This window comes from Sphingomonas sp. SORGH_AS_0438 (assembly GCF_031453475.1).
In the GTDB taxonomy this organism is placed as follows: domain Bacteria; phylum Pseudomonadota; class Alphaproteobacteria; order Sphingomonadales; family Sphingomonadaceae; genus Sphingomonas.
Map to the genome: position 1 here is coordinate 1768407 of NZ_JAVIZS010000001.1, position 230686 is coordinate 1999092.

At 67.0% G+C, this 230686-nt stretch carries 210 protein-coding genes, 5 tRNA genes and 7 pseudogenes (2 of these 222 only partly in view); 127 read left to right on the forward strand and 95 right to left on the reverse strand.

All coding sequences use genetic code 11. From position 1 onward, the window contains the following. From QE452_RS08125 to QE452_RS08145, 5 genes are all read right to left on the reverse strand, one after another. Positions 1–768: the 5' portion of a Gfo/Idh/MocA family oxidoreductase gene (locus QE452_RS08125; protein ID WP_309658742.1), read on the reverse strand. Its footprint begins 225 nt before the window's first position; only the first 768 of its 993 coding nucleotides appear in the window; the start codon lies at positions 766–768; its stop codon lies off the left edge, out of view. 3 nt (positions 769–771) lie between these two features. Then, entirely contained in the window at positions 772–1359 is a 588-nt protein-coding gene (locus QE452_RS08130) for a zinc-binding dehydrogenase (protein ID WP_309658741.1), read from the reverse strand. Then, positions 1356–1721 carry an alcohol dehydrogenase catalytic domain-containing protein gene (locus QE452_RS08135; protein ID WP_309658740.1) on the reverse strand — a complete coding sequence of 122 codons (366 nt, stop codon included), beginning with the start codon at positions 1719–1721 and terminating at the stop codon, positions 1356–1358. The genes QE452_RS08130 and QE452_RS08135 overlap by 4 nt, the downstream gene beginning before the upstream one ends. A 46-nt stretch (positions 1722–1767) precedes the next feature. Next, positions 1768–2580 (reverse strand): beta-xylosidase, encoded by an 813-nt coding sequence (locus QE452_RS08140; RefSeq protein ID WP_309729853.1) that lies wholly within the window; start codon positions 2578–2580, stop codon positions 1768–1770. A gap of 155 nt (positions 2581–2735) precedes the next feature. Then, positions 2736–3044 carry a histidine phosphatase family protein gene (locus QE452_RS08145; RefSeq protein ID WP_309658738.1) on the reverse strand — a complete coding sequence of 103 codons (309 nt, stop codon included), beginning with the start codon at positions 3042–3044 and terminating at the stop codon, positions 2736–2738. Positions 3045–3100: 56 nt separating this feature from the next. Between QE452_RS08145 and QE452_RS08150 the strand changes: the two are divergent. From QE452_RS08150 to QE452_RS08225, 16 genes and pseudogenes are all read left to right on the forward strand, one after another. Further along, a pseudogene (locus QE452_RS08150) lies at positions 3101–3343 on the forward strand (NAD-dependent epimerase/dehydratase family protein); the annotation flags it as partial. Positions 3344–3359: 16 nt separating this feature from the next. Beyond that, positions 3360–3713, forward strand: coding sequence for a hypothetical protein (locus tag QE452_RS08155; RefSeq protein ID WP_309658737.1), 354 nt, complete (start codon positions 3360–3362; stop codon positions 3711–3713). Then, positions 3710–4819, forward strand: a complete 1110-nt coding sequence (locus QE452_RS08160) for a glycosyltransferase family 4 protein (RefSeq protein WP_309658736.1) — start codon at positions 3710–3712, stop codon at positions 4817–4819. Before QE452_RS08155 ends, QE452_RS08160 begins: the two co-directional genes overlap by 4 nt. Then, positions 4816–5928, forward strand: coding sequence for a glycosyltransferase (locus tag QE452_RS08165; protein WP_309658735.1), 1113 nt, complete (start codon positions 4816–4818; stop codon positions 5926–5928). Before QE452_RS08160 ends, QE452_RS08165 begins: the two co-directional genes overlap by 4 nt. After that, positions 5925–6263 (forward strand): hypothetical protein, encoded by a 339-nt coding sequence (locus QE452_RS08170; protein WP_309658734.1) that lies wholly within the window; start codon positions 5925–5927, stop codon positions 6261–6263. The genes QE452_RS08165 and QE452_RS08170 overlap by 4 nt, the downstream gene beginning before the upstream one ends. A gap of 30 nt (positions 6264–6293) precedes the next feature. Continuing rightward, on the forward strand, positions 6294–7013 hold the full coding sequence (locus QE452_RS08175; RefSeq protein ID WP_309658733.1) for a glycosyltransferase: 720 nt from the start codon (positions 6294–6296) through the stop codon (positions 7011–7013). Beyond that, the gene (locus QE452_RS08180; protein WP_309729856.1) at positions 7010–8086 is read left to right on the forward strand and encodes a glycosyltransferase; all 1077 of its coding nucleotides are present in this window, start codon (positions 7010–7012) and stop codon (positions 8084–8086) included. Before QE452_RS08175 ends, QE452_RS08180 begins: the two co-directional genes overlap by 4 nt. Before the next feature lie 12 nt (positions 8087–8098). Beyond that, the gene (locus tag QE452_RS08185) at positions 8099–9091 is read left to right on the forward strand and encodes an SDR family oxidoreductase (protein ID WP_309658731.1); all 993 of its coding nucleotides are present in this window, start codon (positions 8099–8101) and stop codon (positions 9089–9091) included. 91 nt (positions 9092–9182) lie between these two features. Then, entirely contained in the window at positions 9183–10379 is a 1197-nt protein-coding gene (locus QE452_RS08190; protein ID WP_309658730.1) for an acyl-CoA dehydrogenase family protein, read from the forward strand. Next, the gene (locus tag QE452_RS08195) at positions 10379–11482 is read left to right on the forward strand and encodes an acyl-CoA dehydrogenase family protein (RefSeq protein WP_309729859.1); all 1104 of its coding nucleotides are present in this window, start codon (positions 10379–10381) and stop codon (positions 11480–11482) included. Before QE452_RS08190 ends, QE452_RS08195 begins: the two co-directional genes overlap by 1 nt. Before the next feature lie 452 nt (positions 11483–11934). After that, positions 11935–12693: a PEPxxWA-CTERM sorting domain-containing protein gene (locus QE452_RS08200; protein ID WP_309658728.1), complete on the forward strand. Its 759-nt coding sequence runs from the start codon at positions 11935–11937 to the stop codon at positions 12691–12693. Between the two features lie 183 nt (positions 12694–12876). Next, the gene (locus QE452_RS08205) at positions 12877–13026 is read left to right on the forward strand and encodes a hypothetical protein (protein ID WP_309658727.1); all 150 of its coding nucleotides are present in this window, start codon (positions 12877–12879) and stop codon (positions 13024–13026) included. 59 nt (positions 13027–13085) lie between these two features. Next, positions 13086–14147, forward strand: coding sequence for a COX15/CtaA family protein (locus tag QE452_RS08210; protein WP_309658726.1), 1062 nt, complete (start codon positions 13086–13088; stop codon positions 14145–14147). A gap of 118 nt (positions 14148–14265) precedes the next feature. Next, entirely contained in the window at positions 14266–14745 is a 480-nt protein-coding gene (rplM, locus tag QE452_RS08215) for a 50S ribosomal protein L13 (protein WP_125995392.1), read from the forward strand. Then, the gene (gene rpsI / locus QE452_RS08220; RefSeq protein WP_125995390.1) at positions 14745–15290 is read left to right on the forward strand and encodes a 30S ribosomal protein S9; all 546 of its coding nucleotides are present in this window, start codon (positions 14745–14747) and stop codon (positions 15288–15290) included. The genes rplM and rpsI overlap by 1 nt, the downstream gene beginning before the upstream one ends. A 97-nt stretch (positions 15291–15387) precedes the next feature. Then, positions 15388–16568, forward strand: a pseudogene (locus QE452_RS08225) (vWA domain-containing protein). Positions 16569–16572: 4 nt separating this feature from the next. Here QE452_RS08225 and QE452_RS08230 read toward each other — a convergent pair. Then, complete coding sequence (locus tag QE452_RS08230) at positions 16573–16716, reverse strand: hypothetical protein (protein ID WP_164523598.1); 144 nt, start codon at positions 16714–16716, stop codon at positions 16573–16575. 74 nt (positions 16717–16790) lie between these two features. Then, positions 16791–17894, reverse strand: a complete 1104-nt coding sequence (locus QE452_RS08235; RefSeq protein WP_309658724.1) for an anhydro-N-acetylmuramic acid kinase — start codon at positions 17892–17894, stop codon at positions 16791–16793. Between the two features lie 83 nt (positions 17895–17977). Between QE452_RS08235 and rimO the strand changes: the two genes are divergently transcribed. From rimO to ahpF, 4 genes are all read left to right on the forward strand, one after another. After that, positions 17978–19315, forward strand: coding sequence for a 30S ribosomal protein S12 methylthiotransferase RimO (gene rimO / locus QE452_RS08240; RefSeq protein WP_309658723.1), 1338 nt, complete (start codon positions 17978–17980; stop codon positions 19313–19315). 66 nt (positions 19316–19381) lie between these two features. Next, positions 19382–19978, forward strand: a complete 597-nt coding sequence (locus tag QE452_RS08245) for an isochorismatase family cysteine hydrolase (protein WP_309658722.1) — start codon at positions 19382–19384, stop codon at positions 19976–19978. 99 nt (positions 19979–20077) lie between these two features. Further along, positions 20078–20641, forward strand: a complete 564-nt coding sequence (gene ahpC / locus QE452_RS08250) for an alkyl hydroperoxide reductase subunit C (protein ID WP_125995380.1) — start codon at positions 20078–20080, stop codon at positions 20639–20641. A gap of 211 nt (positions 20642–20852) precedes the next feature. After that, positions 20853–22433, forward strand: a complete 1581-nt coding sequence (gene ahpF / locus QE452_RS08255; protein ID WP_309658721.1) for an alkyl hydroperoxide reductase subunit F — start codon at positions 20853–20855, stop codon at positions 22431–22433. A 173-nt stretch (positions 22434–22606) separates the two neighbouring features. On the opposite strand, the gene lepA is transcribed toward ahpF, so the two are convergent. Next, positions 22607–24418, reverse strand: a complete 1812-nt coding sequence (gene lepA, locus QE452_RS08260; protein ID WP_309658720.1) for a translation elongation factor 4 — start codon at positions 24416–24418, stop codon at positions 22607–22609. 168 nt (positions 24419–24586) lie between these two features. Here lepA and QE452_RS08265 point away from each other — a divergent pair, with 168 nt between their 5' ends. Further along, positions 24587–25264: a response regulator transcription factor gene (locus QE452_RS08265; protein WP_309658719.1), complete on the forward strand. Its 678-nt coding sequence runs from the start codon at positions 24587–24589 to the stop codon at positions 25262–25264. Beyond that, complete coding sequence (locus QE452_RS08270; RefSeq protein ID WP_309658718.1) at positions 25261–26613, forward strand: HAMP domain-containing sensor histidine kinase; 1353 nt, start codon at positions 25261–25263, stop codon at positions 26611–26613. Before QE452_RS08265 ends, QE452_RS08270 begins: the two co-directional genes overlap by 4 nt. 6 nt (positions 26614–26619) lie before the next feature. On the opposite strand, the gene QE452_RS08275 is transcribed toward QE452_RS08270, so the two are convergent. The 3 genes from QE452_RS08275 to QE452_RS08285 form a co-directional block, all read right to left on the reverse strand. Next, positions 26620–28548, reverse strand: a complete 1929-nt coding sequence (locus QE452_RS08275) for a TonB-dependent siderophore receptor (RefSeq protein ID WP_309729863.1) — start codon at positions 28546–28548, stop codon at positions 26620–26622. 288 nt (positions 28549–28836) lie between these two features. Continuing rightward, on the reverse strand, positions 28837–29706 hold the full coding sequence (purU, locus tag QE452_RS08280) for a formyltetrahydrofolate deformylase (protein ID WP_309658716.1): 870 nt from the start codon (positions 29704–29706) through the stop codon (positions 28837–28839). Between the two features lie 238 nt (positions 29707–29944). Continuing rightward, the gene (locus tag QE452_RS08285; protein ID WP_309658715.1) at positions 29945–30433 is read right to left on the reverse strand and encodes a methylated-DNA--[protein]-cysteine S-methyltransferase; all 489 of its coding nucleotides are present in this window, start codon (positions 30431–30433) and stop codon (positions 29945–29947) included. 89 nt (positions 30434–30522) lie between these two features. Here QE452_RS08285 and QE452_RS08290 point away from each other — a divergent pair, with 89 nt between their 5' ends. The 3 genes from QE452_RS08290 to fghA are packed head-to-tail and all read left to right on the forward strand — an operon-like array spanning position 30523 to position 32911. Beyond that, a complete protein-coding gene (locus tag QE452_RS08290) occupies positions 30523–31632 on the forward strand; it encodes an S-(hydroxymethyl)glutathione dehydrogenase/class III alcohol dehydrogenase (protein WP_309658714.1) in 1110 nt (369 codons plus the stop codon). Between the two features lie 23 nt (positions 31633–31655). Continuing rightward, entirely contained in the window at positions 31656–32045 is a 390-nt protein-coding gene (locus tag QE452_RS08295) for a VOC family protein (protein ID WP_309658713.1), read from the forward strand. Between the two features lie 29 nt (positions 32046–32074). After that, the gene (gene fghA / locus QE452_RS08300) at positions 32075–32911 is read left to right on the forward strand and encodes an S-formylglutathione hydrolase (protein WP_309658712.1); all 837 of its coding nucleotides are present in this window, start codon (positions 32075–32077) and stop codon (positions 32909–32911) included. Between the two features lie 24 nt (positions 32912–32935). Here fghA and QE452_RS08305 read toward each other — a convergent pair whose 3' ends face one another. From QE452_RS08305 to QE452_RS08335, 7 genes are all read right to left on the reverse strand, one after another. Next, on the reverse strand, positions 32936–33454 hold the full coding sequence (locus tag QE452_RS08305) for a serine acetyltransferase (protein WP_309658711.1): 519 nt from the start codon (positions 33452–33454) through the stop codon (positions 32936–32938). Beyond that, positions 33451–34449 (reverse strand): glycosyltransferase, encoded by a 999-nt coding sequence (locus QE452_RS08310; protein ID WP_309658710.1) that lies wholly within the window; start codon positions 34447–34449, stop codon positions 33451–33453. Before QE452_RS08310 ends, QE452_RS08305 begins: the two co-directional genes overlap by 4 nt. A gap of 111 nt (positions 34450–34560) precedes the next feature. Beyond that, positions 34561–35499: a glycosyltransferase family 2 protein gene (locus QE452_RS08315; RefSeq protein WP_309729866.1), complete on the reverse strand. Its 939-nt coding sequence runs from the start codon at positions 35497–35499 to the stop codon at positions 34561–34563. A 90-nt stretch (positions 35500–35589) separates the two neighbouring features. Next, entirely contained in the window at positions 35590–37386 is a 1797-nt protein-coding gene (locus QE452_RS08320; RefSeq protein ID WP_309658708.1) for an asparagine synthase-related protein, read from the reverse strand. Between the two features lie 133 nt (positions 37387–37519). Then, complete coding sequence (locus QE452_RS08325; RefSeq protein WP_309658707.1) at positions 37520–38554, reverse strand: AAA family ATPase; 1035 nt, start codon at positions 38552–38554, stop codon at positions 37520–37522. Positions 38555–38616: 62 nt separating this feature from the next. Beyond that, positions 38617–39195 (reverse strand): hypothetical protein, encoded by a 579-nt coding sequence (locus QE452_RS08330; RefSeq protein ID WP_309658706.1) that lies wholly within the window; start codon positions 39193–39195, stop codon positions 38617–38619. Between the two features lie 108 nt (positions 39196–39303). Further along, on the reverse strand, positions 39304–40536 hold the full coding sequence (locus QE452_RS08335; protein ID WP_309658705.1) for a pyridoxal-dependent decarboxylase, exosortase A system-associated: 1233 nt from the start codon (positions 40534–40536) through the stop codon (positions 39304–39306). A gap of 135 nt (positions 40537–40671) precedes the next feature. Here QE452_RS08335 and QE452_RS08340 point away from each other — a divergent pair, with 135 nt between their 5' ends. Then, positions 40672–41856 carry a glycerophosphodiester phosphodiesterase family protein gene (locus QE452_RS08340; protein ID WP_309658704.1) on the forward strand — a complete coding sequence of 395 codons (1185 nt, stop codon included), beginning with the start codon at positions 40672–40674 and terminating at the stop codon, positions 41854–41856. Positions 41857–41873: 17 nt separating this feature from the next. Here the strand turns inward: QE452_RS08340 and QE452_RS08345 are convergent, their stop codons facing one another. Continuing rightward, complete coding sequence (locus QE452_RS08345) at positions 41874–43370, reverse strand: AMP-binding protein (protein ID WP_309658703.1); 1497 nt, start codon at positions 43368–43370, stop codon at positions 41874–41876. Between the two features lie 88 nt (positions 43371–43458). Here QE452_RS08345 and QE452_RS08350 point away from each other — a divergent pair, with 88 nt between their 5' ends. Next, positions 43459–43725 (forward strand): acyl carrier protein, encoded by a 267-nt coding sequence (locus QE452_RS08350; RefSeq protein WP_241214931.1) that lies wholly within the window; start codon positions 43459–43461, stop codon positions 43723–43725. A gap of 32 nt (positions 43726–43757) precedes the next feature. Here QE452_RS08350 and QE452_RS08355 read toward each other — a convergent pair whose 3' ends face one another. Beyond that, positions 43758–44180 (reverse strand): hypothetical protein, encoded by a 423-nt coding sequence (locus QE452_RS08355; RefSeq protein ID WP_309658702.1) that lies wholly within the window; start codon positions 44178–44180, stop codon positions 43758–43760. A gap of 94 nt (positions 44181–44274) precedes the next feature. Between QE452_RS08355 and QE452_RS08360 the strand changes: the two genes are divergently transcribed. The 8 genes from QE452_RS08360 (at position 44275) to QE452_RS08395 (ending at position 50551) form a co-directional block, all read left to right on the forward strand. Beyond that, positions 44275–44871, forward strand: coding sequence for an aminodeoxychorismate/anthranilate synthase component II (locus QE452_RS08360; RefSeq protein WP_309658701.1), 597 nt, complete (start codon positions 44275–44277; stop codon positions 44869–44871). Further along, a complete protein-coding gene (gene trpD, locus QE452_RS08365) occupies positions 44868–45863 on the forward strand; it encodes an anthranilate phosphoribosyltransferase (protein WP_309658700.1) in 996 nt (331 codons plus the stop codon). Before QE452_RS08360 ends, trpD begins: the two co-directional genes overlap by 4 nt. After that, positions 45860–46636: an indole-3-glycerol phosphate synthase TrpC gene (trpC, locus tag QE452_RS08370; RefSeq protein WP_309658699.1), complete on the forward strand. Its 777-nt coding sequence runs from the start codon at positions 45860–45862 to the stop codon at positions 46634–46636. Before trpD ends, trpC begins: the two co-directional genes overlap by 4 nt. Then, entirely contained in the window at positions 46633–47103 is a 471-nt protein-coding gene (gene moaC / locus QE452_RS08375; protein WP_309658698.1) for a cyclic pyranopterin monophosphate synthase MoaC, read from the forward strand. The genes trpC and moaC overlap by 4 nt, the downstream gene beginning before the upstream one ends. Next, positions 47100–48281 (forward strand): molybdopterin molybdotransferase MoeA, encoded by a 1182-nt coding sequence (locus QE452_RS08380; RefSeq protein ID WP_309658697.1) that lies wholly within the window; start codon positions 47100–47102, stop codon positions 48279–48281. Before moaC ends, QE452_RS08380 begins: the two co-directional genes overlap by 4 nt. A gap of 54 nt (positions 48282–48335) precedes the next feature. Next, complete coding sequence (lexA, locus tag QE452_RS08385) at positions 48336–49007, forward strand: transcriptional repressor LexA (RefSeq protein ID WP_125995334.1); 672 nt, start codon at positions 48336–48338, stop codon at positions 49005–49007. A gap of 128 nt (positions 49008–49135) precedes the next feature. Beyond that, a complete protein-coding gene (locus QE452_RS08390) occupies positions 49136–49561 on the forward strand; it encodes a hypothetical protein (protein WP_309658696.1) in 426 nt (141 codons plus the stop codon). A 90-nt stretch (positions 49562–49651) separates the two neighbouring features. Further along, entirely contained in the window at positions 49652–50551 is a 900-nt protein-coding gene (locus QE452_RS08395) for an SDR family NAD(P)-dependent oxidoreductase (RefSeq protein ID WP_309658695.1), read from the forward strand. Positions 50552–50572: 21 nt separating this feature from the next. Here QE452_RS08395 and QE452_RS08400 read toward each other — a convergent pair whose 3' ends face one another. Further along, positions 50573–50716 carry a lmo0937 family membrane protein gene (locus QE452_RS08400; protein WP_309658694.1) on the reverse strand — a complete coding sequence of 48 codons (144 nt, stop codon included), beginning with the start codon at positions 50714–50716 and terminating at the stop codon, positions 50573–50575. Between the two features lie 121 nt (positions 50717–50837). Here QE452_RS08400 and QE452_RS08405 point away from each other — a divergent pair, with 121 nt between their 5' ends. Next, positions 50838–52211 (forward strand): leucyl aminopeptidase family protein, encoded by a 1374-nt coding sequence (locus QE452_RS08405; RefSeq protein WP_309658693.1) that lies wholly within the window; start codon positions 50838–50840, stop codon positions 52209–52211. Positions 52212–52224: 13 nt separating this feature from the next. Here QE452_RS08405 and QE452_RS08410 read toward each other — a convergent pair whose 3' ends face one another. Next, positions 52225–53304, reverse strand: a complete 1080-nt coding sequence (locus QE452_RS08410) for a fatty acid desaturase (protein ID WP_309658692.1) — start codon at positions 53302–53304, stop codon at positions 52225–52227. Positions 53305–53428: 124 nt separating this feature from the next. Here QE452_RS08410 and QE452_RS08415 point away from each other — a divergent pair, with 124 nt between their 5' ends. Continuing rightward, entirely contained in the window at positions 53429–54577 is a 1149-nt protein-coding gene (locus QE452_RS08415) for an N-acetyltransferase (protein WP_309658691.1), read from the forward strand. A 52-nt stretch (positions 54578–54629) separates the two neighbouring features. On the opposite strand, the gene QE452_RS08420 is transcribed toward QE452_RS08415, so the two are convergent. From QE452_RS08420 to fabD, 9 genes are all read right to left on the reverse strand, one after another. Then, positions 54630–54935, reverse strand: coding sequence for a hypothetical protein (locus tag QE452_RS08420; protein WP_309658690.1), 306 nt, complete (start codon positions 54933–54935; stop codon positions 54630–54632). 174 nt (positions 54936–55109) lie between these two features. Next, complete coding sequence (locus QE452_RS08425) at positions 55110–55928, reverse strand: transporter (protein WP_309730526.1); 819 nt, start codon at positions 55926–55928, stop codon at positions 55110–55112. Continuing rightward, positions 55910–56680 carry an exodeoxyribonuclease III gene (gene xth / locus QE452_RS08430; RefSeq protein WP_309658689.1) on the reverse strand — a complete coding sequence of 257 codons (771 nt, stop codon included), beginning with the start codon at positions 56678–56680 and terminating at the stop codon, positions 55910–55912. The genes QE452_RS08425 and xth overlap by 19 nt, the downstream gene beginning before the upstream one ends. Positions 56681–56690: 10 nt before the next feature. Continuing rightward, entirely contained in the window at positions 56691–57029 is a 339-nt protein-coding gene (locus QE452_RS08435; protein WP_309659084.1) for an iron-sulfur cluster assembly accessory protein, read from the reverse strand. A 137-nt stretch (positions 57030–57166) separates the two neighbouring features. Further along, on the reverse strand, positions 57167–58132 hold the full coding sequence (gene mltG / locus QE452_RS08440) for an endolytic transglycosylase MltG (protein ID WP_309658688.1): 966 nt from the start codon (positions 58130–58132) through the stop codon (positions 57167–57169). Between the two features lie 37 nt (positions 58133–58169). Continuing rightward, entirely contained in the window at positions 58170–59429 is a 1260-nt protein-coding gene (fabF, locus tag QE452_RS08445) for a beta-ketoacyl-ACP synthase II (RefSeq protein WP_309658687.1), read from the reverse strand. A gap of 116 nt (positions 59430–59545) precedes the next feature. Continuing rightward, positions 59546–59782, reverse strand: coding sequence for an acyl carrier protein (locus QE452_RS08450; RefSeq protein ID WP_125995309.1), 237 nt, complete (start codon positions 59780–59782; stop codon positions 59546–59548). Between the two features lie 116 nt (positions 59783–59898). Then, positions 59899–60636 (reverse strand): 3-oxoacyl-[acyl-carrier-protein] reductase, encoded by a 738-nt coding sequence (gene fabG / locus QE452_RS08455; protein WP_309658686.1) that lies wholly within the window; start codon positions 60634–60636, stop codon positions 59899–59901. Between the two features lie 291 nt (positions 60637–60927). After that, complete coding sequence (gene fabD, locus QE452_RS08460) at positions 60928–61887, reverse strand: ACP S-malonyltransferase (RefSeq protein WP_309658685.1); 960 nt, start codon at positions 61885–61887, stop codon at positions 60928–60930. A 196-nt stretch (positions 61888–62083) separates the two neighbouring features. Here fabD and rpsF point away from each other — a divergent pair, with 196 nt between their 5' ends. The 3 genes from rpsF to rplI are packed head-to-tail and all read left to right on the forward strand — an operon-like array spanning position 62084 to position 63309. Continuing rightward, positions 62084–62485, forward strand: a complete 402-nt coding sequence (gene rpsF / locus QE452_RS08465) for a 30S ribosomal protein S6 (RefSeq protein ID WP_125995404.1) — start codon at positions 62084–62086, stop codon at positions 62483–62485. Then, complete coding sequence (gene rpsR / locus QE452_RS08470) at positions 62485–62709, forward strand: 30S ribosomal protein S18 (protein ID WP_007403456.1); 225 nt, start codon at positions 62485–62487, stop codon at positions 62707–62709. The genes rpsF and rpsR overlap by 1 nt, the downstream gene beginning before the upstream one ends. 12 nt (positions 62710–62721) lie before the next feature. After that, the gene (gene rplI, locus QE452_RS08475; protein WP_125995303.1) at positions 62722–63309 is read left to right on the forward strand and encodes a 50S ribosomal protein L9; all 588 of its coding nucleotides are present in this window, start codon (positions 62722–62724) and stop codon (positions 63307–63309) included. Positions 63310–63818: 509 nt separating this feature from the next. Here rplI and mutL read toward each other — a convergent pair. Next, on the reverse strand, positions 63819–65597 hold the full coding sequence (gene mutL, locus QE452_RS08480; RefSeq protein WP_309658684.1) for a DNA mismatch repair endonuclease MutL: 1779 nt from the start codon (positions 65595–65597) through the stop codon (positions 63819–63821). Between the two features lie 141 nt (positions 65598–65738). Here mutL and QE452_RS08485 point away from each other — a divergent pair, with 141 nt between their 5' ends. From QE452_RS08485 to QE452_RS08545, 13 genes are all read left to right on the forward strand, one after another. Beyond that, complete coding sequence (locus tag QE452_RS08485) at positions 65739–66782, forward strand: rod shape-determining protein (RefSeq protein WP_125995299.1); 1044 nt, start codon at positions 65739–65741, stop codon at positions 66780–66782. Between the two features lie 35 nt (positions 66783–66817). After that, entirely contained in the window at positions 66818–67705 is an 888-nt protein-coding gene (mreC, locus tag QE452_RS08490; protein ID WP_309658683.1) for a rod shape-determining protein MreC, read from the forward strand. A 39-nt stretch (positions 67706–67744) separates the two neighbouring features. Beyond that, positions 67745–68257: a rod shape-determining protein MreD gene (gene mreD, locus QE452_RS08495; RefSeq protein WP_309658682.1), complete on the forward strand. Its 513-nt coding sequence runs from the start codon at positions 67745–67747 to the stop codon at positions 68255–68257. Positions 68258–68267: 10 nt separating this feature from the next. Beyond that, positions 68268–70358: a penicillin-binding protein 2 gene (gene mrdA, locus QE452_RS08500; RefSeq protein WP_309658681.1), complete on the forward strand. Its 2091-nt coding sequence runs from the start codon at positions 68268–68270 to the stop codon at positions 70356–70358. After that, positions 70355–71464 carry a rod shape-determining protein RodA gene (gene rodA, locus QE452_RS08505; protein ID WP_309658680.1) on the forward strand — a complete coding sequence of 370 codons (1110 nt, stop codon included), beginning with the start codon at positions 70355–70357 and terminating at the stop codon, positions 71462–71464. Before mrdA ends, rodA begins: the two co-directional genes overlap by 4 nt. A gap of 92 nt (positions 71465–71556) precedes the next feature. After that, positions 71557–71632 (forward strand) — tRNA-Lys (locus tag QE452_RS08510). Positions 71633–71681: 49 nt separating this feature from the next. Then, a tRNA-Lys gene (locus tag QE452_RS08515) sits at positions 71682–71757 on the forward strand. Between the two features lie 63 nt (positions 71758–71820). Beyond that, positions 71821–72072, forward strand: coding sequence for a hypothetical protein (locus QE452_RS08520; protein ID WP_309658679.1), 252 nt, complete (start codon positions 71821–71823; stop codon positions 72070–72072). Between the two features lie 104 nt (positions 72073–72176). Then, entirely contained in the window at positions 72177–72578 is a 402-nt protein-coding gene (locus tag QE452_RS08525; protein ID WP_309658678.1) for a hypothetical protein, read from the forward strand. A 165-nt stretch (positions 72579–72743) separates the two neighbouring features. Next, positions 72744–74231: a DUF4173 domain-containing protein gene (locus QE452_RS08530; RefSeq protein WP_309658677.1), complete on the forward strand. Its 1488-nt coding sequence runs from the start codon at positions 72744–72746 to the stop codon at positions 74229–74231. 32 nt (positions 74232–74263) lie between these two features. Next, entirely contained in the window at positions 74264–74968 is a 705-nt protein-coding gene (locus QE452_RS08535; protein WP_309658676.1) for a response regulator transcription factor, read from the forward strand. Further along, on the forward strand, positions 74965–76518 hold the full coding sequence (locus QE452_RS08540; protein ID WP_309658675.1) for a HAMP domain-containing sensor histidine kinase: 1554 nt from the start codon (positions 74965–74967) through the stop codon (positions 76516–76518). Before QE452_RS08535 ends, QE452_RS08540 begins: the two co-directional genes overlap by 4 nt. After that, on the forward strand, positions 76511–76921 hold the full coding sequence (locus tag QE452_RS08545) for a DUF2809 domain-containing protein (RefSeq protein WP_309658674.1): 411 nt from the start codon (positions 76511–76513) through the stop codon (positions 76919–76921). Before QE452_RS08540 ends, QE452_RS08545 begins: the two co-directional genes overlap by 8 nt. Positions 76922–77008: 87 nt before the next feature. Here the strand turns inward: QE452_RS08545 and QE452_RS08550 are convergent, their stop codons facing one another. From QE452_RS08550 to QE452_RS08580, 7 genes are all read right to left on the reverse strand, one after another. Then, positions 77009–77182, reverse strand: a complete 174-nt coding sequence (locus QE452_RS08550; protein ID WP_309658673.1) for a hypothetical protein — start codon at positions 77180–77182, stop codon at positions 77009–77011. A 32-nt stretch (positions 77183–77214) separates the two neighbouring features. Then, a complete protein-coding gene (locus QE452_RS08555) occupies positions 77215–77850 on the reverse strand; it encodes a hypothetical protein (RefSeq protein ID WP_309658672.1) in 636 nt (211 codons plus the stop codon). A 29-nt stretch (positions 77851–77879) separates the two neighbouring features. Then, positions 77880–79166 (reverse strand): hypothetical protein, encoded by a 1287-nt coding sequence (locus tag QE452_RS08560; protein WP_309658671.1) that lies wholly within the window; start codon positions 79164–79166, stop codon positions 77880–77882. Next, the gene (locus QE452_RS08565) at positions 79163–80428 is read right to left on the reverse strand and encodes a hypothetical protein (protein WP_309658670.1); all 1266 of its coding nucleotides are present in this window, start codon (positions 80426–80428) and stop codon (positions 79163–79165) included. The genes QE452_RS08560 and QE452_RS08565 overlap by 4 nt, the downstream gene beginning before the upstream one ends. 31 nt (positions 80429–80459) lie before the next feature. After that, the gene (locus QE452_RS08570) at positions 80460–81452 is read right to left on the reverse strand and encodes an OmpA family protein (protein WP_309658669.1); all 993 of its coding nucleotides are present in this window, start codon (positions 81450–81452) and stop codon (positions 80460–80462) included. Positions 81453–81928: 476 nt separating this feature from the next. Next, a complete protein-coding gene (locus tag QE452_RS08575; RefSeq protein ID WP_309729870.1) occupies positions 81929–82219 on the reverse strand; it encodes a hypothetical protein in 291 nt (96 codons plus the stop codon). 222 nt (positions 82220–82441) lie between these two features. Next, positions 82442–82518 (reverse strand) — tRNA-Arg (locus tag QE452_RS08580). Positions 82519–82601: 83 nt separating this feature from the next. On the opposite strand from QE452_RS08580, the gene QE452_RS08585 reads away from it, so the two are divergent. From QE452_RS08585 to QE452_RS08620, 8 genes are all read left to right on the forward strand, one after another. After that, positions 82602–83117 (forward strand): hypothetical protein, encoded by a 516-nt coding sequence (locus QE452_RS08585; RefSeq protein ID WP_309658667.1) that lies wholly within the window; start codon positions 82602–82604, stop codon positions 83115–83117. A gap of 142 nt (positions 83118–83259) precedes the next feature. Beyond that, complete coding sequence (locus QE452_RS08590; protein ID WP_309658666.1) at positions 83260–84126, forward strand: TorF family putative porin; 867 nt, start codon at positions 83260–83262, stop codon at positions 84124–84126. Between the two features lie 117 nt (positions 84127–84243). After that, entirely contained in the window at positions 84244–84333 is a 90-nt protein-coding gene (kdpF, locus tag QE452_RS08595; RefSeq protein WP_038665721.1) for a K(+)-transporting ATPase subunit F, read from the forward strand. Positions 84334–84346: 13 nt separating this feature from the next. Beyond that, complete coding sequence (gene kdpA, locus QE452_RS08600; protein WP_309658665.1) at positions 84347–86050, forward strand: potassium-transporting ATPase subunit KdpA; 1704 nt, start codon at positions 84347–84349, stop codon at positions 86048–86050. A gap of 14 nt (positions 86051–86064) precedes the next feature. Further along, entirely contained in the window at positions 86065–88101 is a 2037-nt protein-coding gene (kdpB, locus tag QE452_RS08605) for a potassium-transporting ATPase subunit KdpB (protein WP_309658664.1), read from the forward strand. An 11-nt stretch (positions 88102–88112) separates the two neighbouring features. After that, on the forward strand, positions 88113–88688 hold the full coding sequence (gene kdpC / locus QE452_RS08610) for a potassium-transporting ATPase subunit KdpC (RefSeq protein ID WP_309658663.1): 576 nt from the start codon (positions 88113–88115) through the stop codon (positions 88686–88688). A gap of 12 nt (positions 88689–88700) precedes the next feature. After that, the gene (locus QE452_RS08615; RefSeq protein ID WP_309658662.1) at positions 88701–91373 is read left to right on the forward strand and encodes a sensor histidine kinase KdpD; all 2673 of its coding nucleotides are present in this window, start codon (positions 88701–88703) and stop codon (positions 91371–91373) included. A gap of 7 nt (positions 91374–91380) precedes the next feature. Beyond that, complete coding sequence (locus QE452_RS08620) at positions 91381–92061, forward strand: response regulator transcription factor (RefSeq protein ID WP_309658661.1); 681 nt, start codon at positions 91381–91383, stop codon at positions 92059–92061. Positions 92062–92083: 22 nt separating this feature from the next. On the opposite strand, the gene QE452_RS08625 is transcribed toward QE452_RS08620, so the two are convergent. Next, positions 92084–92533 carry a MarR family transcriptional regulator gene (locus QE452_RS08625; protein WP_309658660.1) on the reverse strand — a complete coding sequence of 150 codons (450 nt, stop codon included), beginning with the start codon at positions 92531–92533 and terminating at the stop codon, positions 92084–92086. A 103-nt stretch (positions 92534–92636) separates the two neighbouring features. Between QE452_RS08625 and QE452_RS08630 the strand changes: the two genes are divergently transcribed. After that, positions 92637–93065, forward strand: a complete 429-nt coding sequence (locus QE452_RS08630; protein WP_405052751.1) for an organic hydroperoxide resistance protein — start codon at positions 92637–92639, stop codon at positions 93063–93065. Between the two features lie 74 nt (positions 93066–93139). Further along, positions 93140–94207, forward strand: coding sequence for an NAD(P)-dependent alcohol dehydrogenase (locus QE452_RS08635; protein ID WP_309658658.1), 1068 nt, complete (start codon positions 93140–93142; stop codon positions 94205–94207). Between the two features lie 66 nt (positions 94208–94273). Here the strand turns inward: QE452_RS08635 and QE452_RS08640 are convergent, their stop codons facing one another. Continuing rightward, a complete protein-coding gene (locus tag QE452_RS08640) occupies positions 94274–94708 on the reverse strand; it encodes a DUF3291 domain-containing protein (protein WP_309658657.1) in 435 nt (144 codons plus the stop codon). 134 nt (positions 94709–94842) lie between these two features. On the opposite strand from QE452_RS08640, the gene QE452_RS08645 reads away from it, so the two are divergent. After that, positions 94843–95367 carry a gamma carbonic anhydrase family protein gene (locus QE452_RS08645; protein ID WP_309658656.1) on the forward strand — a complete coding sequence of 175 codons (525 nt, stop codon included), beginning with the start codon at positions 94843–94845 and terminating at the stop codon, positions 95365–95367. A gap of 27 nt (positions 95368–95394) precedes the next feature. Here the strand turns inward: QE452_RS08645 and QE452_RS08650 are convergent, their stop codons facing one another. Continuing rightward, entirely contained in the window at positions 95395–97980 is a 2586-nt protein-coding gene (locus QE452_RS08650) for a M1 family metallopeptidase (RefSeq protein ID WP_309729876.1), read from the reverse strand. Positions 97981–98077: 97 nt separating this feature from the next. Between QE452_RS08650 and QE452_RS08655 the strand changes: the two genes are divergently transcribed. After that, the gene (locus tag QE452_RS08655) at positions 98078–99040 is read left to right on the forward strand and encodes a nitronate monooxygenase family protein (protein ID WP_309658654.1); all 963 of its coding nucleotides are present in this window, start codon (positions 98078–98080) and stop codon (positions 99038–99040) included. Positions 99041–99070: 30 nt separating this feature from the next. On the opposite strand, the gene QE452_RS08660 is transcribed toward QE452_RS08655, so the two are convergent. Together QE452_RS08660 and QE452_RS08665 are read right to left on the reverse strand one after the other, a co-directional pair. Next, a complete protein-coding gene (locus QE452_RS08660) occupies positions 99071–100417 on the reverse strand; it encodes an AmpG family muropeptide MFS transporter (RefSeq protein WP_309658653.1) in 1347 nt (448 codons plus the stop codon). 74 nt (positions 100418–100491) lie between these two features. After that, positions 100492–100923, reverse strand: a complete 432-nt coding sequence (locus tag QE452_RS08665) for a response regulator (protein WP_309659083.1) — start codon at positions 100921–100923, stop codon at positions 100492–100494. A gap of 103 nt (positions 100924–101026) precedes the next feature. On the opposite strand from QE452_RS08665, the gene QE452_RS08670 reads away from it, so the two are divergent. Next, on the forward strand, positions 101027–102535 hold the full coding sequence (locus tag QE452_RS08670; protein ID WP_309658652.1) for a pseudouridine synthase: 1509 nt from the start codon (positions 101027–101029) through the stop codon (positions 102533–102535). 3 nt (positions 102536–102538) lie between these two features. After that, entirely contained in the window at positions 102539–103075 is a 537-nt protein-coding gene (gene rsmD / locus QE452_RS08675; protein WP_125996781.1) for a 16S rRNA (guanine(966)-N(2))-methyltransferase RsmD, read from the forward strand. On the opposite strand, the gene QE452_RS08680 is transcribed toward rsmD, so the two are convergent. Further along, complete coding sequence (locus tag QE452_RS08680; protein WP_309658651.1) at positions 103066–104343, reverse strand: MFS transporter; 1278 nt, start codon at positions 104341–104343, stop codon at positions 103066–103068. The genes rsmD and QE452_RS08680 overlap by 10 nt on opposite strands. Positions 104344–105166: 823 nt before the next feature. Next, positions 105167–107743 carry an HWE histidine kinase domain-containing protein gene (locus QE452_RS08690; protein WP_309658650.1) on the reverse strand — a complete coding sequence of 859 codons (2577 nt, stop codon included), beginning with the start codon at positions 107741–107743 and terminating at the stop codon, positions 105167–105169. Positions 107744–107921: 178 nt separating this feature from the next. On the opposite strand from QE452_RS08690, the gene QE452_RS08695 reads away from it, so the two are divergent. Together QE452_RS08695 and QE452_RS08700 are read left to right on the forward strand one after the other, a co-directional pair. Next, a complete protein-coding gene (locus QE452_RS08695) occupies positions 107922–108566 on the forward strand; it encodes a response regulator (protein ID WP_309658649.1) in 645 nt (214 codons plus the stop codon). A 123-nt stretch (positions 108567–108689) separates the two neighbouring features. Continuing rightward, positions 108690–109640, forward strand: coding sequence for a GAF domain-containing protein (locus QE452_RS08700; protein ID WP_309658648.1), 951 nt, complete (start codon positions 108690–108692; stop codon positions 109638–109640). Between the two features lie 246 nt (positions 109641–109886). Here the strand turns inward: QE452_RS08700 and QE452_RS19070 are convergent, their stop codons facing one another. The 9 genes from QE452_RS19070 to QE452_RS08740 all read right to left on the reverse strand — a co-directional run bounded on the left by QE452_RS19070 (position 109887) and on the right by QE452_RS08740 (position 116591). Further along, a complete protein-coding gene (locus tag QE452_RS19070) occupies positions 109887–110234 on the reverse strand; it encodes a DUF6538 domain-containing protein (protein ID WP_405052793.1) in 348 nt (115 codons plus the stop codon). 259 nt (positions 110235–110493) lie between these two features. Next, positions 110494–110805 carry a hypothetical protein gene (locus QE452_RS08705; RefSeq protein ID WP_309658647.1) on the reverse strand — a complete coding sequence of 104 codons (312 nt, stop codon included), beginning with the start codon at positions 110803–110805 and terminating at the stop codon, positions 110494–110496. Next, positions 110802–111419 carry a hypothetical protein gene (locus QE452_RS08710; protein WP_309658646.1) on the reverse strand — a complete coding sequence of 206 codons (618 nt, stop codon included), beginning with the start codon at positions 111417–111419 and terminating at the stop codon, positions 110802–110804. Before QE452_RS08710 ends, QE452_RS08705 begins: the two co-directional genes overlap by 4 nt. Positions 111420–112249: 830 nt before the next feature. Beyond that, positions 112250–113113, reverse strand: coding sequence for an MBL fold metallo-hydrolase (locus QE452_RS08715; protein WP_309658645.1), 864 nt, complete (start codon positions 113111–113113; stop codon positions 112250–112252). A gap of 20 nt (positions 113114–113133) precedes the next feature. After that, positions 113134–113895 (reverse strand): glucose 1-dehydrogenase, encoded by a 762-nt coding sequence (locus tag QE452_RS08720; protein ID WP_309658644.1) that lies wholly within the window; start codon positions 113893–113895, stop codon positions 113134–113136. 11 nt (positions 113896–113906) lie between these two features. Continuing rightward, a complete protein-coding gene (locus QE452_RS08725) occupies positions 113907–114434 on the reverse strand; it encodes a phenolic acid decarboxylase (protein WP_309658643.1) in 528 nt (175 codons plus the stop codon). A 35-nt stretch (positions 114435–114469) separates the two neighbouring features. Then, complete coding sequence (locus tag QE452_RS08730; protein ID WP_309658642.1) at positions 114470–114772, reverse strand: DUF3861 domain-containing protein; 303 nt, start codon at positions 114770–114772, stop codon at positions 114470–114472. Positions 114773–114838: 66 nt separating this feature from the next. Then, entirely contained in the window at positions 114839–115684 is an 846-nt protein-coding gene (locus QE452_RS08735) for an SDR family oxidoreductase (protein WP_309658641.1), read from the reverse strand. 118 nt (positions 115685–115802) lie between these two features. Beyond that, entirely contained in the window at positions 115803–116591 is a 789-nt protein-coding gene (locus QE452_RS08740; protein ID WP_309658640.1) for a class III extradiol ring-cleavage dioxygenase, read from the reverse strand. 23 nt (positions 116592–116614) lie between these two features. Between QE452_RS08740 and QE452_RS08745 the strand changes: the two genes are divergently transcribed. From QE452_RS08745 to QE452_RS08775, 7 genes and pseudogenes are all read left to right on the forward strand, one after another. Continuing rightward, positions 116615–117589: a LysR substrate-binding domain-containing protein gene (locus tag QE452_RS08745; RefSeq protein WP_309658639.1), complete on the forward strand. Its 975-nt coding sequence runs from the start codon at positions 116615–116617 to the stop codon at positions 117587–117589. Positions 117590–117875: 286 nt separating this feature from the next. Beyond that, complete coding sequence (locus QE452_RS08750; RefSeq protein WP_309730529.1) at positions 117876–118757, forward strand: LysR family transcriptional regulator; 882 nt, start codon at positions 117876–117878, stop codon at positions 118755–118757. Between the two features lie 96 nt (positions 118758–118853). Next, a complete protein-coding gene (locus QE452_RS08755) occupies positions 118854–120839 on the forward strand; it encodes a TonB-dependent receptor domain-containing protein (RefSeq protein ID WP_309658638.1) in 1986 nt (661 codons plus the stop codon). 336 nt (positions 120840–121175) lie between these two features. Further along, positions 121176–121284 (forward strand): annotated as a pseudogene (locus tag QE452_RS08760) (IS5/IS1182 family transposase); the annotation flags it as partial. Positions 121285–121503: 219 nt separating this feature from the next. Next, positions 121504–122499 (forward strand): hypothetical protein, encoded by a 996-nt coding sequence (locus QE452_RS08765; RefSeq protein ID WP_309729879.1) that lies wholly within the window; start codon positions 121504–121506, stop codon positions 122497–122499. Further along, the gene (locus QE452_RS08770) at positions 122499–126092 is read left to right on the forward strand and encodes a DEAD/DEAH box helicase (RefSeq protein WP_309729881.1); all 3594 of its coding nucleotides are present in this window, start codon (positions 122499–122501) and stop codon (positions 126090–126092) included. Before QE452_RS08765 ends, QE452_RS08770 begins: the two co-directional genes overlap by 1 nt. Positions 126093–126156: 64 nt before the next feature. After that, a complete protein-coding gene (locus tag QE452_RS08775) occupies positions 126157–127131 on the forward strand; it encodes a hypothetical protein (RefSeq protein ID WP_309729883.1) in 975 nt (324 codons plus the stop codon). A gap of 335 nt (positions 127132–127466) precedes the next feature. Here QE452_RS08775 and QE452_RS08780 read toward each other — a convergent pair whose 3' ends face one another. The 5 genes from QE452_RS08780 to QE452_RS08800 all read right to left on the reverse strand — a co-directional run bounded on the left by QE452_RS08780 (position 127467) and on the right by QE452_RS08800 (position 132100). After that, the gene (locus tag QE452_RS08780) at positions 127467–128399 is read right to left on the reverse strand and encodes a hypothetical protein (protein ID WP_309729885.1); all 933 of its coding nucleotides are present in this window, start codon (positions 128397–128399) and stop codon (positions 127467–127469) included. A 53-nt stretch (positions 128400–128452) separates the two neighbouring features. After that, positions 128453–129151 (reverse strand): hypothetical protein, encoded by a 699-nt coding sequence (locus tag QE452_RS08785; RefSeq protein ID WP_309729886.1) that lies wholly within the window; start codon positions 129149–129151, stop codon positions 128453–128455. A 726-nt stretch (positions 129152–129877) separates the two neighbouring features. Beyond that, entirely contained in the window at positions 129878–131236 is a 1359-nt protein-coding gene (locus QE452_RS08790) for a hypothetical protein (RefSeq protein ID WP_309729889.1), read from the reverse strand. After that, positions 131233–131436 (reverse strand): hypothetical protein, encoded by a 204-nt coding sequence (locus QE452_RS08795; RefSeq protein ID WP_309729891.1) that lies wholly within the window; start codon positions 131434–131436, stop codon positions 131233–131235. Before QE452_RS08795 ends, QE452_RS08790 begins: the two co-directional genes overlap by 4 nt. A 1-nt stretch (position 131437) precedes the next feature. Next, positions 131438–132100 (reverse strand): hypothetical protein, encoded by a 663-nt coding sequence (locus QE452_RS08800; RefSeq protein WP_309729893.1) that lies wholly within the window; start codon positions 132098–132100, stop codon positions 131438–131440. Positions 132101–132323: 223 nt separating this feature from the next. Here QE452_RS08800 and QE452_RS08805 point away from each other — a divergent pair, with 223 nt between their 5' ends. The 15 genes from QE452_RS08805 (at position 132324) to QE452_RS08875 (ending at position 147231) form a co-directional block, all read left to right on the forward strand. After that, the gene (locus QE452_RS08805; RefSeq protein WP_309729896.1) at positions 132324–134594 is read left to right on the forward strand and encodes a MobA/MobL family protein; all 2271 of its coding nucleotides are present in this window, start codon (positions 132324–132326) and stop codon (positions 134592–134594) included. 60 nt (positions 134595–134654) lie between these two features. Next, a complete protein-coding gene (locus QE452_RS08810; RefSeq protein WP_309729897.1) occupies positions 134655–134873 on the forward strand; it encodes a hypothetical protein in 219 nt (72 codons plus the stop codon). A 396-nt stretch (positions 134874–135269) separates the two neighbouring features. Further along, the gene (locus QE452_RS08815; protein WP_309729900.1) at positions 135270–137516 is read left to right on the forward strand and encodes a S8 family serine peptidase; all 2247 of its coding nucleotides are present in this window, start codon (positions 135270–135272) and stop codon (positions 137514–137516) included. A gap of 140 nt (positions 137517–137656) precedes the next feature. Then, positions 137657–138289, forward strand: a complete 633-nt coding sequence (locus tag QE452_RS08820) for a hypothetical protein (RefSeq protein WP_309729902.1) — start codon at positions 137657–137659, stop codon at positions 138287–138289. Between the two features lie 12 nt (positions 138290–138301). Further along, positions 138302–138757, forward strand: a complete 456-nt coding sequence (locus QE452_RS08825; protein ID WP_309729905.1) for a hypothetical protein — start codon at positions 138302–138304, stop codon at positions 138755–138757. Further along, the gene (locus QE452_RS08830) at positions 138754–139179 is read left to right on the forward strand and encodes a hypothetical protein (RefSeq protein WP_153008069.1); all 426 of its coding nucleotides are present in this window, start codon (positions 138754–138756) and stop codon (positions 139177–139179) included. Before QE452_RS08825 ends, QE452_RS08830 begins: the two co-directional genes overlap by 4 nt. 202 nt (positions 139180–139381) lie before the next feature. Further along, positions 139382–139918, forward strand: a complete 537-nt coding sequence (locus QE452_RS08835; RefSeq protein WP_309729909.1) for a hypothetical protein — start codon at positions 139382–139384, stop codon at positions 139916–139918. Beyond that, positions 139918–140553: a hypothetical protein gene (locus tag QE452_RS08840; RefSeq protein ID WP_309729912.1), complete on the forward strand. Its 636-nt coding sequence runs from the start codon at positions 139918–139920 to the stop codon at positions 140551–140553. The genes QE452_RS08835 and QE452_RS08840 overlap by 1 nt, the downstream gene beginning before the upstream one ends. Positions 140554–140657: 104 nt before the next feature. Continuing rightward, positions 140658–141152: a hypothetical protein gene (locus QE452_RS08845; protein ID WP_309729915.1), complete on the forward strand. Its 495-nt coding sequence runs from the start codon at positions 140658–140660 to the stop codon at positions 141150–141152. A 148-nt stretch (positions 141153–141300) separates the two neighbouring features. Further along, positions 141301–141930 (forward strand): hypothetical protein, encoded by a 630-nt coding sequence (locus QE452_RS08850; protein ID WP_309729918.1) that lies wholly within the window; start codon positions 141301–141303, stop codon positions 141928–141930. Further along, positions 141927–142277, forward strand: coding sequence for a hypothetical protein (locus tag QE452_RS08855; protein WP_309729921.1), 351 nt, complete (start codon positions 141927–141929; stop codon positions 142275–142277). Before QE452_RS08850 ends, QE452_RS08855 begins: the two co-directional genes overlap by 4 nt. Continuing rightward, positions 142274–143014 (forward strand): ImmA/IrrE family metallo-endopeptidase, encoded by a 741-nt coding sequence (locus QE452_RS08860; RefSeq protein ID WP_309729924.1) that lies wholly within the window; start codon positions 142274–142276, stop codon positions 143012–143014. Before QE452_RS08855 ends, QE452_RS08860 begins: the two co-directional genes overlap by 4 nt. 216 nt (positions 143015–143230) lie before the next feature. Continuing rightward, a complete protein-coding gene (locus tag QE452_RS08865) occupies positions 143231–143674 on the forward strand; it encodes a hypothetical protein (protein WP_309729927.1) in 444 nt (147 codons plus the stop codon). 18 nt (positions 143675–143692) lie between these two features. Then, positions 143693–144685 (forward strand): ATP-binding protein, encoded by a 993-nt coding sequence (locus tag QE452_RS08870; RefSeq protein ID WP_309729931.1) that lies wholly within the window; start codon positions 143693–143695, stop codon positions 144683–144685. 38 nt (positions 144686–144723) lie between these two features. Then, on the forward strand, positions 144724–147231 hold the full coding sequence (locus tag QE452_RS08875) for a S8 family peptidase (RefSeq protein ID WP_309729933.1): 2508 nt from the start codon (positions 144724–144726) through the stop codon (positions 147229–147231). 10 nt (positions 147232–147241) lie between these two features. On the opposite strand, the gene QE452_RS08880 is transcribed toward QE452_RS08875, so the two are convergent. Both QE452_RS08880 and QE452_RS08885 read right to left on the reverse strand, forming a co-directional pair. Continuing rightward, positions 147242–147544, reverse strand: coding sequence for a hypothetical protein (locus QE452_RS08880; RefSeq protein ID WP_309729936.1), 303 nt, complete (start codon positions 147542–147544; stop codon positions 147242–147244). 18 nt (positions 147545–147562) lie between these two features. After that, positions 147563–149875: an MBL fold metallo-hydrolase gene (locus tag QE452_RS08885; protein WP_405052794.1), complete on the reverse strand. Its 2313-nt coding sequence runs from the start codon at positions 149873–149875 to the stop codon at positions 147563–147565. A 640-nt stretch (positions 149876–150515) separates the two neighbouring features. Here QE452_RS08885 and QE452_RS19075 point away from each other — a divergent pair. Together QE452_RS19075 and QE452_RS19080 are read left to right on the forward strand one after the other, a co-directional pair. Further along, positions 150516–150935, forward strand: a pseudogene (locus tag QE452_RS19075) (recombinase family protein); the annotation flags it as partial. A gap of 19 nt (positions 150936–150954) precedes the next feature. Continuing rightward, positions 150955–151494 (forward strand): annotated as a pseudogene (locus tag QE452_RS19080) (recombinase family protein); the annotation flags it as partial. 567 nt (positions 151495–152061) lie between these two features. On the opposite strand, the gene QE452_RS08895 reads toward QE452_RS19080, so the two are convergent. Further along, a tRNA-Thr gene (locus QE452_RS08895) sits at positions 152062–152137 on the reverse strand. An 82-nt stretch (positions 152138–152219) separates the two neighbouring features. Then, positions 152220–152810, reverse strand: a complete 591-nt coding sequence (locus tag QE452_RS08900) for a sensor histidine kinase (protein WP_309658637.1) — start codon at positions 152808–152810, stop codon at positions 152220–152222. Between the two features lie 250 nt (positions 152811–153060). On the opposite strand from QE452_RS08900, the gene QE452_RS08905 reads away from it, so the two are divergent. Continuing rightward, on the forward strand, positions 153061–153450 hold the full coding sequence (locus tag QE452_RS08905) for a response regulator (RefSeq protein ID WP_309658636.1): 390 nt from the start codon (positions 153061–153063) through the stop codon (positions 153448–153450). Positions 153451–153539: 89 nt separating this feature from the next. Here QE452_RS08905 and QE452_RS08910 read toward each other — a convergent pair whose 3' ends face one another. The 3 genes from QE452_RS08910 to QE452_RS08920 form a co-directional block, all read right to left on the reverse strand. Beyond that, positions 153540–156206 (reverse strand): PAS domain-containing protein, encoded by a 2667-nt coding sequence (locus QE452_RS08910; protein WP_309658635.1) that lies wholly within the window; start codon positions 156204–156206, stop codon positions 153540–153542. Positions 156207–156246: 40 nt separating this feature from the next. Next, positions 156247–156429: a hypothetical protein gene (locus QE452_RS08915; protein ID WP_309658634.1), complete on the reverse strand. Its 183-nt coding sequence runs from the start codon at positions 156427–156429 to the stop codon at positions 156247–156249. Positions 156430–156557: 128 nt separating this feature from the next. Further along, positions 156558–157310: a FadR/GntR family transcriptional regulator gene (locus QE452_RS08920; protein ID WP_309658633.1), complete on the reverse strand. Its 753-nt coding sequence runs from the start codon at positions 157308–157310 to the stop codon at positions 156558–156560. A 244-nt stretch (positions 157311–157554) separates the two neighbouring features. On the opposite strand from QE452_RS08920, the gene manD reads away from it, so the two are divergent. The 4 genes from manD (at position 157555) to QE452_RS08940 (ending at position 163552) form a co-directional block, all read left to right on the forward strand. Continuing rightward, positions 157555–158766 carry a D-mannonate dehydratase ManD gene (gene manD, locus QE452_RS08925; protein WP_309658632.1) on the forward strand — a complete coding sequence of 404 codons (1212 nt, stop codon included), beginning with the start codon at positions 157555–157557 and terminating at the stop codon, positions 158764–158766. Between the two features lie 4 nt (positions 158767–158770). After that, positions 158771–160078, forward strand: coding sequence for an MFS transporter (locus tag QE452_RS08930; RefSeq protein ID WP_309658631.1), 1308 nt, complete (start codon positions 158771–158773; stop codon positions 160076–160078). A gap of 239 nt (positions 160079–160317) precedes the next feature. Beyond that, complete coding sequence (locus QE452_RS08935; protein ID WP_309729944.1) at positions 160318–162306, forward strand: TonB-dependent receptor; 1989 nt, start codon at positions 160318–160320, stop codon at positions 162304–162306. Beyond that, positions 162284–163552, forward strand: a complete 1269-nt coding sequence (locus QE452_RS08940; protein WP_309730532.1) for a TonB-dependent receptor domain-containing protein — start codon at positions 162284–162286, stop codon at positions 163550–163552. The genes QE452_RS08935 and QE452_RS08940 overlap by 23 nt, the downstream gene beginning before the upstream one ends. Before the next feature lie 78 nt (positions 163553–163630). Here the strand turns inward: QE452_RS08940 and QE452_RS08945 are convergent, their stop codons facing one another. Then, positions 163631–163972, reverse strand: a complete 342-nt coding sequence (locus QE452_RS08945) for a hypothetical protein (protein WP_309729947.1) — start codon at positions 163970–163972, stop codon at positions 163631–163633. A 112-nt stretch (positions 163973–164084) separates the two neighbouring features. On the opposite strand from QE452_RS08945, the gene QE452_RS08950 reads away from it, so the two are divergent. After that, positions 164085–164381, forward strand: a complete 297-nt coding sequence (locus QE452_RS08950; RefSeq protein ID WP_309729950.1) for an ion channel — start codon at positions 164085–164087, stop codon at positions 164379–164381. 144 nt (positions 164382–164525) lie between these two features. Here QE452_RS08950 and QE452_RS08955 read toward each other — a convergent pair whose 3' ends face one another. From QE452_RS08955 to hemB, 4 genes are all read right to left on the reverse strand, one after another. Then, positions 164526–173531 carry an autotransporter-associated beta strand repeat-containing protein gene (locus tag QE452_RS08955; RefSeq protein ID WP_309729952.1) on the reverse strand — a complete coding sequence of 3002 codons (9006 nt, stop codon included), beginning with the start codon at positions 173529–173531 and terminating at the stop codon, positions 164526–164528. A gap of 377 nt (positions 173532–173908) precedes the next feature. Next, positions 173909–176125: a hypothetical protein gene (locus tag QE452_RS08960; protein WP_309658144.1), complete on the reverse strand. Its 2217-nt coding sequence runs from the start codon at positions 176123–176125 to the stop codon at positions 173909–173911. Next, positions 176125–176670, reverse strand: coding sequence for a GNAT family N-acetyltransferase (locus tag QE452_RS08965; protein ID WP_125993977.1), 546 nt, complete (start codon positions 176668–176670; stop codon positions 176125–176127). Before QE452_RS08965 ends, QE452_RS08960 begins: the two co-directional genes overlap by 1 nt. Next, positions 176667–177656 (reverse strand): porphobilinogen synthase, encoded by a 990-nt coding sequence (gene hemB, locus QE452_RS08970; RefSeq protein WP_309658108.1) that lies wholly within the window; start codon positions 177654–177656, stop codon positions 176667–176669. The genes QE452_RS08965 and hemB overlap by 4 nt, the downstream gene beginning before the upstream one ends. Before the next feature lie 69 nt (positions 177657–177725). Here hemB and QE452_RS08975 point away from each other — a divergent pair, with 69 nt between their 5' ends. After that, positions 177726–178625 (forward strand): YegS/Rv2252/BmrU family lipid kinase, encoded by a 900-nt coding sequence (locus QE452_RS08975; protein WP_309658107.1) that lies wholly within the window; start codon positions 177726–177728, stop codon positions 178623–178625. 30 nt (positions 178626–178655) lie between these two features. Here QE452_RS08975 and QE452_RS08980 read toward each other — a convergent pair whose 3' ends face one another. From QE452_RS08980 to QE452_RS09000, 5 genes are read right to left on the reverse strand one after another with little or no spacing between them, the layout of a single operon-like run. Further along, positions 178656–180095: an MATE family efflux transporter gene (locus QE452_RS08980; RefSeq protein ID WP_309658106.1), complete on the reverse strand. Its 1440-nt coding sequence runs from the start codon at positions 180093–180095 to the stop codon at positions 178656–178658. 54 nt (positions 180096–180149) lie between these two features. Then, positions 180150–180344 (reverse strand): hypothetical protein, encoded by a 195-nt coding sequence (locus QE452_RS08985; RefSeq protein ID WP_309658105.1) that lies wholly within the window; start codon positions 180342–180344, stop codon positions 180150–180152. Further along, complete coding sequence (gene dxs, locus QE452_RS08990; protein ID WP_309658104.1) at positions 180341–182263, reverse strand: 1-deoxy-D-xylulose-5-phosphate synthase; 1923 nt, start codon at positions 182261–182263, stop codon at positions 180341–180343. Before dxs ends, QE452_RS08985 begins: the two co-directional genes overlap by 4 nt. Positions 182264–182318: 55 nt before the next feature. After that, the gene (locus QE452_RS08995; protein WP_309658103.1) at positions 182319–182789 is read right to left on the reverse strand and encodes a transcriptional repressor; all 471 of its coding nucleotides are present in this window, start codon (positions 182787–182789) and stop codon (positions 182319–182321) included. A 57-nt stretch (positions 182790–182846) separates the two neighbouring features. Further along, entirely contained in the window at positions 182847–183248 is a 402-nt protein-coding gene (locus QE452_RS09000) for a MerC domain-containing protein (RefSeq protein WP_309658102.1), read from the reverse strand. A gap of 138 nt (positions 183249–183386) precedes the next feature. On the opposite strand from QE452_RS09000, the gene QE452_RS09005 reads away from it, so the two are divergent. Together QE452_RS09005 and QE452_RS09010 are read left to right on the forward strand one after the other, a co-directional pair. Next, the gene (locus tag QE452_RS09005; RefSeq protein ID WP_309658101.1) at positions 183387–184385 is read left to right on the forward strand and encodes an aspartate carbamoyltransferase catalytic subunit; all 999 of its coding nucleotides are present in this window, start codon (positions 183387–183389) and stop codon (positions 184383–184385) included. Beyond that, entirely contained in the window at positions 184382–185608 is a 1227-nt protein-coding gene (locus QE452_RS09010; RefSeq protein ID WP_309729955.1) for a dihydroorotase, read from the forward strand. The genes QE452_RS09005 and QE452_RS09010 overlap by 4 nt, the downstream gene beginning before the upstream one ends. A gap of 222 nt (positions 185609–185830) precedes the next feature. On the opposite strand, the gene QE452_RS09015 is transcribed toward QE452_RS09010, so the two are convergent. The 3 genes from QE452_RS09015 to QE452_RS09025 all read right to left on the reverse strand — a co-directional run bounded on the left by QE452_RS09015 (position 185831) and on the right by QE452_RS09025 (position 187375). Further along, positions 185831–186157, reverse strand: coding sequence for an HNH endonuclease (locus QE452_RS09015; protein WP_309658099.1), 327 nt, complete (start codon positions 186155–186157; stop codon positions 185831–185833). Between the two features lie 104 nt (positions 186158–186261). Further along, a complete protein-coding gene (locus tag QE452_RS09020) occupies positions 186262–186891 on the reverse strand; it encodes an opacity protein (RefSeq protein ID WP_309658098.1) in 630 nt (209 codons plus the stop codon). A gap of 232 nt (positions 186892–187123) precedes the next feature. Beyond that, the gene (locus tag QE452_RS09025; RefSeq protein WP_309658097.1) at positions 187124–187375 is read right to left on the reverse strand and encodes a Rho termination factor N-terminal domain-containing protein; all 252 of its coding nucleotides are present in this window, start codon (positions 187373–187375) and stop codon (positions 187124–187126) included. A gap of 124 nt (positions 187376–187499) precedes the next feature. On the opposite strand from QE452_RS09025, the gene purF reads away from it, so the two are divergent. Both purF and QE452_RS09035 read left to right on the forward strand, forming a co-directional pair. Beyond that, entirely contained in the window at positions 187500–188954 is a 1455-nt protein-coding gene (purF, locus tag QE452_RS09030; RefSeq protein ID WP_125994018.1) for an amidophosphoribosyltransferase, read from the forward strand. Then, entirely contained in the window at positions 188951–189676 is a 726-nt protein-coding gene (locus QE452_RS09035) for an SDR family NAD(P)-dependent oxidoreductase (protein WP_309658096.1), read from the forward strand. The genes purF and QE452_RS09035 overlap by 4 nt, the downstream gene beginning before the upstream one ends. A gap of 33 nt (positions 189677–189709) precedes the next feature. Here QE452_RS09035 and QE452_RS09040 read toward each other — a convergent pair whose 3' ends face one another. Then, positions 189710–191089 carry a deoxyribodipyrimidine photo-lyase gene (locus QE452_RS09040; RefSeq protein WP_309658095.1) on the reverse strand — a complete coding sequence of 460 codons (1380 nt, stop codon included), beginning with the start codon at positions 191087–191089 and terminating at the stop codon, positions 189710–189712. A 109-nt stretch (positions 191090–191198) separates the two neighbouring features. Between QE452_RS09040 and QE452_RS09045 the strand changes: the two genes are divergently transcribed. Continuing rightward, a complete protein-coding gene (locus tag QE452_RS09045; protein WP_309658094.1) occupies positions 191199–192971 on the forward strand; it encodes a cation:proton antiporter in 1773 nt (590 codons plus the stop codon). Between the two features lie 41 nt (positions 192972–193012). On the opposite strand, the gene QE452_RS09050 is transcribed toward QE452_RS09045, so the two are convergent. Beyond that, the gene (locus tag QE452_RS09050; protein ID WP_309658093.1) at positions 193013–193687 is read right to left on the reverse strand and encodes a hypothetical protein; all 675 of its coding nucleotides are present in this window, start codon (positions 193685–193687) and stop codon (positions 193013–193015) included. 129 nt (positions 193688–193816) lie between these two features. After that, complete coding sequence (alaS, locus tag QE452_RS09055; protein WP_309658092.1) at positions 193817–196477, reverse strand: alanine--tRNA ligase; 2661 nt, start codon at positions 196475–196477, stop codon at positions 193817–193819. A gap of 312 nt (positions 196478–196789) precedes the next feature. Here alaS and mqo point away from each other — a divergent pair, with 312 nt between their 5' ends. Further along, positions 196790–198499, forward strand: a complete 1710-nt coding sequence (mqo, locus tag QE452_RS09060) for a malate dehydrogenase (quinone) (RefSeq protein ID WP_309658091.1) — start codon at positions 196790–196792, stop codon at positions 198497–198499. A gap of 27 nt (positions 198500–198526) precedes the next feature. Here the strand turns inward: mqo and QE452_RS09065 are convergent, their stop codons facing one another. Continuing rightward, on the reverse strand, positions 198527–199783 hold the full coding sequence (locus tag QE452_RS09065; RefSeq protein ID WP_309658090.1) for a Xaa-Pro peptidase family protein: 1257 nt from the start codon (positions 199781–199783) through the stop codon (positions 198527–198529). Between the two features lie 110 nt (positions 199784–199893). On the opposite strand from QE452_RS09065, the gene QE452_RS09070 reads away from it, so the two are divergent. The 5 genes from QE452_RS09070 to QE452_RS09090 are packed head-to-tail and all read left to right on the forward strand — an operon-like array spanning position 199894 to position 206192. Beyond that, entirely contained in the window at positions 199894–201231 is a 1338-nt protein-coding gene (locus tag QE452_RS09070) for a dicarboxylate/amino acid:cation symporter (RefSeq protein ID WP_309658089.1), read from the forward strand. A gap of 6 nt (positions 201232–201237) precedes the next feature. Beyond that, on the forward strand, positions 201238–201933 hold the full coding sequence (locus QE452_RS09075) for a phytanoyl-CoA dioxygenase family protein (protein WP_309658088.1): 696 nt from the start codon (positions 201238–201240) through the stop codon (positions 201931–201933). A 42-nt stretch (positions 201934–201975) separates the two neighbouring features. Further along, a complete protein-coding gene (locus tag QE452_RS09080; RefSeq protein WP_309658087.1) occupies positions 201976–202857 on the forward strand; it encodes a PHB depolymerase family esterase in 882 nt (293 codons plus the stop codon). Between the two features lie 6 nt (positions 202858–202863). Further along, positions 202864–203700: an RNA methyltransferase gene (locus QE452_RS09085; protein WP_309658086.1), complete on the forward strand. Its 837-nt coding sequence runs from the start codon at positions 202864–202866 to the stop codon at positions 203698–203700. Between the two features lie 50 nt (positions 203701–203750). Next, complete coding sequence (locus QE452_RS09090) at positions 203751–206192, forward strand: alpha/beta fold hydrolase (protein ID WP_309658085.1); 2442 nt, start codon at positions 203751–203753, stop codon at positions 206190–206192. 107 nt (positions 206193–206299) lie between these two features. On the opposite strand, the gene ettA is transcribed toward QE452_RS09090, so the two are convergent. Beyond that, the gene (gene ettA, locus QE452_RS09095) at positions 206300–207979 is read right to left on the reverse strand and encodes an energy-dependent translational throttle protein EttA (protein WP_125993999.1); all 1680 of its coding nucleotides are present in this window, start codon (positions 207977–207979) and stop codon (positions 206300–206302) included. A gap of 141 nt (positions 207980–208120) precedes the next feature. Here ettA and QE452_RS09100 point away from each other — a divergent pair, with 141 nt between their 5' ends. The 4 genes from QE452_RS09100 (at position 208121) to QE452_RS09115 (ending at position 210536) form a co-directional block, all read left to right on the forward strand. Further along, positions 208121–209563 (forward strand): M20/M25/M40 family metallo-hydrolase, encoded by a 1443-nt coding sequence (locus QE452_RS09100; protein WP_309658084.1) that lies wholly within the window; start codon positions 208121–208123, stop codon positions 209561–209563. 130 nt (positions 209564–209693) lie between these two features. Next, positions 209694–209960, forward strand: coding sequence for a hypothetical protein (locus tag QE452_RS09105; RefSeq protein WP_125993025.1), 267 nt, complete (start codon positions 209694–209696; stop codon positions 209958–209960). Positions 209961–210100: 140 nt separating this feature from the next. Beyond that, a tRNA-Ile gene (locus QE452_RS09110) sits at positions 210101–210176 on the forward strand. 150 nt (positions 210177–210326) lie between these two features. After that, positions 210327–210536, forward strand: coding sequence for an Arm DNA-binding domain-containing protein (locus QE452_RS09115; protein ID WP_309658083.1), 210 nt, complete (start codon positions 210327–210329; stop codon positions 210534–210536). Between the two features lie 354 nt (positions 210537–210890). Here QE452_RS09115 and QE452_RS09120 read toward each other — a convergent pair whose 3' ends face one another. The 4 genes and pseudogenes from QE452_RS09120 to QE452_RS09135 all read right to left on the reverse strand — a co-directional run bounded on the left by QE452_RS09120 (position 210891) and on the right by QE452_RS09135 (position 214217). Next, positions 210891–211091, reverse strand: coding sequence for a hypothetical protein (locus QE452_RS09120; RefSeq protein ID WP_309658082.1), 201 nt, complete (start codon positions 211089–211091; stop codon positions 210891–210893). Between the two features lie 62 nt (positions 211092–211153). After that, complete coding sequence (locus QE452_RS09125) at positions 211154–212305, reverse strand: DUF1501 domain-containing protein (protein ID WP_309730535.1); 1152 nt, start codon at positions 212303–212305, stop codon at positions 211154–211156. Then, a pseudogene (locus QE452_RS09130) lies at positions 212226–213905 on the reverse strand (DUF1800 domain-containing protein). The gene QE452_RS09125 and the pseudogene QE452_RS09130 overlap by 80 nt, the downstream one beginning before the upstream one ends. Before the next feature lie 99 nt (positions 213906–214004). Further along, the gene (locus QE452_RS09135; protein WP_309658080.1) at positions 214005–214217 is read right to left on the reverse strand and encodes a hypothetical protein; all 213 of its coding nucleotides are present in this window, start codon (positions 214215–214217) and stop codon (positions 214005–214007) included. Between QE452_RS09135 and QE452_RS09140 the strand changes: the two genes are divergently transcribed. Together QE452_RS09140 and QE452_RS09145 are read left to right on the forward strand one after the other, a co-directional pair. Continuing rightward, the gene (locus QE452_RS09140) at positions 214201–215169 is read left to right on the forward strand and encodes a phosphatase PAP2 family protein (RefSeq protein ID WP_309658079.1); all 969 of its coding nucleotides are present in this window, start codon (positions 214201–214203) and stop codon (positions 215167–215169) included. The two genes, QE452_RS09135 and QE452_RS09140, sit on opposite strands and share 17 nt — an antisense overlap. Beyond that, positions 215156–215896 carry a fatty acid desaturase gene (locus tag QE452_RS09145; protein WP_309658078.1) on the forward strand — a complete coding sequence of 247 codons (741 nt, stop codon included), beginning with the start codon at positions 215156–215158 and terminating at the stop codon, positions 215894–215896. Before QE452_RS09140 ends, QE452_RS09145 begins: the two co-directional genes overlap by 14 nt. On the opposite strand, the gene QE452_RS09150 is transcribed toward QE452_RS09145, so the two are convergent. The 4 genes from QE452_RS09150 to QE452_RS09165 form a co-directional block, all read right to left on the reverse strand. After that, complete coding sequence (locus tag QE452_RS09150; RefSeq protein WP_309729957.1) at positions 215796–217100, reverse strand: glycosyltransferase; 1305 nt, start codon at positions 217098–217100, stop codon at positions 215796–215798. The two genes, QE452_RS09145 and QE452_RS09150, sit on opposite strands and share 101 nt — an antisense overlap. Positions 217101–217175: 75 nt before the next feature. Then, positions 217176–218273, reverse strand: coding sequence for a CAP domain-containing protein (locus tag QE452_RS09155; RefSeq protein ID WP_309729960.1), 1098 nt, complete (start codon positions 218271–218273; stop codon positions 217176–217178). 93 nt (positions 218274–218366) lie between these two features. Beyond that, positions 218367–219887, reverse strand: a complete 1521-nt coding sequence (locus tag QE452_RS09160) for an O-antigen ligase family protein (protein ID WP_309658075.1) — start codon at positions 219885–219887, stop codon at positions 218367–218369. 156 nt (positions 219888–220043) lie between these two features. After that, entirely contained in the window at positions 220044–220808 is a 765-nt protein-coding gene (locus QE452_RS09165; RefSeq protein WP_309658074.1) for a molybdopterin-binding protein, read from the reverse strand. 50 nt (positions 220809–220858) lie between these two features. On the opposite strand from QE452_RS09165, the pseudogene map reads away from it, so the two are divergent. From map to QE452_RS09195, 6 genes and pseudogenes are all read left to right on the forward strand, one after another. After that, positions 220859–221687 (forward strand): annotated as a pseudogene (gene map, locus QE452_RS09170) (type I methionyl aminopeptidase). A 329-nt stretch (positions 221688–222016) separates the two neighbouring features. Beyond that, a complete protein-coding gene (locus QE452_RS09175; RefSeq protein WP_309658072.1) occupies positions 222017–222703 on the forward strand; it encodes a PEPxxWA-CTERM sorting domain-containing protein in 687 nt (228 codons plus the stop codon). A gap of 38 nt (positions 222704–222741) precedes the next feature. After that, positions 222742–223410 carry a hypothetical protein gene (locus tag QE452_RS09180; RefSeq protein ID WP_309658071.1) on the forward strand — a complete coding sequence of 223 codons (669 nt, stop codon included), beginning with the start codon at positions 222742–222744 and terminating at the stop codon, positions 223408–223410. A gap of 36 nt (positions 223411–223446) precedes the next feature. Next, positions 223447–225657, forward strand: a complete 2211-nt coding sequence (gene purL, locus QE452_RS09185) for a phosphoribosylformylglycinamidine synthase subunit PurL (protein WP_309658070.1) — start codon at positions 223447–223449, stop codon at positions 225655–225657. A gap of 190 nt (positions 225658–225847) precedes the next feature. Further along, on the forward strand, positions 225848–226153 hold the full coding sequence (locus QE452_RS09190; RefSeq protein ID WP_309658069.1) for a metalloregulator ArsR/SmtB family transcription factor: 306 nt from the start codon (positions 225848–225850) through the stop codon (positions 226151–226153). Positions 226154–226157: 4 nt separating this feature from the next. Then, on the forward strand, positions 226158–226328 hold the full coding sequence (locus QE452_RS09195) for a metallothionein (protein ID WP_125993040.1): 171 nt from the start codon (positions 226158–226160) through the stop codon (positions 226326–226328). A gap of 106 nt (positions 226329–226434) precedes the next feature. Here QE452_RS09195 and QE452_RS09200 read toward each other — a convergent pair whose 3' ends face one another. After that, positions 226435–226617, reverse strand: coding sequence for a CsbD family protein (locus QE452_RS09200; protein WP_309658068.1), 183 nt, complete (start codon positions 226615–226617; stop codon positions 226435–226437). Between the two features lie 110 nt (positions 226618–226727). Beyond that, a complete protein-coding gene (gene thiS / locus QE452_RS09205) occupies positions 226728–227735 on the reverse strand; it encodes a sulfur carrier protein ThiS (protein WP_309658143.1) in 1008 nt (335 codons plus the stop codon). A 150-nt stretch (positions 227736–227885) separates the two neighbouring features. Between thiS and aroQ the strand changes: the two genes are divergently transcribed. From aroQ to QE452_RS09225, 4 genes are all read left to right on the forward strand, one after another. Continuing rightward, positions 227886–228341: a type II 3-dehydroquinate dehydratase gene (gene aroQ / locus QE452_RS09210; protein WP_309658067.1), complete on the forward strand. Its 456-nt coding sequence runs from the start codon at positions 227886–227888 to the stop codon at positions 228339–228341. A gap of 31 nt (positions 228342–228372) precedes the next feature. Then, positions 228373–228861: an acetyl-CoA carboxylase biotin carboxyl carrier protein gene (gene accB / locus QE452_RS09215; protein WP_309658066.1), complete on the forward strand. Its 489-nt coding sequence runs from the start codon at positions 228373–228375 to the stop codon at positions 228859–228861. Between the two features lie 4 nt (positions 228862–228865). Next, entirely contained in the window at positions 228866–230218 is a 1353-nt protein-coding gene (gene accC / locus QE452_RS09220; protein ID WP_125993045.1) for an acetyl-CoA carboxylase biotin carboxylase subunit, read from the forward strand. Between the two features lie 191 nt (positions 230219–230409). Next, positions 230410–230686: the 5' portion of an HdeA/HdeB family chaperone gene (locus tag QE452_RS09225; protein WP_309658065.1), read on the forward strand. Its footprint extends 119 nt past the window's final position; 277 of the gene's 396 nt are visible here — the first part of the coding sequence; it begins with the start codon at positions 230410–230412; its stop codon lies beyond the right edge, outside the window.

The window sequence follows — 230686 nt, forward strand, 5'->3', positions numbered from 1 at the left end:
GCCGCCCTCGGTGCCATAGAAGCTCGCCTCGATCACCGCATTGCGCCCGGCATGGACGCGCCACGAACAGGCCAGCCGCACCACCGTCCCGTCCGCCAGGTCGAGCGTCGCGACCGCATAATCCTCGAACGAGTCGCGCGCGTGCAGCGGCGCCCCGCCCGCGAACAGGCTGGCCTGGGTCCGCTCGATGTCCGGGAACCCCGTCGCCCAGAGCGCCAGGTCGACCAGATGGATGCCGAGATCCATCACGCAGCCGCCCCCCGATTGCGCCCGGTCGTAGAACCACGGCTTGTCCGGGCCATAGGCATTGTGGAACACCAGATCGATCGCGAACACCCGGCCCAGCGCGCGGCGCCGGACCAGATCGGCGATCACCGCCATGCCGTCGGTGAAGCGATAGGACAGGTCGACGCCGAGCAGCCGGTCGGCCGCCGCCGCCGCCGCGACCACCCGCGCCGTCTCCGCCGCGTCGCGACCCAGCGGCTTCTGGCAGAAGACCGCGACGCCCGCCTCCAGCGCACGGATCGCCTGTTCGGCATGAAGAGCGCTGGGGGTGGCGATGACCAGTCCGTCCAGCCCCTGCCCCAAGAGCGCATCAAGATCCGGAACGACCATGGCGCCCGGTGCGGCCTCGGCGGCGGCGGCGGCCATCTCGGGCGCGGGATCGGCGACCGCGACGATCGTCGCGCAACCGGCGGCGTGGATCGCGCCCATGCGGTGGCGGCCGATCCAGCCGGTGCCCAGGAAACCAAGTCGCAGCCTATGCATAGGTCACCAGCGCCTTGACGAATCCCTGCGGCTTGTCGCGTGTGGCGGTGATCGCCTCGCCCAGCCGGTCGAGCGGATAGACATGGGTGAGCAGCCGTCCCAGATCGATCCGCCCGCCCGCCCGCCCGCCACCGCCGCCACCGCCTCGCGCAGGCCGTGGCGATGAACGGCGGGATCGCGCTCATGCGCGTTGACCACGTCGATCCCCTTCCAGTTCCAGTCCTGCATATTGACCTGGCGCGGGCCGTCCTGGTGATAGCCGGCGACGACCAGCCGCCCGCCCATGCCGACCAGCGCGGAAGCGAGGTCGAGCGGCCATTGCTTGCCGACCGCCTCGATCACCCGTTCGCAGAAACGCTCGGCTGTCAGCTGCTTCACCTGTTCGATGATCGCCCAGTGATCGTCCATCGCGATCGTCTCCGCCGCGCCGAAATCGCGCGCCAGCGCCAGCGACTCCGCCCGGCGCGAAATGGCGATGACGCGCGCGCCGGCGTCCGTCGCCAGCCGGGTCAGGATCGCCCCCAGGAAACCGATCCCGACGATCGCCACCGTCTGTCCAGCACGGATGTCGCTGCGACGGAAGATGTTCATCGCACAGGCGATCGGCTCGCCCGGAAAGGGCCGGCCAGCGCCTCGGGCAGTTCGACCAGCGCGTCGGCGGGCGCGACGTCATATTCGGCGAAGGCCCGCTCCGACAACAGGGCGACCCGCGCGCCGATCGACGGCGAGGTGACCCCCTCGCCCTGCGCATCCACCACGCCCCATCCCTCATGCCCCAGGCCGCCGGGCGCGCCCGGAAAGCTCAACCAGGGCTGCCCCTCGAACGGCTCGACATTGGAGGCGCAGACGCCCGTCCCCTCCAGCCGCACCCGGACCTCGCCGGGGCCGGGCTCGGGACGGTCGATCTCGGCGATCTCGAACCGCGCCGGGCCGACCAGTATCGCTGCTTTCATGCGTGCTCCTTGCAGTCCGGACGGACGCCGCCGAATGTTGTCGTGATCAGGCAAGCATGCCGACCGGCTGCGGCACCACCGCCTGTGCGGGCGCATAGCGGTCGATCATCCAGGCGCAGAAATCGGCGAATTGCTGCGGATCGCGCGCCGGGCTGGTATGGTGCGGCGCGACGCCCAGATGCTCGGGCGTGAAGCAGAAGGTGACGGTCAGGTCGAAATCCTGCAACGCCTCCATCTGCCGGTCGAACCAGTCGATCGCGTCGGGACGGAAGCTGTCGGCCCAGGACAGGCCGATGCGCAGCTTCCTCGTGCCCAGCCGCTTCATCCAGGCGACGGCATCGTCCAGGCGCGGGTCCTGATAGTGGAACCACTGCATCAGCCCCATCTCGGACGCGACCTTCGCATATTCGTCCAGCGCCGGCTTGGGCGTGCCGTCCGGACGGATCAGCCCCCTGTAGAAATGCCGGTAATAGCTCGATCCCTCCGCCTCGCGGTGACGGGTGGTGGCGCCCCATTCCATCGGCAGGTCGAACAGCGAATACCAGAAGATGCGGGGCACGCGGCCGATCAGCAGTTCGGCGGTACGCTGCACGCCGAACACCTGCACCTCCTCCGCGCCGAACGAGCCGACGCCGACCTCGGTCACCCAGACCGGCTTGTCGGTCACCGCCTCGATTTCGGCGATCTTGGCGGGCCAATCATGGATCGACCACAGGTTCCAGTCGAGCGGGAAGCCGTGCACCGCGATCACGTCCACCGCGTCCAGCCCGCCCTGCGCCTCCATGCGGCGTACCCATTGGGGGTCGATCGGCGACATGCCGCCCAGCACGCGCGTGACCGCCGGATTGATCGCCGCCACCGCCCCGGCCCGCCCGCGTCACCGTGTCGGCGAAGATCGACCAGTCGGGGTCCAGGTCCGGGTCCCAATGCGACTTGTTGTTGGGCTCGTTCCAGAACATCGCGGCTTCGATCATCGTGCAACCTCTTGGGAATGGGGTCTCGGTCGACGGCGGATCAGCCGGCCGTCTCGTTCAGCGTCAGCAGCCGCGCGCCCCGGTCGCCCATCACCACCCGCGTGACCGAGGCGGGATCGATGTCGAAGCGCAACACATGGTCCAGCGACAGGCCGAGTATGTCCGCCACCGCGCCCCGGATCATGTCGCTATGCGTCACCAGCGCACCGGTCGTGCCGGTCCGCTCATGGGCGATGCGGCGAAGATGCGCCATGATCCGCCCCTGCGCCTCCGCCATCGTCTCGCCGCCGGGAATGCGGGCGGTGCCGCGCTCCTGGTTCCAGCGGGTCCAGTCCGGATCGTCGGTCAACGTGTCGAAGGCGCGGCGCCTACCGCCCGGTCGATGCACAGGTCCGCGCGCACGGCATCGGCGAGGCGCGGCCACTCGACTTCCACACCCCCTATGGCTGTTCCAAGGGCGCGGCGGACCAATATGTGCTGGACTATGCCCGCAGCTTCGGCCTGCGCACCGCCGTGATGCGGATGAGCTGCATCTATGGCCAGCGCCAGATGGGCACCGAGGACCAGGGCTGGGTCGCGCATTTCCTGATCCGTGCGCTGCGCGGCGAACCGATCACCCTCTATGGCGACGGGCACCAGGTGCGCGATATCCTGGACGTGCGCGATGCCGTCGATGCCTATCGGACGGCGTGGCGCGATATCGATCGGTCGGACGGCGTGGCGCGATATCGATCGGATCGCCGGCCGCGCCTTCAATCTGGGCGGCGGGCCGGACAATGCGGTCAGTCTCCGCCAGTTGCTGGATCATATCGGCGACCTGATCGGTCGGCCGGTCGCGGTGCGTCATGCCGAATGGCGCGCGGGCGACCAGCGTTATTTCGTCGCCGATACCCGCGCCGCCTCCCAGGCGCTGGGGCTGGGCGATCGGATCGGCTGGCGGGCGGGCGTCGCCGATCTGGCGGAATGGCTGAGCCGCGAGGGCGGCATGGCACGGCCGCCCGTCGAGGTCGCGGCATGACCGCGCGGCTGCTGATGACCGTCGATACGGTCGGCGGCGTCTGGCAGTATGCGACGGAACTGACCGCCACGCTGGCCGGCAGCGGCTATCAGGTCGAACTGGCGGAGATCGGGCCGCCGGCCGATGCCGCGCAGCGAATGCGCGCGCAGGCGGTCGGGGCCACCCTGATCGATACCGGTCTGGCACTCGACTGGCTGTCGGCCGACGAACCCATGGTCGTCGCGACCGCGACCGCCATCGCGCGACTGGCGCAGCAGCGAGGTGCCGATCTGGTCCAGCTCAACCAGCCCGCCTTTGCCGTCGCCCCCTTCGCCATGCCGGTGGTGGCGGTGGCGCATAGTTGTGTCGCGACATGGTGGGCGGCGAACAGCGAGGACCCCCTGCCCGCCGACTTGGCCTGGCAGGCGCGGTTGACCGCACGCGGACTGGCACGGGCCGATGCGGTGGTCAGCCCCAGCGCCGCCTTCGCCGCCGCGACGGCCTCCGCACACACGCTGGCGCGCGATCGCGTGACGGTGGTCCATAACGGCCGCAGCCTGCGCCCGCGTAATGCCCCGCCCCAGGATTTCGCCTTCACCGCCGGCCGGCTCTGGGACCGGGGCAAGAATGCCGCGACGCTCGACCGGGCAGCGGCGCGGCTGGCGGTGCCGTTCAAGGCCGCCGGCCCCTGCACTGGTCCGCATGGCGAGACGGTGGCATTCGAGCATCTGGTGCCGCTGGGCCAGCTGGGCGAGCGTGGCATCGCCGATATCCTGTCGACCCGCCCGGTCTTCGCGTCCGCCGCGCGCTACGAGCCGTTCGGGCTGGCGGTGCTGGAGGCGGCGCTGGCCGGTTGCGCGCTGGTGCTGTCCGACATCCCGACCTTTCGCGAACTCTGGGACGGCGCGGCCGTGTTCGTCGATCCCGACGATGTCGACGGCTTTGCCGAGGCGATCGGCATGTTGGCCGCCGACGTGCCGCTGCGGCTGAGCAATGGCGCGCGGGCACGGGAACGCGCCGCCGCCTATGGCCCGGCGGTGATGGCGGCGGGGATGATTGCCGTCTACGACCGGCTGCTCCACCGCCCCGCCCTGCCGATGACGCCGACCGGGCAGGTCGCGGCATGAGGATCGTCTATTTCACGCACAGCCTGGAATCCTGCTGGAACCACGGCAATGCGCATTTCGTGCGCGGCGTGCTGAGCGCATTGGTCGCGCGTGGCCATGACGTCACCGCGATCGCGCCGCCCGCACCCTGGAGCCTCGCCAACCTGCTCGCCGATCATGGTGAGACGGCGCTTGCCCCCTATCGCCGCGCTTATCCGGAACTCGCCGGCCGCAGCGTCACGCTTGCCGACAATATTGTCTCCCAAGTGGACGGCGCCGATCTTGTGATCGTGCATGAGTGGAACGACCATGACCTGGTCGCGACGCTCGGCACGATGCGCAAGCGGGGCGCACGCTTCACCCTGTTCTTCCACGACACGCATCACCGCGCGGTCAGCGCGCCGGAGGAGATGCGCGCCTATGACCTGTCCGGCTATGACGGCGTGCTGGCGTTCGGCGAGGCGCTCGCCCGCGTCTATCGCGGCTGGGGCTGGGGCGACCGGGTATGGACCTGGCACGAGGCCGCCGATCCGCGCCGCTTCCACCCGCCGGCGGAGGGCGGCGAACGTGCCGGGCTGGTCTGGATCGGCAATTGGGGCGATGGCGAGCGAACGCGCGAGATCGCCGACTATCTGCTCGAACCCGCCCGCGCCGCCGGACTGCCGCTCGACATCTACGGCGTCCGCTATCCGGACGACGCCAAGGCGATGCTGGCCCAAGCCGGCGCGACCTATCATGGCTGGGCCCCCAATGCCGCCGCCCCGGCGATCTTCGCCCGCGCGCTGGCGACGGTGCATGTGCCGCGCCGCTACTATACCAGCCTCTTGCCCGGCATTCCCACGATCCGCGTGTTCGAGGCGCTGGCCTGCGGCATCCCGCTCGCCTCCGCGCCGTGGGACGATGCCGAACAGCTGTTCCGCCCCGGCACCGACTTCCTCTTCGCCGCTGACGGTGACGCGATGACCCGGACGCTCCGCGACCTGCGCGAGGATGCCGACCTGCGCCGGTCGCTCGCCACCGCCGGGCTGGAGACGATCCGCGCCCGCCACACCTGCGCCCACCGCGTCGACGAACTGATGGCGATCCTCGCCTCGCTCGAAGCCCGGCCGAACCGAAGGAACGCCGCGTGAAGATCGCCTTTTACGGCTCCAGCCTGCTCTCCTCCTATTGGAACGGGGCGGCGACCTATTATCGCGGCATCCTGCGTGCACTGGCGGAACGCGGGCACCGGATTACCTTCTACGAACCCGATGCCTTCGACCGGCAGCAGCATCGTGACATCGACCCGCCCGCATGGGCCCGCTCGGTCGTCTATCCGGCGACGATCGAGGCGGTGCGCGACGTGCTGGCCGAGGCGGGCGACGCCGATATCGTCGTCAAGGCGAACGGCGTCGGCGTATTCGACCGCGAACTGCTGACGGGCATCGTCACCCATGCCCGCAAGGATGCGCTCAAGATCTTCTGAGATGTCGATGCCGCCGCGACGCTGGACGAGATGCGCGCCGATCCGGACCATCCGGTCCGTGCCGCGCTGCCCGATCTCGATCTAGTGCTGACCTATGGCGGCGGCGACCCGGTGGTGGACGCCTATCGCGGCTTCGGCGCGGCGGAATGCGTGCCGGTCTATAACGCGCTCGACCCCAGCACACGTCATCCGGTGCCACCCGATCCCCGCTTCGCCTGCGACCTGGCGTTCCTCGGCAACCGGCTGCCTGACCGCGAGGCGCGGGTCGAGGAGTTCTTCCTCCGCCCCGCCGCGTCGATGGCCGACCGCCACTTCCTGATCGGCGGCAATGGCTGGGAGGGCAAGGCGATGCCCGCCAATGTCCGCCATCGCGGCCATGTCTTCACCGCCGAGCACAACGCGTTCAACTGCACGCCGCGCGCGGTGCTGAACGTCGCGCGCGACTCGATGGCGCATATCGGCTTCTCCCCCGCCACCCGCGTGTTCGAGGCGGCGGGCGCCGCCGCCTGCCTGATCACCGACGCCTGGGAGGGGATCGAGCTGTTCCTGACGCCCGGCGCCGAAGTGCTGGTCGCGCGCGACGGGCAGGACGTGGCCGAGCATCTCGCCACGCTGGAGCCCGACCGCGCCCAGACGATCGGCCGCGCGGCGCTGGCCCGGGTACTGGCCGAACATACCTATGACCGGCGCGGCGACCTGCTCGACACGCTGCTGCGCGACCGGGTCGCGGCGCTGCGGGTGGCGGCATGAGGCTCGTCGTCCTCGGCCTGACGCTTTCCTCCTCCTGGGGAAATGGCCATGCCACCACCTTCCGCGCGCTGCTCGCCGCCTTCGCCGCGCGCGGGCACGACATCCTGTTCCTGGAGCGCGACAAGCCCTGGTATGCCGATCATCGCGACGAACCCTCGCCCGGCTATTGCCGGCTGGAATTCTACGACAGCCTCGACGACCTGAACCGCTGGCGGCACGAGATCGCCGCCGCCGATGCGGTGATCATCGGCTCCTATGTGCCCGAGGGGATCGCGGTCGGCCATCTCGCGCAGAGCTGGGCGAGCGGGCCGGTGGGCTTCTACGACATCGACACGCCGGTGACGCTCGCGGCGCTGGACCGCGACGCCTGCGACTATCTGTCGACCGAGCTGATCCTGGGCTATGCGGTCTATCTGTCCTTCACCGGCGGACCGACGCTCGACCGACTGGAACAGCAATATGGATCGCCGGCGGCACGCCCGCTCTACTGCTCGGTCGATGCCGAACGCTACCGGCCGCTGGACAACCCCGCGCGCTGGGACCTCTCCTATCTCGGCACCTACAGCCCGGATCGCCAGCCGACGCTGGAGCGTTTGCTGATCGAGCCGGTGCGGCGTGCGCCCGACCGCCGCTTCGTCGTCGCCGGGCCGCAATATCCCGCCGACATCGACTGGCCCGCCAATGTCGAGCGGATCGAGCATCTGCCGCCCGCCGACCATCCCGGTTTCTACTCCGCCAGCCGGGCGACGCTGAACGTCACGCGCGCCGACATGATCGCGGCGGGCTGGTCCCCCTCCGTCCGGCTGTTCGAGGCCGCGGCTTGCGGCACCGCGATCATCTCCGATCGCTGGGCCGGGCTGGACCAGCTCCTCACCCCCGACACCGAAATCCTGCTGGCCGACAGCGCGGACGATGTCGCCACGATGCTGGCGGAGGCCGATCTGGTTGCGATCGGTCATGCCGGCCGCACCCGCATCCTGGCCGAACATACCGCCGCGCATCGGGCCGAGGAGCTGGAGCGCCACCTGACCGCCGCCCTGCGCGTCGCCGCGCCGGTCGCGTCCTTCGTCTAAGGAGAGAATGGCATGACCACGGACATCGCCCTCGTCGCCGGTGGCGCCGGTTTCATCGGCTCGCATCTCTGCCGGGCGCTGAGCGAACGCGGGTTCGAGGTGATCTGCCTGGACAATCTCCAGACCGCGCGCGTCTCCAATCTCGACGCGCTCGCCGACCTGCCCGATTACAGTTTCGTCGAAGCCGATATCGTCGCCCCCCTGCCCCAGGCGGTGCTCGACCAGGCGGATCGGATCACGCGCATCTACAATTGCGCCTGCGCCGCCTCGCCGCCGCAATATCAGGCCGATCCCGAACATACGATGCTGACCAACGTCGTCGGCACGCATCACCTGCTGCGCCTTGCCGAACAGGCCGGCGCGCGTTTCCTGCTGACCTCGACCAGCGAGGTCTATGGCGATCCGGAAGTCCACCCGCAGGTCGAAGGCTATCGTGGCTGGGTGAGCTGCACCGGCCCGCGCGCCTGTTACGACGAGGGCAAGCGGGCGGCCGAGGCGATGACCTTCGACTATGCGCGGATGCACCGGGCCGAGGTGCGGGTGGCGCGCATCTTCAACACCTATGGCCCGCACATGCCCCCGGATGACGGACGCGTCGTCTCCAATCTGGTGTGCCAGGCGCTGCGCGGCGAGCCGATCACCATCTATGGCGATGGCAGTCAGACGCGCAGCTTCTGCTATGTCAGCGACATGGTGGAGGGACTGATCCGCCTGATGGAAAGCGACATCGACGGCACCGAGCCGGTCAATCTCGGCAACCCGGAGGAATTCACGATCGGCGAATTGCTGACCAAGGTGCTGGCAATCGTGCCCAGCGCGGCGGCGGTGACGCATCACGACCTGCCCCAGGACGACCCGCGCCGCCGCCGCCCGGACATCGCCCGTGCCCGCGACCTGCTCGGCTGGGAACCGCATGTCGCGCTCGACGACGGCCTGCCGCAGACCGCGCGCTGGTTCGCCCGCGAATTGGGCGCCAGCCTGCCCATGGCGGTCGCGGCGGAGTAGAGCATCGCGTTATCGAATATCGGGTATGTTTTGCATTTGCCACGATCCGAACCCATGCTAAGCCCCGAGCTGCTGGCATGGGAGAGGATTGATGGACCTGCGCTTCACTCCGGAGGAAGAGGCTTTCCGTGACGAGGTACGGCAATTCCTGTCTGAGAAGCTTCCCGCCCGCCTGTCCGACAAGGTGCGGCGCGGCCTCCACCTAACCAAGGCGGACATGGAGGAATGGCATGCCGTCCTCCATGCGCGCGGCTGGCTCGCCAATCACTGGCCCGAGCAATATGGCGGCCCCGGCTGGTCGGTGGTCCAGCGCGCGATCTTCGACGACGAGACCGCACGCGCCCATGCGCCGCGCATCGTCCCCTTCGGCCTGTCGATGCTCGCCCCCGTGCTGATCAAATACGGCACAGAGGAACAGCGCCGCCACTATCTGCCCCGCATCCTCGATGGCACCGACTGGTGGTGCCAGGGCTATTCGGAGCCGGACGCCGGTTCCGACCTCGCCAGCCTGAAGACCAGCGCGGTGCGCGATGGCGACCATTATGTCGTCAACGGGCAGAAGACCTGGACGACGCTCGGCCAATATGCCGACTGGATCTTCTGCCTGGTCCGCACCGATCCCACCGCCAAGGCGCAGGAGGGCATCTCCTTCCTCCTGATCGACATGAAGAGCCCCGGCGTCGAGGTGCGACCGATCGTGCTGCTCGATGGCGATGCGGAGGTGAACGAGGTGTTCTTCACCGACGTGCGCGTGCCGGTCGCCAATCTGGTCGGCGAGGAGAATAAGGGCTGGACCTATGCCAAGTATCTGCTGACCTATGAGCGGACCAATATCGCCGGGGTCGGCGCGTCCGCCGCGGCGTTCGACCGGCTGCGGGCGACCGCCGCGACGCTGACCCGCGGGGGCCGACCGCTCGCCGACGATCCGCTGTTCGCCGCCCGGCTGGCGCGGATCGAGATCGACCTCGCCAACATGGCCACCACCAATCTCCGCGTCGTCGCGGCAGCGGCGCATGGCGGCGCGCCGGGCGCGGAAAGCTCGATGCTCAAGATCAAGGGCACCGAGATCCGCCAGGCGATCACCGCGCTGCAGCGCCGGGCCTTCGGCATCTATGCCCAGCCCTTCGTGCCCGAGGCGCTGGAGGAGGGCTATAATGGCGACCCCATCGGGCCGGAGGACGCGAACACCGCCGCCTCGACCTATTTCAACATGCGCAAGCTGTCGATCTTCGGCGGATCGAACGAAGTGCAGAAAAACATTATTTCCAAGATGATCGTGGGGCTCTGATGGATTTCCAGCATAGCGAGGACCGGCGGATGCTGGCGGACACGCTCCGCCGTTTCCTGGCGGAGCGGGCACCGGTCGATCGGCGCAACGCCGCCGCCTATGGCGATACCGGCTATGATCCGGCGGTGTGGCAGGGGCTGGCGGAACTGGGCGTGATCGGCGCGCTGTTCCCGGAAGCGGCGGGCGGCTTCGGCGGTTCGGGCTTCGACATCATGGTGGTGTTCGAGGAGATCGGGCGCGCGCTGGCGGTCGAGCCGTTCCTGGGTGCGCTGACGGTCGGCCATGCCCTGGCCGCCGCCGGCCGTACCGACCTGCTGGAGCCGATCATCGCCGGCACCTCGATCGTGACGCTGGCGGACGCGGAGCCGCAGGACCGTGGCCCGGACGCGCCCTATGCCACGCGCGCGACGCGCGACGGCGAGGGATGGCGGATCGATGGCGCCAAGGCGGTGGTCGCGCAGGCGGAGGCGGCAGCGCTGCTGCTGGTGTCCGCACAGACCGAGGATGGCGCTTCGCTGTTCCTCGTCCTGACCGACGCGCCGGGCCTTACCGTCCAGGGCTATGCCAATGTCGATGGCGGTCGCTCCGGCGAGGTCCGGCTGTCGGGCGTGACGGTGACAGAGGAGGCCCGGGTCGCGGCGGACGGGCGCGCCGCCCTGGCGGCGGCCGAGGCGGCCGCGCTCCTTGCGCTTTCGGCGGAAGCGCTGGGGGCGATGGAGGTCGCGAAGGCGATGACGATCGACTATCTGCGCACTCGCAAGCAGTTCGGCGTACCGATCGGCAAGTTCCAGGCGCTACAGCACCGCATCGCCACCGTGCTGCTGGAGGTGGAGCAGGCCCGCTCCGCCGTCATCAATGCCGCCGACGCCTTCGATCACGACCAGGGCGCAGACCGGGACCGGCGCCTGTCGGCGGCGAAATACACGGTCGGCGCGACCGGCCAGCTCGTCGCCGAGGAAGCGATCCAGCTTCATGGCGGCATCGGCATGACCTGGGAATTGCCGCTGTCGCATTATGCCAAGCGGATCACGATGATCGATCATCAGCTCGGCGATCAGGACCAGCATCTGCAACGCTATATCGCACTCGGTTGCGTCGTCTGACCGGAACGATGTGATCCTGCCCCCGGTCGGTCGCCAATCCCCAGTTCGCGACCGACCGATCCGACGCGTCATATCGCCACCATATCGATGGGGTGACTGGCGTCCTTGCGCCCGCGCTCTGACCAACAGCTAGGCCGGATAAGTCGAAGGCCGGATTTTTCGTGCTGTTTTAACACCTTATATCGCTCGCCAGATATTTCTGGCGGAGGCGACCGGATCGGCACGACCTCACCGTTTCATGACCGATAATTCATGCAACCGATTTATTCTTTGTATTATAATAGGTTATTAGCCTATGTCCTGTTATGGGACACGGCAAGTAAAAAGCCATGTATAGCGTTTGTCCCTTATTAAGATTAGCCGAAGCCACAAGCCAAGCGATCGACAATTTCAAAGAATTGGGTTGGTCAGCTTAACGTACCAATACCAATTTATTACATAGGGGACATATAGTGAAGAATTCGAAGCTCGCCTTCGCCGCTGCGACCACTGCGATCGTCGCCGCTTTTGCAGTTGCCACGCCCGCAGAAGCCGGCATGACCGTCGATTACTACAAGGTCATGGCAAATGGTCGCGACTTCCAGCCTGCGAACCCGCCGATTTCGACGATCAGCGATGGCGTCAAGACCATTCTGGGCCCGAACGGCCTGCCGATGATCACTTCCGCGAACCCGCTGAACGCGCAGGACTACAACACCGCGACCAATGAACTGCAGTGGTGGACGCCGACCGCGACGAGCTCGATGAACGTCACCTATTCGGGCAGCCAGACCCTGGCTACCAACTCGATCAGCAGCAATGCCTTCTACGCGCCCTTCGGCAACGGCAGCAACGACGCGAACGGCTACCTGACGGCGGTCTTCTCCGGCATGTTCACGCTCAACTCGGCGCGTTCGATCAACTTCTCGCTGGGTTCGGATGACGACGCGTTCCTGTTCGTCGACGGTATCTCGCGCGTTCAGGTCGGTGGCATTCACCCGGTCGACGTCGTCACCACGACGCTGAACCTGTCGGCAGGCACGCACAGCTTCAAGCTGTTCTACGCCGATCGCCTTCAGTCGAACGCCGCGATCAACTTCTCGCTGCCCGATGACGTGACGGTGTCGGCCGTGCCCGAGCCCGCCACCTGGGCGCTGATGCTGGTCGGCTTCGCGATGGTCGGCGCCGCCGTCCGCTATCGTCGTCGTTCGGCGAAGGTCACCTTCGCCTGATCCGCTGATCGCAGGATATCGGGGGAGGTCGCCTGTTGGCGGCCTCCCCTTTTTCATCGCCTTTCCATCGCATTGCGCCGGGACCATCCACCTGTCCCGGCCGTCCCGATACGAGGCGGGTGGTTTCGTTGCGCCGCCTGCACGATCTGGTAGAAGCCCCGGGCTTACGTAATGGGCAAGATCATGAACGGATATGTGGAGGCGCGGGCCAAGATGGCGGACGCGCTGGCTTTGCTGGACTCGCTCGAGGAGCATCTCGTGGCGGCGCATCTGTCGATGGCGCTGGAACTGCTTGACCAGCGGATGCCGGCCGACGCCCAGTCGGCTTTGTAAGGCCTTACCGGCCCCGCGCCGCTTGGCGCGCCGGTCCAGCATCGCTACATGGAGACATCATGCTCCAGCCTAGCGCCGCCTTCCTTTCGCAAGCCCGTCCCAAGGCCGTTGCCCGCTGGCTGTGGCTGGTCGCCGCGCTGGTCGTGGCGATGGTCGTGATCGGCGGCATCACCCGGCTGACCGAGTCGGGCCTGTCCATCACCCAATGGAAGCCGATCAGTGGCATCATCCCGCCCCTGACCCAGGCGGACTGGCAGGCCGAGTTCGCCAATTACCGCAAGATCCCGGAATATCAGGCGTTCAACCGCGACATGACGCTTGCCGGGTTCAAAGCGATCTTTTTCTGGGAATATCTGCACCGTCTGCTCGGCCGGGTGATCGGCTTGGCCTTTGCGCTGCCGTTGATCGTGTTCGCGGTGCGCCGCCACATCCCCAAGGGCTATGGCCGACGCCTCGCCGCGATCCTGGCGCTCGGTGGTTTGCAGGGGGCGATCGGCTGGTGGATGGTCGCCTCCGGCCTGTCGGTCCGCACCGACGTCAGCCATATCCGCCTGGCGGTGCACCTCGTTACCGCGCTCGTGATCCTGGCGGGGATCGTCTGGACCGCGCTCGACCTGGGAATGCTCGCCCGCGATCCCTTCGCCGCCCCCGCTCGCATGACCCTGGTGGGCGCGGCCGCCCTGCTGCTGCTGTTCGTCCAGATCGTCTTCGGCGCGTTCACCGCCGGGCTGGATGCCGGCTATGCCTTTTCCAGCTGGCCGCTGATGGGCGACACGATCTTTCCCCAAGGCGTGCCGATGCTGACCCCGGGCTGGACCAATGCGGTGGACAATCCGATCGTCGTGCAGTTCATCCACCGCTGGTTCGCCTTTGCCGCGGCGATCGCGCTGTTGTGGCTGGCGGTGCGCGCGACGCGAACCGGATCGCGCGCCGGCTTCCTGGTCACCGGGCTGGTGACGCTCCAGATCTTCCTCGGCATCGCCACGCTGATGACCGGCGTGCAGATCGGCGTCGCGGTGATGCATCAGGCCAATGCCGCGCTGCTGCTGATCTGCGCCGTCGCCGCCGCCCATGCCGTCGGCACCACCCGATCGGGCCGCGCAAATGTGACTGGTATTTAGATACCCGTCAGCAAAGTGGCGGAATGCTTGACGTTCCGGCCCCTTTCGCGCATTGAGCCGGCACAACGCGCCGCTCCCACAAGGGGTGGCGCGATATTCGTTCGAAAGGTCCACGCCCATGAAGGCGCTCATGAAGACCACCAAGTCGGCCAAGCCGCACGAGGTGGAGAAGAAGTGGCACATCGTCGACGCCACCGACCTGGTGGTCGGTCGCGCTGCGGTCGTCATCGCCAATATCCTGCGCGGCAAGCACAAGACGTCGTTCACCCCGCACGTCGATTGCGGTGACAATGTCATCGTCATCAATGCCGACAAGATCCGCTTCACGTCGAACAAGGCGTCGAAGAAGATCTATTACAAGCACACCGGCTATGCCGGCGGCATCAAGGGCATCACCGCCGCCAAGGTCCTGGAAGGCCGCTTTCCGGAGCGCGTCCTGGAGAAGGCCGTGGAGCGCATGATCCCCCGTGGTCCGTTGGGTCGCGAGCAGATGCGCAACCTGCGCATCTTCGCCGGCACGGAGCATCCGCACGCCGCGCAGAACCCCGAGGTCCTCGACATCGCCGGCATGAGCCGCAAGAACAAGGTGGGCGCATAATGTCCGACAACCGCCAGTCTCTCGCCGATCTCGGCGCCGCGCTGAACCAGCAGCAGCGTGACGCAGACGCCCCGCAGGACGGCCAGGCCGACGCCTATCTGGCCGGCCAGGACGTGCCGGTGCAGCGCGCGCCGCTGCGCGAGCAGGAGATCGACTCGCTGGGCCGCGCCTATGCCACTGGCCGCCGTAAGGACGCGGTCGCCCGCGTCTGGCTGAAGCCCGGCACCGGCAAGATCACGATCAATGGTCGTGACCAGGAAGTCTATTTCGCGCGTCCGACGCTGCGTCTCGTCATCAACCAGGTGTTCGGCGTCGCCGAGCGCGAGGGCCAGTATGACGTCGTCTGCACCGTCAAGGGCGGTGGCCTGTCGGGCCAGGCCGGCGCGGTGAAGCACGGCATCAGCCAGGCGATCACCAAGTACGAGCCGGCGCTGCGCGCGCCCGTCAAGGCGGCGGGCTTCTTGACCCGCGACAGCCGCTCGGTCGAGCGTAAGAAGTATGGCCGCGCCAAGGCGCGTCGCAGCTTCCAGTTCTCGAAGCGCTAAGCCTCTCGGCCTTCCCGGCTGCGAAGGGCGGTTCCGGCAACGGAGCCGCCCTTTTTCGTGCTGTCGCCCGGGCCGGCGATCTGGCAAGATCGCGATCATGTTCCTCCGCTTTCTCGACGCGTTGCGCGCCGCCGGCATCCCCGCCGGGCTGAAGGAGCATCTGCTGCTGCTGGAAGCGCTGGACGCCGAGGTGATCGAGCGGACCCCGGAGCAATTCTATTATCTGTCCCGCGCCGTCTATGTGAAAGACGAGGGGCTGCTCGACCGGTTCGACCAGGTGTTCGGGCAGGTGTTTTCCGCGGCCTGACCGGCCCCGCCGCCGAACAGCGTGCCGACATCCCCGCCGACTGGCTCAAGGCCGTCATGGAGAAATTCCTGACGCCCGAGGAACGCGCGGCGATCGAGTCGCTGGGCGATTGGGACGCGATCATGGAGGCGCTGCGCGAGCGGCTCGCCGAACAGCATGGGCGCCACGAAGGCGGTAATAAATGGATCGGCACCGGCGGCACCAGCCCGTTCGGGAATGGCGGCTATAATCCCGAGGGCGTCCGGATCGGCGGCGAGGGCCGGCACGGCCGCGCGATTAAGGTCTGGGACCAGCGGGCCTTTCGCAACCTGGACAATGGTCGCGAACTCGGCACCCGCAACATCAAGGTGGCGCTCCGCCGGCTGCGGCGCTTCGCGCGCGAGGGCGCGGCCAGCGAGTTCGATATCGATGGTACGATCGACGGTACCGCCCGCCAGGGGTGGCTAGACGTGCGGATGCGCCCCGAACGCCGCAATGCGGTCAAGCTGCTGCTGTTCCTCGATGTCGGCGGATCGATGGACCCGTTCGTCACGCTTTGCGAGGAGCTCTTCTCCGCCGCGACCGCCGAGTTCAAGAACCTGGAGTTCTTCTACTTCCACAACTGCCCCTATGAGGGCGTGTGGAAGGACAATCGCCGTCGCTTCCAGGAACGCACGCCGACCTGGGACGTGCTGCACCGCTATGGCCATGACTATAAATGCGTGTTCGTCGGCGACGCGTCGATGAGCCCCTATGAGATCAGCCAGGCCGGCGGATCGGTCGAGCATCACAATGACGAGGCCGGCGCGGTCTGGCTGCACCGGCTGACCACCACCTATCCCGCGAGCATATGGCTCAACCCGCTCCCCCGCGAGCATTGGGACTATGGTCAGTCGATCGCGATGATCCGCCGGATCATGAACGACCGCATGTTCCCGCTGACGCTGGAGGGGCTCGACGCCGGGATGCGCGAGCTGACGCGCAAGCGCTGACCGATCAGCCGCGCAGTTCGGCGATCTTGCGCGTGTAGCTTTCGACCAGTTGCATCCGCCGATCCCGCGCCTCGGCGGTCAGCGCACGCTGTGCGGCGGCACGCTCCATGGTCAGGCGACGGACATAATAACGCAGGTCGGATTCCACGGGGCCACCCCTTCCGCTTCGACTGAATTTCGCTTTGCGTCCGATGTCTTTAGCCGTCCAGTGTTAACACAAATTTATCGACCGTCCGTGACCTGCACACGATGGATGACACCGCCGCCGATCGGCTGGGCGACGCCAGTGGTGCCCGGAAAGCTGATCGGCAGCCCGCGCAGCGTGCGCACCGCCATATAGGCGAATCCTTCCGCCTCGATCCCGTCGCCGTTCCAGCCGATCGAGTCACCCGGCTCGACGACCAGGCCGGTCCGATCCGCCAGCATCGCAAGCAGCGTCGCATTGTGGCGGCCGCCGCCGACCACGATCAGCCGCTCGGGCCGCGCGGGCAGATGCGGCAGGGCGAGCGCCACCGTCTCGGCGGTGAAGGCGGTCAGCGTCGCGGCGCCATTGGCGGCGCTAAGCCCGCGCGCCGGCTGGATGGTGAAGTCGCTGCGGTCGAGCGACTTGGGCGGGGCTGCATCGAAGAACGGGTGGTCGAGCATCGCGCCCAGCACGGCGTCATCGACCCGGCCACTCGCCGCCAGTCCGCCGCCCGCATCGAAGCGCGCGCCGATCGTCTCCCCCGCCCAATCGTCGATCAGCCCGTTGGCGGGCCCGGTGTCGAAGGCGACCAGCGCGCCGTCCGCGCCGATGAAGGTGATGTTGGCGACCCCGCCCAGGTTGAGGACCGCCACCGGCTTGGCGAGCTTCGCGACCAGCGCGGCATGATAGACCGGGATCAGCGGTGCACCCTGCCCGCCCGCCGCGACATCGGCGGAGCGGAAATCGGCGACCGTGTCGATGCCGCACGCCGCCGCCAGCGCCGCACCGTCGCCGATCTGCCATGTCCAGCCCCGATCCGGGCGATGCGCGACCGTCTGGCCATGAAAGCCGATCACGCCGACATCGCTCGCCGCCACGCCCGCCTCGCGCAGCAGCTTGTGCACCGCCATGGCATGGGTGCGGGTGATCAGTTCGCCCGCCGCGACCAGTTCGGGGCTGGCGCGGGGCCGGTCATAGGTCAGGGCGGTGATGGCGGCGGCCGCCAGCTGCGCGCGCGCCGAGTCCGAATAGACCTCGTCGCGAAAGGCGATCGGCCGGACCAGCGACTCGCCGTCCGTCTCGATCAGCGCCGCGTCGATGCCGTCGAGCGACGTGCCCGACATGAGTCCGATTGCCAACATGGATGTCTCCGCCCCCTCACCGGCTCGCACGAATGCGCGACACTGGCAAATCCGTCCATCCTCCATTATGTGCGGGTCGTCCCATGGCAACGAAACTCCCCTCCCCGCCGCGTGTCGGCATGGTGTCGCTTGGCTGTCCGAAGAATCTCGTCGACAGCGAACGCATTCTCACCCAGCTCCGCGCCGACGGCTATCAGATGTCCGCCGACTATGCCGGCGCGGATGTCGTGCTGGTCAATACCTGCGGCTTTCTCGACTCCGCCAAGGAGGAAAGCCTGGAGGCGATCGGCGAGGCGATCGCCGAAAACGGCCGCGTCATCGTCACCGGCTGCATGGGCAAGGAGGCGGAGGTGATCCGCGCCCGCTTCCCCCAGGTGCTCGCCGTCACCGGCGCGCATCAATATGAGCAGGTGGTCGAGGCGGTGCACGAGGCCGCGCCCGCCAACCTGTCCCCCTATATCGATCTGATCCCCGATGCCGGGCTGAAGCTGACGCCGCGCCACTATAGCTACCTGAAGATTTCGGAGGGCTGCAACCACCGCTGCTCCTTCTGCATCATCCCGTCACTGCGCGGCGATCTCGCCAGCCGGCGGCCCGATGCGATCCTGCGCGAGGCGGAGAAGCTGGTCGCGGCGGGCACCAAGGAACTGCTGGTCATCAGCCAGGACACCTCGGCCTATGGCGTCGACCTGCGCCATGCCAGCTGGCCGTTGAAGTCGGGTGGCGAGGTGCGCGCGCACATGACCGACCTGGCGCGTGAACTCGGCCGGATCGCGCCCTGGGTGCGGCTCCATTATGTCTATCCCTATCCGCATGTCGACCAGGTCATCCCGCTGATGGCCGAGGGGCTGGTGCTGCCCTATCTCGACATCCCCTTCCAACATGCCGCCCCGTCGGTGCTGAAGCGGATGAAGCGGCCGGCGAACGACGCCAAGGTGCTGAGCCGCATCCATCGCTGGCGCGAGATCTGCCCCGATATCGCGATCCGCTCCACCTTCGTGGTCGGCTTCCCTGGCGAGACGGAGGAGGATTTCCAGTATCTGCTCGACTGGCTGGACGAGGCGCAGCTCGATCGCGTCGGCGCCTTTCGGTTCGAGCCGGTCGAGGGCGCGGCGGCGAACGACCTGTCCGATCCGGTGCCCGAAGCGGTCAAGGAAGAGCGCTACGCCCGGATCATGGAGAAGACGGCGGCCATCTCCGCCGCCAAGCTCGCCGCCAAGGTCGGCCGCACCCTGCCCGTCATCATCGACGCGGTGGACCAGGAGGGCGGCGCGACCGGTCGGTCCCAGGCCGATGCGCCGGAGATCGATGGCGAGGTCTTCCTGCGCGACGCCGGCCATCTGGCGGTCGGCGACATCGTCAAGGTCGCGATCGAGGATGCCGACGAACATGACCTGTACGGGGTGCCGCTTCCCGCCTGAGCGGCCGCCGCCACGTCCATGATGCTCATCAAGGACAGCCGGGCCGGCGCTTCCTAAGCGTCGGCCATGGCTGACCCTTCCGTCTCCGGCGGCACCGCGCTGCTGATCCTCGACATGATGAACACGCTCGCCTTTCCGGGGGCGGAGCGGCTGCGACCGGCAGCCGAGGCGGCCGCCAAGGCAATCCGAACCCTGCGCGACCAGGCGGACGCGGCGGAGGTGCCGGTCCTCTACGTCAACGACAATCATGGCGACTGGCATGACAGCCGCGAAGATCTGATCGCGCGCTGCCTGGAGCCGGCATGTGCGGGCCGCACCATCGCCGAGATGCTGCGGCCGCGCGACCAGGACCTGTTCGTCATCAAGCCGCAATTTTCCGGCTTCTATGCGACCAACCTGCCGGTGATCCTGCCGCAATTGGGGATCGGTCGATTGATCGTGACCGGTGTCGCCGCCGATATCTGCATCCTGTTCACGGCCGCGGACGCGCATATGCGCGACTACGCATTGTGGGTGCCGGCCGACGCCGTCGCCAGCGAAGACCCGCAACGCACGAAATGGGCACTGGAAATCATGCAGGGCAGCATGAAAGCGGATACGCACCCGACGACCGGACAAGCGCTGCGAAGCTGGCTCGACGCTACGGCTGTCCAGGGTCGCTGATCGCATTCGTCGATGCCGGTGAACGGGGAAAGCGATTTCTCTGCTGCGGTGCAAAAGGGTAGAGAGCTACCATTCCGCAACGCATTATGGAGATGCACCATGTCGATCATCGGCACCAAGATTAAGCCGTTCACGACGCAGGCGTACAAGGAGGGCAAGTTCCTCACCGTGTCCGACGCCGACGTGCTGGGCAAGTGGGCGGTCTTCTTCTTCTACCCGGCCGATTTCACCTTCGTCTGCCCGACGGAGCTGGAGGATCTGGCCGACAACCACGACACCTTCGCCAAGATGGGCGTCGAAGTGTACAGCGTCTCGACCGACACGCATTTCAGCCACAAGGCGTGGCACGACAGCTCGCCGGCGATCGGCAAGATCCGCTTCACCATGCTGGGTGACCCGGCCGGCGTCGTGACCAACAATTTCGGCGTGATGCGCGAGGGCCAGGGCCTGGCCGATCGCGGCACGTTCGTCGTTGATCCCGAGGGCACGATCCAGCTGATGGAGATCACCTCGGAGGGCGTCGGTCGCAACGCGATGGAGCTGCTCCGCAAAATCAAGGCGGCACAGTATATCGCGGCGCATCCGGGCGAAGTCTGCCCCGCCAAGTGGGAAGAGGGCGAGGAGACGCTCGCGCCGTCGCTCGACCTGGTCGGCAAGATCTGATCGACTGACCGCCCGACCGACCTCCGGTGCCCGGCCCGACCGTCGGCACCGGAGGTCGGTGACATCCTCCAGCCCGGCGGGCGATGCGCGTGACGCATCGTCCGCCGGCCTCTCCGACCGGCCCGACCGGTCCGGTGCGCGGTCCCGAATGCCGCCGCCCTCCTCCCGCATCCGGGAGACGACCCGATCCATCATCCAACGGAGGCCATCCGTGCTCGACGCCAATCTCAAGACCCAGCTCAAGACCTATCTCGGTCACCTCCGCCAGCCGGTGGAACTGGTCGCCTCGCTCGACGACGGGGCCAAGTCCGCGCAGATGCTGGAGCTGCTGAACGAGATCGCCGCACTGCATCCGCAGGTCTCCGTCACCCGCGCCGATGACGATGCGCGCCGCCCCAGCTTCCTGATCCGCCGCGCCGGCACGGATATCGGCGTGCGCTTCGCCGGCATCCCGCTCGGCCACGAGTTCACCTCGCTGGTGCTGGCACTGCTCCAGGTCGGCGGCCATCCGCCCAAGCTGTCGGACGAGACGATCGCGCAGATCCGCGACCTCGACGGCGACTATGTCTTCGAAACCTATTTCTCGCTGACCTGCCAGAATTGCCCGGACGTGGTGCAGGCGCTCAACCTGATGAGCGTGCTCAACCCGCGCATTCGCCACACCGCGATCGAGGGCGGCCTGTTCCAAGACGAGGTGTCGGCCCGCAACATCCTGTCGGTGCCGTCGATCTTCCTGAACGGCGAGCTGTTCGCACAGGGTCGAATGGACGTGGGGCAGATCCTCGCCAAGCTCGACACCGGCAGCGTCGCGCGCGCCGCCGCCAAGATCGACGCAAAGGAGCCGTTCGACGTGCTGGTCGTCGGCGGCGGTCCGGCGGGTGCGGCGGCGGCGATCTATGCCGCGCGCAAGGGCATCCGCACCGGTCTGGTCGCCGAGCGGTTCGGCGGTCAGGTGCTCGACACCATGTCGATCGAGAATTTCATCTCGATCCAGCATACCGAGGGGCCGCGCATGGTCCAGCAGATGGAGGCGCATGTCGATCAATATGGCGTCGACGTGATGACGCTCCAGCGCGCCGACAAGCTGGTCGCGGCGCGGAGCCCCGGCGGCCTGCACGAGCTGCATCTGGAAAGCGGCGCGACGCTGCGCGCGCGAACGCTGATCCTGTCGACCGGCGCGCGCTGGCGCCAGATGAACGTGCCGGGCGAGGACGCCTATCGCAACAAGGGCGTGACCTATTGCCCGCATTGCGACGGCCCGCTGTTCCGGGGCAAGCGCGTGGCGGTGATCGGCGGCGGCAATTCGGGCGTCGAGGCGGCGATCGATCTGGCGGGCGTGGTCGGCCATGTCACGCTGATCGAATATGCCGCCGACCTGCGCGCCGACGCGGTGCTGCAGCGCAAGCTCGCCAGCCTGCCCAATGTCGACATCGTCACCTCCGCCCTGACCACCGAAGTGACGGGTGATGGCGAGCGGGTGACGGGCCTGCGCTACAAGGACCGCAACCATGGCAGCGACCATGAACTGCCGCTGGAGGGCATCTTCGTGCAGATCGGCCTGGTGCCCAACACCGAATGGCTGCGCGACACGGTGGCGATGACGGGGCGCGGCGAGATCGAGATCACTGATCGTTGCGAGACCTCGGTCGCGGGCGTCTTCGCGGCGGGCGACGTGACGACGGTGCCCTACAAGCAGATCATCGTCGCGATGGGCGAAGGGTCCAAGGCGTCGCTCTCTGCCTTCGACCATCTGATCCGCCTGCCGGTCAGCGGGGAAGCCGTGGCGGCGTGACGCTGATGAGGGGGACCGCAGAACGCTGCGGCATCCCCCTCACCTTCCACCCCGGGACGCCGGGGTCCGGCTACCCTGACGTCTGAGTGACTGGCGGAGGTCACGCAACTGGCCTCCCCTCCGCCGGGATCTTCGAAGGGGATTTCAGCGGCGGACGCTTTCGAGCGAAGCGCTCAGCTCTCATCCCCCATGCGTAGCGCCGCGATGAAGGCCTCCTGCGGGATGCTGACGCTGCCATATTCGCGCATCTTCGCCTTGCCCTTCTTCTGCTTGTCGAGCAGCTTGCGCTTGCGGCTGGCGTCGCCGCCATAGCATTTGGCGGTCACGTCCTTGCGCATCGCGCTGATCGTCTCGCGCGCGATCACCTTTCCGCCGATCGCCGCCTGGATCGGGATCTTGAACAGGTGGCGTGGGATCAGTTCCTTCAGCCGCTCGCACATGCCGCGGCCGCGCACCTCGGCGGTGCCGCGGTGGACGATCATCGACAGCGCATCGACCGGCTCCTCGTTGACCAGGATGCTCATCTTGACCAGGTCGCCCTCGCGATAGCCGATCTGGTGATAGTCGAAGCTGGCATAGCCCTTGGACAGCGACTTCAACCGGTCGTAGAAGTCGAACACCACTTCGTTGAGCGGCAGTTCATAGGTCGCCTGCGCACGCCCGCCGACATAGGTCAGATTCTTCTGGATGCCGCGCCGGTCCTGGCACAGCTTCAGGATCGAGCCCAGATATTCGTCGGGGACATAGATGGTCGCCTCGATCCACGGCTCGGAGATGCTTTCGATCTTGTTGGGATCGGGCATGTCGGCCGGGTTGTGCAGCTCGATCGTGCCGCCGTCATGCGTCAGGTCGATCTCATAGACCACCGACGGCGCGGTGGTGATCAGGTCGAGGTCATATTCGCGGGTCAGCCGCTCCTGGATGATCTCCAGATGCAGCAGGCCCAGGAACCCGCAGCGGAAGCCGAAGCCGAGCGCCGCCGACGTCTCCATCTCGAAGCTGAACGACGCGTCGTTCAGCCGCAGCTTGGAGATGCTCTCGCGCAGCTTCTCAAAGTCGTTCGCATCGACCGGGAACAGGCCGCAGAACACCACCGGCTGGACTTCCTTGAAGCCCGCCAGCGCCTCGGCGGCGGGCCGCTTGGCGTCGGTCAGCGTGTCGCCGACGCGCGCCTGCGCCACGTCCTTGATCTGCGCGGTGATGAAGCCGATCTCGCCCGGCCCCAAGTCGGGCAGCTGCTCGATCTTCGGGCGGAAACAGCCGACGCGATCGATCAGATGGGTGGTGCCGGCCTGCATGAACTTGATCTGCTGGCCCTTCTTCAGCACCCCCTCCATCACGCGGACGAGGATGACGACGCCCAGATAGGGGTCGTACCAGCTGTCGACCAGCATCGCCTTGAGCGGCGCCTCCGCATCGCCCTTGGGCGCGGGGATCTTCTGGACGATCGCCTCCAATATGTCAGCGATGCCGATGCCCGACTTGGCGCTGGCCAGCACCGCGCCCGACGCATCGATGCCGATCACGTCCTCGATCTCGGCGCGGACCTTTTCCGGCTCGGCGGCGGGCAGGTCGATCTTGTTGATGACGGGCACGATCTCATGGTCGTGCTCGATCGACTGATAGACGTTCGCCAGCGTCTGCGCCTCGACGCCCTGCGCCGCGTCGACCACCAGCAGCGCGCCCTCGCACGCCGCCAGCGAGCGGCTGACCTCATAGGCGAAGTCGACATGGCCCGGCGTGTCCATCAGGTTCAGCGTATAGGTCTCGCCGTCCTGCGCCTTGTACGACAGGCGCACGGTCTGCGCCTTGATGGTGATGCCGCGCTCCTTCTCGATCTCCATGTTATCGAGCACCTGTTCGGACATCTCGCGTTCGGAGAGGCCGCCGGTCTGCTGGATGAGACGATCGGCCAGCGTCGACTTGCCATGGTCGATATGGGCGATGATCGAGAAATTTCGGATGCGCTGAAGGTCGGTGGCCACGGTCTATCGATCGCTAGAGGAGAAGCGACAGGCCGTTAGCACCCTTGTTCGCCAAAGCCAAAGCACGTCTGCATCATCCTGTCCGACCGGGTACGGGAAGCGCCGTATACGGTTCCGCCAGGCGATGGGTTGATGTAGGGCGGGCGCTTCCCCGCCGGAACGGATGCGATGAACCTGCTGCTGGTCGAAGACGATGCCGATTTCGCGGCCACCACCGCCGCCGCCCTGCGCAACTTCGACCACCGGGTGACGATCGCCGGGGATGGTCGCGCCGCCCTGTCGGCGCTCGAATGCGAATCGTTCGATGCGATGATCCTCGACCGGATGCTGCCGCATATCGACGGCCTGTCGGTGCTGGAGCGGCTGCGCGGCGGTCGGGCGACGCTGCCGGTCATCATGCTGAGCGCGCGCGGGCAGAGCGACGACAAGGTCGACGGGCTGGTCGCGGGCGCGGATGATTATGTCGTCAAGCCGGTCGACGCCGCCGAACTGAACGCGCGCCTCCACGCGTTGCTGCGCGGGCGCGGCTTCGCGCAAGGGGGCGACGACACGCTGCGCGCCGGCGACATCACCGTCAGCCCCAGCCGCTTCCGCGCCTGGCGGGCCGAGCGCCCGATCGACCTGGTCAAGCTGGAGCTGAAGCTCCTGCTCGAACTGGTCCGTCACGCCGATCGGGTGATGACGCGCGCGATGCTGATCGAGAAGGTCTGGGGCTATGATTTCGAGCCGGAGACCAATCTGGTCGATGTCTATATCCGTCGCCTGCGCCTGAAATTATGCGCCGATGGCGGCAGCGACCCGATCGTGACGATGCGCGGCGTCGGCTATATGCTGAAGGGCGGATGAGGCGCACGGACCGCCTGCCGCCATCGCTGCGGCGGCTGACGCTGATCTTCCTCGCCGCCTTTCTGGTGGCGGTGACCGCGACCGGTATCGGCATCTATTCGGTCACCCGCGCGACGATCGCCGGACTGGTCGACCGGCGGATCGAGGCGGCGGCCGATGCAGTGACAGGCGATGACGGGCGCGTCGCCACCCCGGTCATGGCCCGGCGGATCGCGCTGCTCAACCAGCGGCGCGACACCGGCGATATCGGCCTGTTGCTGGTCGACCGGACGGGCAAGCGGCTGGCCGGCAATCTCGACCTGCCATCGATCCCGGCCCGGGGTCTGTCGAGCCTGCACAGCCATGACGGCATCGCCGGCCTGACCGCTGGCCGCGCGCTGGTGCGTCCCCTGCCCGGTGGCGGCGCGCTGGTCGCGGTGGCCGAGACCGAGCCGTTCGATCACATCCGGGGGCCCCGCACGCGCATCTACCTGCTCGGCTTCGGATCGATCCTGTTGGTGGCGGCGGCGGGGCTGGCCGCGTTCGGCTGGATCGTCGCGCGTCGCATCGCCGCCACGCGCGCCGCGGCGGAAGCGATCATCGATGGCGACCTGGGCCGCCGCCTGCCGCTCGCCGGGGATGGCGGCGTGTTCGATGCGCAGGCGGCGACGCTCAACCATATGCTCGACCGGATCACCGATCTGATGCGCGGCCTGACCGAGGTGTCGAACGACATCGCGCACGACCTGCGCACCCCCTTGGCCCGGCTGCGCGGGCGGCTGGCGCTGCTGGCGGGCGAGGCCGGCGATCCGGCGATGCGCGAGGGGCTGGAGGCGGCGATCCGCGACAGCGACGCCCTGCTGGCGCTGTTCGCCGCGATCCTGCGCATCACCGAGGTGGAGGGCGGCGCCCGGCGGGCCGGTTTCGTCGCGCTCGACCTGGCGGACCTGGTCGAGGAGATCGGGCTGATGATGATCCCCGCCGCCGACGATAGCGGCCATGCGCTGGTCGTCGAGGCGCGCGGGCCCGTGCCGATCACCGGCGACCGGCAGTTGCTGTCGCAGGCGATCATCAACCTGATCGAGAATGCCCGGCGGCATACCCCCGCCGGCTCCGTCATCCACCTGTCCGCCGCGCGTGACTCGGTCGCCCAGCTGGAGGTGCGCGACAACGGCCCGGGCATCACCGCCGCCGACCGGCCGCTGGCGCTCCGCCGCTTCGGCCGGCTCGACGCCAGTCGCGGGCGGAGCGGCCATGGACTGGGCCTGCCGTTGGTCGAGGCGATCGCGCGGCTGCATCGCGGGACGCTGGCGCTGGACGATGCCGAACCGGGCCTCCGCGTCACGATCGCCCTGCCGCTGTCCGGCTGATCCCGGTCAGAAACGGAGCGAGGCGGTGATCCGTCCCGATCGCGGCGCGCCCGGCATCGTCCAGATCGCCGCATAGGAGCTGGCGATATAATAGGTGTCGAAGAGGTTATCGATGTCGGCGCGGACCGTCAGCCGGTCGGTCAGCGCATAGCCCAGATCGACCCGCGCGATCGTATAGGCCGGCAGGCGATAGGCGCTGCCGAACGGATCGCCCGCCCGGCGGCCGACATAGGTGACGCCGCCCCCCGCCTGCGCCCGGCCGAACTGCTTCTGCACGAACAGATTGGCCTGATGCGCCGGTACGTTGCTGAGCGGTTGGCCGATCAGTGCCGGGTCGACATCCCGCACCACCGTCGCATCGACATAGGTATAGGCGGCGCTCGCGATCAGGTCGCGGGGCAAGCGGAGCGTCAGGTCGACCTCTGCCCCGCGCGACCGCTGCCGGCCGACCTGGGTATGGACGAACACATCGGTCGCATTGGGGTTGAGCACGTTGCGCTTGACCATGTCGAACAGCGCCGCCTGCCCGGTCAAATGCCCGTCCAGCAGGTCGAACTTGGTGCCGACCTCGAAGGAGCGGCTACGCTCCGCATCGAAGGTGGAGGTGCCGTCGGACGGGTTGAGGCGCAGCGACTGGCCATAGCTGGTGTAGAGCGACCAGCCGGGCATGGCCTGCCAGCTCAGCGCGATGCGCGGCGTCAGCCCCTTGTCGAGCGTCCGGAGCAGACGGTCGTTTGACCGGTGGTTGACCAGCCGCTCCTCGAACCGGTTGAGCCGCGCGCCGAGCAGCAGGGTGAAGGCGGCATGACGGATCACATCCTGCGCGTAGAGGCTGTCGCTGCGGAAGCTGGTGTGCCGATCGGCGAAGGGCGGCGGCACGGGCAAGGGCTGGCTGGCATAGACCGGATCGAACAGGTCGATCGGCAGCAGCGGCCGGCTGGCGGTGCCGCGCGCGCGGTTCAGCACGAAATCCTCGCCATGCCGCACCCGGTCGATGCCGATACGCAGGTCATGGTCCAGGCCCAGCGCCTGGACCCGGGCGGTCAGTTCGCCGCGAAGCGACAGGTCGTTCCAGCCGAAATCATGATAGCGACGGTCCCGGCCGGCGGTGCGGCCGTCCTTTTGGAGACCCCGTGCGCCGAAATCGACCATGGTGGCGAAGCCGCGCAGCGATCCGTCGCGCTGGCTGCCGCCCAGTTCCAGTCCGATGCCGCTGCCCAGATCGGCGAACAGGCTGGCCTGTTGCCAGAAGCTGTTCTGGCGGATGCGTCCGTCGCCCGGCTCGCCCAGGAAGGTCCGGCGGTCCATCGCCCGGGCATCGCCGTTCACGCCGACGACGCCCCGGTCCAGCACCGTGGTGTTGCGCATATATTCGGCCTGGTAGAGCAGGCGCAGGCCGGCCAGCGGTGCCCAGGCCACGGACGGCGCGATCAATCGGCGCGAACCGCCGACATGGTCGCGGAAGCTGTCGCGATCCTCGACCACGCCGATCAGGCGCAGGCTCAGATCCTTGGCGACCGGCCCGGTCGCATCCGCCGTCAGCCGTCGGAAGTTCCAGCTGCCATAGCTGGCATCGGCCCGGATCGCGAGGGTGTCGAGCGGCGCCTTGGTCACCAGGTTGATCGCCCCGCCCGGCTCGCCGCGTCCGGACAGCGCCGCCGTCGCGCCCTTCAGTACCTCGACCCGCTCGATCGTCGCGAGGTCGTACGGGGCGTTGAAGCCGTAATTGCTGCTGAACCGGTTGATCTGGATGTCCGGGCCGGAATTCTCATCGCCTGCAAAGCCCCGGATGGCGAACTTGTCCCACAGGCCGCCAAAGTCGTTCTGCCGCGACACGCCGCCCGCCAGATCGAGCACGTCGCCCAGCCGGTTCGCGTTCACCGCATCCAGTTCCTGGCGATCCAGCACTCGGACCGACTGGGGATAGCGCAGCACCGATATGTCGCTGCCGATGATGCTGGCATTGGCGTCGCCGGCCGGTCACGACGATCTCGTCGCCGTCCGCAACGGGAGGTGTCGCATCGTCGGGCGCCCCGGCCAGGGCTGGCGTCGCGGCGGTCGCCAGCATCAGCGCCATGATCCGCAGCGCCCGCCGCGATCCCGATCCCTGCCCCGTCATGCCCTATCCCCCCTGGTCGATCGTGCCACGGGGGTCTGGTCGACCCTGCCCCGGCAGAGGGCGGCCGACTATCGTTGTTGCAAATGCAAATCAACTTCTATTGTTTAATCGGTGAAAACCACGGTTTTCTCGCCGTTCAACAGCACGCGGTCGGCCAGATGGTGCCGCACCGCGCGGGCCAGTACGCGCCGTTCGATATCCCGCCCCTTGCGGACTAGCGTCTCGGGTGAATCCGCATGGGTGACATGCTCCACGTCCTGGGCGATGATCGGCCCTTCATCCAGGTCGGCGGTGACGTAATGGGCGGTCGCGCCGATCATCTTCACGCCGCGCGCATGGGCCTGGTGATAGGGCTTGGCCCCCTTGAAGCCGGGCAGGAAGCTGTGATGGATGTTGATGCACCGCCCCGACAGGAAGGCGGTCAAGTCATCCGACAGGATCTGCATGTAGCGGGCGAGCACGACCAGTTCCGCGCCCGTCTCATCCACCACCGCCTTGATCCGCGCCTCCTGCGCACCCCGCGTCTCGCGCGTGACGGGCAGATGGTGGAAGAGCACGCCGCCCAGGTCCAGACCGTCGAACGTCGCGCGGGGGTGGTTGGACACGATCCCCACCACGTCCATCCGCAACTCGCCGATCCGCCAGCGATAGAGCAGGTCCGCCAGGCAATGGTCGAACTTCGAGACCAGCAGCAGCACCTTGCGCCGTGCCTCCGCCGGCCGGATCGACCAGGTCATGCCGCACGCCCCGGCCAATGCTCCGAACCGGTCGGGCAGAGCCGCGGCGGGCGCATCGGCCAGGCTGAAGAGCACGCGCATGAAGAAGCGGCCGGTTTCCGCATCCTCGAACTGCGCCGCCTCGCGGATGTTCGCGCCCGCCTCGAACAACAGGCCGGTGACGCGGGCGACGATGCCGGGCTGGTCGGGACAGGACAGGGCGAGAACGTGCAGGGGGATTTGCAGGGGATCGCTCATGCGCTTCTCTTCGACAGGGGCCGTTCGGACCGGAGCGGACCGCCTCAACCGAAATGCACGCTCCCGTCAACGGGCCGCGCTCCGCCCTGTCCCTGTCCCGACCGGACGTGTAGGGCGGAGCCATGGAGAACCGCCCCCTTATCCGCTGGATCATCCTGGTCGCGCTCGCCTGCCTGCTGGTGGCGATGGCGGGAATGCTGGCGCTCGGCTCCGCCCTGCTGCGGAGCTGATCCGGCTGTCAGCGCGCGTGCCGCTGCTCATGATCGAGCAGGAAGGTCTTGATCGACAGGCCGCCCGCGAACCCGGTCAGCGCGCCGTTGCTGCCGATCACCCGGTGGCAGGGCGCGACGATCGACAGCGGATTGCGCCCGTTCGCCGCCCCCACTGCCCGTGTCGCGGTCGGCCGGCCGATCTGCGCGGCGATGGCGGCATAGCTGCGCGTCTCGCCATAAGGGATGGTCGCCAGCGCCCGCCACACGGCGCGCTGGAAGTCGGTGCCGCGCGGATCGAGCGGAATGGTGAAGGCCTGCAACGCGCCGGCGAAATAGGCGGAGAGTTCGGCCGCCGCATGATCGAGATGCGGATGCGCCGCGACCTCCGCCATCGCGCCCAGCCGCACCCGGTCGGGCCGTTCCTCCGGCCACAGGATCGCGACCAGCCCCGCGTCGCTGGCGACCAGCGTCAGCCGTCCGATCGGCGAATCGAGATGACGGTGATAGAGGCTCATGCCGCATGATGCCGCGTGCGACCGTTGAATTGCCAGCCCCCCTCGCTAGACGGGGTTGATCGATCTGCCCCATTTTCTGAGAGGCCCGCATGAAAACCCGCGCCGCGGTGGCATTCGCCGCCAAGCAACCGCTCGAAATCGTCGAGCTTGACCTCGAAGGACCGAAAGCCGGCGAGGTGCTGGTCGAGATCATGGCGACCGGCATCTGCCATACCGACGCCTATACGCTCGACGGGCTCGATTCGGAGGGGCTGTTCCCCTCGGTGCTGGGGCATGAGGGCGCCGGCATCGTCCGCGAGGTCGGGCCGGGCGTGACCAGCGTCGTGCCGGGCGACCATGTCATTCCGCTTTACACGCCCGAATGCCGCCAGTGTAAGTCGTGCCTGTCGGGCAAGACCAATTTGTGCACCGCGATCCGCGCCACCCAGGGCAAGGGCCTGATGCCCGACGGCACCATGCGGTTCAGCTACAAGGGCCAGCCGATCTTCCATTACATGGGCTGCTCGACCTTCTCCAACTTCACCGTGCTGCCCGAGATCGCCGTCGCCAAGATCCGCGAGGACGCGCCGTTCCAGACCAGCTGCTATGTCGGCTGCGGCGTGACGACGGGCGTGGGCGCGGTGGTCAACACCGCCAAGGTCGCGGTCGGCGACACGATCATCGTCTTCGGCCTGGGCGGCATCGGCCTGAACGTGCTGCAGGGCGCGCGGCTGGCGGGGGCCGGGATGATCGTCGGCGTCGACATCAATCCGGACCGCGAGGAATGGGGTCGCCGCTTCGGCATGACCCATTTCGTCAATCCCAAGGACGTAGCCGGCGACCTGGTCCAGCATCTGGTCGCGCTGACCGATGGCGGCGCGGACTATACGTTCGACTGCACCGGCAACACGACCGTGATGCGCCAAGCGCTGGAGGCGTGCCATCGCGGCTGGGGCACCAGCATCATCATCGGCGTGGCCGAGGCGGGCAAGGAGATCAGCACCCGCCCGTTCCAGCTCGTCACCGGGCGCAACTGGCGCGGCACCGCGTTCGGCGGAGCGAAGGGGCGGACCGACGTGCCGAAGATCGTCGACTGGTACATGAACGGGAAGATCGAGATCGATCCGATGATCACCCATGTCCTGTCGCTGGACGAGATCAACAAGGGCTTCGACCTGATGCACAAGGGCGAAAGCATCCGCAGCGTCGTGGTCTATTGAACGCGCAAGGGGAGGAGAAAGCGATGTTCTCGCATGTGATGGTCGGATCGAACGATATCGCCCGGTCCAAGACCTTCTACGACGCGCTGTTCGCGGTGATGGGCGCAGGGCCGGCGATGGTCGATCCCAAGGGGCGGCTGGCCTATCGCCACAATGGCGCGGCGTTCATGGTGACGACGCCGATCGACGGTGAGCCCGCGACGGTCGCGAATGGCGGCACGATCGGGTTCGGCCTGTCCGGCCCGGAACAGGTTGATGCCTGGCACGCCGCGGGCGTCGCCCATGGCGGCACCGCGATCGAAAGCCCGCCGGGCAGCCGCCAGTCGCCGTTCGGTGAAATCTATCTCGGCTATCTGCGCGACCCGGACGGCAACAAGCTATGCGGCGGCTGCCGCCTGGCCAAGGCGGCCTGATGGCGTCCCGGACAGGAGAGGAACCCGGCATGGACACGCTTTCCACCAACCGCGCCCATGGCGGCACGCAGGGCGTCTATCGCCACGCCTCGGCGGCGACCGGCACGGACATGACCTTCTCGGTCTATGTGCCGCCGCACGCGCCGGGCGCGACCCTGCCGGTCGTCTGGTATCTGTCCGGGCTGACCTGCACCCACGCGAACGTCACCGACAAGGGCGAGTATCGCCGCGCCTGTGCCGAGCTGGGCCTGATCCTGGTCGCGCCGGACACCAGCCCGCGCGGTGACGGCGTGCCCGACGATCCGGACGGGGCCTATGATTTTGGCCTGGGGGCGGGCTTCTATGTCGATGCCACCCAGACGCCGTTCGATCGGCAGTATCGCATGTGGACCTACGTCACCGAGGAACTGCCGGCGCTGGTCGCCGCGCACTTCCCGGTCGACATGACGCGGCAGGGGATCATGGGCCATTCGATGGGCGGGCATGGCGCGCTCACCATCGGCCTGCGCCATCCGGACCGGTTCCGCGCCGTCAGCGCCTTCGCCCCCATCGTCGCGCCATCGCAGGTGCCGTGGGGAAAGAAGGCCCTGGGCGGCTATCTCGGCGACGATGCGGTGGCTTGGCGGCGGCACGACGCGGTGGCGCTGATCGAGGATGGCGCGCGCGTGCCCGCCTTGCTGGTCGACCAGGGTGAGGCGGACCAGTTCCTGGAGGAGCAACTCCAGCCCGAGCGACTGGCCACCGCCTGCGCCGATGCGGGGATCGACCTGACGCTGCGGATGCAGCCGGGCTACGACCACAGCTATTATTTCATCGGCACCTTCATGGCCGACCATCTGCGCTGGCACGCCGAGCGGCTCGGCTGACATCGGGGTCCGGTTGCGCGGGCTTCAGCCCCGCAGCCGGATTTCCGCCGGCACGCCGATCGCCAGCGCACCGGGGGGCACGTCCTTCAGCACCACGGCATTGGCACCGATCGCCGCGCCCGTGCCGATCCGCACCCGGCCCAGGATCACCGCGCCCGCGCCGATATGGACGTCGTCGCCCAGGATCGGCGCGTCGCCCAGCCGGTCGAGGGTGCGGACACCGAGCGTGCAGTTCTGGCGGATGATGCAGCGGTCGCCGATCACGGTCGAGCCATGGACGACGATGCCACCCTGATGCTCGATCACCACGCCCTGCCCTACCTGGGCGGTATAGGGCAGTTCGATGCCATAGATGTTGCGGCAATAGCGGAACGCCGCATTGTAGAGCATCGACAGCGGCAGCCGCAGCGGCTTGGGGCCTACCCCCATCCGCCAGACACCGAAGCGATAGACCGCGAGCGTGCGGAAACCGGGCCGCGTCCAGTCGCGGCCATGCGCCCGCCAGTCGGCCGCGATCTGACGGCGAAGCGCTGCGAAGCTCATGCCACCGGCTCCGCGCCCTTATATTCGATCAGCGTGCTGCGCCGCCCGGTCAGCCGCTTGACGTGATAGCCGAGCACCCCCTTGGCCTGAGCGAACTTCCCCAGCACCAGGAAATGCGCATAGCGGAGCGCGAAACCGCGATCATAGCCACGCCCGCGCTGCATCCGCCGCGCGATACGGGCGACCTGGAGCGGATAGAGCAACGCCACCAATCCCGCCGCCCACCAGCCCAGCGCCAGCCCCGCCGCCAGGATCACCAGCGGCAGCGCCACGCCCCAGGCCAGGATGCTGCGCACCTGCTGGCGCCAGACCGAATCGGCCTTGGCGCCGTGCCGCTGGACATGCTCGGCAAAGGCATGGCCGGACCGCTCGCTGCGCCGCCACCATTGGCGGATATGCGTCATCGCCGCGTCGTGCAGCGTCATCTCCGCATCGATGCGCCGCACCCGCCAGCCCTGTTGGCGCATCCGCAGGCACAGGTCCGGTTCCTCGCCAGCGATCAGATCGGGATTATAGCCGCCCACCCCGGCGATGGCCGCGCGCCGGAACAGCGCGTCGCCGCCACAGGCCGCGGCCTCGCCGACCGGCACGTTCCATTCGTCGTCGCACATCCGGTTATAGACGCTGCGCTCCGGGAAGCGCTCGCGCCGTCGGCCGAACACCACCGCCAGTGCCGGATCGGCTCGGAGCGCGGCCACCGCCTGATCCAGCCAGGCGGGGTCCAGCGCACAGTCGCCGTCCAGGAACTGCACGAATTCCGGCTCCCCCGCCTCGGCAAGCCCGGCATTGCGGGCCAGCGCGGCGGTGAAGCGTGTCGCCGGCGGCAGGGTCACGACGGTCACGCCCTGCCCTTCGGCAAAGGCGACGCTGCCATCGGTCGAGCCGGAATCGACATAGATGCGATGCGCGTCGGCCGGCAGCGAGCGGAGACACGCCTTCAACCGCTCGCCCTCGTTGCGGCCGATCGCCACGATCGCGATGGAGGCGGCGGTCATTCCCACTCCTTCCAGGCCGGCAGCCGACCGGCCGCGCTGTCCCAGGCCGCCACCGCCGACCGCCGGTCGGTGTCGGAGGCGGACAGGCCATTGCGGATCAGCGCCTCCCGCTCACCCGGTGCATGGGCATGGGCGCGGACCCAGGCCGATCTTGCAGCGGAAATCCCAGACCGCCTTGCCGGCGATCCAGGCCAGGCCGGAGGCACGCGCCGCCGAGGGGCCATAGGCGCGCGCGAAGAAGCGGCGGCGCGAGCGGAACCAGTAGTCGGGCAAGGCACGCTGCGCGCTCGCACCGTTCTTCACGCCTGTCGACGCGCCGCCGGCATGGACGACGCGGCTGGCCGGCACGTGCAACGCGCGCCAGCCGGCGCGGTGGAAGCGGTGCATCAGCTCGACCTCTTCGAAATAGAGGAAGAAGCCTTCGTCGAACAGGCCGACCTGCCGCAGCGTCTCGGCCCGCATCAGCACGCTCGCGCCCGTGACCCAATCGGCCTCCACCGGCCGGTCGCCGGGTGCGGTGACCAGCGGGATCGGTGCCCGCAGCAGCCGGCCGAGCGCCGGCGTCCCCGCCCCGCGCAGGAACTCGCCCCTGACGGTCGGGAAGCGGAAGGCGGAGCCCAGCGCGCGCCCTTCCTCATCGACCAGCAGGCTGCCGGCGGCGGCGGCGTCGGGCGCGTCGATCAGCGCCTGGACCAGGCGGACCAGCGCACCGGGTTCCGGCACCGCGTCGGGATTGACGATATAGAGGAAGTCGGGCGGGTTGGTGCGGCCCAGCGCATGGCGGATCGCCTGGTTGTTCGCCCAGCCGAAGCCGCCGTTGAACGCCATCGGCAACAAGGTCACCCAATCGGCGAAGGCGGGCGCGGACAGGGCACCGCCCAGCACCTCGGCCGAGCCGTCGCCCGACCCGCCATCGACCACGATCGCGTCGAGCGCCCCCAAAGCGTCGCGTTCGCGCGACAGGGCGCGCAGGCATTCCAGCGTCAGGTCGGGCGTGCGATAATTGACCAGCACGGCGGTGACCCGCAGGTCGGAAGGGGCCTTCGTCATCGGGCTACCGGATCTCGCTATTCGATAAAGGCAGGGCCGCCATCGCCCGCCGTCCTATGCGAGCGGCGAAGGCGACACAAGCCGATGCCGTCAGGGAAACAGCCGGCGAAGTGCCTGTTCCAGCACCAGCATCTGCCACAGGGTCGCGCCATGATCTGCATCGCCGCCGCGATGCGCCTCGACCATCGTCGTGAGCGCGACCGGATCGAACCAGCCCGTCTCCGCCAGCAGCGTCGCGCCGCCCAGCGCCGCCGCCAGATCGCCGGCGGGCGCACGCCACCCGTCCTCGACCGGCTGGCGCAAGGCGTCGCCCGGCAGATAGGAGGCGAGTGCGCGGCCCATGACATCGCGCCCCGCCCCGCCGCCCCGCCGCAGCGCAATCGGCAGACGGGCCGAACATTGCAGCAGACGATGGTCCAGCAACGGCAGGCGCAGTTCCAGCCCCGCCGCCATCGCGCTGCGATCCGCCCGCGCGAGCCACTGACCAGGTAGCGCGATGGCGAGATCGGCATGCAATGCCCGGTCGAGCGGGTGGCTGGCGGGAGCCGCCGCCATGGCATCGACATAGCGCTGCTCGGCACGATGTCCGCCCAGCGCATGACGCGCGGCCGGCGTGAACAGCCGTTCGCGCCAGACGCGCGGCGTGATCGCCAGATGCCGGGCATAGGCCTCCGCCCCCTCCAGCGCGAGCGCCTCGAGCCGGGTCCGACCATCCCTGTCCGGCCAGATCGCCCCCAGCCGCGTGAACAAGGGCTGGCGCACGCGGATATGCAGCAGCGCGCGCAACCGCTCGCCACGCACCAGCCGGCGGTGCCGCTCGCCATCCGCCATGGCCAGCGCACCGCCCATGCCGAGCAGCGCGACCGCCATCGTGTCGCGCGCCGCGTCGGCGCTGGCGAAATCCCGGATCGCGCGGGGATCGGCGAACGGCTCGTCGAACAGCACCGCCAGCATCTCGGCATCGTCGGGCCCGTGTTCGAAGGGCGGCGCGTCGACGTGATCGGTCGCGAAGCGCCGGGCGATCGGCTCCGCCGCCGGACCGGTGCCCAGCGTGCGGACCGCGCGCGGGCTCGCCTCCGCCATCAGCGCCACCACCGCCGCGCTGTCCGCATCGCCCGACAGCAACGCCCCGTCCGCGCCGATCATGCGGCTGCGCACCGAGCGGCGGAGCAGGTCGCCCCATTGCCCCGCCACATCCGCCGTCGCGCCCTTGAGCCGAGGACCATTCTCCCACTGCCACCAGCGTTCCGGCCCGACGATCGGCCGGCCGCGCGCGATGGTCAGCCGGTGTGCGGCGGGCAGCTTGGCGACGCCTGCGACCAAGCAGGCATCGTCGGGCACATAGCCATAGGCGAGGAAATCCTCGACCGCGGTGATGTCGGGCACGCGGCGCAGCAGCGGGTGCGCGAGCAGCCCCTTCAGTTCCGAGGCGAAGGCAATCGAGCCGTCGGACAGTTCCGCGAGATGCAGCGGCTTGGCCCCGATCCGGTCGCGGGACAGGAACAGCAGCCCGCGCCCGGCATCATAGAGCGCCAGGGCGACCTCGCCCTCGATATGTTCGGGCAGCGCCGGCCCCCAGCGTCGCCAGCCGGCGAGCAGCAGTTCGGCATCGTCCGCGCTTTCGAAGCCGACCCCGTCCGCCTCCAGCCCGCGTCGCAGCGCCTCGGCGTTGAGGATCGCGCCGTCATGGACGACGGTGAGCGACGCCTCGGTGCGCAGCGCGGCGACACCCGCCGGCCGGTTGCAGCCGAGCGCGACGCCCGGCGCGGTCCACACCCCCTCGCCGCCCGGCCCGCGATGTGCCTGGGTGGCGAGCATCCGGCGCAGCCGGGCGGGATCGACCGGCTTGGGCGTGGCCGGATGGAACAGGCCGGCGATGCCGCCCATCAGCGCCGCTCCCAGACGGGATACAGGTCAGGAGCAGGGCTGATGCAAGGAAGATAAAGCGTCGGATGGGTCATGCCCGGCCGCCGTTATCACGGCCGGGCGCGACGCTCCACCGGCGTTCGGGCCGGACCGGTCAGGCCGCGTCGTTCGAGGCGCGCCAGCCGCGCACCCCGGTCTTGTCCGAGACGATGGCCCGCGGCGGATCGGTCTCGACCCAGTCGATCAACATGGTCAGCACGCGGCGCAGCACCGTTTCCTGCTCCTCCACCCGTGCCTCCAGCGCCGCCAGGCGCGCCGTGGGATCGGTCGGCGGAACCTCGCCCACCCGCGCGATGGCGGAACGGACCACGCCCGGCAGATCCTCGGCCAGGTCGGCGAGCACCATCCCGACGATATGGGCGTCGACCACCTCCTCGCCGGTCAGCGCGGCATGGAGCATGACGCGCGACGCGATCTGGTTCAGCCGACGCGGGATGCCGCCCGACGCCTCGTGGAGCGCATCGAAACTGTCCTCGGAAAAATCGGGGCGGCCGGTCCAGCCGACGACGGTCAGCCGGTGGGCGATATAACTGGCGACTTCGTGCGGCTCCATCGCCTCCAGATGATGGCTGGCGATGATCCGCTGGCGCAACTGCTCCAGCCCCGCGCCGTCGTTCAACCGGTCCCGGAATTCGGGCTGGCCGAGCAGCAGGATCTGGAGCAGCGCATAGCCCCCCGCCTGGAAGTTGGAGAGCATCCGCAGTTCTTCCAGCGATTCGAGCGGCAGCGCCTGCGCCTCGTCGACCACCAGCAGGGTGCGGCGGCCGCTGCGCGCGACCGCGTGCAGGCCCTGCTCGATCACCGCCAGCAGTTCCGCCTTGGTCAGGCCCACCGGGTCGGCGTCGAGCTGCAATGCGACGGTGCGCAGCAGGTCCTCGGGTGCGACGGCGGTGGAGACGATGCGGATGGGGTTGAGCCGCGATTCGTCGATCGTGCCGAGCAGATGGCCGACCAGCGTCGTCTTGCCGGCGCCGACCTCGCCGGTCACGACGATGAATCCCTCGCCCTGCGCCAGGCCATAGCCGAGATAGGCCATGGCCTTGCGATGCGTCGCGGTCTCGAACCAGAAGCGCGCGTCGGGCGTGAGTTGGAACGGCCGCGCCGTCAGGCCCCAATGCTGATCGTCCATCACCCTCGCCTTCATACCTTTCGTCAGACTAGGCGAAGCGCGACGGGGACGCCACCCGCTTGTCAGTTATGCGGCAGCTTGGCCGGATCCTGGTTCGCCCCCATGTCGAGCAGGAAGACGGGGCCCAGTTCCACCACCTGCTTCGCGCCGGCCAGGTGCACGGTGGCGCGGATCGCGCCGGGTGCATAGGCCTTCCCCGCGCGGCCCGAGGCGTAATAGAGTTTCCAGCCCGGTCCGACCTTGGCCACGTCCTGCGCGACGACACCGTAAGGCGCGGCGGCCTCGCCGATGCCGATCGGCAGGTCGATCGTCTGTCCCTCGCCCGTGTCGGGCGCGCGGAGATAGACGGCGAGCAGCATGGTATCGTTCGCCTGGACCGGCTTCACCGACGCGCTGGTCGCGCCGATGTCCCAGGGATTGGCCGCCTTGGCGGCGATGGTGACATGCACCGCTTCCTCGCCCGGAATGCCGGCGGCCTTGGTCGCCTTCGCCTTGTATTTGTCGCCGTAGAACGTCCAGCTCGTCCCCGGCTGGTTCACTGCCTTGTCGAGCAGGCCGCCCCCCGCCGGCGCGGTCTGCGCCATGGCGGGTGCCGCGAGGCTCAAGGACGCGGCGGCAAGCGCGCAAACCGTTCGGATCATGATGGCATCCCCCCTATGGATCATCGACCCGCTGACCGGGGTCGTTTCCTCATTTCAGCGCGATAGCATCCATGATGCAAGCGGGTTCCTGCTCGATCCGGTCCTTTTTCAGCGCGCCACCACCTCGCGTGCCGGGGGATGACCGAGGAAGGAAGCGGGGCTCGCGGTCGCGCCATAGGCCCCCGCCAGGAAAAGGACGATCAGGTCGCCGACCGCCGCCCGCGGCAGCGCCACCCGATCGCCGAGCCGGTCGAGCGGGGTGCAGAGCGGCCCGACCACGCTGACCACCTCCTCGGCCGCCGCCCCCATCCGGTGCGCGACCGCCAGCGGATAGTTGCGGCGGACGACCGTGCCGAAATTGCCGGAGGCGGCCAGTTGGTGATGGAGGCCGCCATCCAGGATCAGGAAGGTCTCGCCGCCGCTCTCCTTGCGATCCACGACCCGCGCCAGATAGACGCCCGCCTCCGCGACCAGCCAGCGGCCAAGCTCGATCGCGAAGCGGCTGTCGGCGAGGATCGCCGGTCGTGCGGCCAGGGTCTCCGCCAGCCGGGCCCCCACCGCATCACTGTCGAGCGCCCCGTCCCCGGCGAAATAGGGCACGCCGAAACCACCGCCCAGATTGACCAGCGGCGGCGCGGCTCCCGCATCCTCGGCGAGCCGGGCGGCAAGTGCGACCGTCGCTGCCTGCGTCTCCGCCACCGCGTCCGCCGACAATGCCTGGCTACCGGCATAGACATGGAAGCCGCGCCAGTCCGCCCCCGCCGCCGCCAATCGCCGAACCAGCGCCGGCACCCGCACCGCGTCGATACCGAAGGGCGATGGCCGCCCCCCCATCCGCATCCCCGATCCCCGCAGCTCGATGTCCGGGTTGACCCGCACCGCCAGACGCGGCGTCACCCCCTGCCGATCGGCGATGGCCAGTGCGCGGTCGGCCTCGCCCTCCGACTCCAGGTTCAGCGTCACCCCGGCCGCGATCGCCATGGCCAGTTCGTCGTCGCGCTTGCCGGGACCGGCGAAGCTGATCGCCGCCGCCGGCTTCACCGCCAGCGCGCGCGCCAATTCGCCGGCGGAGGCGACATCCAGACCGTCCATCATCGGCGCGATCGCTGCCAGCCATTCGGGCAGCGGATTGGCCTTGATCGCATAATGAAGGTCGATGCCGGGGAAGGCCGCCCGGAACCGCGCGGCCTGCCCTGCGACGATCGCCGGGTCGTAGACGAAGACCGGCGTCCCCGCCTCCGCCCAATCGCCGGCGCGACGGCCGGCGATGCGAAGGTCGCCCATGGTCTCGGCAAAGGCGGCCGGGATCGGGCCGGTCGGCTTGGCGGTGGTGGCGGTCATCTCCGATCCTCCAGCGATCATGAGGATCGCGTCATAAAAGCGTTATCCGCGCGTCACGCGAATCTCACCGAAATGGTGATTAACCATGATCGCCGCCGGGCGACGAACGATCCGGTGGTGACAGGGAGATCATCCATGCCACGTCCGTTCCGTTTCGCCACCGTCCTTCTCGCCGCACCGATGCTGCTCGGCCTGACCGCGATCGATGCCGCCCGGGCCGCCAGGACGCCGACCGTCTATGGCCATCGCGGCGCCAGCGCCTATCGCCCCGAACACACGCTCGCCTCCTATGAACTGGCGATCGACCAGGGCGCCGACTATGTCGAGCCGGACCTGGTCTCGACCAAGGACGGCATCCTCGTCGCCCGGCACGAGAATGAGATCGGCGGCACCACCGATGTCGCCAGCCGCCCCGAATTCGCCTCCCGCCGCACCACCAAGACGATCGACGGATATCGCGTGACCGGCTGGTTCACCGAGGATTTCACGCTCGCCGAACTCAAGACGCTGCGCGCCGAGGAGCGCATTCCCGGCACGCGTCCGGGCAGCGCGCGCTATGACGGCCAGTTCGAGGTGCCTACCCTGCAGGAGGTGATCGACCTGGTGAAGCGCAAGGAGGCGGAGACCGGCCGCGCGATCGGCATCATCCCGGAAACCAAGCATCCCAGCTATTTCGACCGAGTCGGTTTGTCGCTGGAGGAGCCGCTGGTCGCGATGCTGAAGGCCAATGGCTATGACGGCGCCGATGCGCGCGTGCTGATCCAGTCGTTCGAGGTCGCGAACCTGATCGAGCTGAACCAGATGACCGATGTCCGGCTGGTCCAGCTCATGACCTCGCGCGGGGCCCGCCCCTATGACTTCGTGCTGGCAGGCGACCGGCGCACCTATGGCGACCTGCTGACCGAAACCGGGCTGACCGCGATGCGCGCCTATGCCGATGTGCTGAGCCCGGAGAAGAATGTGCTGATCCCCCGCGACAGCAGCGGCGCGCTGACCAGCCCGACCTCGGTGATCGCCGACGCCCATCGCGCCGGGCTGGAGGTGGTGCCCTATACCTTCCGCCCCGAAAACACCTTTCTGCCGACGAACCTGCGCACGGGCGGCGGCGCCAATGCCTATGGCGACGACCAGGCCGAGTTCCTCGCCTTCCTCCGGGCCGGGGTGGACGGCGTGTTCGCCGACGCGCCGGATCGTGCGCGCCGGGCCGTCGACGCGTTCGTCGCCTCGGCCCCGGAGCCGTCGACCTGGGCGATGATGCTGATGGGCTTCGCGCTGACCGGCGTCACGCTGCGGCGGCGGCATCGGATGGTGCCGGCCTGACCGACCGGCCGCGCCGCCTATTCCGTCGCGAGCCGGCGGAGGGCGGCGCGGTCGAGCTTGCCATTGGCGTTGCGCGGCAGTTCCGCGAACCAGCGATAATACTGCGGCTGGAGGAAGCTGGGCAATTCCGCGCGCAACCGGGTGCGCAACCCTGCCTCCCGCGCCGCGTCGCCCGCCACCATCGCGACGATCGCCTGGCCCAGCCGGTCGTCGCGAACGCCGACCGCCACCGCCTCCAGTGCCTCGCCGCCGGACAGGATCGCCTCCTCCACCTCCTGCGGGCTGACGCGGTTGCCGGCGACCTTGATCATCTCGTCATCGCGACCGACGAAGCGCAGCAGCCCCTCCGCATCCTCGACCACCGTGTCGCCCGACCAGACCGCCATCCCCTCGCCCAGCCAGGACGGCGCCGGGCGGAAGCGATGCGCGGTCCGCTCCGCATCCTGCCAATAGCCTTGCGCGACCAGCGGCCCGGCATGGACCAGCTCGCCCGGCTCGCCGGGGGCGGCGCGACGACCATCCGTTCGGACCGGCGCGACGGCGGCGAAGGGAATGGCGCGGCCGATCGAGTCGGGATGTGCGTCGACCAGCGCTGGGTCGAGATAGGTGGAGCGGAATGCCTCGGTCAGGCCGTACATGGGATAGAGGTCGGCCCGGGGGAAACGATCGCGCAGCGCACGCACCATGCGCGGGGTCAGGGCGCCACCCGAATTGGTCAGCCGCCGCAGGCTCGCCGCCGTCTCCTTTGGCCAGTCCGCCTCCAGAAGCTGCACCCAGAGCGGCGGTACCCCGGCCAGCGTCGTCGCGTCGAAACGGGCGACTGCCTTCACCACGTCGCGTGCCGCCAGATAGTCGAGCGGCACGACGCTCGCTCCCGCGGCCCAGCTCGACAGCAACTGGTTCTGGCCATAGTCGAACGACAGGGGCAGCACCGCCAGCACCCGGTCGGCCGGGGTCAGGCGCAGATAATGGGCGACCGAGATGGCCCCCAGCCACAGATTGGCGTGGGACAGCATCACCCCCTTGGGCCGCCCGGTCGAGCCGGAGGTGTAGAGGATCGCCGCCAGCGCCGCCGGGTCCGCGAGAGATGCGCTCAGGCCTGATCCGTCCATCGGGCAATCCGCCTCCACGGCCGTGCCCATCGCCGGCGGCAGGTCTTCGGGGGCCAGCGTGGCGAGCCGCGCGGGCTGGCTGATCAACAACGTCGCGCCGCTATCGGCCAGGATATGCGCCACCTGCGCCCGCCGCAGCGCCGGATTGACCGGCACATGCACCAGCCCCGCCCGCGCCGCCGCCAGTGGCAGGATGCAGGCGATCCGGGTCTTGGGCAGCCAGCTCGCCACCCGGTCGCCGGGCCCCGCGCGCGCCGCCAGCCAGGCCGCGAGCGCACCGACGGCATCGTCCAGTTCGCGGAAGCTCAGCGTCCCCGCCCGGTCGGTCAGGGCGGGAGCATCGGGTGCGCCGCGGGCGGGCAGATGGTCCAGCGGACGGGCGATCGGGTCGAGGTCGGTCACGTCACCCTCATAGCGCGGGGCCGTTGCCGATTTCACCCCCGCCGCCTAATGCGACCCCATTCGAAGATGGAACGGGGAGAAGGACGGCGTGGCGACGAAGCAGACGGCCGATCAAGCGGTGCGGCAGGTGCTGGGCGACACTCTGGGCCTGTCGGCGGAGCGGGTCGCCGCGTTCGACGCGGACACGCCGCTGTTCGGCGCACTGCCCGAGCTCGACTCGATGGCGGTGGCCGGCGTGCTGACCGAGCTGGAGGACCGGCTCGGCATCCTAATCGAGGATGACGAGGTCGATGGCGACATGCTGGAGACGTTCGGGGCGCTGACCGACTTCGTCGCCGCCCGGATGCCGGGCTGACCGGAACGGATCGCCGTCCCGGTCGATCGGGTTCAGCGGCCGGCCTGCTCCTGCTGCTGGATCGCGCGGCGCTCGGCGGCCCAGTTGCGGTTCCACATCATCGAACAGCCGGTCTGGCCGCCGGAGCCGACCGGCGAACAGGTGTCGGGCAGGCCACCGGCCGTGCGGCTGACATCGTCGATCTGCGCGGCGCGGTTCACCCAGCTCTGGTTCTGCGCCGCGATCGGGCCGCTGTCGCGCAGCCCCTTGGGGATGCGATACGGCTCGTCATTGTGCGTGCAGACGACGATCTCGTCGCCGGTCGAGGTCGGACAGGCCTGATTTCCCTGGAGGGTGACGCTGCGCACGCGCTGCGGCGGCTTGCCCTCGGCCGCCTGCGCTTGCGCGACGGTGGGCAACAGCGTCAGCGCACCGGCCGCGAGGGAAAGGAACAGACTTGGGTTCAGGCGGGACATGCACGCGACTCCTTGAGGCCGGGATAGAACGATTGCCACCCCACATAGCTCCCGTGGGTTTGCGGGAATGTGTATGGCCGCTATGGCAGCGCTCATGATCCTCGTCGTCGACAATTACGACAGCTTCACCTGGAACCTGGTCCATTATCTCCAAGAGCTGGGGACGGTGGTGGAGGTGGTGCGCAACGACGCCATCTCCGCAGGCCAGGCGCTGTCCTCGGGAGCGGAAGCGTTCCTGATCTCGCCCGGTCCCTGCACCCCCAATGAGGCGGGCGTGTCCCTCGACCTGGTCGAGGCGTGCGCCGCCGAACGGCGGCCGCTGCTCGGCGTGTGCCTGGGCCATCAGGCGATCGGCCAGCATTTCGGCGGCCGGGTGGAGCGCGGCGGGCTGATGCACGGCAAGACGTCGCCGGTGCTGCACGACGGCACCGGGCTGTTCGCCGGCCTCCCCTCGCCCTTCACCGCGACGCGCTATCACTCGCTGATCGTCAACGACATTCCCGAGTCGCTGTCGGTCAATGCCCGCGCCGAGGACGGCGTGGTGATGGGCTTCCGCCACCGCGACCTGCCGATCCACGGCGTGCAGTTCCATCCGGAGAGTATCGCCACCGAACATGGTCATGCGATGCTCGCCAATTTCCTGCGCGACGCCGGCATCGCGGTGGACGAGGACCGGGTGACGGCGGCATGACCAGCACCGCCCTGCTGCCCGACCCCGCCAGCCCGCTGGCACGCGAGAGCGCGGCGCTGGCCTTTGCCGACCTGCTCGACGGTCGCGCCGATGACGAGCAGGTCGCCTGGTTCCTGACCGCGCTCGCCGAACGCGGCGAAACCTCGATCGAGATCGCCGAGGCGGCGCGCGCGCTGCGCCAGCGGCTGATCCCGATCGACGCGCCGCCTGGCGCGATCGACGTGTGCGGCACCGGCGGCGATGGCCATCATACGCTCAACGTCTCGACGGCGGTGGCGTTGGTCGTCGCGGCCTGCGGCGTGCCCGTCGCCAAGCATGGCAACCGGGCGGCCTCGTCCAAGGCGGGCGCGGCGGATACGCTGGAGGCGCTGGGCCTCGACATGGCGGTGGCCGGCGCGACCGCCGAGCACAGCCTGGCCGATCTCGGCATCTGCTTCCTCTTCGCCGCCAATCATCACCCGGCGATGGCGCGGATCACGCCGATCCGCCGCCGGATCGGCCGGCGCACCATCTTCAACCTGATGGGCCCGCTCGCCAATCCGGCGCATGTCAGCCGCCAGCTGATCGGCATCGCCCGGCCCGATTACGCCACCCTCTATGCGGAGGCGCTGGAACAGCTCGGCACCGAGGCGGCGCTGGTCGTCTCGGGTGAGGAAGGGCTGGACGAACTGTCGGGAGCCGGCGCCAGCATCATGGTATCGGTCGGCCGCGCATCCATGCCCGCCCGCGTCACGCCGGAGGATGCCGGCCTGACCCGCCATCCGATCGACTCGATCCGGGGCGGCGACGCGCGCCACAACGCCGCGGCGCTGAACGCCCTGTTGCACGGCGAGGCCGGCCCCTATCGTGACGCGGTGCTGCTCAATGCGGCGGCCGCCCTGGTGCTGGCCGAGCGGGCCGCCACCCTGGCCGATGCCGTGCCGATCGCCACCGAGGCGCTCGACAGCGGCGCGGCGCATCGTCTCCTGACTGCCTGGATCGCCTATTCATGACCATCCTCGACACGATCATGGCGCATAAGCGCGGCGAGATCGCCGCCCGCAAGGCGCGCACCAGCGATGCCGATCTCGCCGCGCGGATCGCCGCCGCCGAACCCCCGCGCGGCTTCCGCGCCGCGCTCGACGCGAAGCCGGGTCATGCGCTGATCGCCGAGGTGAAGAAGGCCAGCCCGTCCAAGGGCCTGATCCGCGCCGATTTCGACGCGCCGGCCCATGCCCGCGCCTATCAGGCGGCCGGTGCCGCCTGCCTGTCGGTGCTGACCGACGAGCATTTCTTCCAGGGCGCCGACGCGTATCTGATCGCGGCGCGGGCGGCGGTGACGCTGCCGGTGATCCGCAAGGACTTCATGGCCGATCCCTGGCAGGCCGCCGAATCGCGGGCGATCGGCGCGGACGCGATCCTGCTGATCGTCGCGGCGCTGGACGATGGCCAGCTCGCCGAGATCGAGGCGGCGGCGATGGAGCTGGGCATGGACTGCCTGGTCGAGGTGCATGACGAGGCCGGACTGGAGCGGGCGCTCCGCCTCCGCTCGCGGCTGATCGGCTGCAACAATCGCGACCTGCGCGACTTCTCGGTCGACGTATCCCGCTCCTACCGGTTAAAGGCCCTGGCCCCGGCCGACTGCACCTTCGTCGCCGAAAGCGGCCTGAACAGCCGCGCCGATCTCGACGCGATGGCGGAACACGGCGTCCACTGCTTCCTGATCGGCGAATCGCTGATGCGGCAGGACGATGTGGAGGCGGCGACGCGCGCGCTGGTGGCATGACCGGCCTCACCCATCTCGACGACCAGGGCGCGGCGCGCATGGTCGATGTCGGCGACAAGCCGGCAACCGCGCGCGAAGCGGTGGCGGAGGGACATATCCGCCTGTCGTCCGAGGCGCTGGCGCTGGTTCGCGACGCCTCGGCCAGGAAGGGCGACGTGCTGGCGGTGGCGCGGGTCGCCGGGATCATGGCAGCGAAGCGGACCGCCGACCTGATCCCCCTCTGCCACCCCCTGCCGCTCAGCCGGGTCGCGATCGATCTGGCGGTGACCGACAGCGGCGTGACGGTCCGCGCGACCTGCAAGACGCAAGGCCAGACCGGCGTGGAGATGGAGGCGCTGACCGCCGCCTCGGTCGCGTTGCTCACCGTCTATGACATGGTCAAGGCGGTCGACAAGGCGATGGTGATCGAGGGCTTGCGCGTCGTCGCCAAATCCGGTGGCAAGTCCGGCGACTGGACGCTGGCATGACGCTGGTCCCCGTCGCCGAAGCGCAGGCGCGGCTGTTCGCGCTGGCCGACCCCGTCTCGACGGAGACGCTGCCGATCCGGCAGGCCGCCGGCCGCTGGGCCGCGGCCGATATCGCCGCGCGCCGGACGCAGCCGGTGGCCGACCTGTCGGCGATGGACGGCTATGCGATCCGCTTCGCCGACCTGCCCGGCCCCTGGCGCGTGACCGGCGAAAGCGCGGCCGGCCGCCCCTTCGCCGGGACGGTCGCGGCGGGCGAGGCGGTGCGCATCTTCACCGGCGCCGCCCTGCCCGATGGCGCCGACACGGTGCTGGTGCAGGAAGAGGCGGCGCGCCAGGGCGAGCGCCTGATGCTGGGTGGCGAAGGTCCGGCGCATCGTGGCCGCAACGTCCGCGCGCGCGGGCTCGACTTCCATGACGGCGACCGGCTGATCGCGGCGGGCGAGCGGCTGACCCCGGCGCGGATCGCGGTGGCGGCGACCGGGGGCCAGGGCCGCCTGCCCGTGCGGCGCGCGGTCCGCGTCGCGCTGGCGGCGACGGGCGACGAGCTGGTGCCGGCGGGCGGGCCGATCAGTGGCGCGCAGCTGCCGGAATCGAACGGGGCGATGCTGGCGGCGATGCTGGCCGACCTGCCGGTCGAGATCGTCGATCTCGGCATCCTGCCCGACCGGCTGGACGTGCTGACCGAGGCGTTCCGATCGGTCGAGGCCGACCTGCTGGTGACGACCGGCGGCGCATCGGTGGGCGACCATGACCTGGTGCGGCCGGCGCTGCTAGCGGCGGGCGGTGAAATCGATTTCTGGCGCATCGCGCTTCGCCCCGGCAAGCCGATGATGGCGGGGCGTCTGAGTCAGGCGCTGGTGCTGGGGCTGCCGGGCAATCCCGTCTCCGCCTTCGTCACCGCGACCCTGTTCGTCCGGCCGCTGATCGCGCATCTCGCCGGAGCGGCCGATCCGCTGCCCGTCACGACCCATGCGTTGCTCGGCGAGGACCTGCCCGCCAATGGCGGCCGCACCGATTATCTGCGGGCGCGGCTGGAGGATGGGCGTGCCTATGCCTCGACGATCCAGGACAGTTCGATGCTGCTGACCCTGGCCCGATCGACCTGCCTGATCCTGCGTCCCGCGCATGCGCCTGCCGCCAGAGCGGGCGAATCGGCGGAAATCCTCGTCATCGCTTGACCGCAAGCAAATTGTTCCGTATCGGTTCCGTGTCTGTTCCGGACGGAGAGAGCCATGCTCACGCGCAAGCAGCACGAACTGATCTGTTTCATTAACGATCGCCTTGCGGAGACGGGTGTTTCTCCGTCCTTCGAGGAGATGAAGGACGCGCTCGACCTCAAGTCAAAATCGGGCGTGCACCGGCTGATTTCCGCGCTGGAAGAGCGCAATTTCATCCGCCGTCTGCCCAACCGGGCCCGCGCGCTGGAAGTGCTGCGGATGCCGGAACGGCCGGAGAAGGTGGAAACTTCCGCCGCTGCGCCGACGCCGGCGGCCAAGGCGACGCCCGCCGCCCCCGCCAATGACGTGGTCGAGATCCCCCTGCACGGCCGGATCGCGGCCGGCGTGCCGATCGAGGCGTTCGAGGGATCGACGATGTTGTCGGTCCCCGCCGCCCTGCTCGGCACCGGCGATCATTATGCGCTGGAAGTGGCCGGTGACTCGATGGTCGAGGCCGGCATCCTCGATGGCGACTACGCGCTGGTCCGCCGGCAGGAGATCGCCCGCGATGGCGAGATCGTCGTCGCGCTGATCGAGGATGTGGAGGCGACGCTGAAATATTTCCGGCGGGAGGGTGCGATGGTGCGGCTCGACCCGGCCAATCGCGCCTATGATCCCCAGCGCTACGCCCCGCAGCAGGTGCGGATCCAGGGCAAGCTGGCGGGCATCCTGCGCCGCTACGACTGAATAAGGGAGCGGGTGGCGGGTATCCGGTCGGAGCCGCCACCCGGTTCGCTTGCGAAACCAAGTCCGTAGCGGGACGTTAGGGGGCGACGCGAACGTTTTTCGCGCTCGCAATCGCAGGAGAAATCCCGATGAAGTTCTTTCTTCTCGCCGCCACGGCGATGATCGCCGCGCCGGTGATGGCGCAGGATATGCAGGCCGCCCCCCAGACCCAGGCCCCGATGCAGGACCCAGCGGCGCAGACCCCGCCAGCTGATCCGGCCGCCCCTGCCGACCCGGCCATGCCCGCCGATCCGGCGATGCAGCAGCAGACCCCGCCCCCGGGCGCGACGCCGCCCGCCACACCGACGGCCGCTCCCGGCGGCATGAGCACCGGTGATCCGGTCGGCGGCTATCAGCCCGCCGGTCCTGCCGCCCCTCCGGGCGCGACCGTGAACGGTGGCGTGGTGCCGTCGGTCGCACCGTCGCAGGCCTTCCCGGCACCGGCCCCGCTTGCCAGCTACCCGATCTGCAAGAAGGGTCAGTATGACAAATGCCGCCAGCGGGGCGGCAAGTAAGATCAGGGCGATCGATTGGGCGCAGCGGTTGCCACCGCTGCTCCCCGGCTTCTAGAAAGGGCGCTCCACGATGCGGGAGCGCCCTTTTCCATGTCCATTCGGTTCGACGATCAGGTTGCCATCGTCACGGGGGCGGGCGGAGGCCTGGGCCGTGCCTATGCGCTCGAACTGGCGCGTCGCGGCGCCAAGGTGGTCGTCAATGACCTGGGCGGCGGGTCGGACGGCACCGGCCAGTCCGATGCGGCCGCCGCCGTGGTGGCGGAGATCGTGGCCGCCGGGGGCGAGGCGATGGCCGATGGCGGCAGCGTCGCCGACGCGGACCAGATGGCGTCGATGGTCGCGCGGGCCTGCGACCGGTGGGGCGGCGTCCATGTCCTCATCAACAATGCCGGTGTCCTGCGCGACAAGAGCTTCGCCAAGATGACGCCCGCCGATTTCGAGTTCGTGGTGCGCGTTCACCTGCTCGGCTCGGCCTTCGTCACCAAGGCGTGCTGGGACATCTTCCGAGCGCAGAATTACGGACGGGTCCTCATGACCTCGTCGTCGAGCGGGCTGTTCGGCAATTTCGGACAGGCCAATTACGGCGCCGCCAAGCTCGGCATCGCCGGCCTGACCCGAACGCTGGCGATCGAAGGGACGAAGAACGATATCCGCGTCAACACACTCGCACCGACCGCCGGCACGCGCATGACCGAGGGCCTGTTCCCGGCTGAACTGTTCGACCTGTTCGCACCGGAGAAGATCGTGCCGGCGGCGCTTTATCTCGTTTCGAAGGAGGCACCGACCAACCAGATCGTCAGTGCCGGTGCGGGCGTGGTGCAGACCGCGCATATCACGCTGACACCCGGTGTCGTTCTGGAAGGCGACGATCTTACGCCCGAGGGTGTCGCCGCCGCCTGGGGCCGGATCGCCGACCGGTCGGCCGAAATCGTTCCCGCCTCGGGCGCGGAACAGGCGATGCTGATCGGTCGCACGCTGATGGGGCGATAAGCCCCACCAGCGTGGCAGCCGCTAGACGCGGCGGCCGGTGAACAGCTGGACCAGGCCTACGATCAGCGCGATGACGAGCAGGATATGGATCAGCCCGCCCGCGATCTGGAGACTGAAGCCGAGCAGCCACAGGATGACAAGAATGACGACGATCGTCCACAACATGGCGCTTAGCTCCTAAAGCGTTGGAAACTCCCAGTATTGCGATAACGTATGTCACTGGGCGAACGTTCCGGGGGTGGAACGTGCGGTTGCGCGATCCCGCCGCATCTGGTTGGTTGCCGGCATGAACCGCTTTGACGACCTGCTGCTGCCCGACCAGGGCCAACCCGCCCATGCGATCGAGGTGATCGCCGCCGAGGATCACGAGACCTGGCTGGGCGACCAGTCCGCCGCCACGCGCGCGCAACTCGCCGCCCAGCGCTTCACCGGCAAGCCCGGCAGCCATGCGATCGTGACCGGGGACGGCCCGAACTGGCGGGTCGTTGCCGTGCCTCCTGCCGAAGCGGGGCCATGGTCGCTCGCCCGTCTGGCGGAAAACCTGCCGGCGGGCACCTATCGCATCACCTGGGGGAACGGCGATCCGCTCGGCTGGCTGCTGGGGCAATATCGCTTCGATCGCTATCGCCCGGCGCAGGGCGAAGGGCCGCGCATCCTGCTGACCCAGGATGTCGATGGACATGCCGAAACGCTGCGGGTGGCCGCCGCCACCGCCTGGGTCCGCGATCTGGTCAATACGCCGGCCGGCGATCTCGGCCCTGCGGACCTTGAGGCGGAGGCGGAGGCGCTCGCCAAGCGTCACGGTGCCGTGCTCACCGTGCGGCGCGGTGACGAGATCGCGCAAGGCTATCCGATGATCCACGCGGTCGGCCGTGCCGCCGCCCACGACCGGGCGCCACGGCTGATCGAACTTCAATGGGGCGATCCCGCCGCACCGCGACTGGCGATCGTCGGCAAGGGTGTCTGCTTCGACACCGGCGGGCTCGACCTCAAGCCATCGGCCGGGATGCGGTTGATGAAAAAGGACATGGGGGGCGCCGCCCATGCCCTGGCGCTGGCCGAGCTGGTGATGGCCGCCGCCCTGCCCGTCCGCCTGCATCTGCTGATTCCCGCGGTCGAGAATGCGGTCTCGGGCGATGCCTTCCGCCCCGGCGACGTGCTGCGCAGCCGGGCCGGCCTGACGGTGGAGAATACCAATACCGATGCCGAGGGGCGGTTGATCCTGGGCGACGCGCTGACCCGCGCCGGCGAGGAGAAGCCCGAACTGATCCTCGATTTCGCGACCCTCACCGGGGCCGCGCGGGTCGCGCTCGGCCCGGACCTGCCGCCGCTGTTCACCGATGACGAGGCGCTGGCGACGGCGCTACTCGACGCCGGCACGGCGCTGGGCGATCCCCTGTGGCGGCTGCCGCTATGGGACGGCTATGACGACATGCTGAAATCGGACGTGGCGGATATGGTGAACGCGCCCGATGGCGGCTTTGCCGGCGCGGTCACCGCCGCCCTGTTCCTGCGTCGCTTCGTGCCGAAGGATACGGCCTGGGCGCATATGGACGTCTTCGCCTGGCGGCCCGCGGCGAAACCCGGCCGGCCCAAGGGCGGCGACGCCTTCGGCCTGCGTGCCTGCTATCAGGTCCTGAAGGCGCGCTACGCGAAGTAGCGCGCCGTTCGGCTCAACGGCGGACCATGGTGCTGCGGCTGATCTTGGCGACCAGACCCGGCAGCCCCTTGTAGCTCGCCTTGTGATAGGGCGAGTCCGCATCGACCATCACGGTCAGTTCGCGATGCGCCGCGCCCAGCGCATGATAGGGCACGCTCGGCAGCAGATGGTGGAGCGCGTGATAGCGCAAGCCGACCGGTGCCCAGAGCGCCGGCAACAGCGAGGGCGGCGGCACGTTGACGCTGTCCAGATACTGCGCGGTCACGCTCATCGGCTCGCCCTCATTCTCCCAGAGATGCGCCACCAGCGTGCGGACTTGGTTGAGCACCGCGACCGCCGAGGCGACCGCCAGGATGATCGCGAAGCTGCGCAGCGACAGCACGCCCGTCGCCGCCAGCGCGATCAGGCCGATCGCCCACAGGCTGGCGAAGGTCTCGACCCGGTTCCACAGCCGCAGCGCGTCACCCTCCGGCATCCGGCGGCGGAACTGCGGATTGATCGCCAGTGCCGAATAGCGCTCCACTACCACCCGACGCAGCGCGGGCGACAGCAGCGACAGCGGCGACAGGATCGCGAACCGCACCAGCAAGGCCACGGGTGCCAGCGCCGAGACGATGACGAACAGCGGCAGTGTCCATGGCTTCATCAATGCCAGCGGCAGATATTCCGGGTCCTCGACCGTGCCGTAGCGCGTCTTGGCATGGTGGAGATTGTGCACGCCCTCATACATGAAGGACGGGATGAGCATCGGCACGCCAACCAGCGCGTTCCAGCCCGCCCGGAAGCCTGGCAGGACGCTATGCTTCATGTGCGACACTTCGTGGATGAAGCTCATCGCGCGATACAGGCCGAGCATGGCCACCACGCCCGCGCCGATCGTCAGAGCCGTCGAGGTCGAGAGGATCGCGACGACCAACGCACCATAGCCCAGCACGGCCGAGGCGATCAGGTCGCCCCAATAGATGCTGGGCTTGGCCTGCGAATGGGTGCGGGTCAGTTCGGCGGCCGCGCGCAGCATCGCCTTGTCGTCGGCGACGCGGATGGTTTTCGCACGACTGGGCGAGCCGGCACGATCGAGCGTGATGCTGTTCATGGCATGATCCATTGCTCTTAGATAATGGCGACAGCGTGGCTTTCCCAGCCGGAGCAGATTACGGAATCCTCACTCGCCATGATCGCCTCCGCCGTTTACTGGCCAGACGGCCGGAGGACCATTGATGACGATCACGATCAGACCCGTTGAGACGAAGCGCGACCGCCAGACCTTCGTGGACTTTCCGTTTCGCCTCTACCGGGATGATCCCAATTGGGTGCCGCCGCTGAAGGGCGAAGCACTGGGCCTGCTCACTCCGGCGAAGAATGGCTGGTACAGCCATGCCAAGGCGCAGCTGTTCCTGGCGGAGGAGAATGGCCGCGTGGTCGGTCGCATCTCCGCGCATATCGACACGCTGGCGCTGACCATGCCGGCCGAGCAGGGTTTCGGCCCCGGCGTCGGCCAATGGGGGCTGATGGATGCCGAGCGGCAGGACGTGTTCCAGGCGCTGCTCGCCAAGGCGGAGGACTGGCTGCGCGCCCAGGGCATGACCCGCGCGCTCGGCCCGATCTCGCAGTCGGTCTGGGAGGAACCGGGCGTGCTGGTCGAGGGGTTCGACCATCCGCCGACGATCATGATGGGCCATGCCCGCCCCGAATATCGCGGCTGGATCGAAGCGGCCGGGTACGGCGTGGTCAAGCAGCTCATGACCTATGAGCTCGACATCACGCAGGAATTTCCCAAGATCGTCCAGCGCATCATCAAGTCGGGCGAGGCCAATCCCCGCATCCGGGTGCGCGAGGTCAACAAGGCGAAGTTCGACGAGGAAGCCGCGATCATCCTGGGCATCCTCAACGACGCATGGTCGGACAATTGGGGCTTCGTCCCCCTCACCCCACCCGAGATCAGGGATGTCGGCGTCAAGCTGAAGCCGATCGTCTTCAACGACCTGATCCGCATCGCCGAACTGGACGGCAAGCCGGTGGCCTTCATGATCACCCTGCCCGACCTGAACGAGGCGATCGCGCCCCTTCATGGCTCGCTGCTGCCGTTTGGCTGGGCCAAGCTGCTGCTGTGGCTGCGCAAGCCCAAGGTGCGGACGATGCGCGTGCCGCTGATGGGCGTGGTCAAGGAGCTGCAATCGTCGCGCATGGCCAGCCAGCTGGCCTTCATGATGATCGAATATATCCGCCGCGCCTCGGTGACGCATTACGCCGCGAGCCGGGGCGAGATCGGCTGGATCCTGGAGGATAATCAGGGGATGCGCTCGATCGCCGAGACGATCCAGAGCCGCGTCAACAAGGTCTACAACGTCTACGGCAAGACGCTCTGACGCGTCGCCGCCGGCGTGGCGGTCGGGACCGGCCGACCGCCACCGACGTTTCTCACAGCACGGGTTCGAGGCCGAGGCGGTTCCAGTCCGCGCGCTTGCGGCAGACGCGGCGGGTCTCGCCCTTCTTGCTGATATCGTCGAGGAAGCAATAATAGGGGCCCTTGGCGCCGGTCATCTGCTCGCTCAGCGGGCGGCGCAGCGCATCGATGACGCGCTGGCGATCATGCGGCGGCGCCCATTTGGATGCGGGGAGGACCGGCGCGGAGGACAGGCGGGCGTTGGCGATGTCCGGCATCGGCGCGGCGGGCGACGGGCTGGCGGCGGCGGCAATGGCGGCGGCGAGGATCAGGCTGAACATGGTATCGTCTCCCTGCCGCCCCTGTGGATCATTCCCCGGCGGCAACTGTGTTAGTGCATTACTCATGCCAAACACTGGAGTGACGGTTTTCCGCCATTTCTGGAAGCGCGCCTGTACAATTCGCCAAGCCGGCGCAGCGGAACGCACCATGTTTCGGCGCATCCCGCCAGACGGTCAGAAAAGCGCGGCCATGCCCATGTAAAGATGCATGTCGGGCGACTGGTGGTTCAGACCGGCCACCGCCTCGCCGTAAAGCGCGCGGGTTGGCGTCAGCTCCCATTGCAGGCCCAGCCCCGCCAAGGCCTGGCTGGACGGATCGACCGGATCGCGGTCGCGAAGCCATTCCGCCTCGATCGTCGCGTTCAATCGCTCGGTCAGTTCGATCGATGCCGCCACCACGCCGCTGGCGCGGAAGTGCCGGCCGTCGCCATCCTCGTTCGGCCGCGCGTCCGCCTCGCCGGTGACGCCGATATTGAGCGCGTCGGTCAAGTCATAGGTGACCGGCAGCACCAGCCCCGCCCCCCAGGTCCCGGCCCCGACCGGCGATCGCCCGACCGGCAGCGTGACGAAGGGCTCCGCGCCGAAGGACAGTCCCTTGCCGTCCGGGTTGCGGACATTCTGCCGCACCGCCAGGCGCATGTCGCCCGACCGCAACTGCCTGGTCACGCTGTCGTCGGTCTTGTCGCGCTCGCGGACATAGCCGACCGGCGACCAGCCCAGTTGCACCTCGGTCGACGGACCGACGCCGAGCCGCGCGACGAAGTCCGCCCCCAGCCAGGTGTCGGTGCGGCTGTCGGGCTGGTCGTCGCGCTCCCAGTCGGCGACGGAGAATTCGACATGGACCCGCCCCGGCTCGGTCGTGCAGGCCGACCCCTCCAGCGACGGGCGGGTCGGGCAGAAGCGCGGCGCATCCTGTCCCCAGGCGGCGGCGGGCAGTGCCAGGAGGCCCAGCCCCAGCCCGGCAAGGTGCCGGTTCAGCGGAGTCGAACCCAGGTGGGGGCGTGATCGCTCGCCTTGTCGCGCCCGCGATAGCTCTTGTCGACGCCGGCATCGACCAGCCGGTCGGCGGCCTGCGGGCTGAGCAGCAGATGATCGATGCGGAACCCGGCATCGCGCTGCCACGATCCGGCCTGATAGTCCCAAAAGGTCCAGACGCCGCCCTTGGGCGCGCGGGTGCGCAGGGAATCGGTCCAGCCCTGCGCCAGCAATCGGCGATAGGCCGCCCGGCTTTCCGGCTGCATCAGCGCGTCGCTGGCCATGGCGGGCACGGAATAGGTGTCGTCGTCATTCGGGATGACATTATAATCACCCGCCAGCACCGCCGGCCGCTCCTCCGCCAGCAGATCGCGCGCGCGCGCCGCCAGCCGTTCCATCCAGCGCAATTTATAGTCGAATTTCGGGCCGGGCTGCGGATTGCCATTGGGCAGGTAGAGCGAGGCGACGATCACGCCGCCGACCTCGCATTCCAGATAGCGGCTCTGCTCGTCCTCCGCCTCACCGGCCAGGCCGCGCTGGCGTTCCACCGGCTGCTGGCCGCGCGCGAGCACCGCGACGCCGTTCCACGCCTTCTGCCCATGCCAGACCGCACCATAGCCGGCCGCCTCGATCTCGGCGGCGGGAAAGCCCTCATCGGCCGACTTCAGCTCCTGAAGGCAGACCACATCCGGCTGATCTTCGGTCAAATATTCGAGCACGCGCGGTAGCCGCGCCTTGATGCCGTTGACGTTGTAGGTGACGATCTTCACGCCATCCGTCTTAGACGGCGAAGCTGGTTCCGCAACCACATCCCGATGCTGCGACCGGATTATCGACCTTAAACGCCGCGCCACCCAGCGATTCGACATAATCGACGGTGCAGCCGCGCACCAGGTCGAGGCTGACCTGATCGACGAGCAGCCGGACGCCATCCGTCTCCGCGACGCTGTCATCCCCCTCGGGCGCATCCGCCAGTCCGAACTTATACTGGAAGCCCGAACAGCCGCCCCCCTCGACCGACAGACGGAGCAAGGCCGGCTTGTTCTGGCGAGCGGCAATGGCCGCCACGCGGGCGGCGGCGGCGGGGGTCAATGCGACCTCGGAAACGAGCGTGGCCATGCGTCGCAGATAGGCGGTGGCGCGGCTCACGGCAAGGACGCGTCGGGTGAAGCGAGGGGGAGGACCGGATGGCGGCTTCCGCACCGATCCCGATCCGGGGAGACGCTGCCACACCAACGCGGGAGCCTCCCCTCTGATTACATCTCGCCGCGCGCCTTGCGGATCGCGTACCACTTGCGGACATTGGCATTATGTTCGGGCAGCGTGTCGGCGAAGACATGGCCGCCCGTCCCGTCCGCGACGAAATAGAGCGCCTGGCTGTCCGCCGGGTCCAGCACCGCATCGATCGAGGCGCGGCCCGGATTGGCGATCGGCCCGACCGGCAGGCCGGCGCTGGCATAGGTGTTATAGCCGTTGCGCGCGTGCAGTTCGGACTGCTTGATCCGGCGGCCGAGCGGACGCCCCCTGGTGATCGGGTAGATGACGGTCGGATCGGCCTGGAGCGGCATGTGCAGCCTCAGCCGGTTGCCATAGACCGCAGCGACGGTGCGACGTTCGGACGGCTTGCCCGTCTCCTTCTCGACGATCGAGGCGAGGATGATCGCCTGTTCGGGGCTGGTCACCGCGCTGGCCTTGGAGCGCTTGGCCCAGGCCCGGGCCAGATAATCGCGCATCGCCGACTGCATCCGCGCCAGCACCGAGGCACGCGTATCGCCGCGCTGATAGGCATAGCCATCGGGCAGCACCGAGCCCTCGGCCGGCACCGGCACGCTGCCGGTCAGCCCGTCCGCCTTCATCAGCGCGTCGTGGACCATGACCGAGGGCAGCCCCTCCGGCACCACGACCAGCCGCTGGTGGACCTTGCCCTCTTCCAGCAGGTCGAGGATCTGCTTGGCGCTGGCATGGGCGGGAATTTCATATTCGCCCGCCTTGACCGACCCGCCGCCGCCGAAGACGCGGGCGAGAAGGCGGAAGCGATGCGCGGAACGGATCGCACCCGCCTGTTCCAGCGCGGTCGCGGCGCGGGCCAGGCTGGCCCCGGCCGGCACGACGACGCTGACCGGCTTGTCCGCCGGTCCCGCCCCCGCCCACATGTTCGCGGCGACGATCGCGCCGATCACCAGTCCGGCGATCAGCAGGACGAGGCACCCCAGTTTCCGCATCACTTCCCCCAGGGCCCCTTGTCCGCCGCCCGACCGTTCAGAGCGCGCGCATCACCAGCGACGCATTGGTGCCGCCGAAGCCGAACGAATTGTTCAGCACCGCCTTCACCGACCGCTTCTTGGCGACATGCGGCACCAGGTCGACGCCCGCGCAGCCCTCGCTCGGATTGTCGAGGTTGAGCGTCGGCGGCACGATCTGGTCGCGCATCGCCAGGATGCAGAAGATCGACTCGACCGCGCCCGCACCCCCCAGAAGATGCCCGATCGCCGACTTGGTCGACGACATGGACAGCGTGCCGATCGCATCGCCGAACAGCCGCCGCACCGCGCCCAGCTCCAGCTCGTCGCCGAGCGGGGTCGAGGTGCCGTGCGCATTGATGTAATCGATGTCCGACAGCGCCAGGCCGCTCTTGCGCATCGCCATTTCCATCGACCGGAATGCGCCCGAGCCTTCGGGATGCGGTGCGGTGACGTGATAGGCGTCGCCCGACAGACCATAGCCGATCACCTCGGCATAGATTTTGGCGCCGCGCGCCTTGGCCCGCTCATATTCCTCGAGCACGACGACGCCCGCGCCCTCGCCCATCACGAAACCGTCGCGATCGACGTCATAGGGGCGGCTCGCCTTTTCCGGCGTGTCGTTGAAGCCCATCGACAGCGCCCGCGCCTGGGCGAAGCCGGCGATGCCGAGCGGGCAGATCGCGCTTTCCGCGCCACCGGCCAGCATGACGTCGGCATCGTCCATAGCGATCATCCGCGCGGCGTCGCCGATCGAATGCGCGCCGGTCGAACAGGCGGTGACAACCGCATGGTTCGGCCCCATCAGCCCGTATTTGATCGAAACCTGGCCCGAGATCAGGTTGATGAGCCGGCCATGCACGAAATGCGGCGAGACCCGGGTCGGCCCCTTGTTCTCGCAGATCAGCGATTCGCTGGCGATGCCCGGCAGGCCGCCGATGCCCGAGCCGATCGAACAGCCGGCGCGGAACCGCTCCGCCTCGGTCATTTCCAGCAGGCCGGCATCCTCCAGCGCCTGTCCGGCGGCGTCGATGCCATAGACGATGAACGGATCGACCTGGCGCTGCACCTTGTGGTCGACGCGCTTGTTCGGATCGAAGCCGTAGGGATGGTCGGCCGGCTTCACCTCGCAGGCGATGCGGCATTTCTGGTTCGATGCATCGAAGATCGTAATCGGGCCCGCGCCCGACTTGCCCGCGATGATATTGGCCCAGGTCGTTTCGACATCGCCGCCCAGCGGCGTCACAAGGCCCAATCCGGTTACGACGACACGCCGCATCCCACTCTCCACACTGCTGATCCCGATGTTTCCGGCACCTAGTGACGAAAACGGCTCCCCGCTCCTTAGCCCGGTGCGGGGAGCCGCTCAATTCCGGCCGGAAAAGGCGTGTCCGATTAGGACTTGTGCTCGTCGATATAGGTGATCGCGTCCTGCACGGTCGTGATCTTCTCGGCGGCATCGTCCGGAATCTCGACGCCGAACTCCTCCTCGAACGCCATGACGAGCTCGACGATGTCGAGGCTGTCGGCGCCGAGATCGTCGATGAAGCTCGCCTGCTCGGTCACCTTGTCGGCTTCGACGCCGAGATGCTCGACGACGATCTTCTTCACGCGGTCGGCGGTCTCGCTCATGGTATTCCCTCTTCACTTACGGGGTTATCAATTCCTGAACGCACGTAGAACGCAGGGGGAGCCGTGGCAAGGCCCCGTCCACCGTGCATTCCACTCGGTTCACGCCATGGCGCGGATCACACCATCGCCATGCCGCCATTCACATGGATGGTCTGGCCGGTGACATATCCGGCCTCGCGGCTGGCGAGATAGACGACGGCGGCGGCGATGTCCTCGCCCGTGCCAAGGTTGCCGGCGGGAATGCGCTGGGTCAGCGCCGCCTTCTGCGCCTCGGGCAGGATATCCGTCATCGCCGAGCGGATGAAGCCGGGGGCGACGCAATTGACGGTGATGTTGCGGCTGGCCAGTTCCTGCGCCATCGCCTTGGACATGCCGACCAGCCCGGCCTTGGACGCGGCGTAATTGGCCTGACCCGGATTGCCGGTCTGCCCGACGACCGAGGTGATCGAGACGACGCGGCCGAAGCGCGCCTTCATCATCGGCTTGGCGGCGGCGCGGATCAGGCGGAACGCGGCCTCCAGATTGACGCGGATCACCTGGTCCCACTCCTCGTCCTTCATCCGCATCGCGAGATTGTCGCGGGTGACGCCGGCATTGTTGACCAGGATGTCGAGCTTGCCGAGCGCGGCCACCGCCTGCGGCACCAGCGCGTCGACCGCGGCTCCATCCGACAGGTCGCAGGGCAAGGCGACATGATCGCTGCCGAGCGAGGCGCGGAACGCCTCCAGCTTGTCGGCATTCGACCCCGACACGGCGAGCCGCGCGCCCTGCGCCGCCAGCCCCCGCGCGATCGCGGAACCGATCCCCCCCGAAGCGCCGGTCACCAGCGCGGTCATGCCTGTCAGGTCGAACATGGAATTACTCCCTTATAAGGTTCACGCAGAGGCGCGGAGACGTGGAAGAACAAGGGTCATCGACGACATGTCGCACGCCTTCCTTCAAGGTCTCGGCCCGAAATTGATGAGCAGCCCGACAGGCTGCTCGATGCGTCGAAAATAGGCCAGACGCTGCTCGCCATACACGGGCAACGGCTTCTCGATGGACGCCTGCTCCCCGGTCCCGGCTGCCGGTGGACAGGCGAGGAAAGATCCGGAACGTCACCATGGACGGCGCCGCTATCCTTCATCTTCCCTCCGCGCGCAGCATCACAGCGTCTTAAGCAGCCCCTCGATATCGTCCATCGTCACCACGCTGACCGCATTCGCGTCCGGTGCGATGCGCTTGACCATGGGGGCCAGCACCTTGCCGCCGAATTCGACGAACTCGGTCACGCCCGCCTCGACCATCGCCAGCACCGATTCGCGCCAGCGGACCATGCCGGTCACCTGCTCGACCAAGGCGACGCGGATCTGGCCCGGATCGCCGATCGCGGCGGCGTCGACATTGGCGAAGACCGGCACCAGCGGCGCGGCGATGCGCGCATCGGCCAGCGCGGCGTCCATCGCATCGGCGGCGGGCTGCATCAGCGGGCAGTGGAACGGGGCCGAGACGGGCAGCAGCACGCCCCGCTTCGCGCCCAGTTCCTTGGCCAGCGCCACCGCGCGCTCGATCGCGGGGCGGTGGCCGGAGATCACGACCTGCGAAGGATCGTTGTCGTTGGCGACGGTGCAGACATAGGTCGGCCCGCCCTCCGCCAGGATCGAATCGACCGCGGCGCCGGCGATGGTGCGCGCCTTGTCCAGGTCCGCGCCGAGCAGCGCCGCCATCGCCCCCTCGCCGACCGGCACCGCCGCCTGCATCGCCTGCCCGCGCCGCTTCAGCAGCCGGGACGTGGTGGCGAGGTCGAACGCCTCGGCCGCGCACAGGGCGCTATATTCGCCCAGCGAATGCCCCGCGACATAGGCCGCCTTGTCGGCCAGGCGGATATTGCCCTCCTTCTGGAGGACGCGCAGCGTGGCCATGGCATTGGCCATGATCGCGGGCTGGGCGTTCTCGGTCAGCATCAGTTCGTCCGCCGGCCCCTCGGCCATCAGGCGGAAGAGATGCTGACCCAGCGCCTCGTCCACCTCGCCGAACACCTCGCGCGCGGCGGGGCTGGCATCGCGGAGTGCCTGGCCCATGCCGACCGACTGGCTGCCCTGACCGGGAAAGATGAACGCGCGCATCGTAACCTCTTATGCTGATCGCAAGGCGCGGGGGGTTAGGCGAGCCGGACCCTCTCGACAAGCGCCTGCGTTTCGGCCATAGGCCCGGATGCTTCAGGCGGAAGGCGCGGCCTTGCTGCCCGAATACGCATTGGAAGACAGCCGGAGGGGCGTCCGCATGGGGCGGCGTCAACGATCGGCCAACGAAGGAAGTGACATGGCTCTGTACGAGCACGTGTTCCTTGCGCGCCAGGACCTGGCACAGGCGCAAGTGGACGCGCTGGCGGAAACCGCCACCAAGATCATCGAGGACAATCAGGGCAAGGTCACCAAGACCGAGACCTGGGGCCTGCGCAGCTTGGCATATCGCATCGCCAAGAACCGCAAGGCGCATTACGTGATGCTCGAGATCGACGCCCCCGGCCATGTCGTGGCCGAGCTGGAGCGCCAGACCCAGATCAACGAGGACATCATCCGCTACATGACCGTCAAGGTCGACGAGGCGGAGCAGGGTCCGTCGGTGATGATGCGCAAGCAGGAGCGCGACCGTGAGCGCCGCGCCGAGCGTGGTGATCGTGGCGATCGCCCCCGTCGTGACCGTGAAGAGGAGGCCGCATAATGGCTCGCCCGTTTTTCCGTCGCCGCAAGAGCTGCCCCTTCTCCGCGAAGGACGCGCCGCGGATCGACTATAAGGACGTCCGTCTGCTCCAGGGCTTCGTGTCCGAGCGTGGCAAGATCGTTCCGTCGCGCATCACCTCGGTGAGCGCCAAGAAGCAGCGCGAACTCGCCCAGGCGATCAAGCGCGCGCGTCATCTGGGCCTCCTGCCCTACGTCGTGAAGTAAGGAGTCCGCCACATGGACGTTATTCTGCTGGAACGCGTCGAGAAGCTCGGCGCCATCGGCGACGTGGTCAAGGTCAAGGACGGCTTCGCCCGTAACTTCCTGCTGCCGCGCAAGAAGGCGCTGCGCGCCAACGAAGCCAACCGCAAGGTCTTCGAGGCCAACCGCGCCCGCATCGAATCCGACAACGCCGCCCGTCGCGGCGAGGCCGAGAAGGATGCCGGCTCGTTCAAGGACGCGCAGATCACGCTGATCCGCCAGGCCTCGAACACCGGTCAGCTCTACGGCTCGGTCGCGGTGCGCGATCTGGTCGAGTCGCTGAACGCGGACGGCCACAAGGTCACCAAGAGCCAGGTCGTGCTCGACAAGCCGATCAAGGCGATCGGCCTGTACGAAGTGCGCGTCGCGCTGCACCCCGAGGTGTCGGTGGCCGTCAAGGTCAACGTCGCCCGCTCGCCCGAAGAGGCCGAGATGCAGGCGCAGGGTGTCGACGTCATGTCGTCGATGTTCGAGCGTGACGAGGCCGGCTTCACCGAGGATTACGATCCGAACGCCGAGCCGGGCGCGACCGCCGAGGTCCAGTCGGAGCAGGCCGAGGGCTGATCCCCTCCGCGCCGCTTCGGCCAGGAAAAAGGCCGCCCGGAGCATATCCGGGCGGCCTTTTTCGTATCCGGGAAGCGTTGCCCGATCAGGGGCAGGATACGCAGGCGCTGATGACCGCCGCCAGCGGAATCAGGGCAAGAACCAGGGGCATGATCATCTTCATGGCAATGTCCGTGCGATATCAGAAACTTGGACCCGTGAACGCGCCGATCGCAGCAAAGGTTGCCCGTTGCTGAACGCGGCCGCGCCGCCGTCCCGCTTCCAAAACGGCCATGCGGCCGCCACGGGTGAAGCACGATGACATCGGGTTGACCTAAGCCGTCATTGCGAGCGTAGCGAAGCAATCCAGGGCGTCACGCTAGCGGCTGTAAATTGCTTCGCTGCGCTCGCAATGACGTGTCCGGGTCAAGGTCATGTCATCCGGCTCCAGGCGCGGCAGCGCCATGACCAACAGGCGACGATCCCTTTGATGCCGATCGCCTTCGTCTAAGTCTGTCGCCTGCGCGCCCTCACTTCCGCCCGAACAGCTTCTCTACATCGGCCATCTGCAGCTTCACCCAGGTCGGTCGGCCATGGTTGCACTGGCCGCTATGCGGGGTCGCCTCCATCTCGCGGAGCAGCGCGTTCATCTCCGCCACCGACAGCAGCCGCCCCGCGCGGACCGATCCATGGCAGGCCATGGTCGCCGCGACATGATCGAGCCGCTCGCGCAGCGACAGCGCCTCGTCATAGGCGGCGAGTTCGTCGGCCAGGTCGGCGATCAGTCCCGCCGGGTCGGACTGGCCGAGCAGGGCGGGCGTCGCCCGCACCAGCATCGCGCGCGCGCCGAACCGTTCCAGTTCCAGCCCCAGTTCGGCCAGCTCGTCGATCCGCGCCTCCAGCCGGTCGCAGGCCGGCTCCTCCAGCTCGACCACCTCGGGCAGCAGCAGCGCCTGGGACGCGACGCGGCCGCCCGCCAGCGCGGCGCGCATCCGCTCCAGCACCAGCCGTTCATGCGCGGCATGCTGGTCGACCAGCACCAGCCCGTCCTCCGCTTCCGCCACGACATAGGTCTTGGCGATCTGTCCGCGCGCGACGCCGAGCGGATGCGACGCCGTCTGGGGTGGCGGCGACCAGGCGGGCTCGGCCCGCGCCTGGGGCGGCGCGTCGAAATAGGTCGGGCGATCGCGCACACCTGTCGGGGCGAGCGGCAGCGTCGCCGGGCCGGGCGCGAAGAAGCTGCCATGATCCGCGGCCATGGGCGATGCGACGGGCTCGGGCCGCCACAGCCCCAGCGCCGCCTCGGTAGGCCGCTGGACGCTGCGATGTCCCGCTTCGTCCAGCGCGCGGCGCAGGCCGGACACGATCAGGCCGCGCACCAGCGCCGGGTCGCGGAACCGGACCTCGGTCTTGGCCGGGTGGACGTTCACATCGACCTGATCGGTCGGCAGGTCGAGGAACAGGGCGACGACGGCATGGCGGTCGCGCGGCATCATCTCCGCATAGGCGCCGCGGATCGCGCCGATCAGCAGCCGGTCGCGCACCGGCCGGCCGTTGACGAACAGATATTGATGGTCCGCCACGCCCCGGTGGAAGGTCGGCAGGCCGGCGACGCCGCCCAGCACCAGATCCTCGCGCACCCAGTCGATCGTCACCGCATTGTCGGCGAGCTGCCGGTCGGTCAGCGCGGCGACGCGGGTCGGGCGATCCTCGGCCGGGGCCACCGTCAGCACGCGGCGGCCGTCATGCTCGACCGAGAAGCCGACCTCCGGCCGCGCCATCGCCAGCCGCCGGACCACGTCCAGGCAGGCGGCATATTCGGCGCGCGAGGAGCGCAGGAACTTGCGCCGGGCCGGCACGCGAGCGAACAGTTGCTCGACCAGCACGCGGGTGCCGGGCGGCAGCGCCGCCGGCCCCTCCTCCGCCAGTTCGCCATTGTCGACCACGCGCCGCCAGCCGTCCGCGCCGACCGGCCGGCTCTCCAGCGTCAGCCGCGCGACGCTGGCGATGGAAGGCAGCGCCTCGCCCCGGAAGCCCAGCGTCTCGACCGCCTCGATCCGCTCGTCGGGCAACTTGGAGGTGCAGTGCCGCTCCAGCGCCAGCGCCATGCCGTCGGGGGCCATGCCGCAACCGTCGTCGACCACCTCGATACGCGACAGACCGCCCTCGCCCAGCCGGACGGCGATACGATTCGCCCCTGCGTCGAGCGCGTTCTCGACAAGCTCCTTCAACGCGCTGGCGGGTCTTTCGACCACTTCACCGGCGGCGATACGATTGACCAGATGCGAGGGGAGACGGCGTATTGACACGCGCAAGGCTGTAGCCCAAGCGACGGCATCCCGCGACCCCGCACGACGTGACGAACCTGCACCTTCTGGGTAAGGCGCGACGGGCGGCGCGGGATGGTTCGCCCCCCGACCGACTCCGTGTTTCACCTGGAACCCTGACCGATGCACCTGCCCCGCCTCTTCAAGTTCATGTCGCACGATATGGCGATCGACCTCGGCACCGCGAACACGCTGGTCTATGTCCGTGGCCGCGGCATCGTGCTGAACGAACCGTCGGTGGTGGCGGTCGAGACGCTGAACGGCGTCAAGAAGGTGAAGGCGGTCGGCGACGACGCCAAGCTGATGATGGGCAAGACCCCCGGCACGATCGAGGCGATCCGCCCGCTTCGCGACGGCGTGATCGCCGACATCGACGTGGCCGAGGAGATGATCAAGCACTTCATCCGCAAGGTGCATGGCGGCCGTCGCGGTCCGCTGCGCTGGCCCGAGATCGTGATCTGCGTGCCGTCGGGCTCGACCAAGGTGGAGCGCCGCGCGATCCGCGACGCCGCCTCCAATGCGGGCGCCAGCCAGGTCTTCCTGATCGAGGAGCCGATGGCCGCCGCGATCGGTGCGGGGATGCCGGTGACCGAGCCGATCGGGTCGATGGTCGTCGATATCGGCGGCGGCACGACCGAGGTCGCGGTGCTGTCCTTGCGCGGCCTGGCCTATACCACGTCGGTCCGCGTCGGCGGCGACAAGATGGACGAGGCGATCGTCAGCTACGTCCGCCGCAACCACAATCTGCTGATCGGCGAAGCCACGGCCGAGCGGATCAAGCAGGAGGTCGGCTGCGCCAAGCCGCCGGTCGACGGCATCGGCACGATCATCCACATCAAGGGCCGCGACCTGGTCAACGGCGTGCCCAAGGAAATCCAGATCAACCAGGGCCAGATCGCCGAGGCCTTGTCCGAACCGGTCGCGACGATCGTCGAGGGCGTGCGCGTCGCGCTGGAGAATACCGCGCCCGAACTGGCGGCGGACATCGTCGACCAGGGCATCGTGCTGACCGGCGGCGGCGCGCTGCTCCAGGGGCTGGACGAGGTGCTGCGCGACGAGACCGGCCTGCCCGTGACGGTCGCGGAGGATCCGCTGACCTGCGTCGCGCTCGGCACCGGCCGCGCGCTGGAAGACCCGATGTTCCGCGGCGTGTTGCAGAACAGCTGATCCGACTGACCGACCTGCCTGGGGAGTAGCGGCGCATGGTGGCGCCCGTTCGCGATCGCCGCACTGGTTTTTCACGGCGTCGCCAATATGGCCAGTTTCTGGGCTACGTCCTCGCCGTGGCCGGGCTGGTCGTGGGCGCGGTATTGCTGGTCGTCAGCCAGTTCAACCCGCCGCTGTTCGCCGGCCTGCGCATGGGGGTGGCGACCGTCACCGTCCCCGCCTCCTCGGCGATGATGTCCCTCCGCGACGCGGTGGCCATCGTGCCCGATGCGATCAACGGCTGGGTCTTCGCCCATGCCGAGAATGAGCGGATGAAGGCCGAACTCGCGGTCAGCCGCCCCTTGCTGATGCGCGCGCGCACCATCGCCTATGACAATCGTCGGCTGCGCCGCCTGCTGGACCTGCGCGACCGCGACGAACAGGTGGTGACCGCCGCGCGGCTGGTCAGCTCCACCGCCTCCAGCGGTCGCCGCTTCGCGCTGCTCGATGCCGGCCGCCTGTCGGGCGTGCAGCCGGGCATGCCGGTGCGCGGCCCCGATGGACTGGTCGGCCGGGTGGTCGAGACCGGCCCGAACGCGGCGCGCGTCCTGCTCCTGTCCGATGCGGCCAGCATCGTGCCGGTGCGGCGCACCCGCGACGGGATGCCGGCGCTGGCGGTCGGGCGTGGCGACGGCGCGCTCGACATCCGTTCGGTCGACACCACCAATGTCCGCTTCGGCGCGGGCGAGCTGTTCGTCACCTCCGGCACCGGCGGACTCTATGTTCCCGGCATCCCGGTCGCCCGCGTCGCCCGGGCAGGGATGGACACGGTGCTGGCGCACCCGCTCGCCCAGCCCGACCGGCTCGATTTCGCGATCGTCAGCCGCGTCTTCGTGCCGTTGCCGCCCGCGCGCCCCGCGCAGGCGGTCACGCCGCAGCCATAAGGCCCTGTTCATGCGCCCGCGTCCATGGAGCCGCCCGCGATGAGCCAGGCGGATGCCAATCCTTTCGAACCCAAGCTGACGCCCGGCCGCGCACGGATGATCCCGTGGCTGACCGTCGTCGGCGGATCGGCCTGTACCGCGCTGCCGCTGATCGCGACGGTGCCGATCCTGCCGCCCCTGGGCCTGGTGATGCTGCTGGCGTGGCGGCTGCTCGCCCGCTTCGCGCTGCGGCCCTGGGCGGCGGCGCCGCTGGGGTTGTTCGACGATCTGGTCAGTGGCCAGCCGCTCGGCTCGGCGGTGCTGATCTGGTCGGTGATCTTCCTGGCGATCGACCTGATCGAAAGCCGGCTGGTGTTTCGCGATTTCTGGCAGGACTGGCTGATCGCGGCCGGCGCGACCCTGTTCGCGATCATCATGGGGCGGGTGCTGGCGCTGCCGATCGGGGCGCGGGTCGATGGCGCGATGCTGGCGCAGGCGGCGGCGACGATCCTGCTCTTCCCGATCGCGACGCGCTTCGTCGCCTGGATCGATCGCAAGCGCGGCATGGTATAGGGGACGCGGCATGAAGCGTACCGGCCGCATCGTCACCGAGGCTACCCAGGCCTATAGCTTCTCGCGCCGCGCCTGGCTGCTCGGCGGCGCGCAGGCGGGCGTCGGCCTGCTGCTCGCCGGGCGCATGGCCTGGCTGTCGGTGGCGCAGAACGCCAAGTACAATCTCCTGTCGGAGTCGAACCGCGTCAACGCGACCCTGGTCCCGCCCCGGCGCGGCTGGATCATCGATCGCCACGGCCTGCCGGTCGCCAACAATCGCACCGATTTCCGCGTCGACATCCTGCCCGACCGCCTGCCCAAGCCGGAGCGGGAGCGGGTGCTGGCGCTGCTCACCAAACTCCTGCAGCTGACGCCCGAGGACCTGGAGCGCATCCGCATCGACCTGGACCGCGCCGCCGGGTTCCAGCCGGTGCAGATCGCCGAGAAACTGGACTGGGACCGGTTCGCCGCCGTCAGCGTCCGCCTGCCCGAACTGCCCGGCGTGCAGCCGACGCGCGGCTTCGCCCGCCACTATCCGGCGGGCGCGGCGGTGGCGCATCTGACCGGCTATGTCGGCGCACCCACAGCCGAGCAATATCGCGCCACCCATGACGCACTGCTCGTCACCCCCGGCTTCAAGCTGGGCAAGGACGGGCTGGAGAAGACGCTGGAGCCGATGCTGCGCGGCAAGCCGGGCGCGCGCCGGGCGGAGGTGACCGCACGCGGCAAGCTGGTCGCCGAGCTCGCCACCCGGCCCGACGTGCCCGGCCGCAACGCCCGGCTGACGATCGATGTCGGCTTGCAGGAATTTGCCGCCCGCCGGCTGGGCACCAATAGCGGCTCGGCGGTGGTGATCGACTGCCGCACCGGCGAGATGCTGTGCATGGTGTCGATGCCGGCCTATGACCCCAACAGCTTCTCCGACGGCATCAGCCATCTGGAATGGGAGATGCTGTCGAAGAACGACCACGTCCCCTTGATGAACAAGGTGACGCAGGGCCTCTATCCGCCCGGCTCCACGGTCAAGCCGATGCACGCGCTGGCGCTGATGGAAAATGGGGTGAGCCCCGATGAGCGCGTCTTCTGCTCGGGCGCGCTGCGCGTCGGCACGGGCGTGTTCCACTGCCACAAGCGCGGCGGCCATGGCCCGCTCGACATGCGCAATGCGGTGGCGCAGTCGTGCGACATCTATTTCTACGAGATGATCCGGCGGCTGGGATATGACAAGGTCGCGCCGATCGCCCGCGAATTGGGGCTGGGGCAGAAGTTCGACCTGCCCTTTACCACCCAGCGCTACGGCACCGTGCCGGATTCGGCGTGGAAGCTGGGCAAGTATAAGCGACCCTGGACGGTGGCGGACTCGCTCAACGCCTCGATCGGCCAGGGCTATGTGCTGACCAACCCGCTGCAACTGGCGGTGATGGTCGCGCGCATGGCGTCGGGCCGGGCGCTGGTGCCGAGCATCCTGGCCGACCAGGTCCACCGCGACGCCCCCGCCCTGCCCTTCCAGTCCGAGAACCTCCAGGTCGCGCGCGAGGCGATGTGGAAGGTGGTGAATGGCGGCGGCACCGGCGGCGCGGCGCGGCTGCTGGTGCCCGGCCTGTCGCTGGCGGGCAAGACCGGCACCGCGCAGGTCCGCCGCATCACCATGGCCGAGCGGCGGGTCGGCGTGCTGAAGAACGCGCAGCTCCCCTTCAAGCTGCGCGACCACGCCTTGCTGGTCTGCTTCGCCCCGGCCGAGAATCCGCGCTATGCCTGCGCCGTGGTGCTGGAGCATAACGGCCATACCGTCCGCACGCTCGACACCCCCTATATCGGTCGCGACATCCTGACCTATCTGCTCGACCGCGACCGCGCGCTTGCCACATTGGCGGAATTGGAGCCGACATGGGGCGGCGATATCGCCACGCGCATGGCCGCCGACGAAGCCGCCTATCGCGCCGCGCACAGCCCGCCACCGGCGGCGGCGGCGACCAAGACCGACGCGGTCGTCCCCTCCGACGCACCGGCGGTGGAGGAGGCCACCGCCCTCGCCAACCGGACCCAGGCCGCCTTGTCCCCCGACACGCCCGGCCCGAGCGTCGCCGAGGAGGGCACCACCGAACGGAGTACCGACGAATGAGCGCGCGCCGGCTACCCGAACCGCTGTCCCATATCCCCTGGCGCGTCCTGTCGCTGATCGTCGCCATCGGCCTGTTCGGCCAGGTCGTCCTCTATTCGGCGGCGGGCGGGTCGCTGCGGCCCTGGGCCTGGTCGCAGGGCATCCGCTTCTTCGTGCTGCTCGCCGGGGCCATCGCGCTGTCGCGCGTGCCCGAGCGGCTGTGGAAGGCGGCGGCGCTGCCGACCTATGGCGTCATCCTGCTCGCGCTGATCGCGGTGGAGGCGCTGGGCGAGGTCAGCGGCGGCAGCCGGCGCTGGCTCGACCTAGGGTTCATCCGGCTCCAGCCCTCCGAGTTCATGAAGCCGGCAATCGTGCTGGCCTGCGCCCGCTTCTACGATATCCTGCCGCCTTCGGAGATCCGCCGCTTCGGCGCGATCTGGCCGGCGGCGCTGCTGATCGGCCTGCCCGCCGCCTTCGTGATGCTGCAACCCGATCTCGGCACCGGCCTCATGATCTGCATGGGCGGGGTGACGGTGATGTTCCTGTCGGGCATTCCGGCCCGGCTGTTCGTCGGCGGTGCGCTGGGCATGATGGTGGCGGTGCCGCTGGCCTTCACCTTCCTGCTCCACGATTACCAGCGCAACCGCATCCTGATCTTCCTCAATCCCGAAAGCGACCCGCTCGGCACCGGCTATCATATCAGCCAGTCGAAGATCGCGATCGGGTCGGGCGGCATCTGGGGCAAGGGCTTCCTGCAAGGCACGCAAAGCCATCTCGACTATCTGCCGGAGGGGCATACCGACTTCGTCTTCGCGACGATGGCGGAGGAATGGGGGCTGGTCGGCGGCTGCCTGCTGATCCTCGCCTTCCTGCTGGTGATCCGCTGGGGGATCGAGGTCGGCCAGCGGGCCGAGGGCCGCTTCGCCCGGCTGACCGCGGCGGGGCTGGCGACGACGATCTTCTTCTATGTCGCGATCAACCTGATGATGGTGATGGGCCTGGCGCCGGTGGTCGGCATCCCCCTGCCCCTGGTCAGCTTCGGCAGCTCGGCGCAGATGACGGTCCTTCTGTGCCTCGGCATCCTGATGTCGATCGATCGCCAGACGCGCAAGAAAAGCGGGTTCTGACCGAAAAAGGGGCTTGCGCTTCGCGGCGCGGATGGTAACAGCGCCACTCCCGACGCGGGGGCGCACCAACGCCCGATCAGCCGCCACGGAATGGACGCATAGCTCAGTTGGTAGAGCAGCTGACTCTTAATCAGCGGGTCCTTGGTTCGAGCCCAAGTGCGTCCACCATCCCTGCCCTTTCCAGGGTATGCTGCCGGCGAGATCATCGCCATGGTACGGACGCATAGCTCAGTTGGTAGAGCAGCTGACTCTTAATCAGCGGGTCCTTGGTTCGAGCCCAAGTGCGTCCACCACCATCCCAAAAAAACATCTTTGTTCTGCAAAACCTTCGCCGATTGGTCGGTATGGACCGCGGTGTGGGGCCACGCGTCTGGCTCCACGTTTCGATACGCGAAACGGCCCCCCTGCTGGGCAACCGGCGCGCGGTGGCGGCGCTGGCAATGATCGACCGGCATGCTTATGGCGCCGCGACGATGACGCCGGACGTGCCGCTCGGCACGCTGACCAGTCGGCGGGTGCGTGGGCGACAGGTGCCGAGACGCAGGTCGCCGCTGCGGTGGCGACGGACCCGGTGCTGGCTGCAACGGCAGATCGCCATCGCCGGCTGAGGACGCAATCCGCCGACCCTTTCGATCCGATCGCACGGGACGACGAGGCCCCGTCCGCATCCCCGCCCCTGTCCGCGACCAACCACTCGCTCGCCGATACATGGGTGAAGCGCGCACCGCCGACGGGTCCGCGCCAGCCCTTCCGCTGGACGATGCCGCGCGCGGTTGCGGCCGGCCTGATCGCCACCGCGCTCGACCGGCAATTGTCGGGCGAACCGGGCGGCATACGCATCGCCCTGTCGTTCCGGGACAGGCAGAGTGATTTCTGCCACGGCTTCTCGGCCCGGCACGTGGCCGGCATGGCCTGTCGCGACAATGATGGCTGGCAGCTTCGCTACGGCGCGCCCGGCACGGCGCGGCATCCCGATCAACGCTCGGCCGGCGACAATGCGGAAGCGATGCGTTTCGTCAGGACCATAACCGCCGGGGATGTGCTGGACCGCGCGGGCGAGGAGGTCGCACAGGCGAAGCATTGGACGAACGAGAGCAAGATGACATCGATATGACCCGATCGGTCGTTGCGAGCCGAGCGAAGCGATGACGATCCGGTCCGACCGCCTTGGACGGATGCACGCGATCTGCACATCATCTCCACCGAACACCCCCTGATGCCAGCCAAAGGCCGCATGACCGCCGCCTAGACGACAGGCTCCCGACCGAAGGAGCATGGCGTGCCGTTCAGTTTCCTCATCAAGATAGGCGTCGCGATCGCGCTCGTCACCGCCTTTGACTGGATGTTCCCCGGGGGTCCGGCGGGGTCCGTGACCGGCCTGTTCGCCGGCCTGTGGTTGATCGGACTAGTCGCCGCACGGACCGACGTGCGGCGCGACCGTCGCGCCTGGATCGCGATGGCCGCGGCCATGCTGTTCCTCCTTTCCCTGGTCGACGATCCCGGCGCGCTGGGCTGGACGCTGTTCTGGTGCACGCTCTCGCTTGCCGCGCTGATGCCGCGCACCATAGGTTTCGACGACGCCTGGCATTGGGCGGCACGGCTCGGGCTCCATGCCGCGAGCAGCGGCGTCCAGCCGCTCGCCGATCTCCGCCAGAGCCTGCGTCGGACCGGCGGCGAGCGGCGCGGCGTACGCGCCACGCTGGCGATACTGGCCTTGCCGCTGCTCGGCGGCGGCCTGTTCCTGGCCCTGTTCGCGGCGGCCAACCCGGTGATCGCCCATGCCCTCGCGGCGGTGCATGTGCCGTCACTCTGGCAGATCGTCACCTGGATCATCGTCGGTTTCGGCCTCTGGCCCAGCCTGCGCCCGCATCCCGCCGTGCTGCGCATCGCCGGGCGCCTGCCCGATCCGGAACCCGTCCTGCCCGGCACCTCGCTGCCGTCGGTGCTGATCGCGCTGGCGATCTTCAACGCGCTGTTCGCGGTCCAGAACCTGATCGACATCGCGGTGCTGTGGGGCGGCGGCCCCCTGCCCGCCGGCCTGACCCAAGCGGAATATGTCCATCGCGGCGCCTATCCGCTGATCGTCACCGCCTTGCTCGCCGGCGTGATGGCACTGGCGATGCTGCGGCCGGGCAGCGCCAGCGAGCATCATCCCTGGGCGCGGCGCATGGTGCTGCTGTGGGTCGCGCAGACGATGATCCTGGTGGCGTCGAGCGTCTGGCGGACGATCGACTATATCGAGGCGTCGATGCTCACCGGCTGGCGGATCGCGGCGCTGGCCTGGATGGCACTGGTCGCGCTGGGGCTGGCGACGATCGGCTGGCGCATCCTGAAGGGCCGCAGCGCAACCTGGCTGGTCAACCGGAACGCGGCGGCGGCGCTGGTGGTGCTGACACCCTGCGCCTTTCTCGATCTCGGCGCGGTCGCGGCGGCATGGAACGTCCGGCACCAGGCCCCGGCAGATATCGACCTCTGCTACCTGTCGCAGGTCGGCGACGGCGCCCTGCTGCCCCTGATCGAACTGGAACGCCGGCCGATGGACGCGACCACCCGCGACCGGGTGCGCCATGTGCGGGACCGGATCACCGATGACCTCGCGGCCCGACAGGCGGGCTGGACCAGCTGGACGCCCCGGGGCGCCCGTCGTCTGGCGCAGGCGCGCGCGCAACTCGGGACCCGTCCGGCCGGCGCCCGGCCTATTCCCAAGGACAGCTGGCGCGACTGCGACGGCAGCATCATCGACCTGTCCGCCCCGCCACGGCCTTGACCGGAGACCGGATGATGATGATCCCCTGCCCCATGCCCCGCACCATCCTGATCGCCGACGACGATCCCCATATCCGTCAGTTGCTGGTCTTCGCGCTTGCCAAGGCCGGGCTCGACACGATCGAGGCGAGCGACGGCGAGGCGGCGCTGACGGCGGCGACCACCGCCGCGCCTGACCTGATCGTGCTCGACATCAACATGCCGCGCATGGACGGGATCGAGGTCTGCCGCCGCCTGCGCGCGACCAGCGACGTGCCGATCCTGTTCCTGTCGAGCCGCGACGACGAACTCGATCGCGTGCTCGGCATCGAACTGGGCGCGGACGATTATGTCACCAAACCCTTTTCCCCGCGCGAGGTGGTGGCGCGGGTGATGGCGATCCTACGCCGGGTCGCGGCCCGCCCGCCCGCCGTGGCGGACGCGACCGCCGGCCCGTTGCGCTGCGGACGACTGTCGCTCGACACCGATGGCTGGCAGGCGGATTGGGCGGGACAGGTGGTCGCGCTGACCGTCACCGAGTTCGGCATATTGCGCACGCTGGCGACGATGCCGTCCAAGGTGTTCAGCCGCGACGCGATCATCGACCGGCTGCACGGGCCGGGCTTCGCGATCACGGACCGCACGATCGACAGCCATGTCCGCAACCTGCGCGCAAAGTTCGCACGGGTCGGCGCGGAGGACGTGATCGAGACCCGCGCCGGCATCGGCTACCGCCTCGGCGCCTGCGGGGCGGAATGATCGAGCCGTTCAAGCGCGTCGTCCGCCGGCACTGGCCCCGGCTGCGGCTGCGCACGATCCTGCTCCTGACCTTCACCTTCGTCGCAGCGTTGCCGGGGTTCGGCGCATTGTTCCTGCGCGTCTACGAAAATGCGCTGGTGCGCCAGACCGAGGCGGAACTGGTCGCGCAGGCCACCGCCCTGTCGGCGACAGCCGCGCTGGCCTGGGGCAGCGGCGGGACCATCGCCGTACCGCGCGCGCGGGTACCCTCCATCGATCTGCGGCTGACGCCGATCCTGCCCGCCCGCCCCGCTCCCGTCGCCCCGCCCCGCCAGCCGGACCCGGCCACCCGCAGGTGGAGCCAGACGCTGACACCCGTCCTGCGCGTGACGGCGGCCGCGACGGGGGCCGATATGCTACTGCTCGATCGACGCGGCCTGCTGCTCACCGGACCGCAGGCGGGTCGGGCGATCGGTAACCTGCCGGAGGTACGCGCCGCCCTGCACGGACAGCCGGCCATCGTCCTGCGTCGCAATGCCGGCTACCAGCAGCCCGGCATCCTCGAATGGCTGAGCCGCGCCGCCGATCTGCGCATCGACCTCGCCACCCCGGTCATCGCGGATGGGCGCGTCGTGGGCGCACTGCTGCTCTCCCGCCCGCCGCGCGCCCTGCTCGCTGGGCTGCAAGCCGACCGGGGCAAGATCGCGCTGGGCGTGGTGCTGATCTTCGGGACGCTGGTGGTGCTCAGCGGCCTGCTGTCGCGCGGGATCGTCCGGCCGGTCGAGGCGCTGGGCACCGCCACGCGCGCGGTCGCCAGCGGTGGCGGCGCGGTGCCCGATGCGCCGACCACGGCGGCGATCGAGATCCAGGCGCTTTATCGCGACTTTGGCAGCATGGCCGCCGCGATCGAGCGTCGCTCGCGCTACCTGCGCGATTTCGCCCATGCCGTCAGCCACGAGTTCAAGACGCCGCTCGCCGGCATCCGCGGCGCGGTCGAGCTGTTGCAGGACCATCCCGACATGGCTTCGGCCGACCGCGACCGCTTCCTCGCCAACATCGCCGCCGATGGCGCGCGACTGACGCAGCTGGTCAGCCGACTGCTCGACCTGGCGCGTGCCGACATGGAGGCCAGCGCCGATGGCGTGACGACCGATCCGCGCGACGCCGTGCGACGGGTCGCGGATGCGCAGGCTGGGATCGGCATCACCCTGGACATGCCCACCGTCTTGCAGCGGGTCGCGGTCCCGCAAGGCGCGGTCGAGGCCGTGCTGTCGAGCCTGATCGAGAACAGCCGCCAGGCGGGCGCGACGGGCGTGCGGATCACGGGCGAGGATCGCGCCGACACGGTGATCCTGACGGTCAGCGACAACGGTCCCGGCATCCCGCCGGGCGACCGGGATCGCGTGTTCGAACCCTTCTTCACCAGCCGCCGGACCCAGGGCGGCACCGGCCTGGGACTGCCGATCGCCCGATCCCTGCTGGAGGCGCAGGGCGGCACGATCGCGCTGGATCGCGACACCGCCCCGGGCGCGACCTTCCGGATCGGCTTGCCGGCGTCCCGCCATGACTAGGCCCAGCTCGCCGCGCCCGTCATGGCTGTCCGCCGCCCTGATCCTGGGCACGCTGGCCGCCGGTCTTGCCATCCGGACGCTGCCGCTCGGCCTGCCGTCCGCGATCGTGAAGCATGGCGGTTCGATCCTGTGGGCGATGATGATCTATTGGATCGTCTCCGCCGCCCGCCCCCGCTGGCCGCGGGATCGCGCCGGCCTCGCCGCGATCGTCGTGACGACCGCCATCGAGCTGTCGCAACGCTATCACCGCCCCGCGCTCGACGCCTTTCGGGAAACCCGCATGGGCGCGCTGCTGCTCGGCCGGGTGTTTGCGATAGGAGATGTGCTGACCTATGCGGTCGCCATCGGCCTGGCCGTGGCAGTCGATCGGTATCTTGCCGCTATGTCCCGATCCGGAGAATGATGTGCGACGGAACGGGAAAGTGGCGCGTGCGATGTGAAGATGTCGGGGGCTCAAACCATTCGGAATTACGGCTCAGCCAAGGCGCGGCTAATCGACCATCATTCCAATCTCCCGTGCTGATAGCAACGAGGGGATTGGTCGAGCGAAAACAACGGGAAAAGCAAGATTGAAGAGCGCAAGCGTCACATCACGACCGAAACGGTCGGCAACCTGCTCGGCGCGCCATTCCGTCCTTGGTCGACGGCAGGCGAAGATTGCCATCTTCTTCACCTGCCGTCGCCGAAGAGACTATATTAAGCCGCCTTATTCTTATCCTGTTCATTCTCCGCCATGGTCACGCCATATGGCTCATAGTCGCCTTCCGGCGTCCGACAGAAGGTCTGAGAGGGCAGGCTGGCACGACTGCCGTTCGCCCCGCCGATCGAGGAACTAACGGGACGACAGTCCTGCTTGCCTGCAGGCAGCACAGGCGACGCCATCTGAACGCCGTCCAGGCTCATGTAGCGAACCGGCCGCAACCGTGCGCTGTCGATCGACTCCGTTGCACCGCCTCTGCCTTCGAACGTGGTCATGCTGCCGTCGTCGGCGGCGAATGTCGTCGTGTAAGCAACGTTCTGATACTGCGCAGATGCCATTTGCGCCGCGATGATCCGGTCCGCACGCTTGGCATTGGCCATGATGACTGCGCATGCTCCGGCTCCCACGGCGGCACCGATCCCGGCCCCGGCAAGGGTCCCCCCCTTGCCGGTTGCCCGTCCGATCAGGGCACCCAGCAGCGCACCGCCGAGAACGGTCTTGACGCACTTGCCTCGCGCCTTTTCAACTTCGGTCTTCTCGTACTTGATCTTCTCCGCCCAAGCCACGCCCATGCCGAGCTGGCCGAAGGGAAGCGACACGACGAGAAGCCCTGCGACAAAACGATGCTTCATTCCTATTCCCCCTGCGTTGAATGCTGTCCTCACCGGGCCTTGCCGGTGATCGCGATACCCTTGCGGCTCTGGTCGGCGCCGACATAGACCCCCTCGTCCGACGCCTGCCCCGTAAGACGGTCACCGACGATCTTGAGCGCGAAGCTCCGCATGCCGCCGAAGGGCAGGTCGTTACGGAATTCCGGCTCCCCACCCGGAGCATCGCTCCAAACCTGTGCAAAGCCGCCCTTGTCGGATTGGATCGTGCAGTCGTCGCCTGAGCATATGATGCTACCGGTCATCGGCACGGCAAATGCCGGTGTACCAAGGAGCGTCAGCCAGGAAGCCGTCAGCTTTCCCTTCCCGTCCTCGCCAATACGGATGTCCGCCAGTTCGGGACCCGACGGATATGCGACCTGTCCGGCGAAGCGCCACAGCCGGACCGGCGATGCAGCGACGTTGGCGACCTTGTCGGGAGCGTAGGACAGCAGTCGCGCACCTTGGGCAAGCCAATAGGCCTCGAAGAAATTCCTGCCCTCGATGCTCTTCCCAGAGGGAAGCACGACATGGACGTCAGCCTGTGCCAATTCGGCTCCCGCCTTCCGCCCCGCCTCGATCCCGGCTTTCCTGACAGTGGACGCGTCACCCTCGGGGAGGTCGAGCCCGCTGAGGTCCGAGAACAGCACGATGCGCTGCACACGACCGTCGTCGTCGAACAATCCCTTGGATGCACGGACGCCCGCCAGGAACGGCGAGGCCTCCACAGGCCCGGACTGGGCGCGCGCCGCATCCGCAGCTTGCGATGCGGCCGCCACCATGCCACCGATCAACTGCGTGCGGAATGTCGACGCCTGGTCCTCCAACCCACGTGCGACTCCCGAGGTGAACATCCCGCTGACGCCACCTTCCTTCTGTTGGGCGGCGGCGAGTTCCTGTGCGGACATGCCGGGAATGCATCCGACAAAGGCCGCCTGTGCCGCAGAGCCATCCGCCGGGACGACGGCGATGACGATCTGCTCGCGTGCGGCGCTGGTCGCAGCCGGCAGCGCGACCGCAGGATCGGCTATGGACAGCACGAGGTCGCGGAAGGCCTTGTTGCGCTCCGCAAATTCAAGGCCATCGGCGGACTTGCGCAGCGCCTTGGCGTCGACGAGGATGATCGTACGTCGTAGCGGTGCCTTGACGCCTTGGACCTCGCATGCGGCCTCGGCCCGAATTGTGGAACCACTGCCACTCTTGGCGGGGGTGCCGCCGGTCGGTTCCGATCCGCAGCCGGCAAGAGCCATGGCGACGCAGGACGTGGCGGCCATCGAAGCGATCTGCGCAAGGCGGTTCACAGCTGAACGCTCCGGTACAGGTGGATGGATCGTGCTGCGAAGTCGTTCGGGCTCACCGTTTCGGTGGTACCGCCATTGCGGTCGACCGCTGGACCGGTGAAGCGGAAATCGGGATCCCGCATCGCGATCCGATCCACCAAATGATTTTGATAGGCGCGAAGGAGACCGACGACCTCGGCGTCCTTGCTGGTGATCTGCCCCGCGTCGTGCACGATGGCGACATAATCGGGCTCGGCCCGCATGAGTCCGGCGCGCTTGCCAAGTTCATCGATCCTGCGCTTGGCGCTGCGATCGATGTCCTCCAGCTTGGCAATCAGCTGCTTCTGACGCAGCCCATCTACTTCCTTTTTGAGCCAGAAATACTTCTCAGCCTTTAGCGCATACTCGGGATTTTCATCATGCTGGAGATAGGTAATCGCGGCGCCCACGGCGAAGACGATAAGATTGCCGGCAAGAAGGCCGGCGGTCTGAGCCATCACATTTGGCGGGGTCATGCCGAGGACCAGCGCCGCCTCGATCTGTGCGAGAACTGTGGAATATCTGGCATAGCCGACCGCAATCAGCGAGATGACCAGCAGGGCAAGGGCGATCGCTACCATCCGGATGCCCTTTGCACGCTGTTCGGCGTCGTCGGGGCGCATGTAGAAATGATAGGCCTTGAGGAAGACGCCCGTCATGTAGGATGCCACCGCGACCGCCAACGCGACGACCAGCGACAGGCCAGCCGCCACTGCGGGAACACCGGACAGCTTCAAAAAGCTGCCGTAGTTCATGAAGAACTCGGGAATCATGATGATCGCCGGCACGCCATAAACGACGAACTTCGACGGAATCTGGGCGTCACGCCCACCGAGCAAGGTTCGCAGCGCGAGATATTCGTTCTCCGCCGTCTCGAGCCGATCGAGCTTGGTCTGGTGGCGTTCGTGGAAGGTTGCCGTCTCCTGCGCCTTGCGCACCGCCCGCTCCCGACCGATCGCGTCGCGCTCGAAATCCTCCACGAAGCCCTCGACTCCGCCAGAGAGGCGGATACGCTTGGCAGCACCCTGCACCGCGTTGAGCGCGTTCGCGCGTAGCCTCCCGACATGGGTCGACAACCAAGCGTTCATCTCGGGTGTGAGATTGGCGCTCATGGCACCTGCTTGCCCATCGCCCGTCAGGCTGATGTTGCGACCGCTGCTTTCCCGCTCCACACGTTGGAACAGATCGTCCGCCAGCCTGCCGCTGGAAGACAAGTCCAAGTCCAAATAGGTCTTTATCGGCACATTTCCCCCTTTTGTCGTTCAACGTCGTAGTTCAAAGGTCCACCCGTACGGGCGTGGCCTTTCGAAGCACGGGATCAATCCTTATCCTTCTGGAAGCGATCGGGGTCACACTGACGGCACCGTCAGCGGCCGGTCGCACGTCGGCCCGCCGAGACTGGGAAGGCGTCACGCCTCCACGCGCCATCTCCGGACCGATGCGTCTTGGCGACGGTCGCCGCGTATCGATGCGAACCGGCGGACGGCGCACGATCTCGACGGCCTCATAGTCGCGACGAAGATCCAGCCTGGCCTTACAGCGTTGCGCCTCCAGGCTGTCTCGAGCTTGGCAGAGCTCGGAAAGCTGCTGGTCTGCCATCCAGACACCAACAGCTTCAGGCTTCGCCGCGAAGAGGAATTCGATGCGCCTGTTGCGATCCAGCGCCGCCTGATCATCGCCCGGATCCAGCGGCATGTCCTCGCCGAAGCCGATACGCCATATGGAACTGTAGGCGATCCCCGCATTGAAGATCGCCTCCGCCAATACGTTGGCGCGGTCGATGGACAGGGCCTGATTATATCGTCCTTCACCCCGCCTGTCGGCATGGCCCGCAACGAAGAGTGCGACGTCGGGTGGTTCGCGACGCAGGCTTTCAGCCACGATCGCGACGAGCGGATCGGCCTCATGCCTCAGTTCGCTCCTCGCCGTGTCGAAGAACACATGATCGGGAAATACGACGCGCAGGACCGGCACGTCGACGCCAAAGCCAGGAGGAAGCCTGCTTGCCGGCACGACACCTTCGAAGAACACTGGCCTCCTGTTCGGCGGAAGGTCCGCCGACAGACGGACGAGCCGCTTGATCCGGTCACAATGCTCCATCCTGACGAATGCCTGCCACGACTGCAGGCCAGTCTGCTGAGAAGCATCCTTCAGATCACGGCAGTCGACCGGTACCGATCGCACTTCGTGCATTGCCTGCGCATCGACCCTGATCGGCTGTAGAACGCCTATGATCGCTGCTGCATTGATCAAAATAGGCACCGACATAGTGATGCCCCTCGATGCGAATCGCACGCATATGTTACAAAAATCCACAAGCCCCCCGTGTGTTTACACGATGCTTTACCGATCCGGGATTGTCCAGCACTACGATGCAACGCCTCGCCATGATACATTGCGTTGACAGTCAATGGCCGACCATGTGAACTGGCCGCCATTTCGACCGACGCGCCCTCCTGCTGCGCCATGTAGGTTTTCAAGAACGTCTTCTTATAGGCATCGGCTGACACGTGATCATTCATGATTGCGCCGCAGGAAATCATCCCGCGACACTCTCATCATCCTTACCTTCACCTTCACTGACGAAGCAGGGTCGACGCAAAGACGGAGACCCTCGATATATACGAACAGCACCTGCCGGACGTCGGCATGGGTTTCCGAGCGGCAGTGATGGGCGCGTTTGACCTTCAGGGTGCGGAAGAAGCCCTCGATCGGGGCGTTGTCGTTACGATTGCCGGCTCAGCTCATCGAGGGCACGGCGCGGATCGCCACAGGTCATCGACATAGGCGCCGGCGACATGCGGCAATTCGGTCCGCATCGGGTCGCACATCGACAAACCGACAATCTTGCGCATAGCCAGGTCAAGCACGGCCGCGAGACACACCCAGCCTTGACTGGTCGCGATATACATGATGTCGGCGAGCCGAATCCGGTCCAGTTCGCGTCGCCGCGGCCCGAAGGAAGGATCACGCCATGCGTTCCGGGAGCGCCGGATAAAGTCGACGACGAGGGCGTGGACCCAGCCGCGCTCCATCCCGATGCCGAAAACAACGTCATCCCGCCGAAGACGCATCAAGGCGCGAAGCGCACAGGCCTGTAGAGGACGTGCTGGAAGCGGCGTAGATTGCCGCAAGCATGGCGCTTGGATGACGATTTTAGCGCTTGCAGATCACTCTTCCGAGTGCACCCCGCATGGACCAAACCAGATGGCGAATCTTCAGATGTGATTCGCGTCACCAATAAGCCACTGAAATAGTGGCGCGCCCGGAACGATTCGAACGTCCGACCCTCAGATTCGTAGTCTGATGCTCTATCCAGCTGAGCTACGGGCGCGCATTGGAGTTGCGCTCTTAGCAGGGTTCGTCGGGCGCGCAAGGGCGTTGCGTCAAAAAATCGGGGCTTTCTACGGCTGGGGGATGAACCCGCTCGCTCGCGCCGCCCTGCCCGCCCTCCTGCTGCCGCTGGGCCTGGCCGCCTGTGCGGGCGAGCGGGACAATGGCTATCCCTCGCTCGCCAAGCGGCCGGTGGAGGCGCGCGGCTTCGATGAGCCGGCCGCGCCGCCCCCCGCGCCGGTGCGCCCCGATCCCGCGCTCGACCGCATGATCGCCACGCAGACCGCGCAGTTGCAGACGGTGCGCGCCGGCTTCGACCGCGACGCCGCCCGCGCCGAGCGCGCCGCCGCCGCCGCGCGCGGGTCGGCGGTGGGCAGCGACGCCTGGCTGGAGGCGCAAACCGCGCTGGCGCAGCTCGACGACTGGCGCGCGCAGGCCACCGCCATCGCCAGCGACGCGGAGGGGCGCGGCGCCGATCGGGCCGCGACGCTCGCCCCGGACTATCCGGCCCTCACCGCCCTGCAACGCGACGCGGCGGCGGAGGCGGCGCGGCAGGACGCGCTGATTCGGCGCCTGTCGGGCTCACTGCCCGCCGCCTGACCCGGCGGGCGCGGCGCGACGCGCACTATATGCCAGCACTATGCGCTTCCCCGGAATCGCTCTCGAATTGCTACGCCCGTCGGACCTAATTGCTCGGCCTTGATGTAGGCGGCGCAGCACGCGTCGCCCTTTGGGGCGTGTCATGAAACGACTTTCCTGCGCGGTGGCCTTCGCCGCCGCGACCCTGACGACGGCTGCGGCGGCGCAGACGACCACCGATACCACCACCCCCACCGCCCCGCCGCCCGCGATCAGCGTCAGCGGGTCGGCCGCGATCGTATCCGACTATCGCTTCCGCGGCGTGTCGCAGAGCGACCGGCAGATGGCAGTGCAGGCGGGACTGACCATCGCCCATGACAGCGGCCTCTATATCGGCACCTGGGCGTCGAATTTGGCCGGCTGGGGCACGTTCGGCGGCGCGAACATGGAGCTGGACCTGATCGGCGGCTACAAGACCGCGCTGGCCAGCAACGCGACGCTGGATGTCGGGCTGACCTGGTATGTCTATCCGGGCGGCGCGGCCAAGACCGATTTCGCCGAACCCTATGCCAAGCTGACCGGCACCACCGGCCCCGCCACGCTGACCGCCGGCGTCGCCTATGCCCCGCGCCAGCAGGCGATCGGCAAATGGTATGCCAATGGCGCGGAGGCGGCCGCCGGCACCTATAGCCGGCCGGGCGCGAAGGGGGACAATCTCTACCTCTGGGGCGACGGCGCGGTCGCGGTCGCCGGCACGCCGGTCACCGCCAAGGCGCATATCGGTCATAGCTGGGGCCAGAATGGCCTGGGCCCCAATGCCACCGCCGTCTCGCCGACCGGCCATTATTGGGACTGGTCGCTGGGCGCGGACATCGCGGTGCAGCGGCTGACGCTCGGCCTCGCCTATGTCGGAACCGACATTTCCAACCGCGACGCGGCCTATCTGCGGCCAAGCTTTAGCAAGGGGCAGGACGGCACCGGCAACATCGCCGGCGGCACGCTGCTCGCCTCGCTGACCGCCGCCTTCTGACGTCCAAGGGAGAGCAACCATGCAGGACCTGATCTGGGTCGCGATCATGGCGGGGCTGGCGGCGCTGACCTTCGCCTATGTCCGCCTGTGCGACCACGCCTGAGGAGCCATGCGACCATGACCCTCGATCTCTGGCTGGCGGCGCTGACCGCGCTTGGCCTCCTCCTCTACCTCGTGGCGGTCCTCATCCGCCCCGAACGCTTCTGAAGGGAGCGGTTCCATGACCATGCAGGGCTGGTTCCTGATCCTGGCCTTCGTCGCGATCCTGGTCGCGACCGCCAAGCCGATGGGCCTGTGGCTCTTCGCGTTGTACGAGGGGCGGCGCACGCCGCTCCACCTGATCCTCTCGCCCGTCGAGCGCGGCCTCTACGCCGCCGCCGGCATCGATCCCGCCAAGGAGCAGGGCTGGCGTCGCTATGCGGTGCACATGCTGCTGTTCAACGCGGTGCTGATGCTCCTCACCTATGCACTGCTGCGCCTGCAGGCGGTGCTGCCGCTCAATCCGGCCGGCCTGCCGGCGGTGGGCGAGCATCTGGCGTTCAACACCGCGATCAGCTTCACCGCCAACACCAACTGGCAAAGCTATGCCGGCGAGTCGACCATGTCGAACCTCAGCCAGATGCTGGCGCTGACCATCCACAACTTCATGTCGGCGGCGACCGGCATCGCCCTCGCCTTCGCGCTGTTCCGCGGCTTCGGCCGGGCGCAGGCGAAGACGGTCGGCAATTTCTGGGCCGACATCACCCGCATCACCCTCTACCTGCTGCTGCCGATCTGCCTCGTCTATACGCTGGTGCTGATCGCGCAGGGCGTGCCGCAGACGCTGGCGGGCAGCGTCTCGGTGCAGACGCTGGAGGGCGCGCGCCAGACGCTGGCGCTGGGCCCCGTCGCCAGCCAGGAGGCGATCAAGATGCTCGGCACCAATGGTGGCGGCTTCTTCAATGCCAATAGCGCGCATCCGTTCGAGAACCCGACCGCGCTGACCAACCTGCTCCAGATGCTGTCGATCTTCCTGATCGGCACCGGCCTGACCTGGACCTTCGGCAAGGCGGTGGGCAATCCCCGCCAGGGCTGGGCGATCCTGGCCGCGATGCTGATCCTGTTCCTCGCCGGCACGACCGTCGCCTATTGGGCGGAAGCGGCGGGCAATCCGATCCTGCACCAGCTGGGCGTCGCGGGTGGCAATATGGAGGGCAAGGAAGTCCGCTTCGGCATCGCCGGGTCGGCGCTGTTCGCCACCATCACCACCGCCGCCTCGTGCGGCGCGGTCAATGCGATGCACGACAGCTTCACCGCGCTCGGCGGTCTCGTCCCGCTGTTCAACATGCAGTTGGGCGAGGTCGTGATCGGCGGCGTGGGCGCCGGCATCTACGGCTTCCTGCTCTTCGCGATCCTGGCGGTCTTCGTCGCCGGGCTGATGGTCGGTCGCACGCCCGAATATGTCGGCAAGAAGATCGAATCGCGCGAGGTAAAGCTGGCGGTGCTGGCGATCGCGGTACTGCCGCTCGTCATCCTGGGGATGACCGCGCTCGCCTCCGTCCTGCCCGCGGGGCTCGCCGGGCCGCTCAACAAGGGACCGCACGGCTTCTCGGAGATCCTCTACGCCTTCACCTCGGCGGTGGCGAACAACGGCTCCGCCTTTGCCGGGCTGACCGCGAGCACGCCCTTCTATGACGGGCTGCTGGGCGTGGCGATGTGGATCGGCCGCTTCTTCGTGATCGTGCCGATGCTGGCGATCGCCGGATCGCTCGCCGCCAAGCGCCAGGTGCCCGAAAGCGCCGGCTCCTTCCCGACCACGGGCGGGCTGTGGGTCGGGCTGCTGGTTGGGATCATCCTGATCCTGGGCGGCCTCACCTTCCTGCCGAGCCTCGCGCTCGGTCCCATCGCCGACCATCTCGCGATGCTCGGCGGGCATACATTCTGACCAGGGGGCCCAAGGTGGCGAAATCCCAAGCAAAGAGCCTGTTCACGGCCGACCTCGTCGTGCCGGCGATCCAGGCGTCGTTCCTGAAACTCTCCCCGCGCGACCTGATCCGCAACCCGGTGATGTTCGTGACCGCGGTGGTCGCCGCGCTGATGACCGTGCTGCTGGTCATCGGCCATGACGGACTGACCCTCGGCTTCAAGCTGCAACTGGTCGTCTGGCTGTGGCTGACGGTGCTGTTCGGTACCTTCGCCGAGGCGCTGGCCGAGGGACGCGGCAAGGCGCAGGCCGCATCGCTCCGCGCCGCCAAGGCGGAACTGACCGCCAAGCGGCTGAAGGGCGATGGCCGCGACTGGGACGACGTACCCGCCAGCCAGCTGCGCATCGGCGACGTGGTACTGGTCGAGACCAACGACCTGATCCCGTCGGACGGCGAGGTCGTGGCCGGCGTCGCCTCGGTCAACGAGGCCGCGATCACCGGCGAGAGCGCGCCGGTGATCCGCGAGGCGGGTGGCGACCGGTCGGCGGTGACGGCGGGCACGCGCGTCATCTCCGACGAGATCCGCGTCAAGGTGACGGTGGAGCCGGGCAAGGGTTTCCTCGACCGGATGATCGCGCTGGTCGAGGGGGCCGAGCGGCAGAAGACGCCCAACGAGATCGCGCTGACGCTGCTGCTGGTCGGGCTGACCATCATCTTCCTGATCGCGGTCGCCACCATCCCGGGCTTCGCCACCTATGCCGGCGGATCGATCCCGGTCGCGATCCTGGCCGCGCTGCTGATCACGCTGATCCCGACGACGATCGCGGCGCTGCTGTCGGCGATCGGCATCGCCGGCATGGACCGGCTGGTCCGCTTCAACGTCCTCGCCAAATCGGGCCGGGCGGTGGAGGCGGCGGGCGATGTCGACGTGCTGCTGCTCGACAAGACCGGCACGATCACCATCGGCGACCGGCAGGCGAGCGAGTTCCGCCCCGTCGGCGGCACCCCGGCGCAGGACCTGGCGGAGGCGGCCTTGCTCGCCAGCCTGGCCGACGAGACGCCCGAGGGCCGCTCGATCGTCGTGCTCGCCCGGCAGGATTTCGGCGTCACCATCGCCGCGCTGCCGGCGGGGGCGGAGGTCATCCCCTTCACCGCCCAGACCCGCACCTCGGGCGTGGCGATCGGCGACACGCTGATCCAGAAGGGCGCGGTGGACTCGATCCTGCGCGCGCATCCGGGCCTCAGCGAGACGGCGACGGCGACCGAACTCCGCCGCATCACCGACGAGATCGCGCGGGCCGGCGGCACGCCGCTGGCGGTGGCGCAGGACGGCCGGCTGCTCGGCGCGATCTTCTTGAAGGACGTGGTGAAGGCCGGCATCCGCGAACGCTTCGGCGAGCTGCGCCAGATGGGCATCCGCACGGTGATGATCACCGGCGACAACCCGCTGACCGCCGCCGCCATCGCCGCCGAGGCTGGGGTCGACGACTTCCTGGCGCAGGCGACGCCGGAGGACAAGCTGGCGCTGATCCGGCAGGAGCAGACCGGCGGCCGGCTGGTCGCGATGTGCGGCGACGGCACCAACGACGCGCCTGCCCTCGCCCAGGCCGATGTCGGCGTGGCGATGAACACCGGCACCCAGGCCGCGCGCGAGGCGGGCAACATGGTCGACCTGGACAGCGACCCGACCAAGCTGATCGAGGTCGTCGGCCTGGGCAAGCAGTTGCTGATGACGCGCGGCGCGCTGACGACCTTCTCGGTCGCCAATGACGTGGCGAAATATTTCGCGATCATCCCGGCGATGTTCGTCGCGCTCTATCCGGGGCTGGGCGTGCTCAACGTCATGGGACTGGCGACGCCGCAATCGGCGATCCTGTCGGCGATCATCTTCAACGCGCTGATCATCCCGCTGCTGGTGCCGCTGGCGTTGAAGGGCGTGACCTATCGACCGATGGCGGCCGGGCCGCTGCTCGCGCGCAACCTGGCGGTCTATGGCCTGGGCGGGCTGATCGCGCCGTTCGTCGGCATCAAAATCATCGACCTCGTGGTCGGCGGCCTCGGCCTCGCGTAAGGACATATCTCATGGGCAAGGATTTCACCACCGCACTGCGTCCGGCGATCGTGCTGGCGCTCCTGTTCGCCGCGCTGCTCGGCCTCGCCTATCCATTGGCGATGACGGGGATCGGCCAGCTGCTGTTCCCCGCCCAGGCGAACGGCAGCCTGGTGCGCGACGCGACCGGACAGGCGATCGGGTCGACCGTGGTCGGGCAGGCCTTCACCAGCGACCGCTATTTCCGCACCCGCCCCTCGGCGGCGGGCAAGGGCTATGACGGCATGGCCTCGTCCGGCTCCAACCTCGGACCGACGTCGCAGGCGCTGGTCGACCGGGTGAAGGCGGATGTCGCCGCCGCCCGGGCCGCCGGGGTCACCGGCCCCCTGCCCGCCGATCTGGTCACGGCGAGCGGCTCCGGCCTCGACCCGGACCTGTCGCCGGCCGCCGCGATGGCGCAGGCGCCGCGCATCGCCGCCGCGCGCCGCCTGCCGCTCGACCGGGTCCGCGCGCTGGTCGCGTCGATCACGGTGCGGCCGCTGCTCGGCGATCCGCGCGTGAACGTCCTGGCGCTCAACCGCGCGCTCGACGCCGCCGCCCGCCGCTGACCCCCATCGCCGATGCCGGACAGCGACCCCGCCCGCCCCGATCCCGACGCGCTCCTCCGCCAGGCCCAGGCGGAGGGGCGCGGCCGGCTGAAGATCTTCCTGGGTGCCGCTCCCGGCGTCGGCAAGACGTTCGAGATGCTGTCCGAGGGGGCGGCGCGACGCCGCGACGGCGTCGACGTGGTGATCGGCGTGGTCGAGACGCATGGCCGCGCCGAGACCGAGGCGCTGACCCGCGGGCAGGAGATCGTTCCCCGCCGCGCCGTCACGCATGACGCGCACCTGCTGCACGAGATGGACCTGGACGCGGTCCTGGCCCGCCATCCCCGGCTGGTGCTGGTCGACGAACTCGCCCACACCAATGCGCCGGGCAGCCGGCATCCCAAACGCTATCAGGATGTCGAGGAGCTGCTGGCGGCGGGGATCGACGTCTATTCCACCGTCAACATCCAGCATGTCGAGAGCCTCAACGACGTCGTCGCCAGCTTCACCCGCGTCCGCGTGCGCGAGACGGTGCCCGACCGGGTACTGGAGGCCGCCGAGATCGAGGTGGTCGACATCCCGCCCGACGAGCTGATCGAACGGTTGAAGGCGGGCAAGGTCTATCTGCCCGAGGAGGCGACGCGGGCGCTCGGCCATTTCTTCTCCAAGTCCAACCTGTCGGCGCTCCGCGAACTGGCGCTGCGCCGCGCCGCGCAGGCGGTCGACGCGCAGATGCTGGACCATGTCCGCAGCCTGGGCGTCGGCGGCACCTGGGCCGGCGGCGAGCGGATCGTGGTCGCGATCAACGAACTGCCCGGCGCGGAAGGGCTGGTCCGTTTCGCCAAGCGGCTGGCCGATGCGCTCCACGCCCCCTGGACCGCGCTGTTCATCGAGACGCCCCGCCAGCAGAATTTCGGCGCCGACGATCACCGCCGGCTGGCCACGACGCTCAACCTGGCGACCAGGCTCGGCGGCCGCATTGCCACCGTTCCCGCCGTCCAGGTGGTGGAGGGGCTGAAGGCGCATCTGGTCGAGGCGCGCGCCACCCAGCTGATCGTCGGCAAGACGGTGCGCAGCCGTTGGTTCGAGCTGCTACACGGATCGGTCGTCGACCGGCTGGTGCGCGAGCTGCCCGGCGTCACCGTCCATGTCATGCCGCTCGCCGATACGCCGCGCGCCGCCCGCGTCGCCCGCCCGGTCACGGCGGCGTCCTGGGGATCGCGCGCCGGCTATGTCTGGACGACGCTGATGGTCGCGGGCGTCACCGCGCTCGGCACCCTGTTGTTCCAGGTACTGGCGCTCGGCAATATCGCCTTGCTCTATCTGTTGCCGGTCATGGCGGCGGCCAGCCTGTTCGGACTCCGCACCGGCCTCTATGGCGGCCTCGCCTCGTGCCTGGCGTACAACTTCTTCTTCCTGCCGCCGACCGGGACGCTGTCGATCAGCAATCCGGAGAATGTCGTCTCGGTGCTGGTCCTGATGGGCGTCGCCATCGTCACCAGCCAGTTGACCGCCCGCGTCCGCGCGCAGGCCGATCTCGCCGCCGCCAGCGCCAATGCCAATGCGACGCTGGCCGGCTTCCTGCGCGAACTGACCGCGCTTGGCGCGGTCGAGCCGGTGCGGCGGACGATCTGCGCGGAGATCGCGCGGCTGTTCGACGGGCGTGCCGTGCTGCTCGCCCCCGCCGAGGGGCGCGGCATGGTCGTGCAGGCGGCCAGCGACAGCGAGTATAACCTCGACACGATGGACCTCGCCGCCGCGACCTGGGCGCACGACACGCGCGCCGCCGCCGGCAAGGGATCGGGCACGCTCGCCGCGTCCGAATGGCTGTTCCTGCCGTTGGTCGCGGGCGAGCGGGTGCTGGCGGTGCTGGGCCTGTCCGATCCGCAGGCGGGCGATCCGATCCGGCCCGACCGGATGCCGCTGCTGGTCAGCCTGCTTGACCAGGCCGCGCTGGTCCTCGAACGCTATCGACTGGAGGGGGAGATGCGCGACCTGGAGGCGATCCGCACCCGCGACCGGCTGCGCGGCGCGCTGCTCTCCTCGGTCAGCCACGACCTGCGGACGCCGCTGACCGCCGTGCTGGCCGCTACCGCCGAGTTGCGCCATCGCCATGACGATCCGCTTCTGGTGACCGTGGAGACCGAGGCGCTGCGCCTCAACCGCTTCGTCGCCAATCTGCTCGACATGGCGCGCGTGGAGGCGGGCGCGCTCAAGCTCCAGATCGATGCGATCGACTTGAGCGACGCAGTCGCGAGCGCGGCGCATGACGCGCGCCGCGCGCTGGAGGGCCATCCCTTGCGGCTCGACGTGCCGCCCGACCTGCCCCTGGTCCGCGCCGACCCGCATCTGCTCCACCATTGCCTGCTCAACCTGCTCGACAATGCCGGGCGCTATGGCGATCCGGGCACCCCGATCGTGATCGAGGGGACGCATCGGTTCGGCCGGCTCTGCCTGTCGATCCTCGACCAGGGCCCCGGCCTGCCGCCCGGCCGCGAGGCGGAGGTGTTCGAGACGTTCCGCCGGTTCGAGGGCGGCGACCGCGCGGTCGGCGGCACGGGTCTCGGCCTCGCCATCGTCAAGGCCTTTGCCGAGGCGATGGAAATCGGCATAGAAGCCGCCAATCGACCGGACGGCGGCGGCGCGCGGTTCAGCCTGTCCTTCCCGCCCGCTTTGGTGGTGCGGACACCGCCCAACGCGATATGAAAGTGTGATGCCCGCCACCATTCTCGTCGTCGATGACGACCAGCCGATCCGCCGCCTGCTCCGCAACACGCTGGAGCGCGCCGGCTATCGCGTGGTCGAGGCGCGCAACGGGCGCGAAGCGCTGGATCAATTCCGCACCGAGACCCCGGATGCGGTGCTGCTCGACCTCGGCCTGCCCGATCGCGACGGGCTGGAACTGGTGCCGCTGCTGCGCCGGTCGGGCGATGTCGCGATCCTGGTCGTGTCCGCGCGCGAATCGACCGATCAGAAGGTCGCGGCGCTGGACCTGGGCGCGGCGGATTACGTCACCAAGCCGTTCGACAGCGAGGAACTGCTCGCCCGGCTGCGCGTCGCGCTGCGCCACCGCGATCCGGTCGCGCCCCGGCTGGTGCGGCGCGGCGCAGTGGCGATCGACCTCGACCGCCGCATCGTCACGCGGGACGGGGCGGAGGTGCATCTAACCCGCAAGGAATATGACGTGCTGGCGCAGCTCGCCCATCATGCCGGGCGGGTGGTGCTGCACGACCGCATCCTCGCCGCCGCGTGGCGGGGCGAGGAGGATGCACGGATCGAATATCTCCGCATCGTCGTGCGCAACCTGCGCCAGAAGCTGGAGGCGCCGGGTCCGGTCGGGTCGCTGATCGCCAACGAACTGGGGGTCGGCTACCGACTGCTCGCCGAGGGGTGAGCGGTCGGGGCCCGGCGGCCGGTCAGGCCTCCGGCGTGGACAGCGCGCGTTGCAGCGTCTGCACCTGACGGTTGAGCGCCTGCATGTCCGCCAGCGACAGGCCGGTGCGCGCGAAGATCGTCTCCGCCAGACATTCGGCATCCGCCTTCAACGCCTCGCCCGGCGGTGCCAGCAGAACATGGACATGGCGCTCGTCCTTGGGGTCGCGCGAACGGGTGACGATGCCGGCGGCCTCCAGCCGCTTGACCAGCGGCGTGATCGTGCTGGATTCGAGCGACAGACGTTCGGCGAGCTGGCCGATCGTCCGCCCATCCTCCTCCCACAAGGCGTGGAGCACCAGATATTGGGGATAGGTGATGCCCAGCTTGTCGAGCAGCGGTTTATACGCGCGCGTCATCGCCATCGAGGCGCCGTAGAGGGCGAAGCAGAGCTGGTCGTCCAGCGGTACGGGATGGGACAATCGAGCGGTCATTCGAGTATGTTACACCTTTTTGCCACTGGTACTCAAATGCGTCTGGACGATTGCCGTTCCCGTACATATATCACGATAAGGATTTCAGCATGAAGGAATGACGATGTCGTCGATAGATGTGAAATACACCACCACCGCCACCGCCACGGGCGGCCGCGAAGGCTCCGCGAAGAGCGAGGATGGCCGCTTCACGGCGAAGCTGTCGACGCCCAAGGAGCTGGGCGGCGCGGGCGGCGACGGCACCAATCCGGAGCAGCTCTTCGCTGCCGGCTATTCGGCCTGTTTCATCGGCGCGCTGAAGGTCGCCGGCCAGCAGCTGAAGGTGAAGGTGCCCGACGACACCTCGGTGACCGCGACGGTCGGCATCGGCCCCCGCGCGGCCGGCGGCTTCGGCATCACCGCCGATCTGGTCGTCGACCTGCCGGGGATCGAGCGCGATCAGGCGGAGAAGCTGGTCGAGACCGCGCACCAGATCTGCCCCTACTCGAACGCGACCCGCGATAATGTGGATGTGGGCCTGAGCCTCGCCTGAGCTTCGCGCGTTCATGCCGGGGCGGCACCCGTTTCGCGGGTGCCGCCCCTTTTCGTTTATTGACCGAGGTTTCGATGACCAGCACTGCCCATGGCTATGCCGCCCAGTCCGGCGACATGCCCCTTGCCCCCTTCTCGTTCGAGCGACGCGATCCGCAGCCGAACGACGTGGCGATCGACATCCGCTTTTGCGGCGTCTGCCATTCCGATCTGCACACCGCGCGTGGCGAATGGGCCGGCACGCTTTATCCCTGCGTGCCCGGGCATGAGATCGTCGGCACGGTGACCGCGATCGGCTCCGCCGTCACGCGCTTCCAGGTCGGGGACACGGTCGGCGTCGGCTGCATGGTCGACAGCTGCGGCGAATGCCCCTCCTGCCGCGAGGGCGAGGAGCAATATTGCGAGACGACGGGCTTCGTCGGCACCTATAACGGGCCGGAGCCGGTGATGGGCGGCCATACGTTCGGCGGCTATTCCGACCATATCATCGTCGATCAGGACTTCGTGCTGCGCGTCGGCCATGCGGAACAGGATCTGGCGGCGGTCGCGCCGCTGCTCTGCGCCGGCATCACCACCTATTCGCCGCTCAAGCATTGGAAGGTCGGGCCGGGCCAGAAGGTCGGCATCGTCGGGCTGGGTGGGCTCGGCCATATGGGCGTGAAGATCGCCGCCGCGATGGGCGCGGAGGTCTATGTCTTCTCGACCTCGCCCAACAAGCGCGACGATGCGAAGCGCCTGGGCGCCAAGGACCTGATCGTGTCCCGCGATGCGGACGCGATGGCGGAGCACGCCAACAGCTTCGACTTCATCCTGAACACGGTCGCCGCCGCGCACGATCTCGACCCGTTCCTGCGGCTGTTGAAGCGCGACGGCACCATGACGCTGGTCGGCGTGCCGGAAACGCCGCACCCCTCCCCCTCGGTCGGCGACTTGGTGTTCAAGCGTCGCGCGATCGCCGGCTCGCTGATCGGCGGCATCGCCGAGACGCAGGAGATGCTCGATTTCTGCGTCGAGCATGGCCTGACCGCCGATGTCGAGATGATCGACATGGCCGAGATCAACACCGCCTATGACCGGATGGTGAAGAGCGACGTGAAATATCGCTTCGTCATCGACATGGCGACGTTGGACACGTCTGCCTGATCGCCCTCCCCCGGCGCCATGGGTCGGATGACCATGGCGTCCGGGGGGCCTTCCGCCACCCGGTGCTCAGGGGCGGACCGGCCGGATCGGGCCGCCGGTCCGGGGTCGGGGCGGAGCGAAGCGCAAGGCCTGATGATCGGTGCTCGGGTGGCGGACCTTGGACGGACGCCCCTCGTCCCGCATCCGCCGGTCCGCCTCCTGCCAGGACGGCGTGGCGATATCATCCGTCGTCCAATGGACGATGCTCGCCTCGTCGCACCAGTGGAGCAGATACGGCATCGCCTTCAGATGCGCGCCGTTCGTCATGTAACGACGCATCGCTGCCTGATCCGTCCAGATCGTCATCGTCCAGAACACCAGCCGCGCATCCGCCAGCAGCGATCCGCCGAGCAGCCCCTCGGCCCGACGCACCTGGTGCAGCGAGCGGAGCGTATGCACGGCGAAACCCGGCATGAAGCGAACGCTGCGGATGCGCAGGCGGGTGATGCTGACAAAGGCCATGGCATCAGCCTGATCCCTCCCGCCGATGGCGACAAGGAAAAATCCGCCGGCTATTCCGAGAGATGGAGCGCGAGGCGGCGAGCCGACCGGATGCCGCTCGACACGTCCCCCGCCGCCATGTCACGCTATCGACCATGGCCCTCTATGCCCTTGGCGACCGCCGCCCAACCCTTTCGCCGACCGCCTGGGTCGCGCCCTCCGCCGAGCTGATCGGCGACGTGGTGTTGGAGGCGGAGGCCAGCATCTGGTTCGGCGCGGTGATCCGCGCGGACAATACGGCGATCACGATCGGCGCACGCAGCAATGTGCAGGATGGCGCGATGCTCCATTCCGATCCCGGCGCGCCGCTGAGCGTCGCGGAGGACTGCACCATCGGCCATCATGCCATCCTGCATGGCTGCACGATCGGCGCGCGGGTGTTGGTCGGCATGGGCGCGATCATCCTCAACCATGCGGTGATCGGCGAGGATTGCCTGGTCGGCGCGGGCGCGCTGGTGACGGAGGGCAAGGCCTTCCCGCCGCGCAGCCTGATCATCGGCAGCCCGGCGCGGGCGGTGCGGACGCTGGACGATGCCGCCCTGGAGGGTCTGCGCCGGTCCGCCGCCCATTATGCGACGCGCGGCCGCACCTATGCCGAGACGCTGGTCCGGATCGACTGACCCGGACCAGCCTTTGTCAGGCGTGGCTCAGCGCGCCAGCCAGCGCTCGGTCGCCGGGCGCAGGCGATCGGCCACCGCCTTGCGCACCGCGATCAGCGACACCGTCTGTTCCGCCACGTTGCGCGCGGATTCGGGCAGGAACTGCGAGGCATAGGCCTTGATCTTGCCCGGCATCGCCGGATCGTTCGACCCGCCGCCCAGCGACGGGATGTAGCGCGCCTGCGAGCTCTGCTCGACAAAGCCGTTGACCAGGTCGCGGTTCGCCACCGCCCAGTCGAACGCCAGATCGGGATGCGATCCGGCGATCGCGCGCAACAGGCTGGCCTTTTGCGGGTCGGTCAGCGCCTTGCCCTTCAGCAATTCCAGCGCGCGCTTCGCCAGCGCCTCGTCGCGCGCCGCACCGAGCAGCGACACGAAGCGGTTCTTGGCGACCGGCGAACGCTCTGCCTGGGTCAGCGCGAACAGCTGGTCCCATTCGGCCGGCGTCGCATTGGTAGCGAAGGTCGACAGGATGGGGTTGCGGATCGCCGGCGGGATCGCGGTCGGATTGGCGGCGAGTTGGCCGACATATTGACGCGCCCGCGCCGCGACCTGCGCATCGCCCAGATAGCCGAGCCGGCCGATCAGCGTCTCGCGCAGGTTCGACACCAGCGCCGACTCGCCCGGCTTCGCCTCGAACCCGATCCGCGCCAGCACGGGAGCGAACAGCGCGGCCTGTTTGGCCTGGAGCTTCGCCTCCAGCGGCGTGTTCTGGTAGAGGCCGGTCAGCGCGCCGAGCTTGGCGGCGACCAGCGACCATTCGAGCGGATCGGCGGTGACGCCCACCCGGTCCTGCACCGCGAAATAGCGCGACAGGTCCTGATAGCCGCCCGCCGCCAGCGCATAATCGTCACCCAGCGTACCCAGCCGGTCGCCCAGCGCCAGGCGGGTATAGTCGCGCACGATCGCGGCATGGGTCGCATCGTCATATTGGACGCGCGTGTACGACCCCTTGCCCTGGTTCAGCACCAGCGTGCCGCAACCCTTGACCGTCACCGAACTGGGCGACGCGCCCGTCACGATCGCATCGGTCGTGGCGCCGCCCAGCGTCGCCAGCTTGATCGGCACGTGCCAGGTCTGCGGGGTGCGCGACGCCTCATCCAGGCCGAAGCGGCTCTGGGTCAGCGTGACCACCGTGTTGCCGCCCGTGCAGCGCGCGCCGGTCATGGTGACCAGCGGCACGCCGCCCTGCAACGTATAGTCGCGCGCCACCTCGGCGACGTTCTTGCCGGTCGCGGCCGACAGCTCGCCCCAGAGCTGGTCGGTGACGGTGTTGCCGTACTTGTACTTGGCCATGTAGCGGCGGATGCCGTCGCGGAAGGGCTTCTCGCCCAGCCAGCTTTCCAGCATCCCGATCACGGCCTGCCCCTTGGCATAGGTGATGCCGTCGAACGCGTCGCTGATCTGGTCGACCGTCTCGACATGGCGGATGATCGGATGCGTCGCCTGGGTCGCGTCGATCGCCATCGCGCTTTCCCGTTCGAAGGCGATCGCGGCATCCGCCGCCTTCCAGCTGGGGTTCAGGTCGTTGGTCGCCTTGCCCTCCATCCAGGAGGCGAAGCCCTCGTTCAGCCACAGATCGTCCCACCAGGCCATGGTGACGAGATCGCCGAACCATTGATGCGCCATTTCATGCGCGACGACGGTGTGGATGCGCTGGCGGCCGCTCTCGGTGGTGCGCGCCGGGTCGAACAGCAATTCGGGCTCGAAATAGAAGATCGCGCCCCAATTCTCCATCGCGCCGAAGAACTGGCTGGAACCCGGCCCCGCGATCATGTCCATCTTGGGCAGCGGGTAGAGCTGGCCGAAATAGTCGTTGTAATAGGTCAGCAGCCGGGTGGCCGAGGCTAGCGCATAGTCGCCCTGGTCGACGACGCCGCGACGGGTGATGACGCCGATCTGGGTGTTGCCCGAGGTGACCGTCTTGCGCTCGACATCGCCCATACCCAGGAACAGCAGATAGCTGGACATGACCGGCGTCTCGCCGAAGCGATAGAGCTGGCTGCCGTCCGCCTGCTTGGTCACCGAGGCGGCGGGCATGTTGGAGAAGGCAGTCTGCCCGGCCGGCGCGCTGGTGGTCAGGCGGAACTTGGCCTTGAACGCCGGCTCGTCCCACATCGGTGCGAAGCGGCGCGCGTCGGGCGCCTCGAACTGGGTCGCCAGCATGCGCGACTGGCTGCCGTCCGGATTGCTGTAGTCGATCGCGAACAGGCCGGCGGCCGAGGTGTTGATCTTGCCCGTCCAGGCGAAGGTCAGCCGATGCTGGCCGACGCTGGCGGCCTGGGGCAGCGTCACGGTCAGCGTCTGCGCCTGCGCGTCGGCGGCGACCTTCACCGGCTTGCCGTCGAACGTCGCCTGCGTCACCTCGATCTCGGCGGCGTTGAGGGTCAGCGTGGTCGTCGGCGCCTTCACATCGACCGTCACCGATTCGCGGCCGGCGAAGGTCATCGCCTTCGCATCGGGCCGAACGTCGATGTCATAGAGCAGGGGCACGACATTCTTCGACAATTGTCCCGCCGCGATGGCGGGCGCGGAAACGGTCAGGGACAGCAGCAACGCTACGGCAAGCTTCATCGGGAACTCCGGACGTCAGGACGGCTGACCTATGCGGCGGCCAACCGGGCTTCGCAAGCGCTGGACAGCGGCCTTCGCGTCGTTAGGCTCCCGCCCCATGACGCTCCCTGCCATCTTCGACCGGCTGCGACTGCCGGTGATCGCTTCGCCCATGTTCATCATTTCCGGCCCGGAGCTGGTGATCGCCCAGTGCAAGGCGGGGATTGTCGGCTCCTTCCCGGCGCTGAACGCCCGGCCGCAGGCGATGCTCGACGAATGGCTGCACCGCATCACCGAGGAACTCGCCGCGCATGATCGCGAGCATCCGGACGCGCCCTCCGCCCCCTTCGCGGTCAACCAGATCGTGCACCGCTCCAACGACCGGCTGGAGGCGGACCTGGAAACCTGCGCCAAATGGAAGGTGCCGATCGTCATCACCTCGCTCGGCGCGCGCGAGGATCTGAACACCGCCGTCCATGGCTGGGGCGGGATCACGCTCCATGACGTGATCGACGACACCTTCGCGCACAAGGCGGTCGACAAGGGCGCGGACGGGCTGATCGCGGTGGCGACGGGCGCGGGCGGCCATGCCGGTCGTCTCTCCCCCTTCGCGCTGATCGCGGAGATCCGCCAATGGTTCGACGGCCCGCTCGCGCTGTCCGGATCGATCGCGACCGGCGGCGCGGTGCTGGCGGCGCAGGCGATGGGCGCGGATTTCGGCTATATCGGCTCGCCCTTCATCGCCACGACCGAGGCGAATGCCGATCCTGCCTATAAGCAGGGGATCGTCGACGGCCGGGCGCGCGACATCGTCTATTCGAACCTGTTCACCGGCGTCCACGGCAATTACCTTCGCCAGTCGATCGTCGCCGCCGGCCTGGACCCCGACGCGCTGCCCGAGGGCGATTTCAAGACGATGAACTTCGGCGGCGACAGCGGCTCCAAGGCCAAGGCGTGGAAGGATATCTGGGGATCGGGCCAGGGCATCGGCGCGGTCGACCGGGTCGAGCCGGTCGGTGACCGCATCGCCCGGCTTATGCGCGAATATGCCGCGGCGCGGGCGCGGTTGCAGCTGGGCTGACCCCAGCCGCTCCCGGCCCGGGGCGCGACGTCACACGTCGATGACGTCGCCCTGCCCCGTATTCCGCGCGTCGCCCGGCCCGGCGGTGCCGGCGGAGCCGATCGACCGATCGATCAGCCCGCTGCGGCTCATCCACCAGAACAGCACCACGCCGGGCAGCGCGATGACGGTGGTCAGCAGATAGAAGTCGACATAGCCGATCCGCTCGACCAGCCCGCCCGCCGTGGTGGCGGTGAGCGCCTTGCCGACGATGCTCGCCGCCGCCGAGATCAGGGCATATTGCGAGGCGGTATATCGCAGGTCGCAAAGCGCCGAGAAATAGGCGATGACCGTCACGCCGCCGATGCCGCTGGCGATATTCTCGAAGCCGATCGCGCCGGCCAGTCCCCAGTTGCTGTGGCCGCTCGCCGCCAGCCAGGCGAAGCTGGCATTGGACACCGCCATGAGCAGGAGGCTGATCAGCACCGACCGCTTGAGCCCCAGCCGCGCATAGATCGCGCCGCCGATGAAGATGCCGACCAGATAGGCCCAGAAGCCGATCCCGATGTCGTAGATCGCGATCTCGTCGTTCGAGAATCCCAGGTCGTTGAGCAGGAGCCGCAGCACCAGCTGCCCCAGCGTATCGCCGATCTTGTGGATCAGGATGAAGGCCAGGATCACCATCGCACCCTGCCGGCGGAAGAATTCCGCGAACGGCCCGATGATGGAGGCGACGACCTCGCCCACCCCGCGCCGGGCGGTCGGCTCGCGGTGCCGCTCCGGCTCACCGAGCAGCAGCCCGGTCAGCATCGCCGGCAGGGCGAAGACGGCGCAGGCCAGATAGGCTCCACCCCAGCCGATCCGTGCCGCCAGCACCAGCGCCAGCGACCCCGCCAGCACCGAGCCGATGCGCCAGCCATATTGCGTCATGCCCGAGCCGACGCCGAGCTGATAGGGTTTCAGCGTCTCGATCCGGTAAGCGTCGATGACGATGTCGAAGGTCGCGCCGGCAAAGCCGACCAGCACCGCCGCGACCACCGTCGCGCCGAGCGACAGCCGGGGATCGACAAAGGCCAGGTTCGCGACCGCCGCCATCACCAGCATGCCGGCGAAGACCAGCCACGACACGCGCTGGCCCAGCCGGCCGATCAGCGGCAGCCGAACGCCGTCCACCACCCACGCCCAGAACGGCTTGAGGTTATAGACCAGGAAGCCGAGCGTGAAGGCGGTGATCGTCGCCTTGTCGATGCCGTCCTGCGCCAGCCGCGTGGTCAGCGTCGCGCCGATCATCGCATAGGGAAAGCCCGAGGAGATGCCGAGCGCGAAGGCGGCGACCGGTTCGCGTTCGAAATAGGGGCGTATCCCCTGCCACCAGCCACCCTGTACCCGATCCGTCATCAACGCTCCCCGGCCCCGCGATGTCGAGGCACCCGAAACGAGCGATCATAGAGGGTAATCAGGCGGAAGGAAGATCAGGCGGCCTGGACGAACAGGCGAAAGCCGGGCGGCAGACGGCGGGGCGGCTTGCCCTGCATCCCGTCCTCGATCGCGGTGATCGCGCCGAGCAGGTCGCGCTGCGCATAGGGCTTGGACAAGCATCCCGCCGCCAGTTCGATCGCCTCGGGCGGGCAGGCTCCGGTGACGAACAGCACCGGCACCTCGCGCGCCTGTGCCGCACGGGCGACATCGACCCCCGACCCGTCCGCCAGGTTGACGTCGACCAGCACCAGGTCGATCTCCACCCCGTCCGCCAGCAACGCCACCGCGTCCGCCACCTTGTCGACGGTAGCGACGATCTCGTAATCGGCGTCCGACAGGACATGCTCGGCATCGAACGCCACCAGTGGTTCGTCCTCGACGACCAACAGCTTGACGATCTGTCTTTTCTTCCTCCCGAACAGCATCAGGTCGCCCATTCGTTTCGCCTGGGGATCATAACGCGTCCGGCCCGTGCAAGTCGCAAAGTTTTTTTCGCTCCGGCGGTCATTCGGATGTATTCGGCCCTGCATGACCGAAGAGACCAAGTCCGGGGGCGATCGCCCCAAGGGCGACCGCATCGCCAAGCTGCTCGCCCGCGCCGGCATCGCCTCGCGCCGCGACATCGAGAAGATGATCGCCGAGGGGCGGATCGCGCTCCATGGCACGCTGCTCGATACGCCCGCCACCATCCTGACCAGCCTGAAGGGCGTGACCGTCGACGGCGAGCCCGTCGCCCCGCCCGAGGCGGCCCGGCTGTTCCTCTATCACAAGCCGGTCGGGCTGCTGGTGACCGAATGGGACCCGGTCGGCCGCCCGACCATCTACGACCGGCTGCCCGGCGACCTGCCGCGGACCATGCCGGTCGGCCGGCTCGACCTGAATACCGAGGGGCTGTTGCTGCTCACCACCGATGGCGGGCTGAAGCGCCAGCTGGAACTGCCCGCGACCGGGGTCGAGCGCACCTATCGCGCGCGCGCCTATGGCGACGTGACCCAGGCGATGCTGGAGGAGCTGATCCACGGCATCGAGATCGACGGCGTCCGCTATGGCTCGATCGACGCCAATCTGGAGCGGCGGACCGGCGCCAATGTCTGGATCGAGATGACGCTGACCGAGGGCAAGAATCGTGAGGTCCGGCGCGTGCTGGAGCATCTCGGTCTCCAGGTCGGCCGGCTGATCCGCACCCGCTACGGCCCCTTCATCCTCGGCGACCTGCCGCCCGGCGCGGTGGGCGAGGTGAAGCAGCACGATCTGGTCGCCTTCGCCAAGACGCTGACCGGCCCCCGGCGCGGCAAGGGCGCGGACCTGGCGACGCTGGTGACGGTCGAGGCGCGCCCCGCCCCCAAGATCGCGGCGCCGGTGGCGGCCGAGCCCGAAGTCCCCCCGCCCCCCCGGCGCGAGCCGGAGGGTCGCCGTCGCGTCGCCCCCGCCCCGCGCGCACAGGCCACGAGCGGCGGCTGGGGTTCGCGCACCCGGCCCAGTCGCCCGAACCAGCCGGACCGCGACGACCGCCGCCCCGTCGAGGGTGGCGACCGTCCCGCCCGCCCGTCCGCCCAGAATGCCGACCGGCCTCGCGCCGCCCGCCCCGATGACGGCCGGCGTCCGGCCCGTGACGATCGCACCGTCGGGGGCCAGCGCCCCGGCCGGGACGCGAGCGAACGCCCCGCGCGAAGCGATCGCAGCCCGCAGGGCAACCGGACCGGCGCTGATCGCGCCGCCACCGATCGGCAGCCGCGCCGGGGCACGGGCGATCCCTCCGCCGGCAACCGGTCGAGTGCCGCGCCGCGCGCCCAGCGCGTTGAGGGCGAGCGCGGCCGGGACCGTTTCGGAGAGGGCCGTCCTTCGACCGACCGTCGTGCCCCCCGGGGTGACGAGCGTGACGCGCGGCCGGCACAGGGTCGGCCGGCGTCGCGCGGCGGCGGCTTCACGCCGAACGGCTTCGGCGCCCGCACGCCGGGCGGCGGCGCTTCGCGACCGGGCAAGGGACCGTCCGGCGGGCGCGGCCATCCGCCCCGCGCGCCCAAGGGAAAGCGCTGAGCCATGCGGGTCATTGCCGGACAATGGCGCGGCCGCCCGCTCGCCGCACCGCTGGGCGAGGCGACTCGCCCCACCGCCGACCGCACGCGCGAGGCGCTGTTCTCAATGCTGACCAGCCGTCTCGGGACGTTCGAGGGGCTGGCCGTCGCCGATATGTTCGCCGGCTCGGGCGCGCTGGGCATCGAGGCGCTGTCGCGCGGGGCCGCGACCTGCCTGTTCGTCGAGCAGGACCGGCCCGCCCTCGACACGCTCAAGGCCAATCTCCAGAAACTGGGGGCCAAGGGTGACGTGCGCGCGGGATCAGTGATGGCGCTGGGGCCGGCGCGTGCGCCGCTCGACCTGATGATGATGGACCCGCCCTATGGCACCGGTGCGGGCAGCGTGGCGCTCGACAAGCTGGCGCGGCTCGGCTGGATCGGTCCTGCCACCTGGGTCAGCATCGAAACCGCCCGCGCTGAGACGGTCGAGGTCGCCGGCTTCACCGTTGATGTCAGCCGGGTGCATGGCAAGGCCCGGCTGACCCTTCTCCGTCAGGCGTGAGGCATGGTCGGGGCGGGCCGGATCGCGACCAGCGCGATCAGGCTCAGCCCCGCCGCCGCGCTGAGATACAGGCCGACCGCCCATAGCCCGCGCTCCATCGCCAGGCCCTGTGCGACCAGCGGGGTCAGTCCGCCGCCGATCACGCCCGCGACGTTGAACGCCATCGACGCGCCCGTATAGCGTACCCGGGCCGGGAACAGCCCCGGCAGCCACGCGCCGAGCGGACCATAGACAAAGCCCATCGCGAACAAGGTCAGCGCCAGGAAGGCGAAGGCCCCCGCCGCCGATCCGTTCATCAGCGGCTGGATGGTGAAGCCGATCAGCACCGTTGCGACGCAGCCGCCCGCCAGCACCCGCCGCTCGTCCCAGCGGTTATCGGCCAGCCAGGCAGCCAGATAGATGCCGACCGCCATGAACAGGATCGCGCCCAGCTGCATCAGCAGGAATTGCTGCATCGGGAAGCCCAGCGTCTTGGTGCCATAGCCGAGCAGGAAGGCGGTACCGACATAATAGGCGGCGAAACAGGCGATCGCGCCGACCGTCCCCGCCAGCGTCGCCCCGCCATGCCGTCGCAACAGTTCCGCGATCGGCACGGCGGGCGGCGGCGCGACCTCCAGCGAGGCGGCGAATTCCGGCGTCTCGGTCAGCTTCAACCGGATCCACAGGCCGACCGCGACCAGGGCCGCGCTGATGACAAAGGGGATGCGCCAGCCCCAGTCGCGAAACTCCGCCGGGGTCAGCCACAGGCCGATCAGAAGGAACAGGCCGTTGGCGGCGATGAAGCCCGCCGGCGCACCGAGTTGCGGTGCGCTGCCATAGCGGGCGCGCCAGCCCGGCGGCGCATGTTCCACGGCCAGCAACGCTGCCCCGCCCCACTCGCCACCCAGGCCGAACCCCTGCCCGAAGCGCAGCAGGCAGAGCGCGAACGGGGCAATCCAGCCGGCGGTAGCATAGGTCGGCAGCACCGCGACCAGCGTGGTCGATACGCCCATCGTCAGCAGCGAGGCGACCAGGGTCGACTTGCGCCCGACCCGGTCGCCGAAATGGCCGAACACCAGGCTGCCGATCGGCCGCGCGAAGAAGGCGACGGCGAGCGTGGCAAAGGCCGCGAGCTGCTGTGTGCCGGGCGCGCCCTTGGGAAAGAACAGCTCGCCGAATACCAGCGCGGCGGCGGTGGCATAGACATAGAAATCGTAGAATTCGATTGTGGTGCCGACGAAACTGGCGGCCAGCACCCGGCGGTGCGACGGTGAAGTCGAAACGGTCATGACACCCCTCCCCCACCCCCGTTGCGCCGCCACGCAGCCGAGGTCAACGACGCGATGGCATGGAGATTCGCCAGGGGAGCCAATGGCGCCGTTGGTCGGACGAAGCCGGGCGGTTGGATCATCGGATGATTTTGGACTTCCACCAGATGCCCGACCGGCATGGCCTACAGGTCGTTAGCTCTGCACTTCATCGTCCAAATCCACAGGGGGGTGAACGATCGGCTTCTCCCCGAAATGCCGCGGCAGCGAGCGCTCGCGGCGTTCGACCCTATATTCTTTGGGTTCGACTTCATCCGGAGAAAAATAAACGACGTCGAATTGCCCATCGCGGAGGGCATATTCCAGATTCGACCACCGGTCCGTTCGGACTTACCCCTAATACGAACAACCCATATTACACCCGCTATTTATCAGCCACCGACAATATGTAGTTACGGCATTTCTCAGAAATCGGCTTACCTATCATTTTGTGGACCGTGCCCCGGGAATCAACCTAAAGATAGTGCCGAAATAGCGCGAGCGGGCGACGGTCGAGGAGCTGAAGACCGAGTTGAAGGCTCCGCATTCCTCCACCTTGTCTGAGGCCGAGGAGGCGATGGTGCAGTATTACGCCGTCACACCCCGTTGCCGCTGGACAACTGTCTCTATGCGTTGCAGTCGTCGATCCCGTACCTGACCAGGTCAGCGTGCCTCGCGCAACAGCCAGGTGCCCCGCGAAGCGCGGCCAGACGCCCGAATGGCGGAAATCCGTAGGCTCAATGCGGATATGGAGCGGGTAGAGAAAACCGACAGCAAACCGCCATGTCTGTAAGCAGGGGTAATTCTACGAGTCGCCATGTTGCCCAAGCACCTGCCGATCGCCCGGAAAGACCGCGATGAGCGCCGAGATCAACGCGGCTTCACCATAGGGCTTTTGGAGAACCGGGACATGGGCGTGCCGCTCGGGGAGGCGAAGCTGCTCGCCATAACCGGTCGCGAACATGAAGGGGATGCCGTTCCTCAGCAGATGATCGGCGATCGGAAGGCTGTCAGCCTCCCCGAGAGCGAAGTCCAAGATCGCCAAGGCGGGGGCGCAGGTTCGTATCCGATCAAAGGCGTCCGCCACCGTCGCCGCGATCACGACATTCTTGACGCCGACCCTCGACAACAGGGCATCGGCATGGATGGCGATCAGGAGGCTGTCCTCCACAAGCAGCACGGTCCCGTCGATCCTGGGTGCGACGAGCGCTTCACCCGGGCGAACAGGAGCGGCGGCGCTTGTGCCGGATTGTCCGTCCTGGGGGGTGCTGACGAAGCGGGGCGGTATGACGAAGCGCGCTCGGACACCGGACGCGTCGAACGAAAGGGTAGCGGTGCCGCCGAGATCGTGCGGCACCAATCGTTCGAGAATGGTGGTGCCGAGACCATGCCGCCGATCGCCCCCTGAAACGGGGCCGCAGCATTCGCGCCAATCGACCGCAAGGCCGCCGTCGCCGTCGCGTTGCCAATGGATATCGACGCGACCACTGGCCAAGACGGCCCCATATTTGCAGCAATTGGTCAGGAGCTCGTGGAGGACGAGCGAAAAGGTCACATAGGCCGCGGGCTCCAGCAGGATCGGCGGCCCCTCGATCTGAAAGCGGCAGGCACCCGCATATTGATCGGCCTGATCCTCGATCATCTGGCGCAGGTCGGCCGGTGCCCAGTCGTAGCGTGCGATCTGGTCATGCGCACGGGCGAGCGTGCGGATTCGCGCCTCCAGCACGGTGCTGCCTCCATCATCCCATGAACCCTCTCGGGATTGGGAGATCAGGGCGCTGACGAGCGTCAGGATATTGCGCAACCGATGGTTGAGTTCCGCGATCAACACCTCTTGCTGTCGAAGCGCCCGCTGTCGCTTCGTCCCGGCCGTCCCCGCAAGCTTGAGCACGACCTCGATCATCGCGACGCGCAAGGTTTCGGCGGCCGCCTGTTCGTCGGCCGTGAATGGACTCGACCGCTGTCGCACCTCCTCCTTCCATGCGGCGAAACTGGTCCGGGGCGACAGGCTGGCGGCGGAGGCATCCGATTTGAACGCGTCACCGGGGTCGCCAGCCCAGGTCACCGATCGGATGCGCTCGCGCCGGAACAGCATCAGATAGTCACCGGGTTCCGTGCTGATCGGGATGGCGATCAGACCGGCCGCCCCCCGGTCCGGCGCGCAGGCCTCGGGCAGGTGGGATATGAGATGATCCGATATGAAAATCTCGTCCCCCGCAAGGGAATGCAGGTGCCGCGCGATGGCTGGCACATCCCCCACGGCGGGCGCGATCCCGCTTGCCGCCAGGCGGTCGCCGACCTGCACCGCCACCCCGTCGCAGGGAAGGATGTCCCTCAGCATGACCATCAGGCGGTCGGGATCGGTCAGCAGGCCAGGATCGGCGGCGATCGACGCGAGCAGTTGGGCACCGGTGCGGCGTGCCAGCGCCTGTCTGGCGGCGATGGCCTTGCGCATGCGGTTTTCGAGACGCAGCGAGAACATCTCACCGAACAGTTCGACGACCGTCCGGAGATCGAAAGCCAGGCATCGTGGGCGGAAGTGATGACAGGCGAACAGACCCCAGAGCCGACCTTCCACGATGATCGATACCGACAGCGAGGCGGTCACGCCCATGTTCCGAAGGTAGCGGATGTGGACGGGCGAGACGGCGCGCAGGACCGACGATGACAGATCGAGCGCGCCGCTGTCTTTTCGGTCGACCGACAGGATGGGCACTGGCGCCTGTCCCACATCGACGATGAAGCGGAACGGGTTGCGAAGATAGAGCGCGCGGGCTTGTTGCGGGATGTCGCTTGCCGGGAAGTGCAGCCCGTGAAGCGGCGCGACACCGTGCCGGACCGATTCCGCCACGACTTCGCCGGACCCGTCCTGGTCGAAGCGGTACGCCATCACCCGGTCAAACCCGGTGAGAAGATGCATCTGGCGTGCGCCTTGCCGGACAAACGCATCCAGATCACGCTCGGCATCGAGCCTGCTCGTCATCGAGCGGACCAGGCCTGCCACCTCGGCGATGCTGCTCCGTTGGTTGGGCTCGGCCTCGAGGATCGCGAGGTCGTCGGAATAGTGGACGGCACAGTCGAACAGCCGGCCCGTCCCGAAGAGATCGAGGCCGAAGATGCGCTCCAGACAACCGGTGCCCTGGACCTGTGCCAGTCGGTTGCGCAGGCTATGGACCGCCTCTCGGTCGAACACATCGTTCAGCATCGCGCCCAGCAGCGTCGATGCAGGCTGGCCGAAATGCTCCTGCACGTTGTCGGACGCGCTGACGATGAGCCAGTCGGATGTGATCGCAAGGAGGAAGCCGAACGCCTGGATCGCACCAGGACGGTGGATCGGTTCCCGGTCACAGGCAGTCAGGTCGGGCAGGACATTGATGTTCAACGCAATTCCCCAGCAGCCATGACCGGATCGCCGCTCCATGATCCGGCCCATGTCCTTCGATGAAGGATCGACGTCTAGAAAATGTTACCCGGCCAGATTTGTCATAGACGGCGCCTAAAATTTGGTGATTTGCCGGCGGCGCGATGAAGTGCAACTCGTTGCAAAGGTAATTTGGACCATGAATGACGTTTCCAAGCATGCTATTGTCCATGTCATTGATGATGAAGCAGGTTTTAGAATAGCCGCTGCCGATTTGATCGAGGATATCGGATATTGCGCAAACCCTTACGGCAATGGCGATGATTTTCTTGATGCAATCGGAGATTGTGCGCCTGGCTTGATCCTTCTCGACATGAAGATGCCGGACCGTTCGGGTTTCGATGTCCTGACCGAGCTGTCCCGGCGCGGTTGCGATTGGCCGGTCATCGCGATGACGGCTTATGGCGATATCCCGATGGCGGTGCAGGCCATGCGGCTGGGCGCGTATGACTTTGTGAGAAAGCCCTTTACCCGCCACAGACTGGAAAAGCTGCTCGCAAGGGCCCTTCAAGATTGGGCGGATCGGGAAACAATTCGCAGCACCGAAGATATGGCCCGACAGAAAATCAGGGCTTTGACACCGCGCGAACATGATGTTCTCATCGGCATAAGCGAGGGAAAGCAGAACAAGGCGGTCGCGTTCGATCTCGACTTGAGCATCCGAACCGTCGAAATGCACCGCGCCAACATGCTGGCCCGCCTGAACGTGAAGACCGTTCAGGAGGCGACGGCTCTTCTAATGCTATCATCCAGGCGAGCTCATCCGAAGGGCATCGACAAATAGACGTAGTCTTCTAGGCCGGCATGACATTGTGATCATGCGAGGCGAACGGGGTATACCGTAGTATCCACAGCTTCATTTGTCATCTCCCTTTAATAAATTCGTAATGCGAGAAGGGAAATGGCGATGACACGGGTTCTTATCATCAATGATTCCAATGTCATGGGCACAATGCTGCGCGATGCGATCGAAGCGCATGACGGACTCACGGTGGTCGGATCGACCAGAGGTGCGGATGAGGGCCTGACGGTGATTGAGGAATGCGGGCCCGATATCGTCCTCATCAATCTTCTCCTGCCCTATATCGACGGGGCGCGCCTGCTCTCGATGCTCGCGTCCCGTCCCGCGCTGACCAAGGTCGTCGTTTCATCCCAGATGCGCTCCAGAGTGGAGCAGAAGCTGGTCGCACTTGGTGCGAGCGCGTTGCTTGAGGATGGATCGGTGACGAGCGACCCGGCCGGATTCTGCAACACGCTCTTGTCCGTACGCCAGACCGATCTCGCGCAACGCAGCCCGTCGTCGCGCGGCCAAGCGGCAGCGCAGCACTATCTGCGCGTGAGGTCCGAGGGACGTTTTCCCATACCCGGGGATGAAGCGCTCCGCCTGCAGAGGCTGGCCAAGCTCCAGGTCGCCAATGACGATGTCGACCCATGCCTCGATATCATCGTTCGGCGACTGGCCGATCAGGTCGGATTTCCCTTTGCCGCCGTGTGCGTGATGGATGCGGAAAAGTCATGGTCGAAGGCGGCTCTCGGTTTTTCGCGCGGCGCCTATGCCCGGGATCAAAGCCTATGCGCCCACACGCTTTGTGCAGCCGAACCGACGATCGTGACGGACGCATCCACCCATCCGGTGTTCCGTCAGATGGATCTGGTCACCGGCGATCCCCATATCAGATCCTATGCCGGCGTACCGATCGTCGCGCCGGACGGCCTTCGCCTCGGCACCTTGTGCGTGGCCGACAGCCGCCCCCGGCTCATCCCGGACCACGTCGTTTCCGCTCTCCTCAGCGCAGCGGGAATGGCCGCGGAGTTCCTTGAACTGGAAAACACAGGCTGGAGACGGACAGCGGCCTAAGTGTCTGATCCTACGGTGTGATGGTGCGGTCCTTCCGTGTGAAAGGAAGGCCGCCGTACCCGCGAAGTTCGCGGCCACCTTACTCGCCGACATGGCAGTCAGGCGGGCAGCGTGGGAATTCCTCTAACAGCTGAAGGCCGTGTCTTACCGCATCCACACGATCCTGACTTATAACGGCAACCCGTTCGGCGAGCCGGCTCGCAACCGAAACACCGCCTGGTCGGGCCAAGTGCGCTTCGACATGATCTACATACCGCACCAATGCCGTAGAATTGCCCTGTCACTTAAGTGCTGTAATGACTTCAACCTCCTGCCCTCCGACATGCCCTTCGAGGACCTTGAGGAGGGAAGCAGAAGCTTGCATAGACGGTCGTGGCGTCTCGACATGCTCTGGTTTCCAGGCACCGGAGATGCCTCTACCGCCCTTTCTAAGGGTTTGCCTCGCCTCTCCGGAGCCCTCGCATCCATCATCGCGCGATCAAAGGCTTGAACGTAGGCGGGGATCAGTCGCTTGGCTTCCACGCGGTCCTTCGTTCGAAGCGACTCTATCCACTCACGCTTACCGGCGAAACGATTTCGCTCACTCGTCGGAATGGCTCGACGGAATAATAGGTGCCACCTTCACGCCGATACAGGAGCGTGCCCATGCCTTCACCCTTGCTACATGTGTAGCAGACAACCGCATCAGATGGCTGTTTTCGGTGCTTTCCGCAGCCGAAACAGCGACTTGCGTAGGGTAGTGCCCCACGGGGGACAAAACTGGGCACTCAGATCATTGGAAAATTTCGATCAGTCGCCGGCAATAGAAATGGAGGAGGCCATGATCACGCTGTTTTAAAACTCCAGCCGGCGCTCAGTCCCTCGCGTCGCGCGGCGCTTCCAACTCGGCCAGTTTGACAGGATCGTCAGCTGATAGCGCCTCTTCAAGATACAAGCTGCGGGCGATGTTGCGCACCACCTCCTGCGCTTCGCCACTGTATCCCTCTGCTATAATCGGAAACGCATCCATCAGCTCGCGAAGAAATCCTTTGTCCATCTTTTCCAGATGATCGGCGAGAGATTCGGTCATCTTCACGGCAGTGTCGAGATTGAGCTCCTCCTCACCAGTCAACGTCAAGAAAACATAATATTCTGCGATCAAGCTCGCAACTTGCATAGCAATCATGGCTTGACTACCTTCACCTGGATGTTGGTGACTTTCACCTTCTTGAACAACTTCGGTGCTTTAGCTTTCTGAGCAGGAGTAGGAACCTCCCACGTACCGATCAGGCGATGTTCTGCCAGCACCTCCGATTGTCGCAAGAGCTGGGCTCGGGCGCGGGGAGCATCGACCACCTTCCATTTCCGGTCGATCACGTAATCGCCCTGAATGCCGTCGAACTTGACTGGCCGCTTCGAACCGTCCGCCATTGTTCGCATCAGCGTCGGCGCCCGACCGGGCTGGGCACCCGTCGCAGCGTCGTTGTAAGCCTTCCAGGGCTTTTGCGACTTGGTCGTCTCCGTTACCCAACCGATCTGCGGCGGATCAAAGGTCGTGCGCGGCCTCGCCATGCGTAGTCGGCGCAATGCGGCCGCCTTCGAAAGCGCCGCCCCCGGCGCTGCCGCCAGCGCAACGTTCCCGGCAACTGTCCCCGCTACACGACCGATATCCCGCGCCGACGCATTGGCGACGGCGCTTGCCGCACGGGAAGCCTGGATATGGGCGGGCGTGTCCTCGGCAGCGATCGCAGCATCAATCATACCCGCGATACCGCGACCGGCGTTGCAAACGGTGGTCACCGGATTCGTCGTCAGCGTAGCGCGGACTCCTGCCACCGTTTCTGTCCCAACGTCGTAAAGTCCTTCGCCTACGCCACGACGAATTCGGTGACAGGGTTCGGCTGGTTGCCGGGCCGCGATCCCTCAACGGGCTTGGGCTTTACTTTGGGCGAGGCACGATTCACCGGCTGCTGCCATCTCTCGCCGCCGTTTCAGCACGTGACGTTCCGGCCTTTGGCAATGCTGAATTCCTCGACTTGCTACGATCCCATAGAACAGGGACGGGATCAGGACTGGTCGGAGCCCGGCGTTTCTGACTGCTAACCGCGTCGGTCCCGCTCGCACCATAATGGCGTCCTGCGCCAGCAAATGTGAACCGGCCGTCCTCCGGATCGTGCCACGGATTGAATTTGAGTTCGAGACCGTCAGGCCTGAGCGCAGGCGGCAGCTTGCCGGTTCGCAGCCACCATGGAAAAAGCGCTCGATTGCTTGCTGCCAGAGGTTTTGATCATGCTGCCCCGCCTTGACATCGCAGAGAGAACATATGTAGAACAGTCTACAGAAAGTCGAGCCGGAAATACGACAACCCCGCGTGCTGGTGCCGGCATTTGTCTTCTATGAGGTGCGATTTCATGAGAGTGGTGCCCCTGGCCGGATGAAACTGGGCACTCCGATCGCTGGGAAATTTGGGTCCCACGGCGCTGAACCGCCATGCGGTGTTCGCCCGTGATGGTAAATGCCCCCTCCTACGCCGTCTTGTAGGGATATCAGAACGGGAAAACCTTCTACGTCCCAATATCTCTCCCAAATGAGTTTTGGAAAAATACGAGGGCGTCCATCACGGGCGTGCGTCAGATCACCGCCTCGCGATCACGCAAGGACTCCGGCCAGTCGCCGTCCCAGCGATAATGATCCTTGAGGATGCGGGCGCTATATTCGAGGCAGATCCGCACCGGCAGGTCTGGGTAAAGCCTGTCCATCCATGCAACGAGGTCGGCGGCATCCGCGCAACGTTCCAGTTCGCGGATGAAATCCGTCAGATACCGGCGGGTGAAGCCGATGCCGTCGGGATCATAGGGGCGGGTGTTGGGCGCATGTCCGGGAATGATCGTGGTGGCGCCCAATACCTCTAGCCGGTCGAGCGTTTCGAACCACGCCTGTCTCTCCTCGGGCGTGCGGGCATCGGCGACCCAGACATGCGCGTCCGAGAAGACGGTATCCGCGGCAATCAGCGTCTTGATCGTCGGAATCCACAGCGCGGCCGCATGGGCACAGTCGCCGCGCATCAACCCCAGAATCTCGATCGTCTCGCCATCCACCGTCAGGTTCGTCTGGTCGATGCGCTCGACCGGCACCGCCGTCGTCGCACCGTTGCGGCCGAGGACGGTATCGCGCCAATGCTCGATCTTGAATCCGAACGCGTCGTTCACCTCATCGGCGGCGTCTTTGTACGCCATCACGCGCGCGCCAGGAAACGCGGCCTTCACCACTTCCAGCCCGAGATAATGATCGGGGTGCATATGGGTGATGAAGATTTGTGTCAGGTCGCGGTCCACCTCGAGTATCTCGGCGACGAGGCGATGCGCGTTCGACAGGCTGAACTGGGAATCGACCAGCAGTGCCTCAGTCGGCCCATACACGATGGTCGATGACACGCCGAAACCGTTATGCTGATCGCTGCTGACGAAGACTTTGGTTTGCAGGGAAGACGCCATGGTCTTGTCTCCTATGGAAATCAGTGGGAGGTCTGGCCACCACCGACCACATAGGTCTGGCCGGTGACGAAGGACGCGGCATCGGAGCTCAGATATAGAACAGTCGTCGCTATCTCCTCGGGCCGGGCAGCGCGACCGATCGGGGAATTCTGAAGAAGCTTCTCCTTAAAGGCGGGATCGGTCAGCCAGCGTTCGGTCATCGGGGTCGCGACGAGGCCCGGTGCGACGGCATTGACGCGGATGTTGCGGGTCGCATAGTCGAGGGCGGCCGCCTTCGTGATCCCCACCACACCATGTTTGGCGGCGACATAGGGGGCCATGCCGGGATCGGCGACCAGCCCCGCCACCGATGCCGTGTTGACGATCGCTCCGCCGCCATTGCGCAACATCTGGGCGATATGATATTTCATGCACAGGAAGACGCCGCGCAGATCGACGGCGATCGTGCGGTCGAAATCCTCGACGCTCATATCGGCAAGATCGGCGGTGCGGGGCAGAAGCCCCGCATTGTTGAAGCCGATGTCAAGGCGGCCATGGGTGTCGATGGCCGCCTGCACCAGCCCCTGGACCGATGTGTCCTGGCTGACGTCGGTCTTGACGAACATCGCCGATCCACCGGCGTCGATAATGGCCGAGGCCGTGTCGGCAGCGGCATCGTCGAAGTCGCCGATGACGACCCTGGCACCCTCACGGGCAAAGGCGATCGCGGTGGCGCGGCCGATGCCGGTGCTCGCCCCGGTGACGATCACGACCTTATCCGTGAAACGGGACTGGTGGGACATGGCGACCTCCCTCAGTTCGTGCGATCGAGGAAGCCGTCGGGAAGCTGTCCCGGCGCGGCATTGATCACGTCGTCATTGTCGGGGCCGCGCTGCTCCATGAAGGTGATCTTCGCGAATTCGCCGATGATGACGTACGGGTAGGCAGGGCCCTCGTCGCGGAAGCGGTTCATGTCGGGGATGAAGTCGTTCTGGTAGCAGATCGTCTTTTCGGGATGCTGGCCTTCGCCCGCGATCCATTGCGGGAAGAAGATCGTGCCGTGGATCAGGCGGCGTTCGATATCGAAATACAGGCTGACGCAGGTGCCGGTCGGCTCATGCCAGTCGGCCTTGTACATGCCCGGCGCAAGCTGGACGAGGTCCATCGTCTGGTTCGTCACCCAGCGACCGCCGACCAGACCCTGGTGGATGCGATAGTCGCAGGTGGTCGCGTTGCGGGCATACCATTCGTACCGCCAGCCATTGGCATAGGTGTAGATGAAATGGTTGCCGATGAAGGCGGCGAGATCGTTGGGCAGGTCGAGGCCGAGGTCGGTATTCATGTCGGTTCTCCTTGTGGCTTGATGTTTCGAGAGGATCAGGCGCGGCTCTGCGCCGCAGCGGGCGCGGATTTCAGCCGTTTCATGAAGGTGCCGATATGCGGTTGAAGCTCAGCGAACGGCGCGTCCTTGCGGTGGCGGAGCAGCACTTCGGTGAAGAGCTTCAACCCGATCGCGAATTCGGTCGCTTCATCGGCGGGGACGACACCGCGCGCGGATATTTTTTCGATAATGTCGAACAAGTCGTCGTGATTGACGATGTCGGTGTGGACCCGGCGCCCGGTGGGCGCGCCTGACGCTTCGTCAAGCGCCTCCAGCGTAACGCGAAAGGCATGCGGCATGGCTCTGGCTTTCGGATAGTCGTTGCGGAATCGAAACGATCGGGTGATACCCGACCCGCTTGGCGATCAGGCCAGCGAAGCCCGCACGGCGTCGGCCAGCGGGGTGGTCGGCCTGCCGATCAACCTGGAAAGCTGGCGACCATCGTCGAACAGCGCGCCCTTCGAGGCGGCCACGTCATATCCCGCGATCGCCTGTGCCACTCCGGCGGGAAGGCCCGCATCCTGCAACCGATGCGCATAGTCGTTCGGCGGCAGATCGTCATAGGCGATATCCCGCCCCGTCTGACGGGTAACCTCGGCGGCGAGATCCGCCAGCGTCCACCCATGGTCGCCAGCCAGTTCATAGGTCTTGCCGACATGATCCGGGACGCTGGCGGCGATGGCCGCCGCCTCGGCATAATCGGCGCGGGAGGCCGATGAAATCCGGCCTTGTCCGGCACTGCCGATCAAGGCGCCCACCGCGAGCGCACCCGGGATCGCACCCGTGTAATTCTCGGTGTACCATCCGTTGCGCAGCAGGGTGACGGGGATGCCGGACGCGGCAAGTGCGGCTTCGGTGTCCCGATGCTCGACCGCCAGGTCGAGCGACGATGTGTCCGCATGGAGCAGGCTGGTATAGACGATCCGTCCGACGCCGGCCCGTTTCGCCGCGGCAATCACGTTGCGATGCTGCGCGCTGCGCTGTCCCACTTCACTCGACGAAATCAGCAACAGCGTCCTGATGCACGACAACGCATCGGCAAGCCTATCGGGCGTGGCATAGTCGAATGGCCGCACGGAAACGCCGAGCTTGCCGGCCTTGTGCGGCGATCGTGCCAGCGCGACGATGTCGTCGATCGCGACCCGCTGCTTGAGTGCGGCAATGACGAGGCGACCCAATTGTCCGGTCGCGCCGGTGACGGCAATGGTCATGATTTGCTCCTCCAGTCATAACAGGCAATGGGCGGGAGATGTGACGATCGGGCCCCGGGCGAACCGGCATCGCGCCCTTTGGCGATCGTCGGGATCATCTCACGTCTCCTCGTTGCGATCAGCCGAAGCGGAAACCGGAAATGGCGGTTTCCAGCACGCGCTCGCCATAGATCCGCTCGCCGGGTGCATCGTCCCCCGCACCCGCCGCTACCATCAGCGGCAGCAGATGCTCCTCCTTCGGATGGGCGAAGCGGGCGGCGGGGGCGTTTTCCCACGCCGCAAGCGCCTGCGCTCGGGCAGGTCCGGGCTGGCGGATCGCGTCGCCCAGCCAAGCGTCGAACGCCTCCGACGGGACGGTGGAGCGCGGGTCACCATAACCGCGCATGTTGTGAAAGCTCATGCCCGAACCGATGATGAGCACGCCTTCATCGCGCAGCGGCGCGAGAGCGCGGCCGGCTTCGACCGCCCGAGCGGGATCGAGCCGATGGTCGATCGACATCTCCACCACCGGAATCGTGGCGTCGGGCAGCATCACCTTCAGCGGTACGAACACGCCGTGATCGAGGCCACGGTCGGGATCGACCGACGCAACGAACCCGGCATCGCGAAGCAGTCCCGCCGCCCGCTCCGCCAAAACCGGGTCGCCCGGCGCATCGTAGCCGAGCCGATATGTATGGGGCGGGAAGTTGTAATAGTCGTAAATCAGCGATGGCCGCGCCGCGCCGGTGAAGGCGAAGCCGTTCGTTTCCCAATGTCCGGAGACCACCAGAATGGCTCGTGGCGCCTCGGACAGCCGGTTGGGCAGGTCCCGCAGGAACTTTGCCATATTGGTCCAGACACCGGCGGGGTCGTCCATGAAGAAGCACGGACCACCACCGTGGGGAATGAAGAGGCTGGGCTGTCGCATGGTGTGTCCTTTCGAACCACCAGATGGCGCTCGCCATCATCGATGATAATGATCAGATTCGTCGAATCACTATCTACTCATGGTATAAGATCATGGATCGCCTGACCGGTATCGAAGTCTTCGTCCGCGCCATTCGCAGTGGCGGCCTGTCGGCGGCCGGGCGGCAGATGCGCCTGTCGCCCACGATGGCGGGACGGCATCTCGACGCGCTGGAGGCGCGTCTCGGCACGACGCTCGTCACGCGTACCACGCGACGGCTCGTGCTGACCGAGGCGGGAGCCGCGTATCTCGAGCGCGCCGAGCGCATCCTGTCCGAGCTCGAGGAAGCAGACGCCGATGCGTCCGCCGTTTCGCACAAGGTCGAGGGGCTGCTCAGGGTCAGTTCGCCGATGACGTTTGGCACGCTGCACGTCGCCCGGCTCGCCGCCGCGTTTCGCGAGCAGAACCCCGGCGTCACGATCGAATTGGGACTTAGCGACCGCTATGTCGACCTGCTCGAAGAACGGTGGGATATGGCGATCCGTATCGGTCGCCTTTCGGACAGCAGCCTGATGGCACGCCGGCTCGCCACCATGCGGCTCGCGATTTGCGCCGCTCCCACCTATCTGGCGCGATACGGCACGCCCGAGCGGGCCGATGATCTCGCTTATCATGTCTGCCTGGGGTTTACCCTGAACGAAGCGACCGGCTCGGCCTCCTGGGGCTTCGGTCCCGACGGCGGCAAGCGCGTGGCAGTCCACGGATCGCTGTGCGCCAATAATGGCGAGGCTCTCGTCGCCGCTGCCGTGGCGGGACAGGGGCTGGTCTATGGACCCCGCTTCATCGCGCAAGCGGCGCTCGAACGCGGCGATCTCGTCGAGGTGACGCTGACCGAGCCGCTGGTCGACTTGGGCGGTGTTTTCGCGGTGACCCATCCGACCCGCCATCCGCTCGCGAAGACACGCGCGTGGATCGACTTTCTTGCCCGCGAAATCCCCGTGCTCGCCACCAGATGGTGAGGTTGATGCCCATTTTGTTGGAAAGCCGCTGGCGCACGCCGGATTTCACGTCGCCGCACTTATGCAATCTCGCCTTCGATGCGCTGGCCGACAAATAGATCGGCTATCCACAGTCGCGCCACCGAACCCTGGATGGTGCGGCTTGGCGCCACGGTGTCACTCTGAAACAGTGAGTAGGCGCGACATCGCTAGAGTTGAAAATGGCAGGAAGCGTTGATAATAGCTCGCATTAGTTATTCGATATAAAGCGAGTTGCCGTATCCTTCCCGGGCATATCGATCTCAATCTGCTCGCCACCCTGGCCGTACTTCTTCAGACGAAGAGCGTAACCGGAACGGCACGCAGGCTTGGAATGAGCCAGCCCACGATCAGCCGCTCGCTTGCCGAGCTCCGATACATCCTTGGAGATCCGCTTCTGGTCAGAACAGACGGCGGAATGCAGCGGACGCGCCGGGCGGACGAACTGGTCGCCCCCATCGAACAATGGCTCGCATCAACCTCTGCGCTGCTTCATCCGCCGACATTCGATCCTGCTACACTCGATCGTTGTTTTCGCATCGCATCGACGGATTACGGGGTGCTCACGGTGGTTGCGCCAGCACTCGAGGCCATCACCACCGCCGCTCCATCGCTGACGGTCGATATCGTACCATTCAGCGCGGATATGATGAAGAAGATGGCGTCGGGAGAGATCGACCTCATCATCTCCGGACTTGAGTCCGACCATCCGGCGGTGCACACGCGATCGCTGTTTACCGATACCTATACCTGCATCATGCGGGCAGAGCATGATCTTGCCACGTCGGACGGTGCGCTGACGCTGGATGCGTTCTTCGCATGGCCGCATGTCGGCATCGTAGTCAGCGACCTTGCGGTAGACGGGGTCGAGGTGCGGCTGGGCGTGCGCAGCGGCGAGCGCCGCGTCACCGTACGGCTTCCGTATTTTCATGCGGCACCTTCCCTTATCGCGAGCAGCGACGTGCTGATGACCCTTCCGACCCGCGCCGCCACGCGGTTTGCCGCCAGCTATGGCTTGGCAACCCGGCCCGCTCCTGTCGCAATCGACAATCTCGACTATCGGTTGCTGTGGCACGACCGCAGTACGCGCGACCGCGCGGTGATCTGGCTGGCGGATATGCTGACCCGACATTGTGCATCCGCGAGCTGAATAAGGCTTATTCAGATTTGGGGGCTGGCCCGTTGCCGCATCCCCCCGCATAGGGTTGCAACCGACTTGCAATAGCAAGCGATGACGGGAACCTTCATGTCGACCATCCTAAACCGCTCCTCGGCGGCGCTCATCGCGCTCGCTTCCTCCACATCCGCGCTCGCGTCGGACCGCATGCCGGATACGCAAGGCCAGACGACCCGTGCCGATGAGATCGTCGTCACCGCTTCGGGCGGTCGCGAACAGCAGGTCAAGGACGCACCGGCATCGATCAGCGTGCTGACACGCAAGGATCTGGATCGCCTGCCCTATCGCGAAGTGACCGATGCCTTGCTCGAGATTCCAGGCGTCACCGTGACGCCGGGCGAGGGTAACAGTCGCGACATCTCGATCCGCGGCATGGCGCCGCAATATACGCTGATCCTAGTGGACGGTAAGCGCTTGTCGAGCCGCGAGACACGAACCAACGGTGGCAACATATCGGAGGGCGGGCAATTGCCGCCGCTGGAGGCGATCGAGCGGATTGAGGTGGTACGCGGCCCGATGTCGTCCTTATATGGGTCCGATGCGATGGGCGGTGTCGTCAACATAATCACGCGGCGCATCTCCAAGACATGGCGCGGCAGCACTCGGGCCAATGGCACGATGCAGTTAGGCTCCGATTACGGCAACGTCGCCGACGGCAACTTTTACTTGTCCGGTCCGATCGCCGGCTCGGTCGGTGTTCAGGTTCAGGGGGCTGCGACCCGACGCGGCGAGGATCGTGTCATCGGCGGCACACCGGAACGCCGGGACGAGAGCTTGGCTGGCAAGCTCGGGTGGAACGCAGGGCCCGACCACAGCTTTCTCGCCGAACTGGGATATTACCGCCAAACCGTGACCGCGACAGCGGGCAAAACGGTCGCGACCAGCGCGACGGTGCCGACGGGTATGGAAAACGTTCAGGCGCAGCGACGTTATGTCGGCTCGATCAGTCATTCCGGCCGCTGGGGCTTTGTAACGTCGGAGAGCTATCTGCAGCTCGAGGACGCGAAAAGCCTGCAGGACGGCAAACGGATCAAGAACACGATCGCGCAGTCGATCTGGATGGTACCGCTGCCCGCCAATTCCTTGAGCGTAGGTGCCTATTACCGCAACGAGGACCTGACGGACACGGTCGGCAATCTCTTGGCGGGATCGACGCGAGACGGCGCAAGCCGACGGCAAGTAGCGGTGTTTGCGGAAAACGAACTGACAGTGCTGACCGGACTGCGTCTGACCGGCGGCCTGCGGATGGACGACGACCAGCAATATGGGACGCACTGGACGCCGCGGGTCTATGCCGTGTGGAATATCGACCGGGCTTTCACGCTGAAGGGTGGCTATTCGCAAGGCTTTCGCGCGCCGAACCTGCGCCAGACGCTCCCGGACTGGGGCCAGTCGAGCCGCGGGGGTACGATCTATGGCAATCCTGATCTGAATGCAGAGACATCGCGAACGATCGAAGCAGGACTGCTGTTTGATGGCGGCACGTTCCAGGCCAGCCTGACGGCCTATGACACGCGGTTTGACGACAAGATCACGCGCGTGACCTGTGTCGTAGCCGCGGCCTGGTGCAGCGGTGAGCCGCTAAGCTCCATCGGGCGGCCACCGACCACCTATGTCAACGTCGACAAGGCGAAGGTCCGCGGGATCGAGGCAACGATCGACATGCCGCTGACCGCGACGCTGAGGGTCAATGCGACCGGTACGCTCACGGACTCGGAGCAACTAAGTGGTGCCAATATCGGTGCAGCGTTGAACGATACGCCCAAGCAACAGGCAAGCGCCTCGCTCAACTGGAAGCCGACGACTCGGCTGAACGGCTATATTCGCGGTATATTCCGTGGCCAAGAGGCGATCACCGAAGCGCAGATCAGCGGCAATGCCACCGTCGCACCATCCTACACAACAGTCGATATCGGCGCATCGTACAAGGTCTCGCCTCGGTTCACGCTGCATGGCGGCGTACAGAACGTGCTGGACAAGCGCTTGAGCTATGATCGATTCGGGTACGTCATCGACCCGGCACGCATCTGGCTAGGGATCGGCACGCGGTTCTAGGGTTCAAACCCGATCAGCATCTTGAGGGATGATGGTTTTCCTGATCCACTGGAGGGTGGATCAGGAGGCGTGAGGCATGGCGCTTGACCGTCACCGCTCGCGCTTGAACGCCTATGACAATCGCATAGTGAGGGAATGAAAGGTTGTATGGAATGGAGCAAAAAGCGCAACACTAGCGCAATTTCAACACCTTACATCCCATAGGATGGTGCCCCACAGAAGCCGGAGATGGGCACTCAGAACATTGGAAAATTTCTGTTCGGCACTTCTGATTTTGGGTCAGGACTCATCGATGGGAGCGTCATGATCTGATTCAGGCTCTGCAAGGAGACCGGATTGAGCGACCTGTTTTTAGGTGACTGATGGCCAGAAGGAGCGGCTTCGACCGTTCTTCCCCAAGAGCTGCGACAAGCCACGCATAGATAATCGGCGGGTGCTGAGCGGCACCTTCGCGAGAATGGGTCGGGCGCGCGTGTCCGAATATATGCCTCAGCTAAAGCGCCTCGCCGGCGCGGACCGCGTCGCGGGATGGCTATTGTTGCTGTCTAATGGATGAGCTTACCCGCTTATCGCGAGGTGTGGATGCGAAACATCCATTCCGGACCGGAAAATATCGATGCTGGCTTCACTCTTTACTAGTTGGCATGGCCCTGTAGCATAAAGAATGAGCTTCCGTTTGGAACGGAGTGTGCCGGGAGAGTTCTATGAAAGTGATGAGGCGGAAGCGTCTGCAGGAATCCGTTCTTTGATTCGGTTTCGCCGCGTTACTCTCCAGCCGTTGCAGCAATGGATTCCTGCTCAACAGCTGCCCCCACATCCGAAGCGTTACAGACTTCGCGTATGGCGTGAGGTCAGTGCCAACCTGGCTTCGTTACGCGACGAACTGATCGCTTATGCCCAAGAAGCGCTGGACGATGCGCGATTCAAGATACGGCGAGGCCTTGTCGACCCACTCTCGCCATTCGCCGGAGACGAAGACCCCGCCGCAAACTATCCGGCCATCCTTCATAGGGTCACACTGCAAGGCTATCTAGGCGAAACGCTAGCTGGCCTCGCGGTCGAACATTTCGGAGCGTTCGGGAAACATGACTGGCATATCCCCGCCTTTCTTTTCCGCATGCACAATACCGAATTCCAGCATCTCGATCTTATCAACGAGCATTTGCTTGCCGGCGGGGAGCATGAGTCCGATGCCGAATCTGAAAAACGGCCGGGACGGACAGGAGATGACGCGATCGCATTCCGGATCGACGATACCGGCCGTATCACCCATGTCCTGACGCTCGAAGCCAAATGTCTTGCCAGGAACAACACCGGGACGATCCGCAAGGCACATGAGAAGCTGTCCGTCGATCAGCAGCGCCCGAGCGGCGTGCGCGAACTCATCAATTTGCTGTCGGACTACGACACGCCTGATGCCGAAGCATGGCAGGCTCGGCTGCTCACCTTCTGGAAGGAGGGCTTTCGCACGGCTGAACGCAACGATGGCCTCGCCTATGCGGTGGGGCATTGGCCGATCAAAGACGAGACGCAGGTGAGTTGGTTGCCGGCCGACAAACCCCATGAGGCCTATACCGGCAAGCGGCTGCTGGAAGCCATGGAGTTCCAGTTGGAGGATCTCGAAGGGCTGGTCGATGCCTTGTACCGGAGTCAGAGCTGATGGTCGACGCCACCACGATCGCTATCGCGCAAGGCATCCGAGAAGATTTCGCGCGTGACAAGCTGACCCCGGCCCAAGCGAAGCTGTACAGCCAACGCATCCGGCGCGACATGGGGCGTGATGGCCTCACGAGCTTCTCGGTCGCAGAGCGCCAGACCCGTCTGGACGAAGCCTTGCTCCTGATCGAAGCAGCTTGGCTGGAAGGGGTCGGTGAGAGCAATATCCTGTGGCGCCAGTCGCTCAAGCGCGCTGGCGAGATCCTCGAATGGCTTTCGCAGCCCTCGCTACGCCCCGAGCATGTGCCGGTTCATCTCCTCTCCGCCGCCGCCTATCAACTTTCGGGCTACCCTGCGTTGGCGCTCGGCCAGTTGCGTCGAATGCCCAGCGACGAACCCTTCTCCGAATTATTGCGCAATTTCATTCGCGCCGACTTTCCCGCCGCGCTGGCTGCCACCCACCTATTCTGGTCGCAACGGTGGCAGTCGGATCGCGAGCGTAAAGTGTCGGAACGCGGTGAAGTTATCGACATCGCCGAAGTCACGATCCGCCATGTCATCATGTGCCTTGGCACGATCTGCGCCTATATGCGCAACGGTGACGACGCATTGGTGATGCGCGCGATCACCAAGCTGGAGCATCTCGCGGCCAGCTATCTGCATAGCCGTGATCCCTATTCCTATCTGCTGGCGCGACTTACTGCAGGGATTGCGCGGCGCTTCGTCGGGACCAGCCTCTGGCCGCACGTCCTGCGCCTGTCAGCGGACAGCGGCGACGGCGTCGGTGCGGCGCTCGTCCAATTTGCCCGCGCAGCCTTTATGAACCGGCGTGCGCTGGTTTGGCCGGCACAAGCCGAAGGAATCGCCCGCCTTGCCGAACCTTCATCGTTCGTCCTCTGCACCCCCACCGGGTCGGGCAAGACCACGATCGCGACCCTTGGAGCCGTCCAGGGCCTGTTCGCTCCCAAAACCAACCCGTTCCGGCCCGCCAATCTCGTCCTCTATCTGGTGCCGTCCCGTGCCCTCGCCGCCGAAGTGGAAGCGCGGCTGGCAGAGGATCTTCGCGGCGTTGCGGCAGAGCCGGTTGTCGTCACCGGCCTGTACGGCGGGATCGACTGGGGGCCGACCGACGCATGGATCGAAGTCGACCAGCCGGCGGTCGTCATCTGTACCTTTGAAAAGGCGGATGCACTGCTGCGCTATCTCGGCGTCCTCTTCCTCGATCGTGTGCGCACCGTCGTGATCGACGAGGCGCATATGGTCGACCACGATCCGCGCCGGACCGCAGATCTCGCCGCTGGCAAATCCCGGGCGCTGCGCCTCGAACAATTGAGCGCACGCCTTCTGCGCGCCCGCGATGAGAAAGGATTTCGGCTCATCGCTTTGTCCGCCGTCGCCGCCCAGGCGGCACCGGCGATGGCGGCCTGGTTCGGCGACGATGACGAGGCCGAGCCAATAGTGTCCTCGCATCGCAGCACGCGCCAGATGATGGGGCGGCTGGAAGTATCGCCATCCGGTCGCTTCGACATCCGTTATGACCTGATGGATGGACATTCGCTGGTGTTCGAAGATGAGCGCACCGACGATCGTCCCTATGTGCCGCAGCCCTTCCCCGCGCTCCCCAATGGGCTGGACGACGACGCCGGTGTCGAGGTGCGCATGCGCGCACCCACCCTCTGGGCGGCACTCCACCTCGCCGCCGAGCGAACCGACGGCACCCGACCGACTGTGCTGATCTCCATCACGCAGAACGTTATCACCTTCGCCCAATCCTGCGCCGACCTGATGGACGCATGGGAGGACGAGAATCTTCCTAATTACTGGAACGCCGCCGGTGATGATCCCTCATGGCAGCGCTGCCTTGCAGCCGCCGAGGATTACTTTACGAAGAAGTCTTTCGAGTATCGGCTGCTGGTGCGAGGCATAGCGGTACATCACGGCCAGATGCCGGCTCTGCTTGCTCGGCGGCTCAAGATCGCGATCGATCGCGGGCAGGTGCGTGTCATCATTGCCACCTCCACGCTTTCCGAAGGCGTCAACCTGCCGGTCAACACCATCCTCCTACCAAGCATCTTCCGCGCCAACGAGGTGCTGCCCGCCGCCGAGTTCGCCAACCTGATCGGCCGCGCAGGGCGGCCTGGCGTCGCAACCGAAGGCAGCGCGTTAGTGGTGCTTCCCGAACGGGAATATAAACGGAAGCGCGGCAAGGCCGAGCCTGAGCCGGTATGGAACCGGCAGTGGGACGGCTATGACAAATTAATAGACAAGCTCGAAAAGGCGGCTGGACTGGCGGCAGCGGGAGGGGCGACGCCGGATCAGCAGAAGGCGCACAGCGCGCTCGCAATGCTATTATCCGCGCTTCGCGACGGATGGGAATCGATCGCCGACAGCGACTCGGATGAGGATTTCGTTGCCTGGCTCGAATCCGTGTCGATCAGTGAGGCCGAAAAGGATGACGAAGATATCGCCGTATATCTCGACTCGCTCGACGCCATGCTGTTGGCCTTCGTCCAAGAAGTCGAAACGCTGACCGCGCGGGCATTGCCACCAGCGGAGATGGAAGCCGAACTCATCCGCATCTGGCGGCACACCTATGCCCATGCCGCCGCCGAGGAGGAGGATCGCCTTTCGCGCTTCTGGCTCGCGCGCGGCACCGCGATCAAGACCATATACCCGGACGCGGACCACCGCCGCCGCCTGTATCGCACCAGCCTCGGCCCGCGTTCGGGCCAGGTCCTACTCGATCAGGTCGATAGCATTCGCGCAGCACTAGTCGCCGGGATCGACTATGCTGATCGCACGCCCGAACGGCAGCTTCGGTTCATCACCGACATCCTCAAACGCTTGTCAGCCGTTCCCGCCTTTGCGATCAGTCGCACGCTGGGGCGCAAGACCAATTTCGACGATTGGCCAAAGCTGCTGCGCTGGTGGCTGGCGCGATCGTCGCTTGCGAAACAGCCAAGCGCGAAGGATCTCAGCAAGTGGTACAAATTCGTGGCGGAGAATTTTATCTATCGCGGGAGCTGGGGATTGGGCAGCGTCGTTGGCCTGCTGCTCGATCGGGGCGCGGATGGTCAGCCGATCGACGCGCTCAAGACCGACGACTGGCCGGAAAGCGGCCTGCCGTGGATCGCCTTTTGGCTGAAGGAACTCATCAACTGGGGGACGCTCGATCCGGTGGCCGCCTTCCTGCTCGCCCGCGGTGACGCGATCGATCGCCGCCAAGCGGAGGACGATGCCAAGGCTTATTACGAGGCGCAGGATGACGATGCCGATCCCAATGCCGTCCTCGATCCGCGCGTAATCCGGACCTGGGTGGAGGCCCGGATGCCGCGACGGGTGCAGGGCGGACGCCGGTCCCTGCCGGTGTTCGACGCCGACCTAGCCCGACCGGCCGCTGACTATCTTGCCGAACAGCTCAGCGTGTTCCCGATTGAGGAAGGCGAACGTCTGATCTGGGTCGATCCGGCTGGCTATGTCGTCGCAACCAGCGTTCGTCCGGCGGAATGGACTGATCGGATGCCCGTCGACTATAGCTTCGACCTTGCCGTAGCAGGCCGTACAGTCAGGGCAGAACCCTATCTGCCCCATCGTTGACGGTGACGGTCCGTTGATGCCTTGCGACGGAATCATGTCGTTTCCGCAACCGGCACGACGCTGAATGGAAACGCTTCTTCCCATGGCGGAGCAACTTGACCGTGCCGCGGTCGAACTGCGGCTCGATCATCCGATCCACAACCGGCTGGCGATCATACTCATCGACAATGTCGTCGAGCTGATGCTGCGACAGGCGCTCTATGTGCATACCGCGCTTGGCGGCGACTTAAAGGGCATCACGGCAAGGCATCGCAAACAGGCGCGGAGCCAAAGTCTAAAGGAACGGCTCTCGGTCACGGTGTTCGTCGGGGAGTTGAGCCAAGTCGAGGCCGATGTCATACTCGCCGCCCACGACCATCGCAACGCGGCCTATCATGAGGGAACTGCGCATCAGCCCTACCTGCGACAGCTCGCATTCCATTATTATCGGTTCGCCTGCGACTATCTCACGCGCTTTTCGCGGGCGTTCGACAGTTGGTCGAGCAGCTTCGTGTTCACCGCTATCGGACGGCGCTATTACGACGCGAGCCGCAACGCCGACGCCATCGCCGGAACGATCGACCGGCGCAAACTCGCGCATCAATTGCTAGAAGCGTTGCCCATGCCGCCTGTTACGCCCCTACAGGCAGCGCTGGCGGATTATCTCGACGACAAGCGCCGTGGGATTGCACGCGGATTGCGTTTCCTCATCGAGAATACTCGCCCTGCCCGCAAGGCGCCCTTCCTGATCGCGAGAGCGCAGTTCGACTGGGCGCGCGACGTAGCGCTTGAACGGCAGGGGCTCGACAACAGTCTTTACGACACGCCGCGACGGGTGGAGGCGGTTCGATACGTCAAAGCCAATCTCGATCGTTTCAGGCCGAAGTACCGCGCTATCCCGCATGGAAGCTGGAGCCGGTCGATCAGGCGCGTTCGCGAGACCGAACACCCCTATCTCGCGCTCGTCCTGTTCCAGCGCACTCGCAAAAGCATGGCCTCCCTGTCGGAAGCGATCGCCTATGCGACGATGCGCCTCGAGATGGAACTGGACCGGGACTGACGCCAATCCGTTGTTGATAAGGTTTGAGGAACTGAGAGCTATGCGGCAGTCGATGTGACGACGCCGGCTTATGCAGACCGATTGCCATTGACATTTTCGTCAGAATTGGCATCTAGACAGCATATCTAATGCCCCTATGGGCATCGTGTGGATTCTAACGGCAGTTAGGAAAAAGCACTGGAGCTACGGCTTCAAGATCCGCTGGTTCTCCCATGGACCTTTCGCTTCGGTTGCGACCTGAGCGAAACGACGGGCATCCCGCCTGTCGACCGGCTGATGAGCGATAGGGTGTTGATTGGATAATCGCCGTACACTCGCCTGAGAGTGTCGGCGGATTATTCCAACGAGGTGAAGTCGCCAACTCTCACAAAATCGTTGGGATAAACGTTGGCGTAATCGGCCTTGGCACTGATCCGGCCTTTCTCGCTGCATGCGAAGACGGCACCGTCCAGAGCCGTTCCATCACCCCGCTGCGCATCGTGATGAAGTCCCGGCTCGAGGGCGCCGCCGAACCGATAGAGCGCCCGCAAGGTGTCGAGCAGGGCGTCACTATCCTGGTCGTCCTCAACCTCGCGGGGGCGGCCGTCATATGCCCCCGGGTGTGCGATGAAAAAGGCGATGCCTCGACTGTCGACAAAGACACGCCGCGTCTGTTGGCGTTGGATGCGGCGGGGAACATCCTCATGCGTCAGCGGTGTTGGCCCTAGCTCTTCTAGGCGATCAGTCCAGTCTCGCTCCCCCAAGCGGATTGCCCTGAAGATCGGCACCAGATCACCATCCTGCGCCATGAAATTGCAGGGGGGTAGAAGGAGCGCCTCATTATCGGATCGATAGCCCAAACGTCGGATCACATGGTTGAGATTCGTCCGGGCATCGCCGGATGCCGCCACGGCAGCGATCAGAGCCGCAGCCACCGCCTCCGGGTCATGACGAAGCTGCCTGTATTGCTCGTCGCGTGCGACAAGCGCCGAGAGTGGCGCTGACATGAGAGCGAAATCGAAACGTCGTAACAGCGCTTCCTGGTCAGATGCTGGAACGAAAAAAAGCGTGATAGAGGCCGGGGCGGGTTGCGCATTGCCGTTCGTCCGTCGGCGTACGGCGAATTCTCCGATCGACCGAACCAACTGACTGAGGAAGGCGGTCGAATAGAGCGAACCGTCCGCTGTTGGCGAAGGAAGGCCTTTCACGATGGCATGCGGCAACCTGTCCTGCAAGTTATCGACGGCATCCTTGTGGATCGCCTTGGGCAATCCCGCGATAACGTACATAGGCTGAGGGCTGCGAGGATTCACAACGCGCCGCCGTCGATTACCCTTCGCCATTAAGGCATGCGGCTCAGAGCCAAAGCGATGTCGATCGGAACTGAAAGACGTTTCGCAACATCGGGATCTTGCGCGGCATAGAGTCGCTCCAGCGCACTTGCCTGGACCGTGTCAGCGGGCAGAGAGGTTGTAGCCTTGATTGCCTTTCGGCTCGTCCGCTGGAGCGATGCCGGATCGATATGGTGACGCTCACACCACGCACGAATATTTGTGTCGAGCTTCTCTATGTCGTCACCCGATAATTCACGCAGGTTGATCACATCCAACCCTGATATTCTCAAATCATCATCAACGACGATTGCGCCGTCTTCGGCAACAGGTCCGGCCAAATAGCTGATTTTCTGATCAAGACGGACTGTCATGATCTGTCCATCTGCTATGTCGAGCGTGAAGGCGAGCAGGAGGGCGCGTGGAAGGCCACGCAGGAAAGCGTGTTTGTGGCGGTCGGCAATCGCCTGAACGGCGCGCTGCTCCTCTCCCGTTTTGACGACGGCGATAAAGGATTTTGCAGTCTCGTCCCGGACTAGGGTCACGCCGTCCATCGATTGGACGATATCGAAGAGCGTACGCTTGTCATTAGCCGGCGGCCACAAACCTGCATCCGTCAAATGCATGCCGATGTTCGACAGCAGCAATATATCGGCCGCGTCATCCTCATAATGGGCGTCGACCAGCTTCCTGATGTCATCTTCAATCATGTACGTGCCTTAGACCCTCCGCATGCCGCCTTACCACAACCATCTTGCCGAAGCAGCCGAGGTAGCCTTCACGATCGGCTCGCGGGGCGCCTTGCATTCGCACTTCTCGGAGCTCGCGAAGCGCCGCCTCTCTACTCTTGGACTATGACTGTCGACGATTTGGATCGCGAAAAGGAGGTGAAAAGACTTTTGCCGGAAGAAGCTCCGGCTAATGGAGACGCGGATCAGGCCTATGGATTCCAGAAAGCTTTGAGTTCGCGCCGCTGGCATTGATGCGTGCCCGAGTCGGAGTTGACCGAAGGGCACTCTATGCAGGAATCCCAATTCGCTGTATCTGCGTATCAGTAGGCGCGATAAGCGGCATAAACGAACGTCCGCTATGAAGGAATCGAAAGCGAGGCTTGAACGTCCGCTAATGGGTGATGTCCACTCCGCCGTATGCTCCCTCGGTTCCTTATCCCGTACGATTAAATCAACTATATGCTAAATATCATTAACTATGACGGATCACCACTTTCGATCCATTGACTCGCGAATTTTGATCGCAAATTTTACTCTATGAAGTGTTACGGCGCGATCGTCTCGACGTCGGCATTCTACTGCACTGTAATCTGGTATGCACGAGTGTAGCACAATCAACTCATGAATGAACGTCGTGGTTGAGAAACAACAGTTGGCCAAGAGCATCTGCTGGGCCGCCTAAACAGGTGAGATCGCCAAACGGCGTCAGCCGATTGCAAACCGATGCTCGGGGATGACGTCAAGGAGATAGAAGGCCCGGCGCGAGTCGCCTGCCGGACCGTGATGATCGCCCGAACTGCGCAGTCCTCGCTTGCGCAGAAATTCTCGGGACGCCTCGATGGCCTTCCACGGATTTGAAGAGTTGCGATTGCCATCGGCCAACACGGTGTGGCGATAGAAGGCGAGCAGTCCAACCTGTCGCGCGACAGACAAGCGGCGCAGCTTGGCGCGGCAATAGGTGGGCAGCGGCCGCAGGATCGTTATCGCAGGTGACGCCTTTCCGGCGATCACCGCATCGATCATGGCGGGCAACTGCTGCTCGGCCTGGATCAGGCGGCGGATGGCGACGCTTATGGCGGCTAATCGCGGCAAGCCATACCACTCGATGGCATAGGCCTTGGCCTCGACATTGCCGGTCCGCGGCGTTGCCGTACGGGCCAGGAACGGATCGGCGCGAAGCTGCGCCCCGATCCGCTGCATCATGGCCGCGACATGGGTCGGCGACAGTCTGGTTTCAACATTCTGATCAGCCCGTCCGACATGCTTGGCGGTGCGTCGGATAATGGGATCGGTGTGCTGGGTCAGCGACATGTTGACGCCGGACCAGGCTGGCTCAATCTCGCGATTGCGCCATTCGCCCGAGCTGAAGAACAGGTCGAGCACCGTGCCGAGCGCGACACGACGATCGCGCAGGTCGTTGAGCGAACCCTCGAGCGAGCGGTTCCCCGGAAGCAGAAAGCCATAGTCCGGCGTCTTGGTCAGCCGTGCGCCGACCAGTTGGACGTCATGGGCGCACCAGATCAGCGCTTGCCCAACCAGCAGGTCGCGCAGGCGCTTCGTCGCGTCGGTCACCGCCCGGCTGTGCTGGAGATGGCGGACGACAGAACCGAAACGCCCGCCGACCAGCGCAGTGTAAAGATCGGGCTTCTCGGCACTCAGCTGCCAAAGCCGATCGACGTGGTCGTCGAAGGCGCGCCCGGGCGACCCATCTCCGAACCAGTCCCCGACCAATTCATGGGGTTCAAAATCTCGCCCCGTCGCCACCATCATGCGCTTCAGAAAGTGCCCGAGATCGTTCTGGGTCGCCGGGATGAGGTCCAGCGGGACCAAGGCTTCCTTGGTATCGAGGATTGCAGGTGGCAGCGTGCGGATGTCGGTGGTCGACGGGCTGAAAAGGACGCGGTCGAACCGATCCTCGGCAATGCCACCGGAATAGATTCGCGCCTGCATGTCGCGTACCAAGCCGACGAGATCGCCGTCGCTCGCCATCATGCCGCTGAGCAGGCTTTGTACATCTGTCTTGCGGCCGTTGGCCTTGAGGTGATTGCGATAGGTCGGGTTCACAGGGCACGCTGCGCCGCGTCGATGCGGCCCTTCAATGCTTCGGCCGCTTGGGCGAGCTTTTCGCCGAGTGCGGCCATGTTGGCAAAGGCCTCATAGCCGGTGCCGCCCGCGTTGAATTCGGCGTCGAAGCGCGCGACCGCTTCGTCATACTCCCCGGTGAGCCGCTTGTACGCGGCGATACCCGCGTCGATCGTGGTCATGTCATCCATTGTCGTCCTCCAGGTTGGGCGGGAGCGAAGGCTCGCACCAGTAAGTCGGGTTGCCATTGTGCAGGCGGAGCCATTCGAAGGCCTCGCCGCGGTTCTTGAGATCGGGGCTCGGCACGGCGAGAAGCTCGCAAAGGGTGGCGACGAGCCCAGCTTGGCCGATGCTGATCGGCTGGGTCCGCCACGATGCCTTGGGATCGATTGGCCCGGTCTTGAGGAAGCGCTCGACCTCCTGGTCGTAGAGCGCCTTGCGGCGGCGCCACTGCAGGATACGCCCCCACTGATCGCACCAGGCCAGCCGGGTGGGATCGGCAAAGATCGAGCTGATGATGTCGCCGATCATCGGTCCCGCGCCTGCCGCAATGGCGACGGTCATCCAGCGCGCCATACGCTCTGGATGTGCGAACAGCCCGAGGAGCGCGGTGTCGCTGATGCCGTCCAGGCCCACCATGACGAGGGTGGAGCCGAGCGCATATTTGCGAGCGTCAGCCGAGCCGGGGCCGCCACGCCGCTTGTCCGCCGCGCGGTACTGACGCCGAAGCTCGGCGGCGCTTTCGGCGACGATAGCAAGCGTGTCGGCGATCCTTTGCTCGGTCGCCGCGAGGCCGTTGGCGATCGCCTGAAGCCGATCGCAAGGCTTGGGGGTGGCTGTATCCATGCCCAAAGCCGATGCCGAGCCGACGCGCTGCGCGCCTCAACTCACCCCCGGTAAAGCGACCAAGCCGCCATCCGACTTTTGCCCAGGGTCGGTGGAGGCACCCAAAGGCAGAACGGTGTCAGAAGGTGGGAGGTAGAGGGGGTGGTGCGCGATAAAGGTTTGTTCTGCCAGAGGCAGACAAACGACGCGCCCACCCCCTCATCCGCCACGAAGGGCAAGGCAGGTGACGATCGACTATGCGGTGTTGAAGGCGCGATCGGCGGATGTTTCCGCCGCGCTTGCCGATGCGCGTAGCGCGCGGAACCTGTCGAGTCGCCGCAAGCGTGCGGACGAGCGTGATGAGCAGATCGCGGAAGGCGTGCGACGTCGACGAAAGGCGATCACGGATCAGGAGGCGGACGCGTTCCTGAAGCGACGCCTGCGGATCAGAGTCGCTGACGCCGACCGCCCACGGACGGGATCACGCACGCCGCGCCGGTTGTTTACGCGTGGCGTCGAGCAGATGCTGAAGGGGACGACGGGACTCACCGACGCCCGTGACCCCGATGGTCGCCACTCGATCCACTATTCCTTCACCGCGCGCGGGTTCGGGTCAAAAAAAGGACGGCGCTGGCGTGCCGGCGAGGCGGAGCGCGCCGCACTCTATTCGGTGCGCGAAGATGCGCTGGAGGATGGGGAACTGGGCTGGTGGTCGAACATCGCCGCCGACCGCAACGAACTCGTTGCCCATTATCGCGCGTCGGAGGCGCTGGAAAAGCACGACCGTGCCAACGCTACCGTCTATATCGTCGAGGTCATTGCGCTACCGGCCGAACTGACTGCCGTGCAACGGCGGCAGGCGGCCGAGCGCATCTGTCGCCAACTGGAGACGCTGGGGCTGGCCTATACCATCGGGCTCCACTTGCCCGACGCGGCAGGCGACCAGCGCAATTTCCACCTGCACTTGGTCTACTCGATGCGGCCGTGCCAGCGGATCGCGCCCTATGAATGGGATTTCGCCACCGCCAAGCGGACCGAGATCAATACGCCGGCCGGGATCATGCAGCGCCGTTGCGCCGTGGTGGTCGCAATCAACCAGACGTTGCGGGAAGCCGGTATTGCCAAGCGCTACTCGCCTTTGTCCAACCGCGAGCGCGGTATGGCGCCGCCGGAACGCGGCAAGGTCGGGCAGCAGGAAACCGCGTTGGCGCGCCGGTTGGCCGCGCTTGAGGATCGTCACGCACGCTTGGCGGCATTGCAGGCCCATACGCGATGGGTGAGGCAGACGCTGCTTGATGCCGCGGACCGGCTGGACGTGGCACGGCGGAAGGTGACACGCTGCCTTGCCGCGGCGTCCATCGCGCTTGGCCACGACGTCGCCGATAGCATCATGCCCGCAGAACATCGCGGCAAGGTCAGGGAGGCGCTCGATCGCGCTTATGACATGGTGGGTCGTTCAACAGCGGCTGCTGATCTCCGCCTGGAGTCGGCGCGGCGCGCAGTGCAAGCTCGTCGCGCCTTGGGGGCGACACATATCCCGGTGTCGATGAACGGGATTGCTCGTGTCGATGACCGTGCGGGCGACATCAAGCGCCTCGACAACATCGCTATCCACGCGGACGAGACTATCCGGCAGATCCACACCGACGTCACACAACCCCGCCAGCGAATGCCGTCGACGGAGGAACTGATGTCCGACACGGCAACCGAGAATAACAAGATAGTGACGGCCGCCGGCGACTCTGACCCCGCGGCTGCTATTCGTAGTGCTGCAACGGCATATGCCGAGTTGGCGAAGGCCGAACAGGCTGCGGAGACGATCGCGCGGGCTATGGTCGACAAGGCTCTGGCTTCACTGAAGCGCAAGGCCAAGGCGATACGGCGCGACCCCAACGGACTGTTCGTCGCCGACATCGCGGGCCTGCCCGTGAATGAAAGGAAAGTGCTGACCCAGCACGTGACCGATCCACGCGTGCAGGAAGCACTAGCTGACCTGTTCGCCTCCGAGACTGCGAATGCACCTATTAGTTTGGGTGAGTTGACGACTGCGGCAGTCGGTCGCGGCCAAAACGATCGCCTCAGCAACGAGCCCGGACGTAAACGGCATGACAGAACCCATGATCAAGCGCTTCCTCACCGACGCGCCGGTATCCGATCCCCAGCGGGGCTGGCCGGCTTGCGCGTCCTGCGCGCAGTCGGTGTGGATGATCGATCGCGAGACGCCGCGGGCGTTCTGCCAGACCTTCGGCGGGATGACGTTCGGCGAGGAAGCACGGTTCATCTCGAAGTGCGAGGCGCACCAGCCGATCGCCTGATCGATACCGCAGGCATCGCGGCGACCTCAACGTCCGGACAAGCCCCGGGTCACCGTGACCCAGGGACCAGGCAAGGATTGTGGGAGCAAGCGGAGGATGCTGCCCGGGATGGGGCGCACCAGCCAGCTTGGCCAAAGGGGCGCGATGATCCCAGTGATGGAATAGTGTCCGGCCAACGTCGCGACGATCACGGGCGATAGGACGCCCGAAAAGACGGGGCAGCAATTCGAACCTGCTTCGCGAGAGAAAGCACGGGCAGCATGATCCCACCCGACCGGGCGGTGATCCTGCTGCCTAAAATCTTGCGATGCCCTTCTTTTTTGATCGGCCCGCGCCACAACCGCGTCCGACTGCTCGCCAGCATGCTCCGGCCAATCGAATGGTGGCTGCGCTACACAGTAACGCCATCCGCTGCGCGGACGATCGGCCCTTTGATGCGCTGCGAGCTGGATACACCGCGCCTATACCCGCTCGACTGATGGGGAGCGATGAGGACAGGACACGGGTGGCCTTGAAGAAGTCCGAACACGAACGGTGATCTTGACCGACCATTTTGTTCGCGATCACGTCTGGCACTACGATCGCCGCTTGAGATTGTTAACCTGCCCAGAGTAGAGTCGATGCGTTCGCCAGCAGGCGGACCGAGGCGTGAGAACCTCGCTATAAGTAGCCGAACGCCCGGCCCGAACCAGTTTCGGCCGGGAGGCGGACGCGTATGTCCAAGGCCTTCGGGCCTAAAGGCGTTCGCGCTCGTCTTATAGCGAGTTCTCAACTTCCGGCTTTTGGGCCGGCACCGCCTCGTTTCTACAGGGCGGTGCCGCCGGCTAGGAAAGCCTGTCGGCACCGGCGCGAACGGGGGTTCGGTCGTGGGTGCAATGAAACAGGGCCGTGGCAAGCGGCTGACCATCATCAGAAATACGGCGGTGGTGACCGCGACGATGCTGCTGGCAGCATGCGGCGGCGGCGGCGTCAATTCGTCTGGCAGCAACGCGCCCTCGACCGGGGCCCCGGCACCCACACCTATGCCGACACCAACTCCACCGCCGACGGCAGCGGACAGTGCGGAATATAAGGCGTCTGCTGGTGTCGCAGCGATGAAGGCGGCTTATGCCTATGACAAAGGCATCACCGGCAAGGGCGTGACGATCGCCATCGTCGATACTGGCATCGATACCGCCGGATCCGAGTTCGCCGGCCGGATTTCGCCGGACAGCACCAGCTTCGATCAAAAGATTGCCCGCTGCCGGACCTGCCAGGCCGAGACGGTGCGATTCGATCTGAAGGACGTCGATGGCCATGGTACGGGTACCGCAGCCATCGCGCTCGCCGCGCGTGACGGTCGCGGCATGCAGGGTGTGGCGCCTGACGCGACGCTGCTGGCGCTGAAGATCGCCGGGCCGGACATGACGAACGTCACGGAGACGTCGGGGCCCGTGCCACAGGGCGGCGGACCGAATTCCGCGCTGATCGGTCCGGCAGTTACCTATGCGGTGAACAAGGGAGCGTTCGTCATCTCGATGAGCCTCAACGGCTCTTCCGCAGGCCAGGCCGCGATCGACCAGCGTGCGGCGATGGATCTGGTGCGGACGCAGAACAAGCTGGTGGTCCAGTCCGTTTCCAACTTCGTCGACGAAAACAGTTTCAGCGGGCAGGTCACCGAGACCATGGTCGGCAGCGATCTGGCCAACAAGGACTGGTTCCTGTTCGGCATTCGCGTCGACAAAAACCTACAGCCGCCCTCCGGTAACGGCATGCCGGGGCCGCTCGCGGACCGTATGCTCGCCGTGGTCGCTGCGGATGTGGCGGCCGTTGGCAAGGACGGCGAAGCTACCACGGTCACCGGGAACAGCTTCGCCGCACCTGCGATCGCCGGTGCGGCGGCACTGCTCAAGCAATATTGGCCGCAGCTCGGCGGCAAGGAAATCAGCCGCATCCTGCTCGACACTGCTACCGACCTTGGTGCGGCAGGTGTCGACGAGAAATTCGGCGCTGGCCTGCTCAATGTCGAAAAGGCGATGCAGGCACAGGCACCTGCCACCGCTTTCGCCGCCGCACAGACCGTACTGGCGCGTTATTCGTCGCTCAGCATGTCGGCTCCATTCGGCGGTGCCGCCGGGGCGGCGGCATTGGGCGACAAGGTTGCCGACATGACAGTCCTCGACCGCTACGGTCGCCATTTCCATATGCAAGGCGCCTCCGGCATTCGAGCACAGAGTTCGGGTTTGCTGGCGGGTGTGATGCTGACGCCGGTCGATCCGCCATGGCTGATGCCCAGTACCACCGACGCGCGGTTCGGCTTCTTATCACCAGCCACGACCACTGGTTATTGGCAGGGCGCGCGATCCAACCGTCCGGCTTTTGCCTCTTTTTCTCCGGTACCGGGGCAGACGGTCATGCTGGGCGCGAACGTGGCGATCGGCCAAAGTGCCGCCATGGCCGGATCGCCGTTGCGCGGGATCGGCGCAACACCGGTCGGCATGTCATCGAGCTGGGCCAGCGGGGGCTGGTCGGCGTCGTTCGCGTCAGGCATCTCGCGTGATCGTCGTACCGGGCAGCGCACTATCGCGGTGACGACGCCGCTTGGGATCGGCATGGAGCTGACTAACCTTGCCGAGCATGGTCGGGCGCTGGGGATGAGCGGCGGCCTGGGCCTCGGACTGGCGGGTGCCACGACGACGATGGCGACGCTGACGATGCGACGTACCATCGCCGGGGTGGCGCTTTCGGCGCGGTCGACGGCTGCCACCACCCGCGTCTCGGGCGGATCTGCCCTGATGCGCTTCGACGAGCCAGTGTTTAGCACTGCCTTCGCGGTCGAAGGCTCGCGCGGCCTGCTCAGTGGTATGGCGACGCTCGGTCTGTCCTCACCCCTTCGTGTTGAACGTGCGCGCGCCACTATGCTGGTACCGGTGACCTACGACCTGATGTCGGGGGCACTGGCAACCCGAATGGCAGTGGTCGATCTGGCCCCATCGGCGCGTGAACTCGACATCGAACTGGGTTGGTCGGCGGCGCTGTCGCCGATGTCGTCGCTGCGCTTCGGCATCGCCCGCGCTTTCGACGCCGGCCATGTCGCAGGTGCGACCGACACGGCGGGATACGTGACGCTGGTGCTGCGATGACCTGCCACCTCGCCGCACGCGCACCGCCTGCGGGCTGACGCCGCCAGTCGGCGACAGAGCCGAACACCACCAAAACTTGCGACGTCGGGACGGCTTTCCGGCGAACGATGTCGCGCGTCCGACTAATGAGGAAGATGACGATGATCAGAACGATGGCGATCCCGACCATGATGCTGCTGGCGATAGGCGGTACGGTCAGCGTACCGAGCGCAGCACAGCCGGTGACGACGGCGCCCAGGCCGGCCAAGACCCTCGACATCGCCGGCATCCGTCCCGGCATGAAGACGGCCGACGCAGTGGCGCTGCTGCAGCGGAAGGGTTGGACGGTGCACGCCAATCCTGGCGACAGCTGGGCAGAGGTCGTAGCGGACGCGGTTGCCCGACGGCGCGATCAGATGCCGCCGAACTCCGCACGATCCGGCGTGTACAGCTATAGCGCCGCCAAGGGCGAAGAGAGCGTCTCGCTCAATGTCACCCCGACGCCGGACGGTGGCCGGGTCGGCTTGGTCCAGTATCGGGCACCGCAAGCTGGCCGCAGCCACGAGCAGATCCGCGCCGAGGTGATCGCGCGCTACGGACCGTCGATCTATGGCCCGCGCCAACGGGTACTGATCGCACCGCAGGGCAAGCTCGGCGAGACGATGTCGCTCGAGGTGGACTCGACCGGCATGCACCTGACGCTGTCGCCAAGCAGTGCGGCGGACCGTGAAGCCCGCGCGCTGGTCGACCGGGCGGTGACTGCCCGGCTCGGCACAGTCGGCACCTCTTTTTAAGCGGAGCGGCACATGCCCTACCTCATCGGCATGATCCTGGGCGATGTGCTCGGCAGGATCGGTTTTTTCCGCGCCGCCGGTGCTACGCTGCTGCTGGGCGGGGTCGCGTTCCTCGCCTATCGTCTGGCGGCGGCGAACCTCGACCCGGCGATGGCCTACGGCGCCGCGGCGGCTGCGCCGCTGGCGCTGTTCGGTTGGGCGATCTGGAATCCGGCGGCGTCGCGCTTCCGGCTATGGATCGTCGACGGCGTCTATCTCGCCGCGCGGCTGGCGATGTGGTGGGCTGCCGCGGCATTCGCCATCGGCCTTGTTGCAGCCCAGTTCCGTATCGACCGCTGGCTGGCGGGGGAATGGCCGCAGGCGGCAACCGCCGGGTTCTTCTGGCTGGTGCAGCGGGCGCTGGGCGCGCAGGTCGCCCGCTCGCACCGGATCATGGGCGAGCGCAGCGTCATTGAGGTGGACGCATGAGGTATCGGCTGACGCTGCGCATAGTCGCGGCATTGATACCCACCGTCACAGTGGCTGCTGCACCTCGACCGGTCGTGCTGGAGGCAACGACGATGGCCGACTGGCGGGCGGCCAAACTCGACGGGACCGGTTGCTACTGGTCGCCGCGTCGAGGCGGACCGATCCACTTCGTCGCTGCCGGTAACACGGCGATGACCAAAGTCCGCGGTCGCATCGTCATCCTGAAACCGCGACGCGATGCAAAGCCCCTTTTCCCGTTCACCCATGACGCCTGGCGGGCCGATGTCCTGACCATCCGGGTCGTGGACACCGCCCGGATCCGGGCGATGGGTTACGAAACGGTCACTACCGACGCGGTGCTGATCGTCACCCGTCGCAACGTGACGATCCGGCTGCGCGGATCGATGATCTGCGGCTCGTAATCCTGATGATCACGAAGGTTTGACCAACCTTTTCCTGCATTCGGTCGAATGACGATGCGCCTTCATCGCAAAGGCGAAGGTAGACCGGCCGGCCCGGCCGGGATGATGGTTTGGAAGGTGCCTGCGGCTGTGCCGTAGAGGCGAAATGATGGTGCGGGGCCGGCGAGCAGCCCGCCGCTCCCGCACAATGTCAAGGACTTCCATGTACATCGTAAATCGAGAGCGCGAGCTCGCAAAGGCGCGCGCCCTGTCCGGAGCGCTGGCCATCGCCGAGCGCGCCGGTTGGCGGATCGACCGGTCGGTGCCGATCATCCCGCCGCCCTTTCGGAATTACCTGCACATCGCCGCCGCCGAACTTCTGCTGGTGCCGTCGATCGAGCCGTCACGCGGGGATCTCGACACCGTCGAGCGAGGAACCCGCGTCGCCAGGTGCGATGCACTGGTGGTGAAAGCGTCGAGTATCGGCCATCGGACCATCTACTGTGCCGTTGGCGAATGGCAGCGCCACGGCACCGTCTGGCACCACGCGCGTAGGTTGTGGCTGTCGCGCAGCAACGACGGTTGGCTGGTGCCCGATCCGGCGGAGCCGGACGAGAGCGGCGCGGTTTTCCGCCTTTCCCCCGGACGTCTTCGCCCGATGATGCCGGCCCGGCTGTCCGCCGCCGATGGCGGCTGCGATCTCGCGCCGGGACTGGCGAGGGCAGACGCTTTCCTCGCTGCCGTATGGGGGGATTGCTGATGAGCAAGCCGCTGCCCTGGATCAGCCCGTCCGACGCCGATGACATGCTCTACGATGACCCGATGGGATCGCTGCCCGATTTTGGCTACGCCCTGCTGCGCAAGACTGCAAAGGGAAAGCAGAACCGCGTCGCCGATCTGGCCCGCGCCAAGCTGCAACCTAGCAAGCCTGCCGATAAGGATTGGCTGGCGGACGGTCTGTGGCCGATCACCTGTACAATGCACCGCATCGTCACCGCGCCCGGTGTCGCGGTCGAGCCTGGCGCGCTCGAAACTATCTTCCAGGGGTATGACGCCAAAACGAAAGCGCACCAAAAGCTGCTGGCTGTCGTACTCACCATGCGGTTCCCACATAGCTGGCAACCTGCCGATATTTTGTCGCTGGTCGGCACGTACACACTGGAAAAGCTTGCGCTGCAACGCCGACTGACCAGCATGACCGTCGTGCATATGCCAGGTGACGAACTGTCCGCTCGCCGGCCTCACGCCCATGTCGTCTGCATGGCGCGCGTCCATCGCTCCTCGGGCTGGGGCGAGGTGCACCCTGATCTTGTCGTCAGAACCGCGCAGGCGCGATTCCAGCAGGAATGGGAGTGTTTCTACGACGTCTGGGTGCCGCGCTACCGCGACGGTTGAGCATGACGGGCGGGAACCGCAGCGATCCCGCCCGCCTGCGGGGGGCAAGAGACGAAGGGAGGAGGATGGTCCCCGATCCGGGGATGAAAATGGAGAAGACGATAATGACGACCGACAAGACCGCGATCATCCGCCGTCACACCGAGGCAGTCGCCCAGATGCTGGTCGGCAGCCGCGCGATGAAGTCCGGCGCGGCGATCCTCGCCGGCGAAATGGGCGGAGCCGAGGGGCGACTGCGTATCGGTGCCATCGCGCACAGCAGCGGCAACGATGTGGTATATCTGGATTTTGCCGATGGCGAGCCCGGCTATCACCTGTCCAGCATCACGCTGTGCGCCGTACGCGACGGCATCTGCCACCTGCAGACCGATTGCCGCCTGTATCTGAGCCGCAATGGATCACGGGCGATCATTCTGCCGCAGTCCGGCATCCATAAGGCGTACCGGCTGGCGCCTGGCGAACTGATCCAGCTGGCCCACCAGCCGGCCGACCGTGACGAAGGCATCGCCCGCGCCGAGGCACGGCTTGCCAAGCTGGTCGCTCGCGGTGCCACCTTCGCCGATCGCGCCGCCGTCCGGACCCGACCGCTGGCAGCCTGACCCAAATCGGCTGACACGGTCGGTCGATCATCGCGTCGGCCGATCATGACGGCTCAACATCCCGGTGACAGAACCTCTCTACCTATAAAGCGGACGACCTCACAAATTCGGACAGCGGCCAATAAATATTTCACGCTTCTGTCCGAGAATGCCGAGCCGTCCGCTTTATAGAGTAAGGGAGGCCGTCATCTCAGCCGTCACGCCGACAGCAACACCGGTTCAGCCGCCCGCCGATGTCTATTCGACTGCCGAGGTCAAAGCGATGCTGGGGGCACTGACGACAACCGACCATCAGCGTCTGCTGCGGCGGTCGCGCTATCTGGTGCAGGACCACTACATGCTCGCCGGTGACCTGCGGCAGGAAGCGTTCGTCCGGGCGCTCGATGGTCGTCGCCAATGTCGGCGCGGCTACGACATCGTGAACTTCCTGATCGGGATCATGCGCAGCCTGGCCTCGCAGGAACGCGAAGCCGAACGCGACGGGCTGCACCCGGTTTCGCTCGACCTCGACGACGATACGCTGGCGATGGCGTCGTTGGCGCCCAGCCCGGAGCAGGTCGGGCATGATGCGCTGCATTACCGGCGGACCCTCGCTGCGATCCAGCAGTCGATCGGGAGCGACCCGCAACTGGTCACCTTGCTGGATGCGGTGCTCGACGGCGAGAAGGGTATCGCCTTGCAGAACCGGCTGGGGCTCGATGCCAAAGGCCTCGCATCGGTGCGCAAGCAATTGCAGCGCAAGCTGGCGGCCGCCGCCAAGGACAGGAGCATACCATGACAACCGACGCGGACGAACTGATGCAACTGCGACTGTTGGACGACTTCCTCGACGGTGAGGATGTCGAACCTGATCTGGCCGACCTGCAGGCGGAGATCGCGCAGGCACAGCTGGCGGTAAAGAAGACGAACCTGCGCGCGATCCGCGCCAAACTCGATGCCGGCACCGGCGCCCGGGTCGTCTCGATCGATCGGGCGCGTCTCCGGGCACAGCTGCAGCAAGCCATGTCGGGCGATGCCGACCTGCGCATGACGCTCGCTGCCCGCGGCAACGATGACCACGATATCGACGACCTGATCGATGATCTCGCCGAACTCGACCACGAAGCAGGCGACCGCCCTGCGTGACGGCCGCGGTTGATCCGCCTGCCGAGCGTCTGCTGCATGACCTCGGCATCACCGAACCGGGCGAGATCGATGTCGAGGTCATCGCCCATGCCGTGGGCGCGGTGGTACGCTATCGTCGCCTTGGCAGTGGCGATGCGCGGATCGTCGGTTTGGGTGACAGGGCGATTATCACGGTAGATGAGCGGGCCAGCCGCGTTCGGCAGCGTTTCTCCGTCGCGCATGAACTCGGTCATTGGCACCATCATCGCGGCCGGCGGCTGATCTGCCATGGCGCCGCCGACCAACAAGACGGAGTGGCAGGCTGCGAGCGCGAGGCGGACGGGTATGCTGCCGACCTGCTCATGCCCCGCTTCATGCTGGAACCGCTCGTCGCTGGCGTCCCGATGTCATTCGGTCTCGTTTATCAAGTTGCCGCTGCGTTCGGCGTCAGCGCGATGGCTGCCGCCTTGCGGCTTGCCGATGTTCATCCTGCGGCATTCGCCCTTGTCGTCGAGGAAGCGGACGGGCGTAGATGGTTCAGACGATCAGCAAGCCTGAACCCTCGTTGGTTCGTGCGGTCTGCAGCATCAGACATGAGGGCAACGGCGGATCGATGTCGATTGCCTCGTGCGAATGTCGCGTTCGCTGCGCCAGCGCAGCAATGGTTCTTGGGCCAAGGTGTTAAAGACGCGGAAGCGATGTACGCCATCGACAGGATGGCATGCGGCCGGGCTGTGCACCTTGTTGTAGTGACATAGTCTGACGGTGAGCTACGGAAGATACCTGATGGATTGCGGCCCGGCGACTTTCGGGTGGAGAGTGTAGCAAGCGGCCCTTCGTTCATGCACCGGACCAGTCAGATGGTTGGCTTAATTTTTAGTGAGGAGCGGCTACCCATCGGCATCGCGGAAACCTGTGACTCATCACCTTGGGCCGGACCCAAACCATGACTCACCCTCCACCAGTGTGCAACCTTGATCCAAGGAGCGGGCTGGACAAGCAGTTTTTGCATTAAATGCATCATTTACTTTGAATATGCATCGTCGTTCGGTATCTTCGCCGGAATGGGACGCCCACCTCGCCTTCAAGACCATGATTTGGCCGGTCAGCTCGACAATCTCCTGCTTCTCGCAGGCTCGTCTCGCAAGCTCGCGCTTGCGCTTGGATTGGAGCCAAGCACACTTTCGCGCTCTATGGTGGACCGGGCGTTTGCATCTGGCACAAGGGCAAAGATCATCGCTCGAATCGAAGATGTGACTAACGGCTTGATCGGCGCGCAGAGTACGGCCAGCCCTGCGACCCGCCTTAAAGAGACGGATGAAGAAATGTTGCAAATACTACAAAAACTTTATACGCTTCTCCCCGGAGCGATTGCTGCGCTAGAGGCCGCCGCGAGAGTCCCCACTTCATCGAGGTGATCGGCAAGGAACCGAGAAATGACCACAGCGCGGCAGATTATCGGAATGATCCGCAGCCACGCGGTGGGCGACAATGATCGTTTTCTTTCGATTGCTGAGGAAATCGCTGAGGAGGCGCTGCGCGCGGGCAAGAACCGGGTGGCCGAGGATATCCACAACCTTGTCGCGAACGTTCGGTCCAATCCCCGCGAGGCGGCACCCAGCCTCCGGCCCACCCCTCTCGCCAAGCCACGCGGCGAGCTCGCCGGCCTCATCAGGGTCACTTACCCAGAGACGCGTCTCGCCGACCTAGTGCTCAGTGCGGACCTCAGGCGCAAGATCGGCCGCATCGTGCGCGAGCAGCGCGAGGCCGGCGCTCTGGAGGCGCATGGACTGGCGCCGCGCAAGCGATTCCTGTTTTCAGGACCGCCCGGCACGGGCAAGACGATGACCGCTTCGGCCATAGCCGGCGAGCTTTCAATGCCGCTGTTCACCATCCTGCTGGATGGCGTGATCAACAAATACATGGGCGAGAGCGCCGCCAAACTCCGTCTGATCTTCGAGGCGATGCACCATAGCCGCGGCGTGTATTTTTTCGACGAGGTTGACGCGCTCGCGACCGCACGCGGCAACGAGAACGACGTCGGCGAGGCGCGCCGTGTACTGACTTCGTTTCTTCAGTTCCTCGAGGAGGACACCTCGCGCAGTATCATCATTGCGGCGACCAATCTCCGCACCCTTCTGGATCCCGCAATCTTTAGGCGGTTCCAAGGCGCCTTTGCCTATGCGAAGCCGAGTGCCGACGAAGCTCGCGTCGTTCTGCGCCACCATCTCCTGCAGTTCGACCACGATCGGCTGGACTGGAAAGAAATCGACGGAGAGGCCGCTGGTCTGAGCCAGGCCGATCTCGCTGCGGCAGCCGACGATTCGGCTCGAGACGCAGTTCTCGATCAGGACGGGGACTTGACGACTGATCTTCTAATCCGGAGCCTTCGCGATCGGCGCGCAATTCATACTATTGAAGATCAGTAGGACTATGGCTTATTTACTGTCCAAACTAGAGGACAGCCATGCCCGTCTATCCGCATATCCATCTTCGTGGCCTTGGTAAGCGCTCCATAGAATTCCGCGCGGTCGGTCGCGGTTCGAACACGCAGCCTGCCCCCGTGCCCCACCGTGGGCGTCACGCGAAGGCTTTGCGGTCTCAGCTGAAGATCGTTGGCGACGCTCTCGCCGATGCCATCAAAGATCAGAAAAGCGCTGGCGTGGCGCTGAAAGAACGCGGACTGGCCATCACGGCGACCGGACGGCAGAACATCGACGTTCGGGTCGGCTCCCTGAAGCTCAATAGCCGCGGCCTGCAACTCCTAAGCCTAAAGCAGCCGGGGCGCGGGCCGAATGCGGCTCAGGTGGCGAATTTTTTCGTTACTAAAAGTCAATTGGAAAGCCTTAACAAGGCGCTGGACAAGTATGAGGGCTACAAGCCCAGTGATGGCGACCGACCACGTCGCTTCAACTTCTTTGAGACTGTCTCGACGTTCAAGCCTGCCACCATCGAGGATCTCTGGACCGACGAGGAGGAGAGAATTCCGGACGATGACGAGTTCGTCGAGTGGGAAGTCTGGATCCGTCGGGACGCGCAGGAGCTTTTCAAACGCTATATCAAGCGCCTCGAGATCGAGACGACCGGCAACCCGGTGGAGTTCGTCGATACCGCCGTCTTCAACATTCTCGCGACCAGCTCGGACATTACGACCCTCATCAGGAGCAGCGCAGCCATCGTCGAACTGCGTGGCGCCTCGTCCTTCGTGGCGGACTATTTGGACTTCGATCCTGAAGACCGTGTCGCCGCCGCGTCCGCCTTTGTGACTACCGTCACCGCACCGACGGCGAATGGCCCTATCACCACCATCCTCGACACCGGGGTGAATTACGCCAACCCTTTGGTGGGCGTCGCGCTGCGGCGGCAGGACTGCAAGTCGATCGATCCAAGTTGGATCACGAACGATCACAGCGGACACGGCACCAACATGGCTGGCGTCGCTCTCTATGGCGATTTGGAGGAGAAGGTTGAGGCGGGTCTTCCAGTAACGCTTCTTACGTCGCTGGAGAGTATCGTTATCGCCGCACCGCAGGGCGAGGCGACCGTTCCAGGATATGACGCGATACAGCGCGCCGTCGCACTCCTGCCGGATGATCAAAAATCGCGCGTATTCTGCCTCGCGCAGACGGCGCCGGGGGACTTGAGCGACGGACGGCAAAGCACCCTGTCGGGGGTCGTCGACCGGCTTGCCTGGAACGGAGGCGAGCGCACCAGGCTGATCTGCGTGGCGGCGGGCAATGCGCAGGGCACATTGGACAAGAGGTATCCGACTGGCCCCTACGACATGAGGAACGCCGACTATCGCATCGAGTCCCCCGGCCAAGCCGTGAATGCGCTGACCGTTGGGGCCTGCACGCATCGATGCTCCGACGACTGGGTAGCTTCCGCGCCGACGGGCGATCTTTGTCCATCATCGCGAACCAGTCAGCTGTGGGACATCCATTACGCCTACAAGCCGGACATCGTGATGGAGGGTGGAAATCACGAGGTGGACGGGGACGATCCGCTGTTCACCCGCCCGACGAAGCAGTCGATGTTGCTGACCGTCGGCCACAACTATCCCAACCGCCCGTTCGATTGGACGGGCGAAACGAGCGCCGCGACCGCCAGGGCGGCTGGCCTTGCGACTAGGCTGCAGGCCCAGTATCCCGAGTTCAGGGCTGAAACCCTCCGCGGTCTGATGGTTCACAGCGCCGATTGGTCGTCTGCAATGCTCGCCCGTAAGCAGGAAGTCCTCAATCTCACGGGCTCCAAAGCTGGATCCATCGACGCGTTGCTTCAATGCTATGGCTGGGGAGTGCCAGACGAGGCGCATCTGTTCCGAAGCGCGGGAGACGCACTGACGCTGATCGCGGAGGACAACCTGCAGCCCTACAAGCTGAACGACGGTCGGCTCAGCTTGCGGGAGATGAAGTATTTCAAGCTCCCTTGGCCAATCGACGTGCTGAAAGGCCTAAATCAGGAGGAGGTTGAGTTGCGCTGCACCCTGTCCTATTTCGCCGATCCGGATCCGCACGGCTCGAGCCGCAGCCGTTGGGACCGCTATCCGTCCCACAGGATGCGCTTTGACATGAAGCGCCCGGGCGAAACGGACCTTGAAGCTCAGCAGAGGGTCAATCTGCTCGCAAGCGAAGAGGACGTCGAGGATCTTGACGACGATCAGTCGGGCCTCGGGGTCGTGCAGTCCGACATAGGCTGGTTTCTCGGCGACCGTAAACGCCGCCGAGGGACGATCCATCACGATATCTGGACGGGCAAGGCATACGATCTCGCGGAACGGGATGGCGTCTCGGTCTACCCGGTGCGCGGCTGGTGGGGCGATCGCAAGGGCATGGACTTCGAGGATCGGACCGTCGGCTTCAGCCTTATCATGTCAATCCGCACCAAGCGAACCGACGTTGATCTCTATGCGGAAACGACCACGAAGATCTCGACGCGAAATCGGGTCGCGGCGCCGACCCTCATCGTAACGTAAGCAAGAATGATCAGCCTTGGACGGCAACCGCCTTGCCGTTGGTGATGATCACGACCCGGCGCTCACCTTCCTTGTTCTGCCCGGGCGGCACCATCTCAACGAACTCGGTATCGCCAGCTGTCATGCTCGAGGCAGAGGCAAAGCCCAGGTCTGCCGCAGCAGCCTCGCCAAGATACCGCCGGCGCAGCTCGGCTAGATCTGGCGATCCGAACTGCGCGTTCGGACGGCCCTGCTTCGGGCTCCGCTCGGCACCCTTGACCACTTGCCAGCCGGGCAAGGCCTCCTGTGCGATCTCGTCAATGCTCCGCGTCATGGTCTTTCCCTCATGCGCCTACCAGCCGAGTCCAAGACAGGTGAACTGTCGCCACGTCTTATGATCCGCAAATCCCATTCTACCTACAACGTCGGACATGGCAAAAACATAATCGATTTTCGCTTGCATCAGCGCGACGGCCGGAGCCTTGCCCGCCATGACGTGCTGCCAGAAGAAACGATGGAACGGCGCTCCGGCTGAATCATACGGTTCTTCGGGGGGCGAATAGTGGACCCCGGTCACGCCAACGAAAGCGCGTGCTCCGGCCCGGATAAAGGATAGGGCGAGAGATTCTGACGCCAACCGATCGGTTATTGCGCCCTTCGGCTTGGGCCAGGCTGGCTCGTGGCACGTAAGCGCACCATAGCAGCATCCGGCGAACACAAGCGCTCCCGTCGAAGCCGGAATGTCGCTGAGAGAGAGGGCATCGCACTCTCCACCGTCGAGCGGATCCTCGAGAAATTCTCCCCTGAACGTCGTACCATCGTCCGATCGACCATGCAGCATGAGATAGACGTGATCGGCATCGATCAAATCGGCCGCGACGCTACCGGTGAGGGTAGGCTCGGACAGGTGCATTTTTTCGTTCCCTGCGAAACCCTGGAAGATGGCGTCCGCGAATGGCCGTCGCACGTTTCTCAATCCAAATGCCGGCGAAGTGCCGGTAGGTCGCGCTGCCAATGCGCGCATGAGTAGGTCGGGATCCCGGCCGTCAGGAATCCTGGATACGGGTAGCTCGGCCAGTCCCGATCCGTTCACATCGCCATAGAAGTCGTCAGTCCAGACAACGCAGTTGTCGGGATCGCGACCTCGCGCGTCCACCCATTCGTCCCTCGCTCGCTTTGGCAAGGTGTCGACCGAGTTAGGGGGGATCACCTCATAGCCGCCGAGAATGACGAGCCCGTTGGACCCTTTGGCTAGCTGCGCAATGTCGTGAGGCGGAAGGTCTTCGCGCAGGTCGATGATCTCATGTCGTGCTGACCGTATCAGATCGACCGCCAAATCTGCTCCATCACCGATCCGATCCCTTAATCGCCCGCTGTTCGTCACGAAGGTCAGGCTCGGCAGTCCCTCGAGGCGCGATGCGGCGTCGGCACTCGTCGGGTTGCGGCGGTTGCGAGGCTCCCTCTTCCCCACCCTTCCTAGCTGGGGAGCGGCTTTGGACACATGCTTCCTGGCTTGATCGACGTCGTTCAACAGGCCCTTGGCGATCTGAAACTGGGGATACTCCTCGTCGAGGCGAAGTGAGGTCAGACCGTTGCGATCGGTCCGTGCCCATCGCAACTCATCTGCGCGTGATCCGAGAAGATCGAGCACGACCTTTGATGGATGCGACGGATCGCCCGCGCCGGTGCTGATGCCGAAGAACTGGGTGCCTTGGCAATCATTCAGAAAGGCTTCGTCGGTTCCGTTTGAGGCGCCATGATGCGCGAGGCGAACAAATCGGTATGGTCCTGCATTCCTGACAGTCTGGCGCAGCAGTCCCATACGCTGAGCGAGCCCACCGATACCGGGAGAGGCGAACTGCATGTCTCCGGTAAGAAGAGTGGACCGATTCCCCGTTCCGATCTTCAACAGGATGCTTTGATTGTTCAGGGCCGCGCCGACACCACCATCCTCCATGGACTCGTCGTCAGCAGCACGCTGGGCGACCAGGGCCCGATAGAGCGCCACCTCGCTGGACATGTCCGGAAGAGCATTGCTCTCCGCCAAACGCCGTGACCGATCTCGCTCGATCCGGTAGGCACAGATAAGGAGTTGGTCGACAGTCGGTCCTAGTATCTTGAAGCCGATGCCATCGAAGGCCTTCTCCAACGAGTAGTGCGGATCGCGACCGAATTGAACGACCTTGGTCCCTTGTCGACGGAGGGTCTCGATCAGCCCGGCGTAGCGCTCTTGCAAGGTGGCAGCGGTGTCGATCAGATATGCGATCTCATCATCGCCGGCCGAGTCCGGAAGCGGTTCTTCTCGAAGTGCGGCAGCCACGCGACTGACCTGAGTTGATGGTGTGCTAGGGAAATCCTGACCAAGGGGCACGCCAAAGCCCATCCGCGCATCAGCGAACAGCGCCCATCGGGCTGTGATCGTCCCATTGGCGACCAGTTCTGGAATGCAGCCAATATGGTCTGAATGGCAGTGCGTGATGACTATGAGATCGAACGCATATGGACCGTCATGCCCCGTCAGGAGCTTGAGTTGATCGGGCACGGAGGCGGGCATCCTAGCGGACGAAACCTCGTCGCCCCTATGACCGCCGTCGACAAGGACGCTGACGCCATCGATATTGCAATAGGTGGCATCGCCATATTTTCGGTTGCCCATGTCGAGCATAGCCACGTGCATCGATTTTGCCGCTCCCGTCGTAATCTCTTTCGGGTGAACTTCCGCAGCCGGTGGATTCCGAACTGCTATTTGTCTACATGTTTCTGCGGCGCTGATGAGGAAGCAGCTGAATGCCTGCTTTTGATCAAACCTGCCGTTCCGGATATCGCTCCGCAACCGCTGAACAATCCCACTTCAAGCCGCTTCGAGCGGTCGGCTTACAGCCTCGTTGGCGGGCGACCTGCGGCATTAACGGATGACCGGTTTCGAGAAGCGGCTCGGGCTGACCACGTGACCGAAAGTGGGTCTTCTAATCTAGATAAAGTCGTGCCGTTGAGACGTCGTACACGGGCGCGAGCGGAACCAATTTTTTGGCTGGCTGAGTTGACGCTTGGAATTGTGCGATCCGCCATCGGTTGTGGATGGCAGGCGAAAGTGATCACGAACAACGAGAGGTAGCGAACGTCGAGGCGCAGCTTCGATGCTGCCTCGACGTGCCGCCTTCGCTTGGCCAACCCGCCGTCACCCGGCAGGAGTGCATGCTCGTGCTCGACGCACTTGCCCGTGAGTTCGATTCACTGTTCGAACACAGATAGGGACAGGAAAATTGGCAAAAGCCAACCGCAGCGGGACCAGGGCTTTCGCATACATGCGCTTGTCGGTCGATAAGGAGGGCGGTGCGCCCCAGAGCATCGATGCCCAGCGTAGTGCCATTCTCGCCTACGCGGCCAAGCATGACATTATAATCGTCGAAGAGTTTGCCGACGCCGGCTTCAGCGGTCAGACCGACAAGCGTCCCGAATTTCAGCGGCTGGTGCAAAAGGCTACCGCAGCCGATCATCCGGTCGATCTGGTCTTGATGTTCATGTTCAGCCGCATGGCCAGAAACATGCGTCTGTTCTTCGACGTAGTGGGCAAGCTGGACGACGCAGGTGTCGAGGTCCGTTCGATTACCGAGGATTTCGGGCAAGGCCGTGGCCAGCGGATTGGCCGGACGATCACGGCGATGATGAACGAGGAGCAGGCGCGCGATGCGGCGATTCTCACCCGGAAGAGCCGCAGGGAGAATGCACGGCAAGGCTTCTACAATGGCGGCCCGGTGCCGTTCGGCTACGAGACCTACGTCGCCCGGCAGGACGGCGAGAAGGAACGGCGAAAGCTGGCGATCGTCGAAGCCGAAGCGGCGATCGTACGCCAGATCTTCGATTGGGCCCGACATCGGACGCGGCGGGCGCTGGATCGTCAAACAGTTGAACGAAGCGGGGCGAACCCTGCGCGGTGCGAGGTTCGCCAACAGCAATGTTGCCGGCATTTTGGCGCGCGAGGTGTACACCGGCGTCTATCACGATCGTACCGCCGACGACGATGGGATCACCCCGGACGTGGAAGATGCTATCGCAGTCACCTGTCCCCCGATCATTACCCGGGACCAGTTCGATCGCGTGGCCGCCATGCGGGCAACGCGCAATCCCAGGCGGATGGCACCGCATGTCGCCGCCGGCACCACGCTACTCACCGGGGTCGCCCGCTGCGGCATGCCCGGCTGTTCGAGCGGCATGACGATCCGCACGGGGAAAGGTGGTCGCTATACCTACTACGTCTGCAACGACCGGGTGAACCGTAGCGGCACCTGCGCCTGTCCGAGCATCCGGCGCGAAAAGCTGGACAGCTTGGTTCTGGATGCGATCGAGGCAAGGTTGCTGGCGCGAGATCGGTTGCGCACATTGCTCGCGGGCGTTCTCGATGTCTCACAAAGTCGACAGGCGGAACGTGAGGCGGACCTTACCCGAAGCCGTTCGGAGCGGACGCGGCTCAACACTGCGATCAGTAATCTGCTGATCCTGATCGAAGAAGGGACGATGAGCGCGAGAGACCCGGCGTTTGTCGACCGCATGGCGACCAACCGGGCGGCACTGGCGGCGGTATCAAGCCGGATCGATGTGCTGGAAGCGCAACTGGTGAAGGGCAAGCGCCGGATCGACGAGCAAACGATCGACCGTTTCGGCGACATGCTCCGTAAGAAGATGCGAAGCGACGACAGTTCGCTCCGTTCGTCCTACCTCAAGATGTTCGTCTCGAACGTCAGCGTGTCGGACCATGAGATAGTCATCTCGGGCCCCGTGTCGAGCTTGGAAAATGGCGTCTCTGTCGGACTTCCCGTCAAAGAGGGCGCGGTGCCCATCTTTGACCGGGAGTGGTGCCGGTTGCAGGACTCGAACCCGCGACCTCCGCTTTACAAAAGCATTGCTCTACCAACTGAGCTAAACCGGCCCTGGACGTGCGCTATCAAAGCAGCGGCCGGAAGCCAACACCTGCTTGCGCTTTTCAGGCGGAATCCAGCGGCCGCGTCGGGTCAGTCCGCAGCGTCGTCCTGTTCCGCAGCCGACGGAGCGATGCGGAAACAGGGTGTGGGCAAGTGCATCTCGCACAATATGCCGCCTGGCCGATAGGTGAAGGCGGTCGTCGCGCCGAGCTGATAGGCCAGGCCTTCCTCGACATAGTGGCGACCGAAGCCGCGCACCTGTTGCGCGCCCGCGACCATCGACACGCCGCCCTCGCTCCAGGCGAAGTGGAGCGCGCCGTCCTCGCCCCGTGTCCAGCGCACCTGGAGCGTGCCGCGCGACTGGCTGAGCGCGCCATATTTGACTGCGTTGGTGGCAAGCTCGTGCACGGCCAGCGCCACCACCTCGATGCTGTCGTCGCATATGTAGCAGGGCGGCCCGACGATCGTACAGCGGCCGGTGTCGAGGCATTGGCTGGTCACCAGTTCGTCGCGGACGATCTCCTCCAGATCGACCGATCGTCCCTGGCCCTGCGACATCACCCCCTGATAGCGGGCGATCGCGGTGAAGCGCCCCTCGAAATGCGCGAGGAATTCATCGAGCGAATGGCTGTTGTCCTGCGTACGCCGCAGGATCGAACGCACGATCGCGATCAGATTCATCAATCGATGGCGGGTATAGGTATCATTCTTCAATGTCGTTGCGCGGCCGGTTCGAATCGCACCGGCCTGATCTTCCGGCCTCTGTTCCGGCGTCGATACCGACATCATCGTCACCACGCCTTTCATCCAAGCCGGTGATGCTTCTATATCGATCAAACTAAACAACTGTAAATGAATTGCATTTTAATGCAGCTTCATATCTTGACACATCGCTGGTCGTCGGCGGCCGACAAGGCGATGGAATTGAGCGATGATTGATCCATCTTTATCGGGTCTGCACATCCTGGTGGTGGAGGACGAATATCTGCTCGCCGACGATTTGCGCATCCAGCTGGGCCAGGCCGGAGCCGAAGTCGCCGGGCCGTTCGCGACGGTCGCGCAGGCGGCGGCATGGCTGGCCCGGGGCGCTACGATCGACTTCGCCCTGCTGGACATCAATCTGGGCGGAATCCTGATCTTCGAACTGGTCGATGCGTTGCGAGCCCGCGCGATACCGATCGCCTTCCTGACCGGCTACAGCGAGAGCGCCATCCCAGCGGCTTATGCCGGCATTCCGGTGCTCGACAAGGCGGTGATGTTCGGCATGTCGAACCGACTGATAGCGCGGATCGCCGGGGAGATCGGCAAGGTGCCGGCCTGACACCACGCGCATAAGGCACAAATGATCCGACCGATCGCGCCGGCCGCCCGGCACCGACGCCCATGTACCGCTCGCCGCAAGGCGGACGGTCAGCCCGGACAGCCTCCCTGCCCCGTGCTGGCCGAAACCGGGAAGGAAATCGTGCAGTGGACGCCGTCCGGACCCAGGTTGAACGAAGTCCTGGCGTGGAGCTGGTAGGGCAAGGCTCGCTCGATCAACTCGCGCCCCTGCCCGGAACCGGCCGACACCCGGACGCCGTCCGGCCCCATGTCGCCCCCCGGCATCGTCACCGCCGATTCCCGCCAGTCGACATGCAGCCAAGGCGCGCGATCCCCCTCTGCCGGCTCGAACCGCCAACGGACCACCAGCCGGCCATCGGCTTGCGCCAGCGCGCCATGTTTGACCGCGTTCGTCGCCAGTTCGTGGATCGCCATGGCCAGGATCTGCACGGTCGAGGAACGGAGCCGGATGCCGCCCGGTCCGTCCAGCGTCACCTGCCCGGCCGCGCTGTTCGTCGCCGCCAGTTCCGTCGCGATCAGCGAGTCGAAGGTGACCCGGTCCTGGTCCTCCAGCCGTGACAGCAGCGACTGGATCCGCGCCAGCGCATCGAGCCGATCGAGATAGCGGAGGTGGAAGTCCGCCAGGTCGCGACTGGTGCGGGCGGTCTTGTCCGCTACGGAGCGGACCACGCCGATCAGGTTGCGGGTGCGATGCTGCAACTCGTTGACCAGCGCCTTCTGCCGCTCCTCCCATTCGCGCCGCTCGGTGACGTCGACCAGGGCGCCGATCATCCGGATCGCCGCGCCATGATCGTCGTAGAAGAAGCGGCCGCGGCCATGCAACCAGTGGATGCTGCCGTCCGGGTGCACGACGCGGTACTCCCGGACATAGTCGCGCGCCTCCACCATGGCGGCACGCACTTCTGCCTCGGCGCCCGCCAGTTCGTCGGGGTGCAGGCAATCCACCCAGGCCTGGTAGCTCGGCAGCACCTCGCCGACCTGATATCCCCCCTGCCGGAAATGTTCGTCCGACCAACGCACCCGGTCGGTGCGGATGTCCCAGTCCCACAATCCCAGCCGGCCCACCTCGACCGCGCTGGTCAGGAACGCCTCGTGCTTCTCCAGCGCCTCCTGCGCGGCCTTGGCGTCGGTGATGTCCTTGCCGATGCCCCCGATCATCGCCACACGGCCCTCGCCGTCGCGGATCGGGAAGCCGGTGTCGCGCAGCCAGCGAATCGCGCCGTCGCTCGGTCGACATACCCGATAGTCGATAGTCACCGGCTCGCCGGCCCGGATGCGGCGGATCGCGGCGACCACCATACGGCGGTCCTCCGGCACCACCAGCGCCAGCCAGGTGCGAAGCGGATGGCCCGCCATCGCCGCATCGCGCGACACACCGTGGATCGCCTCGAACGCCGGCGTCAGATACCGCCATCGCAGCGAAGCCGCGTCGCGGATCGACAATAGGTCCTGCGAGGCGTCGCCGAACTGGCGCAGGCGTTCCTCGCTGGCGCGCAACGCCTCGGCATTGCGCTTCAGCGTGTCGATATCGGTGATGACGCTGGCATGGCCGATCACCGCGCCATCGCCGTCTCGGATCGGCATGGCGGACACGCGCGTCCAGATCTCGCGCCCGTCCTCGTCCGTATAGAGCATCTCGATGCCCGGCATCACGCGTTCGCCGCGCAATGCCCGGGCGCCCGGATAGTCGGTCACCGGCACCGCCGCGCCATCCGCAGCCCAGGCCCGCCAGCGCGGCGCGGCGCCATCGTCACGCGACGGCATTAGACCGTTCGGCAGGAAGCGGGCCATCTCGTCATTGGTCCGCATGGTCCGCCCCTCGGCATCGGTGACCAGGACCCCGACCGGCAACGCCTCGAACACCGCCGCCAGCCGGGCATCGCTTTCGTCGATCCGCGCCTGCGCCATCACGTCGCGCAGGTGCTGCACCTCGGCCTGCGACGCCTTCCAGGCGGAAATATCCTTGGTGGTGGTGGCGACGCCGTCGCCCAGCTTCACCACCGACTGGTAATACCAACCCTCGAACTGCTCGCGATCATAATAGCGTTCGGTCTGCTCGGGCACGCCCGTCTCGGTGACGCGACGGAAGGCATCGAAGATGCCGATCTCCACCACGCCGGGGTTGCGCTCAAGCAGGCTCTCGCCCCGCACCTCGCCATAATGATGTTCGGACGTGTGGTTGTTGAGTAGCCAGCGGAAGTCGACGATCGCGCCCCGATCGTCGCGGATCGCGGCGAAGACCTGGATCATGTCCTGCGAACTGTCCATCGTCGCCTGAAGCAGGTCGCGGCTCTGTTGCAATTCCGCGGCGCCCTCGCGGATCTGCCGCTCCAGATGCAGCCAGTCGCTGCCCTGGTTCGCGCCGCCGCCATCCTCCCCCGCGCCGGCCATCGCCGTCGCCAACACCGCCTCGACCCGCCCATGCAGGTCCCGGATCGGCGTGCCGCTCCACGCCGTCCCGTCCGCGACGATCCGGACCGGCTCCCCCGCCCAGGCGTCGGACAGGTGCGCGTCCAATCCGGCCGGCGGATGCGTATTCCACCGCCCCGCCGCACCCACGCGTCGGTCATGCCACGCATCGTTGCACAAGGTCGTCCGGTCCGCGCAAACCAGCAGCAAGGCGGGGCGCAACTGGTCGAGCAGCATCGCCACCGCCCCCCGCATGGTCGATGACCAGCGATCCGGCGACCCCAGCGCCGTATCCGACCAGTCCCGCGCCGCGATGCGCCGCGCCATGGCACTGTCCTGCGGCAGCCAGGTGGGTACGGCGGCGGGCTCAGGCACAGCCGCATATTCGCTGATGGAGGATGCGGGCCAAGCCACCGACCGAGGTCGCCGCGCTATAGCCGCTGGTCCCTTCGTCGAGCGCCGGATGGTCCTCGATGGCGGGCACGCAGAGATCGTTGCCGGACGGCGCGGGCCCGGTCGCGCCGAGCAGATCCTGGTCCACCACCGTCATCGTTGCACTGCTTCCTCCATCGGGGAGGCGGTCGCCTAAAGCATTATCATCGCTCACCTTTCTAGAAAGTCACTCGCAAAGCGACCAATCGAATGAAACTTTTGTTAGGTTGATGTGGAGAACGCAGATCAGGCGGTATGCGTGCGGGCGAAGATGCGCTCCCGCAAGTTCGCGTTCCGCTGGCGCACCGCCTCGATCTCCTCGCTTTCGGTACGGGCGAGCAGATGCTCCAGCACCGCGTCCAGATGCTGGCGCATCGCCAGCCGCGCCGCCTCCGCATCCCGCGCCCTGAGCGCCGTAACGATCGCGCGATGTTCCGCGACGCGCAGCATCTCGCCGCCGCCGCGTGCGCGCTGGTGGATCGTCCGCGCCAGGTCGCACCGGTCGCGCATCGCCCACAAATCGGTCACCACCGCCAGGAAGGCGCCATTGCCGGTCGCCCCGGCGATGGCGAGGTGGAAGTCGCGATCCGCCCGCTCGCTCGCGGCGATATCGGCATCCGCATCGGCCATGGTGGCGACCAGAGCATCGAGTTCGTCCAGCCGCTCGTCATCGATGCGTAGCGCCGCCAGTGCGGCGACCTCCGCCTCGACGCTGCGCCGCGCCTCCAGCAGTTCGAACGCACCGACGTCCAGCGTCTCCGCCCCCTCGCCCGGCATCCGCAGCGAGGCGACATAGATGCCGGAGCCTTTGCGCATCTCGACGACGCCCATCATCTCCAGCGCGACCATCGCTTCGCGCACCGTGGTACGGCTGATCGTATAGGTCTCCGCCAGCTCGCGCTCGGTCGGCAGGCGGCTGCCGACCGGGAACTCGCCCTGGGCCAGCCGCTGGAGGATGCCGTCGGTCACGCGTCGATAGAGCTTGTCGGACTTTTCCATGATCAATCTGTATCCCAGGCGCGGGCCCACGCAATGCTCCAGCATCGCGAACGGCGCGAAATCTGTCGAGTCCATGTTGACAGGCCAATATGCTTGGCGCTGTATGACAGCATTCGAGGGAGAGGATGCGGTCGCCATGCCGGCGGCCGGCGCATGGTCGTGACCTGTTCCCCCGGACGCTATTTTCCCGCGCCGTCCGTTCGTGGCGACGCACCGTCTTCCCTGTCGTCAGGACCCACGCTCCATGCCGAAGATCGTCGATGCCCGTGTCATCATCACCTGTCCGGGGCGAAATTTCGTCACGCTCAAGATCATCTGCGACGACGGCACCACCGGGGTCGGCGACGCGACGCTGAACGGTCGCGAGCTGAGCGTCGCCAGCTATCTGTCCGACCATGTCGTCCCCTGCCTGATCGGCCGCGACGCGCACCGGATCGAGGATATCTGGCAATATCTCTACAAGGGGGCCTATTGGCGGCGCGGCCCGGTGACGATGACCGCGATCGCGGCGGTCGACATGGCGCTGTGGGACATCAAGGGCAAGATCGCCGGGCTGCCCGTCTACCAGTTGCTGGGCGGCGCGGCACGCGACAGCGTGATGGTCTATGGCCATGCCAATGGCGTGTCGATCGAGGACACGATCGCCGCTGCGATCCGCTACCGCGACGAAGGCTATCAGGCGATCCGCCTGCAATGCGGGGTGCCCGGCATGGCCGCCACTTACGGCGTCAGCAAGGACCCGGAATTTTACGAGCCCGCCGACTCCGATCTGCCGACCGAGGCGATCTGGTCGACCAGCCGATATCTCCGCATCGTGCCCGAGCTGTTCGCCGCCGCGCGCGAGGCGCTGGGCTGGGACGTGCATCTGCTCCACGACATCCACCATCGCCTGACCCCGATCGAGGCGGGGCGACTGGGCCGCGACCTGGAGCCCTATCGCCCCTTCTGGCTGGAGGATGCGACCCCGGCCGAGAACCAGGATGCGTTCCGCCTGATCCGCCAGCACACCACCGCGCCGCTGGCGGTGGGCGAGATCTTCAATTCGATCTGGGACGCCAAGGGGCTGATCGAGAACCAGCTGATCGACTATGTCCGCGCCACCGTGACCCATGCCGGCGGCCTCACGCATCTACGCCGGATCGCCGCGCTGGCCGATCTCTATCAGGTCCGCACCGGCTGCCACGGCGCGACCGACCTGTCGCCGGTGGCGATGGCCGCGGCGCTGCATTTCGACCTGTCGGTGCCCAATTTCGGCATCCAGGAATTTATGCGCCACACCGCCGAGACGGACGCCGTCTTCCCCCACGCCTATTCCTTCACGCAGGGCACGATGCATCCCGGCGAGGCACCCGGCCTGGGCGTCGACATCGACGAGGCGCTGGCGGCCGGCTATGACTATCGGCGCGCCTATCTGCCGGTGAACCGCCTGGAAGACGGCACGCTGTGGAGCTGGTGAGAGGATGACCGAGACCCTGGCCCCCACCCCCGCTCCGCTGGAGAAACCCCGTGGCCGGGTGCGCTGGATCGTCTGCGCCCTGCTGTTCGCGGCGGTGGCGCTCAGCTATATCGACCGGCTGGTGCTGCCGACGCTGAAGCCTGAGCTTCAGGCGCGCTACGACTGGAGCGAGCAGGGCTATGCCGATCTCGCCATCGCCTTCCAGGCCGCCTACGGCATCGCCTATGTGCTGTTCGGGCGGTTCGTCGACCGGGTCGGCGCGCGGATCGGCTATGCGGTGGCGGTCACGCTGTGGACGATCGGCCATGTCGCCCATGCGCTGTTCACCAGCGCCGGCGGAATGATCTGGGCGCGGCTGCCGCTGGCCGCCGGGGAAGCGGGGGCGTTTCCCGCCGCGCTCGCCGCGACCTCCGAATGGTTTCCGCAGCGCGAGCGCGCGCTGGCGATCGGCATCTTCAACGCCGGCTCCAATGTCGGCGCGATCCTGACGCCGCTGGTGGTGCCGGCGATCGCGGTCGCGTTCGGCTGGCGGATGGCGTTCGTCGCGACCGGCGCGCTGACCCTGGTGTGGCTGGTCGCCTGGCTCGGCTTCTATCGCAGTCCGCGCCAGCACCCCCGCATCACGGCGGGCGAACTCGCCTGGATCGAGGCGGACCCGACGCCCCCCGCCCGGCCGATCCGCTGGCGCACATTGCTCCGCCTGCGCCAGACCTGGGCCTATATGGCCGGCCGCTTCCTGATCGACCCGATCTGGTGGACCTTCCTGTTCTGGCTGCCCGACTTCTTCAATCGGCAGTACGGCGTAAAGATGCTGGACTTCGGCCCGCCCTTGGTCGCGGTCTATGTGCTGGCGGACGTGGGGTCGATCGCGGGCGGCTGGTATTCGTCGCGCCTGCTGGGGCGCGGGTGGAGCGCCAACCGCGCACGCAAGACCGCGATGGCGACCTGCGCGCTGTTTGCGCTGCCGATCATCGTCGCGGCGCAGGCCCCGGGCATGTGGTGGGCGGTGCTGGCGATCGGGCTGGCCTGCGCCTGTCACCAGGGCTTTTCCGCCAATGTCTTCGCCATCCCCGGCGACCTGTTTCCACGCGGCATGGGCGGGTCGGTGATCGGCCTGGGCGGACTGGCCGGCGCGGTCGGCGGCATGATGATGGCGAAGTTCGCCGGCACGATCCTGGCCGGTGTCGGCGGCTATGGGCCGATCTTCGCGGTCGCCGGCTGCGCCTATTTCGTCGCGCTGCTCGTCATCCATCTGCTGGTGCCGACCTATGCGCCGGTCGACCCGGCGCGCCTGGCGGCGGATCGGTCGTAACGGCAGGGCTTCACGCGCCCGATCTGCCATTCGCCGGGGGCCAGGCGGACGTGGCGGCCCTGAGGGGTCTCCTGCCGGTGCGACGCCCTCATCATCGAAGGTCGCGGCCATCCTGCCCGCACCCTATCGAATATTGGCCCGGCAACAACGATTGACCTGTCGGGCCAGTTATCGGTAACATGCATGCCATCGAAAAATGGCAGACCGGATGAAACGGCCGCCTTCAGGAGGGGAATGACATGAAGCTCGCGTCACCAATGCGTCGCCTGAACACGCCGCTGGCCCTGTTGCTGTGCACGTCGGCCTGGCCGGCCCTGGCGCAGGTCGCGCCGACGCCGGGTGCCCCGACCGCCTCCTCGAACAGCAGCGCGACCACCCTGCCCGACGCGAACACGCAGGACGGCGCGAGCAATACCCAGCCGACCCAGATCGACTCGAGCGACCAGGCCCCCGCCGATCCGTCCGCGACCGGCAACCAGGACATCATCGTCACCGGATATCGCGCGTCGCTGCAAAGCCAGACCAACGCGAAGAAGAATTCGATCGGCTTCACCGACACGATCTTCGCCGAGGATATCGGCAAGTTCCCCGACACCAACATCGCCGAATCGGTCAACCGCATCCCCGGCGTGACGATCAGCCGCGAGGTCACCGGCGAAGGCGCGAACGTCGCGATCCGCGGTCTCGGCACCAACTTCACCCGCGTGCTGCTGAACGGCGCGCCGGTCGCGATCGCCTCGGTCCGCTTCGACGCGCAGAGCACCAATCGCGAGGTCGATCTCGACCTGATCCCGACCGAATTGTTCACCCAGCTGACCGTCAGCAAGTCGCCCACCGCCAGCCAGATCGAGGGCGGCGCGGCCGGCACGGTCAACCTGCGCTCGGCGCGTCCGTTCGACAATCCCAAGCCCTATATCAGCTACGGCCTTCAGGGGTCGAAGGTCAGCAGCGCCGACAAATGGGGCTATCGCGGCTATGCGCTGGCCAGCATGACCTCGGGCAATTTCGGCCTGCTGGTCGGCGGCGCGGCGGTGAAGAACCGCTTCCGCGTCGACGGGTTCGAGACGATCGGCTGGACCAATCCGAACCTCACCGCGTCGCAGAACACGGGTTCGACGCGCAATGCGACCGGCGGCGGCAACTTCACCATTCCCGGCACCGTGCCCGCCAATGCCGGCAACGGCCTGACGCCCGGCACGGTCATCGACCAGGCGTTCCTGCTGCGCAACAATCCGGGTGCGACGATCGAGCAGATCGACAACGGCCTGCTGCCCCGCCTGGGCCGTCCGCGTACCGAGATCGGCGAGCGCACCCGCTATAACGGCCTCGTCTCGGCCGAATGGCGGCCGAGCGACGCCTTCCACTTCTATATCGACGGCATGTACGCCAAGCGCGACACCGAATTCTCGCGTAATGCGATGAACTGGGCGGTGCGCAACGGCGCCGCGATCCCGCTCAATACGACCTATGACAAGACGGATTGCGCGTCGGGCTGCACGGTCACCGGCGGTACCTATGCCAATTCGCAGTTCTTCCTCGAATATCGGCCGTACAAGGACAAGCAGGACTATTGGGGCGTCAACCCCGGCGCCGAGTTCATCATCAACGACGTCATCAAGGGCGACCTGCAGGCCAATTACACGCGCAGCAACTTCCGCCGCGAAAGCCCGACCTTCCTGGTCATCACCCCGACCAGCAGCGGCACCACCGTCACCTATCAGAACACCGGCGGCATCCCGACGATCACCAGCAATGTCGACCTGAACAACCCGGCCAATTTCGGCTGGGCGGGCGGCGGTCGCGTCCAGCTGTCGGGCGAGGAGCGCCGGACGGAGACGAAGGGCGTGCGCGGCAGCCTGTTGTTCGGCGACGAGAAGAAATTCAGCGTCCGCGTCGGCGCGGCCTATGACGACACGTCGCGGCGGATCAGCCCCTTCGACAACAGCAATGCCTGGTCGGCGGCGATCTGCGGCAACAACCCGAACGTGCTGCTGCCCGCGCCCGAACCGCCAGCCACTATGCGACGGCGCGAACCAGCCCGGCACGGTGCCGCCTGCCGGCTATCCGACCTATCCCGCCTATGGCACCGGCTTCACGGTCGGCGGCCAGCCGATCGTCTATGGCGGCTCGATCATCCCGACCGCGCTCGTCCCCTCCTTCCTCCTGCCGGGCGACAACGGCTTCATCACCGTCGACTGGAACAAGGTGAAGGCCGCGACCGGCTATGACAGGCTGCTTGCCGGCGCGACGGAGACGGGTTCGGGCACCAGCGGCGCCAATGGCGGCCTGATCCGCGAGAAGGTGACCGGCACCTTCATCGAGGGCAACGGCATCATCGACGTCAACGACACCGACACGCTGCGCGTCAATGCCGGCGTCCGCTATGTCCGCACGCAGCAGATCGTCGGCGGCCGCACCAGCATCCCCGATCCGCGCAATACGCGGGGCGGCGTGACCTGCCCCGGCTCCACCGCCAACAACTTCGCGCTGGACGGCTCCTGCTATCCGGTCACGGTCGCCTTCGCCGAGACGAACCGCCTCTATTCCAACTTCCTGCCCTCGGCGAGCGTCGCCTACAGCTTCGGCAACAAGGCGGTGGCGCGTGGCTCGATCTCGCGCACGATGACCCGGCCGGACCCGAACCAGCTGCTGCCGGGCGCGTCCTTCACCTCGCCCTCGGCGGATGTCGGCAATCTCGGCAACAACGCGCTCAATCCCTATATCTCGAACAATATCGACCTGGGCTTCGAATATTATACCGGCGGCGAGGGCGTGATCGCATTCGCGGCGTTCCGCAAGTCGATCACCGGCTTCACCGTCAACGGCCTGACCACCGTGCCCTTCTCGACGCTGGAGCAATATGGCATCACCTTCGCCACGCTGACCCAGGCGCAGCAGCTCGCCCTCGCCTCGCGCGCACCGGCCGGCACCCCGCCCGAACAGGTGCTGGTCCAGGTCCAGCAGCAGGTGAACGCCAATGGCAAGCTGAAGGTCAACGGCCTGGAGTTCCAGGTCACCCAGCCGCTCGACTTCCTGACCCAATTTATCGGCGTCACCGGCTTCGGCGTGCAGGGCAATCTGACGCTGATCGACCAGAAGGGCGAAGGCACCGGTGCGCCGGCCATCGCGCTCGGCGTCGCGCCGACCACCTATACGGCGACCGGCTATTATGAAGGGCACGGCCTGTCGGCACGTCTGACCTACACGTTCAACGAGGGGTCGCAGGCGTCGGGCCTCAACCAGAACGGCCTGCCCAATGCGGCGATCTTCGGCCGCGATTACGGCCAGCTCGATTTCTCGGGCAATCTCGACCTCGGCAAGGTGTTCGGCAACAGCTACATGCCGACCCTGGTCGTCAACGTGATCAACATCACCAAGGAAGCCCAGTCGAGCTACTTCCAGTTCCCCAACGCGACCTTCAACCAGTATCAGCCGGGCCGCACCCTGCTGGTCGGCATCCGCGGTCGCTTCTGATCCGCGACCGCCTCTTTCGGGAATGACGGACAGGGTCGGCCGCGAGGCCGGCCCTGTCTACGTTCGGTCATGGATCGTTCAGCCGCGCCGGCCTAGTCGCCCGACCCCATCGTCAGCGGACCGACGTTCATGCATTGGATCATGGATCGCGACCAGCGCGTCGACCATTGCCTCTCCGCCCTGCTCGTCCTGCAATGCCTCACCCTGTTCGTCATGATCCCGCTGGCACAGCGGGGCGCGCTGGGGCGGACCCTGCTCGACATCTGCCACCTGGCCTTCGCCATATTGTGCGTGACGGTGCTGACCCGGCACCGGCTGTTGCAGCTGGTGACGCTCGGCTGCCTGGCGCTGCTCACCGCCTGGCCGCTGTTCGGGCATCTGGTCTCCGCCTCGCTGCAACTCGACTCGGTCCAGCAGCATGAGGCGATCGCGCTGGTCTCCTTCGTGTTCAACGGCGCGGTGACGGGCGTGGTGGCGCATCACGTCTTCGCCGCCGGACGGCGCGTCACCATGCACCGCATCCGGGGGAGCGGTGCTGCTCTATCTCAACATCGCGGCGCTGTTCGCCATCGCCTATGGCGCGATCGCCATGTATGCGCCGGGGGCCTTCACCGGCACCAACCTGCACGGCCATGGCCGCGACGGCCTGTCCGCCGTCTTCACCTATTTCAGTCTGACGACGCTGACCACGACCGGCTTCGGCGATATCGTGCCGACCGAGCCCCTGACCCGCAGCCTCGCCAATCTGGAGGCGGTGATCGGCCAGCTCTTCCCGGCGACGCTGCTCGCCCGGCTGGTCGCGCTCCACATGGTGCATGAGGAACGCTAGGCACGTCCCGACCGGCGTGGATCATCGGCACGGCGGCGACGGACGATCTGGTTCTCACCTACCCCATGAACGCGATGGGGACCGCACCCGCGCGCGCGGATGCGGTCCCCTTTCGTCCCCGGCCGCGTCGCGACCGGCTTGGCGTCAGAAGCGCAGCGCGATGCTGGTCTTCACGCCGTAAGTCGACGAGTTGCCGACATCGCCCTCCAGGCGCCAGGCCATGCGCGGGTTCAGATCGACCTGCGTACCCAGGCCGACGCGCAGGCGTGTATTCGGCAGGCCCTTGGCGCGGACGGTGAAGGCCGCATCCTCGGAGATCACATTCGCGGTCACGCCCGGCAGGGCTTCCGACAGTTCATGGTCGACGCCGATCCGGGCGAAGCCCTGCCAGTTCGGCCGCACCATATAGCCCGCGGTCAGGCGCGCCCGCAGCACCGTGACATTGTCCCGCTGCGCACGGACCGACAATGCCGTCAGCGCATCCACGCCGGTCTCGCCGAAGGAGCGGACCTTGCTGAGCACCTGGAGCAGCTCGACCGAGGCATCCAGGCTGGTCCGCTTGCCGAGCGTGAAATACTCCACGCCGCCGCCATAGACGGTTGCCTTGCCCTTCACCGTGCCGAACGACGCCAGGCCGGCATTGGTGACGCGGGTGCCGGTCAGGTCGTAATCGCCATGGCTGAACCGACCCATGATGCGAAGCGCGCCGTCCGCCGCGACCGGGGCCGATACGCCGACCCCGAACTGGTCGCCCCGGGCCTTGCCGTTCATATAGGCGCTGGTCACCCGCCCGTTGACCGACCCATAGGAGACCTGGACCTTCGCCTGCGGGATCTCCGCCGCGACGCCCAGGTTGAAGCGGCGATCCTGGCTCTTGAAGCGGATATAATCCGCATCGGCAGCGCTCTTGACCTGATCGTGACCGATCGAGCCGGTGACATAGACCGCCCGGTCGCGCAGCGCGCCGTATCCGCCCAGCTCGACCGTGTTGTTCAGCATCGACAGTTTCTGATGCTCGACCAGGCCGGCATAGACCTCGGGCGAAGCACGATCGAAGCTGTCCCGCACCGCCCGGTCGTTGCCCGTCGCCAGCGCGCCGGCGACCTGTTCGATCAGGCGGCCGCCGCGATACTGGTCGACGCCACCGGTGCGGTTGACGCGCAACTGGTCGATCATCGCCTGCGCGTTCGGCGTCCGCGCCACTCGGGTGACGAACTGGTCGGCATTCGCCCCCAGCCCGACGACGTTGCCGGTCGACAGGTTGAACGCCACGGCGTTGCGGAACGCGCTGGTCGCCGTGCCGAACATGCCGGACACCGCCCCCGGCTTCACGCCGAAGATGTTGATCGCCTGGCCCAGCGCCGGCTGGAAACCGGTCGAATTGGCCAGCACCAGCGTCGATCCGGGCTTCAGCGTCAGCGTGCCGGTGACCGTGATATGGTCATAGCCGCCCTGCGCCGCCGACAGGCCCGCGCCGGCCGCCCCCTCGATCTCCATCACCGCGCCCGATTGGGCATCCAGCGTCAGGTTGGCGAAGGTCATGGTGCCGGGCGAGTTGCCGGGACGTACCATGCCCGACGACGTGCCGCCGATCGTCGTCGTACCGGTCACGCTGCCATTGCCGGTCAGCTGGCCGCCGCTCGCGACGGTCAGCGTGGTGGTGGCAAGCGAACCCGCCTTGCCGGTCGATGCCTCACCCAGATGCAGGATGCCGCCATTGGACACGGTGGTCGTGGTGGCGGTGGCGCTGCCCTCGACGTTCATCCGGCCGATCACGGCGATCGTCGGCGCGGTCAGCGTACCGGTCGCCTTCACGTTCATGGTGCTGTCGGCCAGCACCTCGAACGTGCCCCTCTGCGCGTCGATGCTGTTGGTCAGTTCGAACGCGCCGGTGGTCAGGCGGACATTGCCGGTGCCGGTGACGGTGCCGAAGAAGGTGCCGCCATTGGCCAGGGTCAGGTTGTTGCCGTTCAGCGCCAGCGTGCCGGATCCGGTCAGGTTGCTGATCGTCTGGTCGCCGCGGACCAGGGTCAGGCCCGCCTCCTTGGCGATGTCGACCTTCAGCGCCTGGCCCAATATGCCCGCGCCATCGACCGCGACCGTACCGACCCGGATCAGCAGCGTGCCGGTGGCGAAGCTGCCCGCCTGGCCGTTCAGGGTCAGCGTGCCTGCGCCGGTCTTCACCAGCGTCGAGCCGGTGCCGGTGATCGAACCGGCATAGCGGCCGTCCACGGTCTGGTTCAGGGCGTAGCCGGCCCCGTTGGTCAGTGCGATGGTGCCGCCCTGGCCCGACAGCGACCCCGTGGCCAGATCGGCCCCGGCCGACAGCGTACCGGCATTCTGGACATAGGCACCGTCGACCGTCAGCGCGCCATTGGCCTGGATTGAGCCGGCATTGGTCAGCGACCCGAACCGGCTCGACGCACCCCCTGCCAGCAGCATCGTGCCGACGAAGCTGTTGTCGACCAGCCCGTCGACCCGCAGGCTGCCGGCATTGCTGAGCGTACCGGCATTGGCGATCTGCGCGAAGCGGCCGCTGGCCCCTTGCGCGATCGTCACCGTCCCCGTCGCGGCATTGCTGGTCTGGCCGGTAACGGTCAGGCCGCCCTCGACCGCAACCTGACCGGTATTGCCCAGGCTCGCCATGGTCGAGGCCGCCGTGATCCGGGTCGCACCGGCATTGGCCAGCGTCCCGATCATGTCGTCGGTGCCGATCACCAGTGCGGCCGGCGCGTCGACCGTCACCACCAGGCTGTCGGCGAAGGTGCCGCCACCGGTCGTGTCGATCGTGCCGCCCGACACCTTCAACGTGCCGGTAAAGCCGTTCTTCCCGGTCAGGGTCAGCGCGCCCGCACCGGTCTTGATCAGATTGCCGGCCCCTTGGAACGTGCCGGCATACAGCCCCGCATCGGACTGATCGAGGGTCAGGCTGTGGACGGTCGTACCGCTCGCCCCGCCCAGCGACACGACACCGGTGGCGGCGCCACCGAAGCGGGCGACCTTGATGGTCCGCGCCGAGGCCACTTCGACGCCATTGGCCAGCGGACCGGTGAGGGTCAGCATACCGTTCTGGACGAGCTGCGCAGCAGTCATGTCGCCACCCAGCGACCAGCGGCCGTCATTCGCCACCGATCCGGCGGCGATATTGCCCAGCGTCGCCACCGTGCCGCTGGCCTGGTTGGCGACGGTCGCCGCCTTCACGTCACCCTGGAACAGCGCCTGCCCGGCATTGGTCACGTCGCCGGTGCGGATGCGGCGTTGCGCGGTGAAGCCGGCGGGCTGCGCCACCGTCAGCTGCGTATAGGTGTCCGCCCCGTCGACCGCGCCGAAGCTGTCGGTGCCGGTGACGACCACGCCGCCCTTCTCGACCGTCAGGCTGGCGACCGAGAAGCTGCCCGGCTGGCCGGTCAGCGACAGCACCGCGTCGCCCTGCTTGACCATCGACGCCTGCGCACCGCCGATCGTGCCGGCATAGGCGCCGTCATGCGACTGGATCACGGTGAAGCGGTTGGTCGAACCCAGCGTGATGGCGCCGCCCGTGCCCGACAGCGAGCCGGTGTCGAGCGAGGCCGTCGTCGACAGGCTGCCGGCATTCTGGACATAATCGCCCAGCACCGTCAGCGCCGAGACCGCCTGGATCACGCCCTCGTTCACCAGCGTTCCCGCCTGGTTGCTCGCACCCGCCGCCAGGCGGATGGTGCCGGTCGAGGCATTGGCCAGGCCGCCGATGACGGTCAGCGCACCGGCATTGTCGATGCTGCCGGCATTGCCGACTTGCGCCAGCAGCGCCTTGGCTCCCGATGCGATGCCGATCCCGCCAGTCGTCAGGTTGGCAACGCCGGTGGTCACGGTCAGCCCGCCCGACACATCGACACGGCCGGTGTTATTCAGGGCCGCCATGGTCGAGGCCGCCGTGATCCGGGTCGTGCCGGCATTGGCCAGCGACAGGATCGTGTCGTCGGTGCCGATCACCAGCGTCGCCGGCGCGTCGACGGTCGCCGCCACCACATCGGCGAAGGTGCCGCCGCCCGTCGTGTCCAGCGTGCCGTTCGCCACGGTCAGCGTGCCGGTCGCGCTGTTCGCGCCGGTCAGGTTGAGATTGCCCGCGCCGGTCTTCACCAGATTGCCCGCGCCGGTGAAGATGCCGGCATAGCGGCTGTCGCCCGACTGGTCGATCACCAGTGTATGGCCCAGCGTGCCGCCGATCCCGCCCAGCCCGACCACGCCGGCGGCATTGCCGCTGAACATGGCGGTGTGGATGGTCCGCGTCGCCACGGTCTCCGTGTTGTCGGCAATCGCCCCGGTCACGGTCATCGTGCCGTTCTGCACCACGGTCGGCGCGGTCAGGTCGCCGCCCAGATACCAACGGCCTTCATTGTCGACGCCGGTCGCGCTGGTCGCGCCTTGCGTCCACACCGTGCCGCTCGCCTGGTTGAGGAAGCCCTGCGTCCGGGCATCACCCTGGAACAGCGCCTGTCCGGCATTGGTCACGTCGCCGGTGCGGATGCGGCCTTGCGCGGTGAAGCCGGCGGGCTGCGCTACCGTCAGCTGCGTATAGGCATCCGCCCCGTCAACCGCGCCGAAGCTGTCGGTGCCGGTGACGACCACGCCGCCCTTCTCGACCGTCAGGCTGGCGACCGAGAAGCTGCCCGGCTGGCCGGTCAGCGACAGCACCGCGTCGCCCTGCTTGACCATCGACGCCTGCGCACCGCCGATCGTGCCGGCATAGGCGCCGTCATGCGACTGGATCACGGTGAAGCGGTTGGTCGCGCCCAACTTGATGGCGCCGCCCGTGCCCGACAGCGAGCCGGTGTCGAGCGAGGCCGTGGTCGACAGACTGCCGGCATTCTGGACATAATCGCCCAGCACCGTCAGCGCCGAGGCCGCCTGGATCATGCCCTCGTTCACCAGCGTCCCCGCCTGGTTGCTCGCACCCGGCATCAGCAGCGCGACGCCGCCGGCCTGATTGTGCAACTGACCGGAGACCAGCAGCGTACCGGCATTGTCCAGCGCGCCGGCATTGGCCAGCTGGCGGAAGGTCGCGCTGGCCGCCGCGGCGATGTCGATCATACCACTTGCATCGTTGGTCGCGCCGCCGGCCACCGCCAGCGTCCCGGCCACCTTGGTCTTGCCGGCATTGGCGAACTGCCCAAAGCTTGCCTTCGCGCCCTGGGCGACACCGATCGCGCCCGTGGCCGCATTGGCGGCCTTGTCGGCCACCTTCAGCGTCCCGATCAGGTCGAGCGTGCCGCTATTCTCCAGGCCGGTCATGCCCCACATCGCCTGGATATGGGTGATGCCGGCATTCTTCAGCATCGCGATGTCATCGTCGGTGCCGATCTTGAGCGTCGCCAGGGCATCGACCGTGATCGCGACCGAATTGGCGAAGGTGCCGCCGCCGGTCGTGTCGAGCGTACCGGCCGAAACCTTCAGCGTGCCGGTGAAATCGTTATGGCCGGTCAGCGTCAGCGTCCCCGTACCGTCCTTCGCCAGATTGCCCGCGCCGGTGAAGATGCCGGCATATTGGCTGTCGCCCGACTGGTCGATCACCAGAGTATTGGCGGTCGTGCCGTTCAGGCCGCCGAGACCGACATTGCTTCCCGCGTTGCCGCTGAACTGCTGGGTGTGGATGGTCCGCGTCGCCGCCGTCTCGACCTGGTCAGCGATCGTCCCCATGACCAGCATCAGGCCGTTCTGCACCACGACCGGGGCGGTCAGCGTGCCGCCCAGTGCCCAGATCCCCGCATTGTCGATATGCGACGTGGCGGACAGAGCACCATCTTGCACCAGCCACGCACCCGGGACGTTCGTCACCTTGTCGATGTTCGACGCGCCGGACAATGTCAGTTCGCCGGCATTGACGATATCGTTACCCGTGTAGCCGCCAGCGAACATCGCCTGCCCGCCGGCCGTAAGCTTCAAGGTGTCGATCGTCGCCGCACCCTCGACACGAACCTTCCCGCTGGTTTCCACCGTCCGGGCGGTGAGCGCGTCACGGGCGATCAGCGTGCCCTTTTCCTTGACCGCCACGTCGGTCATCTTCTCGGCGCCATAGAGGTCCACGGTGCCGCCATTGACGGTCAGCGCACCGCCAGCCACCGCATCCATCATCCGGCCGACGGTGCCGTTCCACTTGGTCGACACCAGGCCGTTGTTGACGGTCAGCGCGTTCAGGCTGTTCTGCGCGGTGAAATAGGCGGTGCCCGTATAACCCGTATCGTTGACGATCAGGCTGCCATTGCTGAACCTGCCCGCCAGCACCGCATGGTCGGTCGAGACCGCCGCATTGTCATAGACCGCGATCCGCCCGGTCAGCCCGTTCAGGTCGACCGCGTTGATCAGCTTCACTTCGCCCGTGCCATAGGTCGAGCCGAAGAGCAGCGTCGATCCGGCGGTGACGAAGCCGTTGGCGTTCCAGTTCAGCGTCTGCCCGGTCGCGCCGTCGAGCGCGCCGAAATTGAGCACCAGCCCGTCGTCGCCGGCCGCGAAGCCGCCGCTGCCCGCCCAGCTGATCTGGTGCGGCAGCGAACCGACGCGGCGGTTGATGATGCCGCTGGTCAGCCAGGTGCCGCCATTCTCCTCTGTCAGCGTGCCGATCGTGCCGCCGCCGTTGAAGGTGATGTGGCTGTCGCGATGGATGCCGACGCCGTCCGTCGCCTGCACCGTCGCACCACCGATATAGGTCGTGCCGCTATAGGTGTTGGTGCCTGCCAACTGGACCAGGCCGCCGCCGGTCACCTGCAGGCTGGCGCCCGCCCCCGCCGCATAGGCCGCGTTGCGATAGGTCGCGGCGCTGTCGTCGCCGATCGACCCTTCGAAGCGGATCGTCCGACCCTGTCCCGGCGACAGGGTGACATTGCTGTCCCGCATCATGAACAGGTCGCTGCCCGCCGCATTGCCGGCGACCCCATTATTGTTCGAGGAACCCGATAGCGCGGCGTTGTTGCGGAACAGCGCATCGCCCGCGATCAGCAGCGTGCCGCCCTTGCGCACGAAGATCGCGCCGCCGAAGCCCGAGCCGCCGCCGCCGCCCGTGCCATCGCCGCTGGTGCCCACGCCGCCGCCAAAGCCGGCCCTACCGCCCGATCCATCCGCGCCATCGGGCGCGTTGCCGGTCCGGCCGCCATGGCCGGCTGAACCGCCCGCACCGCCGCCCGCACCGAAGCCGCCGTCGCCGCCCGCACCGCCATCGCCGCCGGTGCCACCCTCGGTATAGGAACGCGCACCGCTGCCGCCATTGCCGCCCTTGCCGCCGGCACCACCGCCGTAGAAGGTGTCACCCGCGCCACCGGCCCCGCCGACACCGCCATTGCCGCCGAGCGCCACCGTACCGTTGTTCAGGTCGGTGACCCATTTGCCCAGCTGCGCCGCGGTGATGCCGACTTCGACCCAATCCTTGACGACCTGCCCCACCTTCACGAAGGCCATGGCAAAGGACCAGCTGGAGAAAGAAGCCGCAGCCTCGGCAGTGTCGTTGATCGCATCGATGGTCAGGGCCGTAATGGCCCGATTCAGATCGGTGTTGAACGGCATGCCCGACGAACCGGAGCCGCCATTGCCGCCAGCCCCGCCCGCACTGCCTCGACCGGCGCCAGCCTTGCCGCCGCTCAGGCCCGGCTGGCCCTCGCCATTGCTGAGCGCCGCGTTGAACGAGCTGCCGTTCTTGCCGTTGGAGCCACCCGAACCGATCGTCCCGATCGCCGCCAGCCCGTTCATCGCACCGCCGGTCGAGAGCTGTGCCGCGCTCGGATTGATGCGATAGGAAACGGTCTTGCTGGCGCTGTCGATCCCGGTCACGACGGCATTGGCGGGCACCCCCGTACCGCTCAGCAAAGCACCGATCTTCACCCCGTCGACGGAGGCCAGCTGCAAGGTGTTGCCGCTGTTGCTGAGAACGCGACCGAAGGATGCGACGAACGTGTTGTCTTCGATCTTCGCCGCCGCGGCGGACGTCACCGCATTGCTGAGGGTGATCGCATTGCCGTCGATCGCGGTGATCTTCGTGCCGTTGGGTATACCGTCGCCGCTCACCGCCATGCCGACGGCGAGGTCGCTGCGTTCCGACGACAGGTTTAGAATGGCGGAACCGACCGCTGCCCCAGTGGTGCCTGCCTTGAAGCCCGCCGTTGGCGCAACGGTGTTGGAGAAGACGATGGTGCCGTCACTCTCGACCGACTTGATGGTGGTGCCGTCCGGGATGCCCTCTCCGGTCACGGTCATGCCCGCCATCAGCCCCGGCAGCACGCCCATCGGCTTGATCGTATCCGATCCGACCTGCTGAAACCGCGCGGCATCGAAGGAGCGGACCGTCACCACCTTGAAATCGGTGACGTTGGCGGTCACCGCCGTGCTCAGCTTGACCGAGGTCACCTTCTTGTCGGCGTCATAGACCACATCGGTGATGGTCGTGCCGGCGGCGATGCCGGCGCCGACGACCACCATGCCCTGCTGGATGTCGGACATCGATAGCGACCCGTTGAGGGCCAGCGTGTCCTTACCCTTGGTGCCGGTCGGGATCGCGCTGTACTGGGCGGTGTCGATCACCGCCTGCTTGATTGCCGAGCTGGCGACCGTCACCGGAGTCGCGAAGGTGACGTCGGATCCGTCGATGGTCGCGATCTTGCCACCGGCCGCCAGGGTCCCGAAGCTGACGCCCGCACCGACGCCGATCACGCTGTTCGCACCGCCCATCTTCGCGCCAGTGATGACGAGGTCGCCATTGTCGGCAACGGAGATCGTCGGCGTGACCCCCAGGACCTGAATCGGATCGGCATTGATCGACAGCGTCGGCAGGTTGATATTCAGATCGCTCAACGACACGAAGCCGACGCTGCCGCCCTCGCCGCCCTTGACGCTGTTGCTCAGCATCTCGACGTTGCGCAGCGTCAGCTTCGCATTCTGGTCGACGAAGAACACGCCGCCCAGCCCCGCGCCGCCGCCGCTGCCCGCGCCGCCCTCGGTGTAGTAATTGGTGTAGACGGTCTTCTGATCGTCGCTGCCGACGCTGCGCGACCCCTGCACCATCTCGCCCTTGGCGCTGCCGCCGTCGTTGATGATCGGGTCGCCGGGCGCGGCATAGGCGATACCGCTCAGGAAGAGGCTGGTGGCGAGCGTCGAGGTGGTGGCAAGCAGGCGCGGCGAAATTTTCACGTAGTCCCCCCGGAGGTCGATGCAATGACCCATTGTAGGACGCGCGTTTGGTCGCTGGTGACGGCGGCCAGAATTTCATTTCCTTCGAAGATGTTTAAGCGGAATTGAAGTGAAATTCGGTTAAATTGGCTGACCTATCGCTCTATATTTGCACGGCGGGTCAAGCCTGTATCGAGCAGTGTACCACGCTCGTCCCGCAATCCCCTTATGTATGACGGACAGCGAAATGGAGTCATGTCACACGGTTCCGGGGTGACCAGGATCAACGCGACCGGGCAGCGGCTCGGTCGATCGACGCGATGGATATGGCTGGCGGCAGGCGTCTCGGGCCACCGCCCAACGCGCCCGCCATCGGGCCGAGAAGGCGGGCAGGACCGTCAGAAGCCTTTCAGCAGTGGCAATATGGTCGAATAATCGTCGGTCCACGCCGACAGGCCCGGCCGGCGGCGCATCGGCCGCCATTCGGAATGGCGCGTCCGCAACGCCGCCAGCGTCGCCGGATCGCGGGACAGCGCGACCCAGAGCGAGGCGGTGGCATCGGGATCGAGCGGCGACGGGTGATAGTTCATCACTGCGCCCTGCCAGCCACCGGCATCGGCCACCGCCGCGACCACCGGTTCCAGGTCGAGATAGCGGTTGGAGATATGGACCATCAGCAGGCCGCGCGGGGCCAGCACGCGCGCATAGCTGGCGAATGCCTCGCGCGTCATCAGATGCGCCGGCACCGAGTCCGAAGAAAAGGCGTCGAGCGCCAGCAGGTCGAGCGAGCCGGTCCGCTCCCGCGCGATGTTGATCCGGGCATCGCCCAGCCGAATCGTCGGATCGGGCAGGCAGCGGCTGAGATAGGTGAACTGCCCGGTATCGCGCGCGATCCGGACCACCGCCGGATCGATTTCGTAGAAGCGCCAGTCCTGTCCCCCACCCGCATAGCAGGCCAGCGTGCCGGTGCCGAGCCCCACCACCCCGACCCGCGCATACGGGCCGTACAGGTCCGGCAGCGCGGTCATCGCCAGTCCCACGCCGGAGCCGGGGGCGTAATAGGTGGTCGGCGTCCGCTCGCGGGTCGGGCTGCCGATCAGCTGGATGCCATGGACGGTGGTGCCATGGTCCAGCTCGCGGATGCGCGACGTACCGCGCACGGTATAGACGCCGAAATAGCTGCGTGTCCGCGCCCCCGGCTGCGCCGAGAGTTCGAGCGAGCGGAAGCCGCCGAACAGCATCAGCGCGGTCGCCAGCACCAGGCCATATGCCAGCCGCCGGCCCATCGCCATCAGCCCGACCACGGCGATGACGACGAAGATCGGTCCGCGATGGGCCTCGCCGGCTAGCCCGTCCGGGCCATAGGCCTGGAGCAGGACCAGCAGCAGCATCGCCGCGATCACCATGGCATAGGCGGCGAGGCGCGCCGGCCCGGTCCAGATCGCGCGCAGCGAGCCGGTCAGGTACAGCGACGGGGCCAGCGCCCCCGCCGCCAGGATCAGCAGCGGATATTCATAGGTCCAGTCGAACAGCACCGGCGCGACCAGCCCGGCGAACACCCCGCCCAGGGCGCCGCCGAACGCCATCGCCAGATAGAAGCCGGTCAGCCGGTCGGGCGCGGGTCGCACGCGGTAGAGCGCGGTGTGCAGCGCCACCGACGCCATGAAGAGCAGCGCGAGGGCGACCAGCAGGTTGATCCCGGCGCGCGCCTGATAGCCGCCCATCATCACGCCGCCGAACAGCAGGATCGTCATCGGGGCGATGCGGGTCAGCAGGTCCGCGACCGAGCGATCGGTGGCGAAGGCGACGCTGAAGCTGAGCAGATAGAGGCCGAGCGGCAGCACCCAGAGCAGCGGCATCGCGACGATGTCGGTGGTGATATAGGTGGAGGTCGCCAGCATCAGCCCCGACGGCACGAAGCTGAGCGCGATCCAATAGGCGATCCTGCGGGCCCCGGCCGGGCGACTGACCGGCCCCGCCGCCGCCACGTCCACCGCCACCGCCTTGCGCGGCAGCAGCGTCGCACAAGCGGCGACCAGCAGGATCAGCAGCGCATAGCCGCCGCTCCACAACACGCTCTGCCGATGCACTGCCATCAGCGGCTCGACCAGCAGCGGATAGGCGATCAGTCCGGCGAAGCTCCCGAGATTGGAGGCGGCGTAGAGCGCATAGGGATCGCGGCCGCCGCTCGCCAGGCTGAACCAGCGTTGCACCAGGGGGGCCTGCGCCGCGACCGCGAAGAAGAGCGGCCCGATCGAGACGAGCAGCAGCCATGGCGCCCAGAGCGCGGGCTGACCCGCCGCCGGGATCTGGATCGCGGCCAGGCCGATCGGCAGCCACAAGGCCGCCAGCAGCAACAGGCCGAGATGGATCGCCGCCTGCACGCGCGGTCGCGCCCGGGCCAGCGCATGGGCATAGGCATAGCCGCCGAGCAGCAGCGCCTGATAGACCAGCATCGCCGAGTTCCACACCGCCGGCGCGCCGCCCAGCCGGGGCAAGGCCATGCGCGCCACCATCGGCTGGACCAGGAACAGCAGGAAGGAGCCGGTCAGGATCGTCAGGACGAACAGCCATCCGTCGATCCGCCTCCGGTCCGTCCCGCCCCCCTCCGTCATCATGCGGCGCGTCGCCACAGGCCGGGCCGCGCGATGCGATAGAGGATATGGGCGCGCGGCGGCTCGCCGGGCGTCAGGTCGGGATAGCGGAAATCCTCCTCGGGAAAGCGCACCATGCCCAGCCGCTCCATCAGCCCCCAGCTGCGCCGGTTGGCGGGCACGGTGACGGCGGCGATGCTCGGCACCGCCAGATTGCGCCAGCCCCAGGCGATGCTCGCCGCCGCCGCCTCGCGCGCATAGCCGCGCCCCCAGACGCGCCGGTCGATCTGCCAGCCGATCTCGATCTCGCCGCGCATCGGCGCGTCGCCGGGCTTCAATCCGCAATAGCCCAGGAACGCGCCATCGGACTTGCGCTCGATCGCCCATTGGCAATGGCCATGTTCGGCTTGGCAGGCCTGGGCGCGGTTGAGCGTCCAGCGCGTCTCGTCGCGGCTGGTCGGCGGGCCCAGATAGCGCATCGCCTCCGCATCCTGGCCCATGGCGTGGAAGGGGGCGAGATCCGCCTCGCGCCAGCCGCGCAGCAGCAGCCGTTCGGTCTCGATCACGCGCCCATCAGCCGCGCGGCCTGGGCGGCGTGATAGGTCAGCACGCCCGAACAGCCGGCGCGCTTGAACGCCATCAGCGTCTCCATCACCAGCGCGTCGCGCTCCCCCGCCCCGGCCGCGACCGCCGCCTCGATCATCGCATATTCGCCGGACACCTGATAGGCGAACACCGGCACCTCGAACCGCGTCTTCACCCGCTGGATGATGTCCAGATATGGCAGGCCCGGCTTCACCATCACCGTGTCCGCCCCCTCCGCCAGGTCGAGCGCGACCTCGCGCAGTGCCTCCTCGGCATTGGCGCTGTCCATCTGGTAGCTCTTCTTGTCGCCCTTCAGCAGGCCCCGGCTGCCGACCGCGTCGCGAAACGGGCCGTAGAAGGCGGAGGCATATTTGGCGGCATAGCTCATGATCTGGACGTTGACATGCCCCTCGCCCTCCAGCGCACTCCGGATCAGACCGATGCGGCCGTCCATCATGTCGGAGGGGGCGACGATGTCCGACCCGGCGTGCGCCTGGTTCAGCGCCTGTTGCACCAGCGCGTCGGCGGTGCGGTCGTTGACGACATAGCCGGCCGCATCGACCAGCCCGTCATGACCATGGGTGGTATAGGGATCGAGCGCGACGTCGGTCAGCACGCCGATCTCGGGCACCGCGTCCTTCAACGCGCGGATCGCCCGGCACATGAGGTTGTCCGGGTTGAGCGCTTCCGCGCCGTCATCGCTGCGCAGATGGTGCGGCGTATTGGGGAACAGCGCGACGCAGGGAATGCCCAGGTCGCGCGCCTCGCGCCCGCGCGCGACGATGCCGTCGACCGACCAGCGCGAGACGCCGGGCAGCGCCGCGATCGGCTCCTCCACCCCGTCCCCTTCCGCGATGAACAGCGGCCAGATCAGGTCGGCGGGGGTCAGCACCGTCTCGGCATGGAGCCGGCGGCTCCAGGCGGAGGCACGGGTGCGGCGAAGACGAAGGGCGGGATAAGCGGACATGTTTTCGCTTTGCGGGATCGCGGCGGCCCCGGCAAGCGTTAGGCGCGTTCATTGCGAGGGTGTATCGATATGCGGGACATCCGCTCGGCGGCCATGGTCGTGAATGCCAAGTCCCGGAAAGGGCAGAAACTTTTCAAGCGGGCATGCAAAGCCATGTCCGGCCTGCCCTATCCGGTCGACGCCCGCGCGGTGGAGGATCCCGATCAATTGGAGGCGGTCGTGCGCGACGTGCTGCGCGCCGATCCCGACCTGGTCATCCTGGGCGGCGGCGACGGTACGATCAGCGGGCTGGTCGACCTGCTGGTCGGGCGCGACGTGGTGCTGGGGGTGCTGCCGCTCGGCACCGCCAACAGCTTCGCGCGCACGCTCGGCATCCCGCTGACGGTCGAGGGCGCGGTGGAGGTGATCCGGACGGGACATCGCCGCCGCATCGACCTGGGCATGATCGACGGCGATTATTTCGCCAATTGCGCGGCGATGGGGATCAGCCCGCAGATCGCGGAAACGGTGCCGCATGGCCTGAAGAAGCTGCTGGGGCGGATCGGATATCTAGGCTGGGCGAGCTATCAGTTCACCCGGTTCAAGCCCTTCACCCTCCACATCGATGACGGCGAGACCAAGCGCAAGATGCGGGTGGTCGAGGTGCGCATCTCCAACGGCCCCTATCATGGCGGCACCTGGCTTGTGGACGAGGCATCGGTCAATTCGGGTGAGATCGTCGTCCAGGCAGTACGCGGCCATTACAAACGCACCTTGGTGCGCAACTGGGCGACCAGCTTCCTGGGCATGAAGGAGCGGCATCACGACACGATCAGCTTCTCCGGCAAGGCGATCCGCATCGACACCGAGCCGCGGCTGCCGATCTCGATCGACGGCGAGCTGCTGGCGGAAACGCCGGTGACCGCGAAGATCGCGGCCGGCGTGATCGAGGTGATGGCGCCGCCAGCGCCGCTGCCGCCTGGGTCGTGAAGACTATGGGTCCGGGCTGAGACCCACACCTCACCCCACCGGCATCGCCTTGCCCGTCGGCTGCCCCTCCGCCAGCGCCGACTCCTCGCATTCGTGCGGCGCGGCCGGCATCCGGGTGCGGCGCCAGCCGCCATGGAGGTAGAAGCCGATCATCATCAGCATCGACCCGACCGAGCCCGCCGGGAAGCTCCACCAGATCGCGTCCGAACCGAGCCGCCCCTCCAGCCCCGTCGCCAGGCCGAGGCGGAGCGGGAACATCGCCACCGCCAGGATCACCAGCGGGCCGATCACCGACCCGTTCGCCCGGACGGTCGCCGACAGCACCATCGACACGCCGAACAGCACGAAGCTCCACCCGGCGATCCAGTTGATCCGGACCGCGATGTCGATCGCGCTCGGATCGCGGCCCAGGAACAGCCACAGCACGTGCCGGTCGAGCAGGGTCAGCAGCACGACCAGCCCACCGGTCAAGGCCAGGTTGGTGAGGATGCCGACACGGGTGATCCGCCCCACCCGGTCCCAGGCGCCGGCCCCGATATTCTGCGCCGCCATCGCGCTCACCGCCGCGCCGACCGCCATCGCCGGCATCTGGACGTAGGTCCAGAGCTGGTTCGCCGCGCCATAGGCCGCCGTGGTCGAGGTGCCGTAGCGGTTGACCAGCCCGATCATCGCCAATGCCGAGGTGGAGACGACCAGCATCTGCAACCCCATCGGCACACCCTTGACCAGGATCGTGCGCAGCAATGCCGGGTCCGGCCGGATATAGCCCAGCTCCGCACCCCGCAGCCGGATCGGCAGGTCGCGGCCGTAGATATAGAGGAGCAGCGCGACCAGAGAGACGCCATTGGCGATCAGCGTCGCGGTCGCCGATCCGCCGATGCCCATGGCGGGGATCGGTCCCACGCCCCGGATCAGCAGCGGGTTGAGCCCGACATCGACCACCGATCCCAGCGCCATGAACTTGAGCGGCGTGATCGAGTCGCCAGTGCCGCGCAACGCCATGGTCAGCAGCACCGTCAGGAAGCCCGGCACCATCGCGATGAAGATGATCCGCAGGTAATCGAGCGCCAGCGGATAGACCTCCGCCGGGGTCGCCAGCAGCCGCAGGATGGCGGGCGCGGCGAGCAGGCCGATGATGACCGTGACGATCGACAGGCCACTGAACAGGCCGAGCGCCGTGCCCAAGGTCCGCCGCACCGTCTCCACGTCGCGCCGGCCCATCGCCTGCCCGATCAGAATCGTCGCCGCCATGCCGAAGCCGAACACGGCGGCGATCAGCAGGAACATGATGATGTTGGCGTTGGTCGTCGCCGCCAATGCCCGCTCGCCCAGAAACTGGCCGATCCAGATAGCGTTGATCGATCCGTTCAGCGACTGGAGGATGCTGGAGCCCAGGGTCGGCAGCGCGAACAGCAGCAACGTCCGCCCGATCGGCCCGGTGGTGAGATCCCGTTGCGGCGGTCGCGCCATCGTTCCTGTTCCCCCTCGGTCGGGCGTTGCGTCAGCGCACAACCCGCCGACGCTCTACCGCGATCCCTCGGGCTCCGACAATCCTCGCCCATCACGGGTGGAATCGCGGGGATCCTGTTCGGCCGACTCCGTCCGCGCCTCCAGCGCGTGCAGCGCCCGGCGCATCCGCCGCCACATCACCACGTTCAGCCAGATCACGCCGGCGAAGACGATGGCGATGATCAGCATCGCCTTGGTCAGGCCGGTCATGCCCGGGCTTCGGCGATCCCCGTGCTGTTGTGGCGCAGCGCGGTCAGCACGGTGGTGACGATCCCCTCCGCATCCAGCCCGGCGGCGGCATATTGCACCTCGGGCTTGTCCTGGTCCTGGAAGGTGTCGGGCAGGCGCATCGTGCGCAGCTTCAGGCCATGGTCGATCAGGCCGGCATCCGAGGCCAGCGTCAGCACATGCGCGCCGAAGCCGCCAACAGCGCCCTCCTCGATCGTCACCGCCACCTCATGGGTCGACAGCAGGCGGCGGATCAGCGCCTCGTCCAGCGGCTTGGCGAAGCGGAGATCGGCGACCGTGGTCGACAGGCCCTTGGCCTCCAGCACCTCCGCGGCCTTCAGCGCCTCGGTCAGGCGGGTGCCGAGCGACAGGATCGCGACGGTCTTGCCCTCGCGCACCACCCGGCCCTTGCCGATCTCCAGCCGCTGCGCCACCTCGGGCAGCGGCACGCCGGTGCCGTTGCCGCGCGGATAGCGGACCGCGATCGGGCTGCTGTCGTGCATCGCGCAGGTGTGCGTCATATGGACCAGCTCCGCCTCGTCGGCGGCGGCCATCACCACCATATTGGGCAGCGTGGCCAGATAGGCGACGTCGAACGACCCGGCATGGGTCGCGCCGTCCGCGCCGACCAGCCCGGCGCGGTCGATCGCGAAGCGGACCGGCAGGTTCTGGATCGCCACGTCGTGCACCACCTGGTCATAGGCGCGCTGGAGGAAGGTGGAATAGATCGCACAGAACGGCCGCATCCCCTGCGCCGCCAGGCCGGCCGCGAAGGTGACGGCATGCTGCTCGGCGATACCGACGTCGAAGCTGCGATCCGGAAACGCCTTGGCGAAGCGGTCGACGCCGGTGCCCGACGGCATGGCGGCGGTGATCGCGACGATGGTCGGGTCGCGCTCGCCCTCCTTGACCAGCTGGTCGCCGAAGACATTCTGATATTGCGGCGGTCCGGGCGGAGCCTTGGCCTGCGCGCCGGTGATCACGTCGAATTTCTGGACGCCGTGATATTTGTCCGCCGCCGCCTCGGCCGGGGCATAGCCCTTGCCCTTCTTGGTGACGACATGGACCAGGATCGGCCCCTCCTCGGCGTCGCGGACATTCTCCAGCACCGGGATCAGATGGTCGAGATTATGGCCGTCGATGGGACCGACATAATAGAAGCCGAGTTCCTCGAACAACGTGCCGCCCATCGTCATGCCGCGCGCGAACTCGTCGGTCTTGCGCGCCGCGGCGTGGATCGGGCGCGGCAGGCGGCGCGCGACTCGCTTCAATATGTCGCGGGCGCCCAGGAACTTCTGGCTCGACACCATACGCGACAGATAGGCCGACAGCCCACCGACCGGCGGCGCGATCGACATGTCGTTGTCGTTCAGGATCACGACCAGCCGGTTGCCCGCCTGTTCGGCGTTGTTCATCGCCTCATAGGCCATGCCCGCCGACATCGAGCCGTCGCCGATCACCGCGATGCCGCGCCCGGGCGTCCCCGCCAGCTTGTTGGCGATCGCGAAGCCCAGGGCCGCCGAGATGGAGGTGGAGGAATGCGCCGCGCCGAACGGGTCGTATTCGCTCTCCGACCGCTTCGTGAAGCCGCTGAGGCCGCCGCCCTGGCGCAAGGTCCGGATGCGGTCGCGCCGCCCGGTCAGGATCTTGTGCGGATAGCATTGGTGGCCGACGTCCCAGACCAGCCGGTCGCGCGGCGTGTCGAAGACATAGTGCAGGGCGGTGGTCAGCTCGACCACGCCCAGGCCGGAGCCGAGATGGCCGCCGGTGGTTCCGACCGCCGAGATCGTCTCGGCGCGCAGTTCGTCGGCAAGCTGGCGAAGCTGTTCGGGCTTGAGCCGGCGCAGCTCTTCGGGCGTGCGGACGGTGTCGAGCAAGGGGGTGGCGGGAAGATCAACCATGTCCGGGGCTTACCCTGTCGGACCGGTGGTGTCGATTGCTACGGCGCGATGACGATCAGGCCGCCGCCTCGCAGGCCGAACACCGGCCACGCAGCTCGATCACCGATCTTTCCGGCTTAAAACCAGAGACTTGCGCCGCATCCCGCAGGCCGCGTGTGATCCGGTCGTCATCCAAGTGAGTCGTTTGCCCACAGGAATCGCACACCAGGAAGATGCAATCATGAAGGCAGCCCGGGTGCGTGTTGGCGACATAGGCATTCGCGCTCTCGACCCGGCGGGCCAGATTGGCGCCGACGAACAGGTCGAGGATGCGATAGACGCTGTTGGCCGCCACCCGCCGCCCCTCGCGCTGCGACACCGCCTCGGCGATGTCATAGGCGGAGGCGGGCTTGTCGAAGCCGGCCAGCACGTCGAACACCGTCGCGCGCATCACCGTCCATTGCTCGCCCGCGTCTTCCAGCGCCGTGCGCGCCGCATCGTTCAGGGCGTCGCCCTCTGGTTCGTGGTGGTGATGCCCGTGCGCCATGGCCGCGAGATAGGGAATGCGGGCCGTTCCAGCAAGCTAGCGCGCGCCGGCCTCCGCCTACCGATGCCGTTCCGGCGTCCCGCAATGCGCGCGTCGGTTGAACTCATGTCCCAGGGCGAGCAACGACACGCCGACGATCGTCCACAGCGCCTCGTGGCTGCCGCTATCGTGCGGCAGCGTCATCGCTCCGGCCATCACGCCCAACCCGAACGCACCGACCGCCGCGGGCATGGCCTGGCCATGGTGCAGGACCCCCTTGCCCAGCGCCACCGCGCCGAGCAGGATCGCCATCGTCAACCCGACCTCATGGATCAACGGATCGAGCAGCATCCCGCCCGCCGTCGACGCCAGAGCCAGCAGCGCGGTGGTGGCGACGCAATGCACGGCGCACAGCCCCGACAGCCCGATCGCGAACCGATCCAGCTTGGGCCACCAGGATGTTTGGGTCGCAGCCGTCATGGTCGCCGCCATATAGCCGCATCCATGGCAGGTTACAACGTCACATGATTGGCTTAACCATCAATATGGCGGCCCTGCCTCGCCACGATCGCGGCGCTGCTTGCCCGACTCGGCCCCGGGCGCTAACCGCCGCAACCGATGTCACGCTCGAACCACCGCCCATCCGCCATGATCGCCGGGGGGGCCGTGTTCCCCCATCGCCACCTGACCGGCATCGAGGGACTGGAGCCGCACGAGATCAGCTTCCTGCTCGACGAGGCCGAGCAATGGGTGGAGGCGACCCGTGGGCACGAACGCGGCGCTGATCGCGGATGGGCGCGGCTCGCCGGCCTCACCCAGATCAACGCCTTTTTCGAGAACAGCACGCGCACGCTGCTGAGCTTCGAGATCGCGGGCAAGCGGCTGGGCGCGGACGTGGTCAACATGCATGCCGCGCAGAGTTCGGTGAAGAAGGGCGAGACGCTGATCGACACCGCGCAGACGCTGAACGCGATGCGCGCCGACGTGCTGGTGATCCGCCATATGAGTTCGGGCGCGGTCAAGCTGATCGCCGACAAGGTCGATTGCGCGGTGCTCAACGCCGGTGACGGCCGGCACGAGCATCCGACCCAGGCGCTGCTCGACGCGCTGACCATCCGCCGCCGGCGCGGGCGGATCGAGGGGCAGCGGGTGGTGATCTGCGGCGACCTGCTGCACAGCCGGGTCGCGCGGTCCAACATCCTGGCGCTGACCGCCCTGGCGGCGGAGGTGCGGGTCTGCGCGCCCTCCACGCTGATGCCCCCGGCGGTCGAGCGGATGGGCGTCACCCGCTTCACCGATTTCGACGCGGCGCTGGACGGGGCGGACGTGGTGATGATGCTGCGCTTGCAGAATGAGCGGATGGACGGCGGCTATGTCCCCTCCCCGCGCGAATTCCGATTGCGCTACGGCCTGACGCCCGAACGGCTGAAGCGGGCCAAGCCGGACGCGCTGGTCATGCATCCCGGCCCGATGAACCGGGGGATCGAGATCGATTCGGTGGTGGCGGACGGTCCGCAATCGGCGATCACGGAGCAGGTGGCGATGGGCGTGGCGGTGCGGATGGCGTGTCTGGATGTCCTCACGCGACGGGCGCGCGGCGTGGAGGGCTGGGCATGAGCCAGGCACAGGCGATCGCCTTCACCAATGCCCGGCTGGTGCTGGCCGACCGGGTCGAACCCGGCGCGCTGCTGGTCCGGGACGGCGTCATCGCCGGCATCGGCACGATCGACCTTCCAGACGGTATCGAGACGGTCGATTGCGGCGGCAGGCTGCTCGCCCCCGGCATCGTCGATTTCGGCGTCTTCGCGGTCGATCGCGAGGCGTGCCGGCGCGGCGGCATCGTCCGCGTCGCGCTGATGCCCGACCAGCGGCCGGTGCTGGACGATCCGGGCGTGGTGCAGCGGGCGGCGCTGGTCGGCCGGCCCGACCTGTGGATTCACCCCATCGCCGCCGCGACGCGCGGCCTGATGGGCCAGGATCTCGCCGAAATGGCCTTCTGCATCGAGGCCGGTGCGCGCGCGGTCGGCACCGGCCGCCGCTGGATCGCCGATTCGGGCGTGATGGCCAAGCTGTTCGCCTATGCCGGCGACCTGGGACTGACCGTCGTCACCCATGCCGAGGATGGCGGGCTGACGCACGGCGCGGTCGCGACCGATGGCGAGACGGCGACGCGGCTCGGCCTGCCCTCCGCCCCCGCCATGGCCGAAGCGCTGGCGGTGGCGCGCGACCTGCTGCTGGCGGAGGAGAGCGGCGCACGGCTCCACCTGCGCCAGGTCACCACCGCCGCCGCGCTCGACCTGGTCCGCGCGGCGAAGCGGCGCGGCGTCGCCGTCACCTGCGGGATCACGCCCGCGCATCTCCACCTGTCGGACATCGCGGTCAGCGACTTCCGCACCTTCGCGCATCTCTCGCCGCCGCTCCGCGACGAGGCCGACCGGCGCGCCTGCCTTGCCGCCATCGCGGATGGCACGATCGACATCCTGTCGTCCGGCCATGATCCGCACGGGCCGGAGGAGAAGCGCCTGCCCTTCGCCGATTCCTCCGCCGGCATGGCGGGGGCGGAGACGCTGCTGCCCTTGGCGCTGATGCTGGTGCGCGACGGCCTATGCACGCTCGACCGGCTGTTCCAGCTGCTCGCGACCAACCCGGCCAAGGCGCTGGGGCTGGACACCGGGCGACTGGCGGTCGACCTGCCTGCCGACCTGCTGCTGTTCGACGACCGTGCGCCGGTGCGGATCACCGGTGACGCCTTCGCCTCGGCCGGCAACACGCCCTTCGATGGCCTGCCGGTCGAGGGCAAGGCGCTACGCCTGTGGAAGGGCGGCAGGGCGCTGTCGTAGAGCCCGGCCTTTCGTCACTGCCGGCGCGGCGAGGCTAGAGCGGTTTCCCGGCAGGTTGGATCATCGGCACGGCGGTGATTTCGGTTCGGGGCAAGGCGCGCGAAGGGAGCGATGCCAAAGCATCGTGACCGACAAGCAACGCCGCCCCGGATCGAAAGCGCCCCGCCGCGAAGCGGTCGCCCGCAGGGCGATGACGGTGGTTCAACCTGCTGGGAAACCGCTCTACCGTCGCGTCCGGACCGGCGCGTGGAAGTCGGCAGGCTTGTCGGCGATCCAGCGCAGGAAGCGCGCGATCGCCGGCTGCGCGCGCAGCACCTCCGGATCGGCATAGAGCCGGGCCAGGTCGGTATTGCCGAAGCTGGCATGGATGGTCCGGTGGCAGATCGGGTGGATCGGCGCGGTGACCCGGCCGCCCTCGCTCTTCGGCACCAGATGATGCCATTCGACGCGGTGGCCCAGCGGCCGGCCGCACAACACGCAATCCGGCGGCGCCGCGTCCTGCCGCTCGGCCAGCGCCGCCGCCTCCGCCAAGCCTGTCCGTCGTTTCACCCGGCCCGTCATCGACCGGATATGGGCCTGGCATCGCGCCGAAAAAAGAAGGGCGGAGGCGACCCGTGTCGCCCCCGCCCCGCTTCTCCAACCGATCGGACCGATCAGAAGTGCGCGATCACACCCGCCATCGGACGGAAGCTCTTGGCGCTGCCGAAGGTCGAGGCCTCGACGCGGAAGCGGATGCCGGCATTGCCGGTGATGCCCGACAGGCCGATGTCCTTGGGGCCGACCTCGGCGCCGACGCCGTAGCTGACGGCGTGGAAGTCCGGGCTGTTGTCACCGAACTTGTCGAAGTTCACCCACTGGTAGCCGACCTTGCCGTAGAACAGGCCGCTGTCACCCGCGCGGAAGCCGAAGCGGCCGGCGACGCCATATTCCCAGTCGATGTCGCCCTTGAAGCCCTTGGTCGCGTTACCCTCGGCGCCGACGAAGACCGGGCCCAGCGGCACGTTCACGCCGACCACGCCCTGCACCAGGCCGCCGTTCAGCTTGCCGGTGCCGATCGGCGTGTTGGGGATGCCGTGGCCGGCCTGGCGGTCGAATTCTTCCCAGCCGCCCATGATGCCGACATAGGGCTCGATGCCGAACGCCTTGGTGCCGTCGGGCGCACGCGGACCGTCGTTCGCGCTGGTGGCGACCGTGTCCTGCGTGACCGTGTCCTGCGCGAAGGCCGGAGCTGCAGCGGTGACGGCCGCAGCGGCGGCGACGGTGGCGAGGAGAAGCTTACGCATAGCTTTGTACCTTGATGTTGAACCTTGGGTGTCGGGCGAGCCCGATCCAGGTCCAGCAGAAGCCACGAACGCCGCCTTTGTTGCAGCGCATCGTTCCCTTCACCGTCGGAAATATCGGCCTGTGACCGATTTGCCACGGTTCCTGTCACCCGGATGAACCAACTGCGGCGACACTGGGGCAAACCGCCGATCCGGCCATAAACTGGCCGCATCCTGACGCATTTCCGCCATTTCAGCCATGGTCGCGGATCGCGGCGACCAGATCGGCCTTCGTCATCCGCGATCGACCGGCGATGCCGATCCGGCGGGCCTGGTCCATCAAGGCGTGCTTGGTGCGATCCTCCAGAGGGACGCTATTGTGCGACAGCGAACCGTTCGCCTTCGCATTGGCGATCCGTGCCGCCTTCTCCGTGGAATTACCTTGCGCGAGCAGTGCCTCGAACAGGGCATCGTCCTTGATCTGCGGACCGTGATCCTTCGCCATGACCGTCCTCCATATCCGGCGGCCACAACAACCGTTTCGAACTTATGCTCCGTCCCGCATGACAAACAGGCGACAAAGCGTTCCGCCCCCCCTATATGCGCAACCGCACGACATGAGCGGGCCGATGCTGACCACCAATCCATTTGACGATGACAAGCTGCGCGAAGAGTGCGGCATCTTTGGCGTTTCGGGCAGCGACAGCGCTGCCGCTCTCACGGCGCTGGGGCTTCATGCCCTCCAGCATCGCGGGCAGGAAGCGGCGGGGATCACCTCCTTCGACGGACTTCACTTCCACACCCATCGCGCGATGGGTCATGTCGCCGGCAATTTCGACCGGGACGATGTGATCCGCGCGCTGCCCGGCGGCACGGCGGCGGGCCATGTCCGCTACTCAACGACCGGCGAGACGGCGCTGCGCAACGTGCAGCCCCTCTATGCCGAGCTTCAGTCGGGTGGCTTCGCCATCGCGCATAACGGCAACATCTCCAATGCGATGAAGCTGCGGCGCGAGCTGGTGCGGCGCGGATCGATCTTCCAGTCGACGTCCGACACGGAGACGATCATCCATCTGGTCGCGACCTCCAACTATCGCACGCTGCTCGACCGCTTCATCGACGCGCTGAAGCAGATCGAGGGCGCCTATTCGCTGGTGGTGATGACGCCGGAGGGCATGATCGCCTGCCGCGATCCGCTTGGCATCCGGCCGCTGGTCATGGGTCGCCTGGACGAGGCGGTGATCTTCGCTTCGGAAACCGTGGCGCTCGACGTCTGCGGCGCGACCTTCGAACGCTCGCTGGAGCCGGGCGAGCTGGTGATCGTCCAGAATGGCGAGATTCGCTCGATCCGCCCGTTCGAGCCGGTGGCGGCGCGCCCCTGCATCTTCGAATGGGTCTATTTCTCGCGGCCCGACTCGATCGCGGGCGACCACAGCATCTATTCGGTGCGCAAGGAGATCGGCGCGCAGCTCGCCGCCGAATCGCCGGTCGATGCCGATCTGATCATCCCCGTCCCCGATTCGGGCGTGCCGGCGGCGATCGGCTATGCCCAGGCCTCGGGCATTCCGTTCGAGCTGGGCATCATTCGCTCGCACTATGTCGGCCGCACCTTCATCCAGCCGGGCGACAAGGTTCGCCATCTGGGCGTCAAGCTGAAGCACAATGCCAATCGCGCGCTGATCGCGGGCAAGCGCGTGGTGCTGGTCGACGACTCGATCGTCCGGGGCACCACTTCGCTCAAGATCGTGCAGATGATGCGCGATGCCGGCGCGGCGGAGGTGCACATGCGTATCGCCAGCCCGCCGACGCGGCATAGCTGCTTCTACGGCGTCGACACGCCGGAGCGCGCCAAGCTGCTGGCGGCGAAGCTCGACCTGGGCGGCATGACCGACTTCATCCATGCCGACAGCCTGGCCTTCGTGTCGATCGACGGCCTGTACAAGGCGTTGGGCGAGGCGAAGCGCGACTCGAAGCCGCGCTATTGCGACGCCTGCTTCACCGGCGATTATCCGACGACGCTGACCGACCAGGACGACACCGCCGATGTCGACCAGTTCGCCATGCTCGCCGAGCGGCTGAATTGAGCGAGAGCGTATCGGCCGACCGTCCGCTCGACGGGCAGCTGGCGCTGGTCACCGGCGCCAGTCGCGGCATCGGCGCGGCGACCGCGCACGAGCTGGCGCGGCTGGGGGCGCATGTCGTCCTCACCGCGCGCTCGGCGGGACCGCTGGAGCAGGTGGAACAGGCGATCTTCGACGCCGGCGGCTCGGCGACGATCGCACCGCTCGACCTGACGCAGACCGATGCGATCGCGCGGCTGGCGATGGCGATCGGCGAGCGCTGGACCTCGCTCGACCTGATGGTGCTGAACGCGGCAACGCTCGGCAGCCTGGCGGCGGTGCCAGCGATCGACCCCAAGGAACTGGCGGCGGTGCTGACCCTGAACGTCAGCGCGCAGGCCGCCCTTCTCACCGCCTTCGACCCGCTGCTGCGTCGTGCCCGGGCGGGCAAGGTGATCGGCCTGACCTCCAGCGTCGGCCGCGCCCCCCGCGCCTATTGGGGTGCCTATGGCGCGTCCAAGGCGGCGTTCGAGACGCTGCTCGGCGCTTATGGCGACGAACTGGCGGAAATCAGCCGGGTCCGCGTCGCCATCGTCGATCCCGGCGCGACCCGCACCAAGATGCGCGAGCGCGCTTATCCGGGCGAGGACCCCGCCTCGGTCAAGCCGCCCGAGACGGTGGCGACGCGGATCGCGGCGCTGGCGGTCGAAGGCTTCGCGGCGGGGCATTTCGAGCGGGTCGGCTGACGCGACCCGCTTGGGAGGGGGATCGCCCCCCTCCTATCGCAAGGTGGCAGACGCCGCGAGCGCCCGTTCCCGCGCTTCGCGATGGCCGATGATCTTGGGCGGATAGGCCTTCGGACGGCACCCGGCCGCTTCGGGATCGTGGATCGCGGAGTCCGACACATCCGCCAGTTCCGGCACCCAGCGGCGGATGTAATCGCCTGCGTCGAACTTTTGCGACTGGGTCAGCGGGGCCATGATCCGGCCGAACATGTTGGCGTCGACCCCGGTGCCCGCCACCCATTGCCAGTTGACGGCATTGTTGCCGTAATCGGCATCGATCAGACAGTCCCAGAACCAGCGCTCGCCCTCGCGCCAGTCGATCAGCAGGTGCTTCACCAGGAAGCTGGCGGTGATCATCCGCACGCGGTTGTGCATCCAGCCGCTGTGCCAGAGCTGGCGCATCCCGGCATCGACGATCGGATAGCCGGTACGGCCACGCTGCCAGGCGCGCAGGTCGGATGTCGCCGCCGACCCCGTCCGCCATGGCAGCGCGTCATATCTCGACCGGCCGTTCTCGGTCGCATAATCGGGCAGCGCCATCACCACGCCGTCGGTGAAATCCCGCCAGGCCAGCTCCTTGCGGAAGCCGGTGACGTCGCCGTCCCGATCGATGGCGTGCCAGACGGTACGCGCCGACACCTCGCCGAAATGCAGATGCGGCGACAGGCGCGTCGTCCCCTCCTCGGCCGGCAGGTTGCGCCGCACGTCATAGCCGGGCAGCAGGTCGGCCAGCTCCCCGACCTTGCGCAGCGCCTCCGCCTCGCCGGGCGTCCAGTCCGCATCGAAGTCGGTCGACCAGTCGGGCGCGGTCGGCCGCAACGCCCATTGCTGCAACGAATCGCCCTTCGGCCACCGGGCGGGTGCGGGGATCGCGTCCGGCGCGGGCCGCGGCTTGGACGGTGGCAGATGCGCCTGCAACGCCTTCCAGAAGGAGGAATAGATCCGGAACGGCGCGCCGCTGCCGGTGCGGACCTCCTCAACCCGGGCCAGGTGATTGCCATCGTGCAGGCATAGCGCATGGCCCAGCTCCGCATCGATCCGCCGCCACCAGGGTTCGTACTGGATGGTGGCATGGATGGTCGTCGCGCCGGTCTCCTTCATCAGCGACCGCAATTCGGATAGCGCATCGCCCCGGCGCAACACCAGCCGGCTGCCCTTCTCCGCCAGGGACTCGCCCAGCCGCTCCAGACTATGGTGCAGCCACCAGCGCTGCGCGCCGCCGATCCGCCATTCGCCCGGCGCATCGTCGTCCAGGATATAGACCGGGACGACCACCCCCTCGTCCACTGCCGCCAGCAACGCCGGATGATCGTGCAGCCGCAAATCCTGTCGGAACCACAGCAGGATGGGCTTGGATGGATCGGTGTCGCTCATCGCCGGACTACGCGCCTGGCCCGTTGCCGTTCCGCGACCGGAAGGACCATCGCGCCCGGAATGTCCCGACAAGGCTGACAAGCGCGATCGGATCGGGCAGGTAACGATCATGGCGATCGCAATCGACAATGCCGCGTTCAGCGATGCGCTGGTCATCCTGGGTGCGGCCGGACTGGTTATCCCGGCGTTCGCGCGCTTCCGGGTCAGCCCGGTCATCGGCTTCATCCTGGTCGGGATGCTGGTCGGGCCGGCGGGCCTGGGGTCGCTGGTGCCGCGCCTCCCCTGGCTCTACTACATCACCATCTCCGACCCGGAATCGATCGCGCCCTTCGCCGAATTCGGCATCGTGCTGCTGCTCTTCTCGATCGGTCTGGAACTGTCGTTTCGACGATTATGGGCGTTGCGGCGACAGGTATTCGTGATCGGCGCGGCCGAGCTGCTCGGATCGGCGGCGCTGATCGGCATCGCCCTCCACACCATCGGCCAGCCCTGGGCCGGCGCGATCGGCCTCGGGCTGGCGGTGGCGCTGTCCTCCACCGCACTCGTCCTGCCGCTGGTCGGCACCACCAGCCCGGTCGGGCGCGGCGCCTTCGCGATGCTGTTGTTCGAGGATCTGGCGCTGGTGCCGATCATCTTCGCGCTGGGCGCCATGGCCCCGACCGCGTCGGACGAGGGCTGGGTCGGCATCGCCGGCGTGGCGCTGCGCGGCGGCATCACCGTCGCGGTCATGTATGGGGGCGGCCGTTTCGTCCTGCCCCGCCTGTTCGCACAGGCCGCGCGCACCAAGAGCCCGGAGCTGTTCCTGGCCGCCTCGCTGCTGGTCGTCATCGTCGCCAGCGTCGCGACCACCGCCGCCGGCCTGTCGCCGATCGTCGGCGCCCTACTCGCCGGGCTGCTGATCGCCGAGACCGAATATCATAGCGAGGTCGAGGTGATCACCGCCCCCTTCAAGGGGCTGGCGCTTGGCGTGTTCCTGATCACCGTCGGTATGAGCCTGGACCTGCGGCTGATCGCCGCCAACTGGCCGTCGCTGCTCGCGGCGGTGGTCGGCGTGGTCGCGGTCAAGACGATCGTCACCTATCTGCTGCTCCGCGTGTCGCAGGCGCGGCGCGGGGTCGCGGCGGAAACCGGCCTGCTGATGGGCAGCCCGAGCGAGACGACGCTGATCGTGCTCGCCACCGCCGCGCAGGCGCAGATCATCCAGCCCTCGACCGCCGCCTTCTGGCAGACGGTGACCGCGATCGGCCTGACGCTGACACCGCTGCTCGCCATGGCCGGCCGCACCATCTCGCGCCGGATCGAGACGCGCGACCTGCCCGGCGACCTGCCGACGGAGGAGGATGGCCCGCGCACCGTCATCATCGGCTTCGGCCGGGTCGGGCAGATGGTCGCCGACCTGCTCACGGTGCACGGCCATGCCTATATCGCCGTGGAGGCCGATATCGACGCGGTGACCGAGGGTCGGCGCAACGGCTATGCCGTGCTGTTCGGCGACGTGGCGCGGGCCGAGTTGGTCGACCGGCTGGCCCTGCCCCAGGCGCGGGCGCTGGTGCTGACGATGGACGATCCGGTGCTGACCGTGCGCCTGACCCGCCGCATCCGCGCCACCGCGCCCAACCTGCCGATCGTCGCGCGCGCGCGCGACGCCGCCCATGCCGCCGAACTCTATCGCGCCGGGGTGACCGATGCGGTGCCCGAGACGCTGGAAAGCTCGCTGCAATTGTCGGAGGCGGTGCTGGTCGACCTAGGGGTGGCGATGGGGCCGGTGATCGCCTCGATCCATGAGAAGCGCGACGAAATGCGCCAGACGATCCGGCGCGAAGCATCGCTGGAACGGGACCCGCGTATCCGGCGGGTGCGACGGAAGAGCGAGATGGCCTGAATCAGTGGTCGCACGACCTCACAGGGGCGAGCGCACGACCGTCAGCCCTTGAACCACCCAAACGGCAATTGCCGATCCGCCAGCACCTGCGCCGTCTTGCGATCCCCGCGCCGCAACGCCACCAGCACCTGTTGCACCGCGCGCTGCGCGATACGGTCGAGCGGCGCGGGCGCGCCCGCCTTCACCGCCGCCTCCAGCCAGTTGCGGCCCGTCACGTCGGCCGGATCGATCTCGATCCGCAGCATCGCCGCCAGCCCCACAATGCTCGCGCGGCTGCCGCCCAGCGCGACCGCCCGGTCCAGCGCCGCCAGTCCGACATCCTGCCGCGCGCCCGCGCCCGCCCGCGCCATGATCTTGCCGACCCGGTTGATGATGCCGAGATGCCACGCGCCGAGCGCCAGCTGCGCCTCGGCATTGCGGGGATAGCGGGCGACCAGCGCCTCGATCTCGCGCCGGGCGGCCAGCGCCTCGCCCCGCGTGCCGGACAGCTTGGCGCGATAGGCCATGGCGATGGCGGCGATGATCGCCGCTTCCTGGTCATTGCCGTCGGTCTTCAGTTCGGCGAGCGCGACACTGCGCGCCCGGTCGATCTTGCCCAGCGCCGCCGCCTTGTCGCTGTCCTGATAGGCGGCGGCGGTGAGCAGGTCGCGCGGCGTCTGCGCCAGGACCGGCATCGCCGCCATCATCACCACGGGCAACGCCCAGACCGCCCTCACCAGGCCGTCCGAAGCGCGGCCATCGCCATCCTGCCAATATCCGTCACGCCCTGCCCTCTCCTGTTTCGCACCAGCCTATCGACAACGCGCGAGGGCGGAAAGAGGCCCGTTTCGAGATAGATGGCGGGATCAGGCCGCCACCGTCTCGCCTGCCAGCACCGAACGGATCGCCGCCAGCGCCTCCTCGCCCTTGCTGCCGTCGGGGCCGCCGCCCTGCGCCATGTCGGGTCGGCCGCCGCCGCCCTGCCCGCCCAGCGCGGCGACGCCCCGCCGCAGCAGGTCGACCGCGCTGAATGTGCCGACCAGATCGGCGGTGACGCCCACCGCGATCGAAGCGCGACCGTCATTGACCGCGACGATCGCCGCGACGCCCGAACCCAGCCGCTGCTTGGCCTCGTCCACCGCGCCGCGCAGCCCCTTGGCATCGAAGCCGTCGAGCACCTGACCGATAAAGGCGGTGGTGCCGACCTGTTCCGGTCCCACCGGGCCGCCCTGTCCACCGCCCAGCGCCAGCGCCTTCTTCGCCTCGGCCAGTTCGCGCTCCAGCCGGCGGCGATCCTCGATCAGCGCGGCGACGCGGGCCGGCACCTCGTCCGGCGTCGCCTTCAGCGCGGCGGCGGTGGCACGCAACGTCTCGTCGCGGCCAACCAGATACTGACGCGCCGCCTCGCCGGTCAGCGCCTCGACGCGGCGGACGCCGGACGACACCGCGCCTTCGCCCACCACCTTGAACAGGCCGATATCGCCGAGCGCGGTGACATGGGTGCCGCCGCACAGTTCGATCGAATAGGTCTTGCCGTCATCCTCGCTGCCCATCGCGACGACGCGGACCTCGTCGCCATATTTCTCGCCGAACAGCGCCATCGCGCCCTCGGCGATCGCCTCGTCAGGCGTCATCAGGCGCGTGGTGACGCTGCCATTGCCGCGGATCTGCGCGTTCACCGCCGCTTCCGCATCGGCCAGCTCCTCGGCCGTCATCGCCACCGGATGCGACACGTCGAAGCGCAGCCGCTCCGGCGCGACCAGCGAACCCTTCTGCGCGACATGCGTGCCGAGCCGCTGGCGCAGCGCCTCGTGCAGCAGGTGCGTGGCGGAATGGTTGGCGCGGATCTGTGCGCGACGCGCGACGTCGATCGCCATCCTGACCGGATCGCCGACCTTGATGCCACCCGCCTCGACGATCGCGTGATGGACGAAGATGCGGCCGAGCTGCTTCGACGTCTCGGTGACGTTGGCGCGCAGGCCGGCATCGTTGGAGATGGTGCCGGCATCGCCGACCTGTCCGCCGCTCTCGCCATAGAAGGGCGTCTGATTGACGACGATCGCCACCGTATCGCCCGCCATGGCATGGTCGACGCGCGCGCCGTCCTTGACCAGGGCGACCACCTCGGCCTCGCCAATGTCGGTTGAATAGCCGGTGAATTCGGTCGAGCCGCTTTCCTCCGCGATGTCGAACCACAGATCGTCCGAGGCCTTCGCGCCCGAGCCCTTCCAGGCAGCGCGCGCCGCTCGCTTCTGCTCGGCCATCGCCGCGTCGAAGCCGGCACGGTCGACGTTCAGGCCCTGGGTCCGCAGCGCATCCTCGGTCAGGTCGAACGGGAAACCATAGGTGTCGTAGAGCTTGAACGCGGTCTCGCCGGCCAGCGTGCCGCCCTCGGCCAGGTCGGTCGTCGCCTCGTCGAGCAGCTTCAGCCCGCGATCCAGCGTCTTGCGGAACTGCGTCTCCTCCTGGCGCAAGGTCGCCTCGATCAGCGGCTGCGCGCGGACCAGTTCGGGATAGGCGGCGCCCATCTCGGCGACCAGCGCCGGGACCAGCCGGTGCATCAGCGGGTCCTTCGCGCCCAGCAGATGCGCGTGGCGCATGGCGCGGCGCATGATCCGCCGCAGCACATAGCCGCGCCCCTCATTGGCCGGCAGCACGCCGTCCGCGACCAGGAAGCCGGCCGAGCGCAGATGATCGGCGATCACCCGGTGCGACGCCTTGCGATCGCCCTCCGCATCGGTGTGGGTCAGCGCGGTGGAGGCGGCGATCAGCGCCTTGAACGTGTCGGTGTCGTAATTGTCGTGGTGGCCCTGCATCACCGCCGCGACGCGTTCCAGCCCCATGCCGGTGTCGATCGACTTCTTGGGCAGTTCGCCGACGATCTCGTTGGCGTCCTGCTCATATTGCATGAACACCAGGTTCCAGATTTCGACGAATCGGTCGCCATCCTCGTCCGGGCTGCCCGGCGGGCCACCGAAGATATGGTCGCCATGGTCGTAGAAGATCTCGGAACAGGGGCCGCACGGGCCGCTGTCGCCCATCGCCCAGAAATTATCCTTGGTCGGGATGCGGATGATCCGCTCCTCCGGCAGGCCGGCGATCTTGCGCCACAGGTCGAACGCCTCGTCGTCGGTATGATAGACGGTGGCGGTCAGCCGGTCGGCGGGCAGGCCCCATTCGCGCGTCAGCAGCGTCCAGGCGTTGAGGATCGCCTGTTCCTTGAAATAGTCGCCGAACGAGAAATTCCCGAGCATTTCGAAGAAGGTATGGTGGCGCGCCGTATAGCCGACATTGTCCAGATCGTTATGCTTGCCGCCGGCGCGGACGCATTTCTGGCTGGACGTGGCGGTCGAATAGGGGCGGCTCTCCAGCCCGGTGAAGACGTTCTTGAACGGCACCATGCCCGCATTCACGAACATCAGCGTCGGGTCGTTCTGCGGCACCAGCGGCGCGGAGGGCACGATCTGGTGCCCCTGGCTGCCGAAATAGTCGAGAAAGCCGCGGCGGATGTCGTTGGTCGAGGTCATGCCTGCCGACTTAGGCGAGTGTCGTTCCGCCCTCAAGCGTCATGCGCAGCCGGCCGTCCCGCGCTTGCGCCACGGCGTCCACGATGTCATGAGCGCTTCATCATCCGCCGGGCGTACCCCGCCTGGGCACGATGCCATAGATCAAGCGACACCATTAGGGCGAGGATTGCAGTCACGATCATGGTCGTCCGCGCCGCCGAGTCCCGGCGCGACGATGTCCATGGTCGAACCGATCACTTGGCGGCGTCGCTCGTCCCTGTCCGCACCATGGGCGATTCGGGATCGGCGGCGCGGCCGTCCAGGAGTTGCCCGATGTCCGAATCCACCCCCCCGCTCGCTCCCCGGCCCGTCTCGAGCCCCGGCGAGGGCGTGACCCGACGCAGCCTGCTCGGCTCCGCGCTGGCGGTCGGCGCGGCCGCGCCGCTGGCCGGTTGCTCGGGCGGGCGCATCGTCGCCGAGCGCAAGGTCGACGTGCTGCTGATCGGCGGCGGCATCATGAGCGCGACACTGGGCGTGCTGTTGCGCGAGCTGGAGCCGAACTGGACGCAGGAAATGGTCGAGCGACTGGACCAGGTCGCTGAGGAGAGCTCCAACGGCTGGAACAATGCCGGCACCGGCCATTCGGCACTGTGCGAGCTCAACTACACGCCGGTCAATGCCAAGGACGGCAAGGTCGAGATCCAGAAGGCGATCGACATCAACGAGCAGTTCCAGACGACGCGCCAGTTCCTCAGCCACCAGGTGCGTACCGGGACCCTGGCGCGGCCGCGCTCCTTCATCAACTCGACCCCGCACATGAACCTGGTCTGGGGCCAGGAGAATGTCGAATTCCTGCGCAAGCGTCATGCCGCGCTGGGCGCCAGCCCGCTCTTCTCCGGTATGGAATTCACCACCGATCCCAAGCAGATCGCCAACTGGGTCCCGGTGATGATGGAGGGTCGCGACCCGGCGCAGCCGCTTGCCGCCACCCGCTCCCCGCTCGGCACCGATTGCGACTGGGGCGAGGTCACCCGGCAATATATCGCATCGCTGCGCCGGAGCGACCGCTTCCTCCTGACCACCGGCCATGAGGTGCGCTCGCTGGAGCAGAATGGCGACGGCACCTGGCGGGTCACCGCGCATGATCGCAAGACCGGCGAGCGACAGGTCATCACCGCGCGCTTCGTCTTCGCGGGCGCGGGCGGCGGCGCGCTGCCGATCCTGCAGAAGTCCGGCATCCCGGAGGGCGACGTCTATGCCGGCTTCCCGGTCGGCGGCTCGTTCCTGGTCACCGAGAATCCGGCGATCGCCCGCCGCCACCTCGCCAAGGTCTATGGCAAGGCGGCGGTCGGCTCGCCGCCCATGTCGGTGCCGCATCTCGACACACGCTACTTTGGCGGCAAGCAGACGCTGCTGTTCGGCCCCTTCGCCACCTTCTCCACCAAATTCCTGAAGGAAGGGTCGTATTTCGACCTGCCGAAATCGGTCACGCTGGACAATTTCCGCCCGATGCTGGCGGTCGGCTGGGACGATTTCGCACTGGTCGAATATCTCGCCGGTCAGCTCATGCTGTCGGACAAGGACCGGATGGACGCGCTGCGCGAATATATGCCCAAGGCGCAGGACGGCGACTGGCGGCTGTGGCAGGCGGGGCAGCGCGTACAGATCATCAAGCGCGATCCCGAAAAGGGCGGCGTGCTGAAGCTGGGCACCGAGATCGTCGCCGCGAAGGACGGGTCGATCGCCGCGCTGCTCGGCGCGTCGCCGGGGGCGTCCACCGCGCCATCAATCATGCTCAACCTGATCAAGCAGGTCTTCGCCGACCGGCTGGCCAGCCCGGCCTGGCAGGCCAAGCTGCGCGAGATCGTGCCGAGCTATGGCGTGAAGCTGAACGACGATCCACAACTGCTGGCGCATGAGTGGAACGCGACGGCGGAGACGCTGCAACTCGCCATTCCCTCGCCCGCCGTGCATGTCACCACGACGCCGCGCCCGGCGGCGACGCGCGTCAAGGTCGATCGCCACCCCGATCTGGCGCTCTGACCGCCTAGTCCGTCAGGCGCGCGCCGATCAGCCAAGCGGCGCGTCGATCGAGGTCGGCGGCGTCGAGAACCAGCGCGGGCCGGCATCGGTCATGTGGAAGCAATCCTCCAGCCGCACGCCGAACCTGCCCGGCAGGTACAGGCCCGGCTCGTCGGAGAAGCACATGCCGGCCGCCAGCCTGGTCGTCTCGCCATGGACCAGATTGACCGGCTCGTGCCCGTCCAGGCCGATCCCATGGCCGGTCCGGTGCGACAGGCCCGGCAGGCGATAGCCGGGGCCATAGCCCTGCGACTCGTAATAGCGCCGCACCGCATCGTCGACCGAACCCGCCGCCGCGCCGATCCGCGCCGCCGCGAAGGCGACCTGCTGCCCCCGCGCCACCTGGTCCCAGACGGTGCGCTGCGCCGTGCTGGCGGTGCCATGGACCCAGGTGCGCGACACGTCGGACTGATAGCCCTGCACCGCGCAGCCACAGTCCATCAGCACCACCTGCCCGTCGGCGACCCGCACCACCTCGCGACTGCCATGCGGCAGCGCGGCGGCGGGACCGATCAGCGCCAGCGCGAATTCCGGCGCACCGCCCAGTTTCCGCGTGGCCGCATTCATCAGCGCGCCGATCTCCGCGCCGGTCATGCCGCGCTCGACCCGGTCATAGGTCCAGCGATAGGCGGCGAGCGTCACCTGGGTCGCAAGCTGCATCAGCGCGATCTCGGCCGCCGACTTGCGCATCCGGCAGCCGCGCACCACCGGGTTGGCGGACACCAGCTTCGCTCCCGGCAGCACATGCGCCAGCCCGTCAAAGGCGAAGAAGCGCGCCGTCTCCTCGATCCCGACCGGTCGCCCGGCCAGTTTCCGGTCGCGCAGGAAGCCGGCGACGACGCCGAGCGGGTTCTGGTCCTCCTGCCACACCCGCACCTCGGCCGGCACCGCCAGCGTCTGGCGGACCGAGGGTTCCTCGAAAAACGGCGTGACGATGCACGGCTCGCCCTCGACCGGCAGGATCGCGGCGGTCAGCCGCTCGCTGCGCCACCATTCGACGCCGGTGAAATAGACCATCGACGATCCCGGCTCGATCAGCACCGCGCCGATCCCGTTCGCCTTCATCAGGCCCTGCGCCCGGGCGAGCCGCGCGGCGCGCTCAAGTGGCTGGATCGGCACCGCGCCCCCGGTCAGGTCGGACAGGCCCGACAGGTCCGGCTCGGCGGCGCGCAGCAGGCTGGTGGTGGACAACAGGGGCGCGGCAGCGGCGGCGGCGATCAGCGCGCGGCGGGAGAACATCGTCATGGCCGGCAGGATGGCCGCGCGGAGCCGCGAACGCCAGCCCCTCCTGACCCGCGCCCTCTTGACCCGGAGCGCGCAATCCCCTTCCTGTCCGGCACAATCGGGAGTGTTGGATGGCCAAGCGCCTTACGTACTGGATCATGGCGGCGCTGGTCGCGGGGCTCGTGCTCGGCTGGGGGCTGCATGTCGCGATCGACGACGGCAGCCCGGCCTCGGCCGCGCGGCTGACCGAGATCGCCGGCTATTTCTCGATCCTGACCACCTTGTTCCTGCGCCTGATCAAGATGATCATCGCGCCGCTCGTCTTCGCGACATTGGTCGTCGGCATCGCGCATATGGGCGACACCTCGGCGCTGGGCCGGGTCGGGGCGAAGAGCCTGGGCTGGTTCATCACCGCCAGCCTGTTGTCGCTGACGCTGGGCCTGATCCTGGTCAACGTGCTGCAACCCGGTGTCGGCCTGGCCCTGCCGCTGCCGCCCGCGAACGAGGCGAGCGGGGTCACACGCACCGCCTTCGACGCGACCAAGTTCGTCAGCCATATCGTGCCGCAGTCGATGGTCGAGGCGATGGCGACCAACGAGATCCTCCAGATCGTCGTCTTCTCGATCTTCGTCGGCGTCGCGATCACGGCGGTGGGCGAGAAGGCCGCGCCGCTGACCCGCGCGGTCGAGGCGCTGGTCGCGGTGATGCTCCAGATCACCAACTACGTCATGCGCTTCGCCCCCATCGCGGTGTTCGCGGCGGTGACCTCGACGCTGGCGGAACGGGGTCCGGGCGTGCTGCGCGACCTGGGCTATTTCATGGGCAGCTTCTATCTGGGGCTGGCGCTGCTCTGGCTGCTGCTGATCGGCATCGCCTTCGTGCTGGTCGGCCCGCGCACGCGCCTGCTGATCCGCTATATCCGCGATCCGCTGATCCTCGCCTTCTCCACCGCCTCGTCGGAGGCCGCCTATCCGCGCACGCTGGAGGCGCTGGACAAGTTCGGCGTGCCGCCGCGCATCGCCAGCTTCGTGCTGCCGCTCGGCTATTCGTTCAACCTCGACGGCTCGATGATGTACATGACCTTCGCGTCGATGTTCATCGCGCAGGCCTATGGTATCCCGCTGTCGCTGGGCGAGCAGATCACGATGCTGCTCGTTCTGATGGTCACGTCCAAGGGGATCGCCGGCGTGCCGCGCGCCTCTCTGGTGGTAATCGCCGGCACCTTGTCGATGTTCAAGATTCCGGAGGCGGGCCTGCTGCTGATCCTGGCGGTCGACCATTTCCTCGACATGGGCCGGTCCGCGACCAACGTGATCGGCAACGCCATCGCCGCCTCGCTGGTCGCGAAATGGGAGGGCGGGCTCGACCCGCGCGAAGACCCCGACATCGCCGTTCCCGCCGCACCGAGCGGCACCGGCCCCGCCGTGGCGGTGGAGCGGTTCGACGATATCCGGCCGGGCCAGTCCTGACCGGTGATGGCACGGGCAGTCGGCGACCCCGCCTGGCGTGCAACGCTCGACCGGGACGGCGCGATACGCTGTCCCGCCGCAGTGGACGAAGCGACGTGCGGGCAGATCGAAGCGGCACTCGCCCACCTGCCGGAGGATTGCGCGGGGGTGCGGCTGCGTGACATGGTCGGTTTAACGCCGTTGATCATGGCCGGCAGCCGCATCGGCGGTCTGGCCTCGGCGGCGCTCGGCGCGGCGGCCCGCCCGGTCCGCGCGCTGCTGTTCGACAAGTCGCCCGCCGCGAACTGGGCGCTGGGCTGGCATCAGGACCGCACCATCGTGGTGGAACGCCGGGCGGACGCGCCCGGCTTCGGCCCCTGGACGGTCAAGGCCGGACTGGTCCAGGTCGAACCGCCCTTCGCGATCATTGAAGCGATGCTCACCATTCGCGTGCACCTGGACCCGGTCGACGCGACCAATGCGCCGCTCGCCATCATTCCAGGCTCGCACCGCCTGGGCCGGCTTGCCAGCGACGGACTGGAGCGACTGGCGGCGACGCACGGCCAGCAACTCTGCCTGGCGGCGCGCGGCGATGCCTGGGTCTATCGCACCGCCATCGTCCATGGCTCCGCCGCCGCCGATCCGCCGCGTCGTCGCCGGGTGCTGCAGATCGACTATGCCGCGGCGGACTTGCCACCGCCCCTGTGCTGGCGCGGCGTGTAGCGGCGGGTTGACCGGCCCGCCGCGACTGCGCAGACGATGGGAATGACCGCGTTCCTCCTACGGCTGTCCGCCAGCCTCCTGCTCCTGTTCACACCCGGTCTCGCTTTTGCCGCGCCGAGCTGTTCGCCCGCGACGCTCGGCCGGATCGCGCCGGGGGCGGTGCGGGCGCCGGCGGGCTGGTCGGGGGAGCATCCCCTGCCGCTCCTGTTGCTGCTCCATGGCAGCACCGCGACCGGGGCCGCGATGCTGCGGGACTCGGGGTTGGGCGCGACCGCCGACCGGCATGGTTTCCTGCTCGCCTATCCCGATGGTGGCATCCCGGCGAAGAGCGGCTTCGTCTGGAACATCCCCGGCGTACCGACCGTGGAAGGGACAATTCCCGGTCCCGAGGCGCGGGACGATGTCGCGTTCCTGACCGGCCTCGCCGGGCGGCTGGTCGCGGCGGGCTGCGTCGATCCGGCGCAGGTCTATGTGACGGGCCTGTCGGGCGGCGGGCGGATGGCGTCGTGGCTGGGCTGCGTCGCCGCCGACCGCTTCGCCGCCATCGCGCCGGTGGTGGGCCTGCGCGCCGGCCAGCCGCTGGCGAGCGATCCCGACCGGCCCGATCCCGCGAGCTGCACGCCGTCGCGGCCGATCTCGGTCATCGCCTTTGCCGGCGACCGTGATCCCGTCAACCCGATCGCGGGCGGCGGGGCCAGCTATTGGCGCTATTCTATGCACGCGGCCGAGCAGCGCTGGGCCGCGATCAACGGCTGCACCGCCGCGCCGACCGTGCACTGGGTCGCGCCCGGCGTTTATGAGGAAGGCTACGCCGCCTGCCGCGACGGGACGGAGGTGACGGCGCGCGTCTCCGTCGGCGCGGATCATCGCTGGGTCGCCGATAACGACGCGCTGTGGCAGGCGCTGTCCCGGCATCGGCGCTGACCGGCCATGGCAGAGCTGATCGCCATCGACGATCCGGCCGATCCCCGGATCGCCGCCTATCGCGACATACGCGAGCGCGATCTGGTCGGCCGCGACGGCCTGTTCGTCGCCGAGGGCAAGGTGGTGCTGGAGAAGCTGGTCGACAGCCGCCAGGCCGGACCGCAGTCGCTGCTGATCGCCGACAAGCGGGTGGCGGCGTTGACGCCCCTGCTCGACCGATTGCCGAATGACCTGCCCGTCTATACCGCCGAGCAAGCCGTATTGGATGCGGTAGCGGGCTTTCCGCTCCATCGCGGCATCCTAGCGATCGGCCGGCGGATCGATCCCCCTTCCCCAGACCGGGCACTGGCCGACGCCGCCGCCCGGGGGCGCGACGTGCTGCTGCTCTCCGCCATCGCCAACCACGACAATATGGGCGGCATCTTCCGCAATGCCGCCGGCTTCGGCATCGGCGCGGTATTGCTCGATGGGGACTGTTGCGATCCGCTCTACCGCAAGGCGATCCGGGTGTCGGTTGGCGCAACGCTGCTGGTGCCGTTCGCCAGGCTGGCGGCCGGGGACGATCCGCTGGCGCTGCTCGACGCCCATGGCTTTTCGCCGCTCGCGCTCAGTCCGCAAGGGGCCGAGCGGCTGGCCGATCTCCGTCCCGAAGGACGGCAGGCGGTGCTGCTGGGCGCGGAGGGGCCCGGCCTGTCCCCCGCCCTGCTGGCGCGCACCCGCAGCGTGCGGATCGACATGGCCGACGGCTTCGACTCGCTCAACGTCGCGACCACCAGCGGGATCGTCCTCCACCATCTGGCGACGCGATTCGCGTCGGTTGCGACGGGGGACCGGGCTCGGTAGCGCGTCTTGTTCGTTGTCACGGATCATCGGCAGAAGGACAGGACAGGCACATGACGGACAGCTCACCCCCCGGCCGCGATTTCGACGTGCTGATCGTGGGGGCCGGCCTGTCGGGGATCGACGCGGCCTATCGCCTCCAGACCGATTGCCCGGGCAAGAGCTATGCGATCCTGGAGGCGCGCGACGCGATCGGCGGCACTTGGGACCTGTTCCGCTATCCCGGCATCCGTTCGGACAGCGACATGTACACGCTCGGTTTCCCCTTCCGCCCGTGGCGAGGCGACCGGTCGATCGCGGACGGCGCGGTGATCCGCGACTATATCGCCGACACCGCGCGCGATTATGGCATCGACCGGCATATCCGCTTCGGCCGGCGGGTGGAGCGCGCCGACTGGTCGTCGGCCCAGGGCCGCTGGACGATCGAGGTGGCGGGCGATGCGGGTCCCGAGACGCTGACCTGCCGCTTCCTCTATATGGGCAGCGGCTATTACGATTATGATCAAGGCCACCGGCCCGACTGGCCCGGCCTTTCCGATTTTGCCGGCACGCTCGTCCATCCGCAGCATTGGCCCGAGGGGCTGGACCATGCCGGCCGGCGCATCGTCGTGATCGGCAGCGGCGCGACGGCGGTGACGCTGGTCCCCACGCTGGCGCAGACGGCGGCGCAGGTGACGATGCTGCAACGCTCGCCCAGCTACATCGTCTCACGTCCGTCGCGCGACGGCTTCGCGCGGGTCGCCGCCACGCTCCTGCCGGACGGCGCGGCCGGCGCGGCGGCGCGGTGGAAGAACATCCTGCTCGGCATCGGCACCTTCGCCCTGGCGCGCCGCCAGCCCGACCGGGTCAAGTCGCTGATCCTGAAGAACGCGCGCGCGCGGCTGCCCGAGGGTTACGAGGTGACGCGCGACTTCTCGCCCGACTATGCGCCCTGGGACCAGCGTGTCTGCCTGGTGCCCGATGCCGACCTGTTCACCGCGATCCGCGCGGGCAAGGCGGCGATCGTCACCGACCGGATCGACCGGTTCGTGGCCGAGGGCGTGCGGCTGGAATCGGGCGCGCTGCTGCCGGCGGACATCGTGGTCACCGCCACCGGCCTGACGCTCAAGCTGTTCGGCGGCGTCGCGCTGACCGTCGACGGGCTGGCGGTCCGGCCGCAGGACCGGATGGTCTATAAGGGCATGATGCTGGAGGACGTGCCGAACTTCGCGCTCGCCTTCGGCTATACCAATGCATCCTGGACGCTGAAATGCGATCTGACCGCGCGCTATGCCTGCCGGCTGATCCGGCACATGGACGAACAGGGCCATGGCTGGTGCGTGCCGCGCCAGCTCGACCCGGATATCACCGCCGAGCCCCTGCTCCACTTCACCTCCGGCTATGTCCAGCGCGCCGCCGCGACGCTGCCGCATCAGGGATCGAAGGCGCCGTGGCGCGTCCACCAAAATTATCTGCTCGACCTGGCGGCGCTGCGGCTGGGATCGGTGGAGGACGGCGTGATGCAGTTCGGCGGGACGCCGACCGGCGCGCCGCCTGCCCCCGCGCCGAGCCGCAGCCTGCCCCGCCCGATCGTCGCGGCCGGGGTAGGCGTCGCGGCGGTGGGCGCGCTGGCGCTGTTCGCGGCGTGGAACCGGCGGCGGGTCGAGCGACTGGTGCCGGCGGACGGTGGCTTCGTCGAGGTGGACGGCGTGCGGCTGCATTGCCTGGACCGGGGCAGCGGTCCGGCGATCGTGATGATCCATGGACTGGGCGGCCAGATGCGCAATTTCAGCCATGGCCTGCTCGGCCGGCTCGCCACCGATCATCGCGTCATCCTGATCGACCGGCCCGGCTCCGGCTATTCGCAGGCGATCGGCGCGAACAATGTCCGGGCGCAGGCGGCGGTGATCGCGAAGCTGCTGGAACGGCTGGATGTCGATCGGCCACTGGTCGTCGGCCATTCGCTGGGCGGCGCGGTCGCATTGGCCCTGGCGCTCGACCATCCCGCGCTGGTCGGCAGCCTGGCGCTGATCGCGCCGCTGACCCAGATGATCGAGGAGGTGCCGCCCGCCTTTCGCGGCCTCGCCATCCGCTCCGCCGCGTTGCGCCGGGCGGCGGCCTGGACGATCGCGACGCCCGCCACCCTGCTGGCGGCGGCGAAGGGCCGCGATCTGGTCTTCGCGCCCGATCCGGTGCCGGCGGATTTCGACACGCGCGGCGGCGGTGCGCTGGTGACGCGGCCCGGTACGTTCGAGTCGGCCTCGGCCGACATGGTGGCCGCGAATGTCGACCTGCCGGAGATGATGCAGCGCTACCCGACGCTGACGATGCCGCTCGGCATCCTCTACGGCCGGGGCGACCAGATCCTCGACCCGGCGCTGCATGGCGAGCGGCTCGCCACCGCCGTGCCGGGCGCGGACCTGACGCTGATGGAGGGGGGGCATATGATCCCCGTCACCAAGCCGGATGACGTCGCGGCGTGGATCAGGGAGCGGTCACGCCGCGCTCCGGCGTAGACAGGAGCCTGGAGCGGGTCGCGTTGGGCTCCTGCATCCGCAGGAGCACGGCTTCGACCGGAAACCCGGTCCCGCGCCACCATCGACGCGGGACCGGTACGCTCAGGTCAGCGGGTCAGCTTCTTATAGGCCAGACGCGTCGGGCGATCGGCGGCGTCGCCCATGCGGCGGCGCTTGTCCTCCTCGTACGACTCGTAATTGCCCTCGAACCATTCGACATGGCTGTCGCCTTCGAACGCCAGGATGTGCGTGCAGAGGCGATCGAGGAAGAAGCGATCGTGGCTGATGACCACGGCGCAGCCCGCGAACGTCTCCAGCGCCTCTTCCAGCGCGCGCAGCGTCTCGACGTCGAGGTCGTTGGTCGGCTCGTCGAGCAGCAGGACGTTGCCGCCCTCCTTCAGCATCTTGGCCATGTGGACGCGATTGCGCTCACCGCCCGACAGCTGGCCGACCTTCTTCTGCTGGTCGGGACCGCGGAAGTTGAACGCGCCGACATAGGCGCGCGTGCCCAGCTCCTGCTTGCCGAAGCGGAAGACCTCCAGCTCGTCGGAGATTTCCTGCCAGACATTCTTGTTCGGATCGAGGTGATCGCGGCTCTGGTCGACATAGCCGAGCTTGACGGTCGAGCCGATGTCGATCGTGCCCTCGTCCGGCTGTTCCTGCCCGGTGATCAGCTTGAACAGCGTCGACTTGCCCGCGCCGTTCGGCCCGATCACGCCGACGATACCGCCCGGCGGCAGCATGAAGTCCAGGCCTTCGAACAGCAGCTTGTCGCCATAGGACTTGGTCAGCCCCTTGGCCTCGATCACCTTGCCGCCCAGCCGCTCGGGGATCTGGATCAGGATCTGCGCCTTGCCCGCGACGCGGCTCTCCTGCTTCTCCATCAGCTCCTCGAACGCGCGGATACGCGCCTTCGACTTGGTCTGGCGGGCCTTGGGGGTCTGGCGCATCCAGGCGAGCTCGTCGGCGATCGCCTTCTGCTTGCCGGCCTCGTCGCGCTCCTCCTGCTCCAGCCGCTTGGCCTTCTTTTCCAGATAGCCGGAATAGTTGGATTCGTAGGTGTAGTAGCGGCCGCGATCGAGCTCGAGCACCCAGTTCACGACATTGTCGAGGAAGTAGCGATCGTGGGTGACGAGGATGACGTTCCCCGCATATTCCTTCAGGTAATTTTCCAGCCACGACACGCTTTCGGCGTCGAGATGGTTGGTCGGCTCGTCGAGCAGCAGGATGTCCGGCTTCTCTAGCAGCAGCTTGCAGAGCGCGACGCGGCGCTTCTCGCCGCCCGACAGGCGGGTGACGTCGGCATCGCCGGGGGGGCAGCGCAGCGCTTCCATCGCCTGTTCCAGCTGGCTGTCGAGCGACCAGCCGTCGACCGCGTCGATCTTGGCCTGGAGATCGCCCATCTCCTCCATCAGCGCGTCGAAATCGGTGTCGTCCTGCGGATCGCCCATCTCGGCGGAGATGGCGTTGAACCGGTCGACCAGGTCCGCGACCGGACGCACGCCGTCCTTGACGTTGCCCATCACGTCCTTGGTCGGATCGAGCTGCGGCTCCTGCGCCAGATAGCCGACGCGGATCCCCTCGGCGGGCCAGGCCTCGCCGACGAAGTCGGTGTCCATGCCGGCCATGACCTTCATCAGGGTCGACTTGCCCGCGCCGTTCGGGCCGATGATCGCGATCTTCGCGCCAGGAATGAACTGGAGGTGGATGTTGTTGAGAACGGGCTTGTTGGCGCCGGGAAAGGTCTTGGTCAGACCCTTCATGACGTAGGTATACTGAACGGCCATGATGGGCGCGCGGCTCCGTGTTGGATTGTGCGGAATGTGACGGCAGAGATAGCGACCCGCCCGCCCCTTGGCAACGCGGGGGCTTGTCGGACCGGGCGCGGGGGCCTTACGCCCTGCACCGGAACACGAAAAGGGAATGCCATGAAAACCGCCGCCCTGGTCCTGCTGCTCGCTTCAAGCCCACTCGCCGCGCAACGGCCCGCCGCGCCGCCGCCGGGCGGCCCGACCACCGCCACCCGCCCCCGCCCGACGCCGCTGCCCGTCCCGCCCGATCCCAAGGCGGCGGCCCTGCGCGACAAGGCGCTGACCGACGACACCGCCTATGCGCTGGTCGAGGGGCTGACGACCGAGGTCGGGCCGCGCATGACCGGCGGCTCGGCGCGCCAGGCCTATGCCCGCGACTGGGCGGTGGCGCGGCTCAAGGCACTGGGCTTCAAGAACGTCCGCATCGAACCCTATACGCTGAACAATGTCTGGGAGCGCGGTGCCGAGACGGCCGAGATCGTCGGCCTCTATGCCCAGCCCCTCCACATCACCGCGCTCGGCAATACGGGCGCGACCCCGGCCGAGGGGCTGACCGCGCCGGTCGTCTATTTTGCGACCTTCAACGACCTGCTGCTCGCTCCCGCCGGCAGCCTGGCTGGCAAGATCGCCTTTGTCTCCAACGCGATGGAGCCGACGCAGGATGGCTCCAGCTATGGCAGTTCGGGCTCCGCGCGCTTCGTCGGCCCGAACGTCGCGGCACAGAAGGGCGCGGCGGCCCTGGTCATCCGCTCGATCGGCACCGACCATGGCCGCGGGCCCCATGCCGGCACGACCAATTTCGATGCGGGGGTCACGCCGATCCCGGCCGGCGCGCTGTCTGTCGCGGATGCCGAAAATCTGGAGCGTATGATCAAGCTGGGCAAGCCGGTGACGATGAAGCTCACCCTCACCCCCCGCTTCGTCGGCGACCGCCAGTCCGGCAACGTCGTCGCCGAGGTGCCGGGCACCGATCCCAAGGCGGGCATCGTGCTGGTCGGCGGGCATCTGGACAGCTGGGACCTCGGCACCGGCGCGATCGACGACGCGTCGGGCGTGGCGATCACCGCCGCCGCCGCCAAGTTGGTGATGGATGCCGGCCGGCCGCGCCGCACGATCCGCGTCGTCTGGTTCGGCGACGAGGAGATCGGCGGCTTCGGCGGTGAAGCCTATGCCAAGGCCCATTCCAATGAATATCACGCCACCGCCAGCGAAAGCGATTTCGGCGCGGACCGGGTGTGGCGATTCGAGACGAACTTCGATCCCGCCGCCAAGCCGATCGCGGACCGGCTGGCGGTCACGCTCGCCCCGCTCGGCATCGTGCGCGGATCGGGCACGGCGGGCGACGGCACCGACATCGCGCCGGTGGTCAAGACGGGCGTGGCCGGGGTCGACCTCAACCAGTCGGGCCTGCGCTATTTCGACTATCACCACACGCCGGAGGACACGCTGGACCGGGTCGATCCGGCGCAGCTTCGCCAGAACGTCGCGGCCTGGACGGCGATGCTCCAGATCGTCGCCAACGCGCCCGAGACGATCGCGCCGGTCACCCCACGTCGTTAACCTCAGTTGCGACAGGACGTTACCGAGAGATGAATTTTGGCGATTGACCGGACGAACCGGTCCGCTATTGCGGCCGTTCGCGACGGCTATCGGGTCGGCCGCGAGATTTGCTATGCTTGGGAGCATTTGAATGAAGAAGATCGCTTTCGTTCTCGCTGCCGCCGGCCTGATGTCCGTGGCCGCCTGCTCGAAGTCCCCTGAGGCCGCTGCCGTTGAGAACAACGCAGACATGATGGCCGACAACATGGAAATGCAGGCGGACAACATGGACGCGCTGGCGGACAACACCTCGAACACCGCTGCTTCGGCCGTGCTCGAGAACGCTGCGGACAACATGAATGCCGCTGCCGACAACGTCCGCGACGCGGGCGAGGCGAAGGCCGACAACATGCAGTAATGCCGGTGGCGGGCCGGTTGTTCGGCCTGCTGCACGCCATTACGGCAAAAGGGGCGCCTCCCATCATGGGACGCGCCCCTTTTTTATTGCTGGCTCTCTTTTTATCCTATCGCGGCTGCGCTAGCGAGCGTCCGAAGGTGGGGCCTGTAGCTCAATGGTTAGAGCTGGCCGCTCATAACGGCTAGGTTGCGGGTTCGAGTCCTGCCGGGCCCACCATTGCGACCTATCATGCCGGACATACGGCATCTTAAGGCTGCCGGCCTCTGCACATACCCCGCACGTTTTTCATTCGCTCTCATGCGAGCTCTCCAGCGCGTAACGCTTGGGGGTACCAGTGCGGGTATCGAATCGTAGATTGGGGGTATCGTGCCGCTGACCGATGCCGAGGTGAAGAACGCCAAGCTTGGATCGGCCCCCCGCGATTTGGCGGATGGCGGCGGGCTCTACGTCTCCCCGAGCAGGGCCAACTCATTCCGTCGCAAATACCGCTTCGACCCCAAGGAGGAGCGGCTGACTGTCGGCCGATACCCGGAAATTTCGCTGTCCGAAGCGCGCGAGCGCTGCGACGCTGCCTAGACCCACCCGTTCGCGTACTCTTCCCCCAGCGTCCAAGCTGAGCGTGAACGACAGGCTGCGATCGAAGTCGGTATGCGGTAGAGAGTTGGCCGTAGCCGGGCATCCCCTCCACCCTTATCGGATCGACGCTTGCCAGTATCAGAGGAAGAGGTACCACCCGTGCTGGCGCTCAGCGCGCAAGATAACCTTCTTCTACCGCCAAGGAAGGGCCGTTCCGCCGCACCGATCTCGCCACGCGTCGCCGAGAGCAAGAGGCCGCGCCGATGGAGATCGCTTGGGGATACCATATCGCCGATCCAGCATTGGAGATGCTGGATCGGCGATAGGATTTCATGCCCGCCTCAAGATGAGGGATCAGCTCGGATGTGCCTCGCTTTCGGCCATGGCGTCGCCGCTCAGCGTGGGGACTGCGGCCGATGCGGCGTCCGGCTCCTCCTCGGACAGTCGCAGTTGCTCATAGGCGATCTCCAGATCCTGGACGCCCGATCCGGTCGGCTGGATCGGCAGGTCGGCAAAGCTTTCGGGTTCATGGGGCGTGTGGGTCTGGTCGTGCATCTTGGCGCTCCTTCGTAATGGGGTCGGAACGCGCGGCGACCGGGAATTGTGTCACGCGGCGATCAGATCAGGTGCAGATCCTGCGGCCGCACCTGCGGGAAGAGCGAGGCGATCCGGGCCTCGGACAGGCCGAACTGGCGCTGGACCAGACCGCCGATCAGCGCGCGATAGTCGGTCAGCACGGGCAGGTCGCGCTGCTGGTTGAGCGTCGCCTCGCTCAGCGCCACCTGCTCGCCGGCCATCCGCCCGCCCGACAGGCCGCCGCCCATCACCCAATAGACGCTGCCATGGCCGTGATCGGTGCCGCGATCGCCATTCTCTCGAAAGGTGCGGCCGAACTCCGACACCACCACCACGGTCGTCGTCCGCCACGCCGCCGGGCCGATCGCGTCGACGAAGCCGGCCAGGCCGCGCCCCAGTTCCGCGATGCGATCCGCCAGGTAACCGGTCGCCCCGCCCTGGTCGACATGGGTGTCCCAGCCGCCGACATCGACAAAGGCGAGGTCGAACCGATCGCGCATCACCGTGCCGATCCGCCGGGCGGACAGTTCGAACCCCTTGGCGCTGACCGCGCCGCGACTGGCGGCCGCCATCTCGCCCTGTAAGGCCTGGTAGACGGTGTCGCGCACCTGAAATCCCTCGGCGACCGCGCCGCGCAGCAGGGGATCGTCCTGATACATCGCCGCGATCAGCCCGGCCATGCACGCGTCGATCGGCTTGCCGACATTGGCCAGCGCCAGGTTGGGGACCGGATTGACGCCACCATGGAAGCAGAGCGGCAGCTGGTCGGTAAAGGCGATCGGCCGGTCGTTCCGTCCCAGGATGGTGGCCAGCCGCGCCATGAAACCCGACCCATAGTCGCGATGGCCGCCGACCGGCTGGCCCAGTTCGATCGTGTCCTGCGTCTCGAAATGGCTGCGCGACATATCGTCGGTGCCGGCAAAGGGGATGAAGGCCAGTTGGCGCAGGCCCCACAAGGGCAGGATGCTGTCGCGCAGGGCAGGATGCAAGCTCCAATCCGCATCGAGCGGCGATGGGGCGGCGGCGTCCAGCGGTTCGGGCCGGCTAAGGCCGATCGTCGGCCGCGCCTGATGATAGAAATCGGCCCCGGTCGGCGCGACGATGTTGGCGGCGTCATAGGCCCCGCGCAGGAACACGACCAGTAGCCGGCTTCCCGCCCGGGGCGCGGCATAGGCGCGACCCGCGACCACCATCGGCAGCGCGGTCGCCGCACCGCGCAGGAGATCGCGGCGATGGACGGGACAGCCGCGAGCGGCTTGGGAGATCGACATGGTCCGGCTCCTTCAGCGGCGCATGAATTCGGGCGAGGACAGGAACAGCATGTTCCGCGCCTTGGGTGATCCGGCCTGGGCCAGCGACGTCTGGGTCGGGCCACCCAGGGTCGCCGCGATCCCCTTGTCTTGAAGCATGGCCTGCAACGGCGGAACGGCCGGGGGCCCCCTCCCCATGCCGGTCGCTTGGAACACGGCCGGCCACGCCGCCCCCGATCTGCCGCGCGATGTCGAAACGCGTCGCCATCTGTCCCGGCGCCGACCAGGCGGAGGCGACTAGCCCATAGCCGTCGGGCGTCGGATGATCGTACAGCCCCTCCCCCATCCGGTCGATCCAGCGAGCGATCGGCATCGCATCGTCGATCACGCGGTCGCCATAGGCGAGCCGCACCGCCGACAGGGCGTAATGGACCGGATCCTTGAAGCTGCGCCCCAGCGTCGCCGCGAATTCGGGCGCGCGGATCATGGTGCGCATCACCTGCGCCATGTCGCCATGCGTGCGACGGAAGGTCGCGGCCATGCGATCGACCAGCGCGGGCGGCGGGGTGTCGCCGACAAAGGCGGTGGCGAGTCGGAGCGCGACGTGATGCGCGGTGGCGGGCGCGGCGGCGATCAGGTCCAGCGCCTGCTCCACCTCGGCGAAGCCCGATCCCTTGATGACATGCCCTAGGAAATGCTAGTCGCCGAAATCATGCCGCGCCGGGTTGAAGACGAACAGGCCGGCACGGACATAGAGCGGCCGCCATTCCGGCTTCAGCCGCGGCGGATCGGGCTTGAGGTCGATGCCGACACCGGTCAGGATGCGCGCGAGTTCCTGCACGTCCTGCTGCGTATAGCCCGCGCCGACGCCCATGCTGTGCAGTTCCATGATCTCGCGCGCGTAATTCTCGTTGATATGGCCGACCGCATTCCGGTCGTTATCCAGATAGCGCAGCATCGCGGGGTGCTGGAGCGTCGCCTGGAGCAAGTCGCGGAACCGACCAAAGGCGCGGTCGTGGAGCATCTGCTCATAGTCGCCGATCATCGCGCGGATATCGCGCTTGCCCGCCTGCACGTTGAAATAATTGACCCAGAACCAGGTCATCTGCTCGCGAAGCTGGTCCGGGGCATAGAGGTCGCGCAGGATGGAGCGGTGCCGCGCCTCGTCCGCCAGACCGGCCATCGTCTTCTGATACGCGCTCCGCGCAGCCTTGCGCTGGTCGGAATCGGTCAGCGCGTTCGCGGCGCGGCTCTGCGCCTCCTGCTCGACGACGATTTGCGCCATGGTCTCGCGACTGATCCGCATCGCCGCCACCCGATCCGCGGCGGCGGGCGGCAGCGACACATCATCGCTGGCCAATTGGCGATCGAGCCAGCGCCCCGGTCCCGGACGATCCCCCGCCACGCCGGCCGGGACTGGCCCCCAGGTCAGGCGCGACGCCCAGTTCCAATCGCGCGCCGATATCGGTTCCGCAGCCACGGGCCGGGTCAGGCAGGTCGCCATGATCGCGATGCCGGACAATGATCGGGCGAAAGCAAGCATCGCTCAGCCTGTTCCATGATGGATATAGCGCAGACCGCCATAAAGGATCGTGATGAACACAGGCTGATTTCGCCCTATGAAATACTTGTCACCCCGGCATTATGCCTGTTGCTGTTCCAAAACTGTCCGCCAACATCGCAACATAGTGCCGATCCGTGCGGACTTGGCGTCGATTTGCCAGCCTGCTTGATCGAACGACGCCAGCGGATCATCCGATGCGACGCCATCACCCTGAAATATCGCTTTTTCCCAGCCACTTCCCGGCACCGACGCAGGGACGTGGCGTTCTAGGGCGATGGTCGCTTCCCGCATCAGCCCCGCTTCCCGCCGTGACACGGCCGGGGCGGCGCGCCGCTTCTCCTGGTGGCTGCTGGGCGTGATGACGTTGATCTGCCTGTTCACCTGTATCGGCCTGGGATTCCGGATCGATCCGGTACGCGCCGTGCCGCCGCTGGCCACCCTGGCGCTGCTCGCCGCCGCCGGCTTCTGGGGACAGGGCAGCGGCCGCGACCGGCTGGCGATGGGCGCAGTCGCGTTTCTCCAGATGACGCTGTTCACGATCGTCGGCGTGGTCTTCGCCTATGCGTTGGCGGCGCGGGCGGGGCCGTTATGGGACATGCGCTTCGCCGAGGCAGACCGCTGGCTCGGATTCGACTGGCCGGCCGTCTTCCAGGCGGCGGACCAGGCCCCGTTCGCCTTGTGGATCGGTGGCTTCGCCTATCACAGCCTGACGCTCCAGATGGTCGTCGCGATCGTCGCGCTCAGCGCCTGCGGACAGGCGGAACGCCTGGCGCTGACCGTGGCGGCGGCGATCCTGGCGGGCTTCGTCACCATCGCCCTGTCCGGCGCGGTGCCGGCGATGGGCAATGTCTTCGACCCTGCCGGCTATCGCCATCTCTGGCCATCGATCGCCTGGATGGAACGGGATTTGATCACCGGCCTGCGCGACGGCAGCCATCGCACGCTGGACCTGACCCAGCTGATGGGGATCGTCAGCTTTCCCAGCTATCACGCGACCTTGCCGGTCCTGCTCGCCTGGGCGCAGCGCGACATCCGGGGCCTGCGCTGGATCGCGCCGATCTGGGCGGGCGTCACGATCCTTGCTACACCGCTGTTCGGCGGGCATTATGGCGTGGATGTGATCGCCGGACTGGCGCTCGCGCCGCCGGCTCTGATCGTCGTCCGCAGCCTGTTCGCGGTCGACCGACCGCAGCCGGTGCGAAACCCTCGATCGCCCCTGGGAGTGCGCGATGCCGTTGCCTGACCGCCGCGCCCCGGCCGCCGATACGCTGCCCGGCCTGATCCTGGCCGGGGGGATCGCCCTGGCCTGGGTCACGATCCATGTCGGCGGCATCTTCTTCTGGGAATGGCGCTGGTCGACCGCGCCGATCGCCATGGTCCTGATCCTGGTGCAGGCCTGGCTCAGCACCGGGCTGTTCATCGTCGCGCATGACTGTATGCACGGATCGCTCGCGCCCCGCCGCCCGAACGTGAACCGGATCGTCGGGACGCTGTGCCTCGCCGCCTATGCCGGCCTGTCCTATGGCGCGTTGCTGCCCAAGCATCATGCGCATCATGCGGCGCCGGGCACCCCGGCAGACCCCGACTTCCACCCCGATGCGCCGACGCGGGCGCTGCCCTGGTTCGTGCGCTTCTTCCGGGGATATTACACGCATGGGCAGATCGTGCGGATCACGATCGCCGCGATCCTCTACATGCTGCTCGGCGCGTCGCTCTGGTCGATCGTCGCCTTCTGGGCGGTGCCCGCGCTGCTGGCGTTGGGGCAGCTGTTCCTGTTCGGCACCTATCTGCCCCACCGGCACGAGGCCTTGCCCTTTGCCGACACGCACCATGCCCGCAACAGCCGCCTGTCGCCGACCCTGTCGCTGCTTACCTGCTTCCACTTCGGCGCATGTCATCACGAACATCATTTGAGTCCGCAGACGCCCTGGTGGCGGCTGCCCCGCCTGCGTCGCGCAACGCCGCGCTGATCGTCGCCGCCGCAAAGGCCGCGCCGCCGGCCGCGCGCATCCCGGCCGCCAGCCGCCGGGCCGAGGCGCGATAGCCGGGTTCCCGGATCACCGCCGCCAGCGACCGCGCCAGCCGCTCCTGGGTCAGGCCGCGCATCGGCACCACCCGCCCCGCCCCGACCCAGGCGAGCCGCGCGGCGGTGCCCGGCTGCTCGAAGGCGATCGGCACCGCGACGATCGGCACGCCCGCCGCCAACGCGTCGAGCACGGTGTTGAAGCCACCATGCAGCACCGCCGCGACACATTGGCGCAGCACCGCCTCCTGCGGCCAGAAGGCGCGGACCAGCGGGTTGCCGGGCAGCGCCGCCGCCTCGGTCGCGCTCAGCCCGCCGCCATGGCCGATCACCGCGCGCGCCCCGATCGCGGCACAGGCGGCGGCCATGATCGCCAGCAGGTGGCGTCGCGCCCCCTGGAGCGTGCCGAGTGAACAGAAGATCAGCGGCCGACCATCGTCCGGCAGGTCGAGCGGCGCCGGCGCCCCCGCCCGCCACGGCGCGCCGTAGCGGAAGCTCGCCGGCAGATAGTCGCGCGGATAGTCCAGCCCGGCGGGACATTGCGCCACCTGGACCAGCGGCTGCGCGTCCGCAATTCCCCAGGCGCGCCGCCGCTCGCCCAGCACCCGGTCGATCGGCCGCATCAGCACACCCGACACCTGATAGCCGCCCCGGTTTCGGAACCGCCCCAGTCCATCCGCCCGGTAGCGCCAGCCGAGAAAGGGGGGCGGCACCTCCGGCTCGCGCAACAGCGGTAGGCCGGTGATGCTGCCGACCAGCGGCAGTTGGAGCCGCGCGGCGATCAGCGGCCCGGCCGGCTCGGCGGCATCGGCGATGATCGTGTCCGCGCCGATCCGGGCCAGCACCATGGGCGCCCGGTCGAGCAGCAGCGCGGTCATGGCGGCGGTCGCGCGGATCATCCGGGGCAGGCCGATCGGCCCGGTCGGCGCGGCCAGCGTCGCGTGATAGGCCGCAAGACTGACCCCGCCCCGCCCCTCAATCGCCGCGAAGCCGATCCGCGGATCGTCGACCAGCCCGGCCGCCTCGCCCAGATGGACCATCGTCACCCGGTGCCCCAGACGCACCAGTTCGCCGCCCAGCACCTGGAGCGGGTTGAAATGCCCCGGCGTGGGCGGTGCGATGATCGCGACATGGCGTGGTTCGATCGGCACGCACCCTCGCGTTATCAGGCACTTATCAACCCGATCCGCTAGAGGCCCGGCCCCGGCCTGTCCAGCCGATGCTCGTTAATCGACGATGCGGAACGTATAGCTGTACGACCGCGCGACGCCGCGCACCCGGACATTGTCGATCGTGACGCTGTACGTCACCTTCCGCCCCAGCCCCACCACCTTCCACTGGATGTTGTTGGGCAGGCCGTAACCGATATTGTCGAAGCTGATGCTCGACACCGGCAGCGCCGCGCCATCCTCGCCCACGACCCGGATCGTCGCGGCGGCATAATCCACCGCGCTGTTGTTGCCGGCGCGGCTGGTATCGATGATCGCGGAGAAGGACAGCAGAGCGCCGGTGTCGAAATAGCGCGCGGGATAGTCGCCCTGCGGATAGGCGACGAAGCCAGGCAGCGCGGCGGCGTTAACCGCCGGGGCACTCGCCTGGCCGAAGACCTTGAGCGAGGTGGCGTCGGTGCGGTTGGCGCCGTCCGTCCCCGCGACCCGGCCATAGGCGATGCTGGTCAGGAAGGGGGACAGGATCCAGCGGCGATGACCGACATTGTCGGCGACGATGTTGCGCACCTCGGTCATCCAGCCGGCGAAGATAGTGTCGGTCGGGGTGAGCGACAGATAGGGCGACGGCACCGCGCCATAGAGGTTGCTCGACCCAGCACCGGCCGCGCCGCTGGCGGTATAGCATTTCCAGCTGGTCGGCGGCGTGTGGCTGAGCTGGCCGTTCGCCGCCATCATCAGCGCCGACTCCATCGCCTCCGCCTGATCGGCATCGGAATAGGTGACGGCGGGCAGCTTGTGCAGCGCGCGGATGCCGTTGATCACCGCCAGCGCCTCCGCCCGGACATTGTCGCCCAGCGTCCCCGCCTTGCAGTTGGCCACGTCCGGCTGGACCGTATAGCTGGCCGCGATCCCCGCCGCCCAGGCGGTCGGGATGCTGGCGGTCGGCGTGGGACTCGGGGTGGGTGACGGCGTCGGTGTCGGTGCGGCGGTGGGGGTCGGGCTAGGCGTGGAGACCGGCTGCGGCGTCGGGGTGGCCGCGGGCACCACCGTCACCCCCGTGCCGGCGCCCGACGCATCGCCGCTCCCGCCACCACAGGATGCGAGAAGAGGCACCAGGATCAGGGCCTGCCAGGCCATGGTCGAACGCAGCCGCATCATTTCCGTCCCTGTTCCGGGCAGAAACGGATCCGCCGCGCTTGATGCGCTATGGCCCTGGAATCTTAAGGAAGAATGTATAACATCGCCGGATCAGGCGACCATTGCCACGGGGACGTCCACGGGCTTCGCCAGCGGTTCGGCACGGCGTCGCGCGGGATCGCGCCCCGCCCCCGCCGGAACGCTCGCCACCGCGTTGCTCAGGGCGAAGAGCAGCAACATGGTCAGAACCACGCGACCATCGGTCGGAATATAGGGGAACATCGCCCCCGCGCACAGTGCCACCCCCAGGCCCAGGTCCGACAGCCCTCCCCAGCCCCGCGCCCGCGACACGCGACGCGCGCGATAGGAGGCGATAGCCTGTGCCGCGATCCCTCCCGCGAACAGCGCCAAGCCGGTCAGGCCAGAGAAGAGCGCGATCCCCAGATAGCCGTTCACGAAATCGATGATCCCCTCGCCCTGGCGAAGATCCTCCATTTGCGCGGTCACGACTGACGGCGGCTGGCCGATTACCGGATGTTGATGGACAAGTTCAACGCCCCGATCGTAGAGCTTGTCGCGATATTCGTTGCTGTTCTTCGCATCTGTCGAGAAGCCGAGCAAATCGGCGGCGCGCTCATTGACCAGCGTCAGGCCGTACACGCCCCCTAACGTCAGAGACAGCGCAGCAAGCGGTGCAATCATCCCGGTCGCGCCACGCCGGGACAAAAGCACCCCGACACAACCAGCGACCGCGCCAAGCCAGCCGGTTCTGGATTGCACCGAAAACAAACCGATCGCCACGATCGCCAATATGATCCTATGCTTCGACGCCGACTTGAACAGATCGCGCGCGGCAAATGTCGTCACGAAGCAAAGGGCCAGCAAGGCGGCTGACAGAGGGGGATTCATCAACGGTCCGCCGGCCCGCAACATGCCGCCGCGCATCTTCACGTTAGCGAGACCGTAGATTCCAAATTGATTGCGGAACGCCTGATACATGGGCCACGCCTTGAAGCTCTCAAAGATCGCGACAGCGGAGATGGCCAAGGCCGATGCGACGACGAAAAGAACCGCGCTTCGCACGGCCTCCGCATCATTTATCGACTTCTTCACGATGTAATATGGCAGAAACAGACTGAGACTGATCTGCACGGTCACTCTCATGACATTCGTCAACGACGAATCCCGCGCCGAGATGAAGGCCAAGACGAACATGATCATAAATGCGGGCAGATCCGCGAACGAATAGCCCGCCCCCCTACCTTTCACCCACATCGTGGCAGCGATCAAAGCGCCCATCGTTACGCACGATTCTGTCGAGATCGCTACGAGTTGAAGCGATCCCGCCATCGCAGTAAAGGTGATAGCCGGTAAGGTAATAACCAAGAAAATCGCTAGACCGGCGGCATGAACCCTTTTCTTGATGAAAATGACGGCGACCACCGTCAACGCGGCGAACGCCACATAGATCTGCCCCAATGAAAGCGCGATGAACGCCGCCGCCGTTGCTTTCACCGAAGTCTGACCGATCGACTTCCAGGCTGGCTTCACAGCGGATGCAAATATGGACATCACTGCCGCAGCGAGAACGATTATGACAATGGACGATTTTATAATGGTGAGCATTGCCATTTAATCCAGATGGGTAACGCAGCCGAACCGGGCGCGCACTGTCAACATGTCGGCAGAAAATCCCGCATTTGCATCCCCGTTACCCGTTTGGCGGGGCGCGATCCAGCCACGGCATTGCCCGTGCCGGATCGGCCGGCACCGCGCGTGCCCCGTCCGTCAGATACCGCCATCCACCATGTCGTGCCCCGCCGCCGCCAGCGCCGCGACCAGGTCCGTGACACAGGCCGCGACCAGGTCCGCATCGGGGCCGCGCACCACCAGATTGGCCCCGACCCGCCCCTCGCGGAAGAAGGGATAGCTGCCGATCGCGATCTCACCCCGGTCGCGGAAGCGCTTCTCCGCGTCGCGCAGGATGTCCGCCACCTCGCTTTCGGCGATCCAGCCGCCGATCGTGCGCGACACGACCGGGCGGCCGCCCTCCAGCGTGCCGGTCAGCGAGTCGAGCATCCCCGCGGTGATGTGCGGCACGCCCGCCATGATGAAGATGTTGCCGATGCGGATGCCCGGTGCGCCCGACACGCGATTGACGATCAGTCCCGCGCCCTCCGGCACCCGCGCCATCCGCGCCCGCGCCTCGGTCAGGCCGCCGCGCGTGGCGTAATAGTCGGTCAGCACCGCCATCGCCTCCGGATGGTGGATGACGCCCACGCCCAGCGCCGCCGCGATCGCGTCGACGGTGATGTCGTCATGCGTCGGCCCGATGCCGCCGGTGGTGAACAGATAGTCGTTGCGCGCGCGTAGGCTGTTGACCGCCTCGACGATCGCTTCCTCGCGATCGGCGACCACGCGCACCTCGGCGAGCCGGATACCCTGCACGTTGAGCCAGGCCGCGACTTGCGCGACGTTGCGATCCTGCGTCCGTCCGGACAGGATTTCATCACCGATCACGACGAGCGCGGCGGTCCAGATACGATCGGCCATGACGCGACCTTAGCCTCGCAAAAGCGCCGCCGCCACGCTATATCGCGGCGATGACCGAATATGTGACCGTGACGTCCGACGCGCCCGAGGGCCGCACCGGGGCGATCAAGCTTCATGGCCCCGCCGCCTTTGTCGGGATGCACGCCGCCGGCCGCCTCGCCGCTGAGACGCTGGACATGATCACGCCGCACATGGTGCCCGGCGCGTCCACCGCCGAGATCGACCGGATGATCTACGACTTCGTCCTGGCGCGCGGCGGCGTGCCGGCGAGCGCTTGGCTATCGCGGCTATACGCATAGCAGCTGCATCTCGATCAACCATGTCGTCTGCCACGGCATCCCGTCGGAGAAGACGCTGAAGTCGGGCGACATCGTCAATGTCGACGTCACCCCGATCCTGGACGGCTGGCATGGCGACACCAGCCGCATGTACCTGATCGGCGACGTGCCGCTGAAGGCGAAGCGGCTGGTGGAGGTGACCTATGAATGCCTGATGCTGGGGCTGGAGCAGGCCAAGCCCGGCAATTACCTGGGCGACATCTCGCATGTCATCCAGCGCCATGCCGAGAAGAATCGCTATGGTGTCGTCCGCGATTTCTGCGGGCACGGCCTCGGCCGGCTGTTCCACGACGCGCCCGAGGTCGTCCATGTCGGCCGCCCCGGCACCGGTCCCGAGCTGCGCCCCGGCATGATCTTCACGGTCGAGCCGATGATCAATATCGGCCGCCCCGACGTAAAGCTGCTTGACGACGGCTGGACCGCCGTGACCCGCGACCGCTCGCTGTCGGCGCAGTTCGAACATTCGATCGGCATCACCGAGACCGGCTGCGAGATTTTTACCATTAGCCCGGCGGGGCTGCACCAGCCGCCTTACCTGTAAGACCGTACGACATCACTGGAATGCCTGACGGCGGCGCTTGAGCTTGAGGCTCGCGCCGCCAATTTTTTCTCGGCTGCTCCCGCTCGCACACCAGCAACACGCCGATCGAAGGCCAAAGCTTTGGCGGAGCACAGCTCTTGGGCCGCATGATTGCGCAAATTCCTGTCGAATTGGCAATATTTGTTTTGCAACCAAAACAAAGCGTTAAAACTCCACTGGGGCTACACGCCTATCTCTATCGTATTTTTACGTACTATTAACTATTTTGCTACGCCGATATGGAGATTCAACGCTCAATACACACGCACATCAAAGCATAGGACAGCATCATGCCACACAAAATTGCAGCAAAATCGTTTAATATGGCTGCATTTTCAACCTTAGCATTTGCATGCGCTTTTTTAGCGTCCACTCCCGCACAATCAGCGGTGATTACCAAGGATTATGTTGTGGACGCGTCAAATTCCAATGTCAGTAAATTTGGCTCAAACTTATTCGTCTTACGCGTTTATGATATTGGCAGCGAATGGGTAAAGGTCGAAACGGGCGACACTCTCATCGGGTCAATTAAATTCTCCGATGGTATAAATTTTGATCCTGAATATTATTCTCAAATGAGCGCTCAGTTTTATTTTTCAAAAAATTCAAACGCAAAAATTGGGTATCGCGCTTGGATTGAAACGTCCTTGATTAACGATGTTGGTCAATCAATTAACTACTACCGTACATATAGCAATGATGTACATTTCTATATGGGTATGAATACGGACTATTCCGGCCTGAACAAAGGCAACGTCGCAGGAATGAAATTCAAAATCAAATTTGATTATGTTGATGACTGGAACAGTAATAATCCGGTTTTCATGCAGCTTGGCAATATATCATACGGCCCTTTCAAAAGTGTAGTATCCCCCGTCCCTGAACCTTCAACCTGGGCGATGATGCTGCTTGGCATGGCCAGTATTGGCCTGACAATCCGCCGTCGTCAGACGACGGCATCCGCCGCACTGACCTAATCCCTCGCCCCCCCCCTATTCTCATTGCGGAGTTTTCCATGGTACGCGCCGCCCTGTGCTCCTCCCTAGCTCTACGCCCGACCGTGCCGGACGAACCGCATCGCGTCGAAGCGGAACATCGGCTTTCACTTCACGCCGCAAATCTCCGTCCTCTCGGCCCCGACCGTCACAGCCTCGAAGAGCACGACATCGGCCGCATCTGGCGGCCGCTGCGCGCCGGGGACGGTTTCGAGGAGTCGATCCGTTTCGCCGACGGGGCAGCGCTCCGGCCGAGCGGCGGTACCGAAGTCACGCTGAACCTGGAGTTCGCCGGCGGCCGCGATCGGCGCGTCCTCTACCATGCGCATTACACGCTGTTCCTGGTCGACACGGCCGGCAATCCGATCGGCTGCTACCGGGGCAGCGGCTTCGATGTCGGCCGCGACCTGACCATCATCAGCCGGCGCATTTGCGGCTTGCGCGACAGCCCGGACATTGGCGGGATCGATCTTCACATCCACTTCGAGGAACTGTCCGATGGCGAGAACGACCAGCCGGTCGCGATCCGGCTCGGCATGGTCGCGTTCGGGCCGGTGGCGGGCATCGTCGCCGCCGCCCTGCCGCCCGCCCTGCCCGCGGCCAGCCGGCTCCGAACCCGCCGCGCGACGCTGCGCCCCCGCCGCCGTCGGACCATCGCGCCGTCCGACATCATCCTGTCCGCGCGATAGTGACGAACCGGCCCGCTCCCGCTAAAGGCGCGGGCCATGACCGCCATCACGCCACAGATCGTCGCCGACCACGGCCTGTCCCCCGAGGAATATGAGCGCGTGCTCCATGCATTGGGCCGCGAGCCCAATCTGGTCGAGCTCGGCATCTTCTCGGTCATGTGGTCGGAGCATTGCAGCTACAAGTCGAGCCGCCTCCACCTGAAAAAGCTGCCGACCACCGGCCCGCAGGTGATCTGCGGCCCCGGCGAGAATGCCGGCGTGGTCGATATCGGCGACGGCCAGGCCGCCATCTTCAAGATGGAGAGCCACAACCACCCCTCATATATCGAGCCCTATCAGGGCGCGGCGACCGGCGTCGGCGGCATCCTGCGCGACGTGTTCACCATGGGCGCGCGGCCGGTGGCGAACATGAACGCGCTGCGCTTCGGCCGGCCCGACCATCCCAAGATGCGCCACCTGATCTCGGGCGTCGTCCATGGCATTGGCGGCTATGGCAATTGCGTTGGCGTGCCGACGGTCGGCGGCGAGGTGAACTTCCACCCTGCCTATGACGGCAACATCCTGGTCAATGCGATGACCGTTGGCGTCGCCGATACCGACAAGATCTTCTATTCGGCCGCCAGCGGCATCGGCAATCCGATCGTCTATGTCGGCTCGAAGACCGGCCGCGACGGCATCCACGGCGCGACCATGGCCTCGGCCGATTTCGGCGAGGATGCGGACGCCAAGCGTCCCACCGTGCAGGTCGGCGACCCCTTCACCGAAAAGCTGCTGATCGAGGCGTGCCTGGAGCTGATGGGCACCGACGTGATCGTCGCGATCCAGGACATGGGCGCGGCCGGCCTCACCTCCTCCTCGGTCGAGATGGCGTCAAAGGGTGGCGTCGGCATCGAGCTGGTCATGGACGACGTGCCGCAGCGCGAAGCGAACATGACGCCCTATGAGATGATGCTGTCCGAGTCGCAGGAGCGGATGCTGATGGTGCTGAAGCCCGGCCGCGAGGCCGAGGCGGAGGCGATCTTCCGCAAATGGGAGCTGGACTTCGCGGTCATCGGCCATGTCACCGACACCGGCCGCATGGTCCTGAAGTTCAAGGGCGAGACGGTCTGCGACATCCCGCTGGGGCCGCTGGCCGACGAAGCGCCGCTCTACGACCGCCCCTGGGTGCCGACGCCCGCGCCCGCACCGCTCGCCGACGTGCCCCAGTGCCGGGACATCGCCGCCGATCTCAAAACGCTGATCGGCTCGCCCGACATCGCCAGCCGCCGCTGGATTTGGGAACAATATGACCATATGGTCGGCGCCGACACGGTGCAGCGCCCCGGTGGCGACGCAGCGGTCGTCCGCGTCCATGGCACCGACAAGGCGCTGGCGATCACCACCGACTGCACGCCGCGCTATTGCTTCGCCGACCCCGTCGAGGGCGGCAAGCAGGCGGTGGCCGAGGCGTGGCGCAACCTGACCTCGGTCGGCGCCAACCCGCTGGCGGTGACCAACTGCCTGAACTTCGCCAACCCCCAGCGGCCCGAGATCATGGGCCAGATCGTCGGCTGCCTCGACGGGATGAGCCAGGCGTGCATCGCGCTCGATTTCCCGATCGTGTCGGGCAATGTCTCGCTCTACAACGAGTCCAAGGCGACCGGCGGCGGCTCGGCGATCCTGCCGACCCCGGCGATCGGCGCGATCGGCCTGCTCGGCGACTGGCAGAAGAACATGACGATCGCGTTCAAGGGCGCGGGCGACATCATCCTGGCGGTGGGCACGCGGACCGGCCATCTGGGCCAGACCTTGTGGCTGCGCGAGGTGCACGGCCGCGAGGAGGGTCCGCCGCCGCCGGTCGATCTCGACGCCGAGCGGCGCGCGGGCGACCTGGTGCGCAAGGGCATCGCCGCCGGCTGGCTGACCGCCGTGCACGACGTGTCCGATGGCGGCATCGCGGTGACGGTGGCGGAGATGGCGCTTGCCGCCGACATCGGCGCGATCCTCGACCGCAAGCAGCCCTATGACTGCGCGCGATCCTTCTTCGGCGAGGACCAGGGCGTCTATATCGTCACCGCCGACGATGCCGCGCTGCTCGACTTCCTGACCGAAGCCCATGCGGCGGGCGTCGAGGTCGAGCCGCTGGGGCGGACCGGCGGCAAGCGCCTGATCTTCGAGCGGCCGGACCGCGACGACGTGGTGTCGCTGGAGGATCTGCGCACCGCGCACGAGGCCTTCTTCCCGACGCTGATGGGCGCGGTCGCGTAAGACTGGCGCGACCCCCGTCAGGGGATCGGATGCGCGTTCCGAGGGAGCCGGACGGATCGCCGTCCGGCTCCCTTCTGCGTTCCAGCATCGCTCCGGTCGCCACCCATTTTCCTTGATCCCGATCAACGAATCGGATTGACGCAGATCATATTATGCACATATTAGGACGTGTTCATATGTTGAAGGGTTCATGACGGCGGACGAAGGAACGCAACTGGCTGAATTGTTCCGGCTGCTCGGCGAACCCAACCGGCTTCGGCTGGTGGTGGCGTGTCTCGACGGGCCGCGGACGGTTGGCGATCTGACGGCGGAGGTCGGCGTCAGCCAGAGCCTCGTGTCGCAGCATCTACGGTTGCTGCGCGCGGGACGGTTGCTGAAGCAGACGCGGAGCGGACGACATGTCTTCTACGAACTGCCGGACTGCCACGTTCGCACCATGCTCACCAACATGATGGACCATGTATTGGAACCCGAAGACCTAGCCCAAGAGGATTGAGATCATGAGCATCACTGTCGACATGGTGAAGTGCGCCTGCGCCGATTGCGTCTGCATCGTCAGCCCGGACAAGGCCGTGCAGGCCGAGGGTCGCGCCTTCTGCAGCGACAATTGCGCCACGCATCACGAGCAGGCCGCCGGGTGCGACCATGCCGGTTGCCCCTGCCACGGCTGAGGCCTGACCGGACAGCGGGAGCCTGTCGCTCCTGCTGTCCGACCAATGAAAAGGGCCGCCCCGATCGCCGGGACGGCCCTTTTTCATGTCCGGGACTAGGTGACGATCAGATATCGTCGCCCAATGCGCCCTTGACCTTGCCCTTCACCTGCTGGCCCTTGCCTTCGGCCTGCTGGGCCTCGCCCTCGGCGGCCAGGTTGGGATCGCGATTATGCTCGCCGATCGCTTCCTTCGCCTTGCCAATCGCCTCGTTGACATTGCCTTTGATCTTGTCGGTCAGCTCGCCCATCACAGCCTCCATGTCGGTCGGCCGCGCAGGGCAGAGGAGCCGCCCCCGGCACCGAACCGGTCATGGAGGGAAACCAAGGACTTAGGCCCAAGGTTCCCGATCCGGCTTGCCTAGATCAAGCCGGCCAGCGGGCTGGACGGATCGGCATAGCGGCGCTGGCCCATGCGGCCGGCGCGATAGGACAGCCGCCCCGCCTCCACCGCCGCGCGCATCGCCGCCGCCATCATCACCGGGTCCTTCGCCTCGGCGATCGCGGTGTTCATCAGCACGCCGTCGCATCCCAGCTCCATCGCCACCGCCGCGTCGGACGCGGTGCCGACGCCCGCATCGACCAGCACCGGCACCTTGGCCCCTTCGACGATCAGGCGGATCGTCACCCGGTTCTGGATGCCCAGTCCCGACCCGATCGGCGCGCCGAGCGGCATGATCGCGACCGCGCCCACATCCTCCAGCCGCTTCGCCGCGATCGGATCGTCGACGCAATAGACCATCGGCAGGAACCCCTCCTTGGCCAGGATCTCGGTCGCGCGCAGCGTCTCCACCATGTCCGGATAGAGCGTCTTCGCCTCGCCCAGCACCTCCAGCTTCACCAGGTCCCAGCCGCCCGCCTCGCGCGCCAGCCGCAGCGTGCGGATCGCATCCTCGGCGGTGAAGCAGCCGGCGGTGTTGGGCAGATAGGTGACCTTCCTGGGGTCGATATAGTCGGTCAGCATCGGCGCATTGCGGTCGCTGACGTTCACGCGCCGCACCGCCACCGTCACGATCTCCGCGCCCGATGCCTCCAGCGCGGCGGCATTCTGCGCGAAATCCTTGTACTTGCCGGTGCCGACGATCAATCGCGAGCGGAAGGTGCGCCCCGCCACCGTCCAGCTATCGTCTACCAGCGGCGCGACATGGTCGCCGCCGCCGACGAAATGGACGATCTCGATGTCGTCGCCGTCCTCGACGATCACCTCCTTCAGCGTCGAGCGGGGCACGACCTCCAGGTTGCGCTCCACCGCGACCTTTTCGGGCACCAGCCCCAACTCGCCCGCCAGATCGGCGAGGCTCAGGCCGGCCGCGATTCGCTTGTGCTCGCCGTTGACGGTGATCGAGACGGTTCCATCGCTATGGGGCATCGGGTCCAGTTCCAGCCGGGGCGTCGCCGGAGGGGGCCGGACGGCGCGTGAAAAGGGGCGCACCGCACTCGCATCTCGACTTCGCGCGGTGCGAGCGGGTAGAGGGGCGATCTAGGGGTCGCGGACGGCGGCCGCAACCGGAAGCCGCCCATGTCGACCTCTCTTGCTACCGAAGCCCATACCGTGTTCGTGCTGAACGGTCCCAATCTCAACCTGCTCGGCCTGCGCGAGCCGGCCATTTACGGCCATGACACGCTCGACGACATCGCCGGCATGATGGAGGACCGCGCCCGCGAACTGGGGCTGGAGATCGACCTGCGCCAGTCCAACCACGAGGGTCATCTGATCGACTGGATGCACGAGGCGCAGGCGGTGGGGGCGAAGGCGGTGCTGCTCAATGCGGGCGGCTTCACCCACACCTCGGTCGCGCTGCACGATGCGATCAAGTCGATCGCGACGCCCGTGATCGAGGTCCATCTCTCCAACCCCCATGCCCGGGAAGACTTTCGTCATGTCAGCATGATCGGCCGTGCCGCGAAAGGCACAGTCGCGGGCTTCGGGGCATTGTCCTACATCCTCGCGCTTGAAGCCGCGGCCCGGTTCTGACACTGGCCCGCGCTTGTACAGGGAAGGTTCCATGACCGACACGAATTCCAGCGGCACCATGATGGTCGATGTCGACTTGGTGCGCCAGCTCGCCGAGCTGCTCGACACCACCCAGCTGACCGAGATCGAGGTCGAGCATGGCGAGCGCAAGATCCGCGTCGCCCGCAAGGTATCGCAGGGCGGCGGCCAGGCGGTGCATTACGCGCCCGCGCCCGTGGCGATGAGCGCCGCCCAGCCGGCCGCGCCCGTCGCCGCCGAAGTGGGTGCGTCCGCGCCCGCCAGCAGCGCCAATGCGGTCCGCTCGCCGATGGTCGGCACCGCCTATCTGGCGGCCGAGCCGGGCGCGAAGCCCTTTGCGGGCATCGGCCAGAAGGTCGCGGCCGGCGACACGCTGCTGATCGTCGAGGCGATGAAGGTGATGAACCCGATCGTCGCCACCGCCGCCGGCACCGTCACCCAGGTGATGGTCGAGAACGGCCAGCCGGTCGAGTTCGACCAGCCGCTGATCGTCGTCGAGTAAGCCCGTGCGGCCGATCAAGAAACTGCTGATCGCCAATCGCGGCGAAATCGCGCTTCGCATCCACCGTGCCTGTCACGAGATGGGCATCAAGACGGTGGCGGTGCACTCGACGGCGGATGCCGATGCCATGCACGTCCGCCTGGCGGACGAGGCGGTGTGCATCGGGCCGCCGGCAGCGACCGACAGCTATCTGAACATCCCCAACATCATCTCGGCGGCGGAAATCTCCGGCGCGGATGCGATCCATCCGGGCTATGGCTTCCTGTCGGAGAATGCCCGCTTCGCCGAGATCGTCGAGCTGCACAACCTGCTGTTCGTGGGGCCGAAGCCCGAGCATATCCGCACCATGGGCGACAAGGTGGAGGCCAAGCGCACCGCCGGCGCGCTCGGCCTGCCGCTGGTGCCCGGCTCCGACGGCGCGGTCAGCGACGTGGGCGAGGCGCGCGAGCTGGCGGCCCGGATCGGCTATCCGGTGATCATCAAGGCCGCCTCGGGCGGCGGCGGTCGCGGCATGAAGGTCTGCAACAGCGAGGATCAGCTGGAAACGCTGATGCAGCAGGCCGGCAGCGAGGCGAAGGCCGCGTTCGGTGACGCCACGGTCTATATCGAGAAATATCTCGGCAATCCGCGCCATATCGAGTTCCAGGTGTTCGGCGACGGCAATGGCAATGCCATCCATCTGGGCGAGCGCGACTGCTCGCTCCAGCGCCGTCACCAGAAGGTGCTGGAGGAGGCCCCCTCCCCGGTCATCACCGCCGCCGAGCGCGAGCGGATGGGCGGCGTCGTCGCCAAGGCGATGGCCGATATGGGCTATCGCGGTGCGGGCACGATCGAATTCCTGTGGGAAGACGGCGAGTTCTACTTCATCGAGATGAACACCCGGCTCCAGGTCGAGCATCCGGTGACCGAGATGATCACCGGCCTGGACCTGGTGCGCGAGCAGATCCGCATCGCCGAGGGGCATCCGCTGACGCTGCGCCAGCAGGACGTGCAGTTCCGCGGCCATGCGATCGAGTGCCGGATCAATGCCGAGGACTGGCGCACCTTCGTCCCCTCGCCGGGGCTGGTGAAGCAGTTCCACGCGCCGGGCGGCATGCATGTCCGCGTCGATAGCGGCCTCTATGCCGGCTATAAGGTGCCGCCCTATTACGACAGCATGATCGCCAAGCTGATCGTCTACGGCGCCACCCGCGAAGGGGCGATCCGCCGCCTGCGCCGCGCGCTGGAGGAGTTCGTGATCGAGGGGATGAAGACCACCATCCCGCTCCACCAGGCGCTGATCGAAGACCCTGAGTTCCAGCAGGGCCAGTACACAATCAAGTGGCTGGAGGAATGGCTGGCGCGTCAGACCGACTGACGCCCATCGGTGTCGCGGTCGCCCATGCGCCGCGACACCGATCGACGGGGACGGGTGTATCCGCTCGATCGAACATAGCGGCGGGACACGCCGCCACCCGCCGAACATGTCGAATATTTAATATGGATCAATGAGGAACATCATTGATCCTGTCGCTTTCTTCCCTCGTCATCAATGAGGGAGTGTTCCAGATGAATTTGGTTCGCACGTTCGGCGCGGCTGCCCTGTTGTCGCTGGCTTCGGTTGCCGCGATCGCCCCCGCCAGCGCCCAGTGGGTCAAGGAACAGGCCAATGTTCCCGCCGGTCCGGATGGTCAGCGCGTCATCGATCTTCTCGCCAAGGGCAAGCGCCTGGAGACCGTAAGCTGTCACGACTTCGGCCAGCTCGACGAAAGCTTCCGGCCCCAGGCGATTGTCTATGCCGCCAATTACGGCCCCAAGGGCAAGGCGCATCCGACCGTGACGATCG

Excerpts from the sequence above, each read along its gene's own strand:
- QE452_RS08130 (WP_309658741.1), bottom strand. The coding sequence starts at position 1,359 with ATGAACATCTTCCGTCGCAGCGACATCCGTGCTGGACAGACGGTGGCG.
- QE452_RS08135 (WP_309658740.1), bottom strand. The coding sequence starts at position 1,721 with ATGAAAGCAGCGATACTGGTCGGCCCGGCGCGGTTCGAGATCGCCGAG.
- QE452_RS08155 (WP_309658737.1), top strand. The coding sequence starts at position 3,360 with ATGCCGTCGATGCCTATCGGACGGCGTGGCGCGATATCGATCGGTCGG.
- QE452_RS08160 (WP_309658736.1), top strand. The coding sequence starts at position 3,710 with ATGACCGCGCGGCTGCTGATGACCGTCGATACGGTCGGCGGCGTCTGG.
- QE452_RS08165 (WP_309658735.1), top strand. The coding sequence starts at position 4,816 with ATGAGGATCGTCTATTTCACGCACAGCCTGGAATCCTGCTGGAACCAC.
- QE452_RS08175 (WP_309658733.1), top strand. The coding sequence starts at position 6,294 with ATGCGCGCCGATCCGGACCATCCGGTCCGTGCCGCGCTGCCCGATCTC.
- QE452_RS08180 (WP_309729856.1), top strand. The coding sequence starts at position 7,010 with ATGAGGCTCGTCGTCCTCGGCCTGACGCTTTCCTCCTCCTGGGGAAAT.
- QE452_RS08185 (WP_309658731.1), top strand. The coding sequence starts at position 8,099 with ATGACCACGGACATCGCCCTCGTCGCCGGTGGCGCCGGTTTCATCGGC.
- QE452_RS08190 (WP_309658730.1), top strand. The coding sequence starts at position 9,183 with ATGGACCTGCGCTTCACTCCGGAGGAAGAGGCTTTCCGTGACGAGGTA.
- QE452_RS08195 (WP_309729859.1), top strand. The coding sequence starts at position 10,379 with ATGGATTTCCAGCATAGCGAGGACCGGCGGATGCTGGCGGACACGCTC.
- QE452_RS08205 (WP_309658727.1), top strand. The coding sequence starts at position 12,877 with ATGAACGGATATGTGGAGGCGCGGGCCAAGATGGCGGACGCGCTGGCT.
- QE452_RS08210 (WP_309658726.1), top strand. The coding sequence starts at position 13,086 with ATGCTCCAGCCTAGCGCCGCCTTCCTTTCGCAAGCCCGTCCCAAGGCC.
- rplM (WP_125995392.1), top strand. The coding sequence starts at position 14,266 with ATGAAGGCGCTCATGAAGACCACCAAGTCGGCCAAGCCGCACGAGGTG.
- rpsI (WP_125995390.1), top strand. The coding sequence starts at position 14,745 with ATGTCCGACAACCGCCAGTCTCTCGCCGATCTCGGCGCCGCGCTGAAC.
- QE452_RS08235 (WP_309658724.1), bottom strand. The coding sequence starts at position 17,894 with ATGTTGGCAATCGGACTCATGTCGGGCACGTCGCTCGACGGCATCGAC.
- rimO (WP_309658723.1), top strand. The coding sequence starts at position 17,978 with ATGGCAACGAAACTCCCCTCCCCGCCGCGTGTCGGCATGGTGTCGCTT.
- QE452_RS08245 (WP_309658722.1), top strand. The coding sequence starts at position 19,382 with ATGGCTGACCCTTCCGTCTCCGGCGGCACCGCGCTGCTGATCCTCGAC.
- ahpC (WP_125995380.1), top strand. The coding sequence starts at position 20,078 with ATGTCGATCATCGGCACCAAGATTAAGCCGTTCACGACGCAGGCGTAC.
- QE452_RS08265 (WP_309658719.1), top strand. The coding sequence starts at position 24,587 with ATGAACCTGCTGCTGGTCGAAGACGATGCCGATTTCGCGGCCACCACC.
- QE452_RS08270 (WP_309658718.1), top strand. The coding sequence starts at position 25,261 with ATGAGGCGCACGGACCGCCTGCCGCCATCGCTGCGGCGGCTGACGCTG.
- purU (WP_309658716.1), bottom strand. The coding sequence starts at position 29,706 with ATGAGCGATCCCCTGCAAATCCCCCTGCACGTTCTCGCCCTGTCCTGT.
- QE452_RS08285 (WP_309658715.1), bottom strand. The coding sequence starts at position 30,433 with ATGAGCCTCTATCACCGTCATCTCGATTCGCCGATCGGACGGCTGACG.
- QE452_RS08290 (WP_309658714.1), top strand. The coding sequence starts at position 30,523 with ATGAAAACCCGCGCCGCGGTGGCATTCGCCGCCAAGCAACCGCTCGAA.
- QE452_RS08295 (WP_309658713.1), top strand. The coding sequence starts at position 31,656 with ATGTTCTCGCATGTGATGGTCGGATCGAACGATATCGCCCGGTCCAAG.
- fghA (WP_309658712.1), top strand. The coding sequence starts at position 32,075 with ATGGACACGCTTTCCACCAACCGCGCCCATGGCGGCACGCAGGGCGTC.
- QE452_RS08305 (WP_309658711.1), bottom strand. The coding sequence starts at position 33,454 with ATGAGCTTCGCAGCGCTTCGCCGTCAGATCGCGGCCGACTGGCGGGCG.
- QE452_RS08310 (WP_309658710.1), bottom strand. The coding sequence starts at position 34,449 with ATGACCGCCGCCTCCATCGCGATCGTGGCGATCGGCCGCAACGAGGGC.
- QE452_RS08315 (WP_309729866.1), bottom strand. The coding sequence starts at position 35,499 with ATGACGAAGGCCCCTTCCGACCTGCGGGTCACCGCCGTGCTGGTCAAT.
- QE452_RS08320 (WP_309658708.1), bottom strand. The coding sequence starts at position 37,386 with ATGGGCGGCATCGCCGGCCTGTTCCATCCGGCCACGCCCAAGCCGGTC.
- QE452_RS08325 (WP_309658707.1), bottom strand. The coding sequence starts at position 38,554 with ATGGACGATCAGCATTGGGGCCTGACGGCGCGGCCGTTCCAACTCACG.
- QE452_RS08330 (WP_309658706.1), bottom strand. The coding sequence starts at position 39,195 with ATGATCCGAACGGTTTGCGCGCTTGCCGCCGCGTCCTTGAGCCTCGCG.
- QE452_RS08335 (WP_309658705.1), bottom strand. The coding sequence starts at position 40,536 with ATGACCGCCACCACCGCCAAGCCGACCGGCCCGATCCCGGCCGCCTTT.
- QE452_RS08340 (WP_309658704.1), top strand. The coding sequence starts at position 40,672 with ATGCCACGTCCGTTCCGTTTCGCCACCGTCCTTCTCGCCGCACCGATG.
- QE452_RS08355 (WP_309658702.1), bottom strand. The coding sequence starts at position 44,180 with ATGTCCCGCCTGAACCCAAGTCTGTTCCTTTCCCTCGCGGCCGGTGCG.
- QE452_RS08360 (WP_309658701.1), top strand. The coding sequence starts at position 44,275 with ATGATCCTCGTCGTCGACAATTACGACAGCTTCACCTGGAACCTGGTC.
- trpD (WP_309658700.1), top strand. The coding sequence starts at position 44,868 with ATGACCAGCACCGCCCTGCTGCCCGACCCCGCCAGCCCGCTGGCACGC.
- trpC (WP_309658699.1), top strand. The coding sequence starts at position 45,860 with ATGACCATCCTCGACACGATCATGGCGCATAAGCGCGGCGAGATCGCC.
- moaC (WP_309658698.1), top strand. The coding sequence starts at position 46,633 with ATGACCGGCCTCACCCATCTCGACGACCAGGGCGCGGCGCGCATGGTC.
- QE452_RS08380 (WP_309658697.1), top strand. The coding sequence starts at position 47,100 with ATGACGCTGGTCCCCGTCGCCGAAGCGCAGGCGCGGCTGTTCGCGCTG.
- lexA (WP_125995334.1), top strand. The coding sequence starts at position 48,336 with ATGCTCACGCGCAAGCAGCACGAACTGATCTGTTTCATTAACGATCGC.
- QE452_RS08390 (WP_309658696.1), top strand. The coding sequence starts at position 49,136 with ATGAAGTTCTTTCTTCTCGCCGCCACGGCGATGATCGCCGCGCCGGTG.
- QE452_RS08395 (WP_309658695.1), top strand. The coding sequence starts at position 49,652 with ATGTCCATTCGGTTCGACGATCAGGTTGCCATCGTCACGGGGGCGGGC.
- QE452_RS08400 (WP_309658694.1), bottom strand. The coding sequence starts at position 50,716 with ATGTTGTGGACGATCGTCGTCATTCTTGTCATCCTGTGGCTGCTCGGC.
- QE452_RS08405 (WP_309658693.1), top strand. The coding sequence starts at position 50,838 with ATGAACCGCTTTGACGACCTGCTGCTGCCCGACCAGGGCCAACCCGCC.
- QE452_RS08410 (WP_309658692.1), bottom strand. The coding sequence starts at position 53,304 with ATGAACAGCATCACGCTCGATCGTGCCGGCTCGCCCAGTCGTGCGAAA.
- QE452_RS08415 (WP_309658691.1), top strand. The coding sequence starts at position 53,429 with ATGACGATCACGATCAGACCCGTTGAGACGAAGCGCGACCGCCAGACC.
- QE452_RS08420 (WP_309658690.1), bottom strand. The coding sequence starts at position 54,935 with ATGTTCAGCCTGATCCTCGCCGCCGCCATTGCCGCCGCCGCCAGCCCG.
- QE452_RS08435 (WP_309659084.1), bottom strand. The coding sequence starts at position 57,029 with ATGGCCACGCTCGTTTCCGAGGTCGCATTGACCCCCGCCGCCGCCGCC.
- mltG (WP_309658688.1), bottom strand. The coding sequence starts at position 58,132 with ATGCGGAAACTGGGGTGCCTCGTCCTGCTGATCGCCGGACTGGTGATC.
- fabF (WP_309658687.1), bottom strand. The coding sequence starts at position 59,429 with ATGCGGCGTGTCGTCGTAACCGGATTGGGCCTTGTGACGCCGCTGGGC.
- QE452_RS08450 (WP_125995309.1), bottom strand. The coding sequence starts at position 59,782 with ATGAGCGAGACCGCCGACCGCGTGAAGAAGATCGTCGTCGAGCATCTC.
- fabG (WP_309658686.1), bottom strand. The coding sequence starts at position 60,636 with ATGTTCGACCTGACAGGCATGACCGCGCTGGTGACCGGCGCTTCGGGG.
- fabD (WP_309658685.1), bottom strand. The coding sequence starts at position 61,887 with ATGCGCGCGTTCATCTTTCCCGGTCAGGGCAGCCAGTCGGTCGGCATG.
- rpsF (WP_125995404.1), top strand. The coding sequence starts at position 62,084 with ATGGCTCTGTACGAGCACGTGTTCCTTGCGCGCCAGGACCTGGCACAG.
- rpsR (WP_007403456.1), top strand. The coding sequence starts at position 62,485 with ATGGCTCGCCCGTTTTTCCGTCGCCGCAAGAGCTGCCCCTTCTCCGCG.
- rplI (WP_125995303.1), top strand. The coding sequence starts at position 62,722 with ATGGACGTTATTCTGCTGGAACGCGTCGAGAAGCTCGGCGCCATCGGC.
- QE452_RS08485 (WP_125995299.1), top strand. The coding sequence starts at position 65,739 with ATGCACCTGCCCCGCCTCTTCAAGTTCATGTCGCACGATATGGCGATC.
- mreC (WP_309658683.1), top strand. The coding sequence starts at position 66,818 with ATGGTGGCGCCCGTTCGCGATCGCCGCACTGGTTTTTCACGGCGTCGC.
- mreD (WP_309658682.1), top strand. The coding sequence starts at position 67,745 with ATGAGCCAGGCGGATGCCAATCCTTTCGAACCCAAGCTGACGCCCGGC.
- mrdA (WP_309658681.1), top strand. The coding sequence starts at position 68,268 with ATGAAGCGTACCGGCCGCATCGTCACCGAGGCTACCCAGGCCTATAGC.
- rodA (WP_309658680.1), top strand. The coding sequence starts at position 70,355 with ATGAGCGCGCGCCGGCTACCCGAACCGCTGTCCCATATCCCCTGGCGC.
- QE452_RS08535 (WP_309658676.1), top strand. The coding sequence starts at position 74,264 with ATGCCCCGCACCATCCTGATCGCCGACGACGATCCCCATATCCGTCAG.
- QE452_RS08540 (WP_309658675.1), top strand. The coding sequence starts at position 74,965 with ATGATCGAGCCGTTCAAGCGCGTCGTCCGCCGGCACTGGCCCCGGCTG.
- QE452_RS08545 (WP_309658674.1), top strand. The coding sequence starts at position 76,511 with ATGACTAGGCCCAGCTCGCCGCGCCCGTCATGGCTGTCCGCCGCCCTG.
- QE452_RS08550 (WP_309658673.1), bottom strand. The coding sequence starts at position 77,182 with ATGGCAATCTTCGCCTGCCGTCGACCAAGGACGGAATGGCGCGCCGAG.
- QE452_RS08555 (WP_309658672.1), bottom strand. The coding sequence starts at position 77,850 with ATGAAGCATCGTTTTGTCGCAGGGCTTCTCGTCGTGTCGCTTCCCTTC.
- QE452_RS08570 (WP_309658669.1), bottom strand. The coding sequence starts at position 81,452 with ATGTCGGTGCCTATTTTGATCAATGCAGCAGCGATCATAGGCGTTCTA.
- QE452_RS08575 (WP_309729870.1), bottom strand. The coding sequence starts at position 82,219 with ATGGAGCGCGGCTGGGTCCACGCCCTCGTCGTCGACTTTATCCGGCGC.
- QE452_RS08585 (WP_309658667.1), top strand. The coding sequence starts at position 82,602 with ATGAACCCGCTCGCTCGCGCCGCCCTGCCCGCCCTCCTGCTGCCGCTG.
- QE452_RS08590 (WP_309658666.1), top strand. The coding sequence starts at position 83,260 with ATGAAACGACTTTCCTGCGCGGTGGCCTTCGCCGCCGCGACCCTGACG.
- kdpF (WP_038665721.1), top strand. The coding sequence starts at position 84,244 with ATGACCCTCGATCTCTGGCTGGCGGCGCTGACCGCGCTTGGCCTCCTC.
- kdpA (WP_309658665.1), top strand. The coding sequence starts at position 84,347 with ATGACCATGCAGGGCTGGTTCCTGATCCTGGCCTTCGTCGCGATCCTG.
- kdpC (WP_309658663.1), top strand. The coding sequence starts at position 88,113 with ATGGGCAAGGATTTCACCACCGCACTGCGTCCGGCGATCGTGCTGGCG.
- QE452_RS08615 (WP_309658662.1), top strand. The coding sequence starts at position 88,701 with ATGCCGGACAGCGACCCCGCCCGCCCCGATCCCGACGCGCTCCTCCGC.
- QE452_RS08620 (WP_309658661.1), top strand. The coding sequence starts at position 91,381 with ATGCCCGCCACCATTCTCGTCGTCGATGACGACCAGCCGATCCGCCGC.
- QE452_RS08625 (WP_309658660.1), bottom strand. The coding sequence starts at position 92,533 with ATGACCGCTCGATTGTCCCATCCCGTACCGCTGGACGACCAGCTCTGC.
- QE452_RS08630 (WP_405052751.1), top strand. The coding sequence starts at position 92,637 with ATGTCGTCGATAGATGTGAAATACACCACCACCGCCACCGCCACGGGC.
- QE452_RS08635 (WP_309658658.1), top strand. The coding sequence starts at position 93,140 with ATGACCAGCACTGCCCATGGCTATGCCGCCCAGTCCGGCGACATGCCC.
- QE452_RS08640 (WP_309658657.1), bottom strand. The coding sequence starts at position 94,708 with ATGGCCTTTGTCAGCATCACCCGCCTGCGCATCCGCAGCGTTCGCTTC.
- QE452_RS08645 (WP_309658656.1), top strand. The coding sequence starts at position 94,843 with ATGGCCCTCTATGCCCTTGGCGACCGCCGCCCAACCCTTTCGCCGACC.
- QE452_RS08650 (WP_309729876.1), bottom strand. The coding sequence starts at position 97,980 with ATGAAGCTTGCCGTAGCGTTGCTGCTGTCCCTGACCGTTTCCGCGCCC.
- QE452_RS08655 (WP_309658654.1), top strand. The coding sequence starts at position 98,078 with ATGACGCTCCCTGCCATCTTCGACCGGCTGCGACTGCCGGTGATCGCT.
- QE452_RS08660 (WP_309658653.1), bottom strand. The coding sequence starts at position 100,417 with ATGACGGATCGGGTACAGGGTGGCTGGTGGCAGGGGATACGCCCCTAT.
- QE452_RS08665 (WP_309659083.1), bottom strand. The coding sequence starts at position 100,923 with ATGCTGTTCGGGAGGAAGAAAAGACAGATCGTCAAGCTGTTGGTCGTC.
- QE452_RS08670 (WP_309658652.1), top strand. The coding sequence starts at position 101,027 with ATGACCGAAGAGACCAAGTCCGGGGGCGATCGCCCCAAGGGCGACCGC.
- rsmD (WP_125996781.1), top strand. The coding sequence starts at position 102,539 with ATGCGGGTCATTGCCGGACAATGGCGCGGCCGCCCGCTCGCCGCACCG.
- QE452_RS08680 (WP_309658651.1), bottom strand. The coding sequence starts at position 104,343 with ATGACCGTTTCGACTTCACCGTCGCACCGCCGGGTGCTGGCCGCCAGT.
- QE452_RS08695 (WP_309658649.1), top strand. The coding sequence starts at position 107,922 with ATGAATGACGTTTCCAAGCATGCTATTGTCCATGTCATTGATGATGAA.
- QE452_RS08700 (WP_309658648.1), top strand. The coding sequence starts at position 108,690 with ATGACACGGGTTCTTATCATCAATGATTCCAATGTCATGGGCACAATG.
- QE452_RS08705 (WP_309658647.1), bottom strand. The coding sequence starts at position 110,805 with ATGATTGCTATGCAAGTTGCGAGCTTGATCGCAGAATATTATGTTTTC.
- QE452_RS08715 (WP_309658645.1), bottom strand. The coding sequence starts at position 113,113 with ATGGCGTCTTCCCTGCAAACCAAAGTCTTCGTCAGCAGCGATCAGCAT.
- QE452_RS08720 (WP_309658644.1), bottom strand. The coding sequence starts at position 113,895 with ATGTCCCACCAGTCCCGTTTCACGGATAAGGTCGTGATCGTCACCGGG.
- QE452_RS08725 (WP_309658643.1), bottom strand. The coding sequence starts at position 114,434 with ATGAATACCGACCTCGGCCTCGACCTGCCCAACGATCTCGCCGCCTTC.
- QE452_RS08730 (WP_309658642.1), bottom strand. The coding sequence starts at position 114,772 with ATGCCGCATGCCTTTCGCGTTACGCTGGAGGCGCTTGACGAAGCGTCA.
- QE452_RS08735 (WP_309658641.1), bottom strand. The coding sequence starts at position 115,684 with ATGACCATTGCCGTCACCGGCGCGACCGGACAATTGGGTCGCCTCGTC.
- QE452_RS08740 (WP_309658640.1), bottom strand. The coding sequence starts at position 116,591 with ATGCGACAGCCCAGCCTCTTCATTCCCCACGGTGGTGGTCCGTGCTTC.
- QE452_RS08745 (WP_309658639.1), top strand. The coding sequence starts at position 116,615 with ATGGCGCTCGCCATCATCGATGATAATGATCAGATTCGTCGAATCACT.
- QE452_RS08755 (WP_309658638.1), top strand. The coding sequence starts at position 118,854 with ATGTCGACCATCCTAAACCGCTCCTCGGCGGCGCTCATCGCGCTCGCT.
- QE452_RS08765 (WP_309729879.1), top strand. The coding sequence starts at position 121,504 with ATGAGCTTCCGTTTGGAACGGAGTGTGCCGGGAGAGTTCTATGAAAGT.
- QE452_RS08770 (WP_309729881.1), top strand. The coding sequence starts at position 122,499 with ATGGTCGACGCCACCACGATCGCTATCGCGCAAGGCATCCGAGAAGAT.
- QE452_RS08775 (WP_309729883.1), top strand. The coding sequence starts at position 126,157 with ATGGAAACGCTTCTTCCCATGGCGGAGCAACTTGACCGTGCCGCGGTC.
- QE452_RS08780 (WP_309729885.1), bottom strand. The coding sequence starts at position 128,399 with ATGTACGTTATCGCGGGATTGCCCAAGGCGATCCACAAGGATGCCGTC.
- QE452_RS08785 (WP_309729886.1), bottom strand. The coding sequence starts at position 129,151 with ATGATTGAAGATGACATCAGGAAGCTGGTCGACGCCCATTATGAGGAT.
- QE452_RS08795 (WP_309729891.1), bottom strand. The coding sequence starts at position 131,436 with ATGACCACGATCGACGCGGGTATCGCCGCGTACAAGCGGCTCACCGGG.
- QE452_RS08800 (WP_309729893.1), bottom strand. The coding sequence starts at position 132,100 with ATGGATACAGCCACCCCCAAGCCTTGCGATCGGCTTCAGGCGATCGCC.
- QE452_RS08810 (WP_309729897.1), top strand. The coding sequence starts at position 134,655 with ATGATCCCACCCGACCGGGCGGTGATCCTGCTGCCTAAAATCTTGCGA.
- QE452_RS08815 (WP_309729900.1), top strand. The coding sequence starts at position 135,270 with ATGAAACAGGGCCGTGGCAAGCGGCTGACCATCATCAGAAATACGGCG.
- QE452_RS08820 (WP_309729902.1), top strand. The coding sequence starts at position 137,657 with ATGATCAGAACGATGGCGATCCCGACCATGATGCTGCTGGCGATAGGC.
- QE452_RS08825 (WP_309729905.1), top strand. The coding sequence starts at position 138,302 with ATGCCCTACCTCATCGGCATGATCCTGGGCGATGTGCTCGGCAGGATC.
- QE452_RS08830 (WP_153008069.1), top strand. The coding sequence starts at position 138,754 with ATGAGGTATCGGCTGACGCTGCGCATAGTCGCGGCATTGATACCCACC.
- QE452_RS08835 (WP_309729909.1), top strand. The coding sequence starts at position 139,382 with ATGTACATCGTAAATCGAGAGCGCGAGCTCGCAAAGGCGCGCGCCCTG.
- QE452_RS08840 (WP_309729912.1), top strand. The coding sequence starts at position 139,918 with ATGAGCAAGCCGCTGCCCTGGATCAGCCCGTCCGACGCCGATGACATG.
- QE452_RS08845 (WP_309729915.1), top strand. The coding sequence starts at position 140,658 with ATGACGACCGACAAGACCGCGATCATCCGCCGTCACACCGAGGCAGTC.
- QE452_RS08850 (WP_309729918.1), top strand. The coding sequence starts at position 141,301 with ATGCCGAGCCGTCCGCTTTATAGAGTAAGGGAGGCCGTCATCTCAGCC.
- QE452_RS08855 (WP_309729921.1), top strand. The coding sequence starts at position 141,927 with ATGACAACCGACGCGGACGAACTGATGCAACTGCGACTGTTGGACGAC.
- QE452_RS08870 (WP_309729931.1), top strand. The coding sequence starts at position 143,693 with ATGACCACAGCGCGGCAGATTATCGGAATGATCCGCAGCCACGCGGTG.
- QE452_RS08875 (WP_309729933.1), top strand. The coding sequence starts at position 144,724 with ATGCCCGTCTATCCGCATATCCATCTTCGTGGCCTTGGTAAGCGCTCC.
- QE452_RS08880 (WP_309729936.1), bottom strand. The coding sequence starts at position 147,544 with ATGACGCGGAGCATTGACGAGATCGCACAGGAGGCCTTGCCCGGCTGG.
- QE452_RS08885 (WP_405052794.1), bottom strand. The coding sequence starts at position 149,875 with ATGCTCGACATGGGCAACCGAAAATATGGCGATGCCACCTATTGCAAT.
- QE452_RS08900 (WP_309658637.1), bottom strand. The coding sequence starts at position 152,810 with ATGAATCTGATCGCGATCGTGCGTTCGATCCTGCGGCGTACGCAGGAC.
- QE452_RS08905 (WP_309658636.1), top strand. The coding sequence starts at position 153,061 with ATGATTGATCCATCTTTATCGGGTCTGCACATCCTGGTGGTGGAGGAC.
- QE452_RS08910 (WP_309658635.1), bottom strand. The coding sequence starts at position 156,206 with ATGGCGCGGCGCATCGCGGCGCGGGACTGGTCGGATACGGCGCTGGGG.
- QE452_RS08915 (WP_309658634.1), bottom strand. The coding sequence starts at position 156,429 with ATGACGGTGGTGGACCAGGATCTGCTCGGCGCGACCGGGCCCGCGCCG.
- QE452_RS08920 (WP_309658633.1), bottom strand. The coding sequence starts at position 157,310 with ATGGAAAAGTCCGACAAGCTCTATCGACGCGTGACCGACGGCATCCTC.
- manD (WP_309658632.1), top strand. The coding sequence starts at position 157,555 with ATGCCGAAGATCGTCGATGCCCGTGTCATCATCACCTGTCCGGGGCGA.
- QE452_RS08930 (WP_309658631.1), top strand. The coding sequence starts at position 158,771 with ATGACCGAGACCCTGGCCCCCACCCCCGCTCCGCTGGAGAAACCCCGT.
- QE452_RS08935 (WP_309729944.1), top strand. The coding sequence starts at position 160,318 with ATGAAGCTCGCGTCACCAATGCGTCGCCTGAACACGCCGCTGGCCCTG.
- QE452_RS08945 (WP_309729947.1), bottom strand. The coding sequence starts at position 163,972 with ATGCTGCTGGACCGAGTCGAGTTGCAGCGAGGCGGAGACCAGATGCCC.
- QE452_RS08960 (WP_309658144.1), bottom strand. The coding sequence starts at position 176,125 with ATGACGGAGGGGGGCGGGACGGACCGGAGGCGGATCGACGGATGGCTG.
- hemB (WP_309658108.1), bottom strand. The coding sequence starts at position 177,656 with ATGTCCGCTTATCCCGCCCTTCGTCTTCGCCGCACCCGTGCCTCCGCC.
- QE452_RS08975 (WP_309658107.1), top strand. The coding sequence starts at position 177,726 with ATGCGGGACATCCGCTCGGCGGCCATGGTCGTGAATGCCAAGTCCCGG.
- QE452_RS08980 (WP_309658106.1), bottom strand. The coding sequence starts at position 180,095 with ATGGCGCGACCGCCGCAACGGGATCTCACCACCGGGCCGATCGGGCGG.
- QE452_RS08985 (WP_309658105.1), bottom strand. The coding sequence starts at position 180,344 with ATGACCGGCCTGACCAAGGCGATGCTGATCATCGCCATCGTCTTCGCC.
- dxs (WP_309658104.1), bottom strand. The coding sequence starts at position 182,263 with ATGGTTGATCTTCCCGCCACCCCCTTGCTCGACACCGTCCGCACGCCC.
- QE452_RS08995 (WP_309658103.1), bottom strand. The coding sequence starts at position 182,789 with ATGGCGCACGGGCATCACCACCACGAACCAGAGGGCGACGCCCTGAAC.
- QE452_RS09000 (WP_309658102.1), bottom strand. The coding sequence starts at position 183,248 with ATGACGGCTGCGACCCAAACATCCTGGTGGCCCAAGCTGGATCGGTTC.
- QE452_RS09005 (WP_309658101.1), top strand. The coding sequence starts at position 183,387 with ATGTCACGCTCGAACCACCGCCCATCCGCCATGATCGCCGGGGGGGCC.
- QE452_RS09010 (WP_309729955.1), top strand. The coding sequence starts at position 184,382 with ATGAGCCAGGCACAGGCGATCGCCTTCACCAATGCCCGGCTGGTGCTG.
- QE452_RS09020 (WP_309658098.1), bottom strand. The coding sequence starts at position 186,891 with ATGCGTAAGCTTCTCCTCGCCACCGTCGCCGCCGCTGCGGCCGTCACC.
- QE452_RS09025 (WP_309658097.1), bottom strand. The coding sequence starts at position 187,375 with ATGGCGAAGGATCACGGTCCGCAGATCAAGGACGATGCCCTGTTCGAG.
- purF (WP_125994018.1), top strand. The coding sequence starts at position 187,500 with ATGCTGACCACCAATCCATTTGACGATGACAAGCTGCGCGAAGAGTGC.
- QE452_RS09040 (WP_309658095.1), bottom strand. The coding sequence starts at position 191,089 with ATGAGCGACACCGATCCATCCAAGCCCATCCTGCTGTGGTTCCGACAG.
- QE452_RS09045 (WP_309658094.1), top strand. The coding sequence starts at position 191,199 with ATGGCGATCGCAATCGACAATGCCGCGTTCAGCGATGCGCTGGTCATC.
- alaS (WP_309658092.1), bottom strand. The coding sequence starts at position 196,477 with ATGACCTCGACCAACGACATCCGCCGCGGCTTTCTCGACTATTTCGGC.
- mqo (WP_309658091.1), top strand. The coding sequence starts at position 196,790 with ATGTCCGAATCCACCCCCCCGCTCGCTCCCCGGCCCGTCTCGAGCCCC.
- QE452_RS09065 (WP_309658090.1), bottom strand. The coding sequence starts at position 199,783 with ATGACGATGTTCTCCCGCCGCGCGCTGATCGCCGCCGCCGCTGCCGCG.
- QE452_RS09070 (WP_309658089.1), top strand. The coding sequence starts at position 199,894 with ATGGCCAAGCGCCTTACGTACTGGATCATGGCGGCGCTGGTCGCGGGG.
- QE452_RS09075 (WP_309658088.1), top strand. The coding sequence starts at position 201,238 with ATGGCACGGGCAGTCGGCGACCCCGCCTGGCGTGCAACGCTCGACCGG.
- QE452_RS09080 (WP_309658087.1), top strand. The coding sequence starts at position 201,976 with ATGACCGCGTTCCTCCTACGGCTGTCCGCCAGCCTCCTGCTCCTGTTC.
- QE452_RS09085 (WP_309658086.1), top strand. The coding sequence starts at position 202,864 with ATGGCAGAGCTGATCGCCATCGACGATCCGGCCGATCCCCGGATCGCC.
- QE452_RS09090 (WP_309658085.1), top strand. The coding sequence starts at position 203,751 with ATGACGGACAGCTCACCCCCCGGCCGCGATTTCGACGTGCTGATCGTG.
- ettA (WP_125993999.1), bottom strand. The coding sequence starts at position 207,979 with ATGGCCGTTCAGTATACCTACGTCATGAAGGGTCTGACCAAGACCTTT.
- QE452_RS09100 (WP_309658084.1), top strand. The coding sequence starts at position 208,121 with ATGAAAACCGCCGCCCTGGTCCTGCTGCTCGCTTCAAGCCCACTCGCC.
- QE452_RS09105 (WP_125993025.1), top strand. The coding sequence starts at position 209,694 with ATGAAGAAGATCGCTTTCGTTCTCGCTGCCGCCGGCCTGATGTCCGTG.
- QE452_RS09120 (WP_309658082.1), bottom strand. The coding sequence starts at position 211,091 with ATGCACGACCAGACCCACACGCCCCATGAACCCGAAAGCTTTGCCGAC.
- QE452_RS09125 (WP_309730535.1), bottom strand. The coding sequence starts at position 212,305 with ATGGTGGTCGCGGGTCGCGCCTATGCCGCGCCCCGGGCGGGAAGCCGG.
- QE452_RS09140 (WP_309658079.1), top strand. The coding sequence starts at position 214,201 with ATGGTCGCTTCCCGCATCAGCCCCGCTTCCCGCCGTGACACGGCCGGG.
- QE452_RS09135 (WP_309658080.1), bottom strand. The coding sequence starts at position 214,217 with ATGCGGGAAGCGACCATCGCCCTAGAACGCCACGTCCCTGCGTCGGTG.
- QE452_RS09145 (WP_309658078.1), top strand. The coding sequence starts at position 215,156 with ATGCCGTTGCCTGACCGCCGCGCCCCGGCCGCCGATACGCTGCCCGGC.
- QE452_RS09155 (WP_309729960.1), bottom strand. The coding sequence starts at position 218,273 with ATGCGGCTGCGTTCGACCATGGCCTGGCAGGCCCTGATCCTGGTGCCT.
- QE452_RS09160 (WP_309658075.1), bottom strand. The coding sequence starts at position 219,887 with ATGGCAATGCTCACCATTATAAAATCGTCCATTGTCATAATCGTTCTC.
- QE452_RS09165 (WP_309658074.1), bottom strand. The coding sequence starts at position 220,808 with ATGGCCGATCGTATCTGGACCGCCGCGCTCGTCGTGATCGGTGATGAA.
- QE452_RS09175 (WP_309658072.1), top strand. The coding sequence starts at position 222,017 with ATGCCACACAAAATTGCAGCAAAATCGTTTAATATGGCTGCATTTTCA.
- QE452_RS09180 (WP_309658071.1), top strand. The coding sequence starts at position 222,742 with ATGGTACGCGCCGCCCTGTGCTCCTCCCTAGCTCTACGCCCGACCGTG.
- purL (WP_309658070.1), top strand. The coding sequence starts at position 223,447 with ATGACCGCCATCACGCCACAGATCGTCGCCGACCACGGCCTGTCCCCC.
- QE452_RS09190 (WP_309658069.1), top strand. The coding sequence starts at position 225,848 with ATGACGGCGGACGAAGGAACGCAACTGGCTGAATTGTTCCGGCTGCTC.
- QE452_RS09195 (WP_125993040.1), top strand. The coding sequence starts at position 226,158 with ATGAGCATCACTGTCGACATGGTGAAGTGCGCCTGCGCCGATTGCGTC.
- QE452_RS09200 (WP_309658068.1), bottom strand. The coding sequence starts at position 226,617 with ATGGGCGAGCTGACCGACAAGATCAAAGGCAATGTCAACGAGGCGATT.
- thiS (WP_309658143.1), bottom strand. The coding sequence starts at position 227,735 with ATGCCCCATAGCGATGGAACCGTCTCGATCACCGTCAACGGCGAGCAC.
- aroQ (WP_309658067.1), top strand. The coding sequence starts at position 227,886 with ATGTCGACCTCTCTTGCTACCGAAGCCCATACCGTGTTCGTGCTGAAC.
- accB (WP_309658066.1), top strand. The coding sequence starts at position 228,373 with ATGACCGACACGAATTCCAGCGGCACCATGATGGTCGATGTCGACTTG.